Consider the following 230,686-nt stretch of genomic DNA (forward strand, 5'->3'; position numbering starts at 1 on the left):
CGCCGTCCTTGCGCCCGCGGTTGCTGCTGACCTGGGCCGGCAGCTGCTCGCCATCAATCAGCTTGACCAGCACCCCTGTGGCGGCGGTGATGCCGCCGGCATAGTCGTCCTGGCGGAAATACGGCACCAGGTACTCCTGGATCACCCGGTTGGCGATGGCATCGGGGATCGCCCCTTCCAGCCCGTAGCCGGGCTCGATGCGTACCCGCCGGTCGTCCTTGGCCACCACCAGCAACACCGCGTCATCCACGCCCTTGCGCCCGACCTTCCATTCGTCGAAGACGCGGGAGGTGTACTGGGCGATGTCCTCGGGCTGGGTGGTGGGCACGATCAACACCTGCAGCTGGCTGCCCTTGCGCTGCTGCAGGGCCAGCGCCTGCTGCTCGAGTGCCTGTTTCTGCGCTGTGTCCAGGGTGCCGGTGGCGTCCACCACCGGCGAGTCCAGCGGCGGGATCGGGGCCCGTTGCTGGGCCACCGCCACGCCTGCCCAGCCCACGCCAAGCAGGCACAGCAGCAGCCACAGCCGCGGCAGCAGGCCGGTCATCGGCACGAACTCACTGCGCCGGCGCAGGCGCCGGTTGCGGTGCCGGCGGCTGCGGCTGCTGGTTGCCGAAGTTGACCGCCGGCGGCTGGGCGATCTGTGCCTCGTTCTCCACGCTGAAATTCGGCTTGGCCGCATAGCCGAACATCTTGGCGGTGATCACCTGCGGGAACGAGCGGATGTAGGTGTTGTAGTCCTGCACCAGCTGGATGTAGCGGCCGCGGGCCACGGTGATGCGGTTCTCGGTGCCTTCCAGCTGCGCCTGCAGGTCACGGAAGTTCTGGTCCGACTTCAGCGTCGGGTAGTTCTCGCTGACCACCAGCAGCCGCGACAGCGCGCTGCCCAGCTCGCCCTGGGCCTGCTGGAACTGGGCCAGCGAGTCGGCATCGTCGGCGTTGACCTGGATCTGGCCGACCTTGGCGCGGGCGTTGGTGACCTCGGTCAGCACCTGGCGCTCCTGCTGGGCGTAGCCCTGCACGGTGTTGACCAGGTTGGGGATCAGGTCGGCGCGGCGCTTGTACTGGTTCAGCACCTCGGACCAGCCGGCCTTGACCGCCTCGTCCTTCTGCTGGATGGCGTTGTAGCCACACCCGGAAATGGAGATTGCCGCCACGACGAGCAGCATCAAGCGGAGGAACTGGCGCATGGTCGGGTCCTTGGACGTCGGAGTGCCGAGCATGCCACGGCCGGGGTGCAGCGTGTGCCAAAGCAAAGGGCCGGCAATGCCGGCCCTTTGTGATTCGTTTACCAGTCTTCCGAACCCGGTACGTGGTGCTGCTTGGCGTTGCGCCGCATCAGCAGGTTCAGCCACTCGACCAGGACCGAGAAGCCCATCGCCGCGTAGATGTAGGGCTTGGGCACGTGGACATCGAAGCCGTCCAGCACCAGCACCGTGCCGACCATCAGGATGAAAGCCAGCGCCAGCAGCTTCACGGTCGGGTTGGCGTCGATGAAGCGGCCCAGCGGGTTGGCCGCCAGCAGCATCACCGCCACCGACAGCAGCACCGCGCAGACCATCACCGGCACGTGGTCGGCGATGCCGACGGCGGTGATCACCGAGTCCAGCGAGAACACGATGTCGATCACCGCGATCTGCGCGATCACCATGCCGAACGCGGCCGAGGCCTTGGTGGTGGTCGGGTCGGCGTCTTCACCGCCACTGACCAGCTCGCGGATCTCCTTGATGCCCTTGTAGAGCAGGAACAGGCCGCCGACGATCAACACCAGGTCGCGGATGGAGATGCCCATCCCGGCGATGGTGAACAGGTTGTTCTCCATGTGCGCCAGGTAGGCCAGCGAGATCAGCAGCAGGATGCGGGTGATGCAGGCCACCGCGATGCCGACGCGACGCGCCAGCGGGCGCTTGTGCTCGGGCAGGCGCCCCACAGCGATGGAGATGAACACCAGGTTGTCGATGCCCAGCACGATTTCCAGCGCACTGAGCATGAACAGCGTGACCCATACGTTCGGGTCGGCAAGAAACTCAAAAGACATGCACGCAATCCTTCAATAGAACCCAACTACCCCGCGCCACCCGACGCGTGGTTTCAGAAAAGACGGGGAACCAGCAACAGGCCCCAGCACACCAGCACGTTCATCATCAGCACGAACACCGCCGCCGAGCCCATGTCCTTGGCACGACCGGCCAGCACGTGGTACTCCGGGCCATAGCGCTCGATCACGGCCTCGATGGCCGAATTGGCCAGCTCCATGGCCAGCACCAGCAGCATCGAGCCGATCATCAGGATCTGCTCGACCGGGGTCTGCCCCAGCCACAGCGCCAGCGGGGTGAGGACCACGAACAGGTAGACCTCCAGGCGGAACGAGGACTCGTGCAACCAGGCGGCGCGCAGGCCCTGCCAGGACCACTGGGCCGCCTTGAAGATGCGGCCCGGGCCGCGCGGCATGTGGCCGGTCTGGTCAGCCATGGCACACCTTGCCAGTCGCCGCGCCACGGCGCGGCGGGTACAGATCAAACAGGGGAGCTGCCATGAAGGATGACACCGGTTGCGGATAGGCAATAGGCAATTTTGCCACATCTGCCCGTTCACTTCCCGGAACCGGCCGCCGCTCAGCTGAAGCGCACCACCGCCACGGTACCCTGCCCCTCCCGGCTGTCCAGGCTGATCTGCCAGCCGCAGCGTTCGCACAGCCGCCGGACGATGCTCAGGCCCAGGCCCAGCGAATTGCCGTGCTCACCGCGGACGAACGGCTCGAAGGCCCGTGACAGGGCATCGGGCGACATCCCGACGCCGGTGTCGCGCACCGTCAACTGGCCGTGGGACACCGTGACCTCGACCAGGCCGACGTCGGTGTAGGTACAGGCGTTGCGCAGCAGGTTGCCAACCACCACGTGCATCACCCGCGGTGGCGCCAGCAGCGGGTGGCGGCCGTCGATGGACACTCGCAGCTCCACCGGCTTGCCGCGCAGCAGCTCCTCGGCCAACCCGGCCTCGTAGCGGACCAGGTCGCCGACATCGAACCATTCCGATTGCGGCTCCACGTCCACTTCCCGGGCCAGCAGCAGGAAGGCATCGATCACCGCCTCCATGTCGCGCCCGGCGCGCTGTATCCGCTGCAGGCTGCGCTGCAGGCGCGGGGTCAGCTCGGGGTCGGCCAGGGCCATGTCGCTGGCCATGCGGATCACCGTCAACGGGGTCCGCAGTTCATGGCTGGCATCGCGGGTGAAGTTGCGTTCGCGGGCCACGTGCGCGGCGACGCGCCCGGCCATCGCATGCAGTGCCAACGCCAGCTGCAGGCTTTCGCCCTTGACCTCGGCCGGCAAGCGCTCCGGTGCCAGCTCCCCGGCATCGGGACGGCGCGGGTCCCACTGCGACACCCTCCGTGCCAGCCAGTTCACCGGCCAGACCAGGCGCCGCGAGACCCGGTAGGTCCGCCATGACACCGCGTAGATCACGATCAGTACCAGCAGTACCGGCACCACCCCGAACCAGAACGCATTGCGCTCGGTCTGCGAGCGCTCCAGCACCAGGTACAGCCGCCCGGCCGGCTGCGGGTCGACCAGCACCCGCTGGCTGCTGGCCTTGAGTTCATGGAACCCCGGGGAAAGCATGCGCAGGGCGACCGGAATGCCATCGGGTGGCTGCCCTTGCAGCCACAGGTAGCCCTGCAGGGTGTGGGTGTCGGGAGGTGGCTTGCCCGGGTGTTTGGCCCGCGCCTGCCAGTAGTGGGCCGCCTCTTCCTGCAGCTTCACTTCTTCCAGCCCGTGCCGGATCACCTGCGTCACCAGGTAGCCGCCCACCAAGACCGCCAGGCTCACCAGCAGCGCCTGAAGGATGAATGCGATCCTGATTTTGCGCGACAACCCGTAAGGCATCTGCCTCCCCCCGAAGCACGCGTGATTATAAGGACGCCCGCCCACCGGCCGACGCGCGTCCTGGTACGAAAAGGCCGTCGCGCCCCCAAAGGCGCGACGGCCTGCTCATTGTCCGGTCACCGCATGTGCCTCAGCCCATCGGCTGGCCGATGTCCGCGATGCGGTAACCGGCGCTTTGTACGGTGTGCAGCAGCGGGCGATCAAACGGCTTGTCGATGATCTTGCGCAGGTTGTACAGGTGGCTGCGCAGGGTATCGGAGTCCGGCAGGCCATTGCCCCAGATCTCCCGCTCGATCTCCTGGCGGGTCACCACGCGCGGCGATTCGCGCATCAGGATGGTCAGCAGGCGCAGGCCGATCGGGGAGAGCTGCAGTTCGCTGCCGGCGCGGGTGGCGCGCATGCTGACCGGGTCCAGCACCAGGTCGGCCACTTTCAGCACCTCGGCACCCACCTGGCGACGCTCGCGGCGGATCAACGCACGCAGGCGCGCTTCCAGTTCCTGGATCGCGAAGGGTTTGGTCAGGTAGTCGTCGGCGCCGTATCCCAGCCCGGTGAGCTTGTCGTCCAGCGTGTCGCGTGCGGTCAGCATGAGCACCGGCGTGGACTTGCGTGCCTCGTTGCGCAACCGGCGGCAGACCTCGATGCCGTCCAGCCGTGGCAGCATCAGGTCCAGCACCACCACGTCGTAGCTGTTCTCGGCCGCCAGGCGGTAGCCGTCCAGACCATCGACCGCGTAATCAACCTCAAACCCCTTGCCTTCCAGGTACTCACCGATCATTTCGGAGATGTTGCGGTTGTCTTCGACAACCAGTACCAGGCCGGACGATTCCTTTGTCTGTCGCATGGAGCCTCCTCAGTCTTCAGCTTTGTGAAACATGACGCACCCCGGGTAGATACCGCGTGAAGACGGCATGTGCCAATTGGTTGCTTCGGAAACCATTCGAGCCCGCCGATGAAGGCCGGCTCACGGCCTTCGGCCCTAAGCTATCGGCCCCTCACGACGAATCTGCACATGCCCGCGATGCCTTTCACCGCCTACCTGTACCCGGTGCTGCTGTTGATCGCCAGCAACGTATTCATGACCGTCGCCTGGTACGGCCACCTGAAGTTCAAGACCGCGCCGCTGATGACGGTGATCCTGGTCAGCTGGGGCATCGCCTTCTTCGAGTACTGCCTGCAGGTGCCGGGCAACCGGCTTGGCAGCGCGGTGTATTCCGCGCCGCAGCTCAAGGGCATGCAGGAAGTGATCACCCTGGTGGTGTTCGCGGTGTTCTCGGCCGTGTACCTGGGCCAGCCGCTGAAGTGGAACCATTGGGCCGCGTTCGGCCTGATCGTGGTCGCGGCGCTGTTGATGTTCAAGGAGTAAGGCGCCCCGGACGGCAGGAGCGCCTTCAAGCACGAAGCCGGTACCGCATTGGCCGAGGCGGTTCCTGCAATTGCAGGCCCTACCGCCTTCGCGGCCGAGGCCGCTCCTACGGGGCGGGCTCGACGAACTGCACGAACACCGCGTCGATCTTCGCGGTATCCACGGCCGCACCGCCCTGCACGGCCTCGGCCTGCTCGAACAGCGGGATGATCATCGCCATGCCGTCCAGCTTGGTCTTCAGGTGCACGCCCGGCGCCTTGTCCAGGTGGGCCGCCCAGCGCTGGCGCACCTGCGCCCAGAAGCCGGCGGTTGCCTTCCAGTAGTCCAGCGCCGGGGTGAAGTCGACCTCGGTGGTCCTGATGTAATCGTTGAAGCCGAACTCGCGGGCGATCTCCACCTGGCTGCCGTCGGCGTTGCGCTGCACCTTGGTGTTGAACTGCTCGTGGGTCCAGCCATTGGGCGTGAGCGTGTGCCGGTTCACCACCGCCAGCGCGTTGTAGTCGCTGCGCCGGGTGTACTCGCGGCGCGGCAGCGGCCGCCAGCTGGTGTCGCTGGTCCAGGTCGGCACGTTGTTGTCATAGGTCCACTTGCCGGTGCCGCAATAGCGCGGGGCGTCGCTGACTTCGTAGACGCACTGCGTCCAGGCGCCCTGGTTCAACGTGGCATCGACCGGCCGCACCTGCCAGGTCTGGTCGGCGCTGAACTCGAAGCGGCTCGGTGCCTGGTACACCCAGTCCTGGCGCCAGTGCTTGGTCACGTGCCCGCTCTTGGCATCGACCAGCAGATGCTGCAGCACGATGCGGGTCGGGGTGTCCTCGACCACCACCACCACCTCATCCCCGCCACTGCGCATGGCCGGCGCGCGTTCATAGCCGGGCTTGAGCAGCACGGTCTCGTCGAAGGCGAAATCCACGGTGTACTGGCCCTGCATGGCCAGGATGCTGTCGTGGTCACGGGTGATGCTGGCGGGCGCTGCGCTGGCCAGACCGCTCACGGCGGTCAACAGCAGCAGGCTGGCGGGATGAAGCGTCATGAGGCATTCCTCGTACGTGGCGAAGTGGGTGACACGATGAAAGGCGCCTTCCCTGGCCCGGTCGCGTTCCCTCGCACCGGCCCCTGGAGGAACCGGCCTGAAGCGGGAGGGTTACCAGGACACGGCAAGGCTTGCCGACACCGTGCGCCCCGGGTTGCTGAAGCGGTCGACCACCGTGCTGCCGGTGGCCAGCGTGGAGGTGATGCCGGACCAGTCGATGTAGGTGCGGTCGCCCAGGTTGAACACGCCGACGTTGAACGTGGCCCCCGGTGCAAACTGCCAATGCGCCATCAGGTCGAGCACACCGTAGCCGGCCGGGCGGTAGGTGGCGTCACTGGCAACGCGGTCCTTGCGGCGCGCGAACGTGCCGGCCAGCTCCACGCCCCATGCCTGGCGGTCGTACATCAGGCCCAGCGTGCCGCGCAGCGGGTCGACCGAATCCAGCGGCACGTCCTCTGTACGGTTCTGGCCGTGCGACCAGGCCACCGCGCTGCGCAGCGACCAGCCATCCAGCGCGGTGCTGAGCTGGCCGAAGTCCACGCCGGCCTTGAGTTCGGCGCCGTAGATGCGCGCCTCGGAAATGTTCTGCGACTGGAACACCATCAGCCCCTGTGCATTGGTGCCGACGAAGCGCTGCGACTCGATGAAGTCCTTGTAGTCGTTCCAGTAGCCGCTGACGCTGACGTAGGCCACCGGTGCGATGTAGCGCAGGCCCAACTCGACGCCATTGCTGGTTTCCGGCTTGAGGTCCGGGTTGGGGATGGCCGTGTAACCGAACATCACGTTGGTGAAGCCCAGGTTGACGTCGTTGTACGGCGGCGAACGGAAACCGTGCGAATAGCCGGCGAACAGCGACCACTGCTCATCGAAGCGCCACACCATGCCCAGCTTCGGCGAGACGCTGGTCTTGGTGAGCGAAGCCACCGCCATGTCCGGGTTGTCCTCGCCGAAGATGCTGTCCAGCTCCGGCGTGAGCCGGTAGTGGTCCACGCGCAGGCCCGGGACCAGCGACAGGCGACCGTCGGCCATGCGCATTTCATCCTGCACGTACAGGCCGAGCTCGGTGGTCTTGCTGACCGGGAAATCACGCACCGGGAACACGTCCGGCAGGATCGTGCTGCTGACCGCGCCGGTCGCCGATACCTGGTAGCCATCGCGCTTCTGGCGGATTTCGGTCCATGCGCCATCGAAGCCCCAGGTCAACGCGTGCTCGATGCCGTTGCGCTGCAGCGTCTTGTTGAACTGTGCCTGTGCGCCGTAGACGCGCTGGTCGAAGTTGAACTGGCGGTGTCGACGGCTGCCGTTGGTGCGGCCCTCATCGGTGACCTGGGTGGTCTCGCTGTCCTGGCGGTACACCTGCCAGCTCAGGCTGTCGGCGAAGGCCGCGTCCACCGCATCCATCTCGTGCGCGAACGACACGCGGGCGCGCGTCTGCTTGTCATGCGCGGTCATGCCGGTGGTGGTGCGCGCCGACGGCGTCGGGTGGGTGTCGTTGACCGCCGAGAAGACATCGGTATCGGTGATGTCCTCGTTGCCCTCCACGGTCAACCGGAAGCGCTGGCTTTGATCCGGCGCATAGACCAGCTTGGACAGCACGCTGCGGCCATCGCGCTCCTGCGGATTGGCGGCGGTGCGCGTGTAGTCCTGGCTGCGCACGGTGCCCTTGTTGTCGGTTTCCTGGCCCTGGCGGTGGTTGACGTTGACCATGCCACTCCAGTGCTCGCCACCGAAGGCGGTGGTCACGCTGCCGAGCAATCCTTTCCAGTCCCCGTCGTAACCGAACTTCAGCCCGACGTAGCTGTCCTTGCCGTCCTTCAGGTAGTCCGCCGGGTCCTTGGTGACGAAGGCGACCACGCCACCGAGTGCATCGGAGCCATACAGCGAACTGGCCGGGCCACGCACGATCTCGACCCGCTTGAGGGTCTCCAGGTCGGTGAAGTCGCGGTTGGCACTGGCGAAGCTGCCGATCAGGAAGCTCTTGGGCATGCTGATGCCATCGGTCTGGATCAGCACGCGGTTGCCGTCCAGGCCGCGGATACGGAAGCCGCCCAGGCCGAAGCGGGTCGCGCTGCGGGTCACCGAGATGCCCGGCTCGTAGCGGACCAGGTCACCGATGTCATGCACCAGTTGCCGGTCCAGCTGCTCGCGGTCGATCACGTCCACCGTGGCCGCCACGTCGCTGACCGCGCGCTCGGTGCGGGTCGCGGTGACCTGGACGCGGTCGAAGTCGCGGGTGTCGGCGGGCGCGCTCGCACTTTCGGCATGCGCGGAAGGCAACACCGCCCACAGGGCGGCGCTCAACAAGGTTGGACGGATCATGGGAACCTGGAGGCGTTCGGGAAACAGAACCTTGGCGATGCGACCGGATTGCCAGGCAATCCGGTCGCGGCCAAGGGGGAGAGAGAGGTGGATCGGGCCTGCCGGGCGTGGGAGGGAAACGCCGCCGGCAGGCGGGCGGCGGCAGGCCGCCGCGACCAAGGCTTACTTGGTGAGGATCAACTTGTCGTTGCTGGTATGGCGCAGGCGATAGAACTTGTCGCCGTGCTGGATGACGATTTCACGCTGGCCCTTGAGCAGGGCGCCGCTGTCGATGACGCCCTCGGGCGACAACAGCTGCACCGGGCGCTGCGGCAGGTGGAGGGTGCGGGGACGGAGCAGGACAGGCTGGGCGGACATCATCGTGGTTCCGTGCTGGGGACGGAGTTGATGATAATGATTCTCAATACCAATGCAAGACCCATTCTCAAAAACTTTCCAGAGAATGGCAGCGACGGACACCTCGCCCTTCCCGCGACGCCCCGGCCGCAACCGGGACGCCTTGCGTTTCATTGAAGGTCTACGGCGGCACCAGACCCGCCAGGGTCAGGCGAAGATCGCCTCGATACGCTGCCAGGCGGCCTCGTCCACGCGTTCCAGCACGTCCAGCGCGCGCAGGTTCTCCTCCAGCTGCGACACCCGGCTGGCGCCCAGGATCACGCTCGATACCTGCCGGTTGCGCAGGCACCAGGCGATGGCCAGCTGCGCGGGCGACTCGCCCAGCTCCGCCGCCACGGCGCTGAAGCGGCGCACCTTGCCCAGCCGGTCGTCGGCCGGCTCGCCCAGCACCGCATCCTGCAACCAGCCCAGCGACGGCTGGCCGAGCCGCGAATCGGCGGCGATGCCGTCGTTGTACTTGCCGGTCAGCAGGCCGGAGGCCAGCGGCGACCAGATGGTGGTACCCAACCCGGCATCGGCGTACAGCGGCGCGTACTCGCGCTCGACCCGCTCGCGGTGCAACAGGTTGTACTGCGGCTGTTCCATGCTCGGCGCATACAGGTGGTTGGCGCGGGCGAAGGTCACCGCCTCGGCGATCTGCGCGCCCGACCATTCGGAAGTACCCCAGTACAGCACCTTGCCCTGCCGGACCAGCGTGTCCATGGCCAGCACGGTCTCGCTGATCGGGGTCTCCGGGTCCGGGCGGTGGCAGTAGTACAGGTCCAGGTAGTCCACCCGCAGGCGCTTGAGCGCTGCGTGGCAGGCGTCGGTGACGTGCTTGCGCGACAGCCCGCGCTGGGTGGGCGCCGGCTCCTCGGCCGAACCGAAGAACACCTTGCTGGACACGCAATAGCCATCGCGCGGCAGGCGCAGGTCGGCGATCACGTCCCCCATCACCTGCTCGGCGCGGCCCTTGGCATAGCCCTCGGCGTTGTCGAAGAAGTTGACGCCGTTGTCCCAGGCCGCGGCGATCAGGTTGCGGGACTCATCCCGGCCGATCTGGCTGCCGAAGGTCACCCACGCACCGAAGGACAGTGCGGAAAGCTGCAGGCCGGATGACCCGAGGCGACGGTATTGCATGGCTGGCTCCTGGTTTGCGGTCCGCGGCTGGCGCAGACGGGGGGCCAGTGTAACCGCCGGCCCCGACCCGGCAGGGCCCCGGACCTTGCCGATACCGGCGCAATCGCGGCCGTTGAGCGCATATGGGCCAGTGATTCTTGCTCGGCATAGGCCGCTGCACTAGGCTTGCGTCTTTTGCGGGCATGCCCGGGGATTCATCATGGTCGAAGGTTTGGGCAGGATCGGCTTCGGCCTGTTCGGCTTGGCGGTGCTGCTCGGCATCGCCTGGCTGTTTTCCAACAACAAGAAGGCGGTGGACTGGAAGCTGATCGGCACGGGCATCACCCTGCAGGTCGCCTTCGCCGCGCTGGTGCTGCTGGTCCCCGGCGGCCGTGACGTGTTCGACTGGCTGGGCCAGGGCTTCGTCAAGATCCTGAGCTTCGTCAATGAAGGCTCCAACTTCATTTTCGGCAGCCTGATGGACGTGCCCAAGTACGGCTTCATCTTCGCCTTCCAGGTGCTGCCGACCATCATCTTCTTCTCGGCGCTGATGGGCGTGATGTACCACCTGGGCGTGATGCAGGCCATCGTCAAGGTCATGGCCTGGGCCATCACCAAGGTGATGCGCGTGTCCGGCGCCGAGACCACCAGCGTCTGCGCCAGCGTGTTCATCGGCCAGACCGAGGCGCCACTGACCGTGCGCCCGTACATCTCCAAGATGACCCAGTCCGAGCTGATCACCATGATGATCGGCGGCATGGCCCACATCGCCGGCGGCGTGCTGGCGGCCTACGTGGGCATGCTCGGCGGCGGCGACCCGGTCGCCCAGGCCTTCTACGCCAAGCACCTGCTGGCCGCCTCGATCATGGCCGCCCCGGCCACGCTGGTGATCGCCAAGCTGCTGGTGCCGGAAACCGGCACCCCGCTGACCCGTGGCACGGTGAAGATGGAAGTGGAGAAGACCTCCTCCAACATCATCGATGCCGCCGCCGGCGGCGCGGCCGACGGCCTCAAGCTGGCCCTGAACATCGGCGCCATGCTGCTGGCCTTCATCGCCCTGATCGCCCTGCTCAACGCCCCGCTGACCTGGCTGGGCGAGGTCACCGGCCTGGCCGGCGCACTCGGCAAGCCGACCAACCTGGCCACCATCTTCGGCTACGTGCTGGCCCCGATCGCCTGGGTCATCGGCACCCCATGGGCCGACGCCACCACGGTCGGCTCGCTGATCGGCCAGAAGCTGGTGATCAACGAGTTCGTGGCCTACATGGACCTGTCCAAGATCATCAACGGCCAGGTGCCGGGCGTGTCGCTGAGCGCCGAAGGCAGCCTGATCGCCACCTACGCACTGTGCGGCTTCGCCAACTTCAGCTCGATTGCCATCCAGCTGGGCGGCATCGGCGGCCTGGCCCCGGACCGCCGCCAGGACCTGGCCAAGTTCGGCCTGCGTGCCGTGCTGGGCGGCACCATCGCCACCCTGATGACCGCTACCATCGCCGGCGTGCTGACCCATTTCGGCTGATCCATCAGCCACCTTAGAGACGTAGATTCCATGAGTTCTGTTGTCGTTGCCGGTTCCTTCAATGTCGACCACGTCTGGCGCTGCGATGCCCTGCCCGCGCCGGGGGCGACCATTGCCGGTCGTTACAGCACCGGTCCCGGTGGCAAGGGCTTCAATCAGGCCGTCGCCGCGCGCCGTGCCGGCGCCGCCACCCACTTCCTCTGCGCGCTCGGCGATGACGCAGGCGGTGCCCTGGCCCGCCAGCTGGCCGGCGCCGACGGCATCGAACTGGTGGCCGAGGCCAGCAGCGAACCGACCGGCACCGCGGGCATCTACGTCGACGCCCGCGGCCGCAACTCGATCGTGATCGGCGCTGGCGCCAACGCTTCGCTGAGCCAGACGTTCATGGAGGCCAACGCCGCCCTGATCGGTGACGCCAAGGTGTTGCTGGCGCAGCTGGAATCGCCGGTGGAGTCGATCGAGAAGGCGCTGGGCCTGGCCCGCGAGGCCGGCGTGCTGACCATGCTCAACGCCGCCCCGGCCAATGCACATTCGACCATCGGCCTGCTCAAGCTGGCCGACGTGCTGACCCCGAATGAAACCGAGTTCGCCGCCCTGCTCGGCCGCCATGTCGGCGAGCGCGTGGAGGCCGACGACGTGGCCGCGCTGGACGGCGCCAGCCTGCACGCGCTGTGCCGCAAGCTGTCCGGCAACACCGTGGTGGTGACGCTCGGCGCGGTGGGCGTGTTCGTCTCGCACGACGAGGACCGCCTGCGTGGCGACGCCCAGCCGTACTACCGCGTGGCTGCCGAGTCGGTGCAGGTGGTGGACACCACCGGTGCCGGCGATGCCTTCAACGGTGCCCTGGCCGCCTCGCTGGCCCATGCCCCGGAAGCGGCCTTCATCAAGCACGTGCGCTTCGCCAACCAGTACGCCGCCCGTTCCACCGAGCACGAGGGCGCCGCCCTGTCGATGCCGCGCATGACCCCGGCCGACGCGGCCTGAGTCATCGCTCCCCGCTGGACCCGCTGACGGCCCGGTAACGGGCCGTCATGCCGTTCAGGCACCGCCCCGCAGCCGGGCAACTAGAATACGCAGATGCAGATCGGCCCCTACACCATCGCCCCGAACGTGGTGCTCGCCCCCATGGCGGGCGTCACCGACAAACCGTTCCGCCAGCTGTGCAAGCGGCTGGGCGCAGGCCTGGCCGCATCGGAAATGACCATCAGCGACCCACGCTTCTGGAACACCCGCAAGTCCATCCACCGCATGGACCATGCCGGCGAGCCGGCACCGATCAGCGTGCAGATCGCCGGCACCGAGCCGCAACAGCTGGCCGAGGCGGCTCGCTACAACGTCGACCACGGCGCGCAGATCATCGACATCAACATGGGCTGCCCGGCCAAGAAGGTCTGCAACGCCTGGGCCGGTTCGGCGTTGATGCGCGACGAGGCGCTGGTGGCGCGCATCCTCGACGCGGTGGTCAAGGCCGTCGAGGTGCCGGTGACGCTGAAGATCCGTACCGGCTGGTGCGCGGACGTGCGCAACGCGCCGACCATCGCGCGCATCGCCGAGGACAGCGGCATCGCCGCGCTGGCCGTGCACGGCCGCACCCGCGACCAGCATTACACCGGCGTGGCCGAGTACGACACCATCGCCGGCATCAAGGCGATGCTGCGCATCCCGGTGCTGGCCAACGGCGACATCGATTCACCCCGGAAGGCCGAGCAGGTGCTCAGGCACACTGGCGCCGACGCGGTGATGGTCGGCCGCGCCGCGCAGGGCCGGCCGTGGATCTTCCGCGAGATCGCGCATTACCTGGCGACCGGCGAGCAGTTGCCGCCGCCGTCGCTGCAGGAAGTACGCGACATCCTGATCGGCCACCTCAACGACCTGCACGCCTTCTACGGCGAGCCGCAGGGCGTGCGCATCGCGCGCAAGCACCTGGGTTGGTACGCCAAGGATCGCCCCGAGAACGCGGCGTTCCGCGCCGTGGTCAATGCCGCCGAAAGCGCCGAGGCGCAGCTGCGGCTCACCGGCGACTATTTCGACGCCCTGATCGCCGGTGAAGTGCCGGCGCTTTCACCGGCTGCCTGAGCGCCAGGCGGCAAACCCGAAGCACGATCCCGGTAGCGGTTCCATAGGCGGCACCAGGAACGCAACGCCCGCCGTAATGGCGGGCGTTGTGGTTCAGGACGTCACACCAGATCCGGATGCCGGTCCACCAGCACCTGCTTGCGTTGCTGCAGGTCGTCGATCTTCGCCTGCAACCCCTCGATCTGTACATCCAGGTCGCCGACGCTGGCCTCGATGTGATCGTAGGCCTGCTGCAGCAGCTCGCGCGCCTCGCGGCGGCTGGAGGCATTGGGCGTATCCCCGCGCAACGGGCGGTTGGCGGTCTCGCGCATCAGCCAGGCCGTGAGCAGCCCCACCAACGCCACCGCCATCAGGTAGTAGGCCGGCATCATCAGGTCGCCGGTGACCTCCACCAGCCAGGCGGCCGCGGTCGGGGTCACGCCACAGATGATCACCGAGATGTTGAACGCCGTGGCCAGCGCGCTGTAACGCACGCGGGTCGGGAACATCGCCGGCAAGGTTGAAGCCATCACGCCGATCAGGCAGTTCAGTAGCACCGCCAGCAACAACAGGCCCACGAAGATCAGGCCGATGTTGCCGCTGGTGATCAGGTGGAAGGCCGGCACCGCACCCACCAGCAGGCCGAGGCTGCCGGCGGCGATGAACGGACGACGGCCGACGCGGTCGCTGGCCCACCCCACCACCGGCTGCACGAACAGCATGCCGATCATCACCACGATGATGATCAGCACGCCGTGGTCCTCGGAGTAGTGCAGGTTGTGCGAGAGGTAGGTCGGCATGTACGTCAGCAGCATGTAGTAGGTGACGTTGGTGACCAGCACGATGCCCACGCAGGCCAGCAACGAGCGCCAGTACCGGCCCACGATCTCCTTGAAGGAAATGCGCGGGGCGCTGCCCACCGCATCCTGGTCTTCCTTCTCCATGCGCTCCAGCTGCTCGGTGAAGGCCGGCGTTTCCTCGGCGGCGTGACGCAGGTACAGGCCGATCAGGCCCAGCGGCGCGGCCAGGAAGAACGGCACGCGCCAGCCCCATTCCAGGAAGCGCGCTTCGCCGAGGATGCTGCTCAGCACCACCACCACGCCGGCGCCGAGCACGAAGCCGGCGATCGAGCCGAAGTCCAGCCAGCTGCTGAGGAAGCCGCGCTTGCGGTCCGGCGCGAACTCGGCGACGAACACCGCCGCGCCGGTGTACTCGCCACCTACCGAGAAGCCCTGCGCCAGCTTGCACAGCAACAGCAGGATCGGCGCGAGCAGGCCGATGCTGTCGTACGAGGGGATCAGGCCAATGCAGAACGTGCTGACCGCCATCAGGATGATGGTGGCCGACAGCACCTTCTGCCGCCCGAACCGGTCACCCATCACGCCGAAGAACACGCCGCCCAGCGGACGCACCAGGAATGGCACCGAGAACGTCGCCAGCGCGGCGATGGTCTGCACGCTGGGCGAGGCTTCCGGGAAGAACACCTTGCCAAGTGCAAAGGCGACAAAACCGTAGACACCGAAATCAAACCACTCCATCGCGTTGCCCAACGCGGCGGCGGTGACGGCTTTCTTGACTTTGCCCTTGTCGATGACGGTGATGTCGTCGATCTGGAGCGGTTCATTGCGAATAGTGGAATCACCTGCAGACATACAGGACCAGTCCTCCCGTTACTGAGTGGGATACGTGCAGGCCCGGGCACGGAACGTCCGGCGCAGGCCGTGATGCGCACGAGTGAATGACCCGCGGCATGCGGCCACGGGAACGGTCGGGGACAGAAAGAACCGGGAACCAGGCCCGGAAAGGCGGAATGCCAGCTGTCCGGATGGCCGGGAGACAATTCCCCTGCGCGGTGCGCGCCGGCCATCAAGCTGGACTACTTTACGCCAGTGCCCGTTAAGCGCATCTAAAGGTCGCCCCGACGCGCATTCATGCAGTACAGGGACGCGAAACTGCGGCGATCAGCGCCGAAACAACACCACCACCCCGGCCGTTGCAAGGCAGCCGACCGCATAACAGGCCACGTCTGCCCACGAGAACGTATTGCCGATCACCGTGTACATCAGGTCACCGCGCACGAATCCCAGCCGCTCGGCGACGGTGAAATACTGCGCGAGCTCGATGCTGCAGGCGAAGGCGAACACCGCCAGCAGCAGTGCCAGGTCGTTGACCCGCACCGCGCTGCGCACCGCCGCGTAGATCAGCACCACGACCAGCACGTCCCCCAGGTAGGCGCGGATCCACGACACATGCGGCAGGCGCGTGGCGATGATCACTTCCAGCGCGAACAGCAGCAACGCCAGCAGGAAGAAGCCCGCGCTGAAACGCAACGACGACGCCCGACGCGCCCGCGGCAGGCCGGTACTCATCGCCAGTTCGCGTTGTCTTCCCAGAACGCGACGGCGCGCTGGTACGCGGCGCGGTCGATCGGCACGCCCGAGCCACCCTCCTCCACGCCCAATGCGTTGCGCATCATCGTGATCGGCGCCATCGGGATCTCTTCCGGCGTGGCCGTGTACAGGCAACCGACCACGCCCCAGTCGGCTTCGATCGGCGCGCCTTCCTTCTGCAACTGCTCGCGGCTGTACAGGATCACCACCAGGTACTCGGCCACCGGCGGTTCGACGCCCTCGAACCAGCGCACCAGCACCGGCAGTTCCTCGCGCGTGCGTGCCTCATAGCCCGAACGCAGCAGGTGGCGGTTGTCGTCGGTGACCGGCACCGTCAGGCAGCGCGTGCCGGTCCAGTTGCGGTACACGTGCAGCTTGCAGAACGGCGCATAGCCGTCCAGCACGCGTTCGGCCGCGTGCGTGTTCAGGTGCTGCTCGAATTCCTCGGCGGTGCAGTCACGGATGGTGTTGGGGCGCGGCGTGCGCGGGAACAGGCGGGTACGGGCGAACGGCGTGAGGAAGATCGACATGGGCGAACCTGTGGAAAGCTGCGCCCATTGTCGGTGATACGACCACGCCGCGGGGACACCCGCCAGCTCAACCGTGTGCGCGTGCCTCGTGCTCGGCGACTTCCACCGAGGGCGTGCGCCAGCCCGACTTCACGCCCCACACGTAGAACACGATGCCGATCGCGGCCACCAGCACCAGGTCCCAGCCGTACGGCAGCAGGCCCCGCCCACCGAAGGTGGTGCTGCCCAGCCATGACACCAGCGCCAGCATCGGCAGGTAGCAGACCAGCCACAGCGCGCCCTTGAACTGGCGGCCGAAGTCATGCCAGCCGATCTTGCGCTGGTAATGGAAGTACACCGGCAGCGCCACCACCATCAGCAGGATGATCTGCCCGGTCAGCGGCCAGCGCGCCCAGTACAGCAGCTCGGTGGCCATCACGAATGCCACCCCGGCCAGCAACGGCAGCGCGAGCACGCGCAGCGGCCGGTGCAGGCCCGGCGCGGTGCGACGCAGCGACATCGCGCTGATCGGACCGGTCATGTACGAGATCACCGTCGCCACCGAGATCACCGCCGCCAAAGTGCCCCAGCCGCGGAAGAAGAACAGGAACAGGAACGACACCGCCAGGTTCACCCACATCGCCGGGCGTGGCACGCCCCAGCGCGGATGGATGCGCCCCAGTGCCTGCGGCGCGGTGCCATTCTGCTGCATGCCGTAGAGCATGCGCGCGGTGGTGGCGGTATAGGTCATGCCGGTGCCGCTGGGGCTGACGAAGGCATCGACGTACAGCAGCATCGCCAGCCACTGCAGGTTGGCCAGCAACGCCAGCTGCGCGAACGGTGAACGGAAATCGACACCGTGCCAGCCAGCCTTTTCCAGCATCTGCGGCGGTACCGCACCGAGGTAGGCCACCTGCAGCAACACATAGACCACGGTGGCCAGCAGGATCGATCCCACCACCGCCATCGGGATGCTGCGCCCCGGGTTGCGCGCTTCGCCGGCCAGGTTCACCGGGCTCTGGAAGCCATTGAAGCTGAAGACGATGCCGGCCGTCGCGATCGCGGTCAGCACCGCGGCGAAATCCAGCGTCGGGCTGCCGGCTCCGTGCAGCCCCACCGAGAAATTCTCGTGGTGGAAGCCACTGGCGATCAGTGCCACCGCGGTCAGGGTCGGCACCACCAGCTTGAACACGGTGATGGCGCTGTTGGAGCGCGCGAACAGCTTCACGCTCCAGAAGTTGATCAGGAAGTAGACCACCACCAGCACCGCCGAGATCAGCAGGCCCGCCGTGGTCAGCTCGCCATGCCCGTCGGGCATCTGCACGTACATGTCCTGGGCCCATTGCCACGGCCACGACGCCATGTACTGCACCGAGGCCTCGGCCTCGACCGGGATCACCGAGACGATGGCGATCCAGTTCGCCCAGGCGGCGATGAAACCCACCAGCGACCCGTGCGAGTAGTGGCTGTAGCGCACCATGCCGCCGGACTCGGGGAACATCGCGCCCAGCTCGGCATAGGTCAGGGCGATGGTCAGGATGATCGCCGCGCCCAGGATCCATGCCCAGATCGCCCCCGGGCCCGCCAGCCCCGCCGCGCGCCAGGCGCCGAACAGCCACCCCGAACCGATGATCGAGCCCAGGCCGGTCAGCATCAGGGCAATGGGGCCGACGTCGCGGCGGATGGCACTGGACGTGTTCATGCGGGTTCCCGGGAAACTGCCGTGGCAACGGAAAGGAAGGTCGATCATCGCAAAGCCCGGCCGGCAGACACCTGCCATCGGTCGTGGTCAGCCAGCTACCGCCACAACCGGCACAACCGGTGAACCCGGGCAGCGCAGTCATGCGCCTGTCCGGGACGCAATGCAAGCCGAAGCCGCCGACCGGCGGCGCTCCGGGGGGAGGGCCGGGCCACGCCCCCCTCACGCCCCGGATGCCGGCAACTGGCCGGTGCATGAACAGCCGCCCCGGCTACGACGCGGCTCCGACACGCTCGCTCCGAAGGTAGGCCATCCCCGTCCATGACCCGCGCCATGTCGACCACGCGCACACTCAGCAAGGTCCCCGCCGTCACCCTCGGTTTCTGGCTGGTCAAGATCCTCGCCACCACGCTGGGCGAGGTCGGCGGCGACGCCGTCACCCTGTCGATGGGACTGGGCTATCTGGTTGGTACCGCGCTGTTTGCCGGCGTGTTCGTCATCGCGGTCAGTGCGCAGATCCGCAGCCGCCACTTCCAGCCCTGGCTGTACTGGTTCGCCATCGTCGCCAGCACCACCGTGGGCACCACCCTGGCCGACTACGTCGACCGCTCGCTGGGCATCGGCTACAGCGGTGGCAGCGCGCTGCTGCTGGCCCTGCTGTTGGCCACGCTGTGGCTGTGGAAACGCAGCACCGGCAGCATCGCGGTGGCCAGCATCACCCAACCGCGCAGTGAGTTCTTCTACTGGCTGACCATCACCTTCTCGCAGACCCTGGGCACCGCGCTGGGCGACTGGGCCGCCGATACCCAGGGACTGGGGTATGGCGGTGGCATCGCCCTGTTCGGTGGCCTGCTGGCACTGGTCGCGGCGCTGTACCTGACCACCCGCACCTCGCGCACCGCCCTGTTCTGGACGGCCTTCATCCTGACCCGGCCGCTGGGCGCGGTGGTCGGCGACTTCCTGGACAAGCCACTGGACCACGGCGGCCTGGCCCTGAGCCGCTACGCCGGCACGGCGGTGCTGCTGGTCGCCATCGTCGCCTGCATCGCGCTGCTGCCACAGCGGGCCGCGCGGCGCGCGCACTGATCCGGGGCGGTCACGCCTGAAACATTTGCACATCCATCTTGATGGAGAGATATAATCGCTCGCATTCGTCATGCCCGGCCCCCTCCATGACCGCGATCAGCTTCGAGTTCTACCCCCCCAAGACCGACGACCAGCGCGCCCAGCTGGACCGCACCGCCGCCAAGCTCAAGGGCCACGCGCCCGAGTACGTGTCCTGTACCTTCGGGGCGGGCGGTTCGACGCTGAGCTACACCTCCGAGACGGTGCGCCACCTCAACCAGCACCATGGCTTCCAGGCGGCGCCGCACCTGTCCTGCGTCGGCGGCACCCGCGAGGAGATCCGCGAGCTGCTCAAGCTGTACCGCGCCATCGGGGTCAAGCGCCTGGTCGCGCTGCGCGGCGACCTGCCCTCGGGCATGGGTTTCCCCGGTGACCTGCGCTACGCCTCCGAGCTGATCGCCTTCATCCGCGCCGAGCATGGCGACGCCTTCCGCATCGAGGTCGGCGCCTACCCGGAGACGCACCCGCAGGCCAACGACGCCCTGGCCGACCTGCGCCACTTCAAGACCAAGATCGATGCCGGCGCCGATGCCGCCATCACCCAGTACTTCTACAACGCCGATGCCTACTTCCATTTCGTCGACGCGGTGACCCGGCTCGGCGTGGACGTGCCGATCATTCCCGGTGTCATGCCGATCTCCAACTTCAGCCAGCTGCGCCGCTTCTCCGAGCAGTGCGGCGCCGAGATCCCGCGCTGGATCAGCAAGCGCATGCAGGCCTATGGCGACGACGCCGAGTCGGTGCGCGCGTTTGGCGCCGACGTGGTCGCTTCGCTGTGCGAGCGCCTGATCGCCGGCGGCGCACCGTCGCTGCACTTCTACACGCTCAACCTGGCCAAGCCGACCAACGCGGTACTGCAGCGCCTCGAGCGCGGCTGAGCCGGCCCACGCCGCATCACTTCCGGCCTGCGGGGGCAGTGGTTACCCTTGCCGGATGCGCACCGTCCTGCTCCTGCTGCTCAGCTGCCTCGCCCTGCCTGCCATCGAGGCACCCGCACAGCAGATCAACCGCTGCACCAACCCGCAGGGCCAGACCGTGTACGGCGACAAGCCCTGCGAAGTGATGGGCGCCCGCGCGCGGCTGTTGCCGCCCGCACGGGCGGCCGGCAGCAGCGGCCTGTACCGCGACAGCTGCGCGCGGCGCTTGAGCGAAGTGGTCGGCATCATCCAGTCAGCCGCCGACGCCCGCGACCCCAACCGGCTGTCCGGCATCTACCTGTGGACGGGCCTGTCCAACGAGGCTGCCACGCGGGTGATGGACCGCCTGGATGACATCGTGCAGCGCCCGCTGGTGGACATCGCGCCGGTGTTCCCGGAAGCCCCTGCCTACGCGCCGGCACCCACGCAACCGTTCACCTATGCCGACGGCACCCCGGTCGACCCTGCCGATGGCAGCGCCGAGGCCCCGGTCGAACACCTGCTCACCAACGTGCAGTACACGCCGCGCAGGCCCGTCGGCCTGCGCCTGGAGCAGACCCTGCCACGCAGCAGCACCCCGAGCCGCACCGTGTTCCGGCTGCGTCGTCAGTACAACTGCTTCTGGATCACGCTGTAAGCACGGCCGGCCACAGCGAACGGATCGCCGCCACGCCCAAGGCGCCATGCTGGCGCGCGGCCTGCACGTCGGCCGCCGCCAGTCCGCCGATCGCATAGATCGGCAATGACACCTGCTCGCGCAGGCGTTCGAACGCCTCCCAGCCCAGCGGCGTCGCATCGGGGTGGGTCGCGGTGGCCCGTACCGGGCCGAGCACCGCAAAGTCGCAGCCCAGTCGTTGCGCGGCCTGCAACTGCGCCAGGTCGTGGCAGGACGCGGCCACCGGCAGCGTCGCCGGCAGTGGGCGCGCCTCCAACGCCAGCAGCTGCTCGCCGCCCAGGTGCACGCCAACCCCCAGCTCCTGCGCCAGGGCGATGTCGCGGTTGACCAGCAGTTCCAGATCCCGCCCGAAGCGCTGCACCGCGCTGCGGGCCAGTGCCTGGCGATCGGCGGCCACCGGCGTGCGCAGCTGGACCCGGCGGATGCCGGAAGCCACGGCGGCCTCGATGCCGGCCAGCCAGGCCGCGTCGCCGTGCAGCGGCTCGGGCGTGACCAGGTAGCACTCCGGCTGGCGCAGCGCCGCCACCACCGGCAGGTCCGCCGGCGGCATCGAGTAGCGCCCCAGCTTGTCCGGCGTCACCCACGTGATCGCCTGCCCTTCGCGGCCGCGCGCCGTCCCTTTCCATTGCCGCACCATGCGCACTTCCAGGCGCAGGCGCTTGTCCGGGTAGAGCTGCGGCACCTCCATCACCCACTCGCCCACCTCGGCCTCGATGCCCAGCTCTTCGTGCAGCTCACGCGCCAACGCCTGCTCGGAGGTTTCGCCGGGTTCGCGCTTGCCACCGGGGAACTCCCACAGGCCGGCCATGTCGCTGTTGCCGGTGCGGCGGTTGAGCAGGATGCGGCCGCGCGCATCGACAATGACGGCGGCCACGACGTGGATTGAACGCAGGGGGGAATTCATGCCACGAGCATGCCGAACAAGCGCCCGCACGCGCAACGGGAACCGTGCGCCACGATCCGGATTCGAGACATCGAACCCAGCCGCGGGAGCGACCGCGGCCGCGAAGCACGGCAGCCCGCCGCACCGGAATCCCCGGCGGTCACCGCGTGCATGGGGCCGGCCGCACCGGCGGCGCGGCCCAGGCCGTTCCTGCCGCTCGCCATGACGAGAACGCCCCGCTTGCGCGGGGCGTTTCGTGGATCAGTTCAACTGGCCGTGGCAGTGCTTGTACTTCTTGCCGCTGCCGCACGGACAGGGGTCGTTGCGGCCGACCTTGACCTCGCCCGAGGCCAGCGCCTGCTCGGCTTCCTCGTCGGCGCTGTAGCCGCCGTTGTCCTGGTGCTGGAACTGCGACATCTTCAGGCGGGCCTCGGCCTGCTGGCGCTCCAGCGCCTCCATCGCCGCCACTTCCTCCTCGCTGCGGATACGCACGCGCGACAGCATCAGGATCACCTCGCGCTTGACGTTCTCCAGCATGTCCGAGAACAGCTCGAAGGCTTCCTTCTTGTACTCCTGCTTGGGCTGCTTCTGCGCGTAACCGCGCAGGTAGATGCCCTGGCGCAGGTAGTCCATGCGGGCCAGGTGCTCCTTCCAGCTCTGGTCGAGCACGGTCAGCATCACGTGCTTCTCGAGCGCCCGCATGGTTTCCACGCCCACGGACACTTCCTTCTGCGCGAAGTGCTCATCCATGAACTCGATGACCTTCTGCGCGATGCCCTCGGCGTCCAGCTCCTCGTGCTGCTTGACCAGCCCGACCACGTCCATCTCCACGCCCAGCTCGGCGTGCAGGGTGGCCTGCAGGCCCGGCAGGTCCCACTGCTCGTCCACCGAATTGGCCGGCACGAAGCGGGTCACCAGGTCATAGATCACATCGCCGCGGATGCCGTCGATGTTCTCCTTGACCGACTCGGCGTCCAGCAGCTCGTCGCGCTGGGCGTAGATCACCTTGCGCTGGTCGTTGTTGACGTCGTCGAAGTCCAGCAGGTTCTTGCGGATGTCGAAGTTGTGCGCTTCGACCTTGCGCTGCGCCTTCTCGATCTGGCGGCTGACCATGCGGTCTTCGATGACGTCGTCTTCCTTCATGCCCATCAGGCGCATCGCCTTCTGCACCCAGTCCGAGGCGAAGATGCGCATCAGGTTGTCTTCCAGCGACAGGTAGAAGCGGGACGAGCCCGGGTCACCCTGGCGGCCGGAACGGCCACGCAGCTGGTTATCGATACGACGCGATTCGTGGCGCTCGGTGCCGACGATGTGCAGGCCGCCAGCGGCCTTCACCGCGTCATGGCGCTCCTGCCAGGCCGCCTTGAGCGCGGCCTTCTGCGCGTCGGTGGCATCCTCGCCCAGCTCGTGCAGCTCGGTTTCCAGCGAGCCGCCGAGCACGATGTCGGTACCGCGGCCGGCCATGTTGGTGGCAATGGTCACCGAGCCCGGGCGGCCGGCGTTGGCGACGATGGTCGCTTCGCGGTCGTGCTGCTTGGCGTTGAGCACTTCGTGCTTCACGCCGGCCTTGCGCAGGTGCTCGGACAGCATCTCCGAGGTTTCGATCGAGGTGGTACCCACCAGCACCGGCTGGCCGCGCTTGGCGCATTCCTCGATGTCGGCCAGCACCGCGTTGAACTTGCCGGTGCGGTTGAGGAACACCTGGTCCGGGTGGTCCTTGCGCACGGTCGGCTTGTTGGTCGGGATCACCACCACTTCCAGGCCGTAGATGCTCTGGAATTCGTAGGCTTCCGTGTCGGCCGTGCCGGTCATGCCGGACAGCTTCTTGTACATGCGGAACAGGTTCTGGAAGGTGATGCTGGCCAGCGTCTGGTTCTCGCGCTGGACCGGCACGCCTTCCTTCGCTTCCACCGCCTGGTGCAGGCCATCGGACCAGCGGCGGCCGGCCAGGGTACGGCCGGTGAACTCGTCGACGATCACCACTTCGCCATCACGCACGATGTAGTCCACGTCACGCTGGTAGATCGCGTGCGCGCGCAGGGCGGCGTTGAGGTGGTGGACGACGGTCAGGTTCTGCGCGGCGTACAGGCCGTTGTCGTTGTCCTCGCCGATGATGCCGGCTTCGCGCAGCAGGGTCTCGGCATGCTCCATGCCGGCCTCGGACAGGTAGACCTGCTTGCCCTTCTCGTCCACCCAGTAGTCGCCCTCGCCGTCCTCGGCGTCCTGGCGGATCAGGTGCGGCACCACGCGGTTGACGCGGATGTACAGCTCCGGGGAATCGTCGGCCGGGCCGGAGATGATCAGCGGGGTACGCGCCTCGTCGATCAGGATCGAGTCGACTTCGTCGACGATGGCGTAGTGCAGGCCGCGCTGGTAACGGTCGGCGCGGGTCAGCGCCATGTTGTCGCGCAGGTAGTCGAAGCCGAATTCGTTGTTGGTGCCGTAGGTGATGTCGCAGCCATAGGCTTCGCGCTTGTCGCCGTGCGGCATGCCCGGGTAGACCACGCCCACGCTCAGGCCCAGCCAGTTGTACAGCTTGCCCATCTGCGCGGCGTCGCGGCGGGCCAGGTAGTCGTTCACGGTGACCACGTGGACGCCCTTGCCTTCCAGCGCATTGAGGTAGACCGGCAGCGTTGCCACCAGGGTCTTGCCTTCACCGGTACGCATTTCGGCGATCTTGCCCAGGTGCAGCACCATGCCGCCGATCAGCTGCACGTCGTAATGGCGCATGCCCAGCACGCGCTTGGATGCCTCGCGGCAGACCGCGAAGGCCTCCGGCAGCACCTTGTCCAGGGTTTCACCGCCGGCGATGCGCTCGCGGAACGCGGTGGTCTTGGCTTTGAGCTGGTCGTCGGAGAGCGTCTGGATCTCCGGCTCCAAGGCATTGATCTTGGCGACGATACGGTTGAGCTGGCGCAGCTGGCGCTCGTTACGGCTGCCAAAAACGCGGGTAAGCAGGCTGTTGATCATTGAAGGAACCGGTTTGAATGAAATGCCGCGCGACGCAGGATCCCCCCCGGGTTCACCTCGTCACAAACGAAACAGGGCGCAATGCGCCCTGTCTATGGCAACGCCTATTGTAGCTTGGGGCGGGGGCTTGGCGATTCAAGCCACCCGCACCCGGCAAACATCAGCCCCGGCTGAGACGGCCGACCGGGGTGTTGCCACCCTCGCCCAGGAACTTGCGCGGGTTCATGACCTGGCCGTTCTGCCAGACCTCGAAGTGCACGTGGGCACCGGTGGAGCGGCCGGTGGAGCCGGCCTTGGCCACTTCCTGCCCGGCCCGGACCAGCGCACCTTCGCGCACGGTCAGGCGGGAGTTGTGGGCGTACAGGGTCTTGTAGCCGTTGCCGTGGTCGATCTCGACCACGTTGCCGTAGCCGCCCTTGACCCCGGAATAGCTGACCACGCCATCGGCCACGGCCATGACCGGGTCGCCGACGCGGGCGTGGAAGTCCATGCCCTTGTGGTTGCCGGCACCGCGGCCGAACGGGTCGGCGCGGGTACCGAAGCTGGAGGTGATGTAGGTGTTGCTGATCGGCATGCGCGAGGGCACGGCGTTCTGCTCGAGCTGGTGGTCGAACAGCAGCGACTCCAGCACCGACAACTGCTTGCCTGAAGCAGCGAAACGCTGCTCCAGCACCTGTAAGTCGCTGTTGACCGCGTTGGCCGGGATGTCCTGGGTCGGGCCCGGATCGCCGTCACCCATGCCGGGGGTTTCGTTGAAGTCGAACTCGCCGTCCTGCAGCTTGCCCATCTGGGTCAGGCGCTCGCCCAGGGCGTTCAGGCGCGTGGCCTGGGCCTGCAGCTCGCCCAGGCGGGCGGCCAGCGCATTGACCTGGGTCTGTGCGTCGGCACGGACCTTGGCCAGCTCCTGCTCCTGGTGGTCGACCTTGGCTTGCAGGGCCGAATCCCCGACCATGCCCAGCGCGAAGCTCATCGCCACGCCCATCAGGCACCCCAGTCCAAGTACGCTGCCCAGCAACGCCTTGGGTCGATCCTCGAAGTACATCTGAACGCGTGCGAGCGGCGTCTTGGCCTGCGGTTCACGCGTTTTGATTACGATCTTTTTGAATGCCATTGAAGAATTCTTATGTCTGAGCCGAAATCCAGCGTTCGTTCCCGTTCCGCGCCCAAGCAGGCGCTGGAAGCGGTGATGGCGGACAAAGCTGGAAACCCGTTGCGACGAGCCCTGTGGCTCGATGCGCTGGACCGGCAGTTGCGCCCCCATTTGCCGCCGGCGCTGGCAAACCGTTGCCGGTTGGCCAATGTGGACGGCGAACACCTCGTTTTTCTCGTCGAATCGCCGGTGTGGCATGCCAAGGTAAGGCTTGCCGAAGGCCAGCTGATCGACGCGGCCCGATCCATCGGGCTGAAGGTCACACGGGTGACCGTCAAGACTGCCACTGCGCCACCGCACTCCCCAGTGCGTAACGACCAGCGCAGTACCGCAGTGTCGGAAGCCACGCACAAAGGCCTGCGTGACGCCCTGGCTGCCCTTCAGGATGTGAAACCCACGCGTTCCTGAAACCACCGGGGCCCTGGGGCCCCGGTTCCCGTCCGCCACCCCGAGGGGGGACAAACAGGAAGCCGGCAGGAATCCTAGCCGCCGAATGCGACCGGGGAGTTAGTCTTTTGTTAATTTTTAGTTAAATTCAGGCTCGAACCCGCGCGAGGTTCACATTTCGACAACACAGCTGTCCGCCTGTCCGTGGGACAGAACAGGACACATGCGCGGGTGAGCACCCGGCTCAGGCCAGGGCGGGGACACCGTAGACCACCGGGTCGGTGGCGGTGGGGGACGCGTAGCTGGCCCATTCCCAGGCGCTCTGGTCGGCCAGCAGGGCACGCACCAGCTTGTTGTTGAGCGCATGGCCGGACTTGAAGCCCTCGTAGGCCCCGAGCACCTGACCACCGGCCAGGTACAGGTCGCCGATGGCATCGAGAATCTTGTGACGCACGAACTCGTCGGCGTAGCGCAGGCCGTCGTCGTTGAGCACGCGGAACTCATCCAGCACGATGGCATTGTCCATCGAGCCGCCCAGGCCCAGGTTGCGCTCGCGCATGTACTCCAGGTCGCGCATGAAGCCGAAGGTGCGCGCGCGGGAGATTTCCTTGATGTAGGCGGCCGTGGAGAACTCGACCTCGGCGCGCGACTGCTTGGCCGGGATCATCGGGTGGTCGAACTGGATGGTGAAGCCCAGCTTGTAGCCCTCGTACGGGTCGAAGCGGGCGACCTTGTCGCCGTCGCGCACTTCCACCGTCTTGAGGATGCGCAGGAAACGCTTGGGCGCGTCCTGCTCGATGATGCCCGCCGACTGCAGCAGGAACACGAACGGGCCGGACGAACCGTCCATGATCGGCAGCTCGGCCGAGGACAGCTCGACGATGGCGTTGTCAACGCCCAGGCCGGCCAAGGCCGACATCAGGTGTTCGACGGTCTGGATCTTGGCGCCTTCGCAGGTCAGGCCGGTGCACAGCGTGACTTCGGTGACCAGGTCGGCACGGGCCGGCACTTCGACCACGGGCTCCAGGTCGACGCGGCGGAACACGATGCCATGGTCCACCGGCGCAGGGCGCAGGGTCATGTAGACCTTGTCACCGCTGTGCAGGCCGACGCCGGTGGCGCGGATCGTGTTCTTGAGGGTGCGTTGCTGGATCATGGACTCGGAACCGGGAAAGCCGCGCATGCGCGGCCGGGGACAAACAAGAATAACACGCGTTCACACGCAGCCCTGGCCCACTGAAACGAGGCGCCTGCCGCGATTCAGGACGGAAAATGCCGCCGGGCCTGCCCTGGCCCGGCGACAAAGGACATGGATATTGCCCGTCGGGGTGGACGGCCCCGACGTGTATTGCCTTGCCACGGGCCAGGCCTGCCCCGGCCTGCCGTCATCGGCAGGCGCAGGGGCCGGCACGCCCGGTCATGCCGGCCGGATCAGTCCGCCTGACGGCGCAGGAACGCCGGGATGTCCAGGTAGTCGCTCGGCAGTTCGGCGGCGGCCGGGGTCGAAGCCGATGCCGACGAGGCGGCAGCGGTATCGGCGCTCGGACGACGCAGGCCCATGCCCAGCGAGTTGCCGGCGGCCTTGGCCACGGCATCGGCCGGGCTTTCGTACTCGCCGAACTCGGCCTGGCCGGTGGTGGCGTTGCGGACCAGCTTGATCGGTGCGCGTTCGCCGGCACGCGGCGCGGCGCCCTTGGCAACGGCACGGTTCAGGCCGGTGGCCACCACGGTCACGCGCACTTCGTCCTGCATGTCCGGGTCGAGCACGGTGCCCACCACCACGGTGGCGTCCTCGGAGGAGAAGCCGTCGATGGTGCGGCCGATCTCGTCGAACTCGCTCATGGTGAAGTCCGGGCCGGCGGTGATGTTGACCAGGATGCCGTTGGCACCGGCCAGGTTCACGTCGTCCAGCAGCGGGTTCTGGATGGCGGCCTCGGCGGCGGCCTGGGCGCGGTCATCGCCACGCGCGGTGCCGGTGCCCATCATGGCCAGGCCCATCTCCGACATCACGGTGCGCACGTCGGCGAAGTCGACGTTGATCAGGCCCGGACGCACGATCAGGTCGGCGATGCCCTGCACGGCGCCCTGCAGCACGTCGTTGGCGGCACGGAAGGCCTGCACCATGGTGGCGTTGCGGCCGAGCACGGTGATCAGCTTCTCGTTCGGGATGGTGATCAGCGAGTCGACGTGCTGGCTCAGTTCCTCGATGCCCTTCAGCGCGACCTGCATGCGGCGACGGCCTTCGAACGGGAACGGCTTGGTGACCACGGCCACGGTCAGGATGCCCATTTCCTTGGCCAGCTGCGCCACCACCGGCGCGGCGCCGGTGCCGGTGCCGCCGCCCATGCCGGCGGTGATGAACACCATGTCCGCCCCCTGCAGGGCGTCCATGATGCGCTCACGGTCTTCCAGGGCGGCCTGGCGGCCGACTTCCGGGTTGGCGCCTGCGCCCAGGCCCTTGGTGACGTTGGTACCCAGCTGCAGCTGCAGCTTGGCACCGCAATTCTTGATGGCCTGCGAGTCGGTGTTGGCGGTGATGAACTCCACGCCATCCACGCTGCTGTTGACCATGTGCGCCACGGCGTTGCCGCCGCCGCCGCCCACGCCAACCACCTTGATCACCGCGTTCGGTGCCATCTTTTCAATCAGTTCGAAATGCGCCATGTCCATGTCCTCTCTATTGCCGTGATTGGGTCGGGCATCCGGGAAGCATCCTTCTCCTTCTGCGCCCGCCCGCACCGGCGAGTTTTAGTTGATGTACCGCCCGGGCTGCCCCTGCGCGGCGTTGTTGCCTGTATCAATGACTGCGTTACTGCACTTCGTCTTGCCCTGCCTACCACTTCACTGCACTACTGCCGCGACGCTCAGAACTCGCCGCGGAACCAGTTCTTCAATTTGTTGAACACGCTGCCGGCGCGCCCGGTGGGCAACGACGGACGACGCGGATGCTCGATCTGGCTGCCCATCAGCAGCAGGCCCACGCCGGTGGCATGCACCGGGTTACCCACCACTTCGCCCAGCCCGGTGACGTGCTGCGGGATGCCCACGCGTACCGGCATCTGCAGCATTTCCTCGGCCAGCTCGACCACGCCTTCCATCTTCGAGGCGCCGCCGGTGAGCACCACGCCGGCGCGCACCATCTCCTCGAAGCCGGAACGGCGCAGCTCGGCCTGCACCATTTCAAAGATTTCCTCGTAGCGACCCTGCACCGCCTGCGCCAGCGAATGGCGCGGCATGCGACGCGGCGGACGGTCGCCGACCGACGGCACCTGGATGCTCTCCTCGGCGGTGGCCAGCTGCGCCAGTGCGCAGGCGTAGCGCACCTTGATCTGCTCCGCTTCCGGGGTCGGGGTACGCAGCATGTGGGCGATGTCGTTGGTGACGTGGTCACCGGCGATCGGCAGCGAGGCGGTGTGGCAGATCGCGCCCTGCACGTACACCGCGATGTCGGTGGTACCTGCGCCGATGTCCACCAGCACCACGCCCAGCTCGCGCTCGTCGGCGGTCAGCACCGCCACGCTGGAGGCCAGCGAGGACAGCACCAGGTCGTCGACCTGCAGGCCGCAGCGCTGCACGCACTTGCTGATGTTGGCCGCGGCCGACTGCGCGCACACCACCAGGTGCGCATGCACCTCCAGGCGCACGCCGGTCATGCCGACCGGGTTGCGGATGCCTTCCTGCGAGTCGTCCAGCACGTACTCGCGCGGGATCGCATGCAGGATCTTCTGGTCGGCCGGGATGGCGACCGCCTTGGCCGCTTCCAGCACGCGGTCCAGGTCGCCCCAGCTGACCTCGCCTTCGCGGATCGGGGTGATGCCCTGCGAGTTGCGGCACTGCACGTGGTTGCCGGAGATCGAGGCATAGACCGAACGGATCTCGCAGCCGGCCATCAGCTCGGCTTCCTCGATGGCGCGCTGGATCGACTGCACGGTGGATTCGATGTCCACCACCACGCCGCGCTTGAGGCCGCGCGATTCGTGCGAGCCGATGCCGATCACCTCGATCGGGCTGCCCGGCGAGTACTCGCCCACCAGCGCCACCACCTTGGAGGTGCCGATGTCCAGGCCGACGATCAACGATTTGTCACCCTTGCGATTCATGTCCTGTCCTGCGTCTGCTTTGTTGCCGGCGGCGGGGTTCCCCAGCTCAGCGTGAAACCGTTGGTATAGCGAAGGTCGGCGCGCACGATCGGCACCTGGGTGCGCGTGAGCTGCGGCAGCACCCGCACGAAGCGGGCCAGGCGCGTGCGTGCGTCATTGCGGCCGACGATGATCTCGGTGCCGTTGTCCAGCGCCAGCGACCAGCTGCCACGGGCGTCCATCACCACCTGGTGCACGTCCACCCCGGCCGGCGCGAACAACGCGCGCGAGTCGTTGTAGAGCTCGACCACTTCGGCGGTCTTGCTGTCCGGGCCATCGAGCAGCGGCAGCGGCGCGTCCTCCAGGCCATGCGGCACGGCGAACAGGCGGCCCTGCTCGGACAGCAGCCGGTCCTTGCCCCAGCGGGCGAACGGCTTGTGCTCGACGATGGTCACTTCCAGCACGTCCGGCCACTGCTTGCGCACCTGCGCGCTCTCCACCCACGGCAGCTTCTGCACGGCGCTCTGCGCGTCCTGCAGCTCAACCGCGAAGTAGCCGGCGCGTGCATACGGCAGCAGGGCTTTCTGCAGCTGTTCACCGGAGACCCGCTTGAATTCGCCGTGCACGCGCAGCTTGGCCAGCGGCCAACGCTCGGCGCCGACCCAGCCGTTGAGCACGGCCACCACCGGCAGCGCCACCAGGGCGATGGCCAGCAACCAGGCGAGCATGCGCAGGAGCGCGTTCATCGCGCGCCCTCCCCCGCATTCCGCGCACGCGCGGCCGACACCGACCGCGGCGCGGCGATGTGGGCGGGCATGGACGGGAATGCGTGGCGGTTCATTCGGCCGGGTGCTCCTTGAAGCCTTCGGTCACCACCGTCTGGGCCACCGCGCCGATGTCGCCGGCCCCCATCATCAGCAGCAGGTCGCCGTCCTGCAGGACGTCCGGCAGCACCGAGGCCAGGTCGGCCGCCTGGCCGACCACCACCGGCTCGCTGCGACCGCGTGCGCGGATGGCGCGTGCCAGCGACTTGGAATCGGCACCCGGGATCGGCGCTTCGCCGGCCGGGTAGACCTCGCTCAGCACCAGCGCGTCCACTTCGGACAGCACCGCGGCGAAGGCATCGAACTGGTCACGGGTACGGCTGTAGCGGTGCGGCTGGAAGGCCACCACCAGGCGCTGCGACGGCCAACCGCCGCGGGCAGCGGCGAACACCGCCGCCAGCTCGCGCGGGTGATGGCCGTAGTCGTCGATCACCCGTACCTTGGCCCCCTTGTGGGTGGTCACGATGCCCAGGTCGTTGAAGCGGCGGCCGACGCCTTCGAACTTCTCCAGCGCGGCGGCGATGGCTTCCGGGGCCACGCCCAGCTGCCAGCCCACCGCAGCGGCGGCCAGCGCGTTGAGCACGTTGTGCTTGCCCGGCAGGGCCAGCTTGACCGGCACCGAGCTGCCTTCGGGCAGGCGCAGGGTGAAGCGCATGCAGGCGCCGTCCTGGACCACGTCCTCGGCACGCACGTCGGCATTGCTGCTCATGCCGTAGCTCATCACGTGGCGCGGGGTCTTGGCCGCCAACGCCGCCACTTCCGGGTCGTCGATGCACAGCACCGCCAGGCCGTAGAACGGCAGGCGCTGCAGGAACTCGGCGAATGCGGCCTGGACGCGGGCGAAGTCGTTGCCGTAGTTCTCCAGGTGATCCGCATCGATGTTGGTGATCACCGCCACCAGCGGGTTCAGGCGCAGGAAGCTGCCGTCGCTCTCGTCGGCCTCGGCCACCAGCCACTGGCCACCGCCGAGCTTGGCGTTGGCGCCGGCGGCCAGCAACTGGCCACCGATCACGAAGGTCGGGTCCAGGTTGCCTTCGCTCAGCACCGCGGCCGTCAGCGAGGTGGTGGTGGTCTTGCCGTGCGTGCCGGCCACCGCGATGCCGCGACGGAAGCGCATCAGCTCGGCCAGCATCGCCGCGCGCGGCATGATCGGGATGCGCTGGCTGCGCGCCTCCATCAGCTCCGGGTTGTCCTCGCGGATGGCGCTGGAGACGACGATGCAGTCGGTGCCCAGCACGTTGGCGGCCGAGTGGCCGCGCATCACGCGCGCACCCAGCCGCGACAGGCGACGGGTAGCCGCGTTGTCGGCGTTGTCCGAACCGGAGACTTCGTAGCCCAGGGTCAGCATGACTTCGGCGATGCCGCTCATGCCGGTGCCGCCGATGCCGACGAAGTGCACGCGCGGGAACGCGCGGACCAGGTCGTTGGTGTCGTGGAGGCGACGGATCATGCCCGGCCTCCGGTGTGGCGGGCGCGGGTGCGCGGTGCCGTGTTCATGCTGCTTCCTCGAGAATGATGTCCGCGATGCGTTCAGCCGCATCGACCTTGGCCAGCGCACGCGCGGCTTGCGCCATCTGCATGCGGTGGGCCGGCGTATCGGCAAGCGTGCGCAGCACGCCTTCCAGGTTTCTGGCCAGCGCGTCGTCCTGCTTGAGCAGTTCGGCGGCACCGCGCTCGACCAGGTATTCGGCATTGCGGGTCTGGTGGTCATCCACCGCCGCGGCGAACGGCACCAGCACGCTGCCCACGCCCACCGCGCACAGCTCGGCCAGCGTCGAAGCACCGGCGCGGCACACCACCAGGTCGGCCCACGCATAGGCGGCGGCCATGTCCTTGATGAAGGCATCGACGCGGCCGTCCACGCCCGCGGCGCGGTAGGCCTGCAGGGCTTCCTCGTGCAGCTTCTCGCCGCACTGGTGCCAGACCTCGATGGCCACGCCGCCACCGAGCGCGGCCAGTGCCTGGGGCACGGCGTTGTTCAAGGCGCGTGCGCCCTGGCTGCCGCCCAGCACCAGCAGCCGCATCGGGCCACTGCGTCCGGCCAGGCGCACGTCCGGCGCCGGCAACGCGGCGATCTCCTCGCGCACCGGGTTGCCCACGGCTTCCTCGCGACCATTGGCGAAACTGCCCGGGAAACCGGTCAGCACGCGCCGCGCGAAGCGCGACAGGATGCGGTTGGTCATGCCCGGCGCGCGGTTCTGCTCGTGCACCAGCAACGGCAGCCCGTGCAGGCGCGCGGCCATGCCACCCGGGCCGGCGGCGAAGCCACCGAAGGCCACCACCGCGCGCGGGTTGCGCTCGCGCAGCACGTAGCCGGCGCCGCGGATGGCGCGCAGCACGCGCATCGGCGCACCCAGCAAGGCCAGCTTGCCCTTGCCGCGCAGGCCGGAGATGGCCAGCGTGTCGATCGGGATGTCGTGCTGGGGGACCAGCCGGGTTTCCATCGCGCCATCGGCGCCCAGCCACACCACCGGCACGCCACGCGCGCGCAGCACCTTGGCCACGGCCAGGCCGGGGAAGATGTGGCCACCGGTACCGCCGGCCATGATCATCACCGGGCGTGCCTGGGCAGTGGACGCGGTCATCAGGCGATCCTCCCGAAGGTCGGTTCGACCCGTTGCTGCATGCGGCTGGTACCGCGCGCCGAGCTGTCGCGCCCGTTGGCGGCCTGCAGCGCGGCGGCCACCTCGGTGGCCGAACGGCGCTCGGCGCTGTCGTCCTCGGCGGCAGCAACCACCGGTTCGATGTCCTCGCGGAATTCCTGGCGGCGCACGGCGCGGTTGTATTCGTAGGACACGCGCAGCAGCAGGCCCATCGCCACGCAGGTCATCATCACGCTCGAGCCACCGGAGGAGATCAGCGGCAGGGTCAGGCCCTTGGTCGGCAGCATGCCCAGGTTCACGCCGATCGAGACGAAGGTCTGCAGGCTGATCCACAGCGCGATGCCGAAGGCGATGTAGCCGGCGAAGTGGCGGCGCATCTCGATGCAGCGCATGCCCAGCCAGAACGCACGGCCGACCAGCAGCGCGTACAGGCCGATGATCGCGCACACCCCCAGGAACCCCAGCTCCTCGGCGATCACCGAGAAGATGAAGTCGGTATGCGATTCGGGCAGGTAGTTCAGCTTCTGGATCGAGGCACCCAGGCCGACGCCGGTCCACTCGCCGCGGCCGATCGCCATCAGCGCGTTGGACAGCTGGTAGCCCGAGCCGAGCTGGTCCTGCCACGGGTCCATGAACGAGGTGACGCGGCGCATGCGGTACGGCTCGAAGATCACCAGCAGCACCAGCGCCGGCAGCATCAGCAGCACCGGCAGGATGATGCGCTTGATCTGCGCGCCACCGAGCACCAGCATGCAGGTGGTGATGCCCAGCAGCAGCATCGAGGAGCCGAAGTCCGGCTGCATCAGCAGCAGGCCGACCAGCAGGCCGACCACGCCGACCGGCTTGAGCATGGCGACCCAGGTCGCGTTGACCTCGTCGCGGAAGCGCACCAGGTAGCTGGACAGCCACACGATGTACAGCACCTTCACCGCTTCCACGGTCTGGAACTTGGACACGCCCAGGTTGATCCAGCGCCGCGCGCCGTTGACGCTGCTGCCCAGGCCGGGGATGAACACCACGATCAGCAGCGCGAAGCAGCCCAGCAGCAGCAGCTGGTTGTACTTCTCGATTTCCTTCAGCTCCACGCGCATCGCCACCGCGGCCAGCACCACGCCGATGGCGATGAACATCAGGTGGCGGGTCAGGTAGTAGAACGGACTCTGCGTCAGCGCGATGGAGCTGGAAGCCACCATCACGATCCCGATCGAAGCCAGCGCCATGGCGGCGCCCAGCAGCCACTTGTCGTAGCTGCCGCCGATGGCTTCCAGTCGGGTTGCCTGACGCGAGTAATCGTCCATCAGCGCACCTTGAGCGTTGCCAGGCCGATCAACACCAGCACCACCGAGATGATCCAGAAGCGCACGATCACGCGCGGCTCCGGCCAGCCCTTCAGTTCGAAGTGGTGGTGGATCGGGGCCATGCGGAACACGCGCTTGCCGGTGAGCTTGAACGAGGCCACCTGGATCATCACCGACAGGGTCTCGATCACGAACACGCCGCCCATCACCACCAGCACCAGCTCCTGGCGCACGATCACGGCGATGGTGCCCAGCACCGCGCCCAGCGCCAGTGCGCCGACGTCACCCATGAACACCATGGCCGGATAGGTGTTGAACCACAGGAAGCCCAGGCCGGCGCCGGCGATGGCCGCGCAGATGATGACCAGCTCGCCGGCGCCCGGGATCTGCGGGATCTGCAGGTAGCTGGAGAACACCGCGTTGCCGGAGGCATAGGCGAACACGCCCAGCGCGCAGGCGACCAGCACGGTCGGCATGATCGCCAGGCCATCCAGGCCATCGGTCAGGTTGACCGCGTTGGAGAAGCCGACGATCCAGAAGTAGGCGATGGCCACGAAGCTGATGCCCGCCAGCGGCAGCGCGATCGACTTGAACATCGGGATGTAGAACGTCAGCGCCGCCGGCACGTCGGCGGTGTAGAACAGGAACAGGCCGGCGGCCAGGCCGAAGATCGACTGCAGCAGGTACTTCCAGCGCGACTTCAGGCCGTTCGGGTCGCGCCTGGCGATCTTGATCCAGTCGTCGTACCAGCCGATGGCGCCGAAGCACAGCATCACCACCAGCACCAGCCACACGTAGCGGTTGCGCAGGTCGCCCCACAGCAGCACCGAGATCAGCACGGTGGTCAGGATCAGGCCACCGCCCATGGTCGGCGTGCCGGCCTTGGAGAAGTGCGACTGCGGGCCATCCTTGCGGATCGGCTGGCCGCCCTTGAGCTGGGCCAGGCGACGGATCGCGATCGGGCCCAGCCACAGCGACAGCGACAGCGCGGTCAGCGCCGCCAGGATGCCGCGGAAGGTAAGGTAGTTGAACAGGCGGAAGAGGCCGTCCAACTGCTGCAGCCATCGGGCCAGTTCAAGCAACATGCGGGGTTTCCTCGCCGCGCGGCAACAGCGCGGTCACGATCTTGTCCATGGCGCTGCCGCGCGAGCCCTTGACCAGGCAACGCACGCCAGCATGAAGTTCGGTTTCCAGCGCGGCCGCCAGCGCGGCATGGCTGTCGAAATGACGGCCGCCTTCGCCGAAGGCGGTCGATGCGGCCTCGCTCAACGGCCCCAGCGTGTACAGGCGCTTGAGGCCGGCCGAGCGGGCGCGCTGCCCGGCCTGCGCATGCAGCGCGCGTGCATCCGGGCCCAGTTCGCGCATGTCGCCCAGCACCAGCCAGCCTTCTTCCTGGCCTGCGGCCAGCGCGCTGATCGCCGCGGCCAGCGAACCGGGGTTGGCGTTGTAGCTGTCATCGACCAGCACCGCGCCGTTGGCCAGCACGTGGGCAACCTGGCGGCCGGCGACCGGGCGCGCCTGCGCCAGGCCCTGGATCACCAGCGGCAACGCGATGCCGGCGGCCAGCGCCAGCGTCGCGGCGGCCAGTGCGTTGAGCACGTTGTGGCGGCCCGGCAACTGCAGCGCCACCGCGGCCTCGCCCTGCGGCGCGTGCAGCTGGAAGCGCGAGCTGCCCTGGCCCAGCACGATGCCGGTGGCGGTGACCTCGGCGCTGGCCTCCAGGCCGAAGCGCAGCACCCGATGGCTGCCGGCACGGGCCACGAAGTACGGTGCGAACGCATCGTCGGCATTGACCACCGCCACGCCGTCGGCGCGCAGGTCGTCGTAGACCGCCGCCTTGGTGTTGGCGATCTCCAGCAGGCTGCCCATGCGCTCCAGGTGCGCCGGCGCGACGTTGTTGACGAGCGACACGTCCGGCGCGGCGATGGCGGTCAGGTAGGCGATGTCGCCCGGCTTGCCGGTGCCCATCTCGTAGATGGCGAAGTCGGCATCGTCCGGCGCATCGATCACCGCCAGCGGCAGGCCGATCTCGTTGTTGCGGTTGCCCGGCGTGGCATGCACGTGCAGGCCCTGCACGGCGGCGGCGTGCTGCAGGATCGCCAGCAGCAGGTTCTTGACGCTGGTCTTGCCGTTGCTGCCGGTGATGGCGAACACGCGCGTGGCGCGGCCCTGCTGCATGCCGGCGGCGATGCGGGCCAGGGCCAGCGCGGTGTCGGCGACCACGACCTGTGGCACGTCCAACGGCTGCAGCGTATCCACCAGCAGCGCGCTGGCGCCACGGGCCACCGCGTCGGCGGCGAAGTCGTGGCCGTCGAAGCGCTCGCCGCGCAGTGCCACGTACAGGCTGCCGGCGGCGAGCGTACGGGTGTCGTTGCCAATGGCGTCGATCGCCACGTCCTCGCCGTGGATCTCACCGCCGGCCCAATGCGCGATCAGCGACAGCGGGGTGCGCTTCATGCGGTCACCTCCCCGTTCGCCGAGCGTGCCTGCAGCGCGCGCGATGCCACGTCGGTGTCATCGAAAGGATGTTTGATACCTGCAATCTCCTGGTAGGGCTCGTGGCCCTTGCCGGCGACCAGCACGATGTCGCCCGGGCCCGCCTGCGCGACGGCCGCGCCAATGGCGCGGGCACGGTCACGCTGCACGTTGACCCGGGACGGATCGGCGAAGCCGGCCATGATGTCGGCGACGATCACGTCGCCGTCCTCGCCGCGCGGGTTGTCGTCGGTGACGAACACCACGTCGGCCAATTCCTCGGCAATGGCCGCCATCTGCGGGCGCTTGCCGGTGTCACGCTCGCCACCGCAGCCGAACACGCACAGCAGGCGGCCATCGAGGTGGCCATGCAGGCTGCGCAGCGCCTGCTCCAGTGCGTCGGGCGTGTGCGCGTAGTCGATGACCACGGTCGGTTCACCGTGGCCGCCGAGACGGTTCATGCGGCCACGGATCGGCTGCAGCTGCGCCAGCACCTGGGCGATGGTCGCCGCCGGCTGGCCCAGGCCATGCAGCGCACCGGCCACCGCCAGCAGGTTGTCGACGTTGAAGCGCCCCAGCAGCGGCGAACGCAGCGCGAAGCGCGCGTCCCCGATCACCAGCTCGAAGCCGATGCCCTGCCCGTCCAGCACCAGTTGCTCGGCGCGCACGCTGGCACCGGCCTGGCCGGTCGAGCTCAGGCCGATGGCCTGCACGCCTTCGGCCAGGGTGGTGATCAGGTCGCGGCCGAACGCATCGTCCAGGTTGATCGCCGCCGCCTTCAGGCCCGCACGGTGGAACAGCCGGGCCTTGGCCGCGCCGTAGGCTTCCATGCTGCCGTGGTAGTCCAGGTGGTCGCGGGTGAGGTTGGTGAACACCGCCACGTCGTAATGCACCGCATCCACGCGCCCCTGGTCCAGGGCGTGCGAGCTGACTTCCATCGCCACCGCGACGGCGCCGCCGTCGCGCAGCTGGGCCAGCACGTCATGCATCTGCAGCACCAGCGGCGTGGTGAAGCCGGTCGGCACGATGTTGCCGTACAGGCCCACGCCGAGCGTGCCGATCGAGCCACTGGCGATGCCCAGCAGGTGCCATGCCTGGGTCAACAGCTGCACGGTCGAGGTTTTGCCGTTGGTGCCGGTGACGCCGACCATGGTCATCGCACGCGACGGCTGGCCATGGAACTGGTCGGCCATCATGCCCATGCGCTGGCGCAGGCCCGGCACCGCGATGGCATCGGCCGGGGCCGGCAGCTCGGCCGGGGCCGGCGGCTCGAACAGCACCACCGAGGCGCCGTTGGCCCTGGCCTGCTCGACGAAACCCAGGCCATGCGCGCCGAAGCCGGCAATCGCCACGAAGGCATCGCCGGGGCGCACGTGGCGCGAGTCGAGCACCAACCCGCTGATCTGCGGGTCGTGCGGCAGGGCCAGGTCAGGCAGCAGGTGGGACAACAGCATCGTGCGGCTCACTGGCGCACCTCCGTCGTGGCAGGCGCAGGCGCACTGGCCGTTGGCAGTGCGGCGTCGAATTCGGTTTCAGCGTTGGTGGCTTCGGCGGCGTCCTGCGGGATCGGCAGCGGTGCCGTGCTGCTGCCCGGCTTGCCCCCGACCTTGCCCGCGGCCTGCGCCGCCAACCACGACTGGATGTCGTCCGGCGGCACGTCCATCAGGCGCAGCGTGCCTTCCATCACGTGGTGGAAGACCGGCGCGGACACCAGGCCGCCGTACTGCAGGCTGCCCTGCGGGTCGTTGACCACGATCACCGCGGCATAGCGCGGGTTGGTGGCCGGCACCACGCCGGCGAACAACAGGTTGTAGTGGCCGCGCTCGTAGCCGTTGGGACCATTCTTGCGCGCGGTGCCGGTCTTGCCGGCGACGTGATAGCCCAGGATCGCCGCCTGCTTGGCGCCGCCGTTGGTGACCACGGTTTCCATCATCCGCACCACTTCCTGGGCCACGGACGGGTCCAGCACCTGCCGCGCCTCGTTGCGCTGGCCCTTGATGAAGGTCGGCTGGATCACCTGCCCACCGTTGGCCAGCGCCGAGTACGCCTGCGCGATCTGCAGCGGCGTCACCGACAGGCCGTAGCCGTAGGACATCGTGGTCTTGGTGGTGCCGTACCAGCCCGGGCTGCCCGGCGACGGCACCACGCCCGCCGATTCGCCGGGGAAGCCGCTGTGCGGGGCCACGCCGTAACCGAAGCCACGCACCGAGTCGTAGAACATCTGGTCGGGGATGCGCGCGACGATCTTGGCCGCGCCGATGTTGGAGCTGCGGGTGATCACGCCGGTGACGTTGAGCACGCCGTTGTTACGCGGCACGTCGCGGATGGTGTAGCGGCCCAGCGACAGGTAGCCCGGGTTGGTGTCGATGACCGTGTCCGGGGTGACCACGTGGTTCTGCAGCGCGGTGGCGATGGTCAGCGGCTTCATCGTCGAGCCGGGCTCGACCAGGTCGGTCACCGCGCGGTTGCGGCGCGTGTCCGGGGTGGCGCCACTGACGGCATTCGGGTTGTAGGTCGGCAGGTTGGCCATGGCCATCACCTCGCCGGTGGCCACGTCCATGATCACGATCGAACCACCGGCCGCACGGTTGGTGGTCACCGCGTTGCGCAGCTCGCGCATGGCCAGGAACTGGATGCGGCGATCGATGCTCAGAGTCAGGTCCTTGCCCGGCTCGGCCGGACGGACCAGGTCGATGCTCTCCACGATCGCGCCCTTGCGGTCGCGGATCACCTTCTTGATGCCCGGCTTGCCGCGCAGCCATTCGTCGAAGGCCAGCTCCAGGCCTTCCTGGCCGTGGTCGTCGATGTTGGTGAAGCCCAGCACGTGCGCCATCGCCTCACCCTGCGGGTAATAGCGACGGAACTCGCGCTGCGAGAACACGCCCGGGATCTTCAGCGCCACGACCTGCTCGGCCACGTCCGGGTTCATCCGGCGACGCAGGTACATGAACTCCTTGTCGGCCTTCTGCGTGACCTTGGCCGTCACTTCGTCGGCGGGCAGCCCCAGGGCCTGCGCCAGCTCGGGGATGCGCTCGGGCACGCGCAGCAGTTCCTGCGGGTTGACCCAGATCGAGGCCACCGGCGTGGACACCGCCACCGGCTCGCCGTTGCGGTCGGTGATCATGCCGCGCGAGGTCGGGATCGGCACTTCACGCAGGTAACGGGCCTCGCCCTGCCGCTGGTAGAAGTCGCTGTTGATCAACTGCACGTAGGCCGCGCGCCCGACCAGCGTCACCCCGCACAGGCCCAGCCCCACGGCCACCATCATCAGGCGGTTGCGCAGGTTGAACTGGCTGCGGTTGCGGTTGCGCACGGGCTGGTTCATGGCCGGATCACCACGATGTCAGCGGCCTCGGGGAACTTCATCGCCAGCCGGCCCCGTGCCTCCTGGTCCACGCGCGTGGCCTGGGCCAGGGTGGCCTGCTCCAGCTGCAGGCGACCGAACTCGATGTTCAGCTCGTCGCGGGCGTGCTCGAGCCGGGACAACTCGACGAACAGCTGCCGATGGCGATGGCGCATGAACACCACCCCGATCGCCGAGGCGATGGTGCAGGCCAGCAGCACGATCAGCAGCAGGCGGCTCATGCAGCCACCTCGCGTTTCTGGGCAACCCGCAGCACCGCGCTGCGCGAGCGCGGGTTGACCGCCAGTTCGTCGTCCTCGGCCTTGATGGCGCCACCGATCAGGTCCAGCGTCGGCACGAAGGCCACCGCCTCGGGCAGCCGGCGGTTGCTCGGCGGGGCCTTGGCATGGCGGTTCATGAACTGCTTGACGATGCGGTCTTCCAGCGAATGGAAGCTGATCACCGCCAGCCGGCCACCCGGCTTGAGCCGCGCCATCGCCGCGTCCAGCCCGGCCTCCAGGTCGGACAGCTCGCGGTTGATGTGGATGCGGATGGCCTGGAAGCTGCGCGTGGCCGGGTGGATCTTGTCCTTGCCACGCGGCATCACCGAGGCGATCACGTCGGCCAGTTCGGCCGTGCGGCTGAACGGCTGGTTGGCACGACGCGCAACGATGGCCCGGGCGATGCGGCGGCTCTGCCGCTCCTCGCCGTAGGTCCACAGCACGTCGGCGATCTCGCGCTCTTCGGCGCGGTTGACCCACTGCGCGGCGCTCTCGCCCGAATCCGGGTCCATGCGCATGTCCAGCGGGCCGTCCTTGCCGAAGCTGAAACCGCGTTCGGCCACGTCCAGCTGCGGCGAGGACACGCCCAGGTCGAACAGCACGCCGTCCAGGCCGGCGGCGGTCTGGTTCCAGTCCAGCAGGTCGGCGAAGCTGCCGCGGTAGATCGACACTCGACCGTCCGGCGCGAAGTCGCGCTCGGCCACGGCGATGGCCTCGGGATCCTTGTCCATCACCAGCAGGCGCCCGTCCGGGCCGAGCTGGCGCAGCACGCCGCCGGCGTGACCGCCACGACCGAACGTGCCATCCAGGTAAGTACCGTCTTCGATCACCCTCAGGCCCTGAAGGACCTGGGTGTACAGCACCGGCAGGTGAGCCGCCGGCGGCTGCGACACCGGAGGGTGACCGGCCTGCGCTTGACCGCGCACCCGGGCACCCCGGCTCACAACTTCAAGTCGAGCAGCCCATCGCCCAGATCCTCGTCAGACAATGTCTGCTGGATCAGTGCGCGATGCGCTTGCTCGCTCCAAAGTTCGAACTTGTCGCCCATTCCCATCAGCACGGCCTTCTTCTCGATGCCCACCGCATTGCGGTGACTGGAAGGCAGGCTGATGCGGCCATTGCCATCCAGTTCCAGATGGGCCGCCGAACCGACAAGCTTCTGCTGCAGGGTGCGCACCACGCGCTGCGTGTTGGGCTTGGCCATCACATCGTCCCGCACCCGTTCCCACTCCTGCTCTGAGTACAACCACAGGCAACCGGCTTCGAACGGGTTGTAGGTCAGTACCAGGCGATTGCCGCTCACGCGCGCGACCAGGTCGCGGTAGGCGGTTGGCACCGCCATGCGTCCCTTGTCGTCAACCGTGATGGCAGTCTCGCCTTGAAACACGACGGCTATACCTGTTTGTCCGCTTTTGCCCAGGGGGTCATTGAACCACGAAAAACCACAAAAAACCCGGTTTTCCCTCTGATGCCCACCTTAGCAGCCGACCTTGGCTTGTCAACAACTTTCCGTGCACAAAATCGCCATAAGCATCAATAGCTTGCAGCAATGTTTAGAGACTTGTTCAAGGCTTATCCACAAGTTGCTGTTTCGTCTCAAATTTTGAGATTTCCATGAAATTCAGCACTGTAGAGACCATGTGAAATCACGCCGGTGGCTACCTTGCCATTCAGGCGGGCATGGCTGGCAACTGCGCAAACAGGCACACTCCGTGCATGTGCCTGGTCACCCTTGCCTGGAAATGCCATCCCCGTTGGCGCCTGCTGATGGCCGGCAACCGCGACGAGTTCCACGCCCGCCCGACCGCTGCCCTGCACGCCTGGCCGGATTCCCCGGCAGCGGTGATCGCCGGGCGCGACCTGCGCTCGGGCGGCAGCTGGATGGGAATCAATGGCAACGGGCACGCCGCCGTGGTCACCAATGTCCGTGATCCGACCGCCGCAACCGGCGGCCCCTCGCGGGGCGAGCTGATCGCCGGCTACCTGGAGGGCAACGCCGGTGCCACCGCCTATACCGACGCACTGGCCCTGCGTGCGGCCGAGTTCGCCCCGTTCAACCTGCTGGTCGCCGATGCGGACCACTGCGCCTACCTGGGCAACCGCCCCGCGGCCCATCGGGTACTGCAACCGGGCATCCACGGCATGTCCAACGGCGCGCTGGACGCGCCCTGGCCCAAGACCCGTCGCCTGATGCAGGTACTGGACGGCTGGTTGGAGAGCGGCGAGGAGGCGCTGGACGTGATCTGGCAGGCCCTTGCCGATGAGACGCGGCCGCCGGACGCGGAATTGCCGGCCACCGGCGTTCCACTGGAACTGGAGCGGATGCTCTCCAGCGCGTTCATCCGTGGCCGTGACTATGGCACCCGCGCCAGCACGGTGGTCGCGATCGACCATGATGGCCGCGGCTTCATCCATGAGCGCCGGTTCGGGCCGGACGGCGTGTACCTGGGCGAGCAGCGCGTCGATGTATCACCGGGCCGGGAGTGAGGCTGCGGGGTTTGCCGGGGGCTTGCCAGAAGCCGCCCTCACCCCAACCCCTCTCCCGTGGACGGGAGAGGGGCTCGGTGGATCAAGCATTCCTGGAACTGAATCTGGCATTCGCGCTTTTCGGTGCCCCACCGCGATGCGAAGCGAGCCAAGCCATCCCACAGCAGCAGGAAGCCCCCTTTAGTAAAGGGGGCGCGTCGACAGGCGCAGGGAATTGGGTGGGCAGAGGCCCGGGGCCCGAGGTTTCGCGCCGCGGAACCTTGGGGCTTTGCTCGCCAGGCAGGCGAGGAAAGCGGCGGAGCCGGCCGATAAGCCGGGTTCTGTCGTGGACAGTCATTCTTCTAGGCGCCACGTCACCGTGACGCTCAAGCAACCTACCCGGACCCGACGCGGGCCACGTCATGAGGTCCCTATTTGGTCTTGCTCCAGGTGGGGTTTGCCGTACCGGTCTGTTGCCAGACTCGCGGTGCGCTCTTACCGCACCATTTCACCCTTACCGGCCCCTCGCCACCCCGTTGCGTCCTTCCGGACCACTTGGGCGATGCATTCGCATCGCCAGTTGCGGTCATGAGGCCGCAATGGGGTGACGAGGGACGTAGGCGGTATCTTTCTGTTGCACTTTCCGTCGGCTCTCGCCGCCCAGGCGTTACCTGGCACCTTGCCCTGTGGAGCCCGGACTTTCCTCGGCATTCCCGAAGGAATGACGCGACTGTCTGGCCGACTCCGCCGCGCGCATTGTCGCACGTCCAGCAGGGTTTCTGCCCGACGCTTCGTTCATCCGGCCACGGGCGGCACATAGCGCATGCGCTGCACGCCAGTGGTGGTGAACGACAGCAGCCAGCCTTCGCGCAGGATGTCGACCTGCTGGAAGTCGGCATGCGCGTCACTGGCCATCAACTGCGCCGACAACGCATCCAGCGCCGCCAACCCCCAGTCCCGCAGTGCTTCCTCGGCGACGTCCTCGATGAACGCCACCGGCGGCAGCGGCCAGTTGTCGTACAGCAGCAGGACGTTGCACGGCTGTACCGCGAACGCCGGCTTGTGCAGCACCTCGCGTTTCTTCTGCACCGCCCAGCGCATCACCTCCACCCACAGCCGCTCCGGCTCATCGCCGATCCAGGGACTGCCTTCGTAGGTATCGGCCAGCAGTTGCCGCATCAACGGGCTGTCCCACTCCGCCCGTCCATCCCCCTGACGGTGATGCGCCGCCGGGCGGACCCAGCCGGAGTTGATGCCGCTCAGCCTGGCCTGCAGCTGCTTGAAGCTCTCCGGCACCACCTCCATGCATTCCACGCCCACCCGCCCGGTTCCGGTATCGACCAGGAAATCCGGGCTTTCGCGCTTGTGCACCTGCACCGGGTACGCCAACTGCGGGGACCAGGCGGTCAGCCAGCGGGTCATCATCCAGCGTTCGCGCTGCTCCTTGGCCTGGCTGCCCGTGGCCACGGCCAATGGATGCTCGCGCAGGTCCAGTTGCCCGCGCAGGCTGGCGGCGTCGGCCGCCGCCCACCACGCCTCAGTCGTTGCCGCCCTGTCCATACAAGACCTTGCGCGGCGCACCGCTCAGTTCGGCCGCCAGCTTGGCGGCGGTGGAGGGAGGCAGGTGCTCGTTGAGCCTGGCATACAGGCGGCGGCCTTCGGCGACCTTGGCCGCCTCATCGTCGCCGGCGCCCTGCACCATCACCACGAACTCGCCCTTGCGCTGGTTGTCGTCGGCCTGCACGGTGGCCAGCAGCTGCGCCAGCGAGCCATCCAGCACGGTCTCGAACAGCTTGGTCAGCTCACGCGCAACCACCGCCGGCCGCTCCGCACCAAATGCCATCGCCATGTCGGCCAGCGATTCGGCGATGCGGTGCGAGGACTCGTAGAACACCAGCGTGCCGGTCTCGCTGGCCAATCGCTGCAGGCGGTCGCGGCGCGCGGCCGCCTTGGCCGGCAGGAAGCCTTCAAACACGAAACGGTCGCTGGGCAGGCCGGCCACGCTCAAGGCGGCAATGGCGGCGCAGGCCCCCGGCACGGGGCTGACCTTGATGCCGGCCGCGCGCGCGGCGCGCACCAGCCGGAAGCCCGGGTCACTGACCAGCGGGGTACCGGCATCACTGACCACGGCCAGCGATTCGCCGGCTTGCAGGCGCGCGACCACGCGCTGCGCCATCGCTTCCTCGTTGTGGTCGTGCAGCGCGACCAACGGCTTGCTGATGCCGAAATGCGACAACAGCTGCCCGGTATGACGGGTGTCCTCGGCGCAGATCGCCGCCACCGAACGCAGCACCTCCTGCGCGCGCGGGCTCAGGTCGGCCAGGTTGCCGATGGGCGTGGCAACGACATACAAGGTGGCAACGGTGGTACTCATCATCGGGATTTCCATGGGCAAGGGTAGAATCCTACCGTTTCCCCCGCCCGGCACCGCCGCGCCCCGTCGAACGGACCTCAAATGAACAAGCAAGCCGCTCGGATTTCCGCCCTGTCACTGTCGATGCTGCTGTTCGTGGGCTGCGCCACCACCAGCGTGGCGCCGACCACGTCGCCTGCCCAGCAGGCCGCCATCGCCCTGCTCGAGCAGGGCAAGCCGCGCGAAGCGGCGCAGCAACTGGAGGCCCAGGCCGCGCAGGCGCGCGGTGCGGGCAAGTCGATGCTGCTGGCCGACGCCGCCTTTGCCTGGCACGACGCCGGCGACGATGCGCGTGCGCGCATGCTGATCCCGCAGGTGCAGGTGCGCCAGCTCAGCGGTGCCACCCGCCAGCGGTACCACCTGATGCTGGCCGAGCAGGCCCTGGCCGAGCAGCAGCCGGCGGTGGCCCTGCAGGCGCTCACCGGCAGCAATGACCCGTTGCCGCCCGCGCTGCAGACGCGCTGGCTGCTGGCCCGCGCGCAGGCGCTGGAAGCCACCGGCGATGCGTTCGCCGCCGCCGCCGAGCGCGCCCGCGCCGGCGTGCTGCTCAGCGGCACCGCACGCAGCGACAACCAGCGCGCCATCACCCGCCTGCTGGCCGGCATCAACGATACCACCCTGTCCAGCCGCGCCGCCGCGCTGGCAGTCGGCGACCCGCTGTACAACCACGCCGGGCGCGCCCTGCTCGGCCGTGGCCTGCCGCTGCCGCGTCCGTTCGACCGCGATGCCGCGTGGCAGGTTGATACCGGCAAGCGCCCGCCGGCCGATGTCGACGGCTACCGTCCGCCGGTCAAGCTCGCGGTGCTGCTGCCGCTGACCGGCAACCTGGCCACCGCGGCCGCGCCGGTGCGCGATGGCCTGCTGGCCGGCTATTACGGCGAAGGCCGGCGCCGCCCGCAGATCGATTTCCTCGACACCCGCGGCACCGCCGCCGGTGCGATCGCCGCCTATGACAAGGCCGTGGCCGCCGGCGCCGACTTCGTGGTCGGCCCGCTGGGCCGGGACGAGGTCGATGCGCTGTTCCACCGCGATCCGCTGCAGGTCCCGCTGCTGGCCCTGAACCGCGGCAAGGATGCACCGCCGCCGGGCAGCGCCGCGTTCTCGCTGGCCCCGGAAGACGACGGCATCATGGCCGCCGAGTACCTGCTCGGCCGCGAGCGCGGCAACGTGCTGGTGATCGCCAGCAACGACGACAGCGGCCGCCGTGCCAGCGCCGCGTTCAAGGAGCGTTTCGCCGAACGCGGCGGTAAGCTCGCCGCCAGCATCAATATCGGCGAAGCCCCCGGCGACATCAGCGCGCAGCTGCGCCAGGCCGCCGGCGTGGACGCGGTGTTCCTCGCGGTGAAGGGCAACCAGGCGCGCGCACTGGCCCCGCAGCTGGCACTGTCCGGCCTGGCCGGGGTCAGCCGCGTCGGCACCTCGCAGCTGGTCAACAACACCGGCAAGGCCGAGGAAGACACCGCGCTGGACGGCATCATCTATCCGAGCGAGGCATGGACCACGCGCGGCGTGGCCGGCCTGCCGGCCGCCAGCAGCCTGGCCAGCACCCTGCCGACCGCGCGTGGCGGTGCCGCCCGCCTGTTCGCCTTCGGCTTCGATGCCTGGAAGATCACCGCCTACCTGGAAAAGCTGGCCACCAGCACCAGCGGCGGGCTGAGCGGTGCCACCGGCGCGCTGCACCTGGACGGCTTCGGCAACGTGCTGCGCACGCCGGCATGGTCCACCTTCAGCGGCGGCCGCCCGACCCCGATCGGTGATGGCCGCTGACCAGGCCCGGCGTGGCGCGGCGGTGGAAGCTGCCGCGCGCACGCACCTGGAACAGGCCGGCCTGCGTTGGCTGGCCAGCAATGTCCGCTATCGGGGCGGTGAACTGGACCTGGTGATGCGCGAGGCCGGCCGCGAAGGCGCGTTGGTGTTCGTCGAGGTCCGCTACCGTCGTTCCAGCGCATTCGGTGGCGGCGCCGCCTCGGTCGATGCCGGCAAGCGCCGCCGCCTGCTGCATGCCGCGCAGCTGTACCTGTCCCAGCACGACGCGCTGGCACGCCTGCCATGCCGGTTCGACGTGGTCGAAGCCAGTGGCGAGCCCCCGCGCCTGCACTGGATCCGCGACGCCTTCCGCGCCGACGACTGCTGATGCCCAGTATCTTCACCCATGCCGCGGTCCCGCTGGCGCTGTGGTGCGCGAGCGAACGCGGGCGCGTTTCCGCCCGCCTGCTCGGTGCCGGCGTAGCGGCGGCGATGCTGCCCGATGCCGACGTGCTCGCCTTCGCCCTGCACATTCCCTATGCCGATGCCTTCGGTCATCGCGGCGCGAGCCATTCGCTGCTGTTCGCCGCCGTGCTGGGCCTGGTGGCATGCGCGTTGTCGCCCTGGCTGCGCGCCAGCCGGGTACAGGCGGCTGCGTTCGTGTCCGCCTGCGCGCTGTCGCATCCGCTGCTGGACGCCTTCACCTCGGGCGGGCTGGGCGTGGCGTTGTGGTGGCCGTGGAGCGAGCAGCGCCTGTTCGCGCCGTGGCGCCCCATCCGCGTTTCGCCCTTCGCCAATAACTTCTTCAGCGCCCGCGGGCTGCAGACCGTGCTGTCGGAACTGCGCTGGGTGTGGCTGCCGCTGTTCTCCTGCGTGCTGGGCTGGAAGCTGGTCCAGCACCGCGCACCCACCGATCAGACATCCTCATGACGCCGTTGCCGCCCGCCTTCCACGCCACCCTGTCCGAACTGCTCGGCGAAGACTGGCGCACCGATGCCACCGCGCTGGAAGCGCACGCGCAGGACAACTCCTGGCGGCATGCCTTGCCGCAGGGCGTGGCCCTGCCGCGCAACCGTGAACAGGTGCAGGCCATCGTGCGTGCCTGCCACGACCATGGCGTGCCGCTGGTCGGCCGTGGCGCCGGCACCGGCACCACCGGTGCCGCGGTGCCCACCGCCGGCGGCGTGGTGCTGTCCTTCGTGCACATGAACCGCATCCTCGACATCCGCGCGGGCGACCGCTGCGCGGTGGTCGAACCCGGCGTGCTCAACGGCGACCTGCAGCAGGCACTGATGCCGCATGGACTGTTCTGGCCACCGGACCCGTCCAGTGCCGATATCTGCAGCATCGGCGGCAATCTGGCCTGCAATGCCGGCGGCCCACGCGCGGTGAAGTACGGCACCAGCCGCGACAACGTGCTCGGGCTGGTCGCGGTGACCGGCACCGGCGCGCTGATCCGCTGCGGCGGCCCGTATACCAAGGACGCCACCGGCTACGACCTGACCCACCTGATCGTCGGCAGCGAAGGCACGCTGGCACTGATCGTGGAAGCCACCCTCAAGCTGGCGCCGCGACCGCGCGCGCAGGCCGGCCTGCGCGTGCTGTACCGCGACGCCGGGTCGGCCGCGGCCGCGGTGTCACGGGTGATGGCACAGCCGGTGACACCGACCATGCTGGAATTCATGGATGCCCGCAGCCTCGAACTGCTGCGCCGCAATGGTGCGCAGGTGCCCGATGCCGGCGCGATGCTGCTGATCGAGGCCGACGGCGACGACGACACCCTGCCCTACCTGCTCAATGCACTGGCCCAGGCCGCCGAAGGCGATGGCATGCTGGAACTGGACGTGGCCACCGACGGCAGCGCCCGCGACCGGCTGTGGGCGGCGCGGCGCGCGCTCTCCCCCGCGTTGAAGAGCATCGCGCCGGGCAAGATCAACGAGGATGTGGTGGTGCCGGTGTCGCGCATCCCGGAACTGGTGGAGGGCGTGCAGCAGCTGTCGCGGGAAGCGGCGTTGCCGATCGTCACCTTCGGCCATGCCGGCAACGGCAACCTGCACGTCAACATCCTTTACCACCCGGACGACGCCGGCGAGAGCGCCCGCGCCCATGCCGCGCTGCCCAAGGTGTTCGCGCTGACGCTGGCGCTGGGCGGCACGCTGTCCGGCGAGCACGGCATCGGCCTGGCCAAGCGCGACTTCATGGCCCAGGCCTTCAGCGCCAGCACGCTGGCCGCGATGCAGGCGATCAAGCAGGCGCTGGACCCGGCCGGCATCCTCAACCCGGGGAAGGTAATGCCGCCCCTGGTGCCCACTCCCCATGGGCACCAGGGCACGGACTTCCCCTGAGACATTGCCCCCGCACACGCACGGCGACCGGCGCGCCTGCATGCGCCGTCGCGCGTGGCGGGGAATCGTAGGTCGGTGGTGTTACGCCACCGCTTCAGCGTAGCGGCAGGACAGCAGTGCCTTGACCAGGAAATCGACCTGGCTGGCCTCACGCGCATCCACCCACATCACCGGCAGGCGATGGCCTGCCTGGGACAGCGCGTTGCGAAAATCGGTGAAGCGGAACGCCGGTTCGCGATCCTGGCAGGTGATACCCACCGCGAAGCAGGCCTCCGGCGCCAATGCACGGAAGTGTTCCAGCAGCGTCAGCGTACTTGGCAGCGCGCGCGGGTTGAGTGCGCTCACAAGTACGATCACGCCAATCGCACCTTCGGCGACGATCGGCCACATGAAATCCAGGTAGGCCTGGCCCGGCACGCCGTAGACATGCAGCAGTTCGCCGTCGCCCAGCTCGATGGAGCTGTAGTCCAGCGCCACGGTGGTATGCGACTTGTCCTCGAACGCCTCCAGTGCCGCCTCGTCACTGATCGGCATTTCGGTGCTGATCGGTTCCATGTCCGAGATCGACCTGATCGCGGTCGTTTTTCCCGCACCCATTTCACCGACAAATACCAGCTTGGTTGCCATAGCCGTCAGACCTGAAGCCCCTTGGAAAAATTGAGCCCGAACCGTTTTGCGATACGCGAGAAGAAGCCGGAGACCTTGTTGCCGGAGCCGCGCGGGGTGGCCACCGGCGCGCTGGAGGTATCCAGCAGGTGCGTGCAGGCAGCGGCCCCCATGATACGGGCAACATCGTCCAGTGACGTACCCGTGGCCTGGGCCAGCTCGTCCGGTCGCCATGGACGGATCATCATCGCCGCCATCGGCAGCAGCCACTGCATCGGCAGCTTGCCGGTCTCCACCTCGGGCCAACCGCGCAGCCGGCAATGGCCCTGCAGGTCCACCGGCAGCAGCGGCTCGCTGTTCAGCGCCGCCGCCCGCCAGCAGAAATCCTCGAACGGGTGCTGCCCGACCGCATCGGACATGCACTGCTCCAGCGTCGTGTCGCCGTCGAGCAGCGACAGCGTCCAGCCGGCTTCGGCCGCCGCCCGCAGGCAGTTCTCGTAGGGGATGTCGCGCAGCAGGGTGACCTGGGTCTGGTCGGCATCGACCACCACCTTCACCAGGCCCATGTGCAGCAGGCAGGGTTTGCCCCTGGCCTCTTCCAGGCTGCGGAACAGGGTGCGCGGGCGGAACCGCTCGCCACTGCTGTCCGCGGCCAGCAGGAGCTGGCGCAGTTGCTGGAAGATCTCGCGGACGCTGGCGCCATAGGCCACGCCCGGCACGCCGAGGCTGGACAGGACGTTGCGGGTGACCGCCAGTACCGGCAGCCCCTTCCGGTCGGCCTCGCGCAGCAGCTCCTGGCCGCGGCTGTCGTCGGCACTGGCCACCAGCAGGTCCACCTTCTGCTGGTTCCATTCCTGCACGTCGGCCTGGATGTACTCGGCCATCAACAGCGAACTGGCGACCTTCAGCCGCATGACGTGCAGGACATCCAGTCCCTGGCAACCAATCACGGCGGCGGAGATCTTGCGGGCGGGTGCACTCATCGTATCGATCAGGCCTGGGCGTCGAAGCGCATCAACTGCACCACCGCCCCGTCACGGGGCGGCGGTGCATCGGTCGATCACTTGAAGTCGAGCGTCTGCTCGAAGGACTTCAGCTCGTGGCGAGCCAGGGCCAGGTTGGCGCGCGAGCGGTCCAGCACCACGTACAGGAACAGGTCCTGGTTGCTTTCCAGCGGACGGATCAGGTGGTACTGCTTGGTCAGGGTGATCAGGATGTCCTCGATCGCCTCGGTGATGCCCAGCGACGCGGCGACGCGGCGCTTGGCGCGCACCACTTCGGTGTTGCCTGCCGCAGCGACTTCCAGGTTGAGCGGACCGCCGCCGAGCATGCCCAGGGCCATGCCGCTGTCGCTGTCGACCAGGGCAGCGCCGACGAAACCGGCGATTTCATTCAACTTGTCGAGCTTTACGTTTCCAGCCATGTTCATCTCCAAGGTTCAGTGATCTTGATGACGTGCCGCCCAGTCCTTCCCCGGAAAGGCAACACGGTTGGTCGAGGCGAAGCCCGTCGACCCGGGCCGGTCCTCCGGCACGCCGGAAAACCTGTAGCACAGATGCGTTACAGCCAATGGGGTTACAGCAGGGACTTGATGCGGGCCGCGGCATCGCGGGCCGCGTAGAGCAGGATCGCCAGCGAGGTATCGGAATGGCCCAATGCCGCCAGCGTGTACGGACGGTCGGCATCGACGCGGACCAACACCATGCTGCCCTGCGCGGTGGACATGGTCACGTAGTCGGCCGTTGCCAGCCCGAGCTCGCGCGACAGGGTCTCACCCAGGGTCAGGAAGGAGTTGCTCATCGCCGACAGACGTCGCGGGTCGAGCTTGTTGCGGGAACGGTGCGCGATGGCACGGCCATCGGCCGTGGACACCAACAACATGGAAATGCCAGCGCTGCCTTCCATCACGCTGTCCAGTGCCGCTTCCAGCGCAGGGCTGTCCACGGTCACCGAAGGCGAACCTACATCGCTCATCTTCGCCCTGACCTTTTCAAGCGTTGCCATTTCCATTCACGATCCCCTGTTAATCGCGTCGCACCCAGCAGGAACGAAAAACGCGACATCGATCACGTTGTTGATGGTATGTATGAATACGTGGACACGATGTGAACGGCATTTCTCATCGTTCAAAACGGGCTTTTCCTATTGCCCCCGATCGAAAAGTGATTGAACCCCGACCGCTCCCTGGAGACTGCCTTGCCCTCCCCGTCGAGCAGCCGGACCCCGCTTCCGGTTCGAATATAGCCAATACGTGTAGCCCGAACTGCTACCGATGCCATGCTTTGAGCGACCTGCGCGCGCGCGGACGCCGGCGCGGTGAAGCACAGCTCGTAGTCGTCACCGGCGCCTGCACGCAGGCCTTCGAAAGCCGCGCCGAGCTGCAGCTCGCTGGCGTGCTGCGATGCCGGCAGGCTGCTTTCCATCACCTCCGCGGCAACCCCACTGCGCGCGCAGACATGCCCGAGGTCGGCCAGCAGGCCGTCGGAGACATCGATCGCCGCACTGGCCAGCCCGCGCAGCGCGAGGCCGGCCTCCAGCCGTGGCGTCGGCCTGGCCAGGCGCAACCGCAACTGCTCCCGTGCCGGCTCGGCCACGGGGCCGGCCACCGCCAGCTGCCCCTGCTGCCACAGCGCCAGCGCCAGGCCCGCCTCACCCGGCACGCCGGTCACCCAGACATCGTCGCCCGGCCGCGCGCCGTCGCGGCGCAGCGCCTGGCCGACGGGCACCTGGCCCATCGCGGTGATCGAGATCGCCAGCGGGCCGCGGGTGGTGTCCCCCCCGACCAACGCCATCCCGTGCCGGTCGGCCAGCGCGAAGAAGCCTTCGGCGAAGCCCTCCACCCAGCTGGCCGATGATTCGGGCAGCGACAGCGACAAGGTGCACCACGCCGGCTGCGCCCCCATCGCGGCCAGGTCGGACAGGTTCACCGCCAATGCCTTCCAGCCGATGTCCTGCGCCGGGGTCTCGTGCGGGAAGTGCACCCCGGCATTGAGCGTATCGGCGGTGACCACCAGCTGCTGCCCGGGCGCAGGCAGCAGCAGCGCGGCATCGTCACCAATGCCCAGCGCGATGTCGGCGCGTGCGCCGGTGCGGCGACGGATGCGATCGATCAGGCCGAACTCGTCAAGACTCATGGGTTGCACTCTGGATACGAAAACGCCGGTGCCGATGATGCCGGCCCCGGCGTGTTCATGGGTCACGGGCGGCGGCGAGGCCGCCGTCGGCTTACTGGCCGGACTCGGTCTTGCGCCACTCCACCGCAGCGCGGTCGAGCACGCCGTTGACGTAGGTGTGGCCGTGTTCGGAACCGAAACGCTTGGCGGTCTCGATGGCCTCGTTGATCACCACGCGATACGGCACGTCCAGGCGGTAACGCAGCTCGTAGGCGGCCACGCGCAGCACCGCGCGCTCGATCGCATCGACTTCTTCCACGCCACGGTCGACGAACGGGGCCAGCGCCTCGTCCAGGTCGCGACGGTGGTCGAGCACGCCGCGCAGCAGGCTCTCGAAGTAGGCCAGGTCGGCGATTTCATGCGCCTGCTCGTGCGCGAACTGGGCCAGCAGCGACTCGGCGTTGCCGCCGGAGATCTGCCAGGCGTAGATCGCCTGCAGGGCACGACGACGGGCGCGCGAGCGCAGCACCGGGTCGATGCCGTCGCGGCGGACGGGCTTTCCGGCAGGCTTGCCGTTGTTCTTGTTGCTCACGGCAACTTCTCCAGAAGATTGACCATTTCCAAGGCCGCCTTCGCGGCCTCCGTACCCTTGTTGCCATGGCTGCCGCCCGCACGCGCGTCGGCATCCTCCTCACGCTCCACCGCCAGCACACCGTTGAGCACTGGCACGCCGAAATCCAGCTGCGCGCGCATCAAGCCTTCGGCACAGCAATCGGATACATGCTCGTAGTGACGGGTGTCGCCGCGGATCACGCAGCCCAAGGTGATGATCGCGGCATGATGACCGGCTGCAGCCAAGCGCGCCGCGACCAGCGGGATTTCCCAGGCGCCCGGCACACGCACCACATCGATGGCCTCCTCGCTGACACCGCTGCCGGTCAGGAATTCGCGGGCACCAATGACCAAGGTATCAGTGATACGCGGGTTCCACATGCTGGCAACGATGGCAAAACGGGCCGAATCCGGCGGGAGGAGATAGCCTTCGTAGTGGCTCATAGGGGGCAGGACTCCAAAAGGTAGGTAAGTTTACCGCGCGCGGGCTTTACAGGAGCGGCACGAGAGCAGCGGAAGGGCTGACGCCTGTGGGACCGCGCTACGCGACCTCTCCCCGCCCCTTCCCTGCGCCTTCGACGCTGGGAAGGGGAACAGCGGTGATGGGACAAGATGCGCGTACAGCCTGCCCGCGCCCGCTTCAGGCCTGAACGGTCTCGACGATCTCCAGCCCATAGCCGGCCAGGCCGATCTGCCGGCGCGGGGTGCCCAGCACGCGCAGCTTGCCCAGGCCCAGGTCGGACAGGATCTGGGCACCGGCCCCGTTGCGGCGCCACTGGCCCACGTCCTTGTCCTTGCCCGGCACCACCGGCGCCGGCTGCTGGCGCAGGCGGGCCAGCAGGCTGCCGCTGTCACGCGGCGCCGACAGCACCACCATCACGCCGGCACCGGCCGCATCGATGGCGCGCAGCGCATCGGTGGCGGCCACGCCGAAGTCGTCGCGGCGCCAGTGCAGCAGGTCGGCCAGCGGGTTTTCCACCTGCACGCGCACCAGCGTCGGGGTGTCCTTGTCCGGCGTGCCGCGGACCAGCGCGAAGTGCAGGTCGTTGGCGATGCGGTCACGGTAGGTGACCAGCCGGAACGCACCGAACTCGGTGTCGATGTCACGCTCGTCCACGCGCTCGACGGTGTGCTCGGTGGCCAGGCGGTAGGCGATCAGGTCGGCGATGGAACCCATCTTCAGGCCGTGCTCGCGGGCGAACACCTCCAGCTCCGGGCGACGCGCCATGCTGCCGTCGGGGTTGAGGATCTCCACCAGCACGCCGGCCGGCTCCAGCCCGGCCAGCATGGCCAGGTCCACGCCGGCCTCGGTGTGGCCGGCGCGGGTCAGCACGCCACCGGGCTGGGCGATCAGCGGGAAGATGTGGCCCGGCTGGTGCAGGTCCGACGGCTTGGCATTGGGCTTGACCGCGGTACGGATGGTGTGGGCGCGGTCGTGCGCGGAGATGCCGGTGGTGACGCCCTCGGCGGCCTCGATGCTGACCGTGAAGTTGGTCTGGAACTGCGCTGTATTGGCCTGCACCATCGGCGCCAGACCGAGGTCTGCCGCGCGCGTGCGGGTCAGCGGCAGGCACACCAGGCCGCGGCCATGGGTGACCATGAAATTGATGTCCGACGGCTTGACCAGCTCGGCGGCCATGATCAGGTCGCCTTCGTTCTCGCGGTCCTCGTCATCGACGATGACCACCATGCGGCCAGCGCGGATCTCTTCCAGCAGTTCGGGAACGGGTGCGAAGTTCATCGTGCGGCTCCTTGGCCCAGCAGGCGCTCGACGTAACGGGCGACCAGATCGATTTCCAGGTTCACCGCGCTGCCCACGCCGGTGGCCGAGAACGCAGTGTTGGCGACGGTATGCGGGATCAGCGCGACCTCGAAGCCTTCGTCGTCGGCCTCGTTGACGGTGAGGCTGACGCCGTCCACGCAGATCGAGCCCTTCCTGGCGATGTACTTGAGCAGCGGCTCGGGCGCGGCGAAGCGCCAGCGCAACGCGCGCGCATCCTCATGGATGGACAACACCTTGCCCAGCCCATCGACGTGGCCGCTGACCAGGTGCCCGCCGAGGCGGTCGGTCGGGCGCATCGCACGCTCGAGGTTGATCACCGCGCCGTCGGCCAACGTGCCAAGCGTGGTCAGGGACAGGGTCTCGGTGGACGCATCGGCCTGGAAGCTGTGCGCGTCGAATGCGATGACGGTCAGGCAGACGCCATTGACGGCGATGCTCTCGCCCATCTGCACGTGCTCGAACGGCAGGTTGCCGACGTTGAAGGTGAAGCGGACGTCGCCGCCGATGGGTTCGCGTGCGGCCAGTGTGCCGACGCCTTCGATGATTCCAGTAAACACTAACGTTCTCCGCGGAAAGTGAGCGAAAAACGCCGCAAGGCAAACAGGCGCACGGACCCTGCGAGGGGCCCGGGACACCGTCTTCTTTCATCCGGACTATGACCGTCGGCTCCGGCATCTGACCGGATCTGCTGACCTCCTGCCCGCCATCTGCACATGTTTGTGCCGGCCGACCGGAGCGCTCGCGGGCTCGTCCGGCTACCCCGGAAAGGGCGCCAAACCTACCGCCGGTGGGGAGTTACACCCCGCCCTGAAGACGTTTGTACGTGCCGGCGAACCGGCCCGCGCATTGTATCAGCCCCGTCTGAACGGATGGATTCCCGTCAAAATTTCGTTAAACTCCCGCCGCCGCGACATGAGGTTGCGGTGCTGGCCTGCAATGAGCCGGGCGATACACACTGGATTTGAAGAGGATTTTCATGCGCAAGACCCTGATTCTGGCCGCCCTGCTGGCCGCCACCCCGTTCGCCGCCGCCGCCGATGAACTGAGCTACACCTTCGTCGAAGCCGGCTGGACCCAGGTCCGCCTCAACGACAACGACCTGGACGATCCCAAGACCAACGGTGCCTACCTGCGCGGTTCGTACAACATCGCCAAGAACGTCAATGTGTTCGGTGGCTACTCGCGCATGTCCGAGAGCTTCAACCTGGGTTACGGCGCCCGCGCCAAGTACACGCTGGACATGCCGGAGCTGGGCATCGGCTACCACATGAACCTGAGCGACCGCGTGGACTTCACCACCGACATCGCCTGGGTCCGCGTGGGCACGAAGGAAGAGCTCTCCGGCTTCGGCGCCTACGACGGCAGCTACAAGGAACACACCAACGCTGGCCGCATCACCGCCGGCATCCGCGCCAAGCCCTCGCCGCGCACCGAAGCCTGGCTCAAGGGCGGCGTGATCGATGGCAGCCGCATGGACACCGAGTTCGTCGGCACCCTGGGCGGCCAGGTCAAGTTCAACCAGACCTGGGGCCTGGTCGGCGAGATCCAGCTGTTCGACGACGTCAGCCAGTACTCGGTTGGCGTTCGCGCCAGCTTCTGATCCCCTCCGGGATCGGCATGCAACGGGGGCCGCAAGGCCCCCGTTGTTGTTTCAGGCGCACAGGAGCGGCCCCGGCCGCGAAGCACGTGTGGTTCCCGTGCGCGGAAGAAAAAGCGATCTTGCAGTGCAGGCGGTTGGACTTCCCGGTGCCTGCGCCCTTCCCGGCTTCGTGCCTGAAGGCGCTCCCACCGCAGGTGCGCGGCTACGGGCGCAGCAATACGCGCAGCTCCTTGCCGACCCTGCGGGCATCCACCACCTCCAACGGCACCGCCTGCGCCATGTGCTCGATGCCCAGGCCCGCCAGCAGCGGCCGGGCCCCGTCGCCCATCAACAGCGGGGCGATGTAGAGCAGCAGTTCGTCGGCCAGGCCGGCCTTGAGCAACGCGCCGCACAGGGTGGGGCCCGCTTCCACATGGACTTCGTTGATGCCGCGTGCGCCCAGCAGGGCCATCACCGCATGCAGGTCGAAGCGGCCATCCCCGCCCAACGGCGCGGTGGCAAATTCCGCCCCTTCCAGGCAGGGCGCAGCCAGCGCCGCATCGTGCAGGTACAGGGTGGGTGCGTCGCCTTCGCGTACCCGCGCGCGTTCGAGCGTGCGCAGCCGGGCATCGAGCACCACGCGCAGCGGCGGCAGGAACTGGCCGTGTTCCGGGCGCGCGGTCAGCTGCGGGTCGTCGGCCAGCACCGTGGCCGCACCGGTCAGGATGGCACCGGCGCGTGCACGCCAGTGCTGTACGTCGGCACGTGCCGCCTCACCGGTGATCCACTTGGACTCACCATTGGCCATGGCCGTGCGCCCATCCAGGCTGCCGGCCAACTTGACCCGCACGAACGGCCGGCCGCGCTCCACCCGCGACAGGAAGCCACGGTTGAGCGCGCGGGCCGTGTCGGCCATCAGGCCCACCGCCACCTCGATGCCGGCCTGACGCAGCAGCGCGAAGCCACCGCCATCCACATCCGGGAACGGGTCGCCCATCGCCGCCACCACCCGCGCCACCCCCGCCTCGATCAGCGCCAATGCACACGGTGGCGTGCGGCCGTAATGGGCGCAGGGCTCCAACGTGACATAGGCAGTGGCCCCGCGTGCGCGCTCGCCGGCCGCGCGCAGTGCGAACACCTCGGCATGCGGCCCGCCGGCACGCTGGTGCCAGCCTTCACCCACCACCTCGTCACCGTGCGCGATCACGCAGCCGACCATCGGATTGGGCCGCGTGGTCCAGGCCGCCTGTTCGGCCAGGCGCAACGCGCGGGCCATCAGCAGGTGATCGGTGGCGGTGAACGGGCTCATGCGGGACTCCAAGGGATGCGGCGTGCGATGACGGCAACCGGCGGGAATTACGATCCGGACGTGCCTGTCATGCAAGTTTACGCGTGCCGCCACCTGCCCCGCCGGCCATGCGTGGGACTCAGCCTTGCCGCGTCCGGATTTCCATCACGGTGATGGCCAACGGCCCCAACTGCAGTTCGGCGTGCACCCGCCAGCCAAGGCCCTGGTACCAGGGCACCATCGGCGCCTCGCAGTACAGGTACAGCGTCGGCACACCCAGGGCAGCGGCCTGGGCGACGCAATGCCGTACCAACGCCGCACCCACGCCCATCCCGCGTGCGCGGGGCTGCACGTACAACGATGCCAACCACGGCGACCACCCGCGGATCTGCTCATGGTCGTCATGCAGCAGGCTGACCGAGCCCAGCCAGCCCTGCCCGTCCTCGACCAGCCAGCTGCACGGAATGGCATCGCGCTGCTGCGCGCGCAGTTCGGCTTCGGCCTGGGCAACGGTCCAATCGGGCAGCAGGCCGCCGAAGGCCTGCACATGGGCAGCCGCCAGCGTCGGCAGGTGTTCGGGGCGGTCAAGCAGATTGACGATCAGCATCCGTACTCACGAAATCAAATGGCAGAACCGGCCAGGCCCACTGCGCAACGGCCAGCGTTCACGGCCGCTGGTAACGCCCACGCTCACGTTGGTCCCCCGGCCAGACCGGCACCAACGCCTTGTCTTCGACACGCAGGAAGGTCGGCATCGGCGCATCGCCCCCTGCGCTCAGGGCTTCCACATCCAGCCGCATCAACAGTGGCCAGCGCGCGTCCCCGTCCACCGCCATCCAGGTCATCGGCATGCCGCTGCGCGGCCAACGTGCCCCCACCTGCACCGGCATGCCCGGGCGCGCCGCGAACAGGGCCGCGCCGCGTTCGGCCTGTACCGTCTGTTCCTGGCCATCGGGCCAGCGCAAGGCGACTTCGAGGCCATCGTCACTCATGCCATGGCTGACCTCGAACGCATAGACCAGCAGGCGATCGCCCTGGTCCGGCATCGGGTACTTGTCCATGTCCGCATACGTCGCGCGCGCCTGCTCGTCACCGTCACGCCGCAGCAGCTGGAACGGCACCTGGGCGCCCTGCTCCCGCGCCATTCCCACGCAGTCCCCGTTGCGCCACCAGCGCCCCTGGGCGGCGAAATCCATTGCTCCGTAGGCCAGCATCCACTGGAAGCGCCCGTCCGCACCGAGTACCAGCTCCGAGCCCACTTCCTGCATGCCGGAGAGGTAGTAGTGGCCGGCGACCGCGTTTGATTCCGCTGCCAGCCGCTGCGACGGCTCCGGACACACACCGGTGTGGGGAGGGGCCGCAGCCAGCACCGGCAATGGAACGGCCAACGTCAGCAGCATGCCCAGCCGCCGCCACCTGTTCCGCACCGTCCGGATCTTCTGGCCTGGCATCACTGTGTCTTCCTGTCATGCCGTGGCAGACACGGCTTCACCGCCTGACCGGCTTTGCCGCCTTGCCGTCCGGCGCATCGGCCACCTCCAGCAACGGCAGCTGGCCCTCGTCGGTCGGGTGGTCACGCTCGAGCTTCTCGATTTCGTCGCGGAAGTCGGCCACGTCCTCGAAACTGCGGTACACCGAGGCAAAGCGCACGTAGCCGACATGGTCGAGCTTGCGCAGTTCATCCATCACGAAGCCACCGACCTTGATCGACGGCACTTCACGCTCGCCGCACATGCGCAGCTGGTGGACGACCGCACGCACGGCCGCCTCGATGCGCTCCTCCGACACCGGGCGCTTCTGCAGCGCGCGGTCGAAGCCCACCCGCAGCTTGCGCGCGTCGAATGCCTCACGGCCCCCATCGCTCTTGATGATCACCGGCAGCTTCAGTTCGATGGTTTCCAACGTGCTGAAGCGCTCGCCACAGGCCTCGCAGCCACGGCGGCGGCGGATGGTGGCGCCATCCTCGGAAACGCGCGAGTCGATGACGCGGGTGTCGGTGTGTTGGCAGAACGGGCAGTGCATCTATCTCGCCTTGAACATCGTGCGCCGACAGCACGGCGCGGGAAATACTACAACGCAGATACAGCAAACCCCGGGATGGAGCAAGGCTGCCCGGCCCGGGGTCTGGCCGCCATCACCGCGGCGGTCCCTTCAACGAACCGGTGCCTGCACAGGGCCGGCACCGGTAAACCGTCAACCGTAAACCGGGTACTGACGGCACTGCAGGGTGACGTTCTCACGCACGCCGGCAATGACGTTCTCATCGCCCGGGTTGTCCAGCACGTCGGCAATCCAGTTGGCCAGCGCCACGCAGTCCGCTTCCTTGTAGCCGCGTGTGGTGATGGCCGGGGTGCCCAGGCGCAGGCCCGAGGTCACGAACGGCGAACGCGGGTCGTTCGGCACCGAGTTCTTGTTGACGGTGATGTGGGCCTTGCCCAGCGCGGCCTCGGCGTCCTTGCCGGACACCTCCTTGCCGATCATGTCCACCAGCATCAGGTGGTTCTGAGTGCCGCCGGAGACGATCTTGTAGCCGCGCGAAATCAGCGTGGTGGCCATCGCCTGGGCGTTCTTCACCACCTGCTGCTGGTAGGCCTTGAATTCCGGCTCCAGCGCTTCCTTGAAGGCCACCGCCTTGGCCGCGATGACGTGCATCAGCGGGCCACCCTGGATGCCCGGGAACACGATCGACTGCAGCTTCTTCTCGATTTCCTCGCCCGCGCCCTTGGCGATGATGATGCCGCCACGCGGACCGCGCAGGGTCTTGTGGGTGGTAGAGGTCACCACGTGGGCGTGTTCGATCGGGTTCGGGTAGACGCCGGCAGCGACCAGGCCGGCCACGTGCGCCATGTCCACGAACAGGTAGGCGCCAACCTTGTCGGCGATGGCGCGGAAGCGCGCCCAGTCCACGACCTGCGAGTAAGCCGAGAAGCCGGCCACGACCATCTTCGGCTTGTGCTCCAGCGCCAGGCGCTCGACTTCGTCGTAATCGATCAGGCCCTGTTCGTTCACGCCGTACTGGACGGCATTGAAGATCTTGCCCGAGGCGTTGACCTTGGCACCGTGGGTCAGGTGGCCGCCATGGGCCAGGCTCATGCCCAGGATGGTGTCGCCCGGCTGCAGCAGGGCGAAGTAGACGGCCTGGTTGGCCTGCGAGCCGCTGTGCGGCTGCACGTTGGCGTAATCGGCGCCGAACAGCTGCTTGAGGCGGTCGATGGCCAGCTTCTCGGCGATGTCCACGTACTCGCAACCGCCGTAGTAGCGCTTGCCCGGGTAACCCTCGGCGTACTTGTTGGTCAGCTGGCTGCCCTGGGCTTCCATCACCGCCGGGCTGGCGTAGTTCTCGCTGGCGATCAGCTCGACATGGTCTTCCTGGCGCTGGCACTCATCGGCGATGGCCTTGGCCAGTTCAGGGTCGTAGGACGCAATACGGACTTCACGCGAGTACATCGTCAGCTCCAGGAGATGGGCGAGGGAACTGCCGATTGTAGCCGTTCCTGCGGGCCAGCCCCCGCGCGCGGGGCTGCCTTCCCGGCATCACCCACCCGTCGACAAATAGTGAACCAAGTCACGCTTCTAAGCGATTACCTGAATTCGCTGATCGATCCTGCCGGCTTCTTACGGTTAACAGGGTACAGGCGGGCGTTTGCCGCCCGCCCCTGATCGATCTCCAAGGAACACGTCCCGATGCCCCGCCCCGCCTGCAGCACGCATGAGTCCCTCCCCCCACGCCCGATCGCCCCGGTCCGCGCGACGCTGCTGGCCGTGGCCCTGGCTGGCCTGGCGGCCACGCTGTCCGTGCCGGCACAGGCGGCCGATCCGTCACCGGCCATGGCAACGGTCCAGGTCGCCCGGGTCCAGGTGGAGGGGGTGGGTGAACACCCCGACAGCGGCATCAGCCCGGCAGGGATCGAGGCGCTGGCCAATCAGGCACTGCGCGCGCTCGGCCCGGATCAGCCCCTGGCCCTGAGCTTGGCCCAGATCGAGCAGATCACCGCGCGCATCACCCAGGCCTACCGGGATGCGGGTTTCCTGGTATCGGTGGTCTACATCCCGCCCCAGCAGATTGGCGACAGCCAGACGCTGACGCTGAAAGTGATGGAAGGCCGGGTCGGCCGGGTGCTGGTACAGGGCAGCCAGCGCTACCGCGAAGATCAGCTCACCGCCAGCAGCCTTGGGCTGATTGGCCGGCCGTTGCGCCGCAACGAACTCGACCGTGCCCTGCTCTACGCGCGTGACGTGCCCGGGGTATCGGTCACCTCGGTGTTGCAGCCCGGCCAGAACCCCGGCGAGACCGACATCGTGCTGCTCGCCACCGACAACGCGCGCCCCTACGAGATCACCGCCGGGCTGAGCAACCACGGCACCGACAGCACCGGCAAGTACCGGGCCGAGCTGGGCATCAGCGCCTTCAACGCATTGGGCGCGGGCGATGTGCTGGCCGCCAGCATCGGCTACGGGTTGGACCCGGCCGACAGCTGGCAGGCGGCACTGTCACTCAGTGTGCCCTCGGCACAGGTGCAGGGACTGAGCGCCATCGCCGGCGTCAGCCGCAGCGAGATGGAGTTGAACACCGGCCCGTTGGCGGCGTTGGAAATCACCGGCCCCACCACGATGTTCTATGCCGGCAGCGACTGGAAGTTCATCCAGCGCGCCAACCTGCAGGTGCAGGCCTCGGCACGCTGGATCCACGAGGATTCCAAGCTCGAAGGGCTCGGCTTCCTGCTCTCGCGCCACACCTTTGACGTCCTGGACGCCGGCCTGAGCCTGCGCCATACCGACCACCGCTGGCGCGGCATGAACCTGGCGCAGGTGTCGCTGCGCAAGTCGGTCAATGACGAATCCTCGCCGATGAACTGGCTGTACACCTCGCACGCGCCATACTTCTGGGTGGCCCGGGCAAGCGTGGCGCGCCTGCAGGCCCTGCCCCACGACCAGCGCCTGCTGCTGCGTGGCAGCGCGCAGTTCACCGATGACGCGCTGACACCGATGGAGCAGTTCAGCGTGGGCGGCCCCACCAGCGTGCGTGCCTACCCGCTGTCCACGGCGCTGGGCGACCGTGGCGTGCAGGCCAGCTTCGAGTACCAGGTCAGCGCCCCGGGTTTCGCCAACAAGCCCTCGCCGTTCAATGGCCGCCGCTGGGGCGACCTGCTTGATGTGAATCTGTTCTACGACTGGGGCCGCACCTCGCCGACGCCGGACAACCGCCGCTTGGGCGCATTGCCGATCACGCTCGAAGGTGCCGGTCTTGGCCTTGGCCTGCGCCTGCCGTGGCAGCCGGAACTGCGCCTGGACGTGAGCGCGGCCAAACCCACCGGCAGCTACCGCGGCAGCGACGGCCGCAGCACCCAGTACTGGGCGCGCATCAGCACTACTTTCTGAGGACATCGCCATGAATCGCATTTACCGCCTTGTGTTCAACAGCGCACTGCGCCAGGTCCAGGTGGCGTCGGAAGCTGCCAGCGGCGGTCGGATCGTCGCCCGTGGCCGACGCACGCAGGCGCTCGATCGCCCGCGGTTGAAACCACTTGCCCTGGCCCTGGCGCTGGCCTGGGCAGGTGGCGCACAGGCCCAGGTGCTGCCGAGCAATCCGGTTGTGGTGCAGGGCACGGTAAGCATCGCCAATACCCCCAACACACTGCAGGTGACGCAGACCGGCAACCGCGCGCTGATCAACTGGAGCAACTTCAGCATCGGCCAGAGCGATGCGGTGAACTTCATCACCAATAATCCGTCCGCGGTCACGTTGAATGTCGTGATCGGAAATCTGGCCAGCCAGATCGACGGCATGCTGAATTCCGATGGCCATGTATTCCTGATCAATCCGAACGGCATCACCTTCGGTGGCAATGCGCACGTCAACGTTGCCGGGCTGCTCGCCACGACGTTGTCGCTGCAGGACCCGAACGCTCCCATCTACGATTTCCGGCGTGGCGCACATCCGGGCGCGGCGGTGTTGAACCATGGCCAGATCAATGCCAATGGCGGCCCGGTGCTGCTGGCAGGGGCGGCCGTTGGCAACTACGGCACCATCCAGGGTGGCCACATCGGCCTGGTCGCCGCGGACCGGATGGTGGCGTCCTACGATCCTGCCGCGGGCATGAGCTACCACATCGTCGATGCCGTGGATGACGCCCCGCTGGGGCCGGGTCCGGTGCTGGTCAACACCGGCACCTTGCAGGCTTCGCAGGTCAACCTGCTGGCGCGTGTGCCGACGGGCAGCAGTGCGATCGCGCTCAACATGGGGGGCGTGATCGTCGCCGATACGCTGGTGGCCAATGCCGGGGGCGGCGCCCTGGCAGTGGGAGCGAACATCCAGGCCACGCAGACCAGCCTCATCAGCGATGGCTCGCTGCAGCAGACGGGCGGCACCATCGATGCCAACACGCTGGCGCTGCAGACCGGCGGCGGTGCATCGTTGAACACCAGCGGCAACACCATTTCGTTCATTGAAGGCAGCGTCGGCACCAGCCTGGTGTTGGGCAACAACCGGGCCCTGTCGCAGCTGGGTGCGCTGAGCGTCGGAGGTGACGCCACCTTCAACAATGGCCCGCATGCGATCACCCTGAGCAACGCCAACAACACGTTCTCGGGCGGGGTGAGGCTGGAAGGCGGTACCACCACGATTGCCAGCAACGGTGTGCTCAAGCTGCGCGCGGCCGAAGTGCAGTCGCTGACGGCATCCGCCATCGGCATCGAACTCAATGGCTTCTTCAACAGCACCGGTGACCAGGCCTACAACGGCGACGTGACACTGACCGGCAATGCCAGCCTGTCATCGAGTGCCGGGAACATCGCGTTCAACGGTTCCGTCAACGGCGGTGGCAACCTGCGGGTCGATGCGAAGGACGAAGTGCGCTTCGGCGGGATCGTCGGAGGGGCTGCCCGGCTGGGGAGCGTGGAGGTGGTGAGCGGTGATGCCATCCTGAACGGGAGTGTGTATACGTGGGGCATGCAGCGCTACGCCGATGCCGTGAGGCTCGGTGGCAGCGTGTCGCTGAGCAGCAGCCTGGGCAGCGACATCGTGTTCGGCAGCACCATCGATGGTGCTTACAACCTGCTGGTACAGACCGATGGCACGACCCGGTTCGGGGGCACGGTCGGCGGCAGCTCGGCGCTGGCCACCCTGCGGCAGGACGGGGGAACCTTCGAGCTTGGCGCGAATGTCAATACCATCGGCCTGCAGACCTATGAGAAGGTCAAGCTTGTCGGCGATGTCAACGTGGCCAGCCTGGGCGGTGGCGACATCCGCTTTGATGGGGCGGTCAACGGAGGGCATGCATTGGCAACCTCCACCACCGGTCAAACGTATTTCACGGGTTCCGTTGGCGGGTTGGACGCATTGACGTCGCTGACCGCCGGTGGTGGTGGCGTGACGCTGCTGGGCGGCAATGTGACCACCACGGGCAATCAGCACTACCTCGATGCAGCGGTGCTGGTCGGCAACAGTACGCTGACCAGTACCGGCTCCGGCACGATTCAATTCAGCAAGCGACTCGACGGCAACTTCAACCTGGCGGTGAACACGGCCGGGCAGAGCATTTTCGATGGCACTGTCGGCTTCTATACGCCACTGTTGTCCTTCAGCAGTGATCTGCCAGGCAGCACGCGGATCGACACCCAGTTCCGCAGCGTGGGTGGCATCGTGTTCAACGATATGCTGGAGCTGAGTGCGAATACGGTGGTGACCAGCACCACCGGCAGCGTCCGGTTTGGCAACATGATCTCCGGTGGCGGCTGGGACCTGCGCGTTGGCGGGGCGACCGGAACGCGCTTCGACAATGATGTCCAGGCCAACATGCTCACCGTGGAAGGCAACGGCACCACCACGCTGGCGGGGGATGTCACCGTCGCGGATGCGGCGCAGTTCAACCGCCCGGTACTGCTTGCCGGTGACGTGGCAGTGAGCGGGCAGAGCGTCGTCTTTGGCGGAAGCATCGATGGCGGGCACGCACTGGACATCACCGCCGCGGCGGTGAATGTCGCCGGCCACATCGGCGGCAGCACCCCGCTGGCCTCCCTGGCCGTGGACGCCGGCACGCTTGCGCTGTCCGGGACGGTGACGACCAGCGGCGCATTGTCGTTGACGTCCACCGGCAGCCTGCTCCAGGCCGGTGCCTTCCAGGTTGGCGGGCCTGCCAGTTTCAGTGCTGGTGTCGACATCACCCTCAGCAACGCTGGCAACAGTTTTGCTGGAAAGGTCGCGCTGCATGGCGAGGACGTGACCTTGCATGGCAGCAGCGGGCTGGACATGGATGGCGTGCAGGCGGAAACACTGGTCGCGACGGCGGGCGGGCGCCTGGATCTATCCAATGCCGTGGTCAACGGAGATGCGACGTTGACCGGTGGCGGGCTGGGGTTCGCGCAGGTGCAGGTGGGCGGCAACCTGGTCGCCGACAGCGCGGCCGCTATCACGCAGAGTGGCAGCCTCCAGGTTTCCGGAACCAGCACGCTGGATGCGGGCGGTGACATCACACTGCGCAATGCGGGCAATGTGTTCACCGGCGCGATGGATGTCGACGGCGAGGCGGTGGCGATCACCGCAGGCGGCGGACTGAACATCAGCGCACTGCAGAGCGGCACCAACAAGGCGGTGGAGCTGGTCGCCGGCGGACAGCTGAGCGTGGCGCCTGCGATCAACACCGGCAATGCCAGCCTGCGCCTGAGCTCGCTGGGCGGCGCGCTCGCCATTGCAAACGCGCTGTCCGGCGGGCAAGTGAGCCTGAACGGCGCCTCCGGCCTCACCCTGGCGGCTGATGTGACCGGTGCGCAGCTGTCATTGAGCAGTCAGGGGGGATCGATCATGCAGACGGCGGGCAGCCTGTTGGCCGCCGGTACCACGACGCTGTACGCCGGAAACGCGATCAACCTGGGAATGATTGGCAACAGTTTCGGTGGCGATGTAAGCGTGAACGCGGGTGATGTCCTGCTTCGCACCGGACAGTCCCTGTCCCTGGCCGACGTCACGGCAAACCGTCTCGAGGCGCTGGCGGGCACTGGCCTGACGGTCAGCAACGCGGATACCACCGGTGATGCGACATTGGATGGCGGAAGCGGCCAGCTCCTGCTTCGTGGCGTCACCACAGGAGGCGGCCTGACGGCAAAGGGCACCTCCATCGGCCAGGGCAGCACCCTCTACGTCCATGGCGACAGCAGCTTCCTGGCCGGCGGCGACGTCCTTCTCACCAATGCCGGCAACTTCTTTGGAGGCGTCATGGACATCAACGCCTCCAATGCCCACATCATCAGCGGCGGTGAGTTGGTACTGGGCGAGGTGACAGCCAGCACGCTCGCCGCCCGGGCGGACACCGGCCTGCGCCTGATCGGCCACGTCGTCGCAGACAACGTCGACCTTGCCACCGCTGGCATCTTCGACAACCGTACCGGCGCCGACGCCATCCGGCTGAGCGGCAACGGCCGCTGGAACATCTACCTGGACTCTCCGCATCAGGCGCATGCCTTCAACAACCTGGACAGCGGCAACACCGCCGTCTGGAACACTGCAGCGTTCGGCAATTCCAGTGCAACCGGCAACCGCTATGTGTTCGCCTGGCAGCCGACGCTGACGGTTGCCGGAAACACCCTGCGCAAGACCTACGGCGACGTGCTCAACCCTCTGCTGGCCTTCCGCATGCAGGGTGCAATGACTGCCGTTGCCGGAGCATACAAGGGCGACGAATTGGCCAGCCTGTTCAGCGGACTGCCGAGTGTCATCTCGTTTGGCGCCGCTGCCAATGCCAATGCAAGCGCCTCGCCCTATGTCGTCACTGTCGGCCCCGGGACACTGGATGCTTCCGCTTCCGGCTATCAGCTGGCCTACACCCCCGGGCAGCTCTTCGTTGACCCGCGCGGGCTCATCATCACGGCCGGCAATGCGAGCAAGACCTACGGGCAGGCATCGTCGCTGGGCGGTTACTCCGTCGATGGCCTAGTCAATGGCGACACGGTGAGCGGGCTGGACCTGTTCAGCAACGGCAGTGCCGCCACCGCCAATGCCGGCAACTACGTCATCACCGCCGGCAATGCCTCCGGCACCGGGCTCGGCAACTACGCCATCACCTACGTCGATGGCCTGCTGTCCGTCGGCAAGGCGACGCTGACCATCACCGCAGGGCCCGGCAGCAAGACCTACGGCCAGGATGGCGGGTTCGGCAACTACAGCGTGGACGGACTGCTCAACAGCGATGCAGTGGCCTCGGTGATGCTGGGCAGCGACGGCGCAGCGGCCAATGCCAGCGTGGGCCATTACGCCATTCACGCCGGTGACGCACGGGGCACAGGCCTGGGCAACTACACCATCACCTATGTCGACGGCCAGATGTCGGTCGGCAAGGCCAACCTGGTCATCACCGCCCACGATGCCAGCAAGCGCATGGGCCAGGCGCTGCTGCTGGACGGCTACACCGTCGAGGGGCTGCTCAACGGTGACCGCGTCGAGGGGCTCGATCTTTCCAGCGACGGCAGCGCCGCCAACGCCGAGCCGGGGCGCTACGCCATCCTCGCCAGCGCCGCGCGGGGCGACCGCATGGCCAATTACGCGATCAGCTACCAGGAAGGAACCCTGGACGTTTCGGGGATCGCCTCGGAGGTGCAGGCCCGCATCGCGCGGGAGATTGCCGCAAACGCGGCCAGGCCGGGCAGCCGCGCCCCCACCGAGCCAGCCGTCGATGCACCGCTGTACCGGGCCATCGGCGAGGGCATCGCCCGCCCGGGCGACGCCTGCGTCCACATGGGCGACATCCGCTGCCTCAGCCACCAACCGGAATGACCGACGGGCGGGCCGGGACGCTGCACCGTTCTCCCCTGCCCGGGTCACCCGGGCCTCGTCCCGCCCCCTGAACGCAGAAGGCGCATCCGCTGGATGCGCCTTCTGTCATTCATGCCTGCGTGGATCAACTCAATGGTTGAACACGATGTCGGCGATGATGCCGGTGGCGATGGCCACCATCAGCAGGTTGCCGCGGTCATCGCGGATCCAGCGGTGGCCGTGCGGGGGGCGACGCACGTGGTAGCGGTCATAGTCGTTGACCACGTAGACCGGGCCACCGTAGTAGTTGTTGTAGCGATAGCCACGCTGGAAGCCGTAGGGCTGGTAGACCACCCGACGCGGCGGGTCGTAGTAGCGACGGTCGTTGTAGCGGGCGTCGCGATAGCCCTCGCGGTAGCCAGCGTTGTAGCGGCGGCGGTCATCGCGCCATTCATGACGGTCATGGCCGCGACCGCGGTCATGGCCCCGGCCCCGGTCATCCCACCCATGGCGCCCGCGGTCGTGGTCGTGGTCACGGTCGCCTGCCGCGAAGGCCGGTGCAGTGGCACCGAAGGCCAGCAGGGTAGTCATCGCGGCGACAACTAGACGGTTCATCTTCATGGGTGGCCCTCACAGGTTGGGTGGACGGTTTCCATCATGCTCACGTCATCTGAACGGATTCCGGCTGGAAACGGTTACGGATCTTTCCTATTCACAAATCAGCAAGCCCTCGCCGGCCGGCCGGCCCCGGCCGGCTTCCGGCTATAATCGCCCATTCCCTTTTGCCCTGGGCCCTGTCCATGCCGGACCGGGCGCGGGCGTGCGCTACGGAGACTTCATGTCCTCGCAATACATCTACACCATGAACCGCGTCAGCAAGGTGGTCCCGCCCAAGCGGCAGATCATCAAGGACATCTCGCTGTCGTTCTTCCCGGGCGCCAAGATCGGCCTGTTGGGCCTGAATGGCGCCGGCAAGTCCACCGTCCTGAAGATCATGGCCGGCGTGGACACCGATTTCGAGGGCGAGGCCCGCCCGCAGGCCGGCATCAAGGTCGGCTACCTGGAGCAGGAACCGCGCCTGGACCCGGCCCAGACCGTGCGTGAAGCGGTCGAGGAAGGCGTGGGCGAAGTGCTGCAGGCCCAGGCCGCGCTGGACAAGATCTATGACGCCTACGCCGAGGAAGGTGCCGACTTCGATGCGTTGGCAAAGGAACAGGAGCGGCTGGAAGCCATCCTGGCCGCCGGCGATGCCCACACCCTGGAGAACCAGCTGGACGTGGCCGCCGACGCCCTGCGCCTGCCGCCGTGGGACGCGGTGATCGGCAACCTGTCCGGCGGCGAGAAGCGCCGCGTGGCGCTGTGCCGCCTGCTGCTGCAGAAGCCGGACATGCTGCTGCTCGACGAACCGACCAACCACCTGGACGCCGAGTCGGTGGAATGGCTGGAGCAGTTCCTGGCGCGCTACACCGGCACCGTGGTGGCCGTCACCCATGATCGCTACTTCCTGGACAACGCCGCCGAGTGGATCCTGGAACTGGACCGCGGCCGCGGCATTCCGTGGAAGGGCAACTACACCGAATGGCTGATGCAGAAGGACGAGCGCCTGAAGCAGGAAGACAACCAGGAAAAGGCCCGCCAGAAGGCGATCCAGAAGGAACTGGAGTGGTCGCGCCAGAACGCCAAGGGTGGCCGCACCAAGGGCAAGGCCCGCTTGGCTCGCTTGGAAGAGCTGCAGAGCGTTGACTACCAGAAGCGCAACGAGACCAACGAAATCTTCATCCCGCCGGGCGAGCGCCTGGGCAACTCGGTGATGGAGTTCAAGAACGTCTCCAAGAAGTTCGGTGAGCGCCTGCTGATCGACAACCTGTCGATGATCATTCCGCCGGGTGCCATCGTCGGCATCATCGGCCCGAACGGTGCCGGTAAGTCGACCCTGTTCAAGATGATCACCGGCCAGGAAAAGCCGGATTCCGGCGAGATCGTGGTCGGTCCGACCGTCAAGCTGTCGTACGTGGACCAGAGCCGCGACGCGCTGACGGGCAACCACAACGTGTTCCAGGAAATCGCTGGCGGCCTGGACATCCTCAACATCAACGGTGTGGAGATCCAGTCGCGCGCCTACATCGGCCGCTTCAACTTCAAGGGCCAGGACCAGCAGAAGCTGGTCGGCTCGCTGTCCGGTGGTGAGCGTGGCCGCCTGCACATGGCCAAGACCCTGCTGCAGGGTGGCAATGTGCTGCTGCTCGACGAACCGTCCAACGACCTGGACATCGAAACCCTGCGTGCGCTGGAAGACGCGCTGCTGGAGTTCCCGGGCAACACGTTCGTCATCTCGCATGACCGCTGGTTCCTGGACCGCATCGCCACGCACATCATCGCCTTCGAAGGCGACTCGCACGTGGAGTTCTTCCAGGGCAACTACCGCGAGTACGAAGAGGACAAGAAGCGTCGCCTGGGCGACGATGCCGGTCCCAAGCGCCTGCGCTTCAAGGCGCTGAAGTAATACCCGACAGACGGCCGCCCAGTGCGGCCGTCTGCTTTTAGCGGTGCCACCAGAGTGCGTGGCCGCCGTTTGAGCCCCTCTCCCGTGTACGGGAGAGGGGTTGGGGTGAGGGCAAGCTCTGCGCGGAGAAGCCAGCATCGCTTGCGTCAGTCAGAAGGCTTGAAGATCTGAGGATCGGGTGAAGCTCCCCCTCATCCGCCCCCTCGGGGCACCTTCTCCCGCGTGCGGGAGAAGGGACGGCCCGCATCTCCTGCACGTCGGAATTCCCCATGTCCCTGTTAGACCGCTTTTTCAAACTCCAACAGCACGGCACCAGCGTCCGCACCGAGGTGCTGGCCGGGCTGACCACCTTCCTGACGATGTCCTACATCGTCTTCGTCAACCCCGAGATCCTGGGCACCACCGGCATGGACCCGGGCGCGGTGTTCGTGGCGACCTGCCTGGCCGCGGCCGCGGGTTCGGTGGTGATGGCGCTGGCCGCCAATTTCCCGGTCGGCATGGCCCCGGGCATGGGCCTGAACGCCTTCTTCGCCTTCACCGTGGTGGGCGCGGCCGGCCTGCCGTGGCAGCAGGCGCTGGCGGCGGTGTTCATCTCCGGCGTGGTGTTCTGGGTGCTCACCCTGACCGGCGTGCGCGCCTGGCTGGTAGCCGGCATCCCGGCGTCGCTGCGCTCGGCGATCGTGGCCGGCATCGGCCTGTTCCTGGCCATCATCGCGCTGCAGAAATCCGAGGTGATCGTCGCCAACAGCGACACCATGCTCACCCTGGGCCCGCTCAACACCGCCCCGCCCCTGCTGGCGCTGGGCGGCTTCCTGCTGATCGCGGTGCTGGAAGCGCGCAAGGTCCGGGGCGCGATCCTGATCGGCATCCTCGCCGTGACCGGCGTGGCCTGGGCGATCGACAGCGTGCAGTACCAGGGCATCGTGTCGCTGCCGCCGAGCCTGGCGCCCACCTTCCTGCAGCTGGACCTCCCCGGCCTGCTCCACCACGACGGCGGCGCGCCGCTGGCGGTGTTGCTGCAGGTGGTGCTGGTGTTCGTGCTGGTGGAAGTGTTCGACGCCACCGGCACGCTGTACGGCGTGGTCGGCCGTGCCGGCCTGCTCAAGCTGGACGATGGCAACAAACGCTTCGGCCGTGCACTGCTGGCCGACAGCACCGCGATCGTCGCCGGCTCGCTGCTGGGCACCAGCTCCACCACCGCCTTTGCCGAAAGCGCCTCCGGCGTGCAGGTGGGCGGTCGCACCGGCCTGACCGCGCTGGTGGTCGCCGCGCTGTTCCTGGCCGCGCTGCTGTTCTCGCCGCTGGCCGAGATGGTGCCGTCCTACGCCACCGCCCCGGCGCTGCTGTTCGTGGCCGGCCTGATGCTGCGCGAGCTGGTCGAGGTGAAGTGGGACGACCTGACCGAATCGGTGCCGGCCGCGCTGTGCGCGCTGGCGATGCCGTTCACCTACTCCATCGCCAACGGCCTGGCGTTCGGCTTCATTGCCTATGCCGCGTTGAAGGCCGGCACCGGGCGCTGGCGCGAAGTGCGCCCGGCGGTGTGGCTGGTGGCAGGGCTGTTCGTGCTGCGCTACGCGCTGGAGTGACTCGGCCAGCACGGCCGGACACCCGCGTTCAGTGGCTCAGCAGCACCACGATCACGGCAACAACCGTGGCCATCGTGCTGAGCACCGAGAAAGTGCCCAGCGCCAGCAGCGCACGCCACAGGGTCGACCAGATCGGCCGGCCCTCGAAGAACTGCACCAGCGAAACGACGCTGTAAGCCGAGCCCAACAGCACCGCCAGGACCTGCGTCTGCGGCAGCCAGCGATGCACCAGCACCAGCAGCGACCAGACCACGAAGGTCTGCACCGTGAGCAGGGTGGTGATCACCAGCCATTCGGGATAGTTCAGTTTGCCGAAACGGCTGAACACCACGCGGAAGATCAAGGCTTCCAGCGGCAGCAACATCAGCGTGAACGCCGCGAAATGCGATTCGATCCACGCGTTCACGCTGCGGAACGACGCTGCCAGCTTCGCCAGCTCAGGCGGTACCCCCGGCCCCACCCCCAGTGCATCCATGGCGGCACTGTCCATCACGCCCGCGCCGTTGAGCAGGCGGTTCAACAACAGCACCGCGGCCGCCGTCATGGTGATCAGCAGCACCGGTTTGACCTGGTTGCCGCGGCGGCCTTCGATGTAGTCGCGCAGCAGTTTGCCCGGCTGCAGCATCAACTGCTTGAGCGAGTACAGGATGCCGCGGTCCATGTGCAGCACGCTGTGCTCCAGCTCGTGGCCGAGGAAATGCCAGTCGATGCGATGCACCGGCGTGGGCTGGCCACAGCCCGGGCAGAACTTCTGGTCGGCACCGCCGACCGCGCGGCCACAATTGATACAGCTTGCGTCGACGTGCATCCCCATGCACCGCCCCCTTGTTGGCAAGGCGGCATTCTAGAACGGGCCTCGGCCAGGCCGCCATCGCCCTGCCCGGCCGGGCTCAGTCGTAGGTGATGGTGAAGGTGGCCGCCCCGTTGGCCGTGCCCGGCCCCACCGCGCCCGCCTGGGTCTGGATGTAGCGCGCACGCAGCGGCAGGTTGAAGGCACTGCTGCCGACCACGGTCGTTCCCAGCGGCACCGTGGTGCCGAATGCCAGCGCGCGTTCGGCCGCACCGTCACGCTGCACCAGCTCGATGCCGATCCGCGTGGCGGTGTTGCCGCCCTGGGTCAGGCGCAGCACACCGGCACGGTTGGAGCTGTCCTGGGTGGCGTCCAGGCGGATGCCGATCGCGCTCTGGTAAGCGGCCAGGTTGCTGCCCTGGCAATTGAGCCGGATGTCGAAATCACGATTGACCGCCCGCGAACCCACCCCGGTGAAGGTGCTGGCCGGCACCGCGCCGAAGTCCACCACGAGGTTGCGGCTACCGGCCAGTACCTCGCAGGTGGGACTGACCACGGTGGTGCCGGTGCCTTTGAAGGTGGAGGTGAGCACGGGCTTGGCCGCGCCATCGCCGTCATAGTAGTAGGTGGTGAACCGGCCTGCGGCGGCAATCGATCCAGAGCCTGTCTGGGCCGCCGTCTTGATCAGTTCGACCCGGAAGGTGCCACCGGCCAGGTCCAAGGTGGAACTTCCGGTGTTGAACGACAAGGTGTGCGGGTAGTACGCCTGTACGCTGCCGGAGTCGCGATACACCCGGATTCCCACCCCGTCCACCAGTGTCCTGTAGGTGTTGGCGATACCCGTGGTGATGGCCTGCTGGGCGTTGACATACTTGCCTTCGGCATAACCTCCCGAATTGCAGCTGGCCACTCTGCTGACCGGGTTGATGGTCGCGTTCAAGGTCTTGATCACGCCCCCGACCGGCGTGCTGGGCAGGATGGTCACCTGCCCCATGTCCATCTGCACGTCCTGCGCGACGAACCCGGATTTGGTGATGCTGCACCTGGCCAACGCGGGCCCGGCCTGCAGGCCAGCCAGCAGCACGGCCACCCCGCAGATACCACGACCAACCGCACCCGGAAGAATCATCGACATATCGCCTCCATGGATACAACGCCTGCCTGCCCGGCCGAAGCTTCAGCCGGCACCTGATAGTCCACGCCGCAGTGCTGGTCGTCGTTCGCGCCCCAGCGCACCTGCAGCCGGCCGGCGTCGTGTTCGCTACGCAGGTAGATGCGCCCGCCCTGGCTGACCATGCCCACCGGCTGCCCGGCCGCATCGACCACCTGCGCACCGAACGGCATGGCCTGGCCATGGCCGTCGCGTACCCGCATCAACAACGCACGCCCCTTGCGGGTGGCGAAGTGCAGATGGCTGATGGCACCGGCATACGGCGCCACCGTCTGGCTGCTGCCCTGCAGCTCCACGTCCAGCGACATGCCCTGCGGATCCAGCGTGACCGTATTGAGTCGATACGGCGAGACATATGGCACCACCGCGTATCCATCGCCATCGATGCGCAATCCGGGGGCATTGCCCACGCGCGCATCGCGCGCATCGCGTGCTTCCACCAGCACCATGGTGTCGCCGCGGTCCGGCGTGAAGGTCGCCCCGCCCGGATGCACGACCAGGCTGCCATTGGCGCCGAACGCTGCCTGGCGGAACGCGCTGGAATAGCTGTACGAGCCGCTCAGCGCGGTGTAGCGGCTGCGATACTCGGCATTGCCGACCAAAGTGCTGTCACCATCACGTGCATCGGACAGGGCCAGCCCATAGCTGAGCGCGTTCGCCTCGCCGGTCGCGCCGGTGATGCCGATGCGGCTGTTGTCATACCCCTGCGTGCCGCGCGCGCCCACGTCCACATTCAGCGACAGCGGCTGCGTGCCACGGCCCAGCGGCACGCTCACCGACAGCAGGTATTCGGTGTCCGGGCGTCCGGCAACGCCGTCTTCGGTGCGCACCGCGGAGAACCCATAGTTGAGTGCGCGCCAGGCATGGTTGTAGCCCACCTGGAACTGCTTGCCGGTGCCTGCGCGGTCATAGAAGTCGCGCAGCGAGCCGGTGACGTACAACGCGCCCCATCGCTGTCCCAGTGGCTGGTTCAGCGTCAGCTGGACCTGGCTGCGCTGGCGGCCCAGCGCAAACCCGTCGCCGCGACGTACCGCATCGCGCACCTGCATCGCATCGAGCAGGCTGTAGAAGCCACGGGTGGAATAACGGTACGCCGCCACGGTCAGGTTGGTTCCGGTGTCGCCGATGAGATGGCTGTAACTCAGCCGGACACTGGCGCCCTGCCGCCGGCGCAGGCCCGCCTGCTCGGTGCGCGCATGGGTGACATCGGCCGCGAAGGCGCCCACCGCAGTGGAAAGGCCCAGCCCGTACAGCACCGAGGCGTAGCCCTCGCTGGCGTTGCCACCGCCGTACAGCGTCAGGCGGTTGCCCATCCCGCGCTGGTAGGTGGCCTGCAGCAACCAGGGGGCATCATCCAGCTGATCGTTGCGCACCTTGCCCGCGGTGATCGCATAGCGCGAAATGCCCGCCCGCAACATCTGCGGCACCGAACCAAACGGCACCTTGAACACGCGCCGCCGGCCGTCGGCTTCAAGCACGGTCACCTCGAGGTCGCCACCATAGCCGGTGGGGTAGAGGTCATCGATGACGAAACTGCCCGGCGACACCGTGGCCGAATGGATCAACTGCTGGTTCTGGCGGATCTCCACCCGTGCATTGGTTTCGGCGATGCCACGCACCACCGGTGCGTAGCCACGCAGTGAATCGGGCAGCATGCGGTCGTCGCTGACCAGGCTGATGCCGCTGTAGCCGATCGCATCGAACAGTTCGCCGTTGGTATAGGACTGCCCGATCGTCAGCAGGCCACGCACACTGGCGATGCCGCGCTGGGCGTAGCTCGCGATGCCCTGCCAATGGCGGCCGTCACCTTCGTTCCAGGTGAGGTTGGCGTCATGCCGGAACTGCCATCCGGCCAGGTTCACCCCGGCGTTGAGTCCCAGGTAGGCGCTGCGGCTGCGTTGCCCACCCGGGGTCCGGTTGTCGCTGTCCACGCCGTTGAAGCTGTAGCCGATGAAACCGGCATTGATGCCGCGATCCCACTGCGCGGGACTGACGTAGCCGCGCGCTTCGCGCCGCAGGACGGCCTGCGGGATGCTCAGGTCATAGCGCAGGTCGGCGCTGTTGAAGCGGCCGAATGCGTCGGCGATGCGCTGGCGCACCGGCATGCAGGCGTCGTCCAGCGGCACGGCCGCGGCGGTGCCCGCGCCGAGCACCGTGCTGTCCACGCCCAGTTCTTCCAACTGCGCGGGGCGGAAGCAGGCATCTACCTGGCCGCTGGCATCGGCCCTGAACTCCACGTCGCGCCGCCCCTGCCACGCCCCGTTCACATAGAGGTCCACGCGATAGATGCCGGCAGCCATCGGGTTGCCGTTGCTGAAGGCGGACAGGTCGATGCGACGCGCCTGCCCGGACAGGAAGTTCGAGTTGAACTGGGCGTTGGCCGGCGGTGCCAACGGGACGGCACCGGCCGCGCTCTGCGCCAGCAAGGCGCGCTCGCCGAGGTTGACCGGCTCGGCCCACGCCCGCGCCGCGGCGGACAGTGCCACCGCCGTGGCCAGCCATCGGCAGGCCCTGCCGCCGATCGCGCGGCGCGTTGGTGCATGGCGGGCTACGCCAGGCATGGATGCGATCACCCTGCTTCCCTTCACGCGGACCTCTCCAGACGCCGTCGGTCTGCGCCCCTGCACGGGACGCGCGGGCGGACGGCGATGCATCACCTCAGCGACCCACATCCAGGCGAACGCTTCGCTCGATGCGACCGCCGTAGTCGTTGATGGTGCGGAACCGCACCTCCTCGGTGGCCGCCGGCACGATGAACTCCAACTGCTGGTCCGGCGCGATCATCCTGCCCTGCGCCTGGATCACGGTGTCCTGGCCAGCGGCCCGTGCATGCGCCTCGGCCAGGGTCACGTGGTACGGCGTGGGGTTGTGCACGCGCAGGCGGTCACCGCCCAGGGTCCACTGCAGCGCCTGCGCTGCATCGTTGGCGTGACCCTTAAGCCCCTGCGGACGGAAGAACAGCTTCAGGCGTGAACGGAACGCGACCTGCAGGTAGTTCTGCCCGGCGCCGCCGGCCTCCTCAGGAACGGGCGGGACATCCAGCACGTTGAGCCAGAACACCGTTTCGCGATCGGCGGGCAGCGCGCGTCCGGAGTAGATCACCCGCAAGGCCTGGCTGCTGCCCGGCTCCACCCGGCTGATCGGCGGTGTCAGCACGAACGGGGCATCACTGTCCTCCGGCGTCTGGTCGACATCGCCCGCATCGATCCATGCCTGCACCAGCGACGGTGTGTCGCCGACGTTGTTCACCTGCACGGTGACCTCGCGCGCCTGCGCCGGGTAGATCACGCGCGTGCCATTGACCACGACGCCGGCCTGCGCGGCGGGACAGAGCAGCAGGGACGACACCAGCAGCAGTGATGCCCGACGACGGATCACGTTCATTGCCCAACGACCGGAAGAAGGGGAAACCACCGGCCGGCCACGTGGCCGGCCGGTATCGATGCACGCGATCGTCAGTTGTAGATGATCGTGTACTTGACGCTGCCGGTGACCTCGCCGGCACTGGCTGCCGCGGTGGCGTAGTACTCGGCGTAGTAGTTGAGGTTGGCCGAACCGTCGGCGGCGACGGTCACCCACTGCGAGTTGGCCTGCGCACTGCCACTGCCCGCGGCCAGCACCGGCAGGAACTGGTTGTTGGACCCCAACAGCTGGATCTGCACATTGCCCGCCGCGTTGGCCGCGGCCTGGTTGAGCAGGCGCCCCGAACCGAAGTCCACGCTCGCGCCCGGCTCGAAATAGGTCGCCACGTCGCCGGCGCTGCACTGGCTCAGGCTGATCGTGAAGGGCGTGCGGCCCGCGGTGGAGCCGGCGGCGGGCAGCGAGGACTTGGCCACGGTCGGCAGGGTGACGGCGAAGTCCTTGCCCTGCGGCGTGGTGATGTCGCAGGTCTTGTCGGTGACCAGGCCATTGAAGGTGATGGTGCCGTCGGCGGCGTTGGCAGCGGACGTCGCCGCGGCCAGCACCGCGATTGCAAACAAGCGGATCGTGTTCATTCTCGAGATTCCATCCCTGACGGGAGACAGTGGAAGGGGGAGGAGGAAGCAAAGGATTTCGCGGGCCTTTGCCCTCGCCTTGCGTCTCACCTGCACGCGAACGCTTCCTGTGCGATCACGGCGGCGGGAGATTAGCCACGCCCGCCTGCGGGCACCAATCCACGGCACGAATGTCCGTTGTTGACACGGCATCGCGCTTGCCCTCTTTCATGGAAGCGTTGCCAGTGTCCGGCAGACAGCATGCTGCAACGCCGCGCCGGATGTCTGTTTTCTTACACCGCTGCATCCGTTCAAACAGCTGAAATACAGCTGTTTGATGCACATCACCCTTTGCCAGTGACGGGCCATGCAGATCGCGATGTTGCCCCTTACCGAACAGTTGGCGAAGGAGCCAACTGGTCACTCCCCTGCGGAGGACACGTCATGAAAACACCTCTCCTGCTCTGCGTGGCGCTGGTTTCCATTTCTGCAACGGTGCAGGCCAATACCGGCACGATGCGCTTCAACGGGGTCATCGCCGACCCCAGCTGCACGATGCAGCTGTCCGCCACGGCGCAGGAACTGCGCCTGTCCGATTGCCCGGCCTCGGCGGGTGGTGCCGTGATCTCGGTGAAACCGCTAGGTGGCGGCGAAGAGGGGAACGCACGCATGGGCGGCCCCGTCGCAGGCCTTGCCGCACTGTCCGGCGATGATCCGGGTACGGAGCAGCGGGGCATCTCCGCACGCTATCCCCTGCGCGGCGCGCAACAGGCACGCCTGCAGGGCGATTACGTCGTGGTCATTGATTACCCGTGATGGGCTCGGCGGCACGCCGCCGCATCACCGCTCAGGCCGCGCGGCGCGCCTGTCGCACGCTCCATGCGCCCAGCACCAGCAGCCACAGCGCCGCATGCGCTGACGCTACGCCCAGTTGCAGCCATGGTCCCGGCAACGGGTACAGCAGCAGCGCCGATACCAGCAACGCGATGCTGGCCACCGCAGGCAAGCGCAGGACCCATTGCTGGCCCAGCAAGCGGTACCGATGCAGGAACAGCACGGCGGTGACGAGGATGCCGGCCAGCGCCGCCCAGGCGATGCCGGCCATGCCGGTAACCATGGGCACCAGCAGCAATGCCAGAGCGTTGACCGCGCTGCCAAGCAGCTCGCAGCGCATCGGCAACAGGGTGTCGCCGGCGGCATAGGCATAGCGCGCGAGCAGCGCGTTCCACGCGCCGAACACGATCACGCAGGCGAACCACGCCAGCAGCATCGGCAGCGGCCCCTGCGCCATTCCCGCCGGCAACAGCAGTTGCACCAGCGCGGGCGCGGCGCCGATCAGGCCGGCCGCCGCCGGCACGGTCAATGCGGCGGTGGCCAGCATGCCGACCTGCAGGGCCGCGCGGCGCGCTTGCGGGTCATCGGCCAGCCGGGTCATGCGGGCCAGCACTACCTGGTTCAGGCTCATCAGTGCGACCAGCGGCAGGTTGACCAGCTTGCGGGCCAGGTTGACCAGCGTGATCGCCCCTTCGCCGAGGAAGGACGCGCAGATGCGTTCCAGCAGCACCAGTCCCTGGCTGGCGCCGGCGCTGGCCAGCAATGGCGCCAGGCGGCGGTACAGCAGCGCGATGTCCTGCGCCTGCCACTGCCAACGCCAGGGGCGCCAACCGCTGCGCCACAGCAACGGCAGCATCGAGGCCAGCATCAGCACCGCGCCGAGGACGAAGGCCCAGGCCAGGCGGTGTTCGTCGGTGCTGCCACGCTGCAGCAGCAACAGCACCACCGCAGGCAGGTTGTAGAGGAACGAGCCCAGGCCGGCGACCAGGAAGCGCTCCTGCGCCTGGGCCACGGCCGCCGCCAGGGCATGCAGCAGCAGCAACGGCACGCTGGCCGCCAGGATCGTCAGGCTGGCCGAGGCATCGTGCTGCGCTGAAGCGGACAGGCCCGGGCCGATCAGCCGCACCCACAACGGTGCGGCGCTCGCCAACAGCACCGCCAGCGCAAGGCCCAGCAGCACCAGGCTCGATACCTGCGCGGACAACCAACCCACGCGCCGTTCGCCGGCCAGTTGCTGGTACAGCGGCAGCGCCGCCGAGGACAACAACCCGGCGGCCAGCGTCATGCGGATCGCCTCGGGCAGGAACATGCCGACCAGGAACGCATCGGTGCGCGCGCCCGCCCCCCAGGCATCGACCAACAGCCACTCGCGGCCGAAGCCGAGCGCCAGCCCGGCGATGGTCGCCAGCGTCAGCCAGAGCGTGGCGCGGAACATCGGCTCAGTGCAGCAGGGTCAGCAGGTTCTTGCCGCCCACCTTGTAATTGAGGTTGTGCGGCCGCTCACCCATCGGCTTGGCACCGCTGCCGCCGATGATCTTGTAGGGCGCGACTTCCTTGGCGACCACGGTGTTGGCGGTGATCACGCAGCCGCGTCCCAGGTGCGCGCCATGCGCCACCAGCGCGCGGCTGGCGATCCACACGTAGTCCTCGATCACGATCGGCGCGGACACCGACCAGAACTCCGGCGCGGTCAGGTCATGGGTGCCGGCGATGATCAGCACGTGCGAGGCGATGGCGACGTGGTCGCCGATGCGCAACCCGGCGCGTGCGTCGATCTGGCAATGCCAGGCGATGACGCTGTCCTTGCCGATCACCAGGTTGTTCACGCCCAGCACCTCGGTGTTGCGCCAGATGGTGGAGCCCTCGCCGATCTTCGCCCCGCCGATGCGCAGCCAGGTCAGCCGTACCCAGTGGAACGGCACCTTGTTGATGGCGATGTTGTAGACCTGTTCCCACAGCCGCAGGCAACGGTCCTTCAGCGTGGCCCAGTTCTTGCCGTAACGCGGCACCAGCTGGGTGGGCACCTCGCCCTTGAGCTCGTGGTACAGGCGCCGGCCCAACGGGTCCTGCAGGGTCGGTTCGATGTCCACCGAACAGATCGAGACGCGAACTTCGTCGCCGCTGGGTTCCTCGAACGCGCCCTCGTTGGCCAGCAGCCATTCGTAGGCGGCCAGCAGCGCCGGCGTGTCCACGCCCATGCGCGCGGCATAGTCGCCCAGCCGCGAGCGCAGGTCCGTCGAATGGAAAATACGATGTCTCATGCCTGCTTCCTCGAAGACGATGACGGACGGCCTGGCGCATCGGCCGGCACGGCAGCGGCGCTCTGCAGCCCCATGCCCATCACCAGCCAGAACAGTGCGACCAGCACCATGGTGAAACTGTAGTAGTGATCGATCAGGCCGGTGACCAGCGCGGCCAGCAGGCCGGTGGTACAGCCCATCCACATGCCATTGCGTGCATCGATGGCCGTGACCTTGCCCTGCGGACGCACCTGCTTCCACCAGCGCCAGGTCACCACGCCGTACAGCAGCATGCCGAGCAGGCCCAGCTTGTACATGTAGTACAGCCACAGGTTGGAGATGCCGAGCAGGCCGCTGCCCGGGACCGGCGGCTCGGTACGGAAGCCGATGCCCAGCGGATAGCGGGCCACCGCCTCGGGGAAGCGCTTGTACTCGTCCACGCGCACTTCGGTACTGGCGTTGTCGGAGGAGAACATGGTGGCCAGGCGGTCCTGCAGCGGCGGGTAGCTCACCGCCAGCACCACGCCGCCCAGCACCCCGGCCAGCACCATCGCCCGCGCGTAGGGCACGCGCAGCCACGACAGCCACAGCAGCATCACGCCGATGGCCAGGATGGCGCCGCGCGAGCTGCTCAACAGCAGCGCCGCAGTGCCCAGCACCGCCACCGCCGCGCCGAGCAGGCGCCGCCAGCCGTGCTGGTAAAGGGCATGGAACGCCGCCATCGGCACGAACAGGGCCATCGCGCCGCCGGTCAGGTTGGGATGCACCCACGGCGTGCCCAGGCGCGCGTTCTCGGCGCTGAAGATGTCCAGCAGGGCTTCCGGGTGCGCGTACCGCGCCTTCTCCAGGATCGGGATCATGTCCAGCGCGCTGCGCGACTTGATGAACATGCCGAGCGAGAGCAGCAGCATGGCCAGGTTGCCCAGCAGCAGCATCACCATCAGCTGCTCGCGTTGCTTCTGCTGCGACAACATCAACGGTGCCAGCAGCAGCGGCGACAGGTTGGCCAGCCAGCGCACCCAGTTCACCGGGCCATTGCCATCGGCCACCACCATCACCTGGCCGACCAGGAACGGAAACGCGCTGAAGGCCATCAACAACAGCAGCGAACGCTCCACCCCGCCCCAGTCCGGACGCTCCAGCTTCTGGAAGAACAACTGCAGCATGATCCCGGCCCAGGTCAGGCCCAGCATCGCCTCGGCCACGGTGAAGCGGATGCCAACCTGCAACGTGCTGTACGGCATGAACGTGGCCGACAACGCGAACAGGGACAGGCCGACCACCGGCCAGCGCAGTACCACCAGCGCCGCCGGAAAGCCCGCCAGCAGCACGAAGAACTTGGACGGCGGCAGCACCAGCAGCAGGCTGCCGAACAGCACCCCGCACAGCACCGCGACGGTGGTGCCCAGCTTCACCGCAGCACCTCGTCCAGCAACTGCAGCACGCGCTGCTGGTAGTGCGCCGGCGCGTAGCGCGCCGCCGCGGCCTGCAGCACGGCAACGCTTTCCTCCGCGCGCCGGCCGGTGGCCGCATCCCGCAGTGCTTCGCGCAGCGCGTCGGCATCGCGGGGGTCGAAACGTAACGCCTGGCGCGGGGTGATTTCATCCAGCGCGCTGCCGGTGGCCACCGCCACCGGGGTGCCACAGGCCAGCGCCTCGATCACCGGCAGGCCGAAGCCCTCGGCAGTAGCCGGGTGCCACAACCGTTCGGCGTCGTGGTACAGCCGCGACAACGCGGCATCGCTCAGGCCGCTGCGCCAGTACAGGCCCGGCAGGTCGGCCAACCATTCCGGCACGTCGCCCGGGTCGCCCACCAGCACCAGGTCCGGCAGCAGCAGGCCGCCGTCACGCAGGGCCTGCCAGTGTTCGAGCAGGAAGGGAATGTTCTTGCGGGGCTCGCGGGTGCCCACCACCAGCCAGTAACGGCGCGGCAGGGTCGGGTCACGCAGGGGGTCCGGCGTGGCCAGTGCAGCCACCGCATTGGGCAACACCGCGAGCTTGCCGGCGCTGCGCGGGAACAACCGCGCCGCCTGCCCCGCGCTGTACTGCGACGGCGTCCAGATCGCGTCGGCCGCGCGCAACGCGTGGCCGATCAGCGTCCTGTCCATCGTGCCGTACACCCGCCCATGCAACCAGCTGGCATGCCGCCCGGCCAGGGTCAGCTGGAACAGGTCGTGCAGCAGCTGTACCTGGTGCTTGAGCCCGCGCGGACGCGGCCACGGCAGGCCGCTGTTGGCGGTGGCGATGTACAGGTCGATGCCCTGCCGGGCCAGCGCCTTGGGCAGGAAGCCGATCTCGAACGCCAGCCGCGCCTGCGGCCGGTGCAGGCCCGCGGCCGGGACGTCCTGCGCCGGACAGCAGGCGATCGCGCGGTGCGGATGCTGCAGCGGTGCCATGCTGAAACGCACCAGCTCGCCACGACCGCTGGCCAGCAGGGCCTGCTCCAGCGCCAGCACCTGGCGGGCGATGCCCGAGTACGGCGCGGCGGTCACCGGGCGGTAGTCGATGCCTATGCGCATGTCAGCTCCGCGTAGACGGCCTCGAGCTGGTCGGCCGAGCGGCTCCAGTCGTGGTGCCGGCGCACGTAGTCGCGCCCGGCCTCGCCCAGCGCATGTGCCCGGGCAGGATCCTCCAGCAGCTGCCGCAGCGCCGCCACCAGCGCGTCGGCCTGCGCGCCACCGGCGTAATGCACCCCCGGCTGCACGGCCAGGCCCGACACCGCCTGCGGCGTGGCCACCAGCGGCAGCCCGGCGGCCATCGCCTCCAGCACCTTCAGCTTGGACCCCCCGCCATCGCGCAACGCGGCCAGGAACACGCTGCTCTGCGCCTGCACGCCCTGCAGCCGCGGCACGAAGCCGCGCCACTCGATGCGCGGGTCGGTCCAGCGCCCGGCCCACTGCGTCGGCAATGCGTGCCCGCACAGGCACAGGCGCACGTCCGGCGAATGCTCCCAGAGCGCGGGCATGATCACGTCCAGCATCCACTCCACCGCATCGATGTTGGGCGCGTACTCGAAGTTGCCGATGAACAGCACGCGGCGTTGCCCTGGATCAGGCACCACGTCGGCGAATGCCGCGGTGTCGGTGCCGTTGACCACCACCGCCACCGGTTGCCGGCTGTACGGCGCAAACACCTGCGCATCCTCGCCGGTCAATGCGATCACCTTGCGCGCGGCCGACAGCACCTGCCGCTCCCAGCGCTGGTAGCGCCCGCGGTCGAGCCCGGCCAGGGGCCGCAGCACCGCCGGCAGGCGACTGTAGGTCACCTCGGCCAGCGTGGATTCCACGTTGTGCTCGCTGACGATGAAGTCACGCTGGTGGCGGCGCAGCGGCGCGCGGCACGGTTCGTACATGTAGGAGTGTTCCAGCTGCACCACGTCCCACGGCTCGGCCAGCAGGCGGTCCAGTGCCCGCGCGAAGGCCGGTGCATGGCCGTTGACCGAGGCCAGCAACGGCACCGGCGACAACAGCGCCGCCGTCAGGGTGCGAACGGATTTCAGCGGGCGTCGCTCCAGCACCACCAGCCGCTCGAGCAGGGGTTCCAGGTGCTCCCGTGCCTGGCGGTCCAGCGGCACCTTGCTCTGCACCAGCAATGTGATGCGGTGGCCGCGTGCGGCCAGGCAACGCAGCAGGTGGTACTGGCGCAGCTTGCCACCGCTGGTGGTCGGCCACGGCAGGTACGGCATCACCCAGAGCAGGCGCAGCGGTCGCATCACCACTCCAGGATCGACAGCGTGGTGCCGACCGGCACGGCCAGGCTGCCGGCGTCGGCCTGCAATGCCCGCACGCCACCGCCCAGGACATCGTGCAGCTGTGCATGCTCCACGCCGCGCAGCTGCACCTGGCCGGGCGCGTCGGCCCAGAAGAACCACAGGCGACGGCCATCCTCGCGTTGCCAGGCGATGCTGACCAACCCCGGCGGCACCGTGGCCAGCGCCGGCGCCTTGCCCGGCGTGATGCGGGGGCCGGTCAGGCGCAGCATGCGCTGCACGGCGGCGTAGACGGGCTTGGGCTGGGCGCGTTCGTCCAGCAGGCCGTAGCGACGGTCGCGCGCGCCGGCGCGGCTGTCCAGGTCGCTCAACGCGAACAGGAACACCTTGTCGTAGTCCAGCGCGCTCATCAGCGCCAGCCGGCGGGTGACGTAGTCGGCCTGGCCCTGCACGCCGATGATCGGCTGCTCTTCCTTGGGACCGTCGTAGCTCGACCAGCCCCACTCGTCGGCCCAGATGGCGTGTGCGCCGGCCGCGCGCAGCGCGGCGTTGCCCTGCTGCGCACGCAGGATGAAATCCATCGCCTTCGGGTCGTCGCCCTCCGGGTACAGCGAATACGGGTGGTAGGCGGTGATCACGTCCAGCGAATACAGGCCGCCCTTGGCCAGCTCCTCCACCATCAGGCCACCGCCACGGGTCGGCATCTGGCTGAAGTAGCCCATGCCGCCGAGCACGACCTGGCGGCCCGGCGCACCGGTGCGCATCGCGTTGACGGAGGTCAGCAGCAACCGGCCATAGGCCGCCGGGTCCTCGCGCGGACGCCAGAACGCCGGCAGGTTGGGTTCGTTCCAGACCTGCCAGGCATCGACCTGCGGGTAGCGCTGGGCCAGCAGCACCAGCGCCTTGGCGTACAGCGCCGGATCCTTGGGCGGGTACTGGTCCGGATGCGGGCTGCCGGCCGGAGCCGAGGTCGCATGCGGCGCCGAACCCACCAGGTACACCTCGGCCTTCAGGCCACGGCGCTGGATCTCGGCCATCAACGGATCCAGCACGTCCCAGCGGAGCACGCCTTCGCGCGGCTCGATGGTGTCCCAGTGCAGGTCCACGCGTACCCATTGCAGGCCCAACGCCTGCAGCTGGTCCATCTGCTGCCGGTAACGCGCCGGTTCGAACCAGAGGAAATGCGCGTTCACGCCCAGGAAATCGCGCCACTCCACCGCGCGCGGCGGCACCAGCTCCATCGCCGGGCGTTCGCCCTTGGCACAGGCACTGACCCCGCCGAGCAGGGCCGCCAGCGCCACCAGCAGCAGCGCCGCGCGCCGCCACCACCGCTTCGCGGGACGGGCAGTTGCAAGGTTCATCGTCCACTCTCCTGCAACGAGGCGAACAGCGCCGCGAACTGCGCGGCGATACGCGGCCATTGCCGTTGTTGTCCCAGCGCCGCGGCACCGGCGGCCCAGGCCGAGGCCTGTGCCGGCGCATCGACCAGCGCGATGATCCGCCCGGCCAGCGCGGCGGGGTCACCCTGCGCGAACACCACGCCGTTGCCGTGCGACACCTCCTCGGCGAAGGCACGCGCATCGGAGGCGATCACGCCCCGGCCACAGGCATTGGCCCAGGACAGCGCACCACTGGTGCCACGCATGCGCCCGAGCAACGCCAGCTTCTTCGAATCACGATAGGGCAGCAGCATCACGTGGTGGTCCTGCACGCAGGACACGATCTGCGCGGCGGGCAGGTCCAGCCGCCACTGGATCCAGTCACCGATGCCCAGCCGCTGCGCACGCTCGCGCAGTTCGGCCACATAGTCCCCGCGGCTGCCGAAGGCCAGCTCCGGCGCGCTGCCGCCGGCCATGGTCAGGCGCACCGCGGCCTCCGGCCGTTGCCGGCGCACCAGCGCCAGGGCATCGAGCAGGTCCTCGATGCCCTTGCCCGGGTAGATGAAACCGAAGTACAGCAACTGCAGCGGCGTCGCCTCCGGCAACGGCTGCGGCGCGAACACGCCATTGCCGTGCGCGATGAAATGCACCTTGTCCGCGGCTACCTGCATGCGTTCGACCAGCACCTGTCCGCCGGTGCGGGTCAGCGTGACCACGGCATCGAGCTGACGCGCCAACGCGCGTTCGCGCGCCAGCGTGCGGCGGTCCTGCGACAGCGCCAGCAGCTGCGGCAACGGCCGCGGTGCGGCGGCCAGCCAGCGCCCCAGCCCGCGCGGCGGGCTGGGCGAACGCCAGATCAGGCGCTCCGGGTCATGCACGGTCGCGCTCAATGGCAGCCGCGGGAAGCGTGCGCGCAATTGCTCCAGCGCCACGAACTCCGGCCCGCGGCCACCGCCCAGTTCGGCGTGCACCCCGTCGATGCCCTGCCAGAAGCCGGCATCGGCGGTGTCCCATTGCCCTTCCCGCTGCGGCGGCACCACCACCTCCACGCCGGCGCCGCGCACGGCCGTCATCCATGCCTGTGCATAGTCGGCGATGCCGTTCTGCAACGGCGGCAACGGCGCGAGCAGGGCAAGCCGCACTCAGTACGCCCCGAGCCAACGGCTGATCGGCTTCCAGTAACGCGGCGGGATCTCGAACACGCGGCGGTTCAGCACCACGCCATCGACATGGCCCAGCGCGTCGCGCAGCAACGCGATCGCGTTCTCCACCGCCGGTACCGTGGTGCTGCGGGTCTTCACCACCAGCACGATGCGGTCGCAGCCGCGCAGCTGGATCAGCGCGTTCTCGTCGCTGACCGGCGGTGCCTGCACCAGCACCACCTCGCCGGGGCCGGCCGGCAGCTGGCCATCGCGCACGCTGTAGCCCTGCTGGCGCAGCACGATGGCCAGGCGCGAGGCGATGAAGCTCACGCCTTCGCCACTGCGGCTGGACGTGAGGCCCACCGACAGCCCCTGCGCGGCGATCTGCTCCAGCGGCAGCCGGCAGTAGATGCGGTACAGCGCGGCACGCAGCGGCTGCGAGCCGTCCACGTCGTGCAGGATTTCCGGCACCGTCGCCAGCAAGGGCACGCCCAGGGTCTTCTCCAGGCGGCCGCCGTCATGGATGCGCTGGTCCATCAGGTACAGCAGGAACACCACCACCAGCGCCACCGCGAACGCCACCGGGATCGACAGCAGCAGCATCAGCATGCTCTTGGGGAACACGCGCGACGGGGTGAAGCTGGACTGCCCGACCAGCGCCACGTTGCTCAACCGGGCACGGTTGAGGTCGCGGATCACGCGTGCGCGCAGCAGGTAGTCCGAGTACTGGGCAAAGGTCTTCTCCGCCGAGGACAGCTCCAGGCTCAACCGCGACAGCGACGGCTCGGCCGACATCACTTCCTCGCGCTCGCCCTGCAGCTGCTTGATCTGGCTGTCGATCTCGGCGACGTTGGCGTCGATCTTGGCCACGTTGAGGCGCGCGTCCTGCATGTCCTGGCGCAGGCGCGCACCCAGCGCGTTCGGCGCGACGTTGCGCGAGCGCACCACGTTGCCGTCCACGCCGTTGATCTCCGCTTCCAGCGCGGCGATGCTCTCGTCCAGCGCACGCACCGGCGGTGCGCCTTCCTTGAAGTTGCGCAGCAGGTCCAGGCGTTGCTGCTTGAGCCCGTTCAACTTCAGTTTCAGGTCCTCGCGCTCCGGATTGAGGCTGATCTCGCGCTCGGTCACCACTTCACCGGCCACCGCCGGCAGCTGCCGGCCGGCCGAGCCAAGGATGCCCACCAGCGCCTCGCGCTCGGCCTGCAGCTCGCGGCGCTGGCGGTACAGCTTCTGCAGCTGGTCGGTGACGTCCTCAATGCGCTGCTCCACGCTGGTGGCGTCGATCACCCGCAACTGCTCGCGCAGCTGGCGCTTGAGCGCGATGATGCTGTCGTTGAGCTCGCGGTTCTGTTCTTCGTAGAAATTGAACAACGCCTCGCCGCCGGCGGCCTTGGCGCGCTCGTCGAAGTAGGCATCCACCCAGGCGCGGGAAATGCCCTGGGCCACGTGCGGGTCGTTCCAGCTGACCCGCATCTCCATCACGTTGGAGCCGGGGTCATGGCTGACCTGCAGCTTCTTGGCCAGGCGTGCGGCCAGCCGGTCCGCCACCGGCGCCTCGTCCATCAGGCCGATGCCGACCAGCACGTTGCGCAGCATCTCCTTGCACCAGGACAGCGCCTGGCCCATGCGGAACTTGAACAGGGCCCAGCCCCCCTTCGGCGGCACCGAGGACATCGCCAGGTAGGTCTGCGCCACCTTCAGCATCACCGGTGCACTGGTGGCCATCTTCTCCTCGTCCAGCAGCGGGTCGCGCTGCGGGCTCTGCTGCACGAAGCCGGCGTCCGGGCCCGGTTGCACCGGCAGCTGCACGCTGGCGCTCTCGGTCGGCTTGACCAGCAGGCGGGCATCGGAGACGTAGCGGTTGGGCAGCAGGAACGCGCCCAGGATCACCACGGCCAGGGTCGCCAGCAGGGCGAGCTTGAACTCCCTGCCGAAGATGAAGAGCAGGCGCAGCGCGTCGCGCAGGCTACGGATCTCGATCACGGGACGCTCCCGTCGGGGGTGTTGATCTTGTAGGAAGGTTCGTTGATCTGGTAGTTCGCCGACGCGCCGAAACCGCGGAACATCAGCAGCTGGCCGACGTACATGTCCACGCGCTGGATCGCATTGCCGATGCGCGAGCTGGGCACGAACACCAGGTCGCCGCGCTGCAGCCCGATGCTGCGGCTGCCATTGGTGCCGGCGCCCAGCAGCGCCGCATAGTCGAAGAAGTACACCTGCTGCATGCCCTGCTCGTCCTGGCGCACCAGCGCCACGTGGCGGCTGTCGGCGGTGGGCAGCACGCCGCCGGTGGCGGTGATGGCCTGGGCGACATTGACCGTCGAGCCCAGGTCGAACACGCCCGGGTTGCGCACCGCGCCGCCCACGTAGACGCGGCTGCCGGGCGCCTCGGCGATGTTCACGGTCACCTTCGGCTCGCGGTAGATCGCATCCAGTCGCTGGGTGATCTCATCGCCCACGTCCTCCGGAGTGCGGCCACCGGCCTTGACCGTGCCGATGAACGGATAGGCGATCATCCCGTCCGGACGCACCCGGTACAGCGTGGCCTCGTCCTTCTCGGCCGGGGTCTGCGCATCGCGCACGATCCGCAGCACGTCGCCGGTGTAGACCCGCAGCACCGGCGCCGGCAACTGCTCGGGGCTGAAGTTGGTGATCTGGCCCTGCTCGATCACCTTGCCCGAAGGCAGCTTGACGACGTTGGGCATCGCGCACGCCGTGCACAGCATCGCCAACAACGCCATCACCATCACTCTGCTCGTATTCACTGCTGCCTCCAGTAACCGGGGAACATGCTGACCCTGCACTTGACCGCCAATGGCAGCCTGCGTTCCAGGTGCCCCAATCGATAACCCAACAGTTTCGCAGCACTGCGTAACAGTGCGCCGGGAACCCGCATCCACTGCCGCTCGCGCCGCAGCGCGGCCAGCTCCGACCTGACGAAGCGCCCGCCCTCGCCGCCGGCGCGCCCGAAGCGCTCGGCGATCCAGCGCTCGCGCGAATAGAACACGCCGATGTCGAAGTAGCGGCGGAACTCCTCGGCGATGGAGTAGTCGTGCGAATGCCAGGCCTGCGCGTCGGCGACGTAGTTCACCGCATAGCCATCCAACAGCATGCGCCCTGCCACGTGCGCGTCCTCGCTGCCGATCACGTCCTGCGGGAAGCCACCCACCGCGACCAGCGCGTTCATGCGGTAGGCGCAGAACGCATCGGAGGTGAAGCAGGTCTTGATGCCCAGCTCGCCGGCATCGGCCAGGCGCTTGATGCGCCCCTGCGCCGGGTAGTTGAACGCCCGTGCATGCCGCGCCAGCACCCCGGCCTCCGGATGCGGCAGCTGGCGCCCGTAGGCCACGCCGATGTCATCGGCCGCATACAGGCCGTCGACCAGCCTGGCCAATGCGTCCGGCGGCACCGGGATCGCGTCCTGGGTCATGTAGATCAGCACGTCGGCCTCGACCAGCGTGGACGCCCAGCCGCGCGTACCACCGTGGTTGAAGATGGCCGCGTCGATCTCCACCACGCGTGCGCCGAACGCACGCCAGCGCGCCACGCTCTGGTCACGCGAGGCGCTGTCGATGACCAGGATCTCGTCCGGCTGCAGGCTCTGCGCCCGCAGCGCCGGCAACATGCGCTCCAGGAACGGCTCGCCGTTGCGCACCGGGATCACCAGCACCACGCGCCGGGCGGCCATCAGTACGCCGCCTTCATCGACAGGACCGCCGGCAGGGTGCGCAGCAGGATGAAGATGTCCAAGCCCAGCGACCAGTTCTCGATATACGCCAGGTCGTACTCCACGCGCTTCTGGATCTTCTCCAGCGTGTCGGTCTCGCCGCGATAGCCATGCACCTGCGCCAACCCGGTGATGCCGGGCTTGACCTTGTGCCGGGCCACGTAATCGGCCACGGCCTCCTCGAACGGGATGTCGGCCGCCTTGGTCGCGGTGGCATGCGGGCGCGGGCCCACCATCGACATGCTGCCGGCCAGCACGTTGAACAGCTGCGGCAGCTCGTCGATGCTGCTCTTGCGGATGAAGCGTCCGACCCGGGTCACGCGCGGGTCGCCGGCGCGGGTCTGCACCGCGGCGTCCATGTCGCGCTGGTCGTGGTACATCGAGCGGAACTTGTAGACCTCGATCAGCTGCTGGTTGTAGCCGTAGCGGCGCTGCCGGAACAGCACCGGCCCGCGCGAATCCAGCTTGATCAGCGCCGCCACCAGCACCATCAGCGGTGACAGCAACAGCAGCGCCAGTGACGCCAGCACCAGGTCCTCGGCACGCTTGTAGGCCGGCGCCCAGCCCTGCAGCGGCGGCTCGGACACCACCAGCATCGGCACGTCGGAGATCTCGGCCACGCGCGGCAGCGCATAGTTGAAGGCCTGCATCTCCGGCACCAGGAACACCTCCACCGGCATCTTGCGCAGCAATGCGACATAGTGGTGGTTGCGGCTTTCGGCGCTGGCCGGCAGCGCCATCAGCACCTGGTCGACCTCGTTGGCGCGGATCAGCTGCTCCAGCAACGCGAAGTTGCCGATCAGCTGCGGGCGCAGGCTGGAGTCGATGCGGTCCGGCGCGCGGTCATCGATGAAGCCCAGCAGGCCGGAGCTGATGTCCGCGTTCTGCTGCATGTGGCGGGCCAGGCGGCCACCGTTCTCGGTCGCACCGAGGATCACCGAACGGCCCACGAAGTGGCCCTGGCGTATCTGCCGCTGGAAGAAGATCAGCATCACCAGCCGCCCGGCCAGCAACAGCAGCAAGGTGGCCCCGTACCAGAGCACGGCCATCTTGATCGGCAGGTAGGCGATCACCCGGAACAGCGTGTGCAGCAGCAACACCAGTCCGAAGCTGGCCGACCACGCCACCACCGTCGTGCGCAGCATCAGCTGGTTGCTGAACATCTCGCGCCCGTACAGGCCGAAGGCGCCGAACACCAGCACGGTGAGCAGGCCCGCGGCGGCGGAGAGCGCGAGATAGGTGCGGATCGCGCCACCGGCATGCACCTGCATCAACCACAGGATCAGCAGCGCCGGCGCCATCGCCGCACAGAAGTGGAACACGCGCGCCATCAATCGCGACCAACGCGTCACCGCGGGCCGAGTGTTCGCAAACAGTGCTTCTGAAAACGGTAAGCGCATTACGAGGCTTGGCCTTCGTCGACGAATCCGAAAGACGGCCAGCCACCACCTGGCAATCCGGACCTGTCATGACAACCTGCACGACAAACGGCTCAACCACGCGGTAGCCCGCCTTCCCCCCATTGGGCAAAACGGATCAGATCCCACTCCTGTGATCGATCAAACCGCATTGCCTGTCCCAATGGCAATACAATAGCGTGACGCCCTTCACGTTTGGAAGTCGGAATTTTCCTTACCGGCCTGCGTTCATTCGCAGGCCAGCTTTGTCCATGCCTTCGTCACAAAGTGACGCCAGGCGCTCACTTGAGCTCGAATACCTGGCGCAGGTAGGCCAGGTAACCCGGGTCATCGCACATGCTCTTGCCCGGCGAATCACTGAGCTTGGCGACGGGTTGGCCATTGCAGCGGACCATCTTGATGACGATGTTCAGCGGGGTTGGGCCCAGGTCGTTGGTCAGGTGCGTGCCGACCCCGAACGCCACCTGGCAGCGGCCACGGAAGTAATCGAACAGCTGCATCACCTTCTCGATGTTCAGGCCGTCGCTGAACACCAGGATCTTGCTGGTCGGGTCGGTGCGGTTGGCCTTGAAGTGGGCCAGCATGCGGTCGCCCCACGTGAACGGGTCGCCGGAATCATGGCGCACGCCGTCGAACAGCTTGCAGAAATAGGTGTCGAAGTCGCGCAGGAAGGCCTCCAGCCCAACCACGTCGGACAGCGCGATGCCGAGGTCGCCGCGGTACTCGCGCGCCCACGACTCCAGCGCCGCCACCTGCGAATCACGCAGGCGCGGCCCCAGCGCCTGGAACGCCTGCAGGTACTCGTGCGCCATCGTGCCGTGCGGGGTCATGCCGTACAGGCGCGCGAAGTGCACATTGCTGGTGCCGACGAACTGCGGGCCGAGCGCATCGCGCAGCATCGGCAGCATGGTACCGTGCCATTGCCGCGAATAGCGGCGGCGCGAGCCGTAGTCGGCGATGCGGCAGTTCGCGAAGCCCGGCGTGTCGCGCAGCAGCGCGGTCTTGGCCTGCAGGCGACGCTCGCCTTCGGCGAAGTCGGGCGTGGTGGTGTTGCGGAACCATACTTCGTTGATGATCGCCAGCAGCGGCACCTCGAACATGATGGTGTGCAGCCATGGGCCGGTGATGTCCAGCTCGATCTCGCCCGGCACCGTGCTCGACGGGCGCAGCGTGATGTACTTGCGGTCCAGGTGGAACAGGCCCAGGAAATCGACGAAGTCCGGCTTCACGAAACGCAGCCGGCGCATGTACTCCAGTTCCTCGGCGCTGAAGCGCAGGCTGCACAGGTGATCGATCTCGGCGTTGATCTGGTCGATGTAGCGGGCCAGGTCGATGCCCGGCGTGCGGCACTTGAACCGGTACTGGACGATGGCGCCGGGGTACTGGTGCAGCACCGCCTGCATCATCGTGAACTTGTAGAGGTCGGTGTCGAGCAGGGATTGGATGATCATGCCCACATTATGCGCCGGGGCCGGTGGCAATCCGTGCAGCAGCCCGGACGACCCGTTCAGCCTGGCTTGCAGGCCATGCGGCCCCGCGCCCCTGGAGGACGTCCGTTCCGGTCCACGTGGCAGATCCAACGCGGGCGGGATGCAATCCCGGCATGACCTGCCGGAAGCGCCGGGATTGCGTACCGGCGCCCGGGGCTGCGCGCGTTGCGTTGATCGGGCTCAGCGCAACAGCAGGCGCGGCACCTGCAGGGCCGCATGCGCCCAGATCACGCCCCACACGCCCACCCGTACCGGCAGGCTGCGCCGCGGGGCCTCGAACTTGCGGAAGTAGCGCCACAGGCCACGGTGCTTGTGCCACTCCACGAAGAACGGCCGCGCGCGGCTGGACACGCCGCGCACATGCAATACCTGCAGCGCGTTGGCGATGGCCACGGTCGCGCCCGCCTCTCGGGCGCGACGGCACAGGTCCAGGTCCTCGGCATGCAGCCGGTAGCCCTCGTCCCATCCGCCCAGGCGCTGGAACAGGCTGCGCGGCATCAACAGCAGGGCACCGGACAACGCCGGCACCACCTGCAGCGGCGCCGAGCGATCGGCCTCGATCGACAACCGCGCGCCAGCGCCCGGATGGCGCAGCATCGCGGCGAAATCCGGATCGCGACGGCGCACCGCCGCATCCGCCAGCCCCTGCTCGTCCACCTGTTCCACGCCCAGCAGGCAATCACCCAACGGCAGGCCGAGGTCGCGCAGGCGCGCCAGCGTGTCCGGCTCGACCATCAGGTCCGGGTTGACGAACGCCTGCCACGCCGCGTGGCATTCGGCCGCGCCCTGGTTGCAGGCGGTGGCGAAGCCGGGGTTGTCGGGGTTGGCGATGAAGCGCACGCGCGCATCGGCGAGCGCGTGGCGCTGGGCGATCTCCAGCGAGCCGTCGAACGAGGCGTTGTCGACCACGCGGATCTCGGTGACATCCTGCGCGGCACGCAGTCGCGCCAGGCATTCGTCCAAGGTACTCGCGCTCTGGTAGCTGACGACGACAACGGCAATCGACTGACTCACAACGGCTCCGCGCCTGGAAGGGAACCGCAGGCATCGAACAGGTCGCGCTGGGCTTGCGGCATTATCGCCTGCTCGACCAGCTGCTGCAGCAGCGCGCGATGGGCCTGCAACGGGTCATCCATCAGGAAGCCGGCCAGCCGCGCGGTCCATGTCGGCCAGCGATTGGCCAGCACCTCCATGTCGCCATCGCCCGGCTGCCCTTCGCCGGCGCGGCCGACGAAGGCGTTGTCGCACAGCACGTTGCGCCAGCCCAGCCCACTCATGCGCAGGCTCAGGTCGACCAGCGCGGCGTACCACGAGCCATAGCTGTGGATGTCCAGGCCGCCGGCACGACGACGCGCACTGCCGCGTATCAACACCGCGTGGGTCACCGCCGACGGCAGTTCCGGATGCAGCAACGGCATCGCCGCCAGCGCCAACGCCATGCGTTGCGGGTCGACCGGCAGTGGATTGACCTCGCCGGCGCGCGGCCAGGACACGGTTTCGCCGGCGTTGCTCCAGGGCGTGGCGGTGGCGATGGCCGCATCGCGCGCGAAACACTCGCTGAGCTGCTGCAGCCAGCCACTGCCGGGCACCGCGTTGGGGGCCAGCACCACCACGTCGGCATCGCCGCAGGCCTGCAGCATCTGGTCCAGATGCGCCGATTCGCCGATCGGCCGCGGGCGCCGGGTGTATTCGGCCTGCAGGCGTGTATGCGCCAGCCAGTGCTCGATCACCGCCTGCCCGCGCGGACCGGACTGGCCATCGTCGGCCAGCCATACCGGCGTGCCGGCCGGCGTGGATGCTTCCAGCGCCGCCAGGCAGGCATCCAGGGCCGTGTCATCCACGCCTACCGGCAACAGGATGACAGGCAGGCCCATGCTCAGTGGCCCGCCTTGGGCTTGTTGATCGGGTCCAGGGCGCGGAATTTGCTGCCGTATTCGTCGGTGAGGTTCCGTGCTTCCTGCGGATTGCGCACGATGGTCGGGGTCAGCAGCACGATCACCTCGCTGCGGCGGCTGTTCTGGGTCTTGCGGCCGAACAGGCCACCAATCACCGGCAGCCGGCTCAACCCCGGCAAGCCCGAGGAGCCCTTGGTGGCGCTGTCCTCGATCAGGCCGCCCAACATGACGGTGTCACCGGCATTCACGGCGGCCTCGGTCTTCATGCGACGCGTGTTGATGCGCACGTTGCCGTTCTCGTCGGGATCACCTTCGGGCGAACTGACCTCCTGCACGATGTCCAGGAACACCATGCCATCGCGGGTCACGCGTGGCCGCACCTTGAGGATGGTGCCGGTTTCCAGGTACTGCACCTGCGCGTACTGGTTGTCGCTGATGCCCGATACCGACACCGAATACACCGGGATCTTGCTGCCCACGTTCAACGTGGCCACCGCGTTGTTGCGCACGAACACCGAGGGCGTCTGCAGCAGGCGTACGTCGGTGACCTGGTCCAGCGCGGTGATCACCGCGGCGGCGTTCTTGCCGAGGAAGGTCCAGCTCAGGCCACCACCGCCCTTGCCGTCACCCGGTAGTATCGCGCCGGAGATGTCGCCCCAGATGCCGCGCCCCAGTGCCGATGGCAGGCCTGCACCACCGGCAGTGGTGGCGGCATTGACCGCCTGCTCGAAATACCAGTTCACGCCGTAGCTCAACTCGCCGGTCAACGCGACTTCGGCCACCTGCGCCTCGATGTGCACCTGCATCGGCATCACGTCGAGCTTCTCGACCACCTCGCGGATCGAGCGCCACGCCTGTGGCGTGCTGCGCACCAGCAGCGTGTTGGTTTCCTCCACCGCCGAGACGCCCACGCGGTCGCCCTCCACTTCCAGCGTCACGCTGCCGTTGCCGGTGCCGCGCGAAGGCAGCGACAGGCTCTCGCCGCTGCCACCACCGCCGTTGCTGCCACTGCCACCGAAGCTGCCGCCATTGCCGTTGTCGGCGAAGCTGCTGCCGTCGCCGCCCGACAGCTTGCTGTCCGGGCCGGAGGACGGATCGAAGGTGCCTCCGCCCATCGACACCGCGCTGCCGCCCGGCGCCAGCGAGGGCCCGCCATCGGACGCCCCCCGCGACCCACTGCCCGCGCCGAACACTTCGGCGAGGCGATCGGCCAGGTCCTTGGCCTTGATGTACTTCAGCTCGTAGGAGAACAACCGCGCGGTGCCGCCCGCGCTGTCGATGCGGTCCAGCCATTGCTGGATCTGGTCCAGATAGCGTGCCTGCGGGGTGATCACCAGCACGGCGTTGGCGTTGTCCAGCGGCATGAAACGGAACATGCCGGCGCTGGGCGTCTTGCTGCCCTCGCCGAACACCTTCTCCAGGTCACTGGCCACCTGCGAGGCACGGCCGGACTGCAGCGGGAACACGCCGACCGACATGCCCGACAGCCAGTCCACGTCGAAGATCTCGACCGTGCGCAGGTAGTTCTCCAGCTCGGTGCGGGTGCCGCCCAGGGTGATGACGTTGCGCGAGCCGTCGATGCCGACAATGGCGTTGGGCCGCGCGTAGGGCTTGAGCACCTTCTCCATCTCGCTGGCGGAGATGTACTGCAGCGGCACCACCCGTACTTCGTAGCCACGCGCGGCCGAGGCCGGAGCGGTGCTTGGTGCGACGGTGCCCGCCAACGGCTGGTCGGCCGGCACCACGTTGTAGCGGCCGCCGCTGAACACCAGCCGGGCGTTGTTCCAGCCCAGCACCATCTCCAGCAGGTTCAGCGCCTGCGCCGGCGACACCGGCTTGGGCGTGGCCAGCGTCACCGTGCCCTGCACGCCCGGTGCGATCACGTAGTTCTGGCCCAGCATGTCGCCGAGGATGGCCTTGGTGACGGCCTGCACCGACTCGCCTTCGAAGTTGAACACCGCCGAGCCATTGCCGGCCGCCGACAGGGACGGCGCCGGCGCCGAAGCCGCAGCGCGGTTGATCACCGTGCCATTGCCACGGCGGATCACGGCCCGGCTCTGGCCCTCCACTTCCTGCGGGGCGTCGGTCGGGGTCAACCCGCGCGTGGTGGCCGGTTCGCCGGCCTGCGGCGCGGCGATGTCGTTGCCCACCGCCGCGTTGCGCCGGATCTCGGGCACCGGCGTGGTGGCGCAACCGCTCAGGGCGCCGATCAGCAGGGTGATGGGGACTATGCGTGACGTCATGCGCTCACTCTACGGTTTCTGGCCGCCGGGGGCGCCGGCCTGTTGTTGTTGCGCCTGCCTGCGGCGGGCCTGGATGCGATCACGGATCGCCTGGATCTGTTCGGCGGTCGGCGCCGCCGGCTCGGCCGCGGCATTGGCCGGCGGCGGTGGCAGCGGTGGTGGCGGGACCTGCGGCGTGGGTGCGGTACCGGGCGGCGGCACGCCTTCCGGCTTGCCACTGCCGCTGAACACCTGCAGTTCCAGGTTCAAGGTGCCCGACGGCCCGCTGACCACCGCCGCACGCGGCTGCAGCGACAGGAGCTGCCACCCCGATTGCGCCTCGCCGCCCACCCGCAACCGCAGCGACTGGCCCTGCTCGGTGGTCAGTGTCGCCATCTCCATGCCCGGGGTGATCAGTACGCCGGTCAGGCGCACGCTGGCCACCGCTGCCGGCTCGGTGCCGTCGCCCAGCACGAACGGGTGCGGGCGCCGGTCGTTGGCAAACAAGGGCCGCGCCATGGCTTCGGCATTGTCGGTGGCCGTGGCGCGCGGCGGGTCGGCCACCGGCACGGCCGGCAGTGCCGGCACCTCCAGCGCCGTGGCGGGATCGCCGATGCGGCCGCCCAGCCCGAACAGCGTGGCCGTCCACACCGCCAACGCCCAGCCGCCCAACGCGGCCAGCCACCAGGTCCGCAGGCCCGCCACGTCAGGGCGCATTGGTCACCTCCGGGTTGGCGCCGGCCACCACGCCGGGCGGCAGGTAGCCGCTGAGTTCGAAACTGACATCCAGCCCGACGCTGCCTTCGCTGCCACCGGGCGAGGACAGGATGTCCAACCGGTCCACGCGCAGCTGCGGTGCGCCGGTTTCCAGCGCCTGCAGCACGGCCATCCATTCGGCCATGCCGCAGCGCAGGCGTGCCTGCACCGCCACCCGCACGAAGCGGCCGGTGGTATCGGCCGGCATCGGTGAACGGTCGCTGATCGCGCAGCTGCGGTTGTCCGGGCTGGCCTGGCGCGCGGCTTCCTCCAGCCGCTGCACCAGCCGCGAGGTGGCCAGCTCCACCGAGGTTTCCGGCATGAAGCCGGGCTCGGTGGCCAACGCCTGCTGTGCTTGCTGCAGCCGCTGCGTCACCTGCGGTGCCTGCCGGATCTGGATGTCGATGCGCTGCCGGCGCTCGAGCAGCGCGTCGATCTGTTCGCCGACCGCCCGCATCGGCTGCGTCCACAACGGATGCACCAGCAGCAGGTAGGCCAGGCCGACCAGGCCGAGCAGCAGGCCCAGCGCCAGCCAACGGTCACGGGGTGCGGGTTGCGGCGCCATCGGCGGCCTCCTTCCGTGGCGCCAGCAGCTCGGCGGTCAGGGTGAAACGTTCGCGCCGGTCGCTGCCGCCGGCCTGCAGCACGCCGGTCAACGAAGGCGTCTTCCACAGGCTGGAACCCTCCAGCCGGGACACCAGCGAGGAGGAACTGCGGCTCATGCCGATCAGCTGCATGCGACCGGCTTCGATGGACAGCTTTTCCAGCGAGGTGTCGTCGTCCAGGCGCTGGCTGAGTTCGTTGATCACTTCGGTGGCGGTGGGCTGGGCGGCCCGTTGCTGGGCGAAGAAGGCCTGGCCATCGACCAAGTCCTGCAGCTGCTGCCGCTGCGTGGCCACGGCGCGTGCACGCACCGAGGCCGCTTCCACCTGCGCGGCGAGCGTGGCCGCGGCCTGGCGACGGTTGTCCAGCAGTTGCCAACCGGCCAGGACCAGCAGCACCGCGCTGCCCAGCACCAGCATGCGGTTGAGCCGGCGCATCGGGTCCTGGCGCTGCCGGCGCAGTGCCGCCGGCAACAGGTTCACGCCCAGCGGCCGGCCCTGGGCATCGGCCACGTCCACGCCATCCAGCTGGCCCTGCCACGCCTCGCGTGGCAGCAGCAGGGTTTCCACCACGGTGCGCGGCGCCACCACCAGCTCGACGTCCAGCTGGCCATCGGCCTGCCGCCCCAGCAATCGCACGTCGAAGTACACCTGCTCGGCGGTGAAGGGGGTCTGCCGGTCGATCTCGAAGCGCAGCACGTCATGCAGGCGGCCGTCGGCGGCGGCCGGCAGGCGCATCGGCTTGCGCAACGCCTTGCCGGCCGGCAGCAGCGCGCAACGCGGCAGCCGCGCATCGCGCGGCGACAATGCGGCCTCCAGTGCTTCCGGCAACAACGGTGCTTGCAGCGACTGCTGCAACAGCGCTTCGGCGCCCTGCGCCTGCAGCACGTGTACCTGCCCGCCCTGCGGCGACAACAGCACCCGCGCACCGGACACCCCCAGCAGCAGGCGCCAGCGCGCCGGCAACCACGACTGCAGCGAGGACACCCACCACGACCAGAAGCCCCCGGCCCCCGGCGCGATGCGCGTCCCCAGCTGTCCCAGTCTTTCCCGCAACGCCGTCATCTCGATACCGCTCCCTGTTCCCACCGCACCACCGTATACGGCATGCCGGCGGCGCCTTCCGGCGCCAGCCGCACCACCGTGCGCAGCACCGCTTCGCGTTCGTCCCCCATCCGCACGCGGCTGTCGACACTATAAATGCCGCTGCCGCCTCCCACCGCACCGCCACCCCCGGGGGTTTCGCGTTCACGCGCGGCGATGACCAGCGCCGCGTCCATGCCCATCGCGGTCAGTACCGGTGCCTGGGCCAAGCGCGCATCCGGCCGCGCCTGGCCGTAGACCGTCACCAACGGGGCCAACTGCTCGTACAGGTCCGCGTCCATGCCGATCAGGCGTTGCAGTTCGCCGATGCTGTCGAAGCGGGCGTTCTTGGCCGGATAGGGATACCCCGCCGCGGCATAGTCGGCGCTTTCCGCGCCGCCGCTGGGCTGGCGCAGGTCGTCGACGTCGCGCCAGTCCAGCACCGCGCCGGCCACCTGCGTGGCGCGCGTGGCCTCCACCCCCAGCGCCCGCAGCAGGCCTTCGAGCAGGGGGCGGTCGGCCTGGTTCAGGTCGACCTTGCCGGCCTCGTCGATGACGCGCAGCTCCACCGTGCGTCCATCGAACTGCCAGCGATAGCGACGGCCGTCGGCGTGCCAGGCCGGTTGGGTCGGCGTGGCGTGCATGCGCGACAGCGCGTAGTCCACGCCGGCATGGGCGATCTCCTGGCCTGCGCCGAGGTCCGCCGTCACCTTGCCCTGCATGTATTCCACCCGCGCGCTCAACGCGAACGCGCCGATGGTGGCGGTCAGCAGCGCCACCAGCCACAGCACCAGCACCAGCGCCGCGCCGCGTGCCCTCATCGCCAGCCTCCCGGGGTGGCGCCGTACTGCGGCACCGCCACCACCAGCGTCGGCCAGGCCGCGCCTTCGGCCGGCACGATGTCGATGGCGACCAGGGCCGGCATCCGTCCCGGCACGTTCCAGCGATCCTGCCATGGCCCCATCGTCCCGCTCTGCGGGTCGATGCCGCGGTACTGCAGGCGAACCTGCCTGAGCCCGTCGACCAGCAGCTCGCTGCCGCGTGGCGGGTTCTCCGGCAACGGCTGGCCGTTCTGCAGCAGGGTCAGGTCAATACGCAGCTGCTGCCTGGCGCCGTCGCCGCTGACCTGCAGGTCATGCAGGTACGGACCACCACGGCCCAGGTAGCCCGGCACATCGGCGACGAAGCGCATCTGCTGTGGCTGGCCATCGAACATCACCGCCACGGCACTGAGCGAGCCAGGTTCAGCCGGCAACGGCTGGGTCAGCGTCGCCATCAGGCGCCGGCGCAGGAAACCCTCCACGCCACGCATGCGTTCGTTCTGGCTGGCGATCAGTTCACCGCGCGTGCTGATCGCCAGGGTCGAGCGCACGATGGCGAACGCCAACGCCATGCCGGCCGCCAGCAACGCGGTGGCCAGCAGCACTTCGATCAGGGTGAAGCCACGCGCGGGACGGCCCGGCCTCATTGCGTGCCCTCCATGCCCGTGGCGCGAAGCCGCAACGTGCGCCAGCGCAGTTGTTCGGCCGCGGCATCGCCCCAGCGCACCTGCAGGTCCAGCAGCCACAACCGCGATTGCGGTTGGCGCGGCTCGACGAATGGCGTCACCTGCAGGGTCCAGCGGTACCGCCCCTGCTCCCATTCGCCCTGGCGCACGCCCGCGGCCAGGGGTGCATCGATGCCGGCGCCGGCGAGCAGCGACTGCGCGTGCAGCGACGCACGGCCCTGGTGCTCGGCCATGCCGACCTGGCGCGCCGCACCGGAAAGACTGCCCAGCAGCAGGGTCGCGGCCAGCGCCATCAGCGCGAAGGCGACGATCACCTCGATCAACGAGAACCCTCGCTGCCGCTTCATTGCACCGCCCCCTGCAACAGGCCCGAACGCACCTCGCCGGTGATCCAGCCCACGTCGATGCGCCACACCGCCGAGCGCGCGCTCAACTCGATGCGCCCTCCGGTCGATGCGCCATCCTCGAAGAACCGCACCACGCCCTCGTCGCCGCGCACCTGGACCTGGCGCGCGCCGGTGTAACGCACCGACAGCGTGTCGGGCAGTTCACCGTGGCGACCACCGGGACCGGTCCAGCGGCGCGTGCGCACGTCCAGCGCGAACGCCTGCGGCCGGCCGGTGGCGATGGCGCGGGTGCGTGCGTAGCGCAGTTCGGCGGCGACCTCCTTGCCGGCCGAGCGCAGCTTCATGCCTTCCAGCCCGCCGCTCATCGCCATCGCCGCGACCAGCGCGATGGCGGCCACCAGCGCCAGCACCAGCAGCATCTCCAGCAGCGACACGCCGGACATGCGCGCCCGCACGCCTGCGGGCAGGCGGCGCGGCCGGAACGGGGCGGTCAGCGCAGGCATGGCCGCTTACTGGTTGCGGATGTCCGCGTTGTAGCTGTCGCCGCCCGGCTGGCCATCGGCGCCCAGGCTGATCAGGTCGAACGGCTGGCCTTCGCCCGGCGCGCGGTACTGCACCGGGTTGCCCCACGGGTCATTGAACTCGGCCGGCTTGGCGTACGGGCCGAGCCAGCCACTGACACCACCGGGCTGGGTGGCCAGGTCGTCGAGCTTGGCCGGCAGGCGGCCGGTATCGAGCTTGAAGTTCTCCACCTTGCCGCTGAGCGTCTGGATCTGGGTCTTGGCCAGGTTGGCCTTGCCGCGGTCGGCGCCGCCGAGCACGCGGCTGCCGACCAGGGTCAGCACCGCGCCGATCAGCACGATGACGATGATGATCTCCAGCAGGCTCATGCCGGCCTGGCGCGCGTGGAAGGACGGTTGTCGGATGGTTCGCTTCATGCAGGTTTCCTTGTCGGCGAGGTCGGGGGTCAGCCAATGGCGTTGGTCAGGTCGTACAGCGGCACCAGTACCGCGATGATCACCACGCCGACCACCGAGGCGAGCAGCAGGGTGATCACCGGCACCAGCGCGGCGAGCATGCGGTCGATGCTGCGGGCGGTTTCCACGTCGAAGGTGTCGGCGGTCCTGAGCAGCATGCTTTCCAGCGTGCCGGACTCCTCGCCCACCTGGATCATCTGCAGCGCCAGCCGCGGGAAGCGGCCGTTGCGCGACAACGCGCCGGACAAGCCGGCACCGTTCTTCACCGCTTCGGCGGCCTCGGCCACGTCGCCGGCCAGGGCGCGGTTGCCCAGCACGTTGCGGGCGATGCCCAACCCGGCCAGCAAGGGCACGCCGTTGCGCAGCAACGTGCCCAGCGTGCGGCTGAGCCGCGCGGTCTCCAGCCGCGCCACCAGCGGCCCGACCACCGGCCGCTTCAGCAGCCAGGCATCGAAGGCCAGGCGGAACGCGGCATCACGGCGCTTGCGCTCCATCCACAGCAGCGCCAGCGCCGGCACCACGATGAACACGATCCAGCCCTGGCGCACCAGCAGGCCGATCTCCAGCACCGCGCGGGTGAACCATGGCAGGGTCACGTCCAGGCTTTCGTACATCTGCGCGAACTGCGGCACCACGTAGCCCAGCAGGAACAGCAGCGCGCCACCGACCACCACCAGCAGGATGGCCGGGTAGATCATCGCGTTGATCACCCTGCCCTTCAGCTCCTGGCTGCGCTCCAGGTAATCGGCCAGGCGCTGCAGGGTTTCATGCAGGCTGCCGCCGGCTTCGCCGGCGCGCACCATGTTCACGTACAGCCGCGAGAACAGCCCATGCTGGCGTTCCAGCGCCTGCGACAGCGGGGCACCGCCACGCACGGTGTCGCGGATGTCGGCGATGACGCGGCGCGAACGCGCGTCCTCCGGCGCTTCCAGCAGGATGCCCAGCGCACGGTCCAAGGGCTGGCCGGCACCCAGCAGCGTGGCCAGCTGCTGGGTGAACTGCACCAGCATGGCGCCGGCGAACGGGCGTTGCCGCCACTGCTTCCAGCTGGCGCCCTCGAACGCCGAACCGGTCGCCAGCTTCGCCTCGACCGGCATGTGGCCCTGCTCCTGCAGGCGCGCGATCACGTCCGCATCGCTGGCCGCCTCCATCTGCCCGTCCAGCAGTTCGCCATGGGCATCCAGTGCCTTGTAGCGGTACAACGGCATCAGGACGACCGCTCCACGTGCAGCAGGAGGTTCATGCGTCCTCCGTCACGCGCAGGACTTCTTCCAGCGTGGTCTGGCCACGCAGGGCCTTGATGATGCCGTCCTCGTACATGGTGCGCATGCCGGCGGCACGCGCGATCTGCTCGATCTCGCCCATCCCGGCCTTGCGCATCACCGCGTTGCGCAGCGCATCGTCCATCACCAGGAATTCGACGATGGTGGTGCGGCCCTTGTAGCCGGTGGGCGCAACGGCCGATGGCTGCGGCCGGTACAGGTGGATCTGCCCATGCGGCTGGTAACGGCGCAGGTTGAAGCGTTCGATCTCCTCGGCCGAGGCCGGGTAGCGCTGTGCATGCGTGGGCTCCAGCCGGCGCACCAGGCGCTGGGCGAGGATGCCGTTGATGGTGGAGGTGAGCAGGTAGTCCTCCACGCCCATGTCGAGCAGGCGGGTGATGCCGCCGGCGGCGTTGTTGGTATGCAGCGTGGACAGCACCAGGTGGCCGGTGAGCGCGGACTGGATGGCGATGCGCGCGGTTTCCAGGTCGCGCATTTCGCCGATCATGATGATGTCCGGGTCCTGGCGGACGATGCCGCGCAGCGCGCTGGCGAAGTCCAGCCCGATCTGCGGCTTGGCCTGGATCTGGTTGATGCCTTCGAGCTGGTACTCGACCGGGTCCTCGACGGTGATGATCTTGACCTTGTCGGTGTTGAGCTGGCTCAGCGCGGTGTACAGCGTGGTGGTCTTGCCCGAACCGGTCGGGCCGGTGACCAGCAGGATGCCGTGCGGCTGCGCCAGCACGCGGCTGAACTGCGGCATGAATGCATCGTCGAAGCCGAGCCGCTGGAAGTCGAACACCACCGCCTCGCGGTCGAGCAGACGCATCACCACGCTCTCGCCATGCGCGGTGGGCATAGTGCTCACGCGCAGGTCCAGCTCCTTGCCCTGCACGCGCAGCATGATGCGGCCGTCCTGCGGCAGGCGGCGCTCGGCGATGTTGAGCTTGGCCATGATCTTGATGCGGCTGATCACCGCGGCGGTCAGGTTGACCGGCGGGCTTTCGCCATCGACCAGCACGCCGTCGACGCGGTAGCGCACCTTCAGCCGGTTCTCGAACGGCTCGACGTGGATGTCCGAGGCGCGCAGCTCCACCGCACGCTGGATCAGCAGGTTGACCAGGCGGATCACCGGCGCCTCGGAGGCCAGGTCGCGCAGGTGCTCGATGTCATCCAGCGGCGCGGCCTCGCCGTCGGCCGACTCCAGGATGGTGCCCATCGCACTGCGGCCCTGCCCGTGCCAGCGCTCGATCACCTCGTCCACTTCACTGCGCAGGCCGACCACCGGGGCGATGTCGCAGCCGGTGGCAAGGCGCATCGCGTCGATGGCATAGCCGTCCTGCGGGTCGGCCATCCACACGCGCACGCGGCCCTGCTGTTCGCCCAGCGGCAACACCAGGAACTGCTTGAGGAAGCGCAGCGGCACCGGCTCGGCCCCTTCCACCAGCTCGGGCGGGTGCTCGGGGACGTCACGCGCGGCCAGCAGGCGCAGGCCCAGCACCCGCGCGCAGGCCTCGGCATGGTCGCGCTCGGACACCAGCCCCAGCCGCGCCAGCAGCACCAGCAGGTCGCCGCCGGACTCGCGCTGCAACTGCCGCGCACGCTGCAGGTCGGCGTCCTTCAGCCGGCCCTGCGCGAGCAGCTCCTGGACGATGCGTTCGGCAGGCGTGGCCGCAACATTGGCGTCATGGACTACCGCGTTCACGCACTCCTCCTCTGTTGACCGGACTTTAGCAGCTCGCCGCGTCGTTCCATACGCATGAACAGGCGCAATTCCCGCTTCCAGCGTGATTGGCATCCACGTCAGCGCGATTACGCCGGCCCGCCCACCCGGCATGGCCACAACAAAGAACCCCGGCAAGCCGGGGTTCCAAGGACCACAGGAGGAAACGCTTACTGGCGCGCGACCAGGCTCACGCCGCTGAAGCTGCCCGCACCGACCAGCTTGACGTAGTAGGTGCCGGCCTTCGGGGCGGTGAAGCGAATGGTCTCGCTGTTGCCCGGGCGGGTGGAGCTGGCATCGGCCGCGCTGGCCGACGGCTCCTTGTCGAAGCTGGCGTACAGCGAGACGTTGCCGCTGCCACCGTAGCTCATGAAGGTCAGCACCTTGCCGGCCTCGGCCTGGAAGCTGTACAGCACCTCGTTGCCACTGTTGCCGGCCAGGCCGGTCACCGCGACCTTGTTGACCAGCGGCGTGGCCACCGGGCCGCATTCCTCCACGGCCGGGTCGCACGGCGGCGTGGTTGCCTTGAGCAGGGCCGCCTCGATGTTGAGGATGCCGGCGCCGATCGGCGTGGAGGCCGGGATGCTCACCGGGAACGGCTTGACCGTGGAAGTCAGCAGGTCACGCATCTGCGTCCAGGTCAGCGGCGTGTCGACCACGCTCTGCACCATCGCCACCGCGGCGGCCACGTGCGGCGACGCCATCGAGGTACCCACCATGCCCAGCGGCGCCCAGTCCGCGGTCGGCCCCTGCGTGCCTTCGTTGATCACCTGGAAGATCCAGCCGTTGTTGTTCTGCTCGGCGTTGCCGCCCGGCGCGGACAGGTCCACGCGCGGCCCGTAGTTGGAGTAGTACGTGCGCCCGCCGTTGAAACCGGTGGCGCCCACCGAGATCACGTTGTTGCACGAGGACATCGTGTAGCTGCCGGCATTGGCGTTGTCGTTGCCCGCGGCCACCACGATGATGCTGCCGAGGCTGATCGCCTCGTCGATGGCGTCCTGGTAGATGGTCGGGCAGCTCGACGGCGCACCGCTGCCCAGGCTCATGTTGATGACTTCCGCCGGGTTCGGGTTGGCCGGCAGGCCCGGCACGGTACCACCGGCCGCCCAGATGATGCCGTCGGAGATGTCGCTGCCGAAGCCGCCGCAGGAACCGAGCACGCGCACCGGCATCACCTTGGCCTTGAACGCCAGGCCGGCCAGGTTGACGCCGTTGTTGGTCTCCTGCGCGACGGTGCCGGCGACATGGCTGCCGTGCCAGGAACTGACGTCGGCCGCATGCGGGTCGTTGGTCGCCCAGCCAGTGCAGTAGTTCTGCTCGACCCAGTCGCCGATGTCCCAGCCGCCGGCGACGCGGTCATCGCTGTCGCGGCGCGAGACGCGCTTGTCGCTGATCATGTCGTAGCCGGGAATCACGTTGTTCTGCAGGTCCGGGTTGCCCTGCGCGATGCCGGTGTCGATCACCGCCACCACCACGCCCTCGCCCTGCGAGATGTCCCAGGCCTGGGTGGCGTTCACGCCGCTCTGGGCGTTGTAGAAGTTCCACTGCGCCGAGGTCTGCGGGTCGTTGGGCGCGAAGTTCGGGCTCACCTGGGTTGCCAGGCGCTGGTACATCCGGTCGATTTCCACCCGCTCCACCGCGGGATTGGCCTTCAGCTCGCGGATGAAGTTGGCCGCTTCCTGGCCGTCCAGCTCACGCGAGGCCTTCACCACCGCCCAGCCCGGGCTGCCCATGCGGCGCAGCAGCGCGGCACTGGCGGCCGGACGTGCGGCCGACTTGGCCGAAGCGGCGGTCGCCCGGCTCAGCCCGGCGCGCGAGGCCGCGGCATTGATGCCCCGGTTGGCCACGCCTGAATCACGCAGCTCGCTGCTGCCGGCACGGTACTTGACGATGAATCGGTATCCGCCTTCACCGGCGGCCGGCCCACTGTTGAGCGGGCGTGTCGGCAGGCTGCCGGTGTTGGCCGCCAATGCGGCCGGCACGCCCATCGAAACCATCAACACGACACCGGCAACTGCCACTCCAAGCTTGGTCTTCTTCATGTTCGATCTCTCGTCTGCTGGAACAGGGATGGAACTCCATTGCTGCATTGCCTTGCCTTCCCGACCCTCGCTCCACCGGCTGCGGGGGCAGCCGACGGCGGGGCCGCGAACCTTGCTGCAGGCGCCCGCCGGTGATGGCGGGCGCCGCTGTCACCGACGTGCTTACCAGCCGAAGCCGGCGCCCACGCCCACCGAGCTGTCATCGCTGCTGAAGGCACCGCCCAGGGTGACCGTGGCGCGATCGCTGATCGCACGCTGGTAGCCGATGGACAGGGCCGATTCACCGCTCTGGAAGCCCACGCCCACGCCCACGCGGTTCGGCGTGCGTACGCCCGCCGCGCTGGTGGCCATGTTCAACATCGCCGCGTTCATCGCGCCCTGGCGATCAATGCGGCGATCGATATGCCGCAGGCGGTTGTCCATGTCGTTGCGCAGTCCGGTGAAGCTGTCGGTGAGGCTGCCGAACTTGGTGTCGGTATAGCTGTTGGCCGAGGCGACGCCCTGGTCCAGCTGTCCCTTGTTGACCGCGTCGGTGGCCTGGGTGCCGGCAGCAACATTGGTGATCTGCCGCTCCTGCCCGGCACTGCCCACCGACACGGTGTTGGCACGATCGGCCACCGAGCCCTGCCCCAACGCCACGGCTCCCTGCGCGGTGACGCTCGCGCCCTGGCCCACCGCGGTCCCGGAGGCGGCACTCACGCTGGCGCTTTCACCCACCGCAACGGCATTGGTGGCCGCCGCGGTGATGTGGGTGTTGGCCCCCACCGCGGTGCTGCCGTCGGCATCAACGCGGGCGTTGCTGCCCAGCGCGGTGTCGTTCGGGCCATGCGCGTAGCTGCTGTTGCCCACCGCGGTGCCGGCGGCGTTGTTGGCCTTGGCCTGGTCGCCCAGTGCGACGCCGCCGGTACTGGCGGTGGTGTCGACGCTGGCGGTACGGGGACCATTGCCATTGCCATTGCCATTGCCATTGCCGTTGCCATTTCCATGGCCGTTCCCGTTCCCGTTCCCGTTCCCGTTGCCATTCCCTGCCAGGCGGCCGTTGATCGAGGTGACCTGGTTGTCCAGTGCCGTCAACGCCGCACCGACGTTGTTGTAGCTGCTGCCCTGGATCACGTAGGTCGGCGCGACGAACACGCCCTGCATGCCGATGCCGGCACCACCGCCGAGGAAGCTGGCCATGTTGCCCAGCGATTGGAACAGCTGGCCCCCGTTGACCGCCTGCATGCTGCCGGCGGCGATGTTGCCGGCGGCCACGTTGTCCAGCGTGGTTCCCTTCACGCCGGCCAGGGTCATCGTGTCGCGACTGCTGTCATCGTAGGTCACGGCATTGGCGGTGACGTTCTCCACCGTGCCGATGCGGCCATCGATGTCGTCCACGCGCGTCTCCACCGCACCGACCCGCTGGTTGGTGACGTACAACTGGCCACCGGTCACCGCATCGGTGCTGTTCTGGGCGACGCGGCCGTTGGCGACGTTGACGATGCGGCGCGTGGCCGGGCCGTCGGTGCCATTGCCACCGCCCACCGAGACCACGTTTGCCTCGGTCGCACGCGAACCGGCACCCAGCGCAACCGAGTTGGCGCCGGACACCCCGGCACCGGCGCCGATGGCGACGCTGTTGACCCCGTTGCTGGCGAACGCGCCATAGCCGATCGCCACGCCGTTGGTCGCGGTGATCGAGGTCTGCCGGCCCAGCGCGGTGCTGTTGGTGCCACGCGCCGATGCATCCGCGCCGACCGCCGTTGCACCGGTGGCGTTGGCGGTGCTGGCCGTGCCCAACGCCGTGGAACGGTTGGCGCTGGCGTTGGCACCCGAACCGGCGGCCAGTGCGTCCGTGCCGCCCGCGCTCGCCGCCGCACTGCCCGTGGCCTGGAAGTACTTGCTGGTCTGGCCGGCGCTGGTTGCCACCGCATCCAGCTGCGACTTGTTCACCGCATCGGTGGCCTCGGTACCGGCGGCCACGTTGGTGATCTGGCGTTCGTTGCCGGCACTGCCCACCGACACCGTACCGGCGCGGTCGGCGACCGAGCCGGCACCCAGGGCCACCGAACCGGTGCCACTGGCCTCCGCCCCCATGCCCAGCGCGGTGCTCTGCTGGCCCACCGCCCAGGCATTGGCGCCCACCGCGGTGGCGTCATCGCCGAAGGCCCAGCTGGCGCTGCCGATCGCCACCGCATTGGTCGAACCAATGCCGAACAGGCCGAAGCCGGTCTCGGCACCATCACCGATCGCCAGGCTGCCTTCGCCCAGTGCCGAGGCATTGCGGCCCACGGCCACGTTGCCGTCCTCGTAGGCCGCCGCATTGAAGCCCATCGCGGTCGTGCCCGCGCCTTCGGCATAGCTCTGCGAACCGGTCGCGGTGCTGTAGTCGCCCAGGGCGTTGGCAACCGCGCCATTGGCGGTGGACTGGTCGCCACGTGCCAACGCGCCCACGCCGCTCGCCGTGGCGGCGAAGCCTTCGGCATTGGCGCTGGCACCCAGCGCGGTGCCACCGACGCCGGCGCTGGTCGCACCGGTATCCACCGGCACGCCACCGACGTTGATCAGCGCATCGCCGTTCTCGTCCACCGCGTTGCCACCGACGGCCACCGCACCCGGGCCCATCGCCTGCGCGTTCTGGCCGAACGCGGCGGCGTTCTGGCCGCTGGCCAGGGCGTTCATGCCGACCGCGGTCGCCCCGTCGGACAGGGCATTGGCACCGCTGCCGTAAGCCGAGGCACCGTTGCCGTAGGCATTGGCTGCCTCGCCGGCGGCCACCGCATTCTCGCCCTCGACGTAGGCACCGACATCACTGTCGGCACTGCCGCTGGCCTTGAAGTACTTCGCGGTTATCTGACCTTCCTCGGCAACGGCGGCCACGTCGTCCAGCTGTGCCTTGTTCACCGCGTCGGTGTCCTCGGTGCCGGCGGCCACGTTGGTGATCTGCCGTTCGCTGCCGACATCGCCCACCGACACCGTGTTGTCGCGGCCCGCCACCGATCCGGCACCCAGCGCCACCGAGTTCTCGGCGCCCGCCTGCGCACCCGCACCCACGGCGGTGCTGCGCTGGTCGAAGGCCCAGGCATTGGCACCCACCGCGGTGGCGTCATCGCCGAAGGCCCAGCTGCCGCTGCCGATCGCCACCGCGTTGGCCGCACCGATGCCGAACAGGCCGAAGCCGGTCTCGGCACCATCACCGATCGCCAGGCTGCCTTCGCCCAGTGCCGAGGCATTGCGGCCCACGGCCACGTTGCCGTCCTCATAGGCCGCCGCATTGAAGCCCACCGCGGTCGTGCCCGCACCTTCGGCATAGCTCTGCGAACCGGTCGCGGTGCTGTAGTCGCCCAGGGCGTTGGCAACCGCGCCATTGGCGGTGGACTGGTCGCCACGTGCCAACGCGCCCACGCCGCTCGCCGTGGCGGCGAAGCCTTCGGCATTGGCGCTGGCACCCAGCGCGGTGCCACCGACGCCGGCGCTGGTCGCACCGGTATCCACCGGCACGCCACCGACGTTGATCAGCGCATCGCCGTTCTCGTCCACCGCGTTGCCACCGACGGCCACCGCACCCGGGCCCATCGCCTGTGCGTTCTGGCCGAACGCGGCGGCGTTCTGGCCGCTGGCCAGGGCGTTCATGCCGACCGCGGTCGCCCCGTCGGACAGGGCATTGGCACCGCTGCCGTAAGCCGAGGCACCGTTGCCGTAGGCATTGGCTGCCTCGCCGGCGGCCACCGCGTTATCACCCTCGACGTAGGCACCGACATCACTGTCGGCACTGCCACTGGCCTTGAAGTACTTGCTGGTGGTGTCGGCCACAGCGGCCACTTCGTCCAGCTGCGCCTTGTTCACCGCATCGGTGTCCTCGGTGCCGGCGGCCACGTTGGTGATCTGCCGTTCGTTGCCGACATCGCCCACCGAGACCGTGTTGTCACGCTCGGCCAGCGAGTCGGCACCCAGCGCCACGCTGTTTGCTCCCTGCGCGATGGCCGCGTTGCCCAGCGCCGTGCTGTTGGTACCCGGCGACCACGCGCCACCGCCCACGGCGGTGGAGTAGTCGCCCGAGGCCTCGGCCGGCAGCAGGCCGAACAGCGACCCGCCCACCGCGACGCTGTTGTAGCCGGTCGCCAGCGCGCCCTGGCCGGCGGCCAAGCTGTCTTCGCCACTGGCCACCGCATCGGCGCCAACGGCCACGTCGTTGCTGCCGCTGGCCGTGCTGCTGTTGCCCAGCGCGGTGCTGTTGAAGCCCGCCGCCTGTGCATAGCCACCCACCGCCGTGGCGTAGCTGGCCGTAGCCTGCGCGGCGAAGCCCTGCGCGCTGGCCGTGGTGCCACTGGCCACGCTCTCCGCGCCCAGCGCGGTCGCGCCGCTGCCTTCGGCGCTGCTGTAGTAGCCCACCGCGGTGGACTCGATGCCATCGGCTTCGGCCAGCACGCCCACCGCCGTGGCGCCATCCCCCGAGGCCGCCGAGGCCGCACCGAAGGCCGCGCTCTGCTCGCCGCTGGCCACGCTTTCCGAACCCACCGCCGTGGCGTACTCGCCGCTGGCGATCACGCTGTCACCGGCGGCGAAGCTGCTGCCACCACTGGCGATGCTGTTGCTGCCCACCGCCGTGGCGTTGTCGCCATCGACGAAGTTGGCGAAGCCGAACGCGCTGCTGTTCTGCCCATCGACCTGGTTGAAGTTGCCCACCGCCGAGCTGTTGGTGCCGTTGGCGGTGTTCACGTAGCCCACCGCACTGGCGTAGTCGCCCGCCGCGCTGTTGTAGCTGCCCACCGCGATGCTCTCCGCACCGCTGGCCACCGAGCCCACGCCCGCCGCCGTGGCACCGTCGCCGCTGGCCACCGCGTCGTCGCTGCCGTCACCGGCACCGTTGGCCTTGAAGTAGCGGCCCGCCAGCAGCGCGCCTTCGGCCGCTGCATTGAGCTGGTCCACGTTCACCGCGTCGGTGCCTTCGGTACCGGCGGCGACGTTGGTGATCTGCCGGTCGATGGCGGCATGGGTCACGCCGGCCGCATCGGTCCATTCCTGCGCGGCACCCACCGACACCGTGTTTGCCCGGTCGGCCAGCGAACCGGCACCCAGCACCACGCTGTTCTGCGCGTCTTTGGTGGTCCACGCATTGGAGCCCAGCACGGATGCGTTCTGCGCCTGCGCGTAGCTGTTGTAACCGACGACGGTGGCGCCGTCCTCGGTCGCCCATGCCTCGGCACCGAGCGCGGTGGTCTGCTTGCCCTCGGTTTCGCTGTAGGCATCCTGCCCGGCCAGTGCATTGGTGCCGACCGCCACGCCCATTTCACCAGTGGCGGCGTTGTTGCCGACCGCCACGCCGCCCTGCCCGGCGCGCGTCTGCACGCCGAAGGCGGCACCGGCAATGTCGGCGATGGCGTTCTGGCCCACCGCGGTGGCCACCTCGGCGGCCTGCGCCTGGGTGCCCACGGCGGTACCGAAGAACGTCGCATATGCGCCCGAACCGACCGACACCGCCTGCCAGGCATCGGCGGTCGCGCCGAAGCCGATGGCCGTGGACTCACGCCCGGTGGCCCATGCCGCGTTGCCGATGGCGGTCGCGGCCAGGCCCGAGGCCTGCGCGTCCGCACCGATGGCCGCGGCGAACAGGCCATTGGCGCTGCTGTCCGCACCAATGGCCAGCTGCCCGCCCTGCGCGGTGCTGGCATTGGTACCGATGGCGATGTTGTCCTGCGCCGATGCATTGGCGTTCAGGCCAACAGCGATGGCACCCTCGCCGGTCGCCAGCGCGCTGGTACCCAGCGCGGTCGCGTTGTCGGCCAGTGCATTGGCACCGTTGCCGTAGGCCGAAGCGCCATTGCCGATGGCGTTGCTGGCCTCGCCGGCCGCCGTCGCGTTCTGGCCCTCTGCCAGCGCACCAGCATCGCTGTCGTCGCCACCGGTCGCCTTGAAGTACTTGTCGGTGTTGGAGGCGACGGCGGCGACATCGTCGAGTTGCGCCTTGTTCACCGCATCGGTGGCCTCGGTGCCGGCCGCCACGTGGGTGATCTGCCGTTCGGCACCATCGCTGCCGACCGACACGGTGTCGTCGCGATCGGCCACCGAGTTGGCACCCAGCGCGACGCTGTTCACGCCACTGGCCTCGGCCAGGAAGCCCACGGCGGTGGCGTTCTCGGCATTGGCGTAGCTGCCGCCGCCGATCGCGGTGGCGCCGTCACCGGCGGCCGCGGCCAACGTGCCCAGCGTGGTCGCCTGCACCCCTTCGGCGGTCGCCGCGGTGCCCACGGCGGTCGCGCCCAGGTCGGTCGCCTGCGCGCCGTTGCCCAAGGCGGTGGATGCAACGCCACTGGCCTCGGTCGCCTGGGTGATGAAGCCCGGGAAGCCGTACAGCAGGTCGCCGATGTCGGCCACGCCGCCCACCGCGGTGCTGTAGTCGCCGCTGCTCACCGCCGCGAAGCCCACCGCGGTGGCATAGGTGGCCGTGGATTCACTGCCATAGCCCAGCGCCGTGCTGCGTGCGCCGCTGGCATCGGCAAAGCTGCCGTTGGCGGTGGAATAGGCCCCGCCAGCGCTGCTGCGGTAGCCGGTGGTGGTGGATTGCGCACCCTCGGCCGTCGCGCCGGCACCATTCGCCGTCGAGAACGCCCCGGTCGCCACCGCGCCGGCGCCAAAGGCCGATGCGCCCACGCCGGACGCCGTGGTGGTCTGGTCCAGCACGACGTTGCCGTCGGCATCCTCGAAGTACAGGCGGCCACCGTTGGCGGTGCTGGAATCCCCTTCGGCCACCGCGTTGTAACCGGTGGACGTGGCGTACTGGCCGGTGGCGACCGCGCCGCTGCCGATGGCCGAAGCCCCCAGCGCCAGTGCCGAACTGGAAGAACCCAGCGCGGTGGCGTAGTCCCCCTGCGCCATCGCGTTGCTGCCCGATGCAGTCGCCTCCTCGCCTTCGGCGATGGCGCCGTTCTCGCCGGTGGCAACGAAGTACTTGCTGTTGGCGGTGGCTTCGTCCAGTTGCGCCTTGTTCACCGCATCGGTGTCCTCGGTGCCGGCGGCCACGTTGGTGATCTGCCGCTCGTTGCCGACATCGCCCACCGAGACCGTGTTGTCACGCTCGGCCAGCGAGTCGGCACCCAGCGCCACGCTGTTTGCTCCCTGCGCGATGGCCGCGTTGCCCAGCGCCGTGCTGTTGGTACCCGGCGACCACGCGCCACCGCCCACGGCGGTGGAGTAGTCACCCGAGGCTTCGGCCGGCAGCAGGCCGAACAGCGACCCGCCCACCGCGACGCTGTTGTAGCCGGTCGCCAGCGCGCCCTGGCCGGCGGCCAGGCTGTCTTCGCCACTGGCCACCGCATCGGCGCCAACGGCCACATCGTTGCTGCCGCTGGCCGTGCTGCTGTTGCCCAGCGCGGTGCTGTTGAAGCCCGCCGCCTGTGCATAGCCACCCACCGCCGTGGCGTAGCTGGCCGTGGCCTGCGCGGCGAAGCCCTGCGCGCTGGCCGTGGTGCCACTGGCCACGCTCTCCGCGCCCAGTGCGGTCGCCCCATTGCCTTCGGCGCTGCTGTAGTAGCCCACCGCGGTGGACTCGATGCCATCGGCTTCGGCCAGCACGCCCACCGCCGTGGCGCCATCCCCCGAGGCCGCCGAGGCCGCACCGAAGGCCGCGCTCTGTTCGCCGCTGGCCACGCTTTCCGAACCCACCGCCGTGGCGTACTCGCCGCTGGCGATCACGCTGTCACCGGCGGCGAAGCTGCTGCCGCCACTGGCGATGCTGTTGCTGCCCACCGCCGTGGCGTTGTCGCCATCGACGAAGTTGGCGAAGCCGAACGCGCTGCTGTTCTGCCCATCGACCTGGTTGAAATTGCCCACCGCCGAGCTGTTGGTGCCGTTGGCGGTGTTCACGTAGCCCACCGCACTGGCGTAGTCGCCCGCCGCGCTGTTGTAGCTGCCCACCGCGATGCTCTCCGCACCGCTGGCCACCGAGCCCACGCCCGCCGCCGTGGCACCGTCGCCGCTGGCCACCGCGTCGTCGCTGCCGTCACCGGCACCGTTGGCCTTGAAGTAGTGCTGCACGTTCTCGCCGGCGGCCGCCACGGCATCCAGCTGCGCCTTGTTCACCGCATCGGTGGCCTCGGTGCCGGCGGCCACGTGGGTGACCTGCCGCTCGCTGCCCGACGTGCCCACCGAAACGCTGTTGGCGCGGTCGGCGACCGAGCCGGCACCCAGTGCCACGCTGCCGTCGGCCGAGGCGACCGTGCCGGCGCCAATGGCCACCGCGTTGCTGCCCGTGGCCTGCGCGTCACCGGACGTCGCGCAATCCACCAGGGTCGCGCTGCCCAGCACCATGCACTGCCCGCTGCCGCCCACTTCGACCGATTGCGCCTGTACGGCGGTAACCGTTCCTGCGCCCAGTCCCAGGGCGATGGCCAGGGACAAGGCCTGCAGCCGATGGCTGCCGGCGCGTCGCTCATCGACGACGACGCCCGACGCGTTGGAAGTGGCCAACTCCGATGCCACGACCAGCTGCCCCAATGCCTTGTTCCACACCTTGCGATAAATCCGATTCATCGTCACAGCTCCTCAAGTGGGGTGGTTTATTCCGCTTGCAGAAACGGCCATCGCTGGACTGAACGCGTCCAACGATCCCCCTGAGGTGTTGTGGATCCTGTCTCCCGGACAACCGGGCACGCGAGGCTCACGCCTGCCGTGGCGGCTCTCGCCCGTACGGATGTGTAACCACGGTTCCGTACGTGTCGAGGCGCTACAGGATGGTTCGAGTGTTAATCGACGATTTATCTAGCGTCAAGTTTCCGGCTGCATAACGACTTTTGAGATGCGTCGCACAAATCTCCCTCCCAAAGGAGATGATTTTTGGGAAATTTCTTATGAAACAAACGGATGCGTGTGTTGTCCCCAAGCCATCGCCGCACGCTCTGCAGGCATGACGGGCCCGGCCGACGGCCAGCCCCGGGCCTTGTCCCACGGGCGTTTCCAGCCAATCTTCGGGCGGGGGACCCGATCCCGATGGCGACGCGTGTTCAGGACGACTTTTTTTGCGCTGCAGGAATGACCGCAGCGCCGGACGCGCGCCAAACCGTCCCGGGCAGCCTGCCACCGCCACCGGATACCCGGCCACCTGAACCCCGCATCCGGGACCTGCCCGCCACCGGCCTGTCCACCCCAACAAAAAAGCCCGCGGCAGCGGCCACGGGCTTTCCCGGACGGCCCCGACAGGGTCGGGGCCATTTCCCAGCGTTACTCAGCCACACCATACGCGGGCATTGCGGAACATCCGCAGCCACGGCGAATCCTCGCCCCAGCGCGCCGGCGCCCAGCTCAGGTTGACGGTGCGCGGGGTGCGCTCCGGGTGCGGCATCAGGATGGTGACGCGGCCATCGCTGGTGGTCAGGCCGGTGATGCCGTCCGGCGAACCGTTCGGGTTCAGCGGGTACTGCTCGGCCACGCGGCCATCACCATCGACGTAACGCAACGCGATGCTGGCCGCGGCCTGGTCCACCGCACTGTCGAACTCGGCGCGGCCTTCGCCGTGGGCCACGGCCACCGGCAGGCGCGAACCGGCCATGCCACGCAGCAGGATCGACGGCGACTCCTGCACTTCCAGCAGGGCGGTGCGTGCCTCGAACTGCTCGCTGCGGTTGCGCAGGAAGGTCGGCCAGTGCTCGGCACCGGGGATGATGGCCTTGAGCTGGCTGATCATCTGGCAGCCGTTGCACACGCCCAGCGCGAAGGTATCCGGGCGGGCGAAGAACGCGGCGAAGGCCTCACGCAGCGCCGGTCGCTCCAGGATCGAAGTCGCCCAGCCACGGCCGGCACCGAGCACGTCGCCGTAGCTGAAGCCGCCGCACGCGGCCAGGCCGCGGAAATCGGACAGCTGCACGCGGCCGGCGATCAGGTCGCTCATGTGCACGTCGTAGGCATCAAAACCCACGCGCTCGAAGATGTTGGCCATCTCGATCTGGCCGTTGACGCCCTGCTCGCGCAGGATCGCGATCTTCGGCCGCGCACCGGTGGCGATGAACGGTGCCGCCACGTCCTCGGCCGGGTCGAAGCTCAGCTTCGGCTTCAGGCCCGGGGCGTTGAAGTTGCGGGCCACCGCGCGTTCCTGGTCGGCCGCTTCCGGGTTGTCACGCAGCTTCTGCATGGCGTGGGTCACCGACCACCAGGCGTCGAACAGGTCTTCCCAGCGCCACTCGGCCAGGCTTTCGCCGCCCAGTTGCACGCGCACCACCGGCGCGGTGGTCGGGCGGGCGATGCGCTGCGCGCACTCGGTCAGCGCATGGCGCTCGACCAGGTCGGCGAACGCGGCGCGGTCTTCCCTGGCGATCTGCACCACGGCGCCGAGTTCTTCGTTGAACAGGCTGCGGAACGGGTCATCGCCCCAGGCATCGAGCACGATGTCCAGGCCCAAGCGCGAGGCGAAGGACATCTCGCACAGCGCGGCGAACGCACCACCGTCGCTGCGGTCGTGGTAGGCCAGCAGCAGGCCGGCTTCACGTGCATCGCGGATCAGTTCGAAGAACCCACGCAGGCGCTCGGGGTCGTCCAGGTCCGGCACTTCACCGGCAAACGCCGGCAAGGCACTGTGGTCGGCCTGGGTCTGGGCCAGGATCGAACCACCCAGGCGCTGTTTGCCCGCGCCCAATCCGATCAGCCACAACTCGCTTTCGGTTTCACGGTCGAGCAGCGGGGTCAGCTGCTGGCGCGCATCGACCACCGGCGCGAACGCCGAGATCACCAGCGACACCGGCGACACCGATTTCTCGGCCTTGCCGTCAGCCTGCCACTGCGCCTGCATCGACAGCGAGTCCTTGCCCACCGGGATGCTGATGTCCAGCTGCGGGCACAGTTCCATGCCCACCGCCTTGACCGCGTCGTACAGCAGCGCGTCTTCGCCGTCGTGGCCGCAGGCGGCCATCCAGTTGGCCGACAGCTTGACCGTGTCCAGCGAGGTCACCGGCGCGGCGCACAGGTTGGTGATGGCTTCACCCACCGCCATGCGCGCCGAGGCGGCGGCGTTGAGCAGGGCCAGCGGGGTACGCTCGCCCAGCGACATCGCTTCACCGGCGTAGGTGTCAAAGCCGGCCAGGGTGATGGCGACATCGGCCATCGGCAGCTGCCACGGGCCGATCATCTGCTCGCGCGCGGTCAAGCCGCCGACGCTGCGGTCACCGATGGTGACCAGGAAGCTCTTGGAAGCAACGGTCGGATGCGCCAACACGCGCAGGCCGGCTTCATGCAGGTTGATGCCGGCGGTCTTGAGCTGCGGCCAACGCGGTGCAGCCGGATGCGTGGTGTCGCGATGCATCTTCGGCGCCTTGCCGAACAGCACGTCCATCGGCAGGTCGATCGGCGCATCGGCCGGGATGTTGCCCGGCGTAGCGCCGTAAGCGACGACCAGGCGCTCCTCGGCGGTGGCGATGCCGACCGCGGCGAACGGACAACGCTCGCGTGCGCAAATGTCGGTGAACTCGGCCAGGCGCCCGGCCGGGATGCCCAGCACGTAGCGTTCCTGCGATTCGTTGCACCACAGTTCCAGCGGCGACAGCGACGGATCGTCGGTGGGCACCTTGCCCATATCGATCACGCCACCCACGCCGGAGTCGTGCAGCAGTTCCGGGATGGCGTTGGACAGGCCGCCGGCGCCGACGTCATGGAAGAACTTGATCGGGTTGTCGGTGCCCATGGCCACGCAACGGTCGATCACTTCCTGGCAGCGACGCTCCATTTCCGGGTTGTCGCGCTGCACGCTGGCGAAATCCAGGTCCTCGGCGCTTTCGCCCGAGGCAACCGACGAAGCGGCACCACCGCCCAGGCCAATCAGCATCGCCGGGCCGCCGAGCACGATGACGATGTCACCGTCCTGCAGGCGCAGCTTGTCCACCTGCACGCGGTCGATCGCGCCCAGGCCACCGGCCAGCATGATCGGCTTGTCATAGGCGCGGGTGATCTCGCCTTCCGGCAGTTCGAAGCTGCGGAAGTAACCCAGCAGGTTCGGGCGGCCGAACTCGTTGTTGAACGCGGCGCCGCCGAGCGGGCCGTCGAGCATGATGTCCAGCGCCGGCGCCATGCGCGGGTTCAGCGCGCGCGGCGCTTCCCACGGCTGCGGCAGGGTCGGGATGCGCAGGTGCGAGACCGAGAAACCGGTCAGGCCGGCCTTGGGCTTGCCGCCGCGGCCGGTCGCGCCTTCGTCGCGGATTTCGCCACCGGCACCGGTCGAGGCACCCGGGAACGGCGCGATCGCGGTCGGATGGTTGTGGGTTTCCACCTTGATCTGGAAGGCGCTGGGCACCACCGCTTCGCTGCGGTACTTGCCGCTGGCCGGGTCCGGGCGGTAACGCGCGGCCGGTTCACCCTCGATCACCGCAGCGTTGTCGCTGTACGCGCTCAACGTATGCTGCGGGGTCTGCTGATGGGTGTTCTTGATCATCTTGAACAGCGAGCGGTCCTGCGCCTGCCCATCGATGGTCCAGCTGGCGTTGAAGATCTTGTGGCGGCAGTGCTCGGAGTTGGCCTGCGCGAACATCATCAGCTCGACGTCGGACGGATCGCGGCCCAGCTCGGTGTAGCGCTGGCGCAGGTACTCGATCTCGTCCTCGGCCAGGGCCAGGCCCAGTCGCTTGTTGGCGCTTTCCAGGTCGGCCAGGGCGATGCGCTCCAGCTGGCCACGCGCCAGGCTGGTGAACAGTGCCTGCGCCTGCCCGATGTCGGTCAGCAGCGACTGCGTCATCGGGTCGTGCAGCAGCTTGGCCACGGCGGCCTGCTGGGCCGGGTCGGCCGGCCAGCCGCTCAGGTCGATGCGGGTACCGCGCTCCACGCGCTGGATCGCCAGGCCGGCGCCACGCACCAGCTCGGTGGCCTTGCTCGACCACGGCGACAACGTGCCCAGGCGGGGCACCACGTAGCGCGACACCGCGCCGTCGGCGCGTTCGGCCGCCTGCGGCTGGCCCTGCACGATACGGCCCAGCGTGGTCAGGTCGACCGCGCCGGCATCGGCAGCTTGGGTGAAATAGACATGCCAGGCACCGGTGATACGCAGGTCGGCGGCGATGGACTGCAGGCGGGATTCAAGACGTTCGCGACGGAACGGCGAAAGGGCAGCTGCGCCCTCGAGGACGATCATGTCCGGGAAACCATGGTTAGGAATCGGGCCCGGCATTGTACCGGAGTCCGCCGCCGCTCCCCTGATTTCCGGTTCAGCGCGGGCAGGCGCTGGCCGGGCGCCAGCGGCAATCGCCCGGTGTGGAGGGAAAGCAGGGTTACGGTTCCCCCCTCGCTATGCTCATTCAGCCGGTGGCGCTGCCCCGGCCCGTCCGCCCGCCTTCCCGCTCGCCAACGGAACTCCCCCAACCCGGCCCCGGCCAGGCGCTTGATGCGCCTGCCATGCCGAAGGCATGCCCCGCGCCGGCCGCCCCCAAAGGAGATTGACCATGACGGATCATCCCAACCACCGCCCGCCCCACCGGCGCCGTCGCACCCGCACCGGCCTCCTCCTGGCCACGGTGATGGGCCTGGCCGCGCTGCCAGCGGCCCAGGCCGCCGATTGCACCGGCGTGAAGCCCTGGATCGCCACCACGATCTACTCGCCCGGGCAGACCCTGCAGAAGGACGGGGTCCTGTACCAGGTCCAGCAACGGATCTGGAACGCCGCGCCGGACCATCCCGCCGGCCGGCGCTACTACCGCTCCCTTGGTCGTTGCGGGAGCGGCGCCGGTAATCCGCCACCGCCTTCCCCGCCGCCGGCCAACCAGGCGCCGCAGGTCCGGCTGACCGCTCCTTCGGCCGGCAGCCGCTTTGCCGCCGGCAGCACGGTCACGCTCCGCGCCGATGCCTCCGATCGCGATGGCAGTATCCGCAAGGTCGAGTTCTTCCATGACGGCAGGTCGCTGGGCGTGGACCCCCAGGCCCCGTACACCCTGCAATGGCAAGCGGTTCCAGCCGGCACCCATGTGCTCAGCGCCCTGGCCACCGACGACCGCAATGCGAGCACGCGCTCGGCCACGGTCACCCTCATCGTCACCTCCGCTCCCCACGAGGACACGGATACCACCGCACCCACCGTCCCCGCCGCAGTGTCGGCCCAGGCGTTGGACCCGAACCGCGTCCAGCTGCGCTGGAATCCGTCCAGCGACAATCCCGGTGGCAGCGGGCTGGCCGGCTACGACCTGTACCGCGATGACCGCCTGGTCGCCTCGCCCACCACCCCCTCCTACCTGGATAGCGGCCTGGCACCGGACACCGCCTACCGCTACGCCGTGCGGGCCCGCGACGTGGCCGGAAATGCTTCGGCCCGCAGCACACCGGTGGGCGTGCGCACCCCGCCCGCCGACACCGACGGCGACGGCCCGGGCGCCAGGCGGCTCATCGGCTACTTCACCCAGTGGGGCATCTACGGCCGCAACTACAAGGTCAAGCAGATCGACAGCAGCGGCTCGGCGGCCAGGTTGACCCACATCAACTACGCCTTCGGCAACGTGCGCAACAACCGCTGCGAGGTCGGCATCACCCAGGCCGCGAACCCGGGCACCGGCAGCGGTGGCGATGCCTATGCCGACTACACGCGCAGCTTCGGCGCGGCCGAAAGCGTCAGTGGCCGTGGCGATACCTGGAACCAGGCGCTGCGCGGCAACTGGAACCAGCTGCGCCAGCTCAAGGCCAGGCACCCACACCTGAAGGTGCTGATCTCGCTCGGTGGCTGGACCTGGTCACGCGGCTTCTCCAGCGCCGCGCAACCACAGAACCGCGCCGCATTCGTGGCCTCGTGCATCGATGCCTACATCAAGGGCAACCTGCCATTCACCGACAACGCGGGCGGGCCGGGCGTGGCCGCGGGCATCTTCGACGGCATCGACCTGGACTGGGAGTACCCGGCCGCCTGCGGCCTGGGCTGCGGCAGCCCGGCCGACCGGCAGAATTTCACCGCACTGCTGGCCGAGTTCCGTCGCCAGCTCGATGCGGTCCGCCCCGGCCTGCTGCTGACCGTGGCGGTGGGTGCCGGCATCGACAAGATCCGCGTGACCGACCCCGGGGAGTACCACCGCTACCTGGATTTCATCAACGTGATGACCTACGACTTCCACGGTGCCTGGGCACCACGTACCAACCACCATTCGGCCCTGTTCGATTCGCCGGCCGACCCGTCCAGCGGGGACGAGCGCCTGTACAACAGCAATGACGCGATCGAGGCCTACCTTGCCCGCGGCGTGCCGGCCCACAAGTTGAACCTGGGCGTGGGCTTCTACGGCCGCGGCTGGACAAACGTGGCACCGACCAACAACGGCCTGCACCAGCCTGGCCGCCCGGCGGCTGGCAGATACGAAGCCGGCATCGAGGACTGGAAGGTGCTCAAGGACCTGGGCTGGCCGGTGCATACCGACCGCACCGCCAAGGCGACGTGGCTGTACGACGGCAGCACGTTCTGGAGCGTCGACACGCCGGAGATGCTCATCGAGAAGATGGCCTACGTGAAGGCCCAGGGCATGGGCGGCGCGTTCTTCTGGGAGTTCAGCGGTGACGATGCGCAGGGCACGATGGTCAGCGCGCTGGACCGCGGCCTGAAGTAAGCGGCGCGCCCGCAAACAGGAAGCCCCTCCACGGGAGGGGCTTCCTGCATCAGACGCGGACGATCGGCGCCTGGATCAGCGACCGCCGCCGGCGGCGTCGATGCGCTCCAGCGCGGCCTTGAGCTGTGCCGGCGGCAGGTAGCCACCGAGCTGGCTGCCATCGGCGGCGAAGATCGCCGGGGTACCGTTGATGCCCAGCTGCTGGCCGAGGTTGTACTGCATGGCGACCGGGTTGGTGCAGGTCTTCGGGGACACCGGCTGGCCGGACTTGGCTGCGGTCAGCGCGGCCTTGCGGTCGCTGGCGCACCAGACCGAGATCATGTCGGTGTAGTCCTTGCTGCCCAGGCCCATGCGCGGGAACGCCAAGTACTCGACCGCGATGCCGTTGCGGTTGAGCTCGGCGATGTCCTGATGCAGCTTGCGGCAGTAACCACACTCGATGTCGGTGAACACGCTGATGGTGTACTTGGCATTCGGCGGGGCGAACACGATGCGGTCCGCGTGCGGCAGGGTCGCCAGCAACCCGCGGCGGTACTGCAGCAGCCCGGCGCTGGTGGCCATGGCCTTCTTCTGGATGTCATACGGCTGCGACTGCATCAGGTAGCGACCGTCATCGGTGACGTACAGCACCTGGCCGGACACGATCACCTCGCGGAAACCCGGGAACGGCGCGGCGCCGATGTAGTCGGGGCTGAAGTTCGGGTCGAGCTGCTTGAGCGCATCGCGCACGGTCTGCTCGACCGGGCCTTCGGCGACCTGCGGCGCAGGGGCGGCGACGGTCGGCGAGGCCTGCTGCGCACAGGCGGTAAGGCTGATCGCGCCCAACAGCGCGGCAATGGCAATTCGGTACATCGGCAACCCGTGGGAAGAAATATCCGGCCGATTCTCGCATACGCCCCTGCAACGCGTCGTGCGGGCAGCCGGCAACCTGCCACGGGGCATCTGGACAAATATTCACCAGCCGCCGGAAACACTGGCGGGGCAAGGGGTATCGGCATTTATCCACAGCTTGTGCGGCCACTGCCGCACACCCGTTGTGGAAAACCCCTCAACCGCGCGGGTGATGCCTGCGGTGCAACTTCTGCAGGTGCTCGCGCGCCACCAGCGTGTAGATCTGGGTGGTGGACAGCGAGCTGTGGCCCAGCAGCATCTGCAGCGCGCGCAGGTCCGCGCCATGGTTGAGCAGGTGGGTGGCGAAGCTGTGGCGCAGGCCGTGCGGGCTGATCTTGCCCGGGTCGATGCCGGCGACCGCCGCACTGGCCTTCACCAAGGCCCAGAACTGCTGCCGGCTCAAGGGCTTGCGCTCGTTGCCGACGAACAACGGCACCTGCCCGTCCGGCGTGGCCTGCACCGCCTTGCCGCCGGTCAACTGCGGGCGCGCCTGCGCCAGGTAGCGCTCCAGCCAGTGCTGGGACTCCTCGCCCAATGGCACCAGCCGTTCCTTGCTGCCCTTGCCGGTCACCCGCAGCACGCCCTGGCGCAGGTTGACCGCATTGGCCGGCAGGTTGACCAGTTCGCTCACGCGCAGGCCGGCGGCGTACATCAGCTCCAGCATCGCGCGGTCGCGCAGGCCTTCGGCGGTCTCCACGTCCGGCGTGGCCAGCAGCGCATCGATCTGGCTTTCGGCCAAGGCCTTGGGCAGCGAGCGCGGCAGCTTGGGCGGCTCGAGCAGGGCGGACGGATCGTCATGCCGCTCACCGCGCTTGAGGCCATATCCGAAGAACGCCCGCAACGCCGACAGCAGCCGTGCATTGCTGCGGGCCGTCCAGCCATGCCGGGTACGCCAGGCCAGGTAATCGAACAGGCCCGCGCGATCGATGCCAGCCAGGCCATCGCCGGCGCCGTCACGCCACCGCGCCAGCCCTTCCAGATCACGGCGGTAGCTGTCCAGCGATGCCCGGGCCAGGCCCTGTTCGGCCCAGATCGCATCCAGGAAACGCTGTATCAGGCGGGCATCGGCATCGCGCAGCGGCGGCAGCTGCTGCACCATCTGGCGGCGTTCGGCGGGCGTCAATGCGGCGGACATCGGCACAAGCATAGGCGCTGGCCGTGCCGCTGCCCATGCATCGTCGCCGCCCCAGCCCGTATGCTCGGCACATGACGATCGCCGCCGACGCTCCTCTCGCCCGCCCTTCCGCCCTGCTGCCACGTCGGCTGGCGGCGCTGTTCTACGACTTCTGGCCGGCATTGGCGTTGTGGATGCTGGTCTCGGCGGTGTTCACCGTCGGCTACACCCTGGCCGGTCATGCCGCACGCGAGAACATCCATCCCTTCAGCGGCCTGCAATGGCTGCTGTGGCTGTGCTGCTGGATCGTGGCTGGCATCTACGCCACCACCAGCTGGAAACGCGGCGGGCAGACCCTGGGCATGCGCCCGTGGCACCTGCACCTGCGCGCGATCAATGGCGGCCCGATCGGCACCGGCGCGCTGTGGGTGCGTTACGCGGTCGGCACGTTGTCGCTGCTGTGTGGCGGCCTTGGGTTCTGGTGGGCGCTGGTGGATCGCCAGCGCCTGACCTGGCATGACCGTGCCAGCGGCACGCGCCTGGTGAAGCTGCCGAAGCCGTGATTGCCCGACTCGGATGCGTGCGGGAAGTCGCTGCGCGGACTCCCCGCCTGCCGGCAGGCGAGCACGCTCACGCAGGTTGGGAAGCCATCCGGCCTTGGATCAATGGCCGCGTCACGGGTACAGGCTTGGCGAAGGCTGCGCCTAGCCGACCCGTCGTCGTGACAGCCAGCCGGAGATGGCCAGCATCATGATCGGCGGCAGCGCATAGGCGATGCGGTAATCGATCTTCAACGCGCCGGCCATGCGGCCGAAGAACATCTGCAGCAGCAGGAAGCCCAGCGCGAACAGCATGCCCAGGAACAGGCGCTTGCCCATGCCGCCGCTGCGCAGCGAACCGAACGCGAACGGCACCGCGGCCAGGCACAGCGCCAGCACGTTCAACGGGTAGAACCAGCGGCTCCAGTACGTGTCCTCGTAGTCCCGCGCGTCCAGCCCGTTGCGCTTGCGGTAGTCGATGCTGGTCTTGAGCTCGCCCGCGCTGAGGTTGCGCGGACGCGCCAGGCCCGACGCCAGCGCGGCGGCGTCCAGGTTCGACTTCCAGACTTCGCTCTCGGCGGTTTCGCGGGTCACCGAGCGTTCGCCGAACACGTCGCGGCGGACCTTGCCCAGTACCCAGCCTTCAGGGCTGTGGGTGGCAGTCACCGCATAGGTCAGCGTTGCCAGCCGGCCGTCGGCGTCGAGGGTGTACAACCGGACCTCGTTCAGCACCAGGCGGCTGCGCCCCGCCTCGTCGAGCAGCTCCTCGCCGTTCTTCGCGTTGAGGAAGGTGTCACCCTCGCGTGCCCACAACCCGGAATAACGGGCCATGGTCATGTCGGTGTTGTACTTGGCGCTGGTCTTGAGCGCGTCGGCACGGTTCTGCGACCACGGTGCCAGCGTCTCGCCGTTGACCACCATCAGCACGGTCAGCAGCGACAAGGCGATCGCCACCGACCCGGCGATCCGCCGCCGCGACACGCCCACCGCGCGCAGCGCGGTCAGCTCGGAAGTCGCCGCCAGCTGGCCCAGGCCCATCAGCGCACCGATCACCGCGGCCATCGGGAACAGCGTGTAGGCACGGCGCGGGAGGGTGTAGGCGGTCCAGGCCAGCGAATGGCCGAAGGTATAGTTGCCCACGCCGATGTTCTTGGCCTCGCCGGACAGCGCCAGGATGGCGTCCAGCCCCAGCAGCACCAGCCAGACCAGCAGCACGGTCGCCAGCACGTTGCGGCCGACGTAGATGTCATGGATGCGCGGGGTCAGCCTCATGCCGTTGCTCCTGCGCGCGGGTGACCCAGCCGGCCATCACGGAAATACAGCCAGAGCGCCAGCGCCAGCAACGGCACGGTCAGCCACCACATGCCCAGCCCGGCCGGGATGTCGCCCTTGGCCAGCCACTGCCGGCCGAGGATGCTCAGCTGCACGCCCACCATGTAGGCCAGGAACGCCATCATGATCCGGCCATAGCGCTGCTGGCGCGGCGCGCTGCGCGCCAGTGGCAGGGTCAGCAGGGCGAAGGCCAGCGCCAGCAGCGGCGGGGTGATGCGCCAGTGCAGTTGGGCCTTGGCCTCCGGCCGTGGGTCCGCGAGCAGTTGCCCGGTGGTCATCATTTCCGGGTCGTCCTTGTCGCGCGTCTCGTCGCGGTCGGGCAAGGCGATCTCGTTGCTGGCGTAGCGCATCAGGCGATAGTCCAGTGCCCCGTTCTCCGGGCCCTCGACCCGGTAGCCGTCCTCCAGGCGCAGGAACCGCTGGCGCTCGCCCTCGAAGAACATCGAGCCCTGCTTGGCCGACACCACGTCGATCCGGCCATCACGGGTGCGCTGCATGAAGACCTTGCCCATCCGGGTGCCGTCCTCGTTGAGCGAGGACAGGTAGACGATGCCGCCGCCGGACACCTGGGTGAACTTGCCCGGCTCCAGCCCGGCCACCACGACGCTGCGGCTGGCCTCCTCGATCATCTGCTCGGAGGTGCGGTCGGCCCAGGGGCCGAGCCACACCGAGCACAGCGCCACCAGCGCCACGACTGGCGCCACCAGCAGCAGGATCGGCTTGAGCAGGCGCCGCGGGCCGACGCCCACGCCGGTCAGCACCGCCATTTCCGAGTCGCGGTAGAGCCGGGCGATGGCCAGCGCCAGGCCCAGCATCAGCGCCAGCGGCACGATGATCGGCAGGTAGACCACGAACTGCAGGCCCAGTTGGGACAGCAGCAGCCCGGCGGGCATGCGCCCGTCGGCGATGCGGCCGAGGATGTCGACCAGCACGCCGCCGACACTCACCACCAGCAGGACGATCAAAGTGGCCAGAAAGCTCTGGAGGAAGTCGCTCAGCAGGTAGCGGTCAAGCTTCGCCATAGGGTCGGTGGTTTAAACTCTCGGTTTCGTCCGCGGCACGCCGGTCCATGGGACCGTACGTAAACAGCCTGCGATTGTACGGATTTGGCAACGGAATCTGATCAATGTCTCTGGAATTCACCCTGAACCACGCCGCCCCGGCCTCCGCCGGCTTCGATTGCATCATCGTCGGCGCCTTCGCCGACAAGTCGCTGAGCCCGGCCGCCCAGGCCCTGGACGCCGCCAGCGGCGGCCGTCTCACGGCCCTGGTCGAGCGTGGCGATGTCGGCGGCAAGACCGGCAATACCACCGTGCTGCACGACCTGCCCGGCGTCACCGCGCCGCGCGTGCTGGTGGTCGGGCTGGGCGAACCGGCCAAGTTCGGTGTGCCCCAGTACATCAAGGCGGTCGGCGACGCCGGTCGCGCCCTGAAGAGCGGCGTCACCCGCAGCGCCCTGTTCACCCTGTCCGAACTGGCCGTAAGCGGCCGTGATGCCGCCTGGAACATCCGCCAGGCCGTGATCGCCGCCAACCACGCCAACTACCGCTACACCGCCACCCTGGGCAAGAAGAAGCCGGACGCCCCGGGCCTGGAGACGCTGGCCATCCTCGGCCAGGACGACACCGCGCTGCTGCAGGGCCAGGCCATCGCCGCCGGCGTGGAGTACGCCCGCGAACTGGGCAACCTGCCGCCGAACCTGTGCACCCCGGCCTACCTGGCCGAATCCTCGGTCGCCTTCGCCGCCGAGCACGACGGCGCCGAAGCCGAGATCCTGGACGAGCAGCAGATGGAAGCGCTGGGCATGGGCTCGCTGCTGGCCGTGGCCCGCGGCTCGGCCAACCGCCCCAGGCTGGTGGTGCTGAAGTGGAACAACGGCGGTGACGCCAAGCCCTACGTGCTGGTCGGCAAGGGCATCACCTTCGATACCGGCGGCGTCAACCTGAAGACCCAGGGCGGCATCGAGGAGATGAAGTACGACATGTGCGGCGGCGCCAACGTCATCGGCACCTTCGTGGCCACGGTCAAGGCCAGGCTGCCGCTGAACCTGGTGGTGGTCGTGCCGGCCGTGGAAAACGCCATTGACGGCAATGCCTACCGCCCGTCCGACGTGATCACCTCGATGTCCGGCAAGACCATCGAAGTGGGCAACACCGACGCCGAAGGCCGCCTTATCCTGTGCGACGCACTGACCTACGCGCAGCGCTTCGAACCGGCCGCGCTGGTCGACGTGGCCACCCTCACCGGTGCCTGCATGGTCGCCCTGGGCCACCAGACCGCCGGCCTGATGAGCAAGCACGACGACCTGGCCAATGAGCTGGTCGCCGCCGGCGAGCACGTGTTCGACCGCGCCTGGCGCCTGCCGCTGTGGGACGAGTACCAGGGCATGCTGGATTCGACCTTCGCCGACGTCTACAACATCGGCGGCCGCTGGGCCGGCGCCATCACCGCTGGCTGCTTCCTGTCGCGCTTCACCGAAGGCCAGCGCTGGGCGCACCTGGACATCGCCGGCGTGGCCAGCGACGAAGGCAAGCGCGGCATGGCCACCGGCCGTCCGGTGGGCCTGCTGACCCAGTGGCTGCTGGACCGGGTGGCCTGAGGCAGGTAACGGGGAGCCGGCAACCGGGCATGCGAATGCTCCGCGCCGGTTCCCCACGCCGCCTTCCGCACCGTCCTTCCCCGTTCCCCTTTCCCGGTTCCCCGCCTTGACCATCCGCGCCGACTTCTACCTGATCGCCAAGCCGCGTTTCCTCACCGAACCGCTGAAGCTGGTGTGCGAGCTGGCCCGCAAGGCCAACGACGGCGGGCTGTACACGCTCGTACTGGCGCGCGATGCAGCCCAGGCCGAGGAACTGGACGAGCTGCTGTGGTCGTTCGACCCGGATGCCTACATCCCGCACCAGATCGTGGGCGAGGAAGTGGACGAGGAGGAAGCCATCGTGCTGATCGCCGTGCCCGGTGCCGATGCGCCGGAACGCCCGCTGGTGATCAACCTGCGCGACGAACCCTGGCTGGGCGCCTGCGAGCGCGTGCTGGAAGTGGTGCCGGCCGACCCGGAAGCCCGCGAACCGCTGCGCGAGCGCTGGCGCCAGTACAAGGCCGCCGGCTACGCGCTCAACAAACACGACATGTAAGGAACGACCATGCGCCTGCTCATCGCCATCCTCCTGCCCTGGCTGGCCTTCTTCACCATCGGTCGTCCCATTTCCGGCATTGTCTGTCTGATCCTGCAGATCACCTTGATCGGCTGGCTGCCCGGCGCCATCTGGGCTGCATACGCGGTCAGCCAGTACCACACCGACCAGAAGATCAAGCGCGCGCTCGGCGCCCGCTGATCCCCTTTTCACGCTTCGACCCGGTTTCCCCGCATGACCCAACTCGCCTCCAGCTACGACCCCAAATCCTTCGAAACCGATCTCTACGACGCGTGGGAGAAGGCCGGCCACTTCAAGCCGTCCGGCAAGGGCGAGCCGTACACCATCGTGCTGCCGCCACCGAACGTGACCGGCACCCTGCACATGGGCCATGCGTTCCAGCAGACGCTGATGGACGCACTGATCCGCTACCACCGCATGCGCGGCTACGACACGCTGTGGCAGGTGGGTACCGACCACGCCGGCATCGCCACCGAAATGGTGGTCAGCCGCAACCTGGCGCTGGAAGGCAAGGGGGAAACCCGCGACTCGCTGGGCCGTGATGGCTTCATCGACAAGGTGTGGGAGTGGAAGGCGCATTCGGGCAACGTGATCGAAGGCCAGATGCGCCGCCTCGGCACCTCGGCCGACTGGTCACGCAGCACCTTCACGATGGACCCGGGCCCGAGCGAGGCGGTGATCGAATCGTTCATCCGCTGGCACGAGCAGGGCCTGATCTACCGTGGCCAGCGCCTGGTCAACTGGGACCCGGTGCTGAAGACCGCCATCTCCGACCTGGAGGTGGAAAGCGCCGAGGAAGACGGCTTCCTGTGGTCGATCGCCTATGCGCTGGAAGACGGCGCCAGCTACGAGCACGTCGAGGTCGATGCCGACGGCAACCAGACCCTGCGCGAAACCCGCAACTACCTGGTCGTGGCCACCACCCGCCCGGAAACCCTGCTGGGCGACACCGCGGTGATGGTGCACCCGGAGGACAGCCGCTACGCGCACCTGGTCGGCAAGACCGTCACCCTGCCGCTGACCGGCCGCAGCGTGCCGGTGATCGCCGACGACTACGTGGACAAGGCGTTCGGCACCGGCGTGGTCAAGGTCACCCCGGCGCATGACTTCAACGACTACCAGGTGGGCGTGCGCCACGGCCTGCCGATGATCAACCTGTTCACCCCGGTGGCCGCGCTCAACGAGAACGCGCCGGAGCAGTACCGTGGGCTGGACCGCTACGAAGCACGCAAGGTGATCCTGGCCGAGCTGGAGGACCTGGGCATCCTGGTCGAGACCAAGGCGCACAAGCTGCAGGTGCCGCGCGGCGACCGCACCGGCCAGGTGATCGAGCCGTACCTGACCGACCAGTGGTTCGTGAAGATGGACGGCTTGGCCAAGCGTGGCCTGGAACTGGTCGAGAACGGTTCGATCACGTTCGTGCCGGCCAACTGGATCAACACCTACCGCCACTGGATGGAGAACATCCAGGATTGGTGCATCAGCCGCCAGTTGTGGTGGGGCCACCGCATCCCGGCGTGGTTCGACGAAGCGGGCAACTGCTACGTGGGCCGCAACGAGGCCGAAGCCCGCGCCAAGGCCGGCCTGGCCGATGACGTGGTGCTGACCCAGGACAGCGACGTGCTGGAGACCTGGTTCTCCTCGCAGCTGTGGCCGTTCTCCACGCTGGGCTGGCCGAACGAAGCAGCCATGGCCGAGCGCGGTTTCGACCGCTACCTGCCGTCGAACGTGCTGATCACCGGCTTCGACATCATCTTCTTCTGGGTGGCGCGCATGATCATGGCCACCGACAGCTTCACCGGGCAGATCCCGTTCAAGGACGTCTACATCACCGGCCTGATCCGCGACGGCCAGGGCCAGAAGATGTCCAAGTCCAAGGGCAACGTGCTCGACCCGCTGGACATCATCGACGGCATCACCATCGACGACCTGGTCGCCAAGCGCACACATGGCCTGATGCAGCCGAAGATGGCCGAGAAGATCGAGAAGGCCACCCGCAAGGAGTTCCCGGACGGCATTATCGCCCACGGCGCCGACGCGCTGCGCTTCACCATCGCCGCGCTGGCCACCCATGGCCGCGACATCAAGTTCGACATGAGCCGCGCCGAGGGCTACAAGAACTTCTGCAACAAGCTGTGGAACGCCAGCCGCTTCACCCTGATGAACACCGAGGGGTCCAGCTTCAACGGCGCACCGCAGCCGCGTACCGATGCAGAGAAGTGGATCCTGTCGCGGTTGGCCAAGGTCTCGGCCGAAGCGCAGCAGAACTTCGCCGACTACCGCTTCGACCTGTTGGCACAGTGCCTGTACGAGTTCGTCTGGAACGAGTTCTGCGACTGGTTCCTGGAGCTGACCAAGCCGGCCCTCAACGGCGACAACGCCGACGACGCGGCCAGCACCCGCCACACCCTGCTGTACGTGCTGGAGGCCGTGCTGCGCCTGCTGCACCCGCTGACCCCGTTCGTCACCGAGCAGCTGTGGCAGCAGCTCGCCCCGCGCCTGGGCATCACCGCCGACACGCTGTCGCTGCGCGCCTACCCGACCGCCGCCGAGTTCGCCGGCGATTACGCGCAAGCCGAAGCCGACGTGGAATGGTTCAAGGGCATGGTCAGCGCGCTGCGCCGCGTGCGCAGCGAACTCAACGTGCCGCCGTCCAAGCAGGTGCGCCTGCTGCTGCAGGGCGGCCAGTCCGTGGACCGGGCGCGCGTGGAACGCTTCACCTCGCAGCTGCGTTTCCTGCTCAAGCTGGAAAGCATCGAGTGGTTGGCTGCCGATGCACAGACGCCGCCGGCTGCTGCCGCCATCGTGGGCGAGTTGAAACTGCTGGTGCCGTTGGAAGGCCTGGTGGACCTGGACGCCGAACGCGCGCGCCTGGACAAGGAAATCGCCCGCGTTTCGTCGGAGAAGGAAAAGAGCGAGACCAAGCTGTCCAAGTTCACCGACAAGGTGCCGGCGGCGGTGGTCGAGCAGGAGCGCGTGCGCCTGGCCGACTGGAACAGCCAGCTGGCCGGCCTGCAGGAGCAGCGCGCCAAGCTGTAAGCGCCTGCGGTACGTTGGACATGAAAACGCCGCCTCCGGGCGGCGTTTTCATGTCATCGCGAGCCCAGCGACATCACGCCACCGGCACCGCCAGCGCACGCCGCTGCCGCAGCAGCTCGGCGCAATCGCGGGCGTGCCATTGCGCCATGCCCGGCCACGGATCGCCGGGCTGGTTGACCAGAATGCCCGGCACGCCCGCAGCCTGCGCGGTGGCCAGGTCGTAGTAGTGGTCGCCGACCATCCGCATCACCGCCGGTGCCACCGCCCAGCGCTGCGCGAAGTACTGCAGGCCAGCCGGGGAAGGCTTGGGCGTGACCTCGTCACGCCCCAGGATATCTTCCGGCGCGAAACAATCGGCCAAGCCGATCGCCGCCAGCGTCACCTGTGCCAACGCGCGCGCATTGCGGGTCAGGATGCCCAGCCGACAGCCCTCGGCATGCAGGGTCCGCACCAGGTCCACCGCGCCCGGCGCGGGCGTGGCGGCAACCGCCAATGCATGCTCGTGCTCCATCAGCCAGGCATGGCCTTCGGCGGCACGCGGCGGTGGCAACGCCGCCAGGTGCTGCAGGATGTCGGCCTCGGCCGGGATATCCAGCGCGCGCCGGATCAGCGCGAAGTCATGCACCGGCTCGGTGAGGGTGCCGTCCATGTCGAACACCCAGTGATGCGACTGGGCCAGCGCCCGCGCTGCCATGCCCTGCCCCACGCTCAATCCCAGTTCGGCATCTGGCTGCCATCCAGGCCGCCGACCTCGAAGACCGCCTTGCGGGTGCCGCCGGCCTTCACCGGGAAGTCGATCTCGACCACCCTGGCCTTGCGCAACTGGCGCCACAGGCCGCGGTTGTCATTGATGAACATGGCGATGGCTTCGTCGGTATCCGGGCGGTTCGCGGCCATGCTGCGCGGGGCGGCGCCGTCCACGCTCACCGTGACCTGGCAGCTGCGGTAGCAGGCGCGCGCGAAGTCGCTGGACTGCAGCACCAGGTAGGCATGCCGCTTCCATTCCGGGTGGTCGCGGAACACCAGCTGCACCGGCTTGGTACCCGTGCCATCCACGTCGACGCGGTCCTTGCTGTAGATCGCCGCCGAACGCTGGGTGCCCCCCTTCACCGCCACCTGGTTGTAGTTCCACAGGCCCTGCATGCGGCGCAGTTCGCGTGCTGCGTCGGCCTTCTCCCTCACCTCGGCCAAGCCCGGCTCGATGCGTTTGGCCGCCTCCGAATCGGGGAACTGGTCCAGCAGCGCGGCACCGTGGATCTTCGCCTTCTCCCAGTCGGTGCCGGTCACCGCTACGTCGTACAGCTTTGCAATGCCCTCGGCGTCGGCCTCGCGCCTGGCGCGCTCCTGCGCGGCAGCGGCTTCCTGTTGCTGGCGCTCGGCTTCCGGGTCACGACAACCGGCCAGTGCAACGACGCACAGCACGCCAAGGATCAAGGGTTTCATCAGGCAGCTCCAGGGAAACAGGGCGCGGCACCTGGCCGCACGACGCCGCCCACTTTAAACATCCACGCCAGTGATTGCTCGCCCTGCGCCCTGCCCGCAGCACATGCGTGGGCTCACTCGGCCGGCAGGGGCTGCGCGGCTTCCCCGCGCCACCAGTGCGTGGACGGGGCCGGTGCCCCCAGGTCCAGGCGCTCGCCCATCCGCGGTGCGGTCAGGGCCACGCCCTGCTGCTGCGCCAGCGCGGTGATGCGCTCGAACGGCTCGGTCCACGGATGCAACGCGAGGTCGAAGGTGCCGTTGTGGATCGGCATCAGCACCTTGCCACGCACATCCAGGTGCGCCTGCAGGCTCTGCTCGGGCTGCATGTGCACGTCGGGCCAGTCCGCGTCGTAGGCACCGGTCTCGACCATGGCCAGGTCGAACGGCCCATACCGTTCACCAATGCGGGCGAAGCCATCGAAGTAGCCACTGTCGCCGCTGAAGAACAGGCGCAGCCGGCCGCTGTCGATCACCCACGATGCCCACAGCGTGCGGTTGCCATCGGAGAGCCCGCGCCCGGAGAAGTGCTGCGCCGGGGTGGCGACGATTTTCAGCCCCTCCACTCGCGTCTCCTGCCACCAGTCCAGCTGCGTCACCTGCGAGGCCGGCACGCCCCAGCCGATCAACCGGTCGCCCACGCCCAGCGGCGTCACGAAATGGCGCACCTTCGGTGCCAGCGCCAACACCGCGGCATGGTCGAGGTGGTCGTAGTGGTCGTGGGAGATGATCACGCCGGTGATCGGCGGCAGCGCCTCGATCGACAACGGCGGCGCGTGGAAGCGCTTGGGCCCCATGAACGACATCGGCGAGGCCCGTTCGGAGAACACCGGGTCGGTCAGCCAGAAGTGGCCGTCCAACTTGAGCAGCATGGTCGAGTGCCCAAGCCGCCACAGGCTGTCATCAGGCGCGTCCAGCAGCGCCTGGCGGGTCAGCACCTGCACCGGGATCGGGGCCTGCGGCGTGGCATCGGCCGGCTTGTCGAACAGGAACCGCCACAGCACGCCGAGCGTGCGGGCCGCGCCCAGCGAGGTCTTCTTCGCCGCCGCGTTGTGGAAGCGGCCATCGCCGTATTGCGGCGACTGGTCATAGGAAGCGGCCGGGTGCGCGCCGCAGGTCAACAGGCCAATGGACATGGCAGTCAGTACCGTGATCAGGAGGAGGAAACGGGGCAGGCGACGCTTCATCGGGGCTTGCCATGGAAAGTACACCGGCGAGTCTACTTCCAATTTCCAGAAAGTAAACTGAACGGTGTAAAATCGACGGCATGACCACCAGCAACCGCCCTCCCCGGCTCACCGACCGCAAGCGCGCCGCCATCCTGCAGGCGGCCGTGGCCGAGTTCCGCGCGTTCGGGTTCGCCGGCACCAGCATGGATCGCATCGCTGCGACCGCCGATGTCTCCAAGCGCACGGTCTACAACCACTTCAGCAGCAAGGACGAGTTGTTCGTCGCGATCCTGTTGCAGCTGTGGGAGGCCAGCCGCGCGCTTGAAGGGGTGGCGTACGACCCGGCCCGCCCGCTGCGCGACCAGTTGCTGGCATTCCTGGCGCAGAAGCTGCGCCTGCTGGCCGACCCGGGGTTCATCGACCTCTCGCGCGTGGCCATCGCCGAACTGGTGCACGCGCCGGAACGCGCACGCGTGGTGATGGACAAGCTCGCCGAGAAGGAGGAAGGCATGACCACCTGGATGCGCGCCGCACAGGCCGATGGCCGGCTGCGCGCGGACATCGCGCCCGCCGAGGCGGCCCACCAGTTGCAGGGCATGGTCAAGGCCTTCGCGTTCTGGCCGCAGATCACGCTGGGCCAGCCGCCCCTGGACCAGGCCGCGCAGCAGCGCCTGATGGAAGACTGCGTGGACATGTTCCTGGCGCTGCGTGCGCTCAAGCCCTGAGTGCGGCCCGGGCCGGTATCGGTCACCAGCGGCCACAGTCCTCGCCCGGCTTCACGGCGGCCGATCTGACTACACGTGTCGTTACGTTTGACACTGCGACGGCAGCATCGCCATTCGTACACTCCGCGAACACGCCCGCCGGGCCCTACGCGGACACGCATCGTGCGCACCTGCCTGAAATGGTCTTCGCTGTTGTTGTCCGCATTTCCGCTCGCCGCCCTGGCCAGCGATCAATGGATCCTGGCCACCGATCTATGGGGCAACAGCGCCAGGCAGACGTTGAATCTGGACGTCCAGGGCTCGCGTGTCAGCGGAACGCTGGGCGGCGACCCGATCAAAGGCACGTTGAACGGCGCGCAGCTGAAGTTCACCGCCACCGGCAGCGACGGCCAGGCCTACCACTACGATGGCCAGATCGATGGCAACCGCATGCGGGGCCGCAGCGACGAGCCGGACACCAACAATCGCAATGCCCGTGCAGCGCATGAGTTCAGCGCATGGCGGGTGCCGTCACGACCAGGGGATATCCCGCGTCTGCACGACTTCACGCCGAGCGACTACGCCAATACCTTCAGCGCAGAGCGCGCCCCGGCGCTGGTGATCTGGCCCGGCGACTCCGTGCAGACCAGGACCCTGGATTCCGGCGGTGTCGACGAGCACGGCGTCACCCGCGCCTTGTTCGGCAACCCACAGGTCGGGCCGTTCTTCGTCGCCGGTGCCGAGCCTGGCGACACGCTGGCAATCACCATCCGTTCGCTGAAACTCAACCGCGATTACGCCGACAGCCTCGACGGCATCGTCGGCCGCCTGAAGACCCCGCGCATCGCCACCGAAACGGCGACGTTGGGAACGCCGGTGCGCTGGGAACTGGACCGCGTACGTGGCACGGCTCGCCCACAGGGCGCCAGTGGCGCATTGGAACACTTCCAGATCCCGGTCAAACCGATGCTTGGCGGCCTCGCCGTCGCCCCGGGCTTCGGTTACCCCGCGTTCTCCACCGGCGACGCCGGCGATTTCGGCGGCAACATGGATTTCAATGCCGTGGTCGAAGGCAACACCGTCTACCTTCAGGTCCAGCAACCTGGCGCGTTGCTGTATGTCGGCGATGGCCATGCCCTGCAGGGCGATGGCGAGACCAGCCAATGGGCGCTGGAGACATCACTGGACGTGGTACTGGAAGTGGAACTGATCAAGAAGCAGTCCATCGCCACGCCACGCGTTGAATCACCGACGCAGATCATGACCCTGGGGCAGGCAGGCTCCAGCGACGATGCGCTGCGGCTGGCGACATCAGGGATGTTGCAGTGGTTGCGCCAGTCCCATGGACTGGATATGTCGCAGGCCACCCAGGTGCTCGGCGTGGCAGTGCAGTACAGCGTGGTCAATCTTGCCGGCCGCAGTGTGGGCGTGGCCGCGAAGATCGACAAGTCGGTGTTGAAAGGCTTGCCGGGGGCCACGCTGAAGACTCCTACCCCAACGCCGTGATCGATGTTGGAGGCGGGCATGCACAGCCCGCAAGCCAACAGCGGCGCAAGAACAAACGGCGAGCCGAAGCTCGCCGTTTGCCTTGGAACCTGCCGAGGCCGATTACGGCTTGGGCGCAGCTTGCTGCGTCGATGCAGCTTCCGCCTTGGCGATCATGTCTTCCACCGAGGTGGTGGTGATCGGGTGGTAGCCCGGCTTGGCCTTGGCGAACACTTCCTTGGCGAAGGCCAGGCCTTCCGGGGTCTTCAGCAGCTCGGCGTAGATCGGCAGCACCAGCTTGCGACGGCCCACCTTCTGGATGAACTCACCGGCCGCCGGCAGCGCTTCGTTGTAGCCGCTGCGGATGGCCAGCGGGTACCAGCGCATGGCGATCTCGCCATTGGCGGTGCCGGTGAAATGGTAGGCCTTGTCCAGCTGTGCCAGCTTCTCCACCGGCTGCTTCTCGCCCAGCCCGTCGATGAAGCGCACCCACTCCTGCGTGCCCCACGCACCGGTGACCTGGTTGCTCGGCACGGCGTCGCTGCCCAGGTAGGCGATGCGGGCGGTGTCGACCACGGCGAAGTTGCGCGAACGGGCGCGGGTGGCGAAGGCCGGGATGCCCGGCTCCTCCAGCCATGCCTTCAGTTCGGCATCGGTGACCGCCGAGGGGTTCTTCGGCAGCAGGTTCTTCTTCATGTACTCGACGAACTGGTCGGTGTTCGCGCTCTGGAAGGCATGGTCATTGAACCAGCCACGCAGGAACGGATCGAACACCTCGCGGCCGAAGCGCTGTTCCAGGAACTGCAGGAACCAGGCGCCCTTGACGTAGGCAACGTTGCTCAGCGCTTCGTCCGGGTCACGCTCGTTGAGCGGCGGCAGCGCCAGTGCCTGGTCGGCCGGGCTCATGTCCTTCACTTCGTTGAGCAGGTCGGTCTGGTCGATCTCGCGCTCCATCTCGGCCATTTCCTGGCCGTACAGCGCCTCGGTGATGCGTGCCTGCACGTAGGTGGTGAAGCCTTCGTTGAGCCAGATGTCCTTCCAGCTCGCGTTGGTCACCAGGTTGCCCGACCAGCTGTGCGCCAGTTCGTGGGCCACCAGCGAGACCAGCGACTTGTCACCCACGATCACGGTCGGGGTGGCGAAGGTCAGGCGCGGGTTCTCCATGCCACCGAACGGGAACGACGGCGGCAGCACCAGCATGTCGTAACGGCCCCAGCGGTATTCGCCGTACAGATTTTCGGCGGCACCGATCATCTTCTCGGTGTCCTCGAATTCCTTGGTGGCCTTGCCAACCATGGTCGGCTCGGCCCACACGCCCGAACGCTCGGAGATCGGCTGGAACACCAGGTCACCGGCGGCGATGGCCAGCAGGTAGGACGGGATCGGCTGCGGCATCTTGAAGGCGTAATCGCCATCACGCGCGGCCTTCGGATCGTTGTCGGCGCTCATCAGCACCATCACGTCCGGGCGGCTGGTGACGTGCGCGCTGTAGGTGAAGCGCACGCTCGGGGTGTCCTGCAGCGGCACCCACGAACGCGCGTGGATGGCCTGCGACTGGCTGAACATGAAGGGCAGCTTCTTGCCCTCGGTCATCGACGGCTCCAGCCACTGCAGGCCCGAAGCGGTCGGTGCGGTGTGGTAGGTGATGCGCACGCTGGCCGGCTGGTCCGGGGTCTCGATGGTCAGCTTGCTGCCGAACACCTTGTCGGCCGGGGCCAAGGCGAACTGCAGCGGCGAGGCGGCACCGTCGGCGGCGATCGCCTCGACCTTCTCCACGGTCAGCTCGCGGGTGTCCAGCACCAGCTGCTTGGCGGCCTTGTCCTTCCACTCCAGCGTGTAGGTGGCGGTGCCACCGATCTGCTTGGCGTCGAAATCGACCTTCAGGTCCAGCGCCAGGTCCTTGATGACGACCTTGTCCGGCTCGGCATAGGAGCTTTCATCGTGGCTGCGACTGACGGTATTCACGGCGGCGGCGGGCTTCTGGGCGACGGGGTCGGCGGTGGGGGCGGCAGGTTCCTTGGCACAGCCGGCGACAAGCGCCACGGCCAGGGGCAGCATCAGCAGGGAAGAACGCATCTGAAGAGAACCGGTTCAGGGAACAGCCGTCGATTTTAAACCCGAACCGCCTTGCCGGATGCGGCGGTGCACCGTAGGAGCGCCTCGGCCCCCGTAGGAGCGACCTTGGTCGCGAAGCCGGCAAGGTTTCCGACACGGCGCCACCTGCAATTGCAGACCTTCCGGCAGCGGCCGCATCGCCAGCTTCGCGGCTGAAGCCGCTCCTACAACGGCACCCCAACCACCCGCTTATCTGCAATTGCCGGCAGCCCCACGACGGAACGCAATGCCTGCTTCGCGGCCAAGTCCGCTGCTACCGCCTTGCGGCCATGAAAAAGGCGGCCCTTGGCCGCCCTTTCCCTGCATCCTGAACCCGCCTCAGAGCTTGTAGCCGGAATGGATCGACACGATGCCGGCACTGAGGTTCTTGTAATGGCAGCGGCCGAACCCGGCCTCGGTCATCATCCCCTTCAGCTCCTCCTGCGGCGGGTGCTTGCGGATGCTCTCGGCCAGGTACTGGTAGCTGTCGGCATCGCCACGCGCGAACAACTTGCCCAGCTTCGGCAGCACCTTGAACGAATGGAAATCGTAGATCGGCTTGAACCAGTCCACGGTCACCTCGGAGAACTCCAGCACACGCGCCTGGCCACCGACCTTGAGCACGCGGTACATCTCGCGCAGCGCGGCGTCCTTGTCGGTGACGTTGCGCAGGCCGAAGGAGATGGTCACCAGGTCGAAGCTCTGGTCCGGGAACGGCAGTGCCTCGGCGTTGAGCTGCACCCACTCGAAGCCGGACACGTGGCCGCGGTTGGTCAGGCGGTCACGCCCCACCGACAGCATGCCGGCGTTGATGTCGCCCAGCACCACGCTGCCCTCCGGCCCCAGTCGCTCCTTCAGCAGCACGGCGATGTCCCCGGTGCCACCGGCCAGGTCGAGCACGCGGTCACCCGGCTTCACCTGCGCGGTGGCCACGAAGTAGCGCTTCCACAAGCGATGGATGCCCAGGCTCATCAGGTCATTCATCAGGTCGTAGTTGTCGGCCACGGAGGTGAACACCTGGCCGACAAGCTTCTGCTTGTCCTTGGCCGGTACGTCGCGGAAGCCGAAGTGGGTGGTGCCGGTCTTGTAGGGGGATTCGCTCATGAGCGCGATTATCGCACCGCCAGCACGCTTGCGGCGGCAGGCGCCTGAATCACGCCGCTATCATGGCCGCACCGGCGCCCGCGCGCCTTGAGGACCCCGCATGATCACCACCCCCGACTACCGCGCCCTGCTCGAAACCGCCATCGCCGAAGCCCGCCAGGGCCTGGCCGAGGGTGGCATCCCGATCGGCGCGGCGCTGTACCACAACGACGGCCGCCTGCTCGGCTGCGGCCACAACCGCCGCATCCAGGAAGGCGATCCGTCCATCCACGGCGAAACCGATGCCTTCCGCAAGGCCGGCCGCCAGCGTGGCTACCGCGACACCATCATGGTCACCACCCTGGCCCCGTGCTGGTACTGCAGCGGGCTGGTCCGCCAGTTCAACATCGGCACCGTGGTGGTCGGCGAATCGGTCAGCTTCGGCGGCGGCATCGACTGGCTGCGCGAGAACGGGGTCAAGGTCATCGACCTGAACGACGCCGGCTGCATCGAGATGATGGGCCGCTACATCACCGACCATCCGGAGATCTGGTACGAAGACATCGGCGAGTAAGCCAGCTGACTGCGGCATGACTGGTATCACGCCAATGTGAGACAGTGAAACCCAATCGTAAGAGTTGGCAGCGTAAGCTGCGCGGACAGGGGCACTGCCATTGACGAGGTGAAGCGATGTTCATCGCGCCCATCCAAGCCAGCAGTCGCCGTTCTCTGCAACAGGCTGGGGAACGGCTACGCCAGCATTACCAGCGTTACCGTAGTTCGGCCCCGTTCTGGGATGCCTACCAGCAGGTCCAGCGCGAGCTGGTCGCGGCCTACCCCGAGCACCAGGCCGAGTTGTGCAACCGGTTGGCGGTCTTCGCGCAGCGGCTGGGCGCGGTTGAAAAGGCCCAGTTGCTGGAAACCGCCGAGTTCGAGCATTGAAACAGGAACACCGGGCACTGCCCGGTGTTCTTGTCTGCGACGTTTGCCTTCATCCGTTGCCTGCTGCGCGGCCGAGGCCGCTCCTGCCCCAAGAAGATCCTCCGCCTGCCTGATGTGCCTGCGCACGCATTGGCAGGAGCGGCCTTGGCCGCGAGGCCATCGCGCCTGCAGATGACCTAAACGCTTGCCTTCCGGGCATTGCCAGCTGCGCGGCCACGGCTACTCCTGCAAAAAAAAAAACGCCAGGCATTGCCCGGCGTTTTCCGTTTCACCACGTGGTCGCTCAGTGCGCCGCGTCTTCGGGCTTGTCGCGCAGCTTGCGGTTGAACAGGCGCTGCACCACCACGAAGAACAACGGGATGAAAAACAGGCCCAGCAAGGTGCCCACCACCATGCCGCCGAGCACGCCGGTACCAATGGCGCGCTGCGCACCGGAACCCGCACCGGAAGCGATGGCCAGCGGCAACACGCCCAGGCCGAACGCCAGCGAGGTCATGATGATCGGGCGCAGGCGGTCACGGACCGCATGCATCGTCGCTTCGATCACGCCGGCGCCCTTCTCCAGGTGCTCCTTGGCGAACTCCACGATCAGGATCGCGTTCTTCGAGGTCAGGCCGACCGTGGTCAGCATCGCCACCTGGAAGTACACGTCACGCTCCATGCCACGTATGGTGTTGGCCAGCACCGCGCCGAGGATGCCCAGCGGCGCCACCAGCAGCACCGCGGTCGGCACGCTCCAGCTCTCGTACAGCGCGGCCAGGCACAGGAACACGATCAGCAGCGACAGCGTGTACAGCAGCGGCGTCTGCGAACCGGCCTCGCGCTCCTGGTAGGACACCGCGGTCCATTCGATGCTGAAGCCCGGCGGCAGTTCCTTGGCCAGGCGCTCCACTTCCAGCATCGCGTCGCCGGAGGCCACGCCCGGTGCGGCTTCACCCTGGATTTCCAGCGCCGAGACACCGTTGTAACGCTCCAGGCGCGGCGAACCGTAGTCCCAACGCTGGCTGGCGAAGGCCGAGAACGGCACCATCTCGCCGGCGTTGTTCTTCACCGTCCACAGGCTGAAGTCCTCCGGGTTCATGCGGAAGCCGTCATCGGCCTGCACGTACACGCGCTTGACGCGGCCACGGTCGATGAAGTCATCGATGTAGCTCGAGCCCCAGGCCGTTGCCAGCGTGCTGTTGATGGTGTCCAGCGACAGGCCATGCGCACCGGCCTTGGCCACGTCGATGTCCAGGCGCAGCTGCGGGGTGTCATCCAGGCCGTTCGGGCGCACGTTGGCCAGCTTCGGGCTCTTCCCGGCCAGGCCGAGCAGCTGGTTGCGGGCGTTGACCAACGCTTCGTGGCCCTGCCCGGAGTTGTCCTTCAGGAAGAAGGTGTAACCCGAGGCGATGCCCAGCTCCGGCATGGCCGGCGGCGGGAAGGCGAAGATGAAGGCGTCCTTGACCTGGCCCAGCGCCATCATCGCGCGGCCTGTGATCGGGCCCACGCCCTGGTCGGCCGAACGCTCACCCCAGTCCTTGAGCTTGACGAAGGCCATGCCCGAGTTCTGGCCCATGCCCGAGAAGCTGAAGCCCTGCACCGAGAACACCGATTCGACCGCGTCCTTCTCGTTGTTGAGGAAGTGGTCTTCCAGCTTGTAGATCGACTCCAGCGTGCGCTCCTGGGTGGCGCCGACCGGTGCCTGCACCAGCGCCATCAGGATGCCCTGGTCTTCATTGGGCAGGAACGAGCTGGGCAGGCGTGCGAACAGCAGGCCCATCACCACCGCCAGCGCCAGGAACACCGCCATGAACCGGCCCGGGCGAAGCAGGATGCCCTTCACCCCGCGCTGGTAGGTGCCGCTGGTGCGGTCGAAGCCGTTGTTGAAGCCATTGAAGAAGCGGCCCAGCAGGCCGGCGTGGGCAACATGGTGCTCGCCCTTCTTCAGCGGCTTGAGCATGGTCGCGCACAGCGCCGGGGTCAGCACGATCGCCACCAGCACCGACAGCGCCATCGCCGAGACGATGGTGGCCGAGAACTGGCGGTAGATCACGCCGGTGGAGCCGCTCATGAAGGCCATCGGCACGAACACCGCCGACAGCACCAGGCCGATGCCGACCAGCGCGCCGGTGATCTGGCTCATCGACTTGCGGGTGGCTTCCAGCGGGGACAGGCCCTCCTCGGACATGATGCGCTCGACGTTCTCCACCACCACGATGGCATCGTCCACCAGCAGGCCGATGGCCAGCACCATCGCGAACATGGTCAGCATGTTGATCGAGAAGCCCAGCACCGCGAGGATGCCGAACGTACCCAGCAGCACCACCGGCACGGCGATCGTCGGGATCAGCGTGGCGCGGAAGTTCTGCAGGAACAGGTACATCACCACGAACACCAGCACGATGGCTTCCAGCAGCGTCTTGACCACGCCCTTGATCGACACGCGCACGAACGGCGTGGTGTCGTAGGGGATCACCGCCTTCATGCCGGCCGGGAAGTTGGCCTTGAGCTCATCCAGCGTGCGGCTCACGCCTTCGGAGGTCTCCAGTGCGTTGGCGCCGGTGGCCAGGGTCACGGCCAGGCCGGAGGCCGGCTTGCCATTGAAGCGGGTGACGAAGTCGTAGGTTTCCGCGCCCAGTTCGACGCGGGCCACGTCACCGAGCTTCAGCGCCGAGCCGTCGGCTTCGGTGCGCACCACGATGTTGCGGAACTGCTCCGGCGTCTGCAGCCGGTCCTGCGCGTTGATGGTGGCGTTGAGCTGCTGGCCCTTCACCGCCGGCGCACCGCCGAGCTGGCCCACTGCGACCTGCGCGTTCTGCGCCTTCACCGCGGCGGTGACCTCGTCGACGGAGACCTTGTAGGTCTGCAGCTTGGTCGGGTCCAGCCAGATGCGCATGGCGTACTTGCCGCCGAACACCTGGATGGAACCCACGCCCGGCACGCGGCTGAGCGGGTCGACGACGTTGGAGCCGACGTAGTCGGAGATGTCGTTCTCGTCCATGCTGCCGTCCTCGGACACGAAGCCGATGACGTTGAGGAAGCCGGAGCTGGACTTGGCGACGTTGATGCCCTGGCGCTGCACTTCCTGCGGCAGCAACGGCATGGCCAGCTGCAGCTTGTTCTGCACCTGCACCTGGGCGATGTCCGAGTTGGTGCCGCTCTCGAAGGTCAGGGTGATGCTGGCCTGGCCATTGGAGGAGCTGTTGGACGAGAAGTACATCAGCCCGTCCAGGCCCTTCATGTTCTGCTCGATGATCTGCGTCACCGAGTCCTCGACCACCTTGGCCGACGCGCCCGGGTAGCTGGCCGAGATGGACACCGCAGGCGGTGCCACTTCCGGATACATCGAGATCGGCAGCTTGAGCATGGCGAGGGCGCCAGCCAGCATGATGATGATGGCGATGACCCACGCGAAGATGGGCCGGTCGATAAAGAAGCGTGCCATGGAGTTCTCCGCTTACTGCTTGGCCGCCGGCGCCGTCGCGTCGGGCGCGGCGGCGGGCTTGGCGGCTTGGGCACCCTTCTCGGTGGCCTGCACCGGCATGCCCGGGCCGATCTTCTGCAGGCCTTCGACGATGACCTTGTCACCGGCCTTCAGCCCGCTCTCGACCAGCCACTTGTCACCGATGGTGCGGCTGACGGTGACCGGACGCACGGCGACCTTGCCTTCGCCGTCGACCACCATCGCGCTGGTGTCGCCCTTGGCATCGCGGGCGATGCCCTGCATCGGCACCAGCAGGCCGTTCGGCCGCACGCCGCTGCCCAGCACAGCGCGCACGAACATGCCCGGCATCAGCACGTGGTCGGGGTTTTCCACCCGCACGCGCAAGCCGTAGCTGCCGGTGGACGGGTCGACGTTGACCTCGGAGAACTCCAGCGTGCCCTTGTGGGCGAACGGGGTGCCGTCTTCCAGCACGATGTCCACCGGCAGCTCGAAGGCACCTTCCAGGCGCCCTTCGGCCAGTTCGCGGCGCAGCTGCAGCAGCTCGGCCGAGGACTGGGTGACATCGATGTAGATCGGGTCGAGCTGGTTGATGGTCGCCAGCGCCGCGGCCTGGCCCGCGCTGACCAGCGCGCCCTGGGTGACGGTGGACTTGCCGATCTGGCCACTGATCGGCGCGGTGATGCGGGCGTAGCCCAGCGTCACGTTGGCCGCGTCCAGCGAGGCGCGCGCGGCACCGACGTCGGCCTCGGCCTGCTTCCAGGCGGCCTGTGCGTTCTCGTCGTCCTGCACGCTGATCACCTTGCTCCGGACCAGCTCGCTGCTGCGGCGCGCCGCCAGCCGTGCGGCGCTGGCGGTGGCTTCGGCGCGGGCCAGCTGCGCGCGGGCGCTGTTGGCCTGGGCGCGGTAGGCCGCATCGTCCAGTTGGTAGAGCGCCTGGCCTTCCTTGACGAAGCTGCCTTCGGTGAACAGGCGCTTGGCCACGATGCCGCTGACCTGCGGGCGCACCTCGGCCACCTGGTAGCCATTGGCGCGGCCGACCAGTTCGCGGGTCAGGGTGACCGGCTCGGTCTTGAGGGTGACGACCGTGACCTGGCCCGGGCCGCCCTGCGGCGGTGCTTCCCCGCCCTTGCAAGCGGCCAGTGCAACGGAAAGGGCAAGAGAAAGCGCGACGACGCGATAGCTGCGGATTCGAGACATGTGGAAGACTCAATGGGAAAGGTGGCGCTCGCGGACCTGCGCCGGCACCCCGAAGGGCCCGGCACGCACGGTGTGCATAACTTACGTGGAGGCCCGTGAGAACCGCCACTACAAATGCACAGCAGCGCCATCCTGCGAAGCAAGCCGGCGAAATATACATACATGCACGCATGTTTGTAAACGGCTACAATTCAGCCCGGTTTCATCCAGCAACGGCGCAGTGCCATGGCCAGAAAGACCAAAGAAGAAGCCCAGGCCACCCGCGAACACATCCTTGATGCGGCCCTGGCCTGCTTCCATGAGAACGGCGTCGCCAACACCTCGCTGGCGGCGATCGGTGAGCGTGCCGGCTATTCGCGCGGCGCGGTGTACTGGCACTTCAAGAACAAGACCGAAGTGCTCGAAGCGATGATCAACCGCGAGCGCGTCCCCTTCATCAAGCGCCTGCGCCGCACCTACTCACCCCACCGCAACACGCCGATCCTGGACCTGCGCTCGGCGATGCTGGTCTCGCTGAGCGAACTGGCCACCGAGCCACACCTGCGCGACATGATGGAGATCATGCTGCGCAACGACCTCAGCGCCGAAAGCCAGGCAATGCAGCAGTTGCAGCACGACAGCATCGAGGAGGAGATGGCGATCTTCCGCCGCGCCTTCGAACGCGCCCGCGAGCTGGGCCAACTGCGCGAGGGCGTCGACACGGCCGTGGTCTCGCGCATCCTGCATGCAGGCATGACCGGCGTGCTGTACAGCGCGATGCTCGAACCCCGCCAGTTCGAGCTGCAGCGCGACAGCCGCGAGGTGATGGATGCGCTGCTGTCCTACTACGTCAAACCCGGCGTCATCACCCCGGGGGCCGATCCCCTGCCCTTGCCGCCGGCCGACCCGGACGAGCACGACTGAAACGCGCGGGTGCAGCGCGGTGAGCCCATCCCCGCTGCATGGGCGGGGATGCAACCCCGGCGCCAAGCCCAGCCACGAATCCCCAACGAAAAACGGCAGCACTGACGTGCTGCCGTTTCCTCGAACACCGGACCGATTCGCTTACAGGATGTAGCGGCTCAGGTCCGGGTCCTGCACCAGTTCGCCCAGGTGCTTGTTCACGTAGTCACTGTCGATCGCGATGGCCTCGCCATCACGGTCCGGCGCCTCGTAGCTGAGCGAATCGAGCAGCCGCTCCAGCACCGTGTGCAGGCGGCGTGCACCGATGTTCTCCTGGCGCTCGTTGACCTGGAAGGCGATCTCGGCCAGGCGATCCACCGCGTCCGGGGTGAAGTTGACCGTGACGCCTTCGGTCGCCAGCAGCGCTTCGTACTGCTTGGTCAGCGCGGCCTTCGGCTCGGTGAGGATACGCACGAAATCCTGCTTGCTTAGCGCACCCAGCTCCACGCGGATCGGGAAACGGCCCTGCAGTTCCGGGATCAGGTCACTGGGCTTGGCCAGGTGGAACGCACCGGAGGCGATGAACAGGATGTGGTCGGTCTTCACCGTGCCGTACTTGGTGGAAACGTTGGAACCTTCCACCAGCGGCAGCAGGTCACGCTGCACGCCCTCGCGCGAGACATCGCCGCCACCGACGTTGTCCCCGCGCTTGGCGACCTTGTCGATCTCGTCGATGAACACGATGCCGTGCTGCTCGCAGGCCTCGATGGCGGCGGTGCGGATGTCGTCCTCGTTGACCAGCTTGCCGGCCTCTTCCTCGACCAGCAGCGGACGTGCGGCCTTGATCGTCAGCGTTCGCTTGTTCGACTTGCTGCCGCCCAGGTTGGCGAACATCGACTTCAGCTGCTGGCCCATTTCCTCCATGCCCGGCGGGGTCATGATGTCCATGCTGACGTTGGCCGCCACTTCCAGTTCGATCTCGCGCTCATCCAGCTCGCCGGCACGCAGCATGCGGCGGAACTTGATGCGGGTTTCGTTGTCGGCGGCGGACGGCTCGTTGCGCGCGGCCTCGGCATCGAAGCCGATGCCGACGCTGCGACGCGGCAGCAGCGCATCCAGGATGCGGTCCTCGGCGCGCTCCTCGGCCTGGGTGCGCACGCGCACCTTGGCCTGTTCGCGGTACAGCTTGACCGCGGTGTCGGCCAGGTCACGGATGATCTGCTCCACGTCCTTGCCGACGTAGCCGACCTCGGTGAAGCGGGTGGCTTCCACCTTCACGAACGGCGCGTTGGCCAGCGTGGCCAGGCGGCGCGCGATTTCGGTCTTGCCGACACCGGTCGGGCCGATCATCAGGATGTTCTTCGGCATCACCTCGTTGCGCAGGTCGGCCGGCAGCTGCATGCGGCGCCAGCGGTTGCGCAGGGCGATGGCGACCGCACGCTTGGCGTCATGCTGGCCGACGATGTGCCGGTCCAGCTCCTGCACGATCTCGCGCGGGGTCATGGTGGCGGAAGAGACTTCGATCTTGTGGTTCATGGGGTACTCGCAGTCGTTGGCCGAAGCGCTCAGAGCTCTTCAACCACCACGTTGGTGTTGGTGTAGATGCAGATGCCACCGGCGATGTTGATGGCCTCCATGGCAACCGACTTCGCATCCATCCCGGTGTGCGCGAGCAGCGCGCGCGCGGCGCTCAGCGCGTAGGAGCCGCCGGAGCCGATGGCGATGATGCCGTCCTCCGGCTCGATGACGTCACCGGTGCCGCTGATGATCAGCGAGGTTTCCTTGTCGGCCACCGCCAGCAGCGCCTCGAGCTTTCCGTAGCGGCGGTCGGTGCGCCAGTCCTTGGCCAGTTCCACCGCGGCACGGGTCAACTGGCCATGCTTCTCGAGCTTGGCTTCGAACAATTCGAACAGGGTGAACGCATCGGCCGCCGCACCGGCGAAACCGGCCAGCACCTGGTCATCGCGGCCCAGTCGACGCACCTTGCGGGCATTGCCCTTCATCACCGTGTGGCCCAGCGTGACCTGGCCATCACCTGCGATCGCCACGTGCTCGCCGCGACGCACGCAGCAGATGGTGGTGGCGTGGAAAACATTGGGGTTCTGACTGGGGTCCATGTGGCCTCCGGGATACTGTCCAATCGAAGTGGGGCCAGACGCGCGGCGATCAAGCCTGCCCCCTCCCCCACCGGCGACAGCCGGCGTTCAGCAAAACGGCCAGGTCCGGAGGCGTCGGCCGCACCCACGCAGCACCATACCGGCTCCTAAGGCACCAGCCGGGCCAGATTCGGGCGATCCGGTTCCGGCTCGATGCCCCACGCCACGTACCAGTCCTCGCCCTGCGTCTCGATCGGATGCAGGGTGCGGCCCGATCCGTTGCCACAGGCCAGCGCGTCGCTCGCGCAATAGCGGTCGCATCCCCAGCAGATGCGCTCGGGATGACGGGGTTTGAGCGGGAACGGTTTCGCCATCTTCAGCAACGCCACGACCATCCGTGGCGCAGTGTGCGCCGCGGGCGTGCGGCTGGCCCTGACGCAGATCAATCCCCGGCCTGATCGTGCGCCGGGCTTCCGTGCGCCTGGCGCGGGCTTCACGCGCGGTCGGCGCGGCAGGAATAGCAGCCGTAGCGGGCATGGTGGACATGCACGTAGTCCACCGCAGGGTCATCGAAGCGGGCCTGCAGCCAGGCCGCGACCGCGGTCCCTTCGCAGACCTCGGCGGCGATGATCCGATGCGCATGATCGTAGGCGCGCACGGACAGCAGCCGCCGCAGCATCGTCGCCGGCACCTCGTCCGTCCCGAGCACGGCGCTGCGTGCGCCGCGCCGCACGAAGATCGGCCCGCTGGCGCGGTATGGCGATTCGGCAGGCTGGTGCTGGTAGGGCAACAGCAGCACCTGTTCGCCCGGCTGGGCATCGACCAGGCTGATCCGGCAGGGAAATCCCGTCGTCGCCGTATCGGGAACCGTCAGCCGCTGCATCTGCCGTGCGCTGAGCACGACATCAGGGAGCAGGAACAGCGGAGCAAACGTATCGGGGGCCAGGCCCCGCAGGATGAAGGACGCCATGTGCATGCACCAGGAATGGGGAGCTGCAGCATGGCGATCGGCGCCGCGACGTGCTCGCCGCATCCGGACACCACAATCATGGCGCCGCCGCGCCTTGACCGGCCAGTTCAGCGCTTGCGCTTGGCGCGCGGGTGCGCCGCGTCGTAGACCTTGGCCAGGTGCTGGAAATCCAGGTGCGTGTAGATCTGGGTGGTGGCGATGTCCGAATGCCCGAGCAGTTCCTGCACGCCACGCAGGTCGCCGGAGGACTCCAGGATGTGGCTGGCGAAACTGTGCCGCAGCATGTGCGGGTGTACGTTCTTGAACAGCCCTTGCCGCTGCGCCAGCTGCTTGATGCGGATCTGCACCGCCCGCTGGCTCAACGGGCCGCCAGCGCGCCCCGGGAACACCGGCTTGTCGCCGCTGCCCGCGCTGTCCCTGCGCCAGTCCTGCAGTGCGTTCAACGCATGCGTGCCCACCGGCACGCTGCGCTCGCGGTTGCCCTTGCCATGCACCAGCACCAGGCCGCTGGCCATGTCCAGGTCACGCCAGCGCAGTGCGCACAGCTCGCTCAGGCGCAAGCCGGAGGAGTAGAACAGTTCCAGCAGCGCGCGATCGCGCAGGCCCAGCGGTGCATCCGTGGGCAGCTCGACCAGTTGCACCGCTTCATCGGCATCGAGCACCTGCGGCAACTTGCGCGGCGCCTTGGGCGCGCGCAGGCCGGCGGCAGGGCTGGTGTCGATGGCGTTGTTCTTGAGCAGCCACGCATAGAAGCTGCGGCAGGCCGACAGGCGGCGCTGCAGGCTCTTGGCCGCCAGCCCGCGGCGGTGCTCGGCGGCGATGAATTCACGCAACTGGTCGGCGGCCAGCGCCTGCGGGTCGTCGATGCCATGGGCCTGGCACCATTGCGACAATGCGGCGAGGTCACGCTGGTAGGCATCGAGCGTATGCGCGGACATGCGCCGCTCGACCTGCAGGTAGGACAGGAACGCCGGGACGGCGCTCATCACCGCACGCCCCCGCTCACGCCGCGTTGAAGCGCTGCAGCCCGACCACCAGCGACTCGCCCATCATGCGCAGGAACAGCGTGCCCATGCCCGGGTAGAAACGGTTCGGGTCATGGCTGCCGACCGCGATCAGGCCCACGCCCGGCAACGGCAGCAACGCGGTGGATGCCACTTCGTCGACCCGTTCGCCGTAGAGCACGTCGTTCTTCTCCGACTGCAGCCGGCCGCAGATCGGCTCGCCATCCTGCAGGCAGTCGTGGAACGGCGCCAGGCGCGGGCTGTCGGCGGCGATGACCTGCAGCCACGGCGCCTGCTCAAGCCCTTCGACCGGCTGCAGGCTGATGATGCGGACCAGGTCACCGGCGAAGTCTTCCTCCAGCGAGGCCGCCATCGCCCGCAACGTGTCCGCCGCCGACGCCTGGCGCATCAACGCCAGGGTCAGCTGGTGCGTGCGCACTGCCAGCCGTTCATTGATCTGGGCGTTGACGCCCAGGTCGGACAGCCGCCGTGCAAGCTCGCGGTTCTTGTCGCGCAGCACTTCCAGCTGGTAGCTGGCCAGCGACGCGGTCGGGCCATCGTCGCGGGGCACCACCATGGTCAGGGCCAGGTCGGGGAACTGCTTGAGGAAGGTCGGGTGCCGGCGCAGCCAAGCGGCCACCTCGTGTGCCCCGATCTTTTCGGCCGTGTCGTTCATCCTGTCCACTCTCCGTCGAATACGAATGCCGCCGGACCGGACATGACGATTTCCGCCGCATCGTCCGGCCACTGGATACGCAGGTCGCCACCGGGCAGCGACAACACCGCATCGCGCCGCAGCCGCCCCCGCTGCATCAACACCACGGCCGCCGCGCAGGCGCCGCTGCCGCAGGCCAGGGTCTCGCCGACACCGCGCTCGAACACGCGCAGCCGGGCGTGGCCGCTGTCCAACACCTGGGCGAAGCCGACATTGACCGATTCCGGGAACGAGGCATGCTGCTGCAGCAACGGACCGACCCGCTCCACCGGCGCGGCATCGGCCGAGCCGACCTCCAGCACCGCGTGCGGGTTGCCCATCGACACCGCGCCAAACCGCACGTTCTCGCCCTGCAGCGACACCGCGTATTCCTCGCGCGCGCGCGGGAAGCCGACCAACGGGATCCGCTCCGGCTCGAACTCCGGCTTGCCCATGGCCACGGCGTAGTGATCCCCGCCCAACCGCTCCACGGCGTGCGTGCGCAACGGGCTGTCGATCAGGAAGTGCTCGCCCTGGGCGGCGCCATCGCGCACCAGCCAGGCCGCCACGCAGCGCGCGCCATTGCCGCACTGCTGGGAAGTGGACCCATCGGAGTTCCAGATCCGGTAGGACGCCACGGACGCTTCCGAGCGCGGTGGCTCGATGGTCAGGATCTGGTCACAACCCACGCCGCGGTGGCGGTCGGCCAGGCGCGCGGCAAGGTCCGCGTCCGGCGGGGCCATGCCAGCGCGCAGGTCCAGCACCACGAAATCATTGCCGGCGCCGTGCATCTTGGTGAACGGCAGGCGCCCTGAAACAGACATGCTCATTACGGCTGGGTACCCTCGGCCGGCTTCCTGGCCTGCGCAGGCTCAGTGCCGTCGGTCGGCGGGACAGCGGCGGCATCGTCGGCAGCCGGTGCGTCTTCCGGCACCACCTCCTGCTCTTCGACCGGCACCGGCTTCTGCGGCATCACCAGCGGGCCTTTGTTGCCGCAGGCGGTGAGGGCCAGCAGCGCGCAGGCCACCGGGATGAGCAACAGGGAACGGGACGTCATGTTCATCCCCCGAGTATAGCCACTGGACCATGAAGTCCGGATGGAACTGCGGCTGTTCAGTCACCCATGGATCGCGTCCACTGGCTCCCGTCGGCCATCCCGCGCAGGGTGCCTGCCCATTGCAGGGCAACCGGGCAGGCACCGGTCATGGTTGCGGGCCGCCCGGGCCCGCAACCGGTTCGGCATTACTGGGCCACGCCCAGCTGCGACAGCACGAAGGCATACGACTCGGCCAGCTCGTGGTAACGCTGGAAGCGACCGGACTTGCCACCGTGGCCGGCTTCCATGTTGGTGCGGAACACGATCGGCAGGCTGCCGGTGTTCACGTCGCGCAGGCGCGCCACCCACTTGGCCGGCTCCCAGTACTGCACCTGCGAATCCCACAGGCCGGTACCGACGAACAGCGACGGATAGGCCTGGGCGCGCACGTTGTCGTACGGCGAGTAGCTCAGCATGTAGTCGTAGTACGGCTTCTGCTCGGGGTTGCCCCACTCGTCGTACTCGTTGGTGGTCAGCGGGATGCTGGCGTCGAGCATGGTGGTGACCACGTCCACGAACGGCACCTGGGCGACCATCACCCGGTAGTCACCCGGGGCCTGGTTGGCCACCGCGCCCATCAGCAGGCCGCCGGCACTGCCGCCGGACGCGGCCACGCGGTCCTTGGCGGCATAGCCCTGCGCGACCAGCGCGCGGGTGACGTCGACGAAGTCGTTGAAGGTGTTCTGCTTGTGCAGCAGCTTGCCGTCCTCGTACCAATTGCGGCCCATTTCCTCGCCGCCGCGGATGTGCGCGATGGCGTAGACCAGGCCACGATCAAGCAGGCTGACCACGCTCTGGTTGAAGCCGGGGTCCATCGACATGCCGTAACTGCCGTAGGCGTACTGGTACAGCGCGGCGCTGCCATCCTTCTTGAAACCCTTCTTGTAGACCAGCGACACCGGCACCTTGGCACCGTCGCGCGCGGTCACCCAGACCCGCTCGGTCTGGTACAGCGACGGGTCGTAGCCGATCACCGGCTGCTGCTTGAGCTGGCGGCGCTCGCCGGTCTTCACGTTGAGCTCGTAGGTGGTGGCCGGCGTGGTCAGCGAGGTGTAGCCGTAGCGCAGCCAGTCGGTGTCGGGCTCGGCATTGACCGACAGGCCCATCGAATACGCCGGCTCGTCGGCCTTGACGAACTCGCTGCGGCCGTCGGCAAACAGCAGGCGCACGCGCTCCAGCGCGTCGGCGCGCTCGGCGATGGCGGTGTAGCCGTTGAACAGCTCGAAGCCCTCGACCAGCACCTGCGGGTCGTGCGCCACCCAGTCCTGCCACTGGTCGCGGCGGGTGGCACCTTCCGGCGCGGTGACCAGCTTGAAGTTCTTCGCGCCATCGGCGTTGGTGCGGATCACCCAGCGGCCGTCGAAGTGGTCGGCGTCGTATTCCACGTCGCGCGCACGCGGGGCGAGCACGGTGAAGGTGCCCGGGTTGGCGGCCGAGGTGTAACGCAGCTCGGAGGACACGGTGCTGTCCACGCCGATGGTGATGAACTTGTCGTCGCGGGTACGGCCGATGCCCATGTAGAAGCTGTCATCGGTTTCCTCGTACACCAGCACGTCGCTGCTGGCCGGGGTGCCGAGCACGTGCTTCTTCACCCGCACGGTGAGCAGGGTTTCCGGGTCGTTCTCGACGTAGAACACGGTGCGGCTGTCATCGGCCCAGACCACGTTGGCCGACACCCCGGTGATCACGTCCGGCAGCAGCTGGCCGGTGCCCAGGTCCTTGAAGCGGATCGTGTACTGGCGACGGCCCACGTCATCCTCGGCCCAGGCCAGGATGCGGTTGTCCTGACTGACCGCCATATCGTCGACACCGAAGAAGCCCTTGCCCTCGGCCATGGCGTTGAGGTCCAGCAGCACCTCTTCCGGGGCCTGCATGTCGCCCTTGCGGCGCGCATGGATGGGGTAGTCCTTGCCGGTCTCGTAGCGGGTGTAATACCAGTAGCCGCGCTCGCGGTACGGCACGCTGGCATCATCCTGCTTGATGCGCCCGACGATCTCGGCGTACAGCTTGTCCTCCAGCGGCTTGAGCGGCGCCATCAACGCATCGGTGTAGGCGTTCTCGGCGTTGAGGTAGGCCAGCATGGCCGGATCCTCGCGCTTGTCGTCGCGCAGCCAGTAGTACTCGTCCTGGCGCTGCGCACCGAACGGCGCCTTGACCGTGTGCGGACGCTTCTCGACATCCGGCGGAGTGGGCGTTGCGGCGATGGCGGAATTGATCATCAGGCTTGCTACCAACAGACAAAGGGTGGGTTTCACGGAGGGGTTCCCATCGACGGGGCGGATGCCCGCGCAATGCCGACAGTGTGCCATGGGCGATGCAGCCCTTCGAGACGACGTACGGCTGCCAGCACCGGCCTTGCGGCCTATGATGTCGGCGATGAACACCCCAGCCCCCACGCCGTCCGGCTACAGCCGGCGCAGCCACGAGATCGCCCCGTTCCACGTCATGTCCCTGTTGGCCCGCGCCAATGCGCTGGAGCAGGCCGGCCACGATGTGATCCACCTGGAAATCGGCGAGCCTGACTTCACCACCGCCGAGCCGGTCATCCGCGCCGGCCAGGCCGCGCTCGCCGCCGGACATACCCGCTACACCGCCGCGCGTGGCCTGCCGGCACTGCGCGAGGCCATCGCCGGCTTCTACGCGGACCGCTACCGGTTGCAGATCGATCCGGAGCGCATCCTGGTCACCCCGGGCGGTTCCGGCGCGCTGCTGCTGGCTTCCAGCCTGCTGGTCGACCCGGGCCGGCACTGGCTGCTGGCCGACCCCGGCTATCCGTGCAACCGCCATTTCCTGCGCCTGGTGGAAGGCGCCGCGCAGCTGGTGCCGGTCGGCCCGGACAGCGGTTACCAGCTCACCCCCGAACTGATCGCCGGGCACTGGAACGCCGACAGCGTCGGCGCGCTGGTCGCTTCCCCCGCCAACCCCACCGGCACCACGCTGGACGCGACCCAGCTGGCCGCCTTGTCGGCCACCTTGAAGGCACGCGGCGGCCATCTGGTGGTGGACGAGATCTACCACGGCCTGACCTACGGCTTCGACGCCCGCAGCGTGCTGGAAGTGGACGACGAGGCGTTCGTGCTGAACAGCTTCTCCAAGTACTTCGGCATGACCGGCTGGCGGCTGGGTTGGCTGGTGGCGCCCCCGGCTGCGGTACCGGAACTGGAGAAACTGGCGCAGAACCTGTACATCAGCGCGCCCTCGATGGCGCAGCATGCCGCGCTGGCCTGCTTCGCGCCGGAGACGATCGCCATCTTCGAGCAGCGTCGCGCGCAGTTCCAGCAGCGTCGCGACTACCTGCTGCCCGCCCTGCGCGAGCTGGGCTTCCGCATCGACGTGGAGCCCCAGGGTGCGTTCTACCTGTACTGCGACGTGAGCGCATTCACCGATGACGCGCAGGCCTTCTGCGCGCACTTCCTGGAGACCGAGCACGTGGCGTTCACGCCCGGCCTGGACTTCGGCCATCACCGCGCCAACCAGCACGTACGCATCGCCTACACCCAGGACGTGGCCCGGCTGCAGGAGGCGGTGCAGCGGATCGGGCGCGGGTTGGAGCGCTGGCAGGGACAACAGACGACCTGATGACTCCCTTCTCCCGCCTGCGGGGGAAGGTGCCCGCAGGGCGGATGGGGGGCGTTCGACTTCGAGGGCGTTCATATCCGCTCACCATCAGGGCTTCGCCCCTGCCCTCACCCCAACCCCTCTCCCGCCTGCGGGAGAGGGGCTTCAAACAACAAACGCCACCTTCCGGTGGCGTTTGTTGTGTATCAACTCCAGCTGAGCATCACTTCTTGCTCAGCTGCTCCCACAGGAAGCTGTAGGCCAGTGCCGACATGTGCGCGGCCTGCGCGTTGTTGGCTGCGCCGCCGTGGCCACCTTCGATGTTCTCGTAGTAGGTCACGTCCTTGCCGGCGTCGATCATCTTGGCCGCCATCTTGCGGGCATGGCCCGGATGCACGCGGTCATCGCGGGTGGAGGTGGTGAACAGCACCGGCGGGTAGGTCTTGGCCGGGTCGAACAGGTGGTACGGCGAGAAGGTCTTGATGAACTCCCAGTCAGCCGTGTCCGGGTTGCCGTACTCGGCCATCCACGAGGCGCCGGCCAGCAGGTGGCTGTAGCGCTTCATGTCCAGCAGCGGCACCTGCACCACCACCGCACCGAACAGCTCCGGGTACTGGGTCAGCATGTTGCCGGTCAGCAGGCCGCCGTTGCTGCCGCCCTGCACGCCCAGGTGCCTGGCCGAGGTGATGTTGCGGCTGACCAGGTCCTGCGCCACCGCCGCCATGTCCTCGTAGGCCTTGTGGCGGTTCTGCTTCAGCGCGGCCTGGTGCCAGCGCGGGCCGTACTCGCCGCCGCCGCGGATGTTGGCCACCACGTACACGCCGCCCTTGTCCAGCCAGGCGCGGCCCATGCCACCGGAGTAGCCCGGGGTCAGCGAGATCTCGAAGCCACCGTAGCCGTACAGCAGGGTCGGGTTGGAGCCATCCAGCTTCATCGCCTTGTCGTGCACCACGAAGTACGGCACGCGGGTGCCGTCCTTGCTGGTGGCGAAATGCTGCTCGATCACCTTGCCGCTGGCGTCGAAGAACGCCGGCATGGTCTTGAGCACTTCCGGCTGCTGGCCGATCTCTGCTAGCGACAGCGTGGTCGGGGTCAGGTAATCGGTGACGGTCATCCACACCGCGTCGCTTTCGTCGGCGTCGACCGCGCCGATGCCAATGGTGCCGAACGCCGGTGCGCCGGTGAAATCACCGGTGGTCCAGCCGTTGGCACCGTGGGTCAGCACCTGCAGGCGGTTCTTGACGTCGTCCAGCACGTTCAGCACCACGTGCGACTTGGTCCAGGACATGCCGGCCAGCGACGTCGTTTCGGTCGGTGCGAACAGCACGTCGAACTCGCGCTTGCCGGCCATGAAGTCATCGAACTTCGTGGCCAGCAGCGAACCGGCGGCGTAGGTCTTGCCACCCACGGTCCACGGCTCGCGCAGCTCCAGGGTCAGCCACTCGCGGCGCACGCCCTTCTCGGCCGAGTTCGGCGCATCGATCTTGGTCAGCTTGCCGTCGGCGCCGAGCACGAACAGCTCGTTGTTGTAGAAGGCGATGGTGCGGCTGACGTAGTTGCGCTCGAAGCCCGGGGTGTCGTCGTGCATCGCGGCGATGTACATGTCCTCCGGCTTGCCTTCGTACACGGTCGTGGCCGAGGCCATCGGCGTGCCGCGGCGCCACTGCTTGACCACGCGCGGGTAGCCGGACGTGGTCATCGAGCCATCACCGAAGTCGGTGTAGACGAACACGTTGTCCTGGTCGATCCAGCCCAGGCCACCCTTGGCTTCCGGACGGAAGAAACCGTCCTTGATCCAGTCCTTCCTGGACAGGTCGAACTCGCGGGTGACGTCGGCATCGGCGCCGCCGCGCGAAAGCGCGATCAGGCAGCGGGTGTACTCCGGGCGCAGGCAGTTGGCGCCATGCCACACCCAGTTCTCGCCCTCGGCCTTGTTCAGCGCGTCCAGGTCCAGCACGGTTTCCCACAGCGGCTCGGCCTTGCGGTACTCCACCAGCGTGGTCCGGCGCCACACGCCGCGCTCGTGCTGCTTGTCCTTCCAGAAGTTGTAGTAGTAGTCGCCGATCTTCTCCACGCCCGGGATCTTGGCGTCCGAATCCAGCACCTCGCGGATGCCGGCTTCCATCTGCCGGAACTGCGGGGTCTGCGCCAGGCGGCCCTCGGAACGGGCGTTCTGCTCCTTCACCCACGCCAGCGGCTTGTCGCCGGTGACGTCTTCGAGCCAGGCGTAGTTGTCCTGGAGTTCGTCAGCGGCCATGGCGGCACCGGCCAGGCCAGAGGAGATCAGGCCTGCAACGAGGCAGGCGGAGGTGATTCGGGACATGTGTGCTCCACGCGGACATAGGCCGCGAACGCTAGCACAGGCCCTGCCCCACCTCCCCCTGTCGAAGGTCAGGCCACCTGCGACCAGCGCGCCCGGGCCGGACGGCGTGCGCGGCGCGCCTGCGGGCCACGGCGGCGCGGTGCTGCCTGGCGGTTGCGCCAGCGCGCGGGCAGGCGGAAGCGGTACAGGGCCCACCATGCGCTCAACGGCATGCCGACCAGCCACAACGGCAACCAGCCGATCCACTCGCTGTGGCCTCGCGCCGCCGGCCATACCACCACCAGGGCCAGCCCTGCCATCACGGCTTGCCTGACGCAACGCAGCACCCCCGGATCGGGGGTCGGCTCAGGGTGACGGCGGGATGACGAAGCAGCAGGCTTGGACATGACGTTCTCCGGCAATGGGACGGGTGTTGGCGTGCATCCTCGCCATCGGCCATCTCACGGACTGCGACCTGCCATTGACGCGCCCATCGCTGCCCGTCGAACATGCTGCCGTCATCAACCATGGCGCGTCCTACGCAATGCGACTCATTCCCGCGATCCTGTCCGCCCTGCTGCTGAGCTTCACCCTGCCGCTGGCCCCTGCACATGCGCAGGACCCGGCTGCCGCCGCCCCGGTCGTGGAGGGCGATGCCGACGGCCCGATCGACCTGCAGCGCTTCATGGGCCGCTGGTACGTGATTGGCCGGGTGCCCAATTTCGTCGAGCGTGGCCACGTGGCCAGCGTCAACACCTACTCGCTGACGGACGGGGACAAGGTCGCCATCCGCTACCAGTTCCGCGACGGCTTCAACGAGCCCGAGGAGGAGATCAACATCCGCGCCAAGGTTGATGACGACAGTGGCAACCGGCGCTGGCGCACCTGGTTCTACAAGATCGTGCCGACCCACTCGCGCATCCTGGAAGTGGCACCGGACTATTCCTGGGCCCTGATCGGCTACCCGGGCCGCGAGATGGCCTGGATCTTCGCCCGCCAGCCGGACATGGATGCGGCTACCTACCGGGCGCTGGCACTGCGCCTGCGCGACAAGTACGACGTCAACACCGACAAGCTCAAGCGCGTGCCGCAACACCCGGCGCAGGTGGACAGGCTGGGCTTCGAGGTACCGAACAAGAAGTAGCCACGGCTGGCCGGATCGGCCACCGGAACCCCCGCGCCCTTCGCCGTGGCCTGCACCACGCCACGGCACACTGCCTTGCGATCACTGCCGCAAGGTAGTCACGGAAACCGGGGCGCTGCATCCGCCCCGGGGCGGCGTTTGACGTCAGTCGTAATTGCTCAGGGCCAGCGACAACAGCGCCTTGGCCTGTTCGCGCAGCGACTGTGGCTCGACGATTTCCGCGTCCGAACCGTAATGCAGCACGTCCATCAGCAGCTCGCGCGACACGCTGTAGGGCACCTTCAGTTCATAACGCCCATCCGGCAGGAACCGCCCCTGCTGCTTGGAATGCCAGTGTTCGTCGGCCACCCAGCGGGCGGCCTTGGCACTGAACACGATGGTCGCCCAGCCCTTGGGGGCACCGGAAAAGATGCCGTAGCTGGCGGCCAGCTGCTCGTTCAGCTCTTCATCCGGTACGTCGCGGGCCGGCTGTTCGAGCAACCGGGCCTGGTGGATGCGGTCCACCGCGAAACTGCGCACCGCCTCGCGGGTATGGTCCCAGGCGTCCAGGTACCAGTTGTCGCGGTAATGGGTGATGCGCTGCGGTGACACCGTGCGGCGGGTGGCCTCGTCGGTGGAACGGGCACGGTATTCGAAGGACAGCTGCTTGCGCTCGAGCACGCCCGAGGCCACGGTGCGGAAACTGGCCTCGTCCAGCTTGCGGCCGCGGTGCGGGATGACCCGGACCCGCTCGACCGGCCAGGAGGACGCCCCGGCCTGGGCCGCGAGCAGGCTCTCGATGCGCTGCTGCAACGGCGCCAGCACCGAGGACAGCACGCCGCCACTGGTCCGCGCCAGCAGGTGCTGGGAGGCCAGCAACGCATGCAGCTCCTCGGAACTGAGCCACAGCCCGGGCAACTCGAAACGGTCGCTTTCGGCAGTCTGGTAGCGGAAGCCGGCGTCGCCGTCGCCCTCCACCGGCGCCATCAGCGCGTCGCGCAGAAAGGCCAGATCGCGGTAAACCGTGGCACGGGAACAGCCCAATTCCTCCTGCAGCCGCACCACCGTGATGGGGTAGCGGGCGGACTTGAGCAGACGATGCAGCGCATTGATGCGTTCATAGCGGTCCATGGCCCGATTATGTCCGAAGTTCAGCGCCGGTTGGGGTCCGGCAACCGCTCCTGCCCGCCTAACCGCGTCTGAAGCAGGGCCATCGGCACGGGTCCGGCGCCGGACCCATCCGGTATCATGAAACCGTTTACTTGCCCGCCTTGGCCCCGGAGATTCAATCGATGTCCCTGCGTGTTTCCCTGCTCCTGCCGTTGCTGCTGTGCGCCCCGGCCGCCTGGGCCGACGACGGCCAGACCCCCGACGAGGCCACCCTGGCAGCCATGACCTCCCCCTGGAGCGGCAGCGGCGGCGAACTGGGTTTCGCCTCGGCCCACGGCAACAGCAACACCGAGAGCTTCAACGGCCGCCTCAAGCTGCGTTACACCGACGATGACTGGGTGCACAGCATGGACCTGTTCGGCCTGCGCTCCAGCTCCGAGTACACCGAGACCAGCGACGACGGCACCAGCAAGCGCACCCGCCAGACCACCGCCAACCGCTACACGGCCAGCGCCGGCAGTGCGCTGCAGTTGGGCGAGCATCGCCAGATCACCGCCACCGGGCGCTATGAGCGGGACGATTTCGCCACCTACGACCGCCAGGCCAGCTTCGGTCTCGGCTACGGTACCCGCCTGATCGACGGCGAGCGGCTGATCCTGGACACCCAGATCGGCCCCGGCGTGCGCCGCAGCCACAATGCCGATACCGACGAGAACCGCGTCGGCCTGATCGGCCGCGGCCTGTTCGACCTGAAGTACACCATCACCGACAACACCGAGCTGGTGAACACGTTGCTGGTGGAATCGGGCTCGTACAACACCTTCGCGCAGAATGATTTCGGCGTGTCGGTGAACATGAACAAGCACTTCGCGCTGAAAGCCGGCTGGCAGGCCCGCCACAACAGCGACGTCACCGAAGACAAGCGCAAGACCGATACGCTGACCACGATGAACGTGGTTTACAGCTTCAAGTAAGCGATCGCGCGGGATCCTTGAAGAAGCCGGCTTTCGCCGGCTTTTTCATGCGCGGGTGCTTTAGGTGCATGGGGCGGCGAGCTGCCCTCCTTCATTGGAGCGCGGCTCGGCAGTGCGCTGGGGCGGGATGCCTTCCGCGACCGGAACCATCATCGGCTTCGCGGCCAAGGCCGCTCCTACGACAGCGCGGCGACCTGCTCCCTCCCTTGAGCGCGACTCCGGGGAGGATTGGGAGGTGTGCTTTTCGCGACCGGAACCGCCATCGGCTTCGAGGCCAAGGCCGTTCCTACGGCAGCGCGGCGATCTGCCCCCTCCCTTGAGCGCAGCTCAGGGGAGGATTGGGAGGTGTGCTTTTCGCGACCGGAACCGCCATCGGCTTCGAGGCCAAGGCCGTTCCGACGACAGCGCGGCGATCTGCCCCCTCCCTTGAGCGCAGCTCAGGGGAGGATTGGGAGGTGTGCTTTTCGCGACCGGAACCGCCATCGGCTTCGCGGCCAAGGCCGTTCCTACGGCAGCGCGGCGATCAGCCCCCTCCCTTGAGCGCAGCTCAGGGGAGGGTTGGGGAGGGGTGCTCCTGACAACGGGGCGGGGTATCGACTTCGTGGCCGGGACCGCGCCTACGCGGGCCACTCAACGCAGCAGTTCACCCGCGCCACCATCGAGCAGCCTGCTCGCCACGCTGCGGCCCAACGCCTCCGGGTCCGTCGCCGGCCCCTGCCCTTCGGCGCGGACGATGCGCCCATCGGTCACGCCGCCCACCAGCCCCTGCAACCACAGGTCCTGGCCACGCCATTGCGCCAGGCCGGCCACCGGCACGTGGCAGCTGCCGTCCAAGGCGCGGTTCATCGCCCGCTCGGCCTCCACGCAGCTGCGGGTCGGCGCATCGTCCAGCGCCGCCACCAGCGCGATCACCGCGCCGGCATCGGCCCTGCATTCGATCGCCACTGCGGCCTGCGCCGGTGCCGGCAGCCATTGTGGCGCCACCAGCCGGCTGCGGATGCGCGCTTCCAGCGCCAGCCGCTCCAGGCCCGCGCAGGCCAGGATGATGGCGTCGTACTCGCCGGCGTCGAGCTTGCCCAGGCGCGTGTTGACGTTGCCGCGCAGGTCGCGGGTGAGCAGGTCCGGGCGCAGCGCGCGCAACTGCGCCTGGCGGCGCAGCGAGGACGTGCCCACCACCGCGCCGGCCGGCAGGTCGTCCAGCGTGTCGTACTGGTTGGAAACGAAGGCATCGGCCGGATCGGCGCGGGTGAGGATGGCCGGCAGCGCGAACGGTGCCTCCAGCTCCATCGGCACGTCCTTGAGCGAATGCACCGCGCAGTCGGCCTCGCCACGCAGCATCGCCAGCTCCAGCTCCTTCAGGAACAGGCCCTTGCCGCCGATGGCCGCCAGCGAACGGTCCAGCACCTCGTCGCCGCGGGTGCTCATCGGCACCAGTTCCACCGCCAGCCCCGGGTGGGCCTGGCGCAGGCGGTCAGCGACGTGTTCGCTCTGCCACAGGGCGAGCGGGCTCTTACGGGTAGCAATGCGCAGGATGGTCATGCGGCCATTATCGCCGCTGGCGGCGCCCGCTCACAGCCGGACCAGTTCGGTCCGCAGATTGGCGACGCAGCGTCGGCTGACCTCCAGGGGCTGTTCGACGCCGCGTAGCACCGCCTGGACCTGGCCGGCCGGCGTGCGTCGCACTTCCTGCAGGCGGTCGCGGGCGACCAGGCAGTTGCGATGGATGCGGATGAACCGCGAGCCGAACTCCTCTTCCAGCGAGCGCAGCGATTCCTCGACCAGATCCTGCCCCCGCGCATGGTGCAGCACGACGTACTTCTCCTCGGCCTGCAGGTACAGGATGTCCTCCACCGGCACCAGTCGCAGGCTGCCACGCAGGCGTGCGCTCAGGGTGCGACGCGGCTGATGGGCGGGGGGGCTGGCGCGCCCGGCAAGGAAAGTGCGCGCCCGCTCCAGCGCCGCGGTCAGGCGCTCGGCGCGTATCGGCTTCATCAGGTAGTCGATCGCCGCAGCCTCGAACGCGGACAGCGCGTGCGCATCGAAGGCAGTGCAGAACACCACTGCCGGGCGCGGCTCGACACGCGCCAGCTGCCGGGCCACCTCCAGCCCGTCGATGCCGGGCATGGCGATGTCAAGCAGCAGCAGGTCCGGCTGGTGTTGCGCGCAGGCCTGCAGGGCCTCGTCGCCGTTGGCCGCCTCGGCCAACACCACTACCCCATCATGCCCGGCCAGCAATGCGCGCAGGCGCCCGCGTGCCAAGGGCTCGTCATCGGCAATGACCACCTTCATATCACTCTCCCCATGGAACGCCGGCATGGCCATGGTAGCCCTGCCGTCGCACCGCCATTGTGTTCAACCCCCGGACAAGGCGTCCCCACGCCCTGTTCAACCCGCGCTGAAACGCGCCTGCAGCCAGTCACCCAGCGCGTGGATTTCCTCGGCGCAGACCTGGTGTGCCATCGGATAGCGGTGCCATTCCAGCTCGAAGCCCATCGCCTTGAGCACCTGGGCGCTGTTCTCGGCGACCTGCACCGGAATCACCGGATCGGCGCTGCCGTGGGCCATGAAGACCGGCTGCGTGTTGGCACCGGCGGCCAACTGGTCGGCCGCGGCGTCCACTTCCGGCAGGTAGGTCGACAGCGCCACCAGCCCGGCCAGTTGCGCACGCCGCTGCAGGCCCGCCGACAGGGTGATCGCACCGCCCTGGGAGAAGCCGGCCAGCACGATGTGGTCCAGTGCGATGCCGCGGGCCTGCTCGCGTGCGATCAGCGCCTCCACCTGCGCCACCGATTCGGCCACGCCGCTGGCGTCGGCGCGGCTGCGGAAATCCATGCTGACGATGTCGTACCACGCGCGCATCGGCATGCCACCGTTGATGGTGACCGCGCGCTTGGGGGCATGCGGGAACACGAAGCGGATCGCCGGCCAGTGCGGGCGCACCAGCTCCGGCACGATGGGGGCGAAATCGTGCCCATCAGCGCCCAGACCGTGCAACCAGATGACCGACCATTCCGGCGCCGCGCCGGTTTCCTGCTCCACCGTTTCCAACATCTGCATGACTCCCGAAGACGAAGCGGGATTATGCCGCCTGGCCGCGGCGCGATGTTCGGGCCAACGGTTCAACGGCTACGGCCCGGGGACCGGTACGTGCCCGGGCCCGGTGGCGGCAGTCAGTCCTGCAGCGGTTCGCGCAGCGCAGCCGCGCGCAGTTCGGCGGCACGCACCAGCACCTGCGGCGGGTGGCTTTCCTCCGGGATGCACAGCAGGCCGTGACGGCGCAGCCAGTCACCCACCTTGCGCGAGGAGGTCCAGGCCACCACCGGCACCGCCAGTGCCATGCCCACCACCACCGGCGCCATCCACGCCGCCAATGGCGGCGACACCGCATACGCCATGGCACCGACCATCAGGCCGAACAGGCTCAGGCCACCGTAGCCACGCAGCAGCGCGCCCCAGGAAATGCTGCCGTCGTCGCGCTGCTGCGCATCCCAGCCGGAGTCCTTGCCGGCCAGCACTTCGGCCACGCCACGCGACTGCACGTACATCACCACCGGCGCCATCAGCGCCGCCAGCAGGGTTTCCAGCAACATCGAGACGAAGGCGCGCAGCGCGCCGCCGCAACCGATGCGTTCGCTGCGCGAGGTCAGCATCGCCACGTAGCCCATGGCCTTGGGCGCAAGCAGCACCGCCATGGTGATCGCGAATACCCAGAGCACGCCGTCCTGGTCCAGGCCGCGCCAGTAATGCGACGGGGACATGCGCAGGTGCAGTTCCTCGGCCAGGTCGATGCCACCATGGATCAGCGGGATCGCCACGCCGATCAGCATCAGCATCGCCCACATCGGCGCGGTGAAGTAATGGCCGATGCCGATCATCATGTGCACGCGGCTGATCCAGTGCAGGCCGGACGTCCCCACCACCTTGGCGTGCTGCAGGTTGCCCTGGCACCAGCGGCGGTCGCGGATCAGCAGGTCGGTCAGCGTCGGCGGGCCTTCCTCGTAGCTGCCCTGCAGGTACGGCACCATGTGCGCGGCCCAGCCGCCCCGGCGGATCAGCGCCGCTTCCACGAAGTCATGGCTGAGGACATGGCCGCCGAACGGCTTGCGCCCCGGCAGCTCCGGCAGCCCGGCCTGCTCGGCGAAGGCGCGGGTGCGGATGACCGCGTTGTGCCCCCAGTAGTTGCTCTCGGCGCCATGCCACCAGGCCACGCCGTAGGCCATCACCGGGCCATACACGCGCCCGCCGAACTGCTGCATGCGGGCAAAGGCGGTGCGCCCGTTGACCACCGCCGGCAGCGACTGGATCAGGCCCACGTTGGGATGGTTCTCCATCGCCGACACCAGCCGCACGATGACATCACCGGTCATCAGGCTGTCCGCGTCCAGGATCAGCATCTGCGGGTATGCGCCACCGAAGCGGCGCACCCAGTCGGCGATGTTGCCGGCCTTGCGGCCGACGTTGCTGGCGCGGCGCCGGTAGAACAGCCGCCCTTCCCCGCCGGTGGCAGCGACCAGGCGCGCGAACACCTGTTCCTCGGCACGGCCGATGGCGTCGCGGGTGGTGTCGCTGAGCACGAAGAAGTCGAAGTTCTCGAGCTGGCCGGTGGCGGCGACCGATTCGTAGATGGCCTGCAGGCCGGCCATCATCCGGCGCGGGTCCTCGTTGTAGGTCGGCATCAGCAGCGCGGTGCGGCTGCGCAGCGTCGGCAGCGGCGTGTCCGGGTAGATGCCCAGCTTGCGCCGGCCGCGCAGCAACGCCTGCAGGCCGGCCAGGCTGCCGACGAAGGACAGCGCGACCCAGGCAAACAGCAGCACGAACAGCACCAGCAGCACGCCTTCGAGCACGTTCAGGCCACCGTTGAGCAGCACCCGCGCCATCATCCAGGTCGCGCCAACGGTCATCAGCGCGGTGGTGCCGAACACGTACAGGCGACGCAGGCCGATGTTGGGCGGGGCGGTGTCCTGACGCGGCACCTGCAGGCGGCCGGTGCGCAGCGATTGCTCCGGCATCTCCAACGGGTGTTCACCCGGCAGGATGGCGATGCCTGCATCGAGGGCGGCGGTGGTCTCGGTCACGGAGCTACTCATTGCCGCGCTGCCCCGGCGATCACGAAGGAAACGAACCGCTGCCCGGCAACGTGTTGCTGATTGTCTCGGTGTCGCACCAGAAATCCTTGAAGAGGGAACGCGTTGTGCGTTGAAGGCCAGAAGGGCAGAGGTGGACCAATGCCACGGGGCATCGACGACGTACCGGGGGAACACCCTCCGGTGGTACGGGAGCCCCCTCGACCGCACCACCCGGCCCCTCCGGACCAGCGCAGCGCCAGGACCCGGCGCTGCAGAGGCGCATTATCCATGATCGCGCGTGACCACCAAAACGGTCATCGACCACTGTTTCACTGCTGTTCGGGCACGGTTGAAGCAAAACCGACGAGGCCCGCGTCGCGGGCCCCGGGATGAAAACGGTTACGGCGCCGAACCGTCACGCGCGGACAACAGGCCAATGCGGCGGAACCACATCTCCAGTGGCACGGTCACCAACGGCGGCACCGCCGCGACCAGTGCCACCAGCATCGCCCACAGCGGCCAGCGCAGTTTGATCCAGGCGTACAGGCAGATGGCGACGTAGAAGAGGAAGGCAATGCCATGCAGCGGCCCGAAGATGCGCACGCCCAGGTCGGTGAGTTCCAGGCCACGCTTGAGCAGCATGCCGACCAACAACCCTGCCCAGGTGACGCCTTCGATCAATGCGGCGGCGGCGAACAGCTTTCCTGCAGGGGACATCGGCTTGACGGGCATTGCGGCTCCTGGAACACGTGGGGAGACGCGATTGTAGGTGGCCGGGCGCTGGCGGTTAAGGGGCATGCCGGCGCCCGGCGCGCGCTCAGATCCAGCCGCGCCGCCTGAACCATGCTAGCGGCACAACGATGCTCAGCAGCACCACGCCCAAGGCGATCGCGTAACCGTAATGCCAGTGCAGCTCCGGCATCGCGGCGAAGTTCATGCCCCACACGCCAACCAGCACCGTCGGCGGGATGCCCACCACCGAGGCCACCGCCATCACCTTCATCACTTCGTTCTGGTCCATGTTGATCAGGCCCAGCACGCTGTCGAGCAGGAATTCGTTGCGGTCCCCCAGCTGCTGCTCGAACTCGCTCAGCGAGGTCAGGTCCTTGAGCACCAGCTTGATCCGCTTGGGCGCCTCGGCGCCGAACCACTCCGGCGCCGACTCATCCAGGTAGTTCACCATCCGCAACAGTCCGTGCAGGGTGTTGTGCATGGCGCTGATGCGCCGCCCCATCACCCCCACCTCGTGCAGCATGCCTTCCAGCCGGTGCGAGGCGCGGCGCCCCTTGGGGTGGTTGAAGGCCTGCCGCGAGAACTCGCTCATCGTGCTCTCCAGCGATTCCAGCTGGTCGGCCAGGTGGTCGACGATGTGCTCGATCACGCGCAGGAACAGGTCCGCCGCGCCCACGCAGGGGTGCTTGCCGAGGTCGGCCTCCAGGCCGTCGAGCACGTCCAGCGTATGCTCACGCTGCACCACCAGTGCATGCGGGGCGACCACGAAGCCCAGCGGCGCAACCACGTGGTCCACCGCGTACTGGAAGCGCGGCAGGTTCAGCACCAGCGCCTCGCCCTCGCGCCGGACCCGGCTGCTGAACTCGATCTCGCTGATGCCGGCCCGGTCCGGGATGGCGAACCCCACCTGCCGGGAGGCCTGGTCCAGTTCCTCCGGCGTGGGCTGGCACAGGTCCACCCACAGCGCCGGTGGCGTGGCGGACGGGGTGATGGGACGGCAATGCAGCATCGACGGCACCTGCAACGGGAAACCATGCCCGCATGGTCCATCCAATGCCTGCGCCAGGTAAAGCACCCCGCGCGTGTGGCGGTTGCGCGGCACCGGCTTCATCACGCAAGCTCTGCGCTCCCTTCGGCCAACACTCCACCCATGCAAGACAACATCATCCAGATCATTCCCGCCAACGGCTGGGTCGCGGTATTCGAGGAAAACGGCGATGAAAGCGCGCAGTCGCTGGTCTGCTTCGCCGTCGTGGAAGAAGCCGGCAAGCGTGCGGTGCGGCCGATGGTGGCCAACGGCAAGCTGATCAGCCTGGCCGACACCCTGCCCCACTTCGCCCGTGTCGAAGAGCTCGATGCCTTCGAAGACGAGGAAGAGGAGGAGGAAGACGAGGAAGAAGAGGACGAGGAAGAAGACGAAGGCTGAGCCCTTCGCCCCCGCGTCTCCGATGGCCCGGCCTGCCCTGCGCAGCCGGGCTTTCTTTTTGCCTGTCATCACCGGGTCACGCCCGCGCTCGATGCTCCTCGGTTGCTTCCGGACCGCCTCGCACGCCATGAAGATCCGCACCCCGCTGCTGACCCTGCTCGCCGTCGGCATCAGCTTCACCGCCCTGGCCGCGCCTTCCACGACACCGCCGGTGCTGCCCGTGGCACACCACGGCGGGCAATGGGAGTCCGGACACGTGCAGGGCATCGCCGTGGACCGCGCCAACGGCTACATCTACTACTCCTTCACCAACCTGCTGGCGCGCTATGACTTCAAGGGCAACCTGGTGGGCACGCTGGTCGGCTGGACCGGCCACCTGGGCGACCTGGACTTCAACCCCGCCGATGGCAAGGTCTACGGATCGCTGGAGTACAAGAAGGACAACGCCTTCTACATCGCGATGATCGACGTATCGCGCATCGACCGGGTGGGCATCCGCGCCTCGGAAAGCGACATGCTGCGCACCGTCTACCTGCCGGAGGTGGTGGCGGACTACACCGCCGACGTCAACGGCGATGGGCGCTTCGAAGGCGATGACGGCAGGTACCGCGGCAGGGAGGCCGAATCACCCGACCACCGCTATGGCTGCTCGGGCATCGATGGCGTCTCGTTCGGCCCCCGCTTCGGCCGGGCCGACGGACCGCGCCTGCTCACCGTCGCCTACGGCATCTACGGCAACGCCGCGCGCAGCGACAACGATCACCAGGTGCTGCTGCAGTACGACACCGCGCAATGGGATGCTCTCGCGCGCCCGCTCACCGAAGCGGCGCCGCACCACAGCGGCCCGGCCACCGTCGACGGCAAGTACTTCGTGCGCACCGGCAATACCCGCTATGGCGTGCAGAACCTGGCGTACGACGACCACGGCCACCGCTGGTTGATGGGCGTTTATGCCGGCAACAAGCCACAGTTCCCGAACTACCTGATGTTCGCGGTCGATGCACGCAGCGCCCCGGTCCGGGCTGACCTGCGCGGCGTCGCCGGCCAACGCGCCGGGCAGTGGCAGAAGGGCCTGTTGTTGCCGCTGGCCGACATGGGCCTGCACGACACGGCCAGCGGCGTGCGGGGCTGGAACCAGAAGAGCGATGTCGGCCTGCAGCCACTGGGGGACGGCCTGTTCTACCTGGCCACGGACGCGCGCATCGATGGAAAGCAGAGCGCGGATCTGCGCCTGATGCGCTGGACCGGCGACGCACACCAACCGTTCCTACCGGTCGACGCCGACCTCCGCTAGGAGCGGCCCAGGCCGCGACGCGCGCGGCATGTCTGCCCGTGCGTGCGCCTGCCATTGCAGGAACGTCGGCAATCGATGCACGTCATCCACCGTGGGCTTCACCGCCGAGGCCGCTCCCACCGTTGCTGTCCGTGCGGAATTGGCCTGAGGCTGCGGGAAATGCTGCGTCAGCGATCACACACAACAAAAAGCACCTTCATACCGCACCGACTGCGGCGGTGAAACGTAAAGGTTCTGTAATTGTCCGGACGTAACCTTCGCGCCGCTTGCACGGCGGACGCTCAGCTGTGTGCGGTACTCCCACACTTCTCCGGATGGAAACATGTTCGAACTCAGGAAGTCGGCGCTGGTCAGCGCCATCATGGCTGCGCTCAGCGTTTGCCCGGTTGCGCATGCACAGCAGTCGGCCGAGGCCATCGTGCAGGACGTGGGCACCGGCAGCCTGCGTGGCCGCGTGCTCAACACCGCCACCGGCGATTACGTGCGAAACGCCGAAGTGCGCATCGAAGGCAGCCGCAGCGTCACCTACTCGCAGGAAGGCGGACACTTCCAGCTGACCGGCATTCCGGCCGGCGAGGTCACGGTGCTGGTCCGGTACACCGGCCTACAGGAATCGCGCAGCACGGTGCGCATCGAGGCCGGCAAGGCCAACGCGCTGGAGGTGGCGTTGCAGGCACCGTCGTACGCGGCCGGCAGCGGTGCAGCGACCGACCTGGACATGATCAAGGTCACCGCCTCGCGTGACGGCCAGGCCAGCGCCATCATGGAGCGCCGCGCCGCGATGAACGCCAAGAACGTGGTCGCCGCCGACAACTACGGCGCGCTGACCATGGGTGACGTCGGTGAATTCATGAAATCCATGCCGGGCCTGTCGCTGGATTACACCGAAGTGGACGCCACCGCCGTGCGCATCGGCGGCCTGGACCCCAAGTACTCCACCTTCACCACCGATGGCGCGCGCATGGCCACGGCCACCTCGAACAACAACTCGGGCCGGCAGAACTCGTTCGAGCAGATGTCCATCACCGGCATCGAGTCGATCGAGTTGAACAACACGCTCACCGCATCGATGGACGCCGACGCACCGGGCGGCAACATCAACCTGCGCAGCAAGTACGCCTTCCAGCGCACCAAGCGCGACATCGTGTTCCAGCTGGGCGCGGTGGGTACCTCCGACTCCACCTGGTCGGGCAAGTACTTCCCGGATGACAGGAAGCACTCCACGATCTACCCGTCCGGCCAGTTCGGCTTCGGCGACGTGTTCATGGATGGCCGCCTGGGCGTGGAGTTCAACACCAGCTACAACGCCAACTACGTGCAGCAGGACCGCATCCAGACCGACTACGCCTACAAGGCCGACGGCAGCGCGATGCCGTACCGCGTGATGTGGCGCCCAGGCCCGAAGATGACCAGCCGCACCGCGGCCAACCTCAGCCTGGACTACCAGATCACCGATGACCTGGTTGCCTCGCTGCGCAGCACCTATTCGATGTACGACGTGGAGTACTTCAACCAGTACACCTACCTGATCTTCGGCACCCCGACCAAGTCCGAGGCCGCGTCCGGCTCCACGCCCAACCACATCGTGGTCAACCCGAACGGCACCAACACCCGCCTGCATACGCAGTACTCGCATCGCTATGCGGGCACGCCGGCCTTCCTGGTCGCGCCCAAGCTGGAGTACAAGGGCGAGGACTGGGAAGTGGTGCTGCGTGGCAGCTATTCCGGTGCCGAGTTCAACTTCCGCGACAACAGCAAGGGCTTCTTCCAGCGCACCGACAGCTGGCTGACCGGGATCGGCTTCACCCTGGACCGTCCGTCGGAGAGCTCGCACGAATGGATCCTCAACCAGACCGCCGGACGCCCATGGGGTGACCCGGAGAGTTTCAACCGCGACGCCGACATCGGCTACAACATCCGCACCGCCGAATCGGACGCGCTCAACGACCAGCATGGCGTCAACCTCGACCTCAAGCGCCACCTCACCTTCTACGACAACCCGCTCACCCTGATGGGCGGGTTGGGCACGCGCAGCAATGACTGGCGCACCAACGAAGGCGCCTACAAGCAGTACAAGTACATCGGCCCGAACGGCAGCCAGACCGACCCGGCGTCGCAGATCCCGTGGACCGGTGACTACGACTTCGCCATCATCGGTACCGGCGCGGGCAACATGAACCAGCAGGGCTGGCGCGCGGACAGCAACTACGCGATGTACGACATCTTCAAGGAGCACCCGGAGTACTTCGCCCCGGACGTGGTCGGCAACCTCAAACGCGAGCTGGACAACAACAAGCGCATCCAGGAAGAGGTGAACGCGGCCTACCTCGAGGCCGAGACCCGTATCGGCGACGCGCGCATCGACCTTGGCCTGCGCTACGAGCAGACCCGCACCGCCGCGCGCATCGCCGACGTGCGCCCGCTCAGCGAGGTCAAGGCCGCCGGCCTGGATCCCAACACGGTCGAAGGCCTGATGTTCCAGTACAACAACGGCCGCTACACCACCCGCCGCGGCAAGTACGACGACTTCTTCTTCAGCGGCGGCGTCAAGTACGACTTCACCGACAAGCTGGTCGGCCAGGTCTCCTTCAGCCAGTCCATCCTGCGCCCGGACTACGGCAACCTCGGCGGCGTGGTCTCGGTCAACGACGACACGATGATCGTCACCGTGCCGAACGCGCAGCTCAAGCCCGAGCACTCCACCAAGTACTACGCCAGCCTGCAGTACTACCTGGAGCCGTCGGGCATGCTCGGCCTGTCCTACTACAAGCTGGACATGAAGGACATGCAGGTCACCGGCATCACGGTGGACCCGCAGGACGTCGGCTTCAATCCCGGCGACTACGAGGGCTACACCTTCCGCAGTGCGCAGAACCTGCCGGGCACCAGTACCAACGAGGGCATGGTGCTGGAGTACAACCAGCAGCTGACCTTCCTGCCGGGCGCCCTCAAGGGCCTGAGCCTGTACGGCTCGCTGACCCACGTGAACCCGGACGGCCCGCGCCAGAATCTGCCCAAGGAGGCGGCCAACTGGGGCGTGCGCTACAACTACGGCCGCTTCGATTTCCAGATCAACGGCAACTACCAGTCCAGCCACCGCGTCAGCGCGCTGAGCAACACGCCGACCACCGCCAACAACGGCATCCTGTACCGTGCCTCGCGCGAGCTGTGGAACATCAGCGCCACCTACAAGCTCACCGACAACATCGACGTGATGCTGGCCGGCCGCAACATCTTCAACGAGCCGGAAGTGATCTATTCCAACGTGGCCAGCCGCGTGCAGATGTACACGGTCTACGGCTCGATGTGGAACTTCGGCATCCGCGGCCGGTTCTGAGCCCGCCGTCGCCCTGCACACCGCCCTTCCCCGCCTGCGGGGGAGGGCCGGGGCAGGCAGGCATCGGCATCCACGTCCTTCCCGCTTCCTCCAGCGCCCTCCAGGAACCTTCGCAATGACCCTCAACATCGACCGTCGTCGCCTGATCATCGGCGCCGGCCTGGGCCTGGGCGCGCTGCTGCTGCCGGGCGGCAAGCTGCTCGCCACCGAGGTGATGAATGCCAGGGGTTTCACCCACAACGTGGCCAGCGGCGAGCCGGCACCCGATTCCATGCTGCTGTGGACGCGCTACGTCCCTGCGCGCAACACGGACGAGGTCCGCCTGCAGGCGGAGATGGCCCTGGACGAGGCGTTCACCCGCGTCGTCGGGGGCGCCATGGTGCGCACCGGCGCCTATCGCGACTGGACCGCCAAGCTCACCATCGACGGGCTGCAGCCCGGCACCACCTATTACTACCGGTTCATCGCGCCGGACGGCAGCCACTCGCCGGTGGGCCGCACCCGCACCCTGCCGGTCGGGGAGGTCGCCAGCTTCAGGCTGGGCCTGTTCTCCTGCTCCAACCTGCCGATGGGCTGGTTCAACGCGTATGCACACGCAGCCCAGCGCCAGGACATGGACCTGTGGCTGCACGTGGGCGACTACATCTACGAGTACGGCCTCGCGTCCTACAAGCCGCATGACCGCATCCCCGAACGCCAGGTGCTGCCCGCGCATGACCATGAAATGGTCTCGCTGCTGGACTACCGCATGCGCCTGGCCTGCTACCGCGCCGACCCCGACCTGCAGAAGCTGCACCAGATGGCGCCGATGGTGGCGGTGTGGGACGACCACGAGATCACCAACGACAGCTGGGAGGGCGGCGCAGGGAACCACCAACCGGCTACCGAAGGCGACTGGAGCATGCGCAAGGCCGCGGGCATGCAGGCGTATCGCGAATGGCTGCCGATTTCAGACGAGCCGTGGAAGGCCTATCCCATCGGCGCGCTCGCCACCTTGTACCGCACCGAATCGCGCCTGCTCGGGCGCACCCGCCAGGCCGACATCGAAAGCGCCTTCGCGTCCGGCAGCCAGGCCGCGCTGGAAGCCTTCCGTGATGGTCCATGGCAGGACCCGTCGGCCACCATGCTCGGCCTGGAGCAGGAAAGCTGGCTGTACCGTGCGCTTCGCCAGAACGCGAGCCAGAGCATCTGGCAACTGGTCGGCATGGGCACCATCCTCGGTCGCACCGTGATGCCTGCCAAAACCGTGGACTGGCTGCGCCCGGATGCCAGCGCACGCACCGTGCAGGCGTTCACCGACTACGTGCGCGCGGCGCGGCTCGGCCTGCCGATGTGGATGGACCGCTGGGACGGTTACCCCGCCGCACGCTCGCGCCTGCTGCGTGCAGCCCAGCAGGCGGACGCCAACCTGGTGATGCTGTCCGGTGACAGTCACAACGCCTGGGCCTACTCGCTGCAGGAGGACGGCCGCCCCGCGGGCATCGAGTTCGCCGTGCAGGCCGTCACCTCGGGCGGCATCGAAGGCAGCGTGGTCGTGGATCCGCGTGACGTCGCCCGCATCTTCATCGAAAGCAATCCGGAGCTGGACTGGTGCGATACCTCGCGGCGCGGCTACGCGATGATCGACATCCGCCCGCAACGCATCACCGGCGAGTGGGTGTTCATGCAGGACATCAAGACGCAGGGCCTCGAGGTATCCGGCACCCACCGCATGAGCGCCGAGCGCGATCGCAGACGGTTCTCGGCATAGTCGCGCTGGAACGGCGTTGGTCGCGAAGCCGGTCGATTCTCCGTACGCACCCAGCTTGGCAACCGGTATCGGCTTCGCGCCTGATGGCGCTCCTGCGGCGGGGATTCACCGGTGGTGGGATGCGTGGTGCGCACGGCCGGAGCCGGAGCGCTTGCCGCCGCCATCGTGCTTGTTCACCGTCGCCCAGGCGATGCGTTCGGCATCCTTCTTCGAACGCCCCTCCTTGCGCTCGCTTTGTTCGATGTGCTCGGCCTGCCGCTTCTGCTTGTCGGTATAGGCACTCTTGTCGCCACGGGTCATGGTCGCTGCTCCTGCAGGCACGGTGGTGGCCTGCCGGTGTCCAGACTGCGCAGCCGCCCGTAATCGGCATGTGCAGGTACCGTTGCATGCGCGCATTCAACACCACGGGTGTGCACGGCGTTCAGCGCCGGCCCATCAACTTGAATGGCCGACGCTCACCTTCTGCTTGCACAACCGGTGCAGTCCATTAACCCGAGCGGGCGCAGGATGTGATCGGGTCCTTGCAGGGCCCGCGTTCATCCCCACAAGGCCGGAGGTACGTCCATGAAACGTCACCCTAGCTGGTTGTTGATCCTCGCCGTGGCAGCCGTCCCCACCTGCGCACCGGTGGCCACCGCCACGCAGACGATGCAGGAAGGCCCGCCGCCGCAGATGGCTCCTGCCACCGAGAAGCCGCCCAGCGATGCCTGGATCACCACCAAGGTAAAGGCGGCGCTGGTCACCGCCGCCGATGTGCCAGGCATGGATATCCGCGTGGAAACCCAGCGCGGCACGGTCATGCTCAGTGGCCATGTTCCCACGCAGGAGCAGGCCGACCGCGCGGTCGCCACCGCGCGCCGGATTGATGGCGTGCAGAGCGTGGACAGCAGTGCGCTGATCATTGGTGACGCAAGCGCCGGCCACTGACGCAGTCCCCACGGCATCTCTGGCCGCTCACCGCGGCAGCCGCCCGGCAGCGATCGCTTCCTGCCGGGCGGCGGCCTGCCGCCGCCGTCGCGGTCAGCTGCCCAGTTCGATGCGGGCCACGCTTTCCTCGCCGCCCTTGGGATCACCCTCGCCGTTCTTGATGCTCACGTACAACACGTTGTTGCGTGCATCCAGCGCCAGGCTGTTCGGATGGGTCGGCACGGACCAGCTGCCCACCGGGCGATAGCTGTCGCTGTCATAGGCGGTGACCGTCCCGGCTTCCCGGTTGGTCACGTACAGGCGCTTGCGCGCTGCATCGAGCAGGATGCCGAGCGGACCGGCATCGGTCGGGATGCTCGCCAGTTCCCGCCCGGTACGGCGGTCCAGCACCAGCACGCGCTGGCCGGGGTGGCGCGAGACGAAGCCATCGATGCTCTTGCCCTGGTAGGCGCGGATCATCTCCAGCCCCTGGTCGGTGACGAACAGGCGCTCGCTGCCGGGGTCCAGGGCAATGTTCATCGGCTGCTCGGCGCTGATCCTGAAGCGTTGCTCGACCTTGCCGCTGTCAGTGCCGACGGTGACCACTTCACCGCGCAGGTTCGAGGTGTACACGCGCTTTCCGGCGGCATCCAGGGCCAGCCCCGGGGCCTTGGCGTTACCCAACCCGGCAATGGTGTCCAGCAGCGTCAGCGATTGGGTGTCGACCACGAACAGCACGCTGCCTTCCTGCGAATGCCCGGTGACATACAGGCGATGGTTGGGCGCATCGACCACCAACTCGCGCAGGTCGTGGCTGTAACGGGGCTTGCCGTCACTGCCGGTTACCTTCTCCATCAGCTGCACGGTGCCGATGGCCATGCCCTGCGCGGTGTCGACCACGGTCACCGAGGTGTCCACGGTGTTACCGACGTACAGGCGGTGGTTGCTGTCGTCCAGCACCACGCCGAAAGCCTTGCGCTCCAGCGGGATGCGGGCCTGCACGGCGAGCGTGCGCGGGTCCAGGCGCAGTACCTGTGCCGGCCCGGCATCGTCACCGAAGCCGCCGGAGGAGGCGACGAACAGCGCCTGTTGCGAAGGGCTGTAGGCCAGCTCGTACAGGCCCTTGGCCACGGCCTGGCGCTGCACGCCGGCAGGCGCGCCATCGGCAGCGGCCGGCGCATTGCCGGTGGCCATTGCCAACGGCACAGCCAACGCGAAGGAAACCGCCAGCGCGAGGGCGGCGGAACGGAAGAGGGAATGAGAGTGCATGCGAGCGTCCTTTGGTCGGGCACGAAGGGTGTCCTGGCTCGCTGGGCCGTCGTCGGACGGCAGGTCCCGCTGCATGAAGCGTGGGTGGCTTGCTGGTGCCGGCATGGTAGGGAAAAGCGAAGGCGGAGTCGAGCATCCGCCTTCGCAGCCGTTGCCGCCTACTGCGCGCTGGCCGTCGCTCCACCGAGATGACGTGCAAGGAAGGCCAGCAGGCGCTGGTAGTACGCACGGCGATGCGGCTGCGTGTAGAAGCCGTGCCCCTCGTTCGGGTAGTAGAGCGTCTCCACCGGCACGCCGGCACGCTTGAGCGCCTTCTCCATGCGTTCGGTATGTTCCACCGGTGCACGCTCATCCCTGCCGCCGGCCGCAAGGAAGACCGGCACCTTGATCTGTTCGGCGAGGCGGCTGGGCGAGCGTGCCGCCAGCGTATTGCGCTCGCCCAGCCATTCGGCGGCCCACGTACGCCCGGAACGGCTGCGCGAGGATGCATCGCTGTGCATCAACTCCAGGTCATAGACGCCGACATACCCCACCGCACACCGGTACAGCTCCGGGTCGCGCACAGCGCCCATCAACGCAGCGTATCCCCCGTAGCTTGCGCCGTAGATGCAGATCCGATCGGCCGGGGCGATGCCCTGTGCAACGGCCCAGCGGGTGGCATCGGCCAGGTCATCCTGCATGCGTCCGCCCCACTCGCGCACGCCGGCATCGGTAAAGGCACGGCCATAGTTGCCCGAGCCTCGATAGTTCACGCGCAGCACTGCATACCCGGCGGCCGCCAGCAGCTGCGTATCGTCATCGAACTCCCAGCCGTCAAACACACCATAAGGTCCGCCGTGCGGCAGCAACACCATCGGCTTTGCCCCCGCCACCGCGCCCCTGGGCTCGGTGAGGTACCCGTGCAGCGTCATGCCGTCGCGTGCCTTGAAACTCACATACCGTGTGGCCGGCATCTGGTCCGGGATGAACCACTCGCGGCGACTGAAGATCCGGTTGGCCTTGCGCTCCTGCGTATCGAACAGGAAGTAGTCGCCGTTGTTGCGGTCGCTCCACACGTACAGCAGCACCAGCCGGCCATCGGCAGTGGCCGAGGTCAAGCGGATCGCATCGCCACTGAAAGACTTCTCCAGGCTGCGGTACAACCGTGCCGCGCGACCGTTCTCGTCGAAGAAGCGGTTGTCGACCCGTTCGCGCATGTACGACGCGCCCACCGGCGTGCGGCCGTCGAGGTCATACAGGATCCGGTACGGGTCCACGACTGCATCGCGCAACAGTTCCACTTCCTCACCCGTGGCCGGGTTCCAGGAAACAATCGCGTCCGGACCGGCCTTGCGCTCCACCTGCAGGTAGGCCAGCGTGCCGTCGGCGCTGAAGCCCAATGGGTGGCGCCGGTGCCCGCTGCTGCCCTCGTCATTGATCAGCCGCCATTCCTGCCCGCGCGCGTCGCGGTAGTACAGCTTGGACACGTTGTCGGTGTTGGCACCTACCGCGAATCGCACCTCGCCGGAAGCGTCTGTCTTGAAGTCCGCACGCCGGACCGGCACATCCGCGATGCGGGCCCGGTGCCGGTTGTAGATATCCAGCTTCTCGATGCGGATGAATGGATCGCTCGCCACCGGCATCGCCGATACCAGCACATTGCGCGCATCGTCTGCCAATGGGTCCAGCATGTATACCGATTGATCGAAGGTGGACTTGTATTCAGAGACGATCCCCGCCCTCTCGTTGACCCCGTAAGGGCTGGCCAGCAGCATGCTCTGCTTGCCGTCCACGTTCACTGCGTACAGCTCGCCAATGGCCACCGGAGTATCACGCGAGCCCTGCCGGCGTGCCATGGAGATGACCACGCGTTCGTTGTTCGCCCACCAGAAGTCATCCACCACCGAGTTGGCGTCCCCGGAGATGCGCGCGGTGAAGGCGTTGTCGGAACGGCGCAGGATCAGCAGCGCGGTGCGATCCTCCAGCGGCGCGGTCACCGCGTAATGCAAGCCGTCGGGCGAGATCTTCACCCACTGGTACATGTCCTGCCTGACGAACGGCTCCACGTCCAGGGTTGCCGCACCGGCAACTGGCATACCTGCCATCAGCACGAACAACACGCGCATCCATAACCGCATATCGAACCTTCCGTTCGCTGCCCCAGCCCCCCGCTGGCGAAGCGAGCATGGCGAAAAATGCCAGCAGCGTCGAGTGCCGTCGACCGGCGCCCCGCCTCAGCGTGGGCGCAGCCTTTCGCATTCCCTCGCCGCGGCGTACCGCGTGTAGTCCTGCAGCCGGGCACGCATCGACGGCAAGCCGTCCAGCCGCGCATGGAGATGGGCATCAACCGGCACGAGCGCGCGCAGCGTGCGGCTGACCGACAACGACCAGTTCTGCCTGTCCGGCGCTTCCATCGGCGCGTAGTCGCCAGCGACCCACGGCACCAACATGGCGTGCTGTGCGGTCGAGTGCCAACGCTGCTCGCGGCCCTGGCGATGGAGGATGCGCAGCTGGACGTAGGGGTCGTCATCGGTCCAGCGCATCCCGGTGCCATAGTAGGCATCCACCTCATCCCGCACGCTGCGACCGCGCAACCGGCTGCGCGCCAATGCACGCAGCTCATCGGCATCGCAGGCCAGTGGCGGCCAGGTGGTCCAGAACGTAGCGGGAATGAGCTCGCTGCGCCGCACTCCGCCTGCGATCTCGCGCATGGCACGTTCGCGTTGCCACGGGCGCTCCTGCAAGGCGGCCAACAGTTGCGCCACTGCCGTCGACGTCACCGGCCACTCCCCGGCACGGACACCGCCAGCGGTGCTCTCATAGTGCCCCTGCAGGTGGAATCCACCACCTCGCCGGACGGGAACAAGAACGAACGTCTCGTTGATGACGTCCCAGCCAGTGTGTTCGTACCTGATCTCGATACGGTCGATATCGGCAACATCCGCCATCGGCAATGGCGGCTCCTTGCAGGAGCATCCCCCCAACAGCAGCACTCCCAGGACAAGCCAACAAGCACGCATCCGACGTCCTCCCTAGATGCAGCCATTCAAACATCATCCGCGCCACCAACGCCACGCGCGCCCAACTGCGGGTTTCGCGTGCCACAATCCAAGGACTCCAAGGGGATGGGATGGGCGGATGACTCTCAGGCACATGGCCATGCTGGCCGTTCTGTTCGGCTGTGTTTCCGGCACGGCCATCGCCGCGCCCGCAGCGGATGTGTTCTACCGGCAGCGCGTCGCCGAGGCCCTGGCCATCGCCGCCGACGAACCCGGCAGCCGCGCCGATGCGCTGCTGGACCGGCTGCTGGCCGACCCGGACTATGCCGGTCTGCCACCCGCCGAGCGCAACCGCCTGCTGTCACGCGCGGCACTGGTTGCCTGGCAGAACGACCGCCTGGACGTCGCCTCGCAACGGTATGCGGAGCTGGCCCGGCTGGACAGCGACAACCCGGATGATTGGTACCGCATGGCCGGCGTGGCGATGCAGAAGGACGACATGGACGGCGCCGCCGAGGCCATGACCGAGTTCGCCGCACGCTGGCCGGAATACCTGGACAACACCCGTCCCGAACTGCTGTTCATGCTGGCCACCCACGGCGATACCCGCAGCCCGGCACGCATCGGCTTCCAGCAGGCCCTGTTCGATGCCAACTGGAAGGGCGGCAGCTCCAACACCCCGGGCGCCATCTGGTTCCGGCTGGCGCGCGCACGCCTGGAGCAGGGCAACGTGGAGGCCGCGCGTGCCGTGGTCCAGCGTATCCAGGAGCCGGAGTTCCTGATCTCGATGCGCGCGGACAAGCGTTTCGACCCGGTGTTCAACCGCGACCGCCCGCGCTTCGACGTCGCCCTGGCGGTCGATCGCCAGATCGCCCTGCTGCGCACCCGCACCCAGGTGTTCCCCGACCGCCTGGAGCCGCTGCTGCACCTGAGCAGTGCCCTGTTGCTGGCCGGCCGCAACGAGGACGCCATCGCGCTGTCCGACGCCGCCGTCGCCCGGATCGCCGCCGCCAGCACCGACAAGCCGGCCTTCAGCGACATGGACCAGCAGGTCTGGCTGATGAACAACAAGGCCATCGCACAGCGCCGGATGGGACGCACCGAGGAAGCCATCGCTGAAATGCGTCGCGCCAGCCAGCTCAGCGAGAATGGCGAGGAGAACATCAGCCAGGTGTTGAACCTGGGCGAATTCGAATGCGCCAACGGCAATGCCGCCGAAGCCATACGCGTCGTCGCCGCCGCGCCGCTGGCCAACCTGAGCAACTATGGCAAGGCGGTGGCGGCCCATGTGCGCCACTGCGCCGCCCTGCAGCAGGACGACAGCCGCCAGCAGAAGAAGGCGCTGAAGGAACTGCACGCGCTGCGCGATGATGCGCCCATGCCGTATCTGGATGCGTTGATCCAGGTCGAGCCGGAGCAGGCCCTGGCCTTCATGCGGCAGCTGCTGGCCCGGCCGGACAGGCGCAACGACGTGCTGGACTGGGCCCAGGACTGCCTGCAGTCACCACTACTGCCCGGCGAGCAGGTTCCCCAGCAGCGGCAGGACGCGTTCCTCGCCCGCGCCGACGTGCGGGCCGCCATCGACGGCGTCGGCCGGATCGAACACTACCCGCTGTACTGCCGGCAGTCGCGCTGACCGGCATGGCACCGTAACCGTCGCGAACTACCGCGCTGCGCTGGCTCCCCGCCGCAGCGCCAGGTTGTAGAAGCTCGAGTACACCGTGGTCACCGACAGCGGCACCGCGATGGTTCGCGCGATTTCCGGCGTACCGGCCAGCCAATGCAGGATGGTCAGCAGGACCAGCGATACCGTCATCGCCACCACCGGCGGCAGCCACCCGCCCACGCTGCCCGGCAGGCGCACCGACATGGCCTCGATCATCCGCTTCAGGAACAACGTGATCAGCGCCGACAGGGTGCCCTGCACCACGCCGGCGATCAGTGGGCGTGGCATCGGATGCGCACTGTTGGCGAACACCGCCCAACCGCCCATGCCCAGGAACGCCACCGCCATGTGTACCGTGCTGCTGCGCATCGCCGCTGTCGCCTGCTTCATTGCCTGCCGCTCTCCTTGAGGGCGCGCGCCGCGCGGCGCCGCTCCGTTGTCATGGGTCCAACCCCAGGAACACCCGCATCCGCGCCAGCTCATCCTCCAGCCCGCGCCGGAATGCGGCGTCACGCGGTGCCCGCCCGGCCACGTAGCCCAGCTGCGCCTGCAGCTGGCCGCCAGCCACCCCAAGGTTGCCCCAGCCGATCACCTGCTCGCCCCACAGCAACGGCAGGGCGTAGTAACCGAGCTTGCGCTTGGCCGGTGGGGTGTAGGCCTCGAAGCGATACGCCCATCCCCAGAACTGTTCGAAGCGGCGCCGGTCCCAGACCACCGGATCGAACGGCGTCAGCAGCCGCACCGCGTCATCGGGCTTCCAACGCGCCGAGGCCGGGTTCTCGCCCTCGGGCCAGAACCAGTCCACGCCCTCCACGCGTACCGTGCCAAGGCGCTGCCGTGCACGCTTCAGCGCATCGGCACGCAGCCCCTGCCATTGCGGCACGCCGCTGCGCAGGTGGCCCAGCAGTTGGCCCAGGCTGGCCGCCGGCAGCGGTGCGTACTTGCCCACGATGATGTCGAGCAGGGCGTCCAGCCGGGCCTGTGCAACCTCCGCCGTCACCGGCGTCGCATCGCCCTGGCGCAGCGCATACACGCGGGTTCCGCCGTCGCGCCGTGCCACCCGCAGCAATCCGCGGTAATGCATGCCGTCCAGCAGCTCGGTGCTGGCATTGGACGAGCCGCCAAACCAGTTGGTGGTCTTGCCGTGGGCGAACTGCGCATCGACCTCGCGCGGATGCACCACGCCACGTTCGGCGATGAACTCGCGCACCGCATGCGCCTGTTTCCAGCGCGCCGGCGTCCACACCACCCGCGCCTGGCGCGGGTGCATCAAGGCATGGTGCGCGCGCGGCAGGAAGCCGTAGTTGACGAAGAAATCCTCTTCCAGCGCCAGCCGTGGATAGCGGCGCTCCAGCTCACCGGCGCGATAGCCGGTGACACGGTGGCGCAGGGTCAGGTCCTGCGCACGCGCCGGCGCTCGGATCGGATCGGCCTGGACAAAGCCAAGCTTGCCGATCGCCCGCATCAGCGTGGTCGGCGTGAACAGCGAGCGGGCGATGGCATACCGGCGAAGATGGTCGAGGGTGGGCTGCATGGGGGAATGATGCACGCATTCCCCCCGCCCCACCCAGTGCCCCCGGGTTCAGCGCTGGCCGCTGGCGGCGCGGCAGTAGTATTCGGCCAGTGCGAAGCTCAAGGGATGCTGCGCGGTGAGCCCCCATTCCGCTTCCAGCGCGCCGGTACGGAACCGCACCACACGGTCGGCCACCCCACGCGCCTCCAGCAGGCCGGGGAGTTTGGCGCCGAGCGCGCTGGCATCCAGCGCCTCGTCGCTCACGATACACAGCCCCACGCCGGCAGCCAGCGGTGCTTCCTGCAACATCTCCTCAAGGTCTTCGATGCCGCCCTTGTCGTTGTCGATGGAATCCACCTCGGCCCCTTCCTCGGCCAACCGATACTGCAGCTGGTCGGCATCGAGGAACAGCGTCATCAACGACGGCGCCGGACGGGGCGGCGCGTCGCACTTCTTCGGCCACGGCGCGGTCTGAACCGGGCTGAGGCTGCCGTCGGCAGCGACCTGGCGCACCGCAATCCCGCATCGCATGGCATCGAAGTCGCGGATCATGTCGCCCTCGTAGTCCACGCCCGCCTCGGGGACGAAGCTGACCTGCACCCCGCGTCCGCGCCCGCAGCTCAACCCGGCGCCGCTGGCGATCTGCGCCTGCAATGCCACCGGCTGTCCCGGCACCAGCACGAACTCGGTGTAGTAAGGGTTGGCCATCAACCGGTTGCGGTCTTCCAGCGTGCGCGTGGTATCGCTCTGCGGGATGCCAATGGAGACATTGGGCTGGCGCTTGCCGACCAGTGCCTTGAAGCCGAGCGACACCGCACCCGAACCCTCGATTTCCTCCTCGTAGGCATCCTCGCAGTGGGCGTTGGTGAACATGGTCAGGCCAACGCCGTTCTGCCCGAACAGGCGGATGCGGGCCGGACGCTCGACGCTCGCGGGCGCAACCGGCGATGCCTGCGCCTGTGCGGCCGATGCATCGATGAAGGAAACGCTGGCCAGGGCCAGCAACAGGGCGCGGGGGGACATGAGTACGAACTCCATTTCGAAAAGCGGATCGCCGGAAGGGGAAAGGGCGGCGCACGATAGCGCATCGCCGGAGACAACATCGGCCGCGCGGACCGGAAATTGAGGCCCTTCCCTCAGCCCGCCCCTCTCCCCGCATGCGGGAGGGGGGCGGAGCAGGCCGCTCCTGCAGGTTGGCACGTTTCCTGCCCCTGCAAGTCCCAGTCCCCTGACCCGTCGCGGGGCACTAGTCCGCAGCGTTTCGGATTGAATCCAGCAGCAGCTGGCACTGACCATTTCCGTGCGGCATGAGCCGCTTCTGGAGTTCGTTCCATGGAAAGGATCCGATCCACATTCGCTGGCCTGCTCTTCGCCGCTACCGTGCTGCTCACCTCCACTCCCGCGATCGCCGGCGGGGTGGTCGAATGCAACCGCTGCCCGTCCACCGTCAATGCTGCCATTTCCAAAGGGCCGGGTATTACCGTGGTCGTCGACTTCGAAAGCGCCAAGCTGACCGCCTACGATGTCGAGTACGACAGGGAGTTCAAGCGTTGGCGCACCCTCCGTGTCACCGTTCCAGCGAAGATCTCGGCGGCGTTCTACCGGGTTCTTGACGCGGCCGCTGCGGCCCCTTCCTCCCAACCGACCAATGGTTACCCAGGCTTCGGTGGTCCCGCGCCGGCAGATGAGGCAGCACGTGGGCGCTCCAAGGATTCGAAGGGCGGGCTGGTGGTCACGGCCCACCCGGATGACCCCCAGTTCTCCAACCCCACGGGCATCCGCTTTCCGGATGCCTACAAGAACTTCAGCGCCGGTGACATCGTCATGTCCGCCACGTCACGGACCCGGTTCGGCAGGGAAATCGCCCTGGACCTCGCCGGCGCAAACACCACCAGCGCGGCCTGGAACTCAGTTGCACTCACCCTGCAGGAGCTGGCGCTTTCCTGGGGCTCCCTGCGCGGTGCCGGGTCCATCATCGTGATGGTCAACTGGCGCGACGGCTCACGGACCGTCTATCGGGTCAGCGTGGACAACGTGGGAGAGGCGAAGTACGTGACTGGCGAGAGTCGCGACAGTCTCGGCAACAAGTTTCCGGACGCAACCATCGCCACCCGCGATACCGCACCGGAGTACGCAGGCAACTACTACTTCGGCGAAGGCCGGGAGGGCTCGCGGAATCTGGAACGCTGGATCGAATCCGCCCGTCTCTACGGTGTCCCGATTGGAGGCTCCGCCGCGGGACGCAACCGGATGTCGTGCAGCTGGAATGGCGAGACGATCAACTGCAGCATCCGATGACGTCCCGCTTCACTTGCCTGTAGGGGGCTTCTGCCCAGTTGGCCGCGGGCATGAACGTGTCGGCCACCCTCTGCGGGCCAGGCGAGATGGATGGGAGGCATTCCCCTGCCCCGCGCATTCGGACTCCGGTCATCCGCTCATGGCGCCCCCCTCCCCCATGCGGGAGGGGGGCGTTGCCGCACGTCCCCTCCCCTTGCCGGCCCGACGCGCTACCCTGTCGCCCCTGCACCGCCACGCCTGCCCCGTTTTGCCATGACCACCTCCCCTCACCGCGTCCAAGGCCTCAACAACGACGAGGTGCCGGCCGACTGGCCTGCGATCAGCGCCGGCGAGATCGCATGGCTGGCGACGCGCTTCCCGCAGCTGGACGCCACGGCAACGGTGATCTGGCATAGCCCACGCCCGATGTCCGCCGCGGCCATCGCGCGAGGCATCAATGGCAGGGTCTTCATCAAGCGCCACCATCACCGCGTCCGCACCGCCGCCACGCTGGCCGAGGAGCACCGCTTCATCGCGCACCTGGCCCAGGCAGGTATGCCCGTAGTTGACGTGCTGGCGGACCGCAGCGGAGCCACCGCCCTTGCGCACGAAGGCTGGACCTACGAGCTGCATGCCGTCGGCGAGGGGGACGACCTGTACCGCGATGCGCCCTCATGGACGCCGCTTACCGACCTCGCCCAGGCACGCGAGGCCGGTCGCATGCTGGCCACGCTGCACCACGCAGCGGAGAGCTACACCGCGCCACAGCGCGACACCCACATTCTGGTCGCCCGCGATGACCTGATCCGCAGCCCAGACCCCATCGCGCTGCTGGCACGCGACGCCTCCACGCGCCCGGCCCTGCACGACTACCTGTCCCGGCGCCCATGGCTGCAGGAGCTGCAGCAGGATGTGCTGCCCTGGCACAACGGCTTGGCCGCGCGCCTGCAGGCCGAGCCACGCCTGTGGGCACACAACGATTGGCATGTCTCCAACCTGCTGTGGCGGCGCGAGGACGAGGCGACGCGGATCGCCAGCGTGCTCGACTTCGGGTTGGCCTCGCCAACCAGCGCGCTGTTCGACCTGGCCACCGCCATCGAGCGCAATGCCATCGCCTGGCTGGAACTGGAGCGCGGCATGGCTGCCGTGCATGTGGATACCGCACTGGCCCTGCTCGACGGCTACCGGCAGGTGCGCCCGCTCCCGGCCGCCCAGGTGCACCTGCTGGCCGATCTGCTGCCCATCGTGCATTTGGACTTCGCACTGTCCGAAGTGGAGTACTTCCACGGCATCACCGGCTCCACCGCCAATGCCGATATCGCCTACTACGACTTCCTGCTCGGCCACGCCCGCTGGTTCGGCAGCGCCGACGGCCAGGCCCTGCTGTCCGCCCTGCACGCCGCTGCCTGAATACCAACGGGGCGCAAATCCGTACCGTTTGTGGTCAAATACGCGCCTGAAGCGGGGGTGCCTGGTTTTCGCAGGCTGAGAGAGTCCCTTGGAACCTGATCCGGTTTGCACCGGCGTAGGGAGCTTTGAGCAGCAGGCACACCGCCTCCATGGCCGGTTGCGCGTGCGCGCCTTCGCTTCGTCTCCCCCCACCGGCTGATGACGAAACGAATGAACCGCTGCTACCGAATCTCGCTGTTGAGCGCTGCCCTGAGCGCGGCCTTGCCGCTGTACGCCAGCAACCTCGAAACCGCCGCCGAGCGCTCGCCCACCGAGCTGGCCGCGGTGCGCGTGCAGGCCGAGCAGCCGCATGCCGGGAACACCCAGTCCAACAGCTTCGGCGCCGGTGACTGGAAGAACACCCCGGCGTCGATCACCGTGCTGGACCGCGAGCTGCTCGACAGCCGCCACGTGCGCACGCTGTCCGAGCTGGCCTACAACGATGCGTCGCTTGGCGACGCCTACGCGCCGGTCGGCTATTACCAGAACATCGCCATCCGCGGCTTCGCGCTGGATACGGCCACCGGCTACCGCTTCAACGGCCTGAGCATGGCCGGCGAGCAGCGCCTGGCGCTGGAGAACGTGCAGCAGGTGGAAATCCTCAAGGGCGAGGCCGGCCTGGCCGCTGGCGTGATCGCCCCCGGCGGCGTCATCAACTACGTGGGCAAGCGCCCGGCCGAAGTACGCACCGTCACCCTCGGCACCGATTCGGAAGGCAGCCGCTATGCCGCGGTCGATGTCGGCCATTGGGTGACGCCGCGCATCGGCCTGCGCTTCAACGCCGCGTGGGATGACAGCAACTCCTATATCGACAATGCCGACGGCCGCCGCAACTTCTACGCACTGGCCACCGACTGGCTGATCGGCGAGCGCGGCAAGCTGGAAGTGGATGCCAACTACCAGACCAGCGCACAGCGCTCGGCGTCGGGCTACCAGTTGCTGGGCGCCACCACCCTGCCACGCAACGTTGACCGCAAGAAGATGCTCGGCCACCAGGCATGGCAGGCGCCGGTCGGCATCGACAGCACCAACCTCACCGCGCTGCACACCTTCGACTTCAACGAGGCCTGGCAGTCACGCGTGTCGGCCAGCTACAGCCGCTCGGTCATCGACGACAACGTCGCCTTCGCCTACGGCTGCTACTACGCCGCCGAATGCGCCGACGGCAGCGTGCCGGGCAACTATTTCGCGCCCAACGGCGACTACGACATCTACGACTACCGCAGCCCGGACGACACCCGCCGCAACCGCCAGCTGCGTGCCGAGCTGCGTGGCCAGTTCAGCACCGGCAACGTCGCGCACCAGCTGACCGTGGGCGCGGACTACTTCGACCGCACCGTGGACAAGCGCCGCAACGTCAACGAGTACGTGGGTACCGCCAACATCCACGACAAGGACGTGCCGCAGTTCGCACCCTCGCCGCTGCAGCCGGGCCCGTCAGTGCGCCGCCTGGACAGCACGCAGAAGTCGCTGTTCGTGCTCGACCGCGTGACCTTCGCCGACGATTGGCAGCTGCTGGCCGGTGGCCGCTTCGTGCGCCTGGACGAGCGCGCCTTCGACAAGCGCGGCAACCTGGAACGCAGCAGCCGGCTGTCGCGGTTCCTGCCGCAGACCGCGCTGATCTGGAGTGCCAACGACGACCTCAACCTCTACGCCAGCTATGCGCAGGGCATTTCGCTCGGCCAGGAGGCACCGTTCTGGACCACCAATGAAGGCACCTTCCTGCCGGCGGTGCGCTCGCGCCAGGTCGAGGTCGGCGCCAAGTACACCCCGTCGGATGCGCTGACGCTGAGCGCGGCGCTGTTCCGCATCAACCAGCCGTTCCAGTACGCCAAGCCCGACGACAGCGCCTACGGCTACACCTTCGTGCAGGAAGGCCAGCAGACCCACACCGGGCTGGAACTGAGCGCACAGGGCCACCTCACCGAGCGCCTGCAGCTCACCGCCAGCGCCACCGCACTGCGCGCACGCGCCCGCAACAGCGGCACGCCAGCGTATGAAGGCCACCCGCTGATCAATGTGCCGAGCAGCCGCGCCAGCCTGCATGCCGACTACGCCCTGCCCTTCGCCGCAGGGCTGGGCATCACCGGCGGCTGGCGCTATGCCTCTTCCAACGTCGCCACCGCCGACGGCCACGTGCGGGCGCCGAGCTACAGCGTGGTGGACGCCGGCCTGCGCTTCCAGCAGCGGCTGCGCGATCACGCGGTGAACTGGAACCTGTCGGTGGACAACGTGTTCAACCGCTTCTACTGGCGCGATACCGGCAGCAGCTCCGGTGACTACTACCTGTTCCCGGGTGCACCGCGGCAGGCGCGCCTGTCGGTGACCATCGCGCTATGAACCCGGCGATCCTGGAATGGTCGGCGGTCGCGGCCAGCATCCTCGGCGTGTGGCTGATGGCGCAGCGGCGGATGCTGGCCTGGCCGGTGGGGCTGGTGTCGGTGGGCCTGTACGCGTTGGTGTTCACCGAAGCCCGGCTGTACTCGGACACGCTGCTGCAGGGCGCGTTCGCCGCCTTCCTGCTGTACGGCTGGCTCAACTGGCGCAGACAGACGCAGGCCGAAGGCCGCATCGTCATCGCGCCCTTGGCCACCGGCCAGTGGACGCGCGACCTGGGCATCGGCATCGCCTTCGGCCTTGCCCTGGGCGCGGCCATGCACAGCTGGACCAACGCCGCCCTGCCGTGGCTGGACGCCATGCTCGCCGCACTCAGCCTGGTCGCGCAGTGGTGGCAGGCGCGCCGCCACGCCGCCGCCTGGTGGCTGTGGATCGTGGTGGACGTGGTTTACGTCGGCATGTACGCGGTGAAGTCGCTGCATGCCACGGCGGGCCTGTACCTGGTGTTCGTCGGACTGGCGGCGATGGGCCTGCGCGCGTGGAAGAAGGCCGGCGCGCAGGACCGCATGCAGCGACCGGTTTCGCCGGCCGCCTGACCCCGCCGCGCGACGCACGGACGGCCGTGCCGGTTCCCTCCCCTGCGGCGGGAATCGGTCAGGCCACACGCCCTCCCGCGCGGCCAGGCCTGTGCCTCAGGTAAGCGCCACATCCGCTTCCGCCTTCATCGGCGCGCTTCCCGGCGGGGCATCCGCCACCGGCGACGCCCACTCCACGCGATTGCGCCCGGCGCGCTTGCCGCGATAGAGCGCGGCATCGGCGTCCTGCATGGCGCGCTCCAGCGAGGCTTCGTCGCCAAAGCAGTGCGACACGCCCACCGTCACCGTGCAGCGCAGCCCGGCGTAACGGGGCCCTTGCAGCATCACCTTGTCCTGGATGGCACCGCGCACCCACTCGGCCACGCGCCGTGCCGCCGCATCGTCGGCGCCCATGCAGATGGCGGCGAATTCCTCGCCCCCCAGCCGGCACACCAGGTCGTCCTTGCGCACCGCGCCACGCAGCGCATCCGCCACGCCACACAACACCGCGTCGCCCACGTGGTGGCCGTAGTTGTCGTTGATGCGCTTGAAGTGGTCGACATCGACCAGCAACAGGCGAGCCCGGGCATTGGGCCGCCGGAACCAGGCGTCCAAAGCCTCGGTCAGGCCGCGACGGTTGAGCAATTGGGTCAGCGGATCACGCGCGGCCATGCCACGGAGCGCATCGGTCAGACGGCGCAACACCAGCCACACGATCGACGGCGGCAGGATGGTCGCCAGCGAGCACATATAGACATAGAAGACCATCTGGAACGGGCCATCCATGCTCAGCGCCGCCAGCCCGCCGCTGAGCAGCTTGATGAGCTTGATGACATTGAGCACGCAGATGCCACTGATCAGCAGCGCGAACAACAGCACCTCACCGCGCAGGTCGCGCGCGAACGTGCGCACGCCGTACAACAGCACCGCCACCATGCCGATGAAGCACAGCGCACAGGTCGCCGCGAGCAGCGCATAGCGCGCCACCGAACCCCACGCCGCATCCACCAGCACCTGCACCACGGCATAACCCACGCCAATGCCAACCGACGGCCATTGCAGGGGCATGGCACGGCCAAAGAAGCGCGCCCCACCCACGCAGTACGCCAGCAGCGAGCAGAGCGTGAGCGAATGGTTGACCACGCTCATCCAGCTCCAACCCGCTGGCCCCTCCAGCAGCTGCAGCACGTAGGCCACGCCCAGCGTGAGGTTGCCCACCGCAAACGCGTCCATGCCCATCTTCTCGCCGCGCAGCCGCCGGCTGATGAGCAGGAACATCACCGTGAAGCTCAGCAGGTAGACACACAACATGCCTACGAGAAGGGTGGCGATCATGGGGTGGTCGAGGTTGAAAGGCGCAGGTGCAGAACAACGCGGATGGCCACCAGGCTGGGCAGCGGAATCCGGAGCGGAGAGACCAGGTGGCGCGTATCGTACCCAATCGCACCGTTAAACCGGCCCTCTCCGTAATGGAACATCGGCAACGCGAGAGATGGACCTGACTCTTACGATCATCCCGGTTGATGCAAGCACCCGAGTATCGTCGGATGCTTTCGCAGACATGGCGACCCGGCCTCGGGCCCGTACTAACTCAACCGACCCAACCGGAATACATCTCTCTCAAGTACCGCGAGCAGCGGACGTCCCATCGGCCGCGCGCCTCCAGGAAGAGTGCGGCAACCTCCACTGTCGATCCAATGGGAGGTTGAAGCTCAGCATCCTCCTTTCCAACGTCGCGCAATCCTACGAACTCGTGGAATGCATGATCCAAGTCGTTGGGCCCGTCGCCGTACTGATTCCAATGCCGGCGGTGCAACCCCGGCAGCAGCACTTGCTCGGGCACGAACAACTCCCCGGGATCTAAACAAGACCGAATCGTCGCCTCCAACGCCCCGACATTGCCCAACAGCAAAGCGACGCCATGGGTCTTCCAATTCCCTGCATCGCGGTACATGTACTCCAGCACCGAGTAACTCACGCTTTCTCTCATCCCATCAGTCACGAGAACCAACCAGCAGCAAGCCTGACCTGGACGCGTCCCACGCATTGAGATGGAAGATTCCAGTCAGCTCGCCTACCATCCCTCGAAAGGGGGAAAGTCTGAATGGCGAATGCGATCTTTACTGCTTCCGAAAGCTCTAGTTACGACGACCAGATCGAGCGGCGTTATCACTTCCCGAAGACCTACTACGGCCAGGCCGCGCAGGCCGTTGGCGATCTGATCGCCTACTACGAACCCCGCCGCGATGCCGGGCGGAGCAGCAGTGGCGGACGACAGGCTTACTTTGCGGTCGCACGCCTCATCAAGATTGAGCCAGACAGCACGCTCGACGGCCACTTCTACGCCTATTTGGATCAGTTCCTTGAGTTCGACCGGGCCGTTCCTTTCAAGGAGGGCGGTACCTACTACGAGTCGCTGTTGCAGAAGGAGGATGGCAGCACCAACAAGGGCGCATTTGGGCGCTCTGTCCGACTGATCCCCGCGGATGAGTTTGAAACGATCTTGAAAGCGGGTTTCACCTCTGCGCTGGAGCCATGGGAGCTGGCAGACGAGGCGGACAGCGACGTCCCCGAATCCACTCCACGCCCTCTCATCCAGCAGGTCATCTCCCGGCGATTCCGTGACAGGGCCTTTCGCAAGCATGTGCGCAACGCTTACTCCAATACCTGTGCAGTAACCGGCTTATGTCTCATCAACGGCGGCGGCCGGCCCGAAGTGCAAGCCGCGCATATCCGCCCCGTGGAAGCCGACGGTCCAGATACCGTGCGCAACGGCATCGCGCTGACCGCCACTGTGCACTGGCTATTTGATCGGGGCCTGATTAGCTTTGATGACCAGTACAACGTGCTGCTGTCCCCAGCCGGAGTTCCCAACGAGCTGGATAAGCTGATCCCATCGAAGCGACGGCTGACTGTCCCGGCCCACGCGGAGCAATGCCCGCATTCGACGTATTTACGCTGGCACCGAGAGAATCGATTCAAACGCTGAATCTATGGTCGAATATCACATCAGTGCATGTCCTCTGCCGCACCAGGGGAGAGCCCAATCGACTGAGAAGCGATACCAGTCGCTCTAACAAGCAACTGGGGAGTCCACGTCCCGTGGAGGAATAGCCGATTTCGAGCAGCCGCCGAAGCTCGGCTAGGCCGCTGGCTGATGCGCAGGAGAGATGATCACCCATTTTGTTTCCTACGCAGGCTTCCACCATCTCATGAGAACGTCCAATGAACGGAAAGATAGAAGGATCAACCCCGGTCACTAGAGAAAATGCCGTCACGCGCATCTGGATGGAACAGCTCGCTATTTCCCTTCGCTGGGCGGAGAGCCATCCCGTGAAGCTGGCGACTATCGCCATAGCGTTACCCAGCCTTAGCATCTACTACTACTTGCAAGCAGAACGCATCCCACTCAGCATTTTTTCTTCTGACATTATTTCCGGGCTTCCGTCGCTCCTCGCCATTATATCCACCATCACATTGGCTCTATTTGCTCTAGCACTGGCACCTCTCACGGTGATGTTCGAGGGCGCGATTACTGAGCAGGACGGCAGCATCCGGGTGTTCGCATCATCCAGAAGAGCACGATGGAAAAAAACGCGCCGCTGGCTACTCGCCTTAATGCTGCCGGGAGTAATCCTCGCTATCGCTGTTGTCTTCTTGACAAAGCACGAAGGGCATGACTCGTGGGGAATGCCACTCGCGGCCATATTAGCGTTCGCAGTGTTTATTGTTGCCTCGTTCTTACTCGGCAGGAAGCGCCCCGCAGGAAAGCACTGGCTTGAATCGACCTGGTTCGCCATCGCTTCGAACTGGACGCAGATGTTTCTAAGCATCCTAGTAATGAAGCAGGTCTTGAGCCGGCTCCCGTACTTAGAGAACTTCTATCTTATCCTTGCAATCCTTATCGCCTGCATGGCCTTGATTGCATCATTTCAGCTTTTTGCGGTTTATCTGATCGAACGAGCAAGCAGGGAAGGAAAGATTGCAGCGAACGCCTTTTACAGCTGTCTAGCACTAGTAGTTGCACTCTGTGCATTCCCGGCTACAGGTGGCCGGCTGGCAGGCGCCATAGCATCAGGCAGCGCATCTGGAGGAAGGAGCTGCGTACAGATGAGCATTTCCGGCGCAGCTTCTGATTATTCAGAACTAATGCAATCAGGCAGCGAGGATTCGCAACGCACTCGACCCATTCGAGTACTCATCGCCACATCCTCCAGATACTATGTCCGCCTCAAGCAGGAAGATGACAGGACGTTTATAATACCGATTGATCGCGTTTCTCAAGTCGCGAAATGTCCAGAGCCCAATCCTCGGAAGAGGCCTCATTAGGGACTGGCATTAAACCGGATTTGGAGACGATCTCTTACAAAACGCCACTATCTATTCGGATCGCCATCGATATCGGCCTCGCATACACAGTGAGGCTGCGATAGCCAGACGACCAAGAGCCAGTTTACCCGGGATAGTCCAATACGCGGTGCGATGCGGCAACGACCGCCAGCCTTGCTTCTTCCGCGACATCTATTTGCAGGACATACGCGAATTTTCGCTCAAGGGGGCCTGCGACGTTCATGCGTATGTACTGATGACCAATCATGTGCATCTATTAGTTACTCCGCTTCAATCCGGAGCGATCAGCCGTTTAATACAGTCCCTTGGTCGGCGATACGTTCACTACATCAATGATACGTACGGGCGAACCGGCACGCTGTGGGAGGGACGGTACAAATCACACCTCGCCGCCAACGCCGAACACCTCCTGCGATGCTATCGCTATATCGAACTCAATCCCGTCCGCGCCGGAATGGTGACCCATGCAGGTGACTACCGATGGTCGAGCTACCACCGCAACGCGCTGGGCAGAGCCGACCCGCTCATTCGCCCGCACGTCTGCTACAGCGGCCTGGCTCGCTCAGAAGCAGAGCGGCTGCATGCCTATCGAGAGTTGGTACAGCAGGCCTGCGATGAAGACGCCTCTCGTTTCAGCAACCACATGCGACATCGGCGCCCAATGGAGAACGACCGATTTCGAGCAGCCATCGAAGCCCAGCTCGGTCGCAAACTAACGCCCGGAAAAGTTGGGCGACCCAAGAAACAAAAGCCAGAGAATTATAAACTCGACTCTGACCCCTGCCGTCTGCTTTCCCATTAATAAGCAAAAGCCAGATACCTGGAAAGTCGCCCCTACCCCGCTTTCTTTCGGAATTCAAATCCAAATCACCTTCCTGCTCAAAATCGGGAGGGAGGGGGGGGGGGGGGGGGGGGAGGGGCGTCGCCTCCTCTTGAGAAGCCAAGGATTAGAGAATTAAGAAAATCTAATCTGGCACTCACCCTTCCATTTCCACCCCTACTCATATCACATTTGGGCAATCGGCCGAACCATACTACGAAGCATTTTTTCCTGTGCAGCAGACATCTTATCTAAAACACCAGATGTCCTGACATCGAGTCGCTTCACTTCTCGCGTCCATTTCACTCTAATCTGGTCCAATAGCAGCATTCTAGGGTCGTCAAATGGCAATCGATCAGAGAACTCCACAAGATACGTGAAAATAGTCATGAACGGATGCTCATGCAAGTCGCCAAAACCCTGAGCATGTGCGACGCTCTCGTGAAGATAAGCCTCACCCTCTAAAAAATATTCCCAAGCCGCCTCATTCTGGATAGCATCATCTACAGATGCCTTGAGCCTAACTCGCCCAAGAGTATTGAGCGAAAAGGCATGCCTATGAACTAGCACGCTTTTCTTTGCATATGAATACGCCCTATCGTGAAAACGAGCATCACTTTCCAACAACGCCCGCTGATCCCAAAATCTTCCGTTCCAATCAAAATGACGCTCAAGCTCCGCATACCACTTTCTCGCCCGGTCAACAGTGCTCGACACTGCCATAACGCCATCTTTATCCATCAACTGCCTGAGTATAAGCACAGGATATGTCCTCCTCTTCATAGAGGCAGAAGATACTAGTGGCGCCAGCGATTTGGCCACCCTTAGAGAAAGATCATATTTATCCGAAGGACTCAAATGAGCCCTAAATACATGCTCGGCAAACATTCTGTGCCTAAACCTATACCCTCGCGAATCAAGCACAACAACCTCATCGTCACCCTCATCGCAGACGCAAATCTCATTTACGGAGGAAACTCCTGCAATGTCTAGAACCACTGATATAGGCAATGAGTAACCGAACCTATTAACCGTAGTAACCGCCTTCATGGCAGACACATGCGAATCTTTCATCCCTCGCGCCATCGTAGACCATTCGCGATCAAGTCGACCATAGAAGCCCCGGGCTTTCTCCAGGCCACTCAGCCCCATGAACAAATCGCCAGCACAGTCCCTTTCGATATACCTCCAGAACTGCTGATCTGACCAACCCGTAGCATCGCCCATCCGCGCAGCCGCTCTTCTTTTTTGAGCGACGGCTAAAGCATCAGTGCGAAGCACGGGCCCCATATCGAACTCTTCTATTAAAAACTCGCTGAGATCAACCTGAAGTATCGCAGATCGCCTACTGCGCTCGGCCACCACCAACAGGCACTGAACCCCGCTTTTTTTGCAGCCAATCATTATTTCTCGAATGTTTCCCGAGAAATCAGCAGCATTATCGAACAATAGAAGGGTTTTTGGATTTGCCTTTAGCCAAGCCACTGTCGCGTCGACATCAGGCCTCTCTGACTCCCTGAATCGAAAAACTCGATAGCCGAGCGAAATGAAATTCCTACCCAGCCTGAGCAGAGCTGTTGAGCGACCGGCTCCTGGCATACCACTAAAAAGGACAGCACCAGAGCCGCCGGTTGCACCAGCACCCTTTAGCTTCCGCTCAGCGATCAGAGTTACAGACCTCTCTCCGTCAAGCTCCGAGGTGATATCCGCCCACAAGGGTTCATCCCCCCCGTAGTAGTCGTGACTACGACGCCCTGCTGAGCGACTATCTCCGAGCAGCTCAAATTGCTGATTGAAACGAGCAATGACGCCTGCCAGCATCGGAGATCGAGTCATTTCCTCATAGCTGCTCTTGTACTTTTCTACATCGACAATCAAAGCACTGAAGAATTCCTCGGCGTCTGCATCGATTGCAACAACACCGCCACGATTCAATCGACGTTTATCTAAAGCTGAAAGATCCTTTATTATTGCGATTGAAGGAAATCCCGTTGCCTGGCGAGCTTTACTACCCGTATGAACCGCGCCTGCAAGATCCACCTCCTCTACTAAGCGAGCACCAATAGTGAGAAATGGAGTTTGAACCCATTTACTCCAGAACTCTGAGTGCCAATCACCCTGTCCTCGGAGAGCCTTCGCATAGTCACGAATCGCGAACACCAGTGATTTCGAAGAAGCTGGCAGAGTCGATGCTCGCCCATGAAGATGAACTATTTGAACTTGCTGATTGGCAATAAGTGGCGGGGCCAAATTATCCGTCCAAGTCACAGCAATTGGTTTAAACATCCCTAATTCGTGTTGAGTTCTCTCGAATATGTCGTCGATGTTTAGAGTCCATATCCTACTCCATGGGAATTTCAAAACAGAAGCATGCCATGTCGGCGTCACCCCAACAAATCGCTCCCGCAGATACTTGACCGTTCTATCTTCAGTTTCTTGCTCACTCACGGCCTCTTCATAGACCACAGAAAGGTTCCGAGCGTCCTCCTTGGCGAACCCGAGATGAAGTAAGTCATTCAACTCCTTACCTAGACCAGGACCGCTAGGAAGGTGCCGCCCCAATCTATCCGTTGCGCTCATGCTAAAACCGGCGCCCAGCAATAGGCCATAATGCCCATCAAAGATACCTCGCACGAGCTGCTCTGCATCCTCAAGCGCAAGCCCAAACTTCAGAAGTTCCATCCCCCCCTCCTTCCAGCATCGATTTGCCATCGATATTACGCATTCATGCACAAAAGAAAAGGCGGCCAATGGCCGCCCTTTCCCTCGTCAATTAGTTGACAAAATCAAACCCCAACAGGGTTAGCCTTCTCTGGATCAATCCCGTACTGCTTGATCGCCCGGGCGACATCCTTCGCAGTCATCTTCCCGTCCCTCGCCAGCGCCGCAATTGCAGCGTGGGCGATGTAGTAACGGTCAACCTCGAAGAAGCGGCGCAGGTTGGCGCGGGTGTCCGAACGACCGAAGCCGTCGGTGCCCAGGACCGAGTAGGTGCCCGGCACGAAGGCGCGGATCTGGTCGGTGTAGGCGCGCACGTAGTCGGTGGCGGCGATGACCGGGCCCTGTCGGCCTTCCAGCAGCTGGGTGACGTACGGCTTGCGCTGTTCGGCTTCCGGGTGCAGGCGGTTCCAACGCTCGGCGTCGAAACCATCGCGACGCAGTTCGTTGAAGCTCGGGCAGCTCCAGATGTCGGCGGTGACGCCGAAATCCTTGTCCAGCAGTTCGGCCGCTGCAATGGCCTCGCGCAGGATGGTGCCGCTGCCCAGCAGCTGCACGCGCAGCTCGCCCTTCTTCGGCTTGCCGGCGTCGGTGAGCAGGTACATGCCCTTGATGATGCCCTCGGCTGCACCTTCCGGCATGGCCGGGTGGGTGTAGTTCTCGTTCATCAGGGTGATGTAGTAGTACTCGTCGATCTGGTCTTCCATCATGGCCTTGGTGCCATGCTGGAGGATCACGGTGACTTCGTAGCCGAAGGTCGGGTCGTAGCTGCGCACGTTCGGGATGCCGCCGGCCACGATGTGGCTGAAGCCGTCTTCGTGCTGCAGGCCTTCGCCGTTGAGCGTGGTGCGGCCGGCGGTGCCGCCGAGCAGGAAGCCGCGGGTACGCATGTCCGCCGCCTGCCAGGCCAGGTCGCCCACGCGCTGGAAGCCGAACATCGAGTAGTAGATGTAGAACGGCAGCATCGGCACGTTGCTGACCGAGTAGCTGGTACCGGCCGCCATCCACGAGGCGATCGCGCCCGGCTCGCTGATGCCCTGCTGCAGCACCTGGCCGCTCTGGTCCTCGCGGTAGTACATCAGCTGGTCGGCGTCGACCGGCTTGTACTTCTGGCCGTACGGGGCGTAGATGCCGATCTGGCGGAACAGGCCTTCCATGCCGAAGGTGCGCGCTTCGTCGGCGACGATCGGCACCAGGCGCGGGCCCAGCTCCTTGTCACGCAGGCTGATGTTCAGCGTCTGCACGAAGGCCATGGTGGTGGAGTAGGTGCGCTCGCCGGATTCCTTGAGCAGGCGCTCATAGGTTTCCAGCTTCGGCGCGGTGAAGGACTTGTCGGCCTTCTGGCGACGCTGCGGCAGGTAGCCACCCAGCGAAGCACGGCGCTCCTGCAGGTACTTCACTTCCGGCGAGTCCGGGCCCGGGTGGTAGAACGGCACCTGGCCGTCCTTGAGCTGCTCGTCGGTGACCGGGATGTTGAAGCGGTCGCGGAAGTGGCGCACCGCTTCGTCGTCCAGCTTCTTGGTCTGGTGGGTGGGGTTCAGTGCCTCGCCGGCGCTGCCCATGCCGTAGCCCTTGACCGTCTTGGCCAGGATCACGGTCGGCATGCCCTTGGTGTTCACGGCCTGGTGATAGGCGGCGTACACCTTGTGCGGGTCGTGGCCACCACGGTTCAGGCGCCAGATGTCGTCGTCGGACAGGCTGGCCACCATCGCGGCGGTTTCCGGGTACTTGCCGAAGAAATGCTCGCGCGTGTACGCGCCGCCGAAGGCCTTGCAGTTCTGGTATTCGCCGTCGACGGTTTCCATCATCAGCTTCTTCAGGACGCCGTTGGTGTCCTTGGCCAGAAGCGGATCCCAGTACGAGCCCCACAGCAGCTTGATGACGTTCCAGCCGCCGCCACGGAACACGCCCTCCAGCTCCTGGATGATCTTGCCGTTGCCGCGCACCGGGCCGTCCAGGCGCTGCAGGTTGCAGTTGACCACGAAGATCAGGTTGTCCAGGCCTTCGCGGCCGGCCAGGGCGATGGCGCCCAGGGTTTCCGGCTCGTCCGACTCGCCGTCACCGATGAAGCACCACACCTTGCGGTCGCTCTTCTCGATCAGGCCGCGGTTTTCCAAGTAACGCATGAACTGCGCCTGGTAGATGGCGGCCAGCGGGCCCAGGCCCATCGACACGGTCGGGGTCTGCCAGAAGTCCGGCATCAGCCACGGGTGCGGGTAGGAGGACAGGCCACCGCCGTCCACTTCCATGCGGAACTTGTCCAGCTGCTGCTCGTCGATGCGGCCTTCCAGGAACGCGCGCGAGTAGATGCCCGGGGCGCTGTGGCCCTGGATGAACAGCAGGTCGCCCGGATGGGTGTCGCTCGGGGCGCGCCAGAAGTGGTTGAAGCCCACGTCGTACAGCGTCGCGCCGGAGGCGAACGAGGCGATGTGGCCGCCCAGGTCACCCGGCTTGCGGTTGGCGCGCACCACGGTGGCCATCGCGTTCCAGCGGATGATGGAGCGGATGCGCCATTCCAGCTCGGCGTTGCCGGGGCTCTTGGCCTCCAGCTGCGGCTCGATGGTGTTGACGTATTCGGTGGTGGGCGAGAACGGCAGGAACGCACCCGAACGACGGGTCAGTTCAACCATGCCTTCCAGCAACTGATGCGCGCGCTCGGGGCCCTCGACATCGATAACGGCCTTCAACGACTCGATCCACTCCTGGGTCTCCAGGGGGTTCGGGTCGTTGTTCAGCACCTCATTCAACCAGTTCATTAGCGCTCCCAAGTTGCTGCACGCACACGCGCGCTTGTTCGTTGTTTTGAACTCCAAAGTGTAGCGCACCCGACCCCTTGCCAAGCGGGCTACGCATACGTATGGAGGCGTAAAAGCCAGTGTCCGCAAGACAGATGACGACAGCGATGCAGCGGGATCAGGGACACCACGGGACAACCCCGGGAGGGCCTTGCGGCAGAACCAAGGCAGCGACGCGGCTGCAGGCTGGCAGCGCAGCGGGTCAGCGGCGTGACAGGTGCGATCATGCTGCATTGCAGCAATTCCCAGCCAGCGTGCTGCATCCCGCTGGCGAAACACTCTGTCTGGCTGCCCGAAGGCGCCGGGTGTTGCCCGGCCGGAGTTTTCGATATATCGTTTCGCACGTTTCGATATATCGAAAATACCCGATGAGTGCCACCGAACCCCGTCGCCGCCCTTCCCCCCGCCCCTTGGGCCGGGGCGACCTGCGCTTGCTGCTGCTGTCGCTGATCGGCCAGGCGCCGCGCCATGGCTACGAGCTGATCCAGCAGGTCAGCGAGATGTTCATGCGCGTCTACACGCCCAGCGCCGGCTCGGTGTACCCGCTGCTGGCCGACTTCGAGAACCAGCGCTGGGTGCAGGCCGAGGAGGAAGGTGGCCGCAAGCGCTACCACATCACCGCCGTCGGCCAGGCCCAGTTGAAGCTGCGCCAGGGCGAGGTGGACGACGCCCTGCTGCGTGCGCGCCACAGCGCGCGCGTGATCACCAAGGCCAACCTGCCGCCGTCGGTGCGCGAAGCCATGCGCGAACTCACCCATTCGATGATGCAGCGCCATGGCCGCTGGCAGGGTGCCAACGTCGAACGCATCACCGCACTGCTGGACGAGGCCACCGCGCTGGTGCGCGATACCCCGCCCGAGTAAGCCCTCCCCCTTTCGTTACGACCCAGCCAGAGCGATCCAGCCAGGTCACCCCGGCCCATGCCGTCACTGACCCCAGGTACTGCCATGTCCTTGCATGAAACCCAGTTGATCCGCTTCACTCCCCGCTTCCGCCACCTGCAGGTGCTGCGCAGCGAACGCCTGACCCCGAACATGCAGCGCATCGTGGTGGGAGGCGATGCGCTGGAAGGCTTCGACAGCCGCGCGCCGGACGACCACGTCAAGCTGTTCTTCCCCAACGCCGAAGGCCAGTTCGTGCTGCCGGTGCTGACCGAGCAGGGCCCGCGTTACCCGGAAGGCCAGCTGCCCTCGCCGGCCCGCGACTACACCCCGCGCCTGTACGACGCCGATGCCGGCGAGCTGGTGCTGGACTTCGTGCTGCACGGCGACGGCCCGGCCACACAGTGGGCCGCGCATGCCAAGGCCGGCGATGCACTGGTGGTGGCCGGCCCGCGTGGCTCGCATGTGATCGCCGACGATTTCGACGCCTATGTGCTGATTGGCGACGAAACCGCCCTGCCCGCCATTGCTCGCCGCCTGGAGGAGCTGCCCGAAGGCGCAGTGGCCGAGGTGTTCATCGAGATCCCGGAAGAAGGCGACCGCCAGCCGTTGCACAGCGCTGCACAGGTCACCGTGTCGTGGTTCGAGCGCAACGGCGTGGATGCGGCCACCAGCACCTTGCTGGAGGACGCGCTGGTCGACTTCGAGCAACCCGACGGCGATGCGTTCTACTGGATTGCCACCGAGTCCAAGCGCGCACGGATGATGCGCAAGTTCGTCGAAGGCCACCTGCAAGTGCCGAAGGACTGGACCCACGCCGCTGGCTATTGGAAGGCGAACCCGAACGACGCGGAATGAGTGGTGGAGAGCGGTTGCCTTCCGGCCGGCGTGTTTGGCTGCTTCGTCAGAAGCACCCCTCCCCAGCCCTCCCCTGCGCCGTTGGCGCAAGGGAGGGGGCAGGTCATGAGAAGCACCCCTCCCCAGCCCTCCCCTGCGCCGTTGGCGCAAGGGAGGAGGCAGTCATGTGCGGCCTTGCCTCACGGCAAGGCGGCCGCGCCGTGTCCCTTGCCGAACAGGAAGGTCAGGCCCAGCATCGGGCCGGACAGGTTCACGTCCAGTCGCCGCCCGTGCTCGCGGTAATCCACGCTCAGGTGGCGGTAGCCCATCGACAGGTACAGGTTGTCACGGGCCTGGTAATTGGCCAGCGCCAGCACCTGCCAGGTCACGTCCGACCCCACGCCGAAACCGCCGGCATCGGCGTACACCAGCGCTGACCAGCGCGGTGCCACGGCCTGCCGCCAGCGCGCGGCGATGACCGGGTCAACGAAGGAAAACTTCGACCGTGCCGAACCGATGCCGGTCACGTTCACCGCGGTGCTGACATCCCAATGCCGCAGTCCCGCCATCAGGTCCACCCCGGCCGCCTCGGTCGGTGCGAAGGCATAGCCGGCGGTCAGCGTGGCCGAGGTCTGGCGCACCTTCGCCCGCGCCGACAGGCCCATCGGCAGTGCGGCCGAATCGGACGTGGAGGCGTGGGTGAGGTCGGCCTGCAGCACGAAGCGGTCGCGCCGCGCGGTGGCGGTGACGAAGGCCGCCGCATCCAGGCTCTCGAACAACTCCGCGAACGACTTGTCCACGTCGGCGGCCGGCGCACTGCGGAACGGCCGCACCTGGCCTTCCAGGCCACTCATCCACACATACGGCGTGGCCTGAAAACGCCAGCGGCCGTCCTGCGCGGTCTCCTGCGCCTGCACCGCAGGCAGCGCGCCTGCGGCCAACAGCGGCACTGCAATGCAACGATGAATGGCCAGATGCCGCATGCCATGCCCTCCTTGTCGAAACACGCCCGTGGCCACCGCCGGTCAGATCCCCAGGAAGCGGAACGCCGGCGTCTCCTTGAACTGGTCATTCGCCTCACCGGCGTAGGTGGTGCGCTGGAACTCGCCCAGGTCCAGCCGCCGTACCTTGCCGCTGGCCTCGCTGAAGTCGAGCTTCTTCATGTCCACCCAGAACACGTTGGGCGTGAGTGCCGATTCGAAGAAGTACAGCAGGCGCTTCTGGTCGGCCACGGTGCGCCAGCGCGTGGAGGAGATGTTGGGCTGGTCCGGCGTGGTGATGCCGTACGGCACCGACACGTTGCGGATCACGCTGAACACGCTGGCGATGGATTCCACCGGGTCCTCGGCCTTGGGAATGGCGCTGACGTAGAACGACGCACGCGCGAAGCGATCGGAGGCACGGTTGGTGCCGGGCAACATCACGGTGCCGCCGATCTGCCGCCAGTAGCTTTCCAGCGCCAGCTGCTCCTCGAAGATCGGCGAGTTGGTCATCACCTGGTAGTCGCGGCTGTGGTGGATGACCTGCTTGCCCTTGATGTACTCGATGATGGCGCTGTCGCCGCTGGCATCGGAGATGGACAGGTGCAGCGTGGCCATGCGCTGCTCGCCGGGCGGGCTGTCGGAGACCAGCAGGAACGGTTCGCGCGAGAGCGCCTTCACCGCTTCGTCGACGCTGCCGAAGTTGTCCAGCACGTACTGCGTCCACGCCGCGATGCTCAGGCGCGGCTTGCCGGTGGTGCGCTCGGGGTATTCCGATTCGGCCAGCCACAACAGGTTGGCGACCAGCCCGGCTTCGTTCATGCCGTCGGTGGTGGAGATGTCGTAGGCACTGGCGATGACGCTGCCGTAGCGTGAGGTCCACTGCAGCGAGTTGGGCCCGGCTTCGCCACTGCGCTTCATGCCGCGCGGAAAGGTCCACAGGTGCGTGCCGGTGTCGATCTTGTAGTCCATCGAGCGCCCGGTGATCACTTCACCGTTGGCACCGTGATAGACGAAGCGTGTGCAGGCTTCGGCCTGCGGAAGGGCCAATGCACCACACAGGAACGTGGCACAGGCAGCGGCAATGGATCGTCTGATGCGCTTCATGGATCACTCCCCTAAAGTTGAACAGCACGTTGCATGCACGCCGGATCATGCCATCAATGTGTTGCGCGCCGGCGGCGCCGCATGCGCGGGTGTGATCGGCTTCGCAACCCGTTGCTGCATGCAGGCTGAAACCGCAGGAACGGCATCGTTCGGGATGATGGGGAATCTCACGCACGCACACATTGTCTCGGATCAATCGTGCGGCCATTGCCGGCTGGTATGCTCGGTCCAACCACCTCCGGTCGCAGACTCCCGGGTCCATGCATGAACCTGTTCCGCATCCACAAGGCGTTGTTGCCCGCCGCTTCCATTGTGTTCGCTGCGGCATTGGGTGGCTGCCTGACCACACCCGGGCCGACCATCGCCGGCGATGGCCGCTGCAGCGCGACCGACCTGCAATGGGCGGTGGGGCAGCCGGGCGACGAGGCCACCATGCGCCGGCTTTCGCGCGAAAGCGGTGCCGGCCTGGTCAACCCGATCACGCCGACCACCATCGTCTCGCGCGACATCCGCCAGGACCGCCTGCGGGTGTACCTGGACGCCGGGAACGTGATCACCGCCGTGCGCTGCGAGTAATCGCCGGCCGGCCGCCGCGCCGGACGGCATCCGTACAAAATGGCGCTGCTATGCTCAGCGCCCCTGTTGCCATTGGAATGCCCATGGAGCGCGCCACTTCCCTTCGTACGCTGCTGGTTGCCGCTGTGCTGGCAGCCGGCCTGAGTGCCTGCCAGAGCACGCCCACCCCGTCGGCCGCGCGCGACACCGACTTCGGCCGCTGCAGCGATGCCGGCGTGCAGTGGGCCGTGGGCAAGACCAACGACGAACCCACCATCCGCCGCCTGAAGCAGGAAAGTGGCGCCGGGCTGGTGAACCCGATCGGCCCGGGCACCATCGTCTCGCGCGACATCCGCCAGGACCGCCTGCGGGTGTACGTGGATGCGGGGAATATGATCACCGCGGTGCGCTGCGAGTAAGCGCGTTACCCCTCCCCGGCCCTCGCCCTGCCTGCGGCAAAGGGACGGCAGCGGCACTGCTCCCATCCAGAACAAAGGCCCGCCATTGCTGGCGGGCCTTTGTCATGTCGCATGCCGGCCGGGGCCGGCGCCGATTACTCGGCCTTGGCTTCTTCAGCCTTCGGGACCAGGGCTTCGGTGGTGATGCGCACCTTGATCTCGTCGCCGACGTTCGGCACGTAGGCACCCATGCCGAAATCGCTGCGCTTCAGGGTGGCGGTGGCGTCGAAGCCGACGGCCGGCACCTTGGCCATCGGGTGCTCGCCGGCACCGTTGACGGTCACGTCCAGCACGACCGGCTTGGTTACGCCCTTGACGGTCAGGTCACCGGTGACGGTCAGCTTGTTGGTGCCGGCCGCTTCCACCTTGGTGCTCTTGAAGGTGGCGGTCGGGAACTTGGCGGCGTCGAAGAAATCGGCGCTGCGCAGGTGTTCGTCGAACTTGGCGGTGAAGCTGTTCAGGCCCGACAGCGGCAGGGTCACTTCCACGGTCGACTTGGTCACGTCGGCGGCGTCGTACACCAGGGTGCCGTCGGCGTTGCCGAAGTGCGCGGTCGGGTTGGAGAAGCCCAGGTGGTTCCACTGCACCAGCACGTCGGTGTGGGTCGGGTCGAGCTTGTAGGTGCCGGCGGCAACCTGGATGGCGGCCGCTTCCGGCGCAGCCGGGGCAGCGGCGGCGGCTTCGGCCGGCGCAGCGGTTTCAGCCGGGGTGGCGGCCGGTGCGGCAGCCGGGTCGGCCGGCTTGGAGCAGGCGGTAATGGCGGCGGCCAGCGCCAGCGGGAGCAACAGCTTGGACAGGTTGGACATGGAACTCTCCTTGAGTACGGGAATGGGGAATGCAGGCAGTTTCAACATACCCGGCGTTGCCCGATGTGAGGGACGCCGCCGGTGCAACACTTACTCGATGCGCGCGGCTTCGTCGAAGGACAGCCGCGGCAGGCGCGGGAACACGCCGGACGGGTCGCCATAGCCCAGGTTGACGAGGAAATTGGACTTGATGGCGGTGCCGGCGAAGAACGCTTCGTCCACCTTGGCCGGGTCGAAGCCGGACATCGGGCCGGCATCCAGGCCCAGCGTGCGGGCGGCCAGGATCAGGTAGGCACCCTGCAGGGTGCCGTTGCGGAACGCCGCCTCGTGGCGGCCTTCGCGCGGGCCGTCGAACCAGGACTTGGCGTCGGCGTGCGGGAACAGGTACGGCAGCTTCTCGTGGAAATCCTGGTCGAAACCGATGATCGCCGTGACCGGCGCGGCCAGGGTCTTGGCCAGGTTGCCCTCGGACAGGGCCGGCGCCAGCTTCTGCTTGGCCTCGACGGACTTCACGAACACGAACCGTGCCGGGCTCGAGTTGGCCGAGGTCGGCGCCCACTTCAGCAGGTCGTACAGGGCACGCAGCTGGCTGTCCTCGACCGGGCGGTCCTGGAAGGCGTTCTGGGTACGGGCGGTGCGGAACAGCTGGTCAAGCGCGGCATCGTTGAAGATGTCGGACATGGAAACTCCGTGGTGAAAGGGCTACGGTCGTGCATTGCGCCGGAAAGCCCCGGACAATGGCAACGTCGATGCAAGGACGCAGTGTAGAACGCCCCGACTGTTGCAACACCCAGACTTACTGAAACGAATTAATGCCATACGCGAAACGATCGACGCTTCCCTGGACGATCACCGACGGCCGCGCCGGCAACGTGCGCCAGGCCGTGGCGTTGGCATCGACGCTGCGCCTGGGTGGCCAACAACGGCTGGCATTGCTGCCACAGGCGCCCTGGCGCTGGCTGTCGCCGCGGCTGCTGCCCGGCGCCGCGCACGGCTTTGGCCCCACCTTCGCCGAGCTGGCCGGCAACCCGCCGGGGCTGGCCATCGGCTGTGGTCGGCAGGCCGCGGCGGCGCTGCGGCTGCTGGGCCGCGGCGGCACCCGCACCGTGCAGATCCTGGACCCGCGCATCGGCGCGCGCCACTGGGACCTGGTGGTGGTGCCCGAGCATGACCGCCTGCGCGGCGACAACGTGCTCACCCTGCTGGGCAGCCTCAACCCGGTCAACGACGACTGGCTGGCCTGGGGCCGCGCGGCGTTCTCCAGCTTCGAACAACTGCCCGGCCCGCGCACCGCGCTGCTCGTCGGTGGCCCCACCGACCATGCGCCGTGGCAGGACGCCGACCTGCAGCCGCTGTTCGCGCAACTGGCCGCGCGCATCCGCGCCGACGGCGGCAGCGTGCTGGCGACCACCTCGCGGCGCACCCCGCGGGCGACCACGCAGGCCCTGCTGCGTGCCTTCGACGACGTGCCCGGGGTGATCTGGAGCGATGGTGGCGATGGTTCCAATCCCTATGCGGGGCTGCTGGGCTGGGCCGACCGCATCGTGTGCACGCCGGACTCGGTGAACCTGCTGTCCGAGGCCTGCGCCACGCGGGTACCGGTAGGCGTGCTGTTGGGGCAGCGCGCGCAGGGGCGGATGGCGCATTTCCAGGCCGCGCTGCGCGAACGCGGGCGGTTGCTGGACGGCCTGGCGGTGCTTGATCCGCCCACGCAGGAGGTCGAGCCATTGCGGGAGACGGCACGGATCGCGGCCGAAGTCCGCGCACGGCTGGGCCTGTAACCGGCCATGCCCCGCCGCGCGTGGCCCGGCGCCACGGTCTGCGCGAACGCAAGGCGGCCGTGCCGGCAGCCCCTGAACTAACGATTCCTTTTCGAATGCCATGCAAGGATGCGCGCCAATGAAACATTGCAGAACACGCCTGCTGACCGCCTGCATCGGGTTGTCCGCCCTCGCCGCACCGGCCTTTGCCCAGCAGGCCTGCGCACCGCGCTATCCGCCGCCCACCACCATCGCGGCGATGTTCGACATGGCCGCGGTCACCGCGGACACGCTCGATGCCCTGCCCGACGTGGACGTGGTGCTGGCCGCGCGTGGCGGCCAGGACCTGAGCAAGTACGGCCTGCGCCACAGCCACCTGGCCTTCCTGGTGCGCAATGACCAGGGCAGCTGGGACGTGGTGCACCTGCTCAACCGCTGCAAGACCGACCACTCCGACCTGTACCGCGAAGGGCTGGTCAACCTGGTCGGCGAAAGCTCGATCACCACCGACCTGCGCGTGGGCGTCCCGACGCCGGCGGTGCGCGGCGCATTGAAGGCGCTGCTGGCCGGCGCGGCACCGCAGGCCCGTGCGCTGCATGAGCCGCGCTACAGCATGCTGGCCTACCCCGGCAGCACCGAGTACCAGAATTCCAACCAATGGATCCTGGAGGTCACCGCCGCGGCGATGGCGCAGTCCGGCGACGGCACCGTGCTGGACGACCGCAAGCGCACCCTGGATTGGCTCAAGCAGCGTGGCTACACGCCCAGCCGCATGCACATCGGCATCGGCAAGCGCCTGGGTGCGCGGTTCTTCGCCGACAACGTGGCCGTCACCGACCATCCGGCCAGCGAGCGCATCTCCGGCAACTACTCGGTGGTGACGGTGGAGTCGGTGTTCGACTTCCTGCACCGCAGCGGCGCGTTGGAACGCGAGTTGTCCATTCCCCACCAGACCCCAGTGCCGGCGGTGACCGGCACGGCGTCCCCACGACAGGCGTCCTCCCCATGAAGCACCTGATCCGCAGCAGCGCACTCGCCTTCGCTGTCGTCGCCAGCCTGGGCCTGGCCAGCGCCCCCGCACAGGCGGGCATGGACGGGCTGAACCTCAACGGCTCGCAGGGCTCGGTGCTGGTGGCCGGCTTCAGCGCGGTGATGGTTGTGTCCGGGCCGATGTTCCTGTCGGCCGCCGGCGTGCGCGGCGCGGCCGACATGTCCAAGGCATCGCGCGAGCGCCGCGGGGAGAAGCGCCGCCTCAGCGCCGGGCACCTGCCGGACCTGGAGGTCAAGTCGATCGAGACCGCGGCCGATGGCGGCCGCCGGGTGGCGCTGGAAGACCCCGGCAATCCCGAGAACCGCGCCACGCTGGAATGGCCCAAGCGCGAGGACGACCCCGCGGCCGGCTTCCGCGTGGGGGCGATGATCGCCTTCCAGCCCAGCCCGCAGGGCGCCGGCTGGATGCTGCGCGATACCGAGGGCACGGCGCTGGCGTTCGTGCCGAGCATCGAAGCGGTGGATGAAAGCCGCACCCGCATGTTGTGAACCCGTCGTTTCTCTTTCCCCAGGAATTCCCATGAAGACCCCGCTTACCCTGTTTGTCGCCAGCGTCGCCGTGACCTGCCTGCTGGCGGTGGCGCCGGCACGCGCCGGCGAAGGCATGAACAAGTCCGAGATCAGCACGCTGGTGGTGTCGGCGGGCGCCTCGATGCTGGTGTCGGCGCCGTTGTTCCTGGCCGCCGGCGTGAGCGGCAAGGCCGGCGAGTCGTCCACCCGGGCGCGCAATGACCGCCAGGCACGGCGCCTGACCGCCGGCCCGCTGCCGGACATGCAGGTGAAGTCGATCACCGAAGCAGCCGATGGCGGCCGCACCGTCGCGCTGGAAGACCCGAGCAACGCGGAGAACACCGCGCAGCTGCATTGGCCGCAGCGCGAGGACAACCCGGCCGCCAACTTCAACGTCGGCCAACGGGTCGCCTTCACGCCCAGCCCGCAGGGCGCCGGCTGGATGCTGCGCGCCGAGGACGGCGCGGTGCTGACCTTCGTGCCGACCGTCGAAGCCTCCGACGACAGCCGCACGCAGGTGCTTTGACGGGGGAAGGCTTACCCCTCCCCAGCCCTCCCCTGCGCCTGCGGCGCAAGGGAGGGGGCAAAAGCGGCTTTCGCTGCCATCGGTAAGCCCATGCAGAACCGCTCCCTCCCTTGCGCCGCAGGCGCAGGGGAGGGTTGGGGAGGGGTGCGGTTTGACCCCCGGCGGCCCCCTGCTCAAGCTGCCCTCACCCCAACCCCTCTCCCGCAGGCGGGAGAGGGGCTTTGTGCGCATCCCCTGGCGACGGGGTCTGGGCCGCCTTTACATGGCGGCCAGCAACCTGCGGGTACAATGCGCCCCTGCCTTGCTGCCCGTCCGGGCGCGGCTACCCCCCTTTCCCTTGTCGATGCGGCGCCTCACGGTGCTGCCCGTAGTGCCCATGTCCCCACATCCGTCCATCCGTTTCGCCCCGCTCACCCCCACCTCGCTGCTGCTGGCAGTGCTGGCGATGGGCGCCGTGGTGCTGGGCTCGAACGTGCTGGTGCAGTACCCGATCAATGACTGGTTGACCTGGGGTGCCTTCAGCTACCCGGTCGCGTTCCTGGTCAGCAACCTGATCAACCGCCGCTTCGGCCCGCAGGCCGCGCGCCGCGTGGCCTGGGCCGGTTTCGCGGTGGCGGTGGTGCTGTCGGTCTGGATCGCCACCCCGCGCATCGCGGTGGCCTCGTGCCTGGCCTTCATCTGCGCGCAGCTGCTGGACATCACCGTGTTCGACCGCCTGCGCGTGGGCAACTGGTGGCGCGCACCGATGGTGGCCACCACCTGCAGCGCCACGTTGGACACGGCCATCTTCTGGTCGATCGCCTTCGCCGGTTCGCAGCTGCCGTGGGTCAGCTGGGCGGTCGGCGACTGGCTGGTCAAGCTCGGCATCGGCCTGTGCCTGCTGGCGCCGTTCCGTGCCCTGCTGTGGAAGATGGCACCGGTGAAGCAGTAACCGCCAGGCGCCTCGCCGCCGGCGTGCCTCACTCCCCGGCGCCGCCCGGGAACACCAGGCCCTTGCCCACCGCCGCGGCGGTGATCGCCGCACAGGCGGCCTGGATCTCCGCCGTCGGCACCGCCATGCGCGGGCGCCGGTCCAACGTGCAGCCCAGCCCCACGTCCAGCAGCGTCGCGTGCGCATCGTGCAGCGCCGCCGCGGTGTCTTCCTGCAGCCAACCGACGCCGGCCAGGGCGGTGATCAGGCGTGGGGTCTGCCGGGGCCCGCACAGCGCGTGATGCTCCGCGGCCTGCGACAGCACACCGGTCTGCAGCACGAACTCCAGGTCGACCAGCCCGCCCGCGCCCTGCTTCAGGTCCAGCCGCCCGGCATCGCTGCGGTCCAGTTCGGCGCGCATGCGGCCGCGCATCTTCATCACGTCGCCGAACAGGGTTTCCGCGTCGCGCACCCGGCCCAGCGTGGCGTCGCGCACCTGCTCGAAATCGGCCAGCAGCGACCCGGTGCCGGCAACCCCGCGCGCGCGTACCAGCGCCTGGTGTTCCCAGGTCCAGGCACGCTCGCGCTGGTACTCGGTGTAGCTGGCCAGCGAAGACACCAGCGCACCCTTGCCACCGTCCGGGCGCAGCCGCACGTCGATGTCGTACAGGCGCCCGGCGGCGGTCACCGCCGACAGCAGCGCCATCACCTTCTGCGCCAGGCGTGCGAACCAGCGGCCGCTTTCCAGCGGTCGCTTGCCATCACTCTCCTCGGCCTCGGCCGGATGGTCATACAGGAACACCAGGTCCAGGTCCGAGCCGAAGCCCAGCTCCTCGCCGCCCAGGCTGCCGTAGCCGATGATCACGAAGCGCCCGCCCGGCACCTCACCGTGTGCATGGCGCATGTCCGCGCGCGCCATCTCCAGCACGGTGACCACCACGGCATCGGCCAGCTGCGCCAACTGCAACGTGCAGTCCACCGCACGCTGGCGGCCATCGTGGAAGGCCAGCGCCATGCGGAAGCTCAGCGCCAGGCGCACTTCATTGAGCGCGCGCAGCGCCGCTTCCGGGTCGTCGATGGCCAGCGCGGCCGAACAGGCGTCCTGCATTTCCTGCGCCTCGGGCATCGGCCCGGCCACGCGCGTGTCCAGCAGTTCGTCCAGCAACAGCGGGAACGCCACCAACCGTTCGGACAACAGCGCGCTGCGCGCCAGCACGTTGACCAGGCGGGTCAGCGCGCTGGGCTGTTCGTCCAGCAATGCCAGGTAGCTGGTGCGGCGCAGGATCGACTGCAGCAGCCCGAGCACGCGCCGCAGCGCGGCGTCCGGCTGCGGTGAGCGGGTAGCCGCATGCAGCAGCGCCGGCAGCACCCGGTCCAGCCGCGCGCGGGCGTTGTCCGAGAGCGACTTCACGCCCAGCGACTGGGCGAACTCACGCAGCGACTGGTCGGCACCGGCCGCATCGGCGAAACCGGCCTCGGCCAGCACCTCGGCGCTGCCGCCACCGGGCAGCACGCGCCAGTAGCTGGCCAGCGCATCGGGCGCGGCCTGGCCTTGCCGCGGGGCCAGCAACGCGCCGAACTCGGTGCCCACGCGCTGGCGCTGCGCATCCAGCGCCTGCAGCAACGCCTCCCAGTTGGCGTAGTCCAGGCCCAGCGCGATGCGCTCGCGGTCCAGCGGGTCGGTCGGCAGGCTGTGGGTCTGCGCATCGCGCAGCATCTGCAGGCGGTTTTCCACGCGCCGCAGGAAACGGTAGGCGCTGATCAGGTCCTGGCCATCCTGCTCGGCCATCTGCCCGGCATCCATCAGCGCGCGCAGTGCCGGCAGCAAGCGCCGTTCGCGCAGCGCCGCCTCGCGGCCGCCGCGGATCAACTGCAGCGCCTGGGCCAGGAACTCGATCTCGCGGATGCCACCGGGGCCGCGCTTGATGTCGTCCACGCGGTCCTTGCGCGCGACCTCGGCGGTGATGGCCGCCTTCATCTCGCGCAGGCCATCGAGTGCGGTGAAATCCAGGTAGCGGCGATAGACGAACGGCCGCAGCGTTTCCAGCCAGGCCTCGCCGGCGGCGATGTCACCGGCCACCGCGCGCGCCTTGATCCAGGCATAGCGCTCCCAGTCGCGGCCCTCGCGCTGGAAGTACTGGTCCATGCCGGCGAACGACAAGGCCACCCGCCCGGCGGTGCCGAATGGGCGCAGGCGCAGGTCGACGCGGTGGCAGAAGCCTTCGGCGGTGGTTTCATCCAGCAGCCGAGCCAGGCGTTGGCCCAACCGCGCGAAGTACTCCTCGGCCGCCAGCGGACGCGCGCCATCGGACTCGCCGCCTTCCGGGTAGGCGTAGACCAGGTCGATGTCGGAGGAGAAATTCAGCTCACCGCCGCCGAGCTTGCCCAGCCCGAACACCACCAGCCGCTGCACGCCGCCGTCGGCGCTGCGCACCACGCCGTGGCGGCTGGCGAATTCCTGCTCCAGCGCGGCCAGCGCCAGCTGCAGGCAGTCCTCGGCCAGCCGGGTGGCCCCGGCCAGGGTGGCGTCCACGTCATCCAGCCCCTGCAGGTCGCGCCAGATCAACCGGGTGGAGGCCGCCGCGCGGTAGCGGCGCAGCTGGGTGGGCCAGGCGGTGGGCTGCAGCGGGTCCAGTTCGGGCAACGGGACCGGGGCCGGATCGGGGGCGGCCAGCCGCTCCAGCAGCTCCGGCTGCCGGCACAGCGTGTCGATGGCGAAGTCGCTGGCGATGGCCAGCCGGCGCAGCCCCGCCTCGACGTCCTGCGACGGCGGCCAGCGCGCCGGGTCCGGCAACGCCAGCTTGAGGCGGGCCAAGGCCCGGTCAATCACCGGGGCAACGTATTCAGGAACTGCGGCGGGGGAATTTTCCATCCGCCGATTCTGGCATCTGCGCATGCCAGCGGTCGCCATCTGCGGCGATCGGCCATTAAAAAAGCCCGCTGACAGCGAACTGTCAGCGGGCTTTGCTCCCTCCCCCACGTCGGGATGCAGGGCGATCGTGCGGCCTGCGGAAGCAACTTGCACGCTGCAGTGCAAAACAGTACTTGGCGGTACAAGAGCCTGCGCGCCACAAAAACCATCCCACCAAGGTAGAACCCCCCAGCCCCGCGGGAAGGGCGATAATCGACGGTCCCCACAACAACCCGTAGTCGTCATGTCTGTCGAACGCATCCTGGACGCGCGCCTGCGCGACCGCATCGTCTCCGCCGAACAAGCCGCGGCGCTGATCCAGCCGGGCGAAACCGTCGCCATGAGCGGCTTCACCGGTTCGGGCTACCCCAAGGCGGTGCCGATGGCGCTGGCCAAGCGCATCGAGGACGTGCATGCGCAGGGCCTGCCGTTCCAGATCAAGCTGATGACCGGTGCCTCCACCGCCCCGGAACTGGACGGTGCGCTGGCCAAGGCCGACGGCATCGCCATGCGCATGCCGTTCCAGACCGACCCCGATGCCCGCAAGCGCATCAACGACGGCAAGCTGGACTACATCGACATCCACCTCTCGCACGTCGCCCAGCACGTGTGGTTCGGTTTCTACGGCGAGATCGACACCGCCGTGGTCGAGGTCTCGGCCATCCGCGCCGATGGTGCGTTGGTGCCGTCCACCTCGGTCGGCAACAACAAGACCTGGCTGGACCTGGCCAAGAAGGTGATCATCGAGGTCAACGAGTGGCAGCCCGCCGACATCGAGGGCATGCACGACATCTACTACGGCACCGCGCTGCCGCCGCACCGCAAGCCGATCCCGCTGATCCACGCCAACGACCGCATCGGCCAGACCACGCTGGACGTGGACCCGGACAAGATCGTGGCGGTGGTGCGCACCAATGGTCCGGACCGCAACAGCCCGTTCAAGCCGATCGACGAGGACAGCCGCCTGATCGCCGGCCACCTGATCGAGTTCCTCAAGCACGAAGTGGCCAAGGGCCGCCTGCCGCACAACCTGCTGCCGCTGCAGTCCGGCGTGGGCAACATCCCCAACGCCGTGCTGGCCGGCCTGGCCGACAGTGGCCTGCGCGGGCTCAGTGCGTTCACCGAGGTGATCCAGGACGGCATGCTGGACCTGCTCAAGTCCGGCGTGCTCGAGTACGCCTCGTGCACCGGCTTCGCGCTGAGCCCGGAGGCGAACGAGGAGTTCAAGCGCAACATCCGGTTCTACCGCGACCGCATCATCATGCGCACGCAGGAAATGTCGAACCACCCGGAGCTGGTGCGCCGGCTGGGCTGCATCGGCATGAACGGCATGATCGAGGTGGACATCTACGGCAACGTGAACTCCACCCACGTCATGGGCAGCCGCATCATGAACGGCATCGGCGGTTCGGGCGACTTCACCCGCAACGGCTTCCTGTCCACCTTCCTGAGTCCGTCGATGGCCAAGGGCGGCAGCATCTCGGCGATCGTGCCGATGGTCAGCCACGTCGACCACACCGAGCACGACGTCTCGATCATCGTCACCGAGCAGGGCCTGGCCGACCTGCGTGGCCTGCCGCCGCGCGCCCGCGCCCGCCAGGTGATCGACAACTGCGCGCACCCGGGCTACCGCGACCAGCTCAACGACTACTTCGACCGCGCCTGCCGCGACAGCTACGGCAAGCACACCCCGCACCTGCTGCCCGAAGCGCTGTCCTGGCACCAGCGCTACATCGACACGGGCAGCATGAAGGCCTGAGCAGGGCCCGCGGCAGCGGGCATGCAGTCGCAGCACCGAAGCAGCCGACGGCCCCGCCGCCGGCTGTTTTCATGTGGGAGCGGGGGCACCGACAGGCGCGGACTGCCAGATCCGGCCAGCTCATGCTGCAACGCAGCAGTTACACTGGCACCCGGATGCAGGAGAGAGGCGCCACGCTGGCGCCCGCCGAAGGCGCAGGCTCCCATGATCGCTCAGGCCGGTGGGCTGGAATCCCACCAACCATGCATCCGACACGCCGAGCTGGAGAGAGGTCGCTGGGCACCGTCCGCGCGATCCGCCGAAGGGGCACGCGGCCATCGCCGCTGAACTCTCAGGCACAAGGGACAGCGGGAGCGGCACCGGTCAACGCAGTCCCATCCTTGCCCAGGCAAGGGTGGCGGCAGGCGCGTGGCCGGCCCCACCGCTCTGCCTGGAACCCACAGCATGCTGCTCTCCCTCATCTACCTGATCGCCATTTCCGCCGAAGCCATGACCGGCGCGCTGGCCGCCGGCCGGCGCCGCATGGACCTGTTCGGCGTGGTCATGATCGCCTGCGTCACCGCCCTGGGCGGTGGCTCGCTGCGCGACATCCTGCTCGGCCACTACCCGCTGGGTTGGGTGAAGCACCCCGAGTACCTGGGCTTCACCGTCTGCGCGGCCTTGATCGCCACCTGGCTGGCGCGCTGGATGCACCATTTCCGCCGCACCTTCCTGGTCCTGGACGGGCTGGGCCTGATCGCCTTCACCCTGATCGGCTGCGCCATCGCGCGCGAGGCCGGGCATGCCCCCCAGATCGTGCTGATCGCCGGCATGCTCACCGGCGCGTTCGGCGGCGTGCTGCGCGACATCCTCTGCAACGAGGTGCCGCTGATCTTCCAGAAGGAGCTGTACGCGATCATCTCGCTGCTCACCGGTGCGGCCTACCTGCTGTTGCTGCACTGGCAGGTGGCCGACGACACCGCGATCGTGTGCTGCCTGCTGGGCGGTTTCGCACTGCGCCTGCTGGCCATCCGCTACCGCTGGGAGATGCCCAAGTTCGTCTACCAGGATGAGGTGCATTGAGCTGGCTGGTTTTGCCCTCACCCCAACCCCTCTCCCGCGTGCGGGAGAGGGGCCAGGTTCACGACAGTTTGAAGTGATCGGCGCAACTGCAGTTTCAAAGCCCCTCTCCCGCACGCGGGAGAGGGGCTGGGGTGAGGGCAAAACCCAACTACCCCGCCGTCTTGTCCTTCACCGTCGTGCTCGGCCCATTGCCCTTGACGCTGGTGATGCCGGCCTCGCGCGCGGCCTGCGATGCGTACAGCTGGCTGCTGCCGATCACCTGGTGGTTGGCGGCCTTGAGATTGAAATGGTGTCGACCATCGCTGCTGGTCTTGCGCTCGTAATGCGCTTCATCGGGGCTGTTCTTCTGCACCGAGGCGATGCCGTTCTCGGCCGACGCGCGCGTGGTGTAGCGCTCGCTGGTGAGGATCACCTCGGCGTTGCCTGCCTTGAGCACGAAGTAGAACTGCCCGTCCTTGCTCTTCTCCAACTCGTACCAACCTGCCATCACGAACCCTCCGCTTGAGGACGATGCCGACATGCCGCTGGACAGCCGCATGCGTGGCTGTGGTGCCCGGCTGCCCGGGCGTTGGCGCCGCCCGGAACGGCGGCTGCAAGCCAGACTCTACCTCAATCCCCGGCCCGCTCCAGCCACGCCAGCTTGTGCTGGCGGGGGAGCTGCTTGATCTGCCATTCCGCGCGCGAGGCGGCGGCACGGTCGGCGTACGGGCGCATGCCCAGTACCCGCAGCGGCGGGTGCGCGCGCGTGTAACGCGCGCCCTTGCCGGCCAGATGGGCCTGGAAGCGCGCCTGTACATCGGTGCTGATACCCGCGTAGTAGCTGCCATCGCGGCATTCCAGCAGGTACAGGAACCAGGCACCGTTACCCACGCGCGCTCCCGCCCGCTGTTACAGGCTCGCCGCGTCGGCGATCTTGCACAGGCCTTCACCCACCGCCTTGTTGGAGGTCAGCTGGCCGCCCTTGATGCTGAAACGCACCTCGACGCGGATGGTGCCGTCGTTCTGGCGGCGCACGGTGGTGCGCAGCGGCACGGTGGAGCCACCGCCACCGCGCACCGTCTGCTCGGCGGCGATGTAGCCGGTCTGCTCGTTCGGCGAGACACCCACCAGCCCCTCGGCCTCGATCGCGGCCACGGTCTTGCGGAAAGCCTCGGGGTAGCTGATGCCTTCGTGGTCGGTGGAGGCCAGGAACTGCTTGCCGGTGGTGAAGCCACCGCTCACCGCCAGGTTCTGCAGGCAGCCACTGCCCGAATCCACGACTTCCCTCTTGGCCATCGCCACGGTCGGCACCAGCATCATTGCCAGCACCATACTGCACGTACGGATACGCATCACTTCCTTCTCCATAAGCGGTGATTTCTAGGCTTCCTGCCGCGTGAGGCGCTCTCCCCTGAGACCACAGCAGGCGGGAGGCGTTGCGCCTCCCGCCGCGTAAATTACTTGGACTGGCCGGTGCGTGCCAGTGTGGCTGTCACGCTTGGCCCAGTCAGGCAGCCGCTTCCAGCTGTGCCTGGCGGCGCCCACGCACGGCCTCGGCCAGCCGCTCAAGCACCTGCACGGTGCTGTCCCAGTCGATGCAGCCGTCGGTGATGCTCTGCCCGTAGACCAGCGGCTGGCCCTGGACCAGCTCCTGGCGGCCGGCCACCAGGTGGCTCTCGATCATCACCCCGACGATGCGCTGCTCACCGCCCTCCAGCTGGCCGGCGATGTCCTCGATCACGCGCGGCTGGTTCTCCGGCTTCTTGCTGCTGTTGGCGTGGCTGGCATCGATCATCAGCCGCGCCGGCAGCTGCGACTTGCCCAGCACCTCGCTGGCCGCCTGCACGCTGGCCGCGTCGTAGTTGGGCGCCTTGCCGCCACGCAGGATCACGTGGCAGTCCGGGTTGCCCTGGGTGGCCACGATGGCGGTGCCGCCCTCCTTGGTCACCGACAGGAAGTGGTGCGGGTGCGAGGCCGCGCCGACCGCATCGGCGGCGATCTTCACGTCACCGGTGGTGCCGTTCTTGAAGCCCACCGGGCACGACAGCCCGGAGGCCAGCTCGCGGTGCACCTGGCTTTCGGTGGTGCGCGCGCCGATCGCGCCCCAGGCCACCAGGTCGGCGATGTACTGCGGCGAGATCACGTCCAGGAACTCCACGCCGGCCGGCAGGCCGAGGCGGTTGATGTCGCGCAGCAGGCCGCGCGCCACGCGCAGGCCCTTGTTGATGTTGAAGCTGCCGTCCAGGTCCGGGTCGTTGATCAGGCCCTTCCAGCCGACCGTGGTACGCGGCTTCTCGAAGTACACGCGCATGACGATCTCCAGCTCGCCGCCCAGTGCATCGCGCAGCGGACGCAGGCGCTGGGCGTACTCCATCGCCGCGACCGGGTCGTGGATGGAACACGGGCCGACCACCACCGCCAGGCGGTCGTCCTGGCCGTGCAGGATGCGGTGCAGCGCGGCGCGGGCGTCGGCCACGGTCTGCGAGGCCTCCTCGTCGCAGGGCAGCAGCGACAGCAGCTGGGCCGGAGGGGTCAGCGGTTCAAGTTTGCGGATGCGCAGGTCGTCGGTGTGGGGGGGCATTGCGGGGGTCTCCAATCCAGATCGTGAAGGGTGTGGCCCCAGCGCTGGCGGCATGAAAAAAGCCGCCAGGTTCGCTGGCGGCTTTTCGGGAATGCGTCTGAAGGTTTCTTCAGGGTGAGCGCAGTCCTTCCTCCGCCAGCGGCTTCGGAAAGTAATACCAAAAGTAAAAGCTGGCGCGGGCTGCGTTCATGGGATGCATTGATAACACGCTTTTTTGTGCAATGCGACAGTTACAGCCGCAACGGACGCGGCGGTGGTTGCGTTCATCCAGCGCCGTCGTGGGCCGCCCCCGGTCGCCCGCGCTTCACCCCGGCGGCCACATACTGCAGCGCAGTCCACTCCTGTCCCACATGCCGATGAGCACCCCGAGCCCCGACCTGCTGCAGATCGCCTGCCCGCACTGCAATGCCATCAACCGCGTGCCGGGCACGCGGCTGGCGCAGTCGCCTGCGTGCGGCCGCTGCCACCAGGCCCTGTTCACCGCCGTGCCGATCGCCCTGGACGAGGCAGGCTTCCAGGCACATGCGCTGCGCTCGCAAATTCCGCTGCTGATCGACTTCTGGGCGGCATGGTGTGGCCCCTGCCGGCAGATGGCACCGGAGTTCGCCAAGGCTGCCGCGCAGCTGGAACCGCACATGCGGCTGGCCAAGGTCGACACCGAAACGCAGCCGGCGCTGGCCGCGCGCTTTGCCATCCGCAGCATCCCGACCATGGTGCTGCTGCAGGACGGACGCGAGATCGCGCGCCAGTCCGGCGCGATGTCGGCCAGCCAGATCGTGCAGTGGGCCCGTCGCTGACGACGGCATCGAGCACACATGGCAGGTCTGCGCCAATGGGCCAGGGAGCTGAAGCGACAGACGCTGGTCGTCTACTTCGTGGCGCGCGACCCGCGCACGCCATGGCCGCTGCGCCTGCTCGCCCTCGGGATCGCGGCGTACGCACTGAGCCCGATCGACCTCATCCCGGACTTCATCCCGCTCCTGGGCTATCTCGACGACCTGGTGATCGTGCCGCTCGGTCTGCTGCTGGTGCTGCGCCGGGTGCCGGCAGAAGTACTCGATGACGCCCGGCAGCAGGCTGCAGCCGCGGCGACACGGCCGGTCAGCCGCGCCATGGCCGCCATCATCGTGGTCGCCTGGGTCGCATCGCTGACGGCGCTGGGGGCATGGCTCTGGCGGTCGATGCCGGCCTGATTCCTGCCTGGACGTGCGTTCGCGCGTAGCAACCTGATCCAGGCGATGCCGTGCGTTCATCGTTCGAGCGGACCACGGTCGTTGGCGTCCGGCTGTTGCCGCAGTACGCCGTGGCAAGGCCGTTGGTGTGGCGTTGTTTCCTGACGGAACAACGGCGACTGTAACCCCGTTGTCCCGAAACAGAACGATGGAAACCACGCAGGAATGCGGGCCACGCGTGGTTGGCGATGCCGCGCATTACAGCTGCCGGGCGACTCCCCATACTGGACTGCCCCCGCCACTCCGCCACGCGCATGCGTACCGAATCCCGGTTGCTCCAGATGTTCGTCGCCGTGGCCGACGCGCTGTCCTTCACCCGCGCGGCCGACGCCCTGCACGTTGCCCAGCCATGGCTGTCCGCGCAGATCCGCAAGCTCGAACGGCAGTTGGGCTTCGAGCTGTTCATCCGCGACAGCCGGCACGTCGCGCTGAGCGAACAGGGGGCCGCGCTGCTCGCGCCGGCACGGGCGGTGATGCAGGCACTGGATGCGTTCAACGCCGGCGCGCTGCTGCTGCGCCGGCAGCAGGAGTGGCCGCTGCTGCGGATCGGGCTGCCACCGTATTCGCACCTGTTCGCCGAACGCGTGGTGCTGCTGGAACGTTTCGCGCAGATCCATCCACGACTGCGCATCGAGACCGTGGTCGGCTGGAGCCCGGAGCTGGTCGAGAAGGTGGCCGACGAGAAGCTGGACATGGCGTTCGTCGTTGGCGAGGTGATCGATCCGGCACTGGAGTACCGCGTCGTGGCCCAGTCCAGCTGCGAACTGCTGTGCCGACGGGACGACCCGCTGGCATCGCTGGACGCGGTCAGCGACCGCGACCTGCATGGCAGGACGGTGCTGGTCTTCGAGCGTGCCCTGAACCCACCGCTGTACGACCAGTTGTTCAACGGTCCCAAACGCGCCGGCGCGGTGTTGCGCGTGGACCACGAAATGATGAGCGACCTATGGCTGGAGCACATTCTGGCCAACCGGGCGCTGGGCCTGAACTTCATCCGCCGTCCTCCTGCGCAGTTGCAGGAACAGCTCTGCGCACGGCCGATGATCGACCAGCGCCCGGTGCTGCTGCGGCTGGCGCGCCGCCGTGGCACTCCCCATCCGGCCACGGAACTGTGCTGGCGCACGGCATCGGCGTTCGAGGGCATCGCCGATGCCGGCTGAGCGCCGCAGGCAAGAGCAAACGCGTCTGGATGGCCATGCTTTTCGTATTGGACGCGTCCCCCGCCGGTTCCGATAGTGCATTGCATGCCGCGTCTTCTTGAACCTGTTCACGTCCTGCACGGACACGTCCGAACAACGGGCCGGGCGCACGCCGCCCAGGTGCGTGAACAGCTTCAAGCCGGCGCATGGCGTGCGCCCCCTCAGGTGTCCTGACCTCATCCGCTACCGCACGTGGCCCGCGCGTCCGTGCCCGCGCGGGCAACAACCGTCGCGTGCCGGCGGCGCCCGACTGCAGGAGAACTCCCCCATGAATGCACGATTGAATGCACACGCCGATGCACCTGCCTCGCTCGATGGGTTGCTGCGCCCCCGCGCCATCGCGCTGGTGGGCGCCACTGAACGCTCCCGCTGGTCCAACGGGGCATTCGCCAACCTCGGCGAACTTGGCTACGAAGGCCAGGTACACGTGGTCAACCCGCGCGGCGGCTCCATCCACGGGCTGCGTGCCGCCGCCTCCTGCCGGGCGATCGGCGAACCGGTGGACGCAGCCCTGCTGATGGTGCCTGCGCACGCCATCGAGGATGCCTTCGCCGACCTGCACGAGGCGGGCATCGCCAATGCGGTGATCCTGACCTCCGGTTTTGCCGAGACCGGCGATGAGGGCGCACGACGCCAGGCCACGCTGGCGGGCCTGGCACGGCAGCATCGCGTCAACCTGCTCGGGCCGAACTGCCTGGGGCTGATCAACTACATCGACCGCATCGCGCTGTGGACGATCGGCCTGCCTACCCGCCTGACCGGCAATGTCGCGTTGATCTCGCAGAGCGGTGCCACCGCCAGCTACATCGCCGACCATGCCGGCCGCCAGGGCGTGGGCCTGAGCTACATCGTCTCCACCGGCAATGAAGCCGACCTCAGCGTGGCACGCCTGGTCGACTTCATGGTCGATGACGAAGCCACCCGGGTCATCTGCCTGTTCCTGGAAACCACGCGCGACACCGCGACGCTGGCAGCCGCAGCGCGGCGCGCCTTGGCCGCCGGCAAGCCGGTGGTGGCGTTGAAGATCGGCACCAGCGCGGTCACCGCGAAAGCCGCGCAGGCGCATACCGGCTCGCTGGTCGGCGATGACCGGGTGTTCGACGCCGCCTGCCGGCAGCTGGGCATCATCCGCGTACATTCGATCGACGACCTGGTGGCCACCGCCGCATTGCTGTCGCGCCTGCGTCCGCGCGGTGGTGGCAACGTCGCCGCCATCGCCATTTCCGGCGGCATCTGCGAGATCGCCGCCGACCGCGCCGAAGCCAGCGGCCTGGCACTGCCCGAGTTGTCCGTGCGCAGCCGTGATGCGTTGGGCGACGTGATGCCGTCCTTCGGCACACCGCACAACCCGCTGGACCTCACCGGCGCGGCCATCCTCGACCCGGCGCTGTTCGCGCGCAGCATCGAGGTGCTCGACCAGGACCCCGACATCGGGCTGATCGCCTGCCTGTACGACCTGCCCACCGAGCCCCGCCATGGCTACAGCCAGCAGGTGATCCAGCAGGTAGGGCAGGCGTTCTCCGCCGCCAGCACGCCCGGCGTGCTACTCAGCATCGCACCGCGACCGGTGCCGGATTTCAGTCAGATGCTGGCCGAGCACCATGGCCTGGTCTATCTGGGCGTGGGCCTGGACCGCGGCGTGGCCGCCATCGCCCAGGCCCAGTGGTGGGCACGACAACATCCTCTTTCCCCGCAGCCATCCCGCGCCGCGCTGCCGGCCGGCGAAGACATGCAACGCCTGCGGTCGGAGCGGGAGACGCTGGATTTCCTGGTGACCCAGGGCGTGCCGGTGGTGCCGGCGCGCATGGCGACCGACCCGGTGCAGGCGCAAGGCCATGCCGCCAGCTTCGACGGCCCGGTGGTGCTGAAGATCGCTTCGCCCGACATCGCCCACAAGAGCGACGTCGGCGGCGTGCGCCTGGACGTGGCCGTCGAAGAAGCCGCCGACGCGTACCAGCAGCTGCGCCATGCGGTTGCGTCCGCGCGGCCCGATGCACGCATCGATGGCGTGCTCGTTTCGCCGATGCGCCGCCACGGCATCGAGCTGCTGGTGGGCGTGGTGCGCGACCCACAGTGGGGGCCGGCACTGGCGGTCGGCCTGGGCGGGGTCTGGGTCGAACTGTTCAAGGACAGCAGCCTGCGCCTATTGCCGGTCAGCGCCGAGGATGTGCTGGCGATGCTGGGCGAGCTGCGCTGCTCGGCGCTGCTGGATGGGTATCGCGGCGGACCGGTCGTGGACCGTCGCTGGCTGGCCGAAGTGATCGCGCGCATCGGTGATGCCGCCCTCGCCCTGGGGCCGGACCTGGCGTCACTGGAGGTCAATCCGCTGCTGGCCAGCGGCGGGCGGGTCGAGGCACTGGACGGCTTGGCGGTCTGGAACACCCCCGCCGAGCCCGCCCGATGAGCAGCCCTGCCACCCAGCCGGTGATCGTCGGCATCGGCGAATGGCTGGACCGCCCGGCCGATCCACGCGACGGGCTGGAGCCGGTCGACCTGATGCTGCGTGCCGCGCGCGTGGCCGAGGACGATGCACGTGCACCGCTGCTGCAGCAGGTCGATTCACTGGATGTGGTGAACCTGTCCAGTTGGCGCTACCGCAATGCGCCGGGCCTGTTGGCCGAATGCCTGGGCATTGACCCGTCGCATCGCGCGTATGGCGCGGTGGGCGGCGAGAGCCCGTTGCGGCTGATCCAGGACGCCGCCGAACGCATCATCGATGGCCAGAGCCGGGTCGCGCTGATCTGTGGCGCCGAATCCCAGTCCACCGTCGGCAAGGCCGCGGCGCAGGGGATCCCCCTGCCCTGGACACGCTGGGCCGAGGATGGACCGGCGCCGCTGCGCGGCCACACGCTGGTGCATCCGCTGGCCGCCGCGCTCGGCTGCGACCGGCCCGCCACGGTCTATCCGTTCTATGAAACGGCCAGCACGGCCCACTGGGGACAGACCCCGTCCGCGGCGCAGCGCGAGAGCGGCGAGCTGTGGAGCCGCTATGCGCGGCATGCCGCCGGCAATCCCTGCGCGTGGCTGCGCGAGCCGTACAGCCCGGCCGATGTCACCACGCCATCGGAACAGAACCGCTGGATCGCCTGGCCGTACACCAAGCGCATGACCGCCAATCCGCAGGTCAACCAGGGGGCGGCCGTGCTGGTGACCAGCCTGGCGCTCGCGCGCCGCGCCGGCCTGCCCGAAGAACGCCTCGTGCACATCTGGGGCGGCGTGCAGGCCAACGAGCCCGGCGACTTCCTGGCACGCGACCACTACTGGGAAAGCCATGCCCAGAGCACGGTGCTGGAAAGCGCACGCCACCTCGCCGGCGGCGTGTTCGAAGCGATGGAGCTGTACAGCTGCTTTCCCTGCGTCCCCAAGATGGCGCGCCGCGCACTCGGGTTGCCGGCGCGCTTCGAGCCCACCGTCACCGGCGGGTTGACCTTCTTCGGCGCACCGCTGAACAACTACATGACCCATGCCACCTGCGCGATGGTGCGGCGCCTGCGCGCTTCGCGTTCGTTCTTTCCCGGGTTGCTCTATGGCCAGGGGGAATTCGTCACCAAGCACCATGCGCTGCTGCTGGCCCGGCGTCCCTACCCCGGCCATCCGGACCTGGCCTTCAGCAGCGTGCAGTCCATCGCGGACAGCCGGCGCGGCGAAGTGCCGCCGCTGGAAATCAGCCCGGCCGGCGAAGGCCAGTTGGAAGCCTTCACGGTCATCCACCGCCGCGATGGTTCCGTCGCGCACGGCGTGGCCATCCTGCGCACGCCCAGCGGCACCCGCACGCTGGCCGAAGTGGCCGCCGACGATGCCTGGACGTTGGCGGTGCTGACCAGCAGCGAGGTCGCGCCGATCGGCAGGCGCGGCCTCCTGCAGCCGACCTCGCGCGGTCACTCCCGATGGAGCCTGCCCCGATGAACAATGAAGCCGTCATCCAGCTGGGCCGCACGGTCAGCGTGCGACTCGTCGGCGCCCACGTCGCTCTGGTCACGCTGCAGCGGCCACTGGTGCGCAATGCCATCAACGCCATCACCGCGCTCAACCTGGAGCAGGCGGTGCAGCTGACCGATGCGGACAGCGAGGTACGTTGCGTGATCCTCACCGGTGCCGGCGATCAGGCGTTCTGTGCCGGCGCCGACCTGAAGGCCATCGCCAATGGCGAGGCCGCCGCGCTGAGCACCACGCGCGGCGGCTTCGCCGGTTTCGTGCACCAGCCCCGACGCAAGCCCTGGATCGCCGCGGTCAATGGCCTGGCGCTGGCGGGCGGCACCGAGATCGCGCTGGCCTGCGACCTGATCGTCGCCGCCGGGCATGCCGCCTTCGGCCTGCCCGAAGTCCGGCGCGGGCTGGTCGCCGCCGCCGGCGGCCTGTACCGCCTGACCCGCGCGATACCGCGTGCATTGGCCATCGAGCTGATCCTCACCGGCGAGCAACTGCCGGCTGCACGTGCGCAGGCGATCGGCCTGGTCAACCAGGTGGTGCCCGGGCCGGAGCTGCTGGCCACGGCCATCACGCTGGCCGAGCGCATCAGCGCCAACGCGCCACTGGCCGTCTGCGAAAGCCTGGCGGTGGCCCGTGCCGCGTTCGACCATGACGACCGCGTGCTGCGCGAGATGAGCGCCAGCGCGATCCGCGCGGTCGCCGGCAGCCGCGACTACCTGGAGGGCCCACGCGCCTTCCTGGAGCGACGACCGCCGCACTGGAGCGGGACATGAGGCCGGGCGGCACGGGCTGAGCGCAGCGCATCCGGGTGCTGCCCATGGCGGTGCACATAGCAGGTAGCGGCGCATGCCCCCAGGCCCGCCCTGCCCACCGCCGGCGGGCTCCCCCGGCATCCGGGTGCGCTGCGCCCAGCCCGTCTGCCCTGCGCCGGAAGGCTGCCGCGGCGCAGGCTGCCACGCCACCTGCACAAAAGCAGAACCCCGCCTTGCGGCGGGGTTCTGTGTGTTACCAGCAGCGGTGAGGCTGCGGCGGACTTAGAAGTCCATGCCGCCCATGCCACCCATGCCGC

Annotated in this window: 195 protein-coding genes, 1 other RNA gene and 4 riboswitches (2 of these 200 cut by a window edge); of the genes, 63 read left to right on the plus strand and 133 right to left on the minus strand. The window is 67.7% G+C overall.

The annotated features are described in order from the left end of the window. From IB227_RS06140 to IB227_RS06165, 6 genes are all read right to left on the minus strand, one after another. On the minus strand, nt 1-544 hold the 5' portion of the coding sequence (locus IB227_RS06140) for a TPM domain-containing protein (RefSeq protein ID WP_192286659.1). Its footprint begins 338 nt before the window's first position; only the first 544 of its 882 coding nucleotides appear in the window; its start codon is at nt 542-544; the stop codon falls past the left edge of the window. Nucleotides 545-554: 10 nt separating this feature from the next. Continuing rightward, nucleotides 555-1,187: a LemA family protein gene (locus IB227_RS06145; RefSeq protein ID WP_132864957.1), complete on the minus strand. Its 633-nt coding sequence runs from the start codon at nt 1,185-1,187 to the stop codon at nt 555-557. 98 nt (nt 1,188-1,285) lie between these two features. Continuing rightward, nucleotides 1,286-2,035 (minus strand): TerC family protein, encoded by a 750-nt coding sequence (locus IB227_RS06150; protein ID WP_132864958.1) that lies wholly within the window; start codon nt 2,033-2,035, stop codon nt 1,286-1,288. 53 nt (nt 2,036-2,088) lie between these two features. After that, complete coding sequence (locus IB227_RS06155; RefSeq protein ID WP_192286660.1) at nt 2,089-2,469, minus strand: diacylglycerol kinase; 381 nt, start codon at nt 2,467-2,469, stop codon at nt 2,089-2,091. 143 nt (nt 2,470-2,612) lie between these two features. Next, on the minus strand, nt 2,613-3,878 hold the full coding sequence (locus tag IB227_RS06160) for a HAMP domain-containing sensor histidine kinase (protein WP_192286661.1): 1,266 nt from the start codon (nt 3,876-3,878) through the stop codon (nt 2,613-2,615). Nucleotides 3,879-4,008: 130 nt separating this feature from the next. Further along, nucleotides 4,009-4,722, minus strand: a complete 714-nt coding sequence (locus IB227_RS06165) for a response regulator transcription factor (RefSeq protein WP_057633435.1) — start codon at nt 4,720-4,722, stop codon at nt 4,009-4,011. A gap of 168 nt (nt 4,723-4,890) precedes the next feature. Between IB227_RS06165 and IB227_RS06170 the strand changes: the two genes are divergently transcribed. After that, the gene (locus IB227_RS06170; protein ID WP_192286662.1) at nt 4,891-5,244 is read left to right on the plus strand and encodes a DMT family protein; all 354 of its coding nucleotides are present in this window, start codon (nt 4,891-4,893) and stop codon (nt 5,242-5,244) included. Nucleotides 5,245-5,350: 106 nt separating this feature from the next. Here IB227_RS06170 and IB227_RS06175 read toward each other — a convergent pair whose 3' ends face one another. From IB227_RS06175 to IB227_RS06190, 4 genes are all read right to left on the minus strand, one after another. Beyond that, nucleotides 5,351-6,277: a DUF6607 family protein gene (locus IB227_RS06175; protein WP_192286663.1), complete on the minus strand. Its 927-nt coding sequence runs from the start codon at nt 6,275-6,277 to the stop codon at nt 5,351-5,353. Between the two features lie 111 nt (nt 6,278-6,388). After that, a complete protein-coding gene (locus IB227_RS06180) occupies nt 6,389-8,596 on the minus strand; it encodes a TonB-dependent hemoglobin/transferrin/lactoferrin family receptor (protein ID WP_192286664.1) in 2,208 nt (735 codons plus the stop codon). Nucleotides 8,597-8,758: 162 nt separating this feature from the next. Beyond that, the gene (locus tag IB227_RS06185; RefSeq protein WP_132864964.1) at nt 8,759-8,953 is read right to left on the minus strand and encodes a hemin uptake protein HemP; all 195 of its coding nucleotides are present in this window, start codon (nt 8,951-8,953) and stop codon (nt 8,759-8,761) included. Nucleotides 8,954-9,139: 186 nt separating this feature from the next. Beyond that, a complete protein-coding gene (locus IB227_RS06190) occupies nt 9,140-10,111 on the minus strand; it encodes an aldo/keto reductase (RefSeq protein ID WP_192286665.1) in 972 nt (323 codons plus the stop codon). Nucleotides 10,112-10,310: 199 nt separating this feature from the next. On the opposite strand from IB227_RS06190, the gene IB227_RS06195 reads away from it, so the two are divergent. The 3 genes from IB227_RS06195 to dusB all read left to right on the plus strand — a co-directional run bounded on the left by IB227_RS06195 (nt 10,311) and on the right by dusB (nt 13,685). Next, a complete protein-coding gene (locus IB227_RS06195; RefSeq protein ID WP_132864966.1) occupies nt 10,311-11,609 on the plus strand; it encodes a nucleoside transporter C-terminal domain-containing protein in 1,299 nt (432 codons plus the stop codon). Nucleotides 11,610-11,639: 30 nt separating this feature from the next. Then, nucleotides 11,640-12,593, plus strand: coding sequence for a ribokinase (locus tag IB227_RS06200; RefSeq protein WP_192286666.1), 954 nt, complete (start codon nt 11,640-11,642; stop codon nt 12,591-12,593). A gap of 93 nt (nt 12,594-12,686) precedes the next feature. Next, complete coding sequence (gene dusB / locus IB227_RS06205; RefSeq protein ID WP_132864968.1) at nt 12,687-13,685, plus strand: tRNA dihydrouridine synthase DusB; 999 nt, start codon at nt 12,687-12,689, stop codon at nt 13,683-13,685. Nucleotides 13,686-13,786: 101 nt separating this feature from the next. On the opposite strand, the gene proP is transcribed toward dusB, so the two are convergent. From proP to IB227_RS06225, 4 genes are all read right to left on the minus strand, one after another. Next, a complete protein-coding gene (gene proP / locus IB227_RS06210; protein ID WP_132864969.1) occupies nt 13,787-15,316 on the minus strand; it encodes a glycine betaine/L-proline transporter ProP in 1,530 nt (509 codons plus the stop codon). A gap of 309 nt (nt 15,317-15,625) precedes the next feature. Then, nucleotides 15,626-16,033 (minus strand): DUF2809 domain-containing protein, encoded by a 408-nt coding sequence (locus tag IB227_RS06215; protein ID WP_192286667.1) that lies wholly within the window; start codon nt 16,031-16,033, stop codon nt 15,626-15,628. Further along, nucleotides 16,030-16,584, minus strand: coding sequence for a DUF3228 family protein (locus IB227_RS06220; RefSeq protein ID WP_132864971.1), 555 nt, complete (start codon nt 16,582-16,584; stop codon nt 16,030-16,032). Before IB227_RS06220 ends, IB227_RS06215 begins: the two co-directional genes overlap by 4 nt. 67 nt (nt 16,585-16,651) lie before the next feature. After that, a complete protein-coding gene (locus IB227_RS06225) occupies nt 16,652-18,265 on the minus strand; it encodes an APC family permease (RefSeq protein ID WP_132864972.1) in 1,614 nt (537 codons plus the stop codon). Between the two features lie 330 nt (nt 18,266-18,595). Between IB227_RS06225 and IB227_RS06230 the strand changes: the two genes are divergently transcribed. From IB227_RS06230 to IB227_RS06240, 3 genes are all read left to right on the plus strand, one after another. Next, the gene (locus tag IB227_RS06230) at nt 18,596-19,348 is read left to right on the plus strand and encodes a hypothetical protein (protein ID WP_192286668.1); all 753 of its coding nucleotides are present in this window, start codon (nt 18,596-18,598) and stop codon (nt 19,346-19,348) included. An 86-nt stretch (nt 19,349-19,434) separates the two neighbouring features. After that, a complete protein-coding gene (metF, locus tag IB227_RS06235; protein ID WP_192286669.1) occupies nt 19,435-20,265 on the plus strand; it encodes a methylenetetrahydrofolate reductase [NAD(P)H] in 831 nt (276 codons plus the stop codon). 55 nt (nt 20,266-20,320) lie between these two features. Beyond that, the gene (locus IB227_RS06240; RefSeq protein ID WP_192286670.1) at nt 20,321-20,941 is read left to right on the plus strand and encodes a DUF4124 domain-containing protein; all 621 of its coding nucleotides are present in this window, start codon (nt 20,321-20,323) and stop codon (nt 20,939-20,941) included. Here the strand turns inward: IB227_RS06240 and IB227_RS06245 are convergent. The 3 genes from IB227_RS06245 to IB227_RS06255 form a co-directional block, all read right to left on the minus strand. Beyond that, complete coding sequence (locus tag IB227_RS06245) at nt 20,931-21,884, minus strand: Nudix family hydrolase (protein ID WP_192286671.1); 954 nt, start codon at nt 21,882-21,884, stop codon at nt 20,931-20,933. The genes IB227_RS06240 and IB227_RS06245 overlap by 11 nt on opposite strands. A 240-nt stretch (nt 21,885-22,124) precedes the next feature. After that, the gene (gene secA, locus IB227_RS06250; protein ID WP_132864977.1) at nt 22,125-24,833 is read right to left on the minus strand and encodes a preprotein translocase subunit SecA; all 2,709 of its coding nucleotides are present in this window, start codon (nt 24,831-24,833) and stop codon (nt 22,125-22,127) included. A gap of 160 nt (nt 24,834-24,993) precedes the next feature. Continuing rightward, nucleotides 24,994-25,944: a M23 family metallopeptidase gene (locus IB227_RS06255; protein ID WP_192286672.1), complete on the minus strand. Its 951-nt coding sequence runs from the start codon at nt 25,942-25,944 to the stop codon at nt 24,994-24,996. Between the two features lie 12 nt (nt 25,945-25,956). Here IB227_RS06255 and IB227_RS06260 point away from each other — a divergent pair, with 12 nt between their 5' ends. Further along, nucleotides 25,957-26,391, plus strand: a complete 435-nt coding sequence (locus IB227_RS06260; protein ID WP_192286673.1) for a DUF721 domain-containing protein — start codon at nt 25,957-25,959, stop codon at nt 26,389-26,391. A gap of 223 nt (nt 26,392-26,614) precedes the next feature. On the opposite strand, the gene lpxC is transcribed toward IB227_RS06260, so the two are convergent. The 14 genes from lpxC to mraZ all read right to left on the minus strand — a co-directional run bounded on the left by lpxC (nt 26,615) and on the right by mraZ (nt 42,669). Beyond that, nucleotides 26,615-27,526 carry a UDP-3-O-acyl-N-acetylglucosamine deacetylase gene (gene lpxC, locus IB227_RS06265; protein WP_132864980.1) on the minus strand — a complete coding sequence of 304 codons (912 nt, stop codon included), beginning with the start codon at nt 27,524-27,526 and terminating at the stop codon, nt 26,615-26,617. Nucleotides 27,527-27,801: 275 nt separating this feature from the next. Then, nucleotides 27,802-29,034: a cell division protein FtsZ gene (gene ftsZ / locus IB227_RS06270; protein ID WP_132864981.1), complete on the minus strand. Its 1,233-nt coding sequence runs from the start codon at nt 29,032-29,034 to the stop codon at nt 27,802-27,804. Nucleotides 29,035-29,234: 200 nt separating this feature from the next. Then, nucleotides 29,235-30,470: a cell division protein FtsA gene (gene ftsA, locus IB227_RS06275; protein ID WP_132864982.1), complete on the minus strand. Its 1,236-nt coding sequence runs from the start codon at nt 30,468-30,470 to the stop codon at nt 29,235-29,237. Next, complete coding sequence (locus tag IB227_RS06280) at nt 30,467-31,195, minus strand: cell division protein FtsQ/DivIB (RefSeq protein WP_132864983.1); 729 nt, start codon at nt 31,193-31,195, stop codon at nt 30,467-30,469. The genes ftsA and IB227_RS06280 overlap by 4 nt, the downstream gene beginning before the upstream one ends. 91 nt (nt 31,196-31,286) lie before the next feature. Further along, complete coding sequence (gene murC / locus IB227_RS06285; protein WP_192286674.1) at nt 31,287-32,723, minus strand: UDP-N-acetylmuramate--L-alanine ligase; 1,437 nt, start codon at nt 32,721-32,723, stop codon at nt 31,287-31,289. 43 nt (nt 32,724-32,766) lie between these two features. Continuing rightward, complete coding sequence (murG, locus tag IB227_RS06290) at nt 32,767-33,858, minus strand: undecaprenyldiphospho-muramoylpentapeptide beta-N-acetylglucosaminyltransferase (protein WP_192286675.1); 1,092 nt, start codon at nt 33,856-33,858, stop codon at nt 32,767-32,769. Further along, complete coding sequence (gene ftsW / locus IB227_RS06295; RefSeq protein ID WP_192286676.1) at nt 33,858-35,174, minus strand: putative lipid II flippase FtsW; 1,317 nt, start codon at nt 35,172-35,174, stop codon at nt 33,858-33,860. The genes murG and ftsW overlap by 1 nt, the downstream gene beginning before the upstream one ends. Next, on the minus strand, nt 35,174-36,259 hold the full coding sequence (gene mraY / locus IB227_RS06300; protein ID WP_192286677.1) for a phospho-N-acetylmuramoyl-pentapeptide-transferase: 1,086 nt from the start codon (nt 36,257-36,259) through the stop codon (nt 35,174-35,176). Before mraY ends, ftsW begins: the two co-directional genes overlap by 1 nt. After that, a complete protein-coding gene (murF, locus tag IB227_RS06305; RefSeq protein ID WP_192286678.1) occupies nt 36,249-37,631 on the minus strand; it encodes a UDP-N-acetylmuramoyl-tripeptide--D-alanyl-D-alanine ligase in 1,383 nt (460 codons plus the stop codon). The genes mraY and murF overlap by 11 nt, the downstream gene beginning before the upstream one ends. Continuing rightward, on the minus strand, nt 37,628-39,115 hold the full coding sequence (locus IB227_RS06310) for a UDP-N-acetylmuramoyl-L-alanyl-D-glutamate--2,6-diaminopimelate ligase (RefSeq protein ID WP_192286679.1): 1,488 nt from the start codon (nt 39,113-39,115) through the stop codon (nt 37,628-37,630). Before IB227_RS06310 ends, murF begins: the two co-directional genes overlap by 4 nt. Beyond that, a complete protein-coding gene (locus IB227_RS06315) occupies nt 39,112-40,974 on the minus strand; it encodes a penicillin-binding protein 2 (RefSeq protein ID WP_132864990.1) in 1,863 nt (620 codons plus the stop codon). The genes IB227_RS06310 and IB227_RS06315 overlap by 4 nt, the downstream gene beginning before the upstream one ends. After that, a complete protein-coding gene (ftsL, locus tag IB227_RS06320) occupies nt 40,971-41,234 on the minus strand; it encodes a cell division protein FtsL (protein WP_132864991.1) in 264 nt (87 codons plus the stop codon). Before ftsL ends, IB227_RS06315 begins: the two co-directional genes overlap by 4 nt. Further along, entirely contained in the window at nt 41,231-42,199 is a 969-nt protein-coding gene (gene rsmH, locus IB227_RS06325) for a 16S rRNA (cytosine(1402)-N(4))-methyltransferase RsmH (protein ID WP_192286680.1), read from the minus strand. Before rsmH ends, ftsL begins: the two co-directional genes overlap by 4 nt. A gap of 14 nt (nt 42,200-42,213) precedes the next feature. Further along, entirely contained in the window at nt 42,214-42,669 is a 456-nt protein-coding gene (mraZ, locus tag IB227_RS06330) for a division/cell wall cluster transcriptional repressor MraZ (RefSeq protein ID WP_132864993.1), read from the minus strand. Between the two features lie 320 nt (nt 42,670-42,989). Between mraZ and IB227_RS06335 the strand changes: the two genes are divergently transcribed. Further along, a complete protein-coding gene (locus tag IB227_RS06335) occupies nt 42,990-43,760 on the plus strand; it encodes an NRDE family protein (protein WP_192286681.1) in 771 nt (256 codons plus the stop codon). A gap of 293 nt (nt 43,761-44,053) precedes the next feature. Here IB227_RS06335 and rnpB read toward each other — a convergent pair. The 3 genes from rnpB to rsmI form a co-directional block, all read right to left on the minus strand. Next, an RNA gene (gene rnpB, locus IB227_RS06340) (RNase P RNA component class A) lies at nt 44,054-44,485 on the minus strand. A gap of 49 nt (nt 44,486-44,534) precedes the next feature. Then, complete coding sequence (locus IB227_RS06345) at nt 44,535-45,299, minus strand: hypothetical protein (protein ID WP_192286682.1); 765 nt, start codon at nt 45,297-45,299, stop codon at nt 44,535-44,537. Further along, nucleotides 45,277-46,113: a 16S rRNA (cytidine(1402)-2'-O)-methyltransferase gene (rsmI, locus tag IB227_RS06350; protein WP_192286683.1), complete on the minus strand. Its 837-nt coding sequence runs from the start codon at nt 46,111-46,113 to the stop codon at nt 45,277-45,279. Before rsmI ends, IB227_RS06345 begins: the two co-directional genes overlap by 23 nt. An 81-nt stretch (nt 46,114-46,194) precedes the next feature. Here rsmI and IB227_RS06355 point away from each other — a divergent pair, with 81 nt between their 5' ends. Genes IB227_RS06355 through IB227_RS06370 form a run of 4 tightly spaced genes read left to right on the plus strand, consistent with a single transcriptional unit; the run spans nt 46,195 to nt 50,243 of the window. Next, nucleotides 46,195-47,919 carry a penicillin-binding protein activator gene (locus IB227_RS06355; protein ID WP_192286684.1) on the plus strand — a complete coding sequence of 575 codons (1,725 nt, stop codon included), beginning with the start codon at nt 46,195-46,197 and terminating at the stop codon, nt 47,917-47,919. Further along, nucleotides 47,909-48,286, plus strand: coding sequence for a YraN family protein (locus IB227_RS06360; RefSeq protein ID WP_132864998.1), 378 nt, complete (start codon nt 47,909-47,911; stop codon nt 48,284-48,286). The genes IB227_RS06355 and IB227_RS06360 overlap by 11 nt, the downstream gene beginning before the upstream one ends. After that, nucleotides 48,286-48,828 carry a metal-dependent hydrolase gene (locus tag IB227_RS06365; protein WP_192286685.1) on the plus strand — a complete coding sequence of 181 codons (543 nt, stop codon included), beginning with the start codon at nt 48,286-48,288 and terminating at the stop codon, nt 48,826-48,828. Before IB227_RS06360 ends, IB227_RS06365 begins: the two co-directional genes overlap by 1 nt. Continuing rightward, nucleotides 48,825-50,243 carry an FAD-linked oxidase C-terminal domain-containing protein gene (locus IB227_RS06370; protein WP_192286686.1) on the plus strand — a complete coding sequence of 473 codons (1,419 nt, stop codon included), beginning with the start codon at nt 48,825-48,827 and terminating at the stop codon, nt 50,241-50,243. Before IB227_RS06365 ends, IB227_RS06370 begins: the two co-directional genes overlap by 4 nt. A gap of 81 nt (nt 50,244-50,324) precedes the next feature. Here IB227_RS06370 and IB227_RS06375 read toward each other — a convergent pair whose 3' ends face one another. The 9 genes from IB227_RS06375 to IB227_RS06415 form a co-directional block, all read right to left on the minus strand. Further along, the gene (locus IB227_RS06375; protein ID WP_132865001.1) at nt 50,325-50,879 is read right to left on the minus strand and encodes a GTPase; all 555 of its coding nucleotides are present in this window, start codon (nt 50,877-50,879) and stop codon (nt 50,325-50,327) included. Next, a complete protein-coding gene (locus IB227_RS06380; RefSeq protein WP_192286687.1) occupies nt 50,876-51,832 on the minus strand; it encodes a hypothetical protein in 957 nt (318 codons plus the stop codon). Before IB227_RS06380 ends, IB227_RS06375 begins: the two co-directional genes overlap by 4 nt. 77 nt (nt 51,833-51,909) lie before the next feature. Beyond that, nucleotides 51,910-52,272: a roadblock/LC7 domain-containing protein gene (locus IB227_RS06385; protein ID WP_132865003.1), complete on the minus strand. Its 363-nt coding sequence runs from the start codon at nt 52,270-52,272 to the stop codon at nt 51,910-51,912. Nucleotides 52,273-52,424: 152 nt separating this feature from the next. Then, nucleotides 52,425-52,823, minus strand: coding sequence for a roadblock/LC7 domain-containing protein (locus IB227_RS06390; protein ID WP_192286688.1), 399 nt, complete (start codon nt 52,821-52,823; stop codon nt 52,425-52,427). 152 nt (nt 52,824-52,975) lie between these two features. Continuing rightward, nucleotides 52,976-53,983 carry a thiamine-phosphate kinase gene (gene thiL, locus IB227_RS06395; RefSeq protein ID WP_192286689.1) on the minus strand — a complete coding sequence of 336 codons (1,008 nt, stop codon included), beginning with the start codon at nt 53,981-53,983 and terminating at the stop codon, nt 52,976-52,978. Nucleotides 53,984-54,074: 91 nt separating this feature from the next. Further along, the gene (gene nusB / locus IB227_RS06400; protein WP_192286690.1) at nt 54,075-54,554 is read right to left on the minus strand and encodes a transcription antitermination factor NusB; all 480 of its coding nucleotides are present in this window, start codon (nt 54,552-54,554) and stop codon (nt 54,075-54,077) included. Continuing rightward, nucleotides 54,551-55,018 (minus strand): 6,7-dimethyl-8-ribityllumazine synthase, encoded by a 468-nt coding sequence (gene ribH / locus IB227_RS06405; RefSeq protein ID WP_192286691.1) that lies wholly within the window; start codon nt 55,016-55,018, stop codon nt 54,551-54,553. Before ribH ends, nusB begins: the two co-directional genes overlap by 4 nt. A gap of 196 nt (nt 55,019-55,214) precedes the next feature. Next, nucleotides 55,215-56,315, minus strand: a complete 1,101-nt coding sequence (ribB, locus tag IB227_RS06410) for a 3,4-dihydroxy-2-butanone-4-phosphate synthase (RefSeq protein ID WP_192286692.1) — start codon at nt 56,313-56,315, stop codon at nt 55,215-55,217. Next, complete coding sequence (locus IB227_RS06415) at nt 56,312-56,914, minus strand: riboflavin synthase (RefSeq protein ID WP_192286693.1); 603 nt, start codon at nt 56,912-56,914, stop codon at nt 56,312-56,314. The genes ribB and IB227_RS06415 overlap by 4 nt, the downstream gene beginning before the upstream one ends. Before the next feature lie 75 nt (nt 56,915-56,989). Next, nucleotides 56,990-57,176, minus strand: a riboswitch (FMN riboswitch). A gap of 157 nt (nt 57,177-57,333) precedes the next feature. Here IB227_RS06415 and IB227_RS06420 point away from each other — a divergent pair. Further along, entirely contained in the window at nt 57,334-57,957 is a 624-nt protein-coding gene (locus IB227_RS06420) for an outer membrane beta-barrel protein (protein ID WP_192286694.1), read from the plus strand. 202 nt (nt 57,958-58,159) lie between these two features. Here the strand turns inward: IB227_RS06420 and ribD are convergent, their stop codons facing one another. The 5 genes from ribD to glyA all read right to left on the minus strand — a co-directional run bounded on the left by ribD (nt 58,160) and on the right by glyA (nt 62,671). Beyond that, nucleotides 58,160-59,245 carry a bifunctional diaminohydroxyphosphoribosylaminopyrimidine deaminase/5-amino-6-(5-phosphoribosylamino)uracil reductase RibD gene (gene ribD, locus IB227_RS06425; protein WP_192286695.1) on the minus strand — a complete coding sequence of 362 codons (1,086 nt, stop codon included), beginning with the start codon at nt 59,243-59,245 and terminating at the stop codon, nt 58,160-58,162. 118 nt (nt 59,246-59,363) lie between these two features. Next, a complete protein-coding gene (locus IB227_RS06430) occupies nt 59,364-59,831 on the minus strand; it encodes a GNAT family N-acetyltransferase (protein WP_192286696.1) in 468 nt (155 codons plus the stop codon). Nucleotides 59,832-59,889: 58 nt separating this feature from the next. Continuing rightward, on the minus strand, nt 59,890-60,624 hold the full coding sequence (locus tag IB227_RS06435) for a hypothetical protein (protein WP_192286697.1): 735 nt from the start codon (nt 60,622-60,624) through the stop codon (nt 59,890-59,892). An 88-nt stretch (nt 60,625-60,712) separates the two neighbouring features. Beyond that, complete coding sequence (gene nrdR, locus IB227_RS06440) at nt 60,713-61,246, minus strand: transcriptional regulator NrdR (protein ID WP_132865014.1); 534 nt, start codon at nt 61,244-61,246, stop codon at nt 60,713-60,715. Nucleotides 61,247-61,417: 171 nt separating this feature from the next. Then, nucleotides 61,418-62,671, minus strand: a complete 1,254-nt coding sequence (gene glyA / locus IB227_RS06445; protein WP_192286698.1) for a serine hydroxymethyltransferase — start codon at nt 62,669-62,671, stop codon at nt 61,418-61,420. Nucleotides 62,672-62,908: 237 nt separating this feature from the next. On the opposite strand from glyA, the gene IB227_RS06450 reads away from it, so the two are divergent. Together IB227_RS06450 and IB227_RS06455 are read left to right on the plus strand one after the other, a co-directional pair. Continuing rightward, nucleotides 62,909-64,603, plus strand: a complete 1,695-nt coding sequence (locus IB227_RS06450) for a ShlB/FhaC/HecB family hemolysin secretion/activation protein (protein ID WP_192286699.1) — start codon at nt 62,909-62,911, stop codon at nt 64,601-64,603. 10 nt (nt 64,604-64,613) lie between these two features. After that, nucleotides 64,614-69,989: an MBG domain-containing protein gene (locus IB227_RS06455; protein ID WP_192286700.1), complete on the plus strand. Its 5,376-nt coding sequence runs from the start codon at nt 64,614-64,616 to the stop codon at nt 69,987-69,989. Between the two features lie 129 nt (nt 69,990-70,118). Here the strand turns inward: IB227_RS06455 and IB227_RS06460 are convergent, their stop codons facing one another. Further along, the gene (locus IB227_RS06460) at nt 70,119-70,589 is read right to left on the minus strand and encodes an RcnB family protein (RefSeq protein WP_192286701.1); all 471 of its coding nucleotides are present in this window, start codon (nt 70,587-70,589) and stop codon (nt 70,119-70,121) included. Nucleotides 70,590-70,806: 217 nt separating this feature from the next. Here IB227_RS06460 and ettA point away from each other — a divergent pair, with 217 nt between their 5' ends. Next, nucleotides 70,807-72,471 carry an energy-dependent translational throttle protein EttA gene (gene ettA / locus IB227_RS06465; RefSeq protein WP_192286702.1) on the plus strand — a complete coding sequence of 555 codons (1,665 nt, stop codon included), beginning with the start codon at nt 70,807-70,809 and terminating at the stop codon, nt 72,469-72,471. 269 nt (nt 72,472-72,740) lie between these two features. Further along, a complete protein-coding gene (locus IB227_RS06470; protein ID WP_192286703.1) occupies nt 72,741-74,057 on the plus strand; it encodes an NCS2 family permease in 1,317 nt (438 codons plus the stop codon). A 28-nt stretch (nt 74,058-74,085) separates the two neighbouring features. Here IB227_RS06470 and IB227_RS06475 read toward each other — a convergent pair whose 3' ends face one another. The 6 genes from IB227_RS06475 to IB227_RS06500 form a co-directional block, all read right to left on the minus strand. Beyond that, nucleotides 74,086-74,865 (minus strand): DUF3667 domain-containing protein, encoded by a 780-nt coding sequence (locus IB227_RS06475; protein WP_192286704.1) that lies wholly within the window; start codon nt 74,863-74,865, stop codon nt 74,086-74,088. A gap of 82 nt (nt 74,866-74,947) precedes the next feature. Beyond that, nucleotides 74,948-75,976, minus strand: a complete 1,029-nt coding sequence (locus IB227_RS06480; protein ID WP_192287291.1) for a fimbrial protein — start codon at nt 75,974-75,976, stop codon at nt 74,948-74,950. Continuing rightward, the gene (locus IB227_RS06485) at nt 75,973-78,579 is read right to left on the minus strand and encodes a fimbria/pilus outer membrane usher protein (RefSeq protein ID WP_192286705.1); all 2,607 of its coding nucleotides are present in this window, start codon (nt 78,577-78,579) and stop codon (nt 75,973-75,975) included. The genes IB227_RS06480 and IB227_RS06485 overlap by 4 nt, the downstream gene beginning before the upstream one ends. A gap of 97 nt (nt 78,580-78,676) precedes the next feature. Continuing rightward, entirely contained in the window at nt 78,677-79,402 is a 726-nt protein-coding gene (locus tag IB227_RS06490; RefSeq protein WP_192286706.1) for a molecular chaperone, read from the minus strand. Nucleotides 79,403-79,473: 71 nt separating this feature from the next. Beyond that, nucleotides 79,474-80,013, minus strand: coding sequence for a fimbrial protein (locus tag IB227_RS06495; RefSeq protein WP_192286707.1), 540 nt, complete (start codon nt 80,011-80,013; stop codon nt 79,474-79,476). 115 nt (nt 80,014-80,128) lie between these two features. Continuing rightward, the gene (locus tag IB227_RS06500; protein WP_192286708.1) at nt 80,129-80,416 is read right to left on the minus strand and encodes a hypothetical protein; all 288 of its coding nucleotides are present in this window, start codon (nt 80,414-80,416) and stop codon (nt 80,129-80,131) included. A 20-nt stretch (nt 80,417-80,436) separates the two neighbouring features. Between IB227_RS06500 and IB227_RS06505 the strand changes: the two genes are divergently transcribed. After that, a complete protein-coding gene (locus IB227_RS06505; protein ID WP_192286709.1) occupies nt 80,437-80,808 on the plus strand; it encodes a type 1 fimbrial protein in 372 nt (123 codons plus the stop codon). A gap of 31 nt (nt 80,809-80,839) precedes the next feature. Here IB227_RS06505 and IB227_RS06510 read toward each other — a convergent pair whose 3' ends face one another. The 28 genes from IB227_RS06510 to purL form a co-directional block, all read right to left on the minus strand. Beyond that, nucleotides 80,840-82,261: a lipid II flippase MurJ gene (locus IB227_RS06510; RefSeq protein WP_192286710.1), complete on the minus strand. Its 1,422-nt coding sequence runs from the start codon at nt 82,259-82,261 to the stop codon at nt 80,840-80,842. A gap of 4 nt (nt 82,262-82,265) precedes the next feature. After that, complete coding sequence (locus IB227_RS06515; RefSeq protein WP_132865026.1) at nt 82,266-83,087, minus strand: acyltransferase; 822 nt, start codon at nt 83,085-83,087, stop codon at nt 82,266-82,268. Beyond that, nucleotides 83,084-84,481, minus strand: a complete 1,398-nt coding sequence (locus IB227_RS06520) for an O-antigen ligase family protein (RefSeq protein WP_192286711.1) — start codon at nt 84,479-84,481, stop codon at nt 83,084-83,086. Before IB227_RS06520 ends, IB227_RS06515 begins: the two co-directional genes overlap by 4 nt. Then, nucleotides 84,478-85,584, minus strand: coding sequence for a glycosyltransferase family 1 protein (locus tag IB227_RS06525; RefSeq protein WP_192286712.1), 1,107 nt, complete (start codon nt 85,582-85,584; stop codon nt 84,478-84,480). The genes IB227_RS06520 and IB227_RS06525 overlap by 4 nt, the downstream gene beginning before the upstream one ends. Then, complete coding sequence (locus IB227_RS06530; RefSeq protein ID WP_225591604.1) at nt 85,575-86,777, minus strand: glycosyltransferase family 4 protein; 1,203 nt, start codon at nt 86,775-86,777, stop codon at nt 85,575-85,577. Before IB227_RS06530 ends, IB227_RS06525 begins: the two co-directional genes overlap by 10 nt. Continuing rightward, nucleotides 86,777-88,135, minus strand: coding sequence for a beta-galactosidase (locus tag IB227_RS06535; protein WP_192286713.1), 1,359 nt, complete (start codon nt 88,133-88,135; stop codon nt 86,777-86,779). The genes IB227_RS06530 and IB227_RS06535 overlap by 1 nt, the downstream gene beginning before the upstream one ends. Next, complete coding sequence (locus IB227_RS06540) at nt 88,132-89,295, minus strand: glycosyltransferase (RefSeq protein ID WP_192286714.1); 1,164 nt, start codon at nt 89,293-89,295, stop codon at nt 88,132-88,134. The genes IB227_RS06535 and IB227_RS06540 overlap by 4 nt, the downstream gene beginning before the upstream one ends. Beyond that, the gene (locus tag IB227_RS06545) at nt 89,296-91,278 is read right to left on the minus strand and encodes a lipopolysaccharide biosynthesis protein (protein ID WP_132865031.1); all 1,983 of its coding nucleotides are present in this window, start codon (nt 91,276-91,278) and stop codon (nt 89,296-89,298) included. After that, a complete protein-coding gene (locus tag IB227_RS06550; protein ID WP_192286715.1) occupies nt 91,275-92,060 on the minus strand; it encodes a polysaccharide biosynthesis/export family protein in 786 nt (261 codons plus the stop codon). The genes IB227_RS06545 and IB227_RS06550 overlap by 4 nt, the downstream gene beginning before the upstream one ends. Beyond that, the gene (locus IB227_RS06555) at nt 92,057-92,983 is read right to left on the minus strand and encodes a glycosyltransferase family 2 protein (protein ID WP_192286716.1); all 927 of its coding nucleotides are present in this window, start codon (nt 92,981-92,983) and stop codon (nt 92,057-92,059) included. The genes IB227_RS06550 and IB227_RS06555 overlap by 4 nt, the downstream gene beginning before the upstream one ends. Then, a complete protein-coding gene (locus IB227_RS06560) occupies nt 92,983-94,353 on the minus strand; it encodes an undecaprenyl-phosphate glucose phosphotransferase (protein WP_225591605.1) in 1,371 nt (456 codons plus the stop codon). The genes IB227_RS06555 and IB227_RS06560 overlap by 1 nt, the downstream gene beginning before the upstream one ends. A 368-nt stretch (nt 94,354-94,721) precedes the next feature. Continuing rightward, complete coding sequence (gene pncB, locus IB227_RS06565) at nt 94,722-95,891, minus strand: nicotinate phosphoribosyltransferase (RefSeq protein WP_132865035.1); 1,170 nt, start codon at nt 95,889-95,891, stop codon at nt 94,722-94,724. A 219-nt stretch (nt 95,892-96,110) separates the two neighbouring features. After that, nucleotides 96,111-96,944, minus strand: coding sequence for a glycosyltransferase family 2 protein (locus tag IB227_RS06570; RefSeq protein ID WP_192286718.1), 834 nt, complete (start codon nt 96,942-96,944; stop codon nt 96,111-96,113). After that, nucleotides 96,941-97,810 (minus strand): glycosyltransferase, encoded by an 870-nt coding sequence (locus tag IB227_RS06575; RefSeq protein ID WP_192287293.1) that lies wholly within the window; start codon nt 97,808-97,810, stop codon nt 96,941-96,943. Before IB227_RS06575 ends, IB227_RS06570 begins: the two co-directional genes overlap by 4 nt. Continuing rightward, nucleotides 97,807-100,068: a type II secretion system secretin GspD gene (gene gspD / locus IB227_RS06580; RefSeq protein ID WP_192286719.1), complete on the minus strand. Its 2,262-nt coding sequence runs from the start codon at nt 100,066-100,068 to the stop codon at nt 97,807-97,809. Before gspD ends, IB227_RS06575 begins: the two co-directional genes overlap by 4 nt. Nucleotides 100,069-100,077: 9 nt before the next feature. Continuing rightward, on the minus strand, nt 100,078-100,764 hold the full coding sequence (locus IB227_RS06585) for a general secretion pathway protein GspN (protein ID WP_192286720.1): 687 nt from the start codon (nt 100,762-100,764) through the stop codon (nt 100,078-100,080). Next, nucleotides 100,754-101,368: a type II secretion system protein GspM gene (gene gspM / locus IB227_RS06590; RefSeq protein ID WP_192286721.1), complete on the minus strand. Its 615-nt coding sequence runs from the start codon at nt 101,366-101,368 to the stop codon at nt 100,754-100,756. Before gspM ends, IB227_RS06585 begins: the two co-directional genes overlap by 11 nt. Next, the gene (locus tag IB227_RS06595; RefSeq protein ID WP_192286722.1) at nt 101,343-102,470 is read right to left on the minus strand and encodes a PilN domain-containing protein; all 1,128 of its coding nucleotides are present in this window, start codon (nt 102,468-102,470) and stop codon (nt 101,343-101,345) included. Before IB227_RS06595 ends, gspM begins: the two co-directional genes overlap by 26 nt. Further along, nucleotides 102,467-103,309, minus strand: a complete 843-nt coding sequence (locus IB227_RS06600; protein WP_192286723.1) for a type II secretion system protein GspK — start codon at nt 103,307-103,309, stop codon at nt 102,467-102,469. The genes IB227_RS06595 and IB227_RS06600 overlap by 4 nt, the downstream gene beginning before the upstream one ends. Then, nucleotides 103,306-103,956 (minus strand): prepilin-type N-terminal cleavage/methylation domain-containing protein, encoded by a 651-nt coding sequence (locus IB227_RS06605; protein WP_192286724.1) that lies wholly within the window; start codon nt 103,954-103,956, stop codon nt 103,306-103,308. The genes IB227_RS06600 and IB227_RS06605 overlap by 4 nt, the downstream gene beginning before the upstream one ends. After that, the gene (locus tag IB227_RS06610; RefSeq protein ID WP_192286725.1) at nt 103,953-104,342 is read right to left on the minus strand and encodes a prepilin-type N-terminal cleavage/methylation domain-containing protein; all 390 of its coding nucleotides are present in this window, start codon (nt 104,340-104,342) and stop codon (nt 103,953-103,955) included. Before IB227_RS06610 ends, IB227_RS06605 begins: the two co-directional genes overlap by 4 nt. Beyond that, nucleotides 104,339-104,845 (minus strand): GspH/FimT family pseudopilin, encoded by a 507-nt coding sequence (locus IB227_RS06615; protein ID WP_225591606.1) that lies wholly within the window; start codon nt 104,843-104,845, stop codon nt 104,339-104,341. The genes IB227_RS06610 and IB227_RS06615 overlap by 4 nt, the downstream gene beginning before the upstream one ends. Nucleotides 104,846-104,851: 6 nt before the next feature. Continuing rightward, nucleotides 104,852-105,280 carry a type II secretion system major pseudopilin GspG gene (gene gspG / locus IB227_RS06620; protein WP_192286726.1) on the minus strand — a complete coding sequence of 143 codons (429 nt, stop codon included), beginning with the start codon at nt 105,278-105,280 and terminating at the stop codon, nt 104,852-104,854. A gap of 29 nt (nt 105,281-105,309) precedes the next feature. Continuing rightward, nucleotides 105,310-106,527, minus strand: coding sequence for a type II secretion system F family protein (locus IB227_RS06625; protein WP_132865045.1), 1,218 nt, complete (start codon nt 106,525-106,527; stop codon nt 105,310-105,312). 31 nt (nt 106,528-106,558) lie between these two features. Further along, entirely contained in the window at nt 106,559-108,286 is a 1,728-nt protein-coding gene (gene gspE / locus IB227_RS06630) for a type II secretion system ATPase GspE (RefSeq protein WP_243694021.1), read from the minus strand. A 188-nt stretch (nt 108,287-108,474) separates the two neighbouring features. Then, complete coding sequence (locus IB227_RS06635) at nt 108,475-110,346, minus strand: S8 family peptidase (protein ID WP_132865047.1); 1,872 nt, start codon at nt 110,344-110,346, stop codon at nt 108,475-108,477. Between the two features lie 162 nt (nt 110,347-110,508). Next, nucleotides 110,509-118,854, minus strand: a complete 8,346-nt coding sequence (locus IB227_RS06650; RefSeq protein WP_225591607.1) for an ESPR-type extended signal peptide-containing protein — start codon at nt 118,852-118,854, stop codon at nt 110,509-110,511. A 691-nt stretch (nt 118,855-119,545) separates the two neighbouring features. Continuing rightward, the gene (purL, locus tag IB227_RS06655; protein WP_192286728.1) at nt 119,546-123,427 is read right to left on the minus strand and encodes a phosphoribosylformylglycinamidine synthase; all 3,882 of its coding nucleotides are present in this window, start codon (nt 123,425-123,427) and stop codon (nt 119,546-119,548) included. A gap of 307 nt (nt 123,428-123,734) precedes the next feature. Here purL and IB227_RS18605 point away from each other — a divergent pair, with 307 nt between their 5' ends. Beyond that, on the plus strand, nt 123,735-125,867 hold the full coding sequence (locus IB227_RS18605; RefSeq protein WP_318639525.1) for a glycosyl hydrolase family 18 protein: 2,133 nt from the start codon (nt 123,735-123,737) through the stop codon (nt 125,865-125,867). Between the two features lie 75 nt (nt 125,868-125,942). Here IB227_RS18605 and IB227_RS06665 read toward each other — a convergent pair whose 3' ends face one another. Both IB227_RS06665 and xerD read right to left on the minus strand, forming a co-directional pair. Beyond that, nucleotides 125,943-126,719 (minus strand): DsbC family protein, encoded by a 777-nt coding sequence (locus tag IB227_RS06665; protein WP_192286729.1) that lies wholly within the window; start codon nt 126,717-126,719, stop codon nt 125,943-125,945. 196 nt (nt 126,720-126,915) lie between these two features. Next, on the minus strand, nt 126,916-127,893 hold the full coding sequence (xerD, locus tag IB227_RS06670) for a site-specific tyrosine recombinase XerD (RefSeq protein WP_132865052.1): 978 nt from the start codon (nt 127,891-127,893) through the stop codon (nt 126,916-126,918). Between the two features lie 71 nt (nt 127,894-127,964). Between xerD and IB227_RS06675 the strand changes: the two genes are divergently transcribed. Continuing rightward, nucleotides 127,965-128,435, plus strand: a complete 471-nt coding sequence (locus IB227_RS06675) for an RDD family protein (RefSeq protein ID WP_192286730.1) — start codon at nt 127,965-127,967, stop codon at nt 128,433-128,435. 141 nt (nt 128,436-128,576) lie between these two features. Here the strand turns inward: IB227_RS06675 and lptG are convergent, their stop codons facing one another. Then, nucleotides 128,577-129,683 carry an LPS export ABC transporter permease LptG gene (gene lptG / locus IB227_RS06680; RefSeq protein WP_192286731.1) on the minus strand — a complete coding sequence of 369 codons (1,107 nt, stop codon included), beginning with the start codon at nt 129,681-129,683 and terminating at the stop codon, nt 128,577-128,579. Beyond that, entirely contained in the window at nt 129,680-130,765 is a 1,086-nt protein-coding gene (gene lptF, locus IB227_RS06685) for an LPS export ABC transporter permease LptF (protein WP_192286732.1), read from the minus strand. Before lptF ends, lptG begins: the two co-directional genes overlap by 4 nt. A gap of 104 nt (nt 130,766-130,869) precedes the next feature. On the opposite strand from lptF, the gene IB227_RS06690 reads away from it, so the two are divergent. The 4 genes from IB227_RS06690 to IB227_RS06705 all read left to right on the plus strand — a co-directional run bounded on the left by IB227_RS06690 (nt 130,870) and on the right by IB227_RS06705 (nt 135,937). Beyond that, nucleotides 130,870-132,342 carry a leucyl aminopeptidase gene (locus IB227_RS06690; protein ID WP_192286733.1) on the plus strand — a complete coding sequence of 491 codons (1,473 nt, stop codon included), beginning with the start codon at nt 130,870-130,872 and terminating at the stop codon, nt 132,340-132,342. 112 nt (nt 132,343-132,454) lie between these two features. Continuing rightward, nucleotides 132,455-132,877 (plus strand): DNA polymerase III subunit chi, encoded by a 423-nt coding sequence (locus IB227_RS06695; protein WP_192287297.1) that lies wholly within the window; start codon nt 132,455-132,457, stop codon nt 132,875-132,877. A gap of 9 nt (nt 132,878-132,886) precedes the next feature. After that, nucleotides 132,887-133,078 carry a YqaE/Pmp3 family membrane protein gene (locus tag IB227_RS06700; protein ID WP_132865057.1) on the plus strand — a complete coding sequence of 64 codons (192 nt, stop codon included), beginning with the start codon at nt 132,887-132,889 and terminating at the stop codon, nt 133,076-133,078. 33 nt (nt 133,079-133,111) lie between these two features. Next, nucleotides 133,112-135,937, plus strand: coding sequence for a valine--tRNA ligase (locus tag IB227_RS06705; RefSeq protein WP_192286734.1), 2,826 nt, complete (start codon nt 133,112-133,114; stop codon nt 135,935-135,937). A 73-nt stretch (nt 135,938-136,010) separates the two neighbouring features. Here IB227_RS06705 and IB227_RS06710 read toward each other — a convergent pair whose 3' ends face one another. From IB227_RS06710 to IB227_RS06720, 3 genes are all read right to left on the minus strand, one after another. Continuing rightward, nucleotides 136,011-136,631, minus strand: a complete 621-nt coding sequence (locus IB227_RS06710; protein ID WP_192287298.1) for an HAD family hydrolase — start codon at nt 136,629-136,631, stop codon at nt 136,011-136,013. Between the two features lie 14 nt (nt 136,632-136,645). Further along, nucleotides 136,646-137,380, minus strand: a complete 735-nt coding sequence (locus tag IB227_RS06715) for a hypothetical protein (protein WP_192286735.1) — start codon at nt 137,378-137,380, stop codon at nt 136,646-136,648. A 113-nt stretch (nt 137,381-137,493) separates the two neighbouring features. Beyond that, complete coding sequence (locus tag IB227_RS06720) at nt 137,494-138,603, minus strand: MBL fold metallo-hydrolase (protein WP_192286736.1); 1,110 nt, start codon at nt 138,601-138,603, stop codon at nt 137,494-137,496. Nucleotides 138,604-138,683: 80 nt separating this feature from the next. Here IB227_RS06720 and IB227_RS06725 point away from each other — a divergent pair, with 80 nt between their 5' ends. Then, the gene (locus IB227_RS06725; protein WP_192286737.1) at nt 138,684-139,310 is read left to right on the plus strand and encodes a TetR/AcrR family transcriptional regulator; all 627 of its coding nucleotides are present in this window, start codon (nt 138,684-138,686) and stop codon (nt 139,308-139,310) included. Between the two features lie 192 nt (nt 139,311-139,502). Then, a complete protein-coding gene (locus tag IB227_RS06730; protein ID WP_225591609.1) occupies nt 139,503-140,795 on the plus strand; it encodes an acetamidase/formamidase family protein in 1,293 nt (430 codons plus the stop codon). Between the two features lie 102 nt (nt 140,796-140,897). On the opposite strand, the gene IB227_RS06735 is transcribed toward IB227_RS06730, so the two are convergent. After that, nucleotides 140,898-142,850: a M1 family metallopeptidase gene (locus IB227_RS06735; protein WP_192286738.1), complete on the minus strand. Its 1,953-nt coding sequence runs from the start codon at nt 142,848-142,850 to the stop codon at nt 140,898-140,900. A gap of 357 nt (nt 142,851-143,207) precedes the next feature. Then, entirely contained in the window at nt 143,208-143,972 is a 765-nt protein-coding gene (gene ubiE, locus IB227_RS06740) for a bifunctional demethylmenaquinone methyltransferase/2-methoxy-6-polyprenyl-1,4-benzoquinol methylase UbiE (protein WP_132865063.1), read from the minus strand. 100 nt (nt 143,973-144,072) lie between these two features. Here ubiE and IB227_RS06745 point away from each other — a divergent pair, with 100 nt between their 5' ends. Continuing rightward, nucleotides 144,073-144,525: a nucleoside deaminase gene (locus tag IB227_RS06745; protein ID WP_132865064.1), complete on the plus strand. Its 453-nt coding sequence runs from the start codon at nt 144,073-144,075 to the stop codon at nt 144,523-144,525. Between the two features lie 116 nt (nt 144,526-144,641). Then, the gene (locus IB227_RS06750) at nt 144,642-144,893 is read left to right on the plus strand and encodes a hypothetical protein (RefSeq protein ID WP_132865065.1); all 252 of its coding nucleotides are present in this window, start codon (nt 144,642-144,644) and stop codon (nt 144,891-144,893) included. Between the two features lie 283 nt (nt 144,894-145,176). On the opposite strand, the gene smeE is transcribed toward IB227_RS06750, so the two are convergent. Then, nucleotides 145,177-148,320, minus strand: a complete 3,144-nt coding sequence (smeE, locus tag IB227_RS06755; protein ID WP_192286739.1) for a multidrug efflux RND transporter permease subunit SmeE — start codon at nt 148,318-148,320, stop codon at nt 145,177-145,179. 12 nt (nt 148,321-148,332) lie between these two features. Beyond that, nucleotides 148,333-149,517 (minus strand): efflux RND transporter periplasmic adaptor subunit, encoded by a 1,185-nt coding sequence (locus tag IB227_RS06760; protein ID WP_192286740.1) that lies wholly within the window; start codon nt 149,515-149,517, stop codon nt 148,333-148,335. Between the two features lie 225 nt (nt 149,518-149,742). Here IB227_RS06760 and IB227_RS06765 point away from each other — a divergent pair, with 225 nt between their 5' ends. Continuing rightward, on the plus strand, nt 149,743-150,420 hold the full coding sequence (locus IB227_RS06765) for a TetR family transcriptional regulator (protein ID WP_192286741.1): 678 nt from the start codon (nt 149,743-149,745) through the stop codon (nt 150,418-150,420). A gap of 141 nt (nt 150,421-150,561) precedes the next feature. Here the strand turns inward: IB227_RS06765 and hslU are convergent, their stop codons facing one another. The 9 genes from hslU to IB227_RS06810 all read right to left on the minus strand — a co-directional run bounded on the left by hslU (nt 150,562) and on the right by IB227_RS06810 (nt 158,514). Further along, nucleotides 150,562-151,935 carry an ATP-dependent protease ATPase subunit HslU gene (gene hslU, locus IB227_RS06770; protein WP_132865069.1) on the minus strand — a complete coding sequence of 458 codons (1,374 nt, stop codon included), beginning with the start codon at nt 151,933-151,935 and terminating at the stop codon, nt 150,562-150,564. A 29-nt stretch (nt 151,936-151,964) separates the two neighbouring features. Further along, on the minus strand, nt 151,965-152,516 hold the full coding sequence (gene hslV, locus IB227_RS06775; RefSeq protein WP_192286742.1) for an ATP-dependent protease subunit HslV: 552 nt from the start codon (nt 152,514-152,516) through the stop codon (nt 151,965-151,967). A 146-nt stretch (nt 152,517-152,662) separates the two neighbouring features. Further along, the gene (locus tag IB227_RS06780; RefSeq protein WP_192287300.1) at nt 152,663-152,869 is read right to left on the minus strand and encodes a DUF3079 domain-containing protein; all 207 of its coding nucleotides are present in this window, start codon (nt 152,867-152,869) and stop codon (nt 152,663-152,665) included. Nucleotides 152,870-152,988: 119 nt separating this feature from the next. Next, nucleotides 152,989-153,465, minus strand: a complete 477-nt coding sequence (locus IB227_RS06785) for a DUF1203 domain-containing protein (RefSeq protein WP_132865071.1) — start codon at nt 153,463-153,465, stop codon at nt 152,989-152,991. A 107-nt stretch (nt 153,466-153,572) separates the two neighbouring features. Then, nucleotides 153,573-154,451 (minus strand): tyrosine recombinase XerC, encoded by an 879-nt coding sequence (xerC, locus tag IB227_RS06790; protein WP_192286743.1) that lies wholly within the window; start codon nt 154,449-154,451, stop codon nt 153,573-153,575. Between the two features lie 16 nt (nt 154,452-154,467). Then, complete coding sequence (locus IB227_RS06795) at nt 154,468-155,145, minus strand: DUF484 family protein (protein WP_132865073.1); 678 nt, start codon at nt 155,143-155,145, stop codon at nt 154,468-154,470. Next, nucleotides 155,142-155,987, minus strand: coding sequence for a diaminopimelate epimerase (gene dapF, locus IB227_RS06800; protein WP_192287301.1), 846 nt, complete (start codon nt 155,985-155,987; stop codon nt 155,142-155,144). The genes IB227_RS06795 and dapF overlap by 4 nt, the downstream gene beginning before the upstream one ends. 5 nt (nt 155,988-155,992) lie before the next feature. Continuing rightward, complete coding sequence (locus IB227_RS06805; RefSeq protein WP_132865075.1) at nt 155,993-156,226, minus strand: lipoprotein; 234 nt, start codon at nt 156,224-156,226, stop codon at nt 155,993-155,995. A 179-nt stretch (nt 156,227-156,405) separates the two neighbouring features. Next, complete coding sequence (locus IB227_RS06810) at nt 156,406-158,514, minus strand: S9 family peptidase (protein ID WP_192286744.1); 2,109 nt, start codon at nt 158,512-158,514, stop codon at nt 156,406-156,408. 121 nt (nt 158,515-158,635) lie between these two features. Between IB227_RS06810 and IB227_RS06815 the strand changes: the two genes are divergently transcribed. Then, nucleotides 158,636-159,838, plus strand: coding sequence for a pyridoxal phosphate-dependent aminotransferase (locus IB227_RS06815; protein WP_192286745.1), 1,203 nt, complete (start codon nt 158,636-158,638; stop codon nt 159,836-159,838). Nucleotides 159,839-160,040: 202 nt separating this feature from the next. Here the strand turns inward: IB227_RS06815 and IB227_RS06820 are convergent, their stop codons facing one another. Together IB227_RS06820 and IB227_RS06825 are read right to left on the minus strand one after the other, a co-directional pair. Further along, complete coding sequence (locus tag IB227_RS06820; protein ID WP_192286746.1) at nt 160,041-162,140, minus strand: prolyl oligopeptidase family serine peptidase; 2,100 nt, start codon at nt 162,138-162,140, stop codon at nt 160,041-160,043. 68 nt (nt 162,141-162,208) lie between these two features. Further along, a complete protein-coding gene (locus tag IB227_RS06825; RefSeq protein ID WP_192286747.1) occupies nt 162,209-162,526 on the minus strand; it encodes a hypothetical protein in 318 nt (105 codons plus the stop codon). 137 nt (nt 162,527-162,663) lie between these two features. Here IB227_RS06825 and IB227_RS06830 point away from each other — a divergent pair, with 137 nt between their 5' ends. Then, nucleotides 162,664-163,263 (plus strand): lipocalin family protein, encoded by a 600-nt coding sequence (locus IB227_RS06830; protein WP_132865080.1) that lies wholly within the window; start codon nt 162,664-162,666, stop codon nt 163,261-163,263. A gap of 144 nt (nt 163,264-163,407) precedes the next feature. On the opposite strand, the gene IB227_RS06835 is transcribed toward IB227_RS06830, so the two are convergent. Beyond that, nucleotides 163,408-164,373 carry a YafY family protein gene (locus tag IB227_RS06835; protein WP_132865081.1) on the minus strand — a complete coding sequence of 322 codons (966 nt, stop codon included), beginning with the start codon at nt 164,371-164,373 and terminating at the stop codon, nt 163,408-163,410. 161 nt (nt 164,374-164,534) lie between these two features. Between IB227_RS06835 and IB227_RS06840 the strand changes: the two genes are divergently transcribed. Next, complete coding sequence (locus tag IB227_RS06840; RefSeq protein WP_132865082.1) at nt 164,535-165,326, plus strand: DUF481 domain-containing protein; 792 nt, start codon at nt 164,535-164,537, stop codon at nt 165,324-165,326. Between the two features lie 630 nt (nt 165,327-165,956). Here IB227_RS06840 and hemC read toward each other — a convergent pair. From hemC to IB227_RS06870, 6 genes are all read right to left on the minus strand, one after another. Then, nucleotides 165,957-166,865, minus strand: a complete 909-nt coding sequence (gene hemC / locus IB227_RS06845) for a hydroxymethylbilane synthase (RefSeq protein ID WP_192286748.1) — start codon at nt 166,863-166,865, stop codon at nt 165,957-165,959. Between the two features lie 30 nt (nt 166,866-166,895). Beyond that, nucleotides 166,896-167,615, minus strand: coding sequence for a LytTR family DNA-binding domain-containing protein (locus tag IB227_RS06850; RefSeq protein ID WP_192286749.1), 720 nt, complete (start codon nt 167,613-167,615; stop codon nt 166,896-166,898). A 96-nt stretch (nt 167,616-167,711) separates the two neighbouring features. Beyond that, nucleotides 167,712-168,377: an alpha/beta hydrolase gene (locus IB227_RS06855; RefSeq protein WP_192286750.1), complete on the minus strand. Its 666-nt coding sequence runs from the start codon at nt 168,375-168,377 to the stop codon at nt 167,712-167,714. Between the two features lie 119 nt (nt 168,378-168,496). Continuing rightward, the gene (gene mdoH, locus IB227_RS06860) at nt 168,497-170,413 is read right to left on the minus strand and encodes a glucans biosynthesis glucosyltransferase MdoH (RefSeq protein ID WP_192286751.1); all 1,917 of its coding nucleotides are present in this window, start codon (nt 170,411-170,413) and stop codon (nt 168,497-168,499) included. 378 nt (nt 170,414-170,791) lie between these two features. Further along, nucleotides 170,792-171,109 (minus strand): DUF3817 domain-containing protein, encoded by a 318-nt coding sequence (locus IB227_RS06865; protein WP_192287302.1) that lies wholly within the window; start codon nt 171,107-171,109, stop codon nt 170,792-170,794. A 100-nt stretch (nt 171,110-171,209) separates the two neighbouring features. Beyond that, the gene (locus tag IB227_RS06870; RefSeq protein WP_192287303.1) at nt 171,210-172,133 is read right to left on the minus strand and encodes a CorA family divalent cation transporter; all 924 of its coding nucleotides are present in this window, start codon (nt 172,131-172,133) and stop codon (nt 171,210-171,212) included. A 141-nt stretch (nt 172,134-172,274) separates the two neighbouring features. Here IB227_RS06870 and IB227_RS06875 point away from each other — a divergent pair, with 141 nt between their 5' ends. From IB227_RS06875 to IB227_RS06890, 4 genes are all read left to right on the plus strand, one after another. Next, the gene (locus IB227_RS06875) at nt 172,275-172,550 is read left to right on the plus strand and encodes a hypothetical protein (RefSeq protein WP_192286752.1); all 276 of its coding nucleotides are present in this window, start codon (nt 172,275-172,277) and stop codon (nt 172,548-172,550) included. A 127-nt stretch (nt 172,551-172,677) separates the two neighbouring features. Continuing rightward, on the plus strand, nt 172,678-173,844 hold the full coding sequence (locus IB227_RS06880) for a hypothetical protein (protein ID WP_225591611.1): 1,167 nt from the start codon (nt 172,678-172,680) through the stop codon (nt 173,842-173,844). A gap of 322 nt (nt 173,845-174,166) precedes the next feature. Beyond that, entirely contained in the window at nt 174,167-177,181 is a 3,015-nt protein-coding gene (locus IB227_RS06885; RefSeq protein WP_192286753.1) for a TonB-dependent receptor, read from the plus strand. Between the two features lie 115 nt (nt 177,182-177,296). Further along, the gene (locus IB227_RS06890) at nt 177,297-178,931 is read left to right on the plus strand and encodes an alkaline phosphatase D family protein (RefSeq protein WP_192286754.1); all 1,635 of its coding nucleotides are present in this window, start codon (nt 177,297-177,299) and stop codon (nt 178,929-178,931) included. A gap of 105 nt (nt 178,932-179,036) precedes the next feature. Here IB227_RS06890 and IB227_RS06895 read toward each other — a convergent pair whose 3' ends face one another. Continuing rightward, nucleotides 179,037-179,231: a hypothetical protein gene (locus tag IB227_RS06895; protein WP_132865090.1), complete on the minus strand. Its 195-nt coding sequence runs from the start codon at nt 179,229-179,231 to the stop codon at nt 179,037-179,039. A 264-nt stretch (nt 179,232-179,495) separates the two neighbouring features. Between IB227_RS06895 and IB227_RS06900 the strand changes: the two genes are divergently transcribed. Beyond that, on the plus strand, nt 179,496-179,858 hold the full coding sequence (locus IB227_RS06900) for a BON domain-containing protein (protein WP_192286755.1): 363 nt from the start codon (nt 179,496-179,498) through the stop codon (nt 179,856-179,858). 93 nt (nt 179,859-179,951) lie between these two features. Here the strand turns inward: IB227_RS06900 and IB227_RS06905 are convergent, their stop codons facing one another. The 3 genes from IB227_RS06905 to IB227_RS06915 all read right to left on the minus strand — a co-directional run bounded on the left by IB227_RS06905 (nt 179,952) and on the right by IB227_RS06915 (nt 184,033). Then, the gene (locus tag IB227_RS06905; protein ID WP_192286756.1) at nt 179,952-181,106 is read right to left on the minus strand and encodes a YncE family protein; all 1,155 of its coding nucleotides are present in this window, start codon (nt 181,104-181,106) and stop codon (nt 179,952-179,954) included. 158 nt (nt 181,107-181,264) lie between these two features. After that, nucleotides 181,265-183,223, minus strand: a complete 1,959-nt coding sequence (locus tag IB227_RS06910; protein WP_192286757.1) for a S9 family peptidase — start codon at nt 183,221-183,223, stop codon at nt 181,265-181,267. 96 nt (nt 183,224-183,319) lie between these two features. Then, nucleotides 183,320-184,033 carry a hypothetical protein gene (locus IB227_RS06915; RefSeq protein WP_192286758.1) on the minus strand — a complete coding sequence of 238 codons (714 nt, stop codon included), beginning with the start codon at nt 184,031-184,033 and terminating at the stop codon, nt 183,320-183,322. Nucleotides 184,034-184,223: 190 nt separating this feature from the next. Between IB227_RS06915 and IB227_RS06920 the strand changes: the two genes are divergently transcribed. Next, complete coding sequence (locus IB227_RS06920; RefSeq protein ID WP_192286759.1) at nt 184,224-185,720, plus strand: tetratricopeptide repeat protein; 1,497 nt, start codon at nt 184,224-184,226, stop codon at nt 185,718-185,720. A gap of 27 nt (nt 185,721-185,747) precedes the next feature. Here IB227_RS06920 and IB227_RS06925 read toward each other — a convergent pair whose 3' ends face one another. Genes IB227_RS06925 through IB227_RS06935 form a run of 3 tightly spaced genes read right to left on the minus strand, consistent with a single transcriptional unit; the run spans nt 185,748 to nt 188,286 of the window. Continuing rightward, the gene (locus IB227_RS06925; protein WP_192286760.1) at nt 185,748-186,140 is read right to left on the minus strand and encodes a hypothetical protein; all 393 of its coding nucleotides are present in this window, start codon (nt 186,138-186,140) and stop codon (nt 185,748-185,750) included. Nucleotides 186,141-186,189: 49 nt separating this feature from the next. Continuing rightward, on the minus strand, nt 186,190-187,284 hold the full coding sequence (locus IB227_RS06930) for a crosslink repair DNA glycosylase YcaQ family protein (RefSeq protein ID WP_192286761.1): 1,095 nt from the start codon (nt 187,282-187,284) through the stop codon (nt 186,190-186,192). Between the two features lie 48 nt (nt 187,285-187,332). Then, nucleotides 187,333-188,286 carry a hypothetical protein gene (locus IB227_RS06935; protein WP_192286762.1) on the minus strand — a complete coding sequence of 318 codons (954 nt, stop codon included), beginning with the start codon at nt 188,284-188,286 and terminating at the stop codon, nt 187,333-187,335. Nucleotides 188,287-188,595: 309 nt separating this feature from the next. Between IB227_RS06935 and IB227_RS06940 the strand changes: the two genes are divergently transcribed. The 4 genes from IB227_RS06940 to pnuC all read left to right on the plus strand — a co-directional run bounded on the left by IB227_RS06940 (nt 188,596) and on the right by pnuC (nt 193,922). Further along, nucleotides 188,596-189,561 (plus strand): heavy metal-associated domain-containing protein, encoded by a 966-nt coding sequence (locus IB227_RS06940; RefSeq protein WP_192286763.1) that lies wholly within the window; start codon nt 188,596-188,598, stop codon nt 189,559-189,561. Nucleotides 189,562-189,813: 252 nt separating this feature from the next. Continuing rightward, on the plus strand, nt 189,814-190,950 hold the full coding sequence (locus IB227_RS06945; RefSeq protein ID WP_192286764.1) for a phosphotransferase: 1,137 nt from the start codon (nt 189,814-189,816) through the stop codon (nt 190,948-190,950). 43 nt (nt 190,951-190,993) lie between these two features. Next, nucleotides 190,994-191,089: riboswitch (TPP riboswitch) on the plus strand. A 71-nt stretch (nt 191,090-191,160) separates the two neighbouring features. Further along, the gene (locus tag IB227_RS06950; RefSeq protein WP_192286765.1) at nt 191,161-193,329 is read left to right on the plus strand and encodes a TonB-dependent siderophore receptor; all 2,169 of its coding nucleotides are present in this window, start codon (nt 191,161-191,163) and stop codon (nt 193,327-193,329) included. Then, complete coding sequence (gene pnuC, locus IB227_RS06955; protein ID WP_192286766.1) at nt 193,326-193,922, plus strand: nicotinamide riboside transporter PnuC; 597 nt, start codon at nt 193,326-193,328, stop codon at nt 193,920-193,922. Before IB227_RS06950 ends, pnuC begins: the two co-directional genes overlap by 4 nt. Before the next feature lie 96 nt (nt 193,923-194,018). Here pnuC and IB227_RS06960 read toward each other — a convergent pair whose 3' ends face one another. Together IB227_RS06960 and IB227_RS06965 are read right to left on the minus strand one after the other, a co-directional pair. Continuing rightward, on the minus strand, nt 194,019-195,236 hold the full coding sequence (locus tag IB227_RS06960) for a GGDEF domain-containing protein (RefSeq protein ID WP_192286767.1): 1,218 nt from the start codon (nt 195,234-195,236) through the stop codon (nt 194,019-194,021). 256 nt (nt 195,237-195,492) lie between these two features. Continuing rightward, nucleotides 195,493-195,879 (minus strand): hypothetical protein, encoded by a 387-nt coding sequence (locus IB227_RS06965; protein ID WP_192286768.1) that lies wholly within the window; start codon nt 195,877-195,879, stop codon nt 195,493-195,495. 126 nt (nt 195,880-196,005) lie between these two features. Between IB227_RS06965 and IB227_RS06970 the strand changes: the two genes are divergently transcribed. The 3 genes from IB227_RS06970 (at nt 196,006) to IB227_RS06980 (ending at nt 199,053) form a co-directional block, all read left to right on the plus strand. Beyond that, nucleotides 196,006-196,890 carry an HNH endonuclease gene (locus tag IB227_RS06970; RefSeq protein ID WP_192286769.1) on the plus strand — a complete coding sequence of 295 codons (885 nt, stop codon included), beginning with the start codon at nt 196,006-196,008 and terminating at the stop codon, nt 196,888-196,890. Between the two features lie 236 nt (nt 196,891-197,126). Beyond that, entirely contained in the window at nt 197,127-198,230 is a 1,104-nt protein-coding gene (locus IB227_RS06975) for a hypothetical protein (protein WP_192286770.1), read from the plus strand. 148 nt (nt 198,231-198,378) lie between these two features. Beyond that, nucleotides 198,379-199,053, plus strand: a complete 675-nt coding sequence (locus IB227_RS06980) for a transposase (RefSeq protein ID WP_318639526.1) — start codon at nt 198,379-198,381, stop codon at nt 199,051-199,053. 204 nt (nt 199,054-199,257) lie between these two features. Here the strand turns inward: IB227_RS06980 and IB227_RS06985 are convergent, their stop codons facing one another. Beyond that, nucleotides 199,258-201,753 (minus strand): hypothetical protein, encoded by a 2,496-nt coding sequence (locus IB227_RS06985; RefSeq protein WP_192286771.1) that lies wholly within the window; start codon nt 201,751-201,753, stop codon nt 199,258-199,260. A gap of 104 nt (nt 201,754-201,857) precedes the next feature. Continuing rightward, on the minus strand, nt 201,858-204,545 hold the full coding sequence (gene aceE, locus IB227_RS06990) for a pyruvate dehydrogenase (acetyl-transferring), homodimeric type (RefSeq protein ID WP_192286772.1): 2,688 nt from the start codon (nt 204,543-204,545) through the stop codon (nt 201,858-201,860). Nucleotides 204,546-204,952: 407 nt separating this feature from the next. Here aceE and IB227_RS06995 point away from each other — a divergent pair, with 407 nt between their 5' ends. Together IB227_RS06995 and IB227_RS07000 are read left to right on the plus strand one after the other, a co-directional pair. Next, entirely contained in the window at nt 204,953-205,447 is a 495-nt protein-coding gene (locus tag IB227_RS06995) for a PadR family transcriptional regulator (protein WP_225591612.1), read from the plus strand. 84 nt (nt 205,448-205,531) lie between these two features. Next, complete coding sequence (locus tag IB227_RS07000) at nt 205,532-206,323, plus strand: siderophore-interacting protein (RefSeq protein WP_192286773.1); 792 nt, start codon at nt 205,532-205,534, stop codon at nt 206,321-206,323. A gap of 179 nt (nt 206,324-206,502) precedes the next feature. Here IB227_RS07000 and IB227_RS07005 read toward each other — a convergent pair whose 3' ends face one another. Both IB227_RS07005 and IB227_RS07010 read right to left on the minus strand, forming a co-directional pair. Continuing rightward, nucleotides 206,503-207,285, minus strand: coding sequence for a hypothetical protein (locus IB227_RS07005; protein WP_192286774.1), 783 nt, complete (start codon nt 207,283-207,285; stop codon nt 206,503-206,505). A 42-nt stretch (nt 207,286-207,327) separates the two neighbouring features. Further along, complete coding sequence (locus IB227_RS07010) at nt 207,328-208,389, minus strand: linear amide C-N hydrolase (protein WP_192286775.1); 1,062 nt, start codon at nt 208,387-208,389, stop codon at nt 207,328-207,330. A gap of 264 nt (nt 208,390-208,653) precedes the next feature. Here IB227_RS07010 and IB227_RS07015 point away from each other — a divergent pair, with 264 nt between their 5' ends. Continuing rightward, a complete protein-coding gene (locus IB227_RS07015) occupies nt 208,654-208,965 on the plus strand; it encodes an I78 family peptidase inhibitor (protein ID WP_132863431.1) in 312 nt (103 codons plus the stop codon). A 77-nt stretch (nt 208,966-209,042) separates the two neighbouring features. Then, nucleotides 209,043-209,363: a hypothetical protein gene (locus tag IB227_RS07020; RefSeq protein WP_132863429.1), complete on the plus strand. Its 321-nt coding sequence runs from the start codon at nt 209,043-209,045 to the stop codon at nt 209,361-209,363. Between the two features lie 134 nt (nt 209,364-209,497). Here the strand turns inward: IB227_RS07020 and IB227_RS07025 are convergent, their stop codons facing one another. Further along, nucleotides 209,498-210,208 (minus strand): YceI family protein, encoded by a 711-nt coding sequence (locus IB227_RS07025; RefSeq protein WP_192286776.1) that lies wholly within the window; start codon nt 210,206-210,208, stop codon nt 209,498-209,500. A gap of 90 nt (nt 210,209-210,298) precedes the next feature. Next, nucleotides 210,299-210,889 carry a malonic semialdehyde reductase gene (locus IB227_RS07030; RefSeq protein WP_192286777.1) on the minus strand — a complete coding sequence of 197 codons (591 nt, stop codon included), beginning with the start codon at nt 210,887-210,889 and terminating at the stop codon, nt 210,299-210,301. Between the two features lie 131 nt (nt 210,890-211,020). On the opposite strand from IB227_RS07030, the gene IB227_RS07035 reads away from it, so the two are divergent. From IB227_RS07035 to IB227_RS07055, 5 genes are all read left to right on the plus strand, one after another. After that, nucleotides 211,021-211,989 (plus strand): mitochondrial fission ELM1 family protein, encoded by a 969-nt coding sequence (locus IB227_RS07035; protein ID WP_192286778.1) that lies wholly within the window; start codon nt 211,021-211,023, stop codon nt 211,987-211,989. Nucleotides 211,990-212,107: 118 nt separating this feature from the next. Further along, nucleotides 212,108-212,977 (plus strand): DUF2145 domain-containing protein, encoded by an 870-nt coding sequence (locus IB227_RS07040; protein ID WP_192286779.1) that lies wholly within the window; start codon nt 212,108-212,110, stop codon nt 212,975-212,977. Beyond that, nucleotides 212,974-213,507, plus strand: a complete 534-nt coding sequence (locus tag IB227_RS07045; protein WP_192286780.1) for a hypothetical protein — start codon at nt 212,974-212,976, stop codon at nt 213,505-213,507. The genes IB227_RS07040 and IB227_RS07045 overlap by 4 nt, the downstream gene beginning before the upstream one ends. A gap of 31 nt (nt 213,508-213,538) precedes the next feature. Beyond that, complete coding sequence (locus tag IB227_RS07050) at nt 213,539-214,054, plus strand: hypothetical protein (protein WP_132863420.1); 516 nt, start codon at nt 213,539-213,541, stop codon at nt 214,052-214,054. A 376-nt stretch (nt 214,055-214,430) separates the two neighbouring features. Next, entirely contained in the window at nt 214,431-214,985 is a 555-nt protein-coding gene (locus IB227_RS07055) for a queuosine precursor transporter (protein ID WP_132863419.1), read from the plus strand. Nucleotides 214,986-215,013: 28 nt separating this feature from the next. Here the strand turns inward: IB227_RS07055 and glnE are convergent, their stop codons facing one another. Beyond that, entirely contained in the window at nt 215,014-217,836 is a 2,823-nt protein-coding gene (gene glnE / locus IB227_RS07060) for a bifunctional [glutamate--ammonia ligase]-adenylyl-L-tyrosine phosphorylase/[glutamate--ammonia-ligase] adenylyltransferase (protein WP_192286781.1), read from the minus strand. A 283-nt stretch (nt 217,837-218,119) separates the two neighbouring features. Between glnE and IB227_RS07065 the strand changes: the two genes are divergently transcribed. Together IB227_RS07065 and IB227_RS07070 are read left to right on the plus strand one after the other, a co-directional pair. Further along, nucleotides 218,120-219,634, plus strand: coding sequence for an acetyl-CoA hydrolase/transferase family protein (locus IB227_RS07065; RefSeq protein ID WP_132863417.1), 1,515 nt, complete (start codon nt 218,120-218,122; stop codon nt 219,632-219,634). Nucleotides 219,635-219,782: 148 nt separating this feature from the next. Next, nucleotides 219,783-219,872: riboswitch (glycine riboswitch) on the plus strand. Nucleotides 219,873-219,885: 13 nt separating this feature from the next. Next, a riboswitch (glycine riboswitch) is annotated at nt 219,886-219,990 on the plus strand. A gap of 88 nt (nt 219,991-220,078) precedes the next feature. Further along, nucleotides 220,079-220,696, plus strand: a complete 618-nt coding sequence (locus IB227_RS07070; protein ID WP_192286782.1) for a trimeric intracellular cation channel family protein — start codon at nt 220,079-220,081, stop codon at nt 220,694-220,696. A gap of 148 nt (nt 220,697-220,844) precedes the next feature. Here IB227_RS07070 and IB227_RS07075 read toward each other — a convergent pair whose 3' ends face one another. The 4 genes from IB227_RS07075 to IB227_RS07090 form a co-directional block, all read right to left on the minus strand. Then, complete coding sequence (locus IB227_RS07075) at nt 220,845-221,183, minus strand: YegP family protein (protein ID WP_132863414.1); 339 nt, start codon at nt 221,181-221,183, stop codon at nt 220,845-220,847. A 122-nt stretch (nt 221,184-221,305) separates the two neighbouring features. Continuing rightward, nucleotides 221,306-221,566 carry a GIY-YIG nuclease family protein gene (locus IB227_RS07080; RefSeq protein WP_132863412.1) on the minus strand — a complete coding sequence of 87 codons (261 nt, stop codon included), beginning with the start codon at nt 221,564-221,566 and terminating at the stop codon, nt 221,306-221,308. A gap of 18 nt (nt 221,567-221,584) precedes the next feature. Beyond that, nucleotides 221,585-222,028, minus strand: coding sequence for a hypothetical protein (locus IB227_RS07085; RefSeq protein WP_192286783.1), 444 nt, complete (start codon nt 222,026-222,028; stop codon nt 221,585-221,587). A gap of 154 nt (nt 222,029-222,182) precedes the next feature. Further along, nucleotides 222,183-223,256: a 3-deoxy-7-phosphoheptulonate synthase gene (locus IB227_RS07090; RefSeq protein ID WP_132863409.1), complete on the minus strand. Its 1,074-nt coding sequence runs from the start codon at nt 223,254-223,256 to the stop codon at nt 222,183-222,185. A 356-nt stretch (nt 223,257-223,612) separates the two neighbouring features. Between IB227_RS07090 and trxC the strand changes: the two genes are divergently transcribed. The 6 genes from trxC to IB227_RS07120 all read left to right on the plus strand — a co-directional run bounded on the left by trxC (nt 223,613) and on the right by IB227_RS07120 (nt 230,390). Continuing rightward, nucleotides 223,613-224,053: a thioredoxin TrxC gene (trxC, locus tag IB227_RS07095; RefSeq protein WP_192286784.1), complete on the plus strand. Its 441-nt coding sequence runs from the start codon at nt 223,613-223,615 to the stop codon at nt 224,051-224,053. Nucleotides 224,054-224,071: 18 nt separating this feature from the next. Continuing rightward, nucleotides 224,072-224,449, plus strand: coding sequence for a YkvA family protein (locus tag IB227_RS07100; protein ID WP_192286785.1), 378 nt, complete (start codon nt 224,072-224,074; stop codon nt 224,447-224,449). A 293-nt stretch (nt 224,450-224,742) separates the two neighbouring features. Beyond that, complete coding sequence (locus IB227_RS07105; protein ID WP_192286786.1) at nt 224,743-225,648, plus strand: LysR family transcriptional regulator; 906 nt, start codon at nt 224,743-224,745, stop codon at nt 225,646-225,648. A 307-nt stretch (nt 225,649-225,955) separates the two neighbouring features. Continuing rightward, a complete protein-coding gene (locus IB227_RS07110) occupies nt 225,956-228,091 on the plus strand; it encodes an acetate--CoA ligase family protein (protein WP_192286787.1) in 2,136 nt (711 codons plus the stop codon). Beyond that, nucleotides 228,088-229,593, plus strand: coding sequence for an acetyl-CoA acetyltransferase (locus tag IB227_RS07115; RefSeq protein WP_192286788.1), 1,506 nt, complete (start codon nt 228,088-228,090; stop codon nt 229,591-229,593). Before IB227_RS07110 ends, IB227_RS07115 begins: the two co-directional genes overlap by 4 nt. Continuing rightward, nucleotides 229,590-230,390, plus strand: coding sequence for an enoyl-CoA hydratase-related protein (locus tag IB227_RS07120; RefSeq protein ID WP_192286789.1), 801 nt, complete (start codon nt 229,590-229,592; stop codon nt 230,388-230,390). The genes IB227_RS07115 and IB227_RS07120 overlap by 4 nt, the downstream gene beginning before the upstream one ends. A gap of 261 nt (nt 230,391-230,651) precedes the next feature. Here IB227_RS07120 and groL read toward each other — a convergent pair whose 3' ends face one another. Beyond that, nucleotides 230,652-230,686, minus strand: partial view of a chaperonin GroEL gene (gene groL / locus IB227_RS07125; RefSeq protein WP_132863399.1) — the end only. The gene runs 1,612 nt beyond the window's last position; only the last 35 of its 1,647 coding nucleotides appear in the window; the start codon falls outside the window, past its right edge; it ends in the stop codon at nt 230,652-230,654.

It is taken from the genome of Stenotrophomonas sp. STM01, assembly GCF_014852135.1.
GTDB lineage: Bacteria > Pseudomonadota > Gammaproteobacteria > Xanthomonadales > Xanthomonadaceae > Stenotrophomonas > Stenotrophomonas capsici.

Coding starts and splice junctions, on each gene's coding strand:
- lptF (WP_192286732.1), bottom strand. CDS start 130,765: ATGGCGAAGCTTGACCGCTACCTGCTGAGCGACTTCCTCCAGAGCTTT.
- IB227_RS06785 (WP_132865071.1), bottom strand. CDS start 153,465: ATGGCGTCCTTCATCCTGCGGGGCCTGGCCCCCGATACGTTTGCTCCG.
- IB227_RS06195 (WP_132864966.1), top strand. CDS start 10,311: ATGGTCGAAGGTTTGGGCAGGATCGGCTTCGGCCTGTTCGGCTTGGCG.
- IB227_RS06475 (WP_192286704.1), bottom strand. CDS start 74,865: ATGCACGTCGACGCAAGCTGTATCAATTGTGGCCGCGCGGTCGGCGGT.
- IB227_RS06985 (WP_192286771.1), bottom strand. CDS start 201,753: ATGGAACTTCTGAAGTTTGGGCTTGCGCTTGAGGATGCAGAGCAGCTC.
- IB227_RS06705 (WP_192286734.1), top strand. CDS start 133,112: ATGACCCAACTCGCCTCCAGCTACGACCCCAAATCCTTCGAAACCGAT.
- IB227_RS06360 (WP_132864998.1), top strand. CDS start 47,909: ATGGCCGCTGACCAGGCCCGGCGTGGCGCGGCGGTGGAAGCTGCCGCG.
- IB227_RS06650 (WP_225591607.1), bottom strand. CDS start 118,854: ATGAATCGGATTTATCGCAAGGTGTGGAACAAGGCATTGGGGCAGCTG.
- xerD (WP_132865052.1), bottom strand. CDS start 127,893: ATGTCCGCCGCATTGACGCCCGCCGAACGCCGCCAGATGGTGCAGCAG.
- IB227_RS06870 (WP_192287303.1), bottom strand. CDS start 172,133: ATGCTGCATTGCCGTCCCATCACCCCGTCCGCCACGCCACCGGCGCTG.
- IB227_RS06825 (WP_192286747.1), bottom strand. CDS start 162,526: ATGTCCAAGCCTGCTGCTTCGTCATCCCGCCGTCACCCTGAGCCGACC.
- murF (WP_192286678.1), bottom strand. CDS start 37,631: ATGAAGCGCACCCCGCTGTCGCTGATCGCGCATTGGGCCGGCGGTGAG.
- IB227_RS06760 (WP_192286740.1), bottom strand. CDS start 149,517: ATGTCTCGAATCCGCAGCTATCGCGTCGTCGCGCTTTCTCTTGCCCTT.
- IB227_RS06505 (WP_192286709.1), top strand. CDS start 80,437: ATGAAAACACCTCTCCTGCTCTGCGTGGCGCTGGTTTCCATTTCTGCA.
- IB227_RS06690 (WP_192286733.1), top strand. CDS start 130,870: ATGTCTCTGGAATTCACCCTGAACCACGCCGCCCCGGCCTCCGCCGGC.
- IB227_RS06215 (WP_192286667.1), bottom strand. CDS start 16,033: ATGAGTACCGGCCTGCCGCGGGCGCGTCGGGCGTCGTCGTTGCGTTTC.
- IB227_RS06945 (WP_192286764.1), top strand. CDS start 189,814: ATGACCACCTCCCCTCACCGCGTCCAAGGCCTCAACAACGACGAGGTG.
- IB227_RS06180 (WP_192286664.1), bottom strand. CDS start 8,596: ATGATCCGTCCAACCTTGTTGAGCGCCGCCCTGTGGGCGGTGTTGCCT.
- IB227_RS06490 (WP_192286706.1), bottom strand. CDS start 79,402: ATGAACGTGATCCGTCGTCGGGCATCACTGCTGCTGGTGTCGTCCCTG.
- IB227_RS07035 (WP_192286778.1), top strand. CDS start 211,021: ATGCCATACGCGAAACGATCGACGCTTCCCTGGACGATCACCGACGGC.
- IB227_RS06615 (WP_225591606.1), bottom strand. CDS start 104,845: ATGCCTGCGCTGACCGCCCCGTTCCGGCCGCGCCGCCTGCCCGCAGGC.
- gspM (WP_192286721.1), bottom strand. CDS start 101,368: ATGGCGCCGCAACCCGCACCCCGTGACCGTTGGCTGGCGCTGGGCCTG.
- IB227_RS07015 (WP_132863431.1), top strand. CDS start 208,654: ATGAACCTGTTCCGCATCCACAAGGCGTTGTTGCCCGCCGCTTCCATT.
- IB227_RS06925 (WP_192286760.1), bottom strand. CDS start 186,140: ATGAAGCAGGCGACAGCGGCGATGCGCAGCAGCACGGTACACATGGCG.
- IB227_RS06795 (WP_132865073.1), bottom strand. CDS start 155,145: ATGAACGACACGGCCGAAAAGATCGGGGCACACGAGGTGGCCGCTTGG.
- IB227_RS06485 (WP_192286705.1), bottom strand. CDS start 78,579: ATGCCTGGCGTAGCCCGCCATGCACCAACGCGCCGCGCGATCGGCGGC.
- IB227_RS06155 (WP_192286660.1), bottom strand. CDS start 2,469: ATGGCTGACCAGACCGGCCACATGCCGCGCGGCCCGGGCCGCATCTTC.
- IB227_RS06380 (WP_192286687.1), bottom strand. CDS start 51,832: ATGAGTGCACCCGCCCGCAAGATCTCCGCCGCCGTGATTGGTTGCCAG.
- IB227_RS07025 (WP_192286776.1), bottom strand. CDS start 210,208: ATGTCCAACCTGTCCAAGCTGTTGCTCCCGCTGGCGCTGGCCGCCGCC.
- IB227_RS06725 (WP_192286737.1), top strand. CDS start 138,684: ATGACCACCAGCAACCGCCCTCCCCGGCTCACCGACCGCAAGCGCGCC.
- IB227_RS06715 (WP_192286735.1), bottom strand. CDS start 137,380: ATGAAACCCTTGATCCTTGGCGTGCTGTGCGTCGTTGCACTGGCCGGT.
- IB227_RS06535 (WP_192286713.1), bottom strand. CDS start 88,135: ATGAACCTTGCAACTGCCCGTCCCGCGAAGCGGTGGTGGCGGCGCGCG.
- IB227_RS06370 (WP_192286686.1), top strand. CDS start 48,825: ATGACGCCGTTGCCGCCCGCCTTCCACGCCACCCTGTCCGAACTGCTC.
- IB227_RS06805 (WP_132865075.1), bottom strand. CDS start 156,226: ATGAACATGACGTCCCGTTCCCTGTTGCTCATCCCGGTGGCCTGCGCG.
- IB227_RS06720 (WP_192286736.1), bottom strand. CDS start 138,603: ATGAAGCGTCGCCTGCCCCGTTTCCTCCTCCTGATCACGGTACTGACT.
- IB227_RS06555 (WP_192286716.1), bottom strand. CDS start 92,983: ATGGCCGCCCGGCGCGTGGTGCTGGTGATCCCGGTGCGCAACGGCGAG.
- IB227_RS07100 (WP_192286785.1), top strand. CDS start 224,072: ATGGCAGGTCTGCGCCAATGGGCCAGGGAGCTGAAGCGACAGACGCTG.
- hslV (WP_192286742.1), bottom strand. CDS start 152,516: ATGGACCCCAGTCAGAACCCCAATGTTTTCCACGCCACCACCATCTGC.
- IB227_RS06940 (WP_192286763.1), top strand. CDS start 188,596: ATGGAAAGGATCCGATCCACATTCGCTGGCCTGCTCTTCGCCGCTACC.
- IB227_RS06160 (WP_192286661.1), bottom strand. CDS start 3,878: ATGCCTTACGGGTTGTCGCGCAAAATCAGGATCGCATTCATCCTTCAG.
- ubiE (WP_132865063.1), bottom strand. CDS start 143,972: ATGAGCGAATCCCCCTACAAGACCGGCACCACCCACTTCGGCTTCCGC.
- IB227_RS07000 (WP_192286773.1), top strand. CDS start 205,532: ATGTCCTTGCATGAAACCCAGTTGATCCGCTTCACTCCCCGCTTCCGC.
- IB227_RS06780 (WP_192287300.1), bottom strand. CDS start 152,869: ATGGCGAAACCGTTCCCGCTCAAACCCCGTCATCCCGAGCGCATCTGC.
- rsmI (WP_192286683.1), bottom strand. CDS start 46,113: ATGAGTACCACCGTTGCCACCTTGTATGTCGTTGCCACGCCCATCGGC.
- IB227_RS06510 (WP_192286710.1), bottom strand. CDS start 82,261: ATGTTCCGCGCCACGCTCTGGCTGACGCTGGCGACCATCGCCGGGCTG.
- murC (WP_192286674.1), bottom strand. CDS start 32,723: ATGATCCGTCGCCTCCACGACACCAACGACCTGGTCCGCGCGTTCCCG.
- IB227_RS06480 (WP_192287291.1), bottom strand. CDS start 75,976: ATGATTCTTCCGGGTGCGGTTGGTCGTGGTATCTGCGGGGTGGCCGTG.
- IB227_RS06515 (WP_132865026.1), bottom strand. CDS start 83,087: ATGAGACATCGTATTTTCCATTCGACGGACCTGCGCTCGCGGCTGGGC.
- smeE (WP_192286739.1), bottom strand. CDS start 148,320: ATGGCACGCTTCTTTATCGACCGGCCCATCTTCGCGTGGGTCATCGCC.
- IB227_RS06750 (WP_132865065.1), top strand. CDS start 144,642: ATGTTCATCGCGCCCATCCAAGCCAGCAGTCGCCGTTCTCTGCAACAG.
- IB227_RS06745 (WP_132865064.1), top strand. CDS start 144,073: ATGATCACCACCCCCGACTACCGCGCCCTGCTCGAAACCGCCATCGCC.
- IB227_RS06260 (WP_192286673.1), top strand. CDS start 25,957: ATGTCTGAGCCGAAATCCAGCGTTCGTTCCCGTTCCGCGCCCAAGCAG.
- IB227_RS06765 (WP_192286741.1), top strand. CDS start 149,743: ATGGCCAGAAAGACCAAAGAAGAAGCCCAGGCCACCCGCGAACACATC.
- IB227_RS06165 (WP_057633435.1), bottom strand. CDS start 4,722: ATGCGACAGACAAAGGAATCGTCCGGCCTGGTACTGGTTGTCGAAGAC.
- pnuC (WP_192286766.1), top strand. CDS start 193,326: ATGAACCCGGCGATCCTGGAATGGTCGGCGGTCGCGGCCAGCATCCTC.
- IB227_RS06240 (WP_192286670.1), top strand. CDS start 20,321: ATGCGCACCGTCCTGCTCCTGCTGCTCAGCTGCCTCGCCCTGCCTGCC.
- IB227_RS06185 (WP_132864964.1), bottom strand. CDS start 8,953: ATGTCCGCCCAGCCTGTCCTGCTCCGTCCCCGCACCCTCCACCTGCCG.
- trxC (WP_192286784.1), top strand. CDS start 223,613: ATGAGCACCCCGAGCCCCGACCTGCTGCAGATCGCCTGCCCGCACTGC.
- IB227_RS06455 (WP_192286700.1), top strand. CDS start 64,614: ATGAATCGCATTTACCGCCTTGTGTTCAACAGCGCACTGCGCCAGGTC.
- IB227_RS06930 (WP_192286761.1), bottom strand. CDS start 187,284: ATGCAGCCCACCCTCGACCATCTTCGCCGGTATGCCATCGCCCGCTCG.
- IB227_RS06595 (WP_192286722.1), bottom strand. CDS start 102,470: ATGACGGCGTTGCGGGAAAGACTGGGACAGCTGGGGACGCGCATCGCG.
- IB227_RS06905 (WP_192286756.1), bottom strand. CDS start 181,106: ATGCACTCTCATTCCCTCTTCCGTTCCGCCGCCCTCGCGCTGGCGGTT.
- IB227_RS06355 (WP_192286684.1), top strand. CDS start 46,195: ATGAACAAGCAAGCCGCTCGGATTTCCGCCCTGTCACTGTCGATGCTG.
- IB227_RS07105 (WP_192286786.1), top strand. CDS start 224,743: ATGCGTACCGAATCCCGGTTGCTCCAGATGTTCGTCGCCGTGGCCGAC.
- IB227_RS06220 (WP_132864971.1), bottom strand. CDS start 16,584: ATGTCGATCTTCCTCACGCCGTTCGCCCGTACCCGCCTGTTCCCGCGC.
- IB227_RS07065 (WP_132863417.1), top strand. CDS start 218,120: ATGTCTGTCGAACGCATCCTGGACGCGCGCCTGCGCGACCGCATCGTC.
- ribB (WP_192286692.1), bottom strand. CDS start 56,315: ATGAACTTCGCACCCGTTCCCGAACTGCTGGAAGAGATCCGCGCTGGC.
- IB227_RS06365 (WP_192286685.1), top strand. CDS start 48,286: ATGCCCAGTATCTTCACCCATGCCGCGGTCCCGCTGGCGCTGTGGTGC.
- IB227_RS06495 (WP_192286707.1), bottom strand. CDS start 80,013: ATGAACACGATCCGCTTGTTTGCAATCGCGGTGCTGGCCGCGGCGACG.
- IB227_RS06895 (WP_132865090.1), bottom strand. CDS start 179,231: ATGACCCGTGGCGACAAGAGTGCCTATACCGACAAGCAGAAGCGGCAG.
- IB227_RS06885 (WP_192286753.1), top strand. CDS start 174,167: ATGTTCGAACTCAGGAAGTCGGCGCTGGTCAGCGCCATCATGGCTGCG.
- IB227_RS06150 (WP_132864958.1), bottom strand. CDS start 2,035: ATGTCTTTTGAGTTTCTTGCCGACCCGAACGTATGGGTCACGCTGTTC.
- IB227_RS06875 (WP_192286752.1), top strand. CDS start 172,275: ATGCAAGACAACATCATCCAGATCATTCCCGCCAACGGCTGGGTCGCG.
- IB227_RS06460 (WP_192286701.1), bottom strand. CDS start 70,589: ATGAAGATGAACCGTCTAGTTGTCGCCGCGATGACTACCCTGCTGGCC.
- IB227_RS06525 (WP_192286712.1), bottom strand. CDS start 85,584: ATGCGCATAGGCATCGACTACCGCCCGGTGACCGCCGCGCCGTACTCG.
- IB227_RS06245 (WP_192286671.1), bottom strand. CDS start 21,884: ATGAATTCCCCCCTGCGTTCAATCCACGTCGTGGCCGCCGTCATTGTC.
- secA (WP_132864977.1), bottom strand. CDS start 24,833: ATGATCAACAGCCTGCTTACCCGCGTTTTTGGCAGCCGTAACGAGCGC.
- IB227_RS07070 (WP_192286782.1), top strand. CDS start 220,079: ATGCTGCTCTCCCTCATCTACCTGATCGCCATTTCCGCCGAAGCCATG.
- pncB (WP_132865035.1), bottom strand. CDS start 95,891: ATGATCATCCAATCCCTGCTCGACACCGACCTCTACAAGTTCACGATG.
- IB227_RS07120 (WP_192286789.1), top strand. CDS start 229,590: ATGAACAATGAAGCCGTCATCCAGCTGGGCCGCACGGTCAGCGTGCGA.
- IB227_RS06225 (WP_132864972.1), bottom strand. CDS start 18,265: ATGAACACGTCCAGTGCCATCCGCCGCGACGTCGGCCCCATTGCCCTG.
- IB227_RS06530 (WP_225591604.1), bottom strand. CDS start 86,777: ATGCGACCGCTGCGCCTGCTCTGGGTGATGCCGTACCTGCCGTGGCCG.
- IB227_RS06735 (WP_192286738.1), bottom strand. CDS start 142,850: ATGCGTTCTTCCCTGCTGATGCTGCCCCTGGCCGTGGCGCTTGTCGCC.
- IB227_RS06170 (WP_192286662.1), top strand. CDS start 4,891: ATGCCCGCGATGCCTTTCACCGCCTACCTGTACCCGGTGCTGCTGTTG.
- IB227_RS06935 (WP_192286762.1), bottom strand. CDS start 188,286: ATGTCCCCCCGCGCCCTGTTGCTGGCCCTGGCCAGCGTTTCCTTCATC.
- hslU (WP_132865069.1), bottom strand. CDS start 151,935: ATGAACCACAAGATCGAAGTCTCTTCCGCCACCATGACCCCGCGCGAG.
- IB227_RS06280 (WP_132864983.1), bottom strand. CDS start 31,195: ATGAACGCGCTCCTGCGCATGCTCGCCTGGTTGCTGGCCATCGCCCTG.
- IB227_RS06420 (WP_192286694.1), top strand. CDS start 57,334: ATGCGCAAGACCCTGATTCTGGCCGCCCTGCTGGCCGCCACCCCGTTC.
- IB227_RS06970 (WP_192286769.1), top strand. CDS start 196,006: ATGGCGAATGCGATCTTTACTGCTTCCGAAAGCTCTAGTTACGACGAC.
- IB227_RS06890 (WP_192286754.1), top strand. CDS start 177,297: ATGACCCTCAACATCGACCGTCGTCGCCTGATCATCGGCGCCGGCCTG.
- IB227_RS07085 (WP_192286783.1), bottom strand. CDS start 222,028: ATGCGTATCCGTACGTGCAGTATGGTGCTGGCAATGATGCTGGTGCCG.
- IB227_RS06865 (WP_192287302.1), bottom strand. CDS start 171,109: ATGTCCCCTGCAGGAAAGCTGTTCGCCGCCGCCGCATTGATCGAAGGC.
- nrdR (WP_132865014.1), bottom strand. CDS start 61,246: ATGCACTGCCCGTTCTGCCAACACACCGACACCCGCGTCATCGACTCG.
- IB227_RS06450 (WP_192286699.1), top strand. CDS start 62,909: ATGCCCCGCCCCGCCTGCAGCACGCATGAGTCCCTCCCCCCACGCCCG.
- IB227_RS07010 (WP_192286775.1), bottom strand. CDS start 208,389: ATGAAGCGCATCAGACGATCCATTGCCGCTGCCTGTGCCACGTTCCTG.
- purL (WP_192286728.1), bottom strand. CDS start 123,427: ATGATCGTCCTCGAGGGCGCAGCTGCCCTTTCGCCGTTCCGTCGCGAA.
- glyA (WP_192286698.1), bottom strand. CDS start 62,671: ATGTACTCGCGTGAAGTCCGTATTGCGTCCTACGACCCTGAACTGGCC.
- IB227_RS07075 (WP_132863414.1), bottom strand. CDS start 221,183: ATGGCAGGTTGGTACGAGTTGGAGAAGAGCAAGGACGGGCAGTTCTAC.
- IB227_RS06255 (WP_192286672.1), bottom strand. CDS start 25,944: ATGGCATTCAAAAAGATCGTAATCAAAACGCGTGAACCGCAGGCCAAG.
- IB227_RS06390 (WP_192286688.1), bottom strand. CDS start 52,823: ATGAGCGATGTAGGTTCGCCTTCGGTGACCGTGGACAGCCCTGCGCTG.
- IB227_RS06175 (WP_192286663.1), bottom strand. CDS start 6,277: ATGACGCTTCATCCCGCCAGCCTGCTGCTGTTGACCGCCGTGAGCGGT.
- IB227_RS06605 (WP_192286724.1), bottom strand. CDS start 103,956: ATGAGGCCGGGCCGTCCCGCGCGTGGCTTCACCCTGATCGAAGTGCTG.
- ribH (WP_192286691.1), bottom strand. CDS start 55,018: ATGAGCCACTACGAAGGCTATCTCCTCCCGCCGGATTCGGCCCGTTTT.
- thiL (WP_192286689.1), bottom strand. CDS start 53,983: ATGAGTCTTGACGAGTTCGGCCTGATCGATCGCATCCGTCGCCGCACC.
- IB227_RS06230 (WP_192286668.1), top strand. CDS start 18,596: ATGTCGACCACGCGCACACTCAGCAAGGTCCCCGCCGTCACCCTCGGT.
- mdoH (WP_192286751.1), bottom strand. CDS start 170,413: ATGAGTAGCTCCGTGACCGAGACCACCGCCGCCCTCGATGCAGGCATC.
- IB227_RS06145 (WP_132864957.1), bottom strand. CDS start 1,187: ATGCGCCAGTTCCTCCGCTTGATGCTGCTCGTCGTGGCGGCAATCTCC.
- IB227_RS06435 (WP_192286697.1), bottom strand. CDS start 60,624: ATGCTGCTGACGTTGGCCGTTCCATTGCCGGTGCTGGCTGCGGCCCCT.
- IB227_RS06840 (WP_132865082.1), top strand. CDS start 164,535: ATGTCCCTGCGTGTTTCCCTGCTCCTGCCGTTGCTGCTGTGCGCCCCG.
- IB227_RS07115 (WP_192286788.1), top strand. CDS start 228,088: ATGAGCAGCCCTGCCACCCAGCCGGTGATCGTCGGCATCGGCGAATGG.
- IB227_RS06835 (WP_132865081.1), bottom strand. CDS start 164,373: ATGGACCGCTATGAACGCATCAATGCGCTGCATCGTCTGCTCAAGTCC.
- IB227_RS07020 (WP_132863429.1), top strand. CDS start 209,043: ATGCCCATGGAGCGCGCCACTTCCCTTCGTACGCTGCTGGTTGCCGCT.
- ftsZ (WP_132864981.1), bottom strand. CDS start 29,034: ATGGCGCATTTCGAACTGATTGAAAAGATGGCACCGAACGCGGTGATC.
- IB227_RS06665 (WP_192286729.1), bottom strand. CDS start 126,719: ATGTACCGAATTGCCATTGCCGCGCTGTTGGGCGCGATCAGCCTTACC.
- aceE (WP_192286772.1), bottom strand. CDS start 204,545: ATGAACTGGTTGAATGAGGTGCTGAACAACGACCCGAACCCCCTGGAG.
- ribD (WP_192286695.1), bottom strand. CDS start 59,245: ATGAGCCCGTTCACCGCCACCGATCACCTGCTGATGGCCCGCGCGTTG.
- IB227_RS07110 (WP_192286787.1), top strand. CDS start 225,956: ATGAATGCACGATTGAATGCACACGCCGATGCACCTGCCTCGCTCGAT.
- IB227_RS06855 (WP_192286750.1), bottom strand. CDS start 168,377: ATGTTGGAAACGGTGGAGCAGGAAACCGGCGCGGCGCCGGAATGGTCG.
- lptG (WP_192286731.1), bottom strand. CDS start 129,683: ATGAGGCTGACCCCGCGCATCCATGACATCTACGTCGGCCGCAACGTG.
- IB227_RS06815 (WP_192286745.1), top strand. CDS start 158,636: ATGAACACCCCAGCCCCCACGCCGTCCGGCTACAGCCGGCGCAGCCAC.
- IB227_RS06975 (WP_192286770.1), top strand. CDS start 197,127: ATGAACGGAAAGATAGAAGGATCAACCCCGGTCACTAGAGAAAATGCC.
- IB227_RS06200 (WP_192286666.1), top strand. CDS start 11,640: ATGAGTTCTGTTGTCGTTGCCGGTTCCTTCAATGTCGACCACGTCTGG.
- IB227_RS06430 (WP_192286696.1), bottom strand. CDS start 59,831: ATGCTGATCGTCAATCTGCTTGACCGCCCCGAACACCTGCCGACGCTG.
- IB227_RS06675 (WP_192286730.1), top strand. CDS start 127,965: ATGACGATCGCCGCCGACGCTCCTCTCGCCCGCCCTTCCGCCCTGCTG.
- IB227_RS06880 (WP_225591611.1), top strand. CDS start 172,678: ATGAAGATCCGCACCCCGCTGCTGACCCTGCTCGCCGTCGGCATCAGC.
- IB227_RS06585 (WP_192286720.1), bottom strand. CDS start 100,764: ATGCGCCCTGACGTGGCGGGCCTGCGGACCTGGTGGCTGGCCGCGTTG.
- murG (WP_192286675.1), bottom strand. CDS start 33,858: ATGACCGCGTCCACTGCCCAGGCACGCCCGGTGATGATCATGGCCGGC.
- dusB (WP_132864968.1), top strand. CDS start 12,687: ATGCAGATCGGCCCCTACACCATCGCCCCGAACGTGGTGCTCGCCCCC.
- IB227_RS06850 (WP_192286749.1), bottom strand. CDS start 167,615: ATGAAGGTGGTCATTGCCGATGACGAGCCCTTGGCACGCGGGCGCCTG.
- IB227_RS06960 (WP_192286767.1), bottom strand. CDS start 195,236: ATGATCGCCACCCTTCTCGTAGGCATGTTGTGTGTCTACCTGCTGAGC.
- IB227_RS06335 (WP_192286681.1), top strand. CDS start 42,990: ATGTGCCTGGTCACCCTTGCCTGGAAATGCCATCCCCGTTGGCGCCTG.
- IB227_RS07050 (WP_132863420.1), top strand. CDS start 213,539: ATGAAGACCCCGCTTACCCTGTTTGTCGCCAGCGTCGCCGTGACCTGC.
- IB227_RS06315 (WP_132864990.1), bottom strand. CDS start 40,974: ATGAACCAGCCCGTGCGCAACCGCAACCGCAGCCAGTTCAACCTGCGC.
- IB227_RS06915 (WP_192286758.1), bottom strand. CDS start 184,033: ATGGCGGATGTTGCCGATATCGACCGTATCGAGATCAGGTACGAACAC.
- IB227_RS06635 (WP_132865047.1), bottom strand. CDS start 110,346: ATGAAGAAGACCAAGCTTGGAGTGGCAGTTGCCGGTGTCGTGTTGATG.
- IB227_RS07045 (WP_192286780.1), top strand. CDS start 212,974: ATGAAGCACCTGATCCGCAGCAGCGCACTCGCCTTCGCTGTCGTCGCC.
- lpxC (WP_132864980.1), bottom strand. CDS start 27,526: ATGATCCAGCAACGCACCCTCAAGAACACGATCCGCGCCACCGGCGTC.
- dapF (WP_192287301.1), bottom strand. CDS start 155,987: ATGTCTGTTTCAGGGCGCCTGCCGTTCACCAAGATGCACGGCGCCGGC.
- IB227_RS06820 (WP_192286746.1), bottom strand. CDS start 162,140: ATGTCCCGAATCACCTCCGCCTGCCTCGTTGCAGGCCTGATCTCCTCT.
- IB227_RS06610 (WP_192286725.1), bottom strand. CDS start 104,342: ATGAAGCGGCAGCGAGGGTTCTCGTTGATCGAGGTGATCGTCGCCTTC.
- IB227_RS07090 (WP_132863409.1), bottom strand. CDS start 223,256: ATGCCCCCCCACACCGACGACCTGCGCATCCGCAAACTTGAACCGCTG.
- IB227_RS06600 (WP_192286723.1), bottom strand. CDS start 103,309: ATGAGGGCACGCGGCGCGGCGCTGGTGCTGGTGCTGTGGCTGGTGGCG.
- IB227_RS06385 (WP_132865003.1), bottom strand. CDS start 52,272: ATGGCTGGAAACGTAAAGCTCGACAAGTTGAATGAAATCGCCGGTTTC.
- IB227_RS06710 (WP_192287298.1), bottom strand. CDS start 136,631: ATGGCAGCGCGGGCGCTGGCCCAGTCGCATCACTGGGTGTTCGACATG.
- IB227_RS06560 (WP_225591605.1), bottom strand. CDS start 94,353: ATGGCGCGCGTGTTCCACTTCTGTGCGGCGATGGCGCCGGCGCTGCTG.
- IB227_RS07005 (WP_192286774.1), bottom strand. CDS start 207,285: ATGCGGCATCTGGCCATTCATCGTTGCATTGCAGTGCCGCTGTTGGCC.
- IB227_RS18605 (WP_318639525.1), top strand. CDS start 123,735: ATGACGGATCATCCCAACCACCGCCCGCCCCACCGGCGCCGTCGCACC.
- hemC (WP_192286748.1), bottom strand. CDS start 166,865: ATGACCATCCTGCGCATTGCTACCCGTAAGAGCCCGCTCGCCCTGTGG.
- IB227_RS07030 (WP_192286777.1), bottom strand. CDS start 210,889: ATGTCCGACATCTTCAACGATGCCGCGCTTGACCAGCTGTTCCGCACC.
- IB227_RS06700 (WP_132865057.1), top strand. CDS start 132,887: ATGCGCCTGCTCATCGCCATCCTCCTGCCCTGGCTGGCCTTCTTCACC.
- metF (WP_192286669.1), top strand. CDS start 19,435: ATGACCGCGATCAGCTTCGAGTTCTACCCCCCCAAGACCGACGACCAG.
- IB227_RS07055 (WP_132863419.1), top strand. CDS start 214,431: ATGTCCCCACATCCGTCCATCCGTTTCGCCCCGCTCACCCCCACCTCG.
- IB227_RS06830 (WP_132865080.1), top strand. CDS start 162,664: ATGCGACTCATTCCCGCGATCCTGTCCGCCCTGCTGCTGAGCTTCACC.
- IB227_RS06625 (WP_132865045.1), bottom strand. CDS start 106,527: ATGCCGTTGTACCGCTACAAGGCACTGGATGCCCATGGCGAACTGCTG.
- IB227_RS06995 (WP_225591612.1), top strand. CDS start 204,953: ATGAGTGCCACCGAACCCCGTCGCCGCCCTTCCCCCCGCCCCTTGGGC.
- IB227_RS06345 (WP_192286682.1), bottom strand. CDS start 45,299: ATGGACAGGGCGGCAACGACTGAGGCGTGGTGGGCGGCGGCCGACGCC.
- ftsW (WP_192286676.1), bottom strand. CDS start 35,174: ATGGACGATTACTCGCGTCAGGCAACCCGACTGGAAGCCATCGGCGGC.
- IB227_RS06470 (WP_192286703.1), top strand. CDS start 72,741: ATGTCCCTGTTAGACCGCTTTTTCAAACTCCAACAGCACGGCACCAGC.
- ettA (WP_192286702.1), top strand. CDS start 70,807: ATGTCCTCGCAATACATCTACACCATGAACCGCGTCAGCAAGGTGGTC.
- IB227_RS06190 (WP_192286665.1), bottom strand. CDS start 10,111: ATGCAATACCGTCGCCTCGGGTCATCCGGCCTGCAGCTTTCCGCACTG.
- IB227_RS07040 (WP_192286779.1), top strand. CDS start 212,108: ATGAAACATTGCAGAACACGCCTGCTGACCGCCTGCATCGGGTTGTCC.
- gspD (WP_192286719.1), bottom strand. CDS start 100,068: ATGACGTCACGCATAGTCCCCATCACCCTGCTGATCGGCGCCCTGAGC.
- glnE (WP_192286781.1), bottom strand. CDS start 217,836: ATGGAAAATTCCCCCGCCGCAGTTCCTGAATACGTTGCCCCGGTGATT.
- xerC (WP_192286743.1), bottom strand. CDS start 154,451: ATGAGCGCCGTCCCGGCGTTCCTGTCCTACCTGCAGGTCGAGCGGCGC.
- gspG (WP_192286726.1), bottom strand. CDS start 105,280: ATGAAGCGAACCATCCGACAACCGTCCTTCCACGCGCGCCAGGCCGGC.
- IB227_RS06910 (WP_192286757.1), bottom strand. CDS start 183,223: ATGCGGTTATGGATGCGCGTGTTGTTCGTGCTGATGGCAGGTATGCCA.
- IB227_RS06900 (WP_192286755.1), top strand. CDS start 179,496: ATGAAACGTCACCCTAGCTGGTTGTTGATCCTCGCCGTGGCAGCCGTC.
- mraY (WP_192286677.1), bottom strand. CDS start 36,259: ATGTTGCTTGAACTGGCCCGATGGCTGCAGCAGTTGGACGGCCTCTTC.
- proP (WP_132864969.1), bottom strand. CDS start 15,316: ATGTCTGCAGGTGATTCCACTATTCGCAATGAACCGCTCCAGATCGAC.
- IB227_RS06950 (WP_192286765.1), top strand. CDS start 191,161: ATGAACCGCTGCTACCGAATCTCGCTGTTGAGCGCTGCCCTGAGCGCG.
- ftsL (WP_132864991.1), bottom strand. CDS start 41,234: ATGAGCCGCCTGCTGCTGATCGTGCTGCTGGCCTGCACCATCGCCTCG.
- IB227_RS06920 (WP_192286759.1), top strand. CDS start 184,224: ATGACTCTCAGGCACATGGCCATGCTGGCCGTTCTGTTCGGCTGTGTT.
- ftsA (WP_132864982.1), bottom strand. CDS start 30,470: ATGAATCGCAAGGGTGACAAATCGTTGATCGTCGGCCTGGACATCGGC.